General features: G+C 72.0%; 213 protein-coding genes, 1 tRNA gene, 1 pseudogene and 1 riboswitch (2 of these 216 only partly in view). Of the genes and pseudogenes, 70 read left to right on the top strand and 145 right to left on the bottom strand.

What is annotated here, in order from left to right:
• The 3 genes in view from MUB56_RS14790 to MUB56_RS14780 are tightly spaced (at most 13 nt apart) and all read right to left on the bottom strand, a layout consistent with a single transcriptional unit that may run on beyond the window.
• Positions 1-366 carry the start of an MCE family protein gene (locus MUB56_RS14790; protein ID WP_244927785.1) on the bottom strand. 939 nt of this gene lie to the left of the window's left edge, so the window shows 366 of its 1,305 coding nt (coding positions 1-366); it begins with the start codon at positions 364-366; the stop codon falls past the left edge of the window.
• Positions 366-1,205, bottom strand: coding sequence for an ABC transporter permease (locus tag MUB56_RS14785; protein ID WP_244927784.1), 840 nt, complete (start codon positions 1,203-1,205; stop codon positions 366-368). Before MUB56_RS14785 ends, MUB56_RS14790 begins: the two co-directional genes overlap by 1 nt.
• A 13-nt stretch (positions 1,206-1,218) precedes the next feature.
• On the bottom strand, positions 1,219-1,992 hold the full coding sequence (locus MUB56_RS14780) for an ABC transporter permease (RefSeq protein WP_244927783.1): 774 nt from the start codon (positions 1,990-1,992) through the stop codon (positions 1,219-1,221).
• Between the two features lie 175 nt (positions 1,993-2,167).
• On the opposite strand from MUB56_RS14780, the gene MUB56_RS14775 reads away from it, so the two are divergent.
• Positions 2,168-2,713 carry a DUF1707 domain-containing protein gene (locus tag MUB56_RS14775; protein WP_244927782.1) on the top strand — a complete coding sequence of 182 codons (546 nt, stop codon included), beginning with the start codon at positions 2,168-2,170 and terminating at the stop codon, positions 2,711-2,713.
• Positions 2,710-3,414, top strand: a complete 705-nt coding sequence (locus MUB56_RS14770) for a potassium channel family protein (protein WP_244927781.1) — start codon at positions 2,710-2,712, stop codon at positions 3,412-3,414. Before MUB56_RS14775 ends, MUB56_RS14770 begins: the two co-directional genes overlap by 4 nt.
• A 3-nt stretch (positions 3,415-3,417) precedes the next feature.
• On the opposite strand, the gene MUB56_RS14765 is transcribed toward MUB56_RS14770, so the two are convergent.
• Together MUB56_RS14765 and MUB56_RS14760 are read right to left on the bottom strand one after the other, a co-directional pair.
• Entirely contained in the window at positions 3,418-3,636 is a 219-nt protein-coding gene (locus MUB56_RS14765; RefSeq protein WP_244927780.1) for a hypothetical protein, read from the bottom strand.
• Entirely contained in the window at positions 3,633-3,782 is a 150-nt protein-coding gene (locus MUB56_RS14760; RefSeq protein ID WP_244927779.1) for a hypothetical protein, read from the bottom strand. Before MUB56_RS14760 ends, MUB56_RS14765 begins: the two co-directional genes overlap by 4 nt.
• A gap of 191 nt (positions 3,783-3,973) precedes the next feature.
• On the opposite strand from MUB56_RS14760, the gene MUB56_RS14755 reads away from it, so the two are divergent.
• Positions 3,974-4,435, top strand: a complete 462-nt coding sequence (locus MUB56_RS14755; RefSeq protein ID WP_244927778.1) for a hypothetical protein — start codon at positions 3,974-3,976, stop codon at positions 4,433-4,435.
• 19 nt (positions 4,436-4,454) lie between these two features.
• A complete protein-coding gene (locus MUB56_RS14750; protein WP_244927777.1) occupies positions 4,455-5,306 on the top strand; it encodes a zeta toxin family protein in 852 nt (283 codons plus the stop codon).
• Positions 5,307-5,358: 52 nt separating this feature from the next.
• Here the strand turns inward: MUB56_RS14750 and MUB56_RS14745 are convergent, their stop codons facing one another.
• The 3 genes from MUB56_RS14745 to uvrB all read right to left on the bottom strand — a co-directional run bounded on the left by MUB56_RS14745 (position 5,359) and on the right by uvrB (position 9,334).
• The gene (locus MUB56_RS14745) at positions 5,359-5,652 is read right to left on the bottom strand and encodes a hypothetical protein (RefSeq protein ID WP_244927776.1); all 294 of its coding nucleotides are present in this window, start codon (positions 5,650-5,652) and stop codon (positions 5,359-5,361) included.
• Positions 5,649-6,938: an MFS transporter gene (locus MUB56_RS14740; RefSeq protein WP_244927775.1), complete on the bottom strand. Its 1,290-nt coding sequence runs from the start codon at positions 6,936-6,938 to the stop codon at positions 5,649-5,651. The genes MUB56_RS14745 and MUB56_RS14740 overlap by 4 nt, the downstream gene beginning before the upstream one ends.
• A 269-nt stretch (positions 6,939-7,207) precedes the next feature.
• Positions 7,208-9,334 carry an excinuclease ABC subunit UvrB gene (gene uvrB, locus MUB56_RS14735; RefSeq protein ID WP_244927774.1) on the bottom strand — a complete coding sequence of 709 codons (2,127 nt, stop codon included), beginning with the start codon at positions 9,332-9,334 and terminating at the stop codon, positions 7,208-7,210.
• Positions 9,335-9,394: 60 nt separating this feature from the next.
• On the opposite strand from uvrB, the gene MUB56_RS14730 reads away from it, so the two are divergent.
• Complete coding sequence (locus tag MUB56_RS14730) at positions 9,395-10,651, top strand: phospholipase D-like domain-containing protein (RefSeq protein WP_244932414.1); 1,257 nt, start codon at positions 9,395-9,397, stop codon at positions 10,649-10,651.
• On the opposite strand, the gene MUB56_RS14725 is transcribed toward MUB56_RS14730, so the two are convergent.
• The gene (locus tag MUB56_RS14725) at positions 10,652-11,203 is read right to left on the bottom strand and encodes a TetR/AcrR family transcriptional regulator (protein WP_244927773.1); all 552 of its coding nucleotides are present in this window, start codon (positions 11,201-11,203) and stop codon (positions 10,652-10,654) included.
• Between the two features lie 101 nt (positions 11,204-11,304).
• On the opposite strand from MUB56_RS14725, the gene MUB56_RS14720 reads away from it, so the two are divergent.
• The gene (locus MUB56_RS14720) at positions 11,305-12,354 is read left to right on the top strand and encodes an aldo/keto reductase (protein ID WP_244927772.1); all 1,050 of its coding nucleotides are present in this window, start codon (positions 11,305-11,307) and stop codon (positions 12,352-12,354) included.
• Here MUB56_RS14720 and MUB56_RS14715 read toward each other — a convergent pair.
• On the bottom strand, positions 12,341-13,267 hold the full coding sequence (locus tag MUB56_RS14715; RefSeq protein WP_244927771.1) for a DNA-3-methyladenine glycosylase 2 family protein: 927 nt from the start codon (positions 13,265-13,267) through the stop codon (positions 12,341-12,343). The genes MUB56_RS14720 and MUB56_RS14715 overlap by 14 nt on opposite strands.
• A 54-nt stretch (positions 13,268-13,321) precedes the next feature.
• Here MUB56_RS14715 and MUB56_RS14710 point away from each other — a divergent pair, with 54 nt between their 5' ends.
• Positions 13,322-14,104 carry an enoyl-CoA hydratase-related protein gene (locus MUB56_RS14710; RefSeq protein WP_244927770.1) on the top strand — a complete coding sequence of 261 codons (783 nt, stop codon included), beginning with the start codon at positions 13,322-13,324 and terminating at the stop codon, positions 14,102-14,104.
• Positions 14,105-14,111: 7 nt separating this feature from the next.
• Here the strand turns inward: MUB56_RS14710 and MUB56_RS14705 are convergent, their stop codons facing one another.
• From MUB56_RS14705 to MUB56_RS14690, 4 genes are read right to left on the bottom strand one after another with little or no spacing between them, the layout of a single operon-like run.
• A complete protein-coding gene (locus MUB56_RS14705; RefSeq protein ID WP_244927769.1) occupies positions 14,112-14,675 on the bottom strand; it encodes a pyridoxamine 5'-phosphate oxidase family protein in 564 nt (187 codons plus the stop codon).
• 17 nt (positions 14,676-14,692) lie between these two features.
• Positions 14,693-15,247 (bottom strand): isochorismatase family protein, encoded by a 555-nt coding sequence (locus tag MUB56_RS14700; protein ID WP_244927768.1) that lies wholly within the window; start codon positions 15,245-15,247, stop codon positions 14,693-14,695.
• On the bottom strand, positions 15,244-15,819 hold the full coding sequence (locus tag MUB56_RS14695) for a DUF664 domain-containing protein (protein ID WP_244927767.1): 576 nt from the start codon (positions 15,817-15,819) through the stop codon (positions 15,244-15,246). The genes MUB56_RS14700 and MUB56_RS14695 overlap by 4 nt, the downstream gene beginning before the upstream one ends.
• On the bottom strand, positions 15,816-16,532 hold the full coding sequence (locus tag MUB56_RS14690) for a DinB family protein (protein WP_244927766.1): 717 nt from the start codon (positions 16,530-16,532) through the stop codon (positions 15,816-15,818). The genes MUB56_RS14695 and MUB56_RS14690 overlap by 4 nt, the downstream gene beginning before the upstream one ends.
• 53 nt (positions 16,533-16,585) lie before the next feature.
• Between MUB56_RS14690 and MUB56_RS14685 the strand changes: the two genes are divergently transcribed.
• Both MUB56_RS14685 and MUB56_RS14680 read left to right on the top strand, forming a co-directional pair.
• Positions 16,586-17,545, top strand: coding sequence for a WYL domain-containing protein (locus MUB56_RS14685; RefSeq protein ID WP_244927765.1), 960 nt, complete (start codon positions 16,586-16,588; stop codon positions 17,543-17,545).
• Between the two features lie 109 nt (positions 17,546-17,654).
• Positions 17,655-18,725, top strand: coding sequence for an alkene reductase (locus tag MUB56_RS14680; RefSeq protein ID WP_244927764.1), 1,071 nt, complete (start codon positions 17,655-17,657; stop codon positions 18,723-18,725).
• Here the strand turns inward: MUB56_RS14680 and MUB56_RS14675 are convergent.
• Complete coding sequence (locus MUB56_RS14675) at positions 18,704-19,648, bottom strand: hypothetical protein (RefSeq protein ID WP_244927763.1); 945 nt, start codon at positions 19,646-19,648, stop codon at positions 18,704-18,706. The genes MUB56_RS14680 and MUB56_RS14675 overlap by 22 nt on opposite strands.
• Positions 19,649-19,862: 214 nt before the next feature.
• Between MUB56_RS14675 and MUB56_RS14670 the strand changes: the two genes are divergently transcribed.
• On the top strand, positions 19,863-21,281 hold the full coding sequence (locus MUB56_RS14670) for an alpha/beta hydrolase domain-containing protein (RefSeq protein WP_244927762.1): 1,419 nt from the start codon (positions 19,863-19,865) through the stop codon (positions 21,279-21,281).
• A gap of 98 nt (positions 21,282-21,379) precedes the next feature.
• Here the strand turns inward: MUB56_RS14670 and MUB56_RS14665 are convergent, their stop codons facing one another.
• From MUB56_RS14665 to MUB56_RS14620, 10 genes are all read right to left on the bottom strand, one after another.
• Positions 21,380-21,796 carry a carboxymuconolactone decarboxylase family protein gene (locus tag MUB56_RS14665; protein WP_244927761.1) on the bottom strand — a complete coding sequence of 139 codons (417 nt, stop codon included), beginning with the start codon at positions 21,794-21,796 and terminating at the stop codon, positions 21,380-21,382.
• Positions 21,793-22,623 (bottom strand): NAD(P)-dependent oxidoreductase, encoded by an 831-nt coding sequence (locus tag MUB56_RS14660; protein ID WP_244927760.1) that lies wholly within the window; start codon positions 22,621-22,623, stop codon positions 21,793-21,795. Before MUB56_RS14660 ends, MUB56_RS14665 begins: the two co-directional genes overlap by 4 nt.
• Positions 22,620-23,372: an SDR family oxidoreductase gene (locus MUB56_RS14655; protein WP_244927759.1), complete on the bottom strand. Its 753-nt coding sequence runs from the start codon at positions 23,370-23,372 to the stop codon at positions 22,620-22,622. Before MUB56_RS14655 ends, MUB56_RS14660 begins: the two co-directional genes overlap by 4 nt.
• 121 nt (positions 23,373-23,493) lie before the next feature.
• The gene (locus MUB56_RS14650) at positions 23,494-24,951 is read right to left on the bottom strand and encodes an aldehyde dehydrogenase (protein ID WP_244927758.1); all 1,458 of its coding nucleotides are present in this window, start codon (positions 24,949-24,951) and stop codon (positions 23,494-23,496) included.
• Positions 24,948-25,562 (bottom strand): nuclear transport factor 2 family protein, encoded by a 615-nt coding sequence (locus MUB56_RS14645; RefSeq protein WP_244927757.1) that lies wholly within the window; start codon positions 25,560-25,562, stop codon positions 24,948-24,950. The genes MUB56_RS14650 and MUB56_RS14645 overlap by 4 nt, the downstream gene beginning before the upstream one ends.
• Positions 25,559-25,750: a ferredoxin gene (locus MUB56_RS14640; RefSeq protein ID WP_244927756.1), complete on the bottom strand. Its 192-nt coding sequence runs from the start codon at positions 25,748-25,750 to the stop codon at positions 25,559-25,561. Before MUB56_RS14640 ends, MUB56_RS14645 begins: the two co-directional genes overlap by 4 nt.
• Positions 25,751-25,925: 175 nt before the next feature.
• Complete coding sequence (locus MUB56_RS14635; RefSeq protein WP_244927755.1) at positions 25,926-27,293, bottom strand: cytochrome P450; 1,368 nt, start codon at positions 27,291-27,293, stop codon at positions 25,926-25,928.
• On the bottom strand, positions 27,290-28,081 hold the full coding sequence (locus MUB56_RS14630) for an SDR family oxidoreductase (protein ID WP_244927754.1): 792 nt from the start codon (positions 28,079-28,081) through the stop codon (positions 27,290-27,292). The genes MUB56_RS14635 and MUB56_RS14630 overlap by 4 nt, the downstream gene beginning before the upstream one ends.
• Before the next feature lies 1 nt (position 28,082).
• A complete protein-coding gene (locus tag MUB56_RS14625; RefSeq protein WP_244927753.1) occupies positions 28,083-29,306 on the bottom strand; it encodes a cytochrome P450 in 1,224 nt (407 codons plus the stop codon).
• Positions 29,303-29,893 (bottom strand): TetR/AcrR family transcriptional regulator, encoded by a 591-nt coding sequence (locus tag MUB56_RS14620; RefSeq protein ID WP_244927752.1) that lies wholly within the window; start codon positions 29,891-29,893, stop codon positions 29,303-29,305. Before MUB56_RS14620 ends, MUB56_RS14625 begins: the two co-directional genes overlap by 4 nt.
• Positions 29,894-29,996: 103 nt before the next feature.
• Between MUB56_RS14620 and MUB56_RS14615 the strand changes: the two genes are divergently transcribed.
• Positions 29,997-31,514, top strand: a complete 1,518-nt coding sequence (locus MUB56_RS14615; protein ID WP_244927751.1) for an ATP-dependent DNA ligase — start codon at positions 29,997-29,999, stop codon at positions 31,512-31,514.
• A gap of 68 nt (positions 31,515-31,582) precedes the next feature.
• Here the strand turns inward: MUB56_RS14615 and MUB56_RS14610 are convergent, their stop codons facing one another.
• Positions 31,583-33,220, bottom strand: coding sequence for an ABC-F family ATP-binding cassette domain-containing protein (locus tag MUB56_RS14610; RefSeq protein ID WP_244927750.1), 1,638 nt, complete (start codon positions 33,218-33,220; stop codon positions 31,583-31,585).
• A 139-nt stretch (positions 33,221-33,359) separates the two neighbouring features.
• Between MUB56_RS14610 and MUB56_RS14605 the strand changes: the two genes are divergently transcribed.
• On the top strand, positions 33,360-34,025 hold the full coding sequence (locus tag MUB56_RS14605) for a TetR/AcrR family transcriptional regulator (RefSeq protein WP_244927749.1): 666 nt from the start codon (positions 33,360-33,362) through the stop codon (positions 34,023-34,025).
• A gap of 59 nt (positions 34,026-34,084) precedes the next feature.
• On the opposite strand, the gene MUB56_RS14600 is transcribed toward MUB56_RS14605, so the two are convergent.
• Entirely contained in the window at positions 34,085-35,365 is a 1,281-nt protein-coding gene (locus MUB56_RS14600) for an acetyl-CoA C-acetyltransferase (protein ID WP_244927748.1), read from the bottom strand.
• 98 nt (positions 35,366-35,463) lie between these two features.
• Between MUB56_RS14600 and MUB56_RS14595 the strand changes: the two genes are divergently transcribed.
• From MUB56_RS14595 to MUB56_RS14585, 3 genes are all read left to right on the top strand, one after another.
• A complete protein-coding gene (locus MUB56_RS14595) occupies positions 35,464-36,810 on the top strand; it encodes a 3-oxoacyl-ACP reductase (RefSeq protein ID WP_244927747.1) in 1,347 nt (448 codons plus the stop codon).
• A 2-nt stretch (positions 36,811-36,812) separates the two neighbouring features.
• On the top strand, positions 36,813-37,664 hold the full coding sequence (locus MUB56_RS14590; protein WP_244927746.1) for a MaoC/PaaZ C-terminal domain-containing protein: 852 nt from the start codon (positions 36,813-36,815) through the stop codon (positions 37,662-37,664).
• 103 nt (positions 37,665-37,767) lie between these two features.
• Positions 37,768-39,282: a malate:quinone oxidoreductase gene (locus MUB56_RS14585; RefSeq protein WP_244927745.1), complete on the top strand. Its 1,515-nt coding sequence runs from the start codon at positions 37,768-37,770 to the stop codon at positions 39,280-39,282.
• Between the two features lie 206 nt (positions 39,283-39,488).
• Here MUB56_RS14585 and MUB56_RS14580 read toward each other — a convergent pair whose 3' ends face one another.
• From MUB56_RS14580 to MUB56_RS14570, 3 genes are read right to left on the bottom strand one after another with little or no spacing between them, the layout of a single operon-like run.
• Positions 39,489-40,346 carry an acyl-CoA thioesterase II gene (locus tag MUB56_RS14580; RefSeq protein ID WP_244927744.1) on the bottom strand — a complete coding sequence of 286 codons (858 nt, stop codon included), beginning with the start codon at positions 40,344-40,346 and terminating at the stop codon, positions 39,489-39,491.
• Entirely contained in the window at positions 40,343-41,221 is an 879-nt protein-coding gene (locus MUB56_RS14575) for an acyl-CoA thioesterase II (protein ID WP_244927743.1), read from the bottom strand. The genes MUB56_RS14580 and MUB56_RS14575 overlap by 4 nt, the downstream gene beginning before the upstream one ends.
• A gap of 1 nt (position 41,222) precedes the next feature.
• Positions 41,223-42,170: a PAC2 family protein gene (locus MUB56_RS14570; protein WP_244927742.1), complete on the bottom strand. Its 948-nt coding sequence runs from the start codon at positions 42,168-42,170 to the stop codon at positions 41,223-41,225.
• Positions 42,171-42,286: 116 nt separating this feature from the next.
• Here MUB56_RS14570 and MUB56_RS14565 point away from each other — a divergent pair, with 116 nt between their 5' ends.
• Both MUB56_RS14565 and MUB56_RS14560 read left to right on the top strand, forming a co-directional pair.
• Complete coding sequence (locus MUB56_RS14565; protein WP_244927741.1) at positions 42,287-43,486, top strand: acetyl-CoA C-acyltransferase; 1,200 nt, start codon at positions 42,287-42,289, stop codon at positions 43,484-43,486.
• A complete protein-coding gene (locus MUB56_RS14560; RefSeq protein ID WP_244927740.1) occupies positions 43,483-45,549 on the top strand; it encodes a 3-hydroxyacyl-CoA dehydrogenase NAD-binding domain-containing protein in 2,067 nt (688 codons plus the stop codon). The genes MUB56_RS14565 and MUB56_RS14560 overlap by 4 nt, the downstream gene beginning before the upstream one ends.
• A gap of 100 nt (positions 45,550-45,649) precedes the next feature.
• Here the strand turns inward: MUB56_RS14560 and MUB56_RS14555 are convergent, their stop codons facing one another.
• Positions 45,650-46,933, bottom strand: coding sequence for a helix-turn-helix domain-containing protein (locus MUB56_RS14555; protein WP_244927739.1), 1,284 nt, complete (start codon positions 46,931-46,933; stop codon positions 45,650-45,652).
• Positions 46,934-47,874: 941 nt separating this feature from the next.
• On the opposite strand from MUB56_RS14555, the gene MUB56_RS14550 reads away from it, so the two are divergent.
• The gene (locus tag MUB56_RS14550) at positions 47,875-49,293 is read left to right on the top strand and encodes a cytochrome P450 (RefSeq protein ID WP_280637287.1); all 1,419 of its coding nucleotides are present in this window, start codon (positions 47,875-47,877) and stop codon (positions 49,291-49,293) included.
• Between the two features lie 598 nt (positions 49,294-49,891).
• On the opposite strand, the gene istB is transcribed toward MUB56_RS14550, so the two are convergent.
• The 4 genes and pseudogenes from istB to MUB56_RS14530 form a co-directional block, all read right to left on the bottom strand.
• Positions 49,892-50,707, bottom strand: coding sequence for an IS21-like element helper ATPase IstB (gene istB, locus MUB56_RS14545; protein WP_244927737.1), 816 nt, complete (start codon positions 50,705-50,707; stop codon positions 49,892-49,894).
• The gene (gene istA / locus MUB56_RS14540) at positions 50,707-51,981 is read right to left on the bottom strand and encodes an IS21 family transposase (RefSeq protein ID WP_244927736.1); all 1,275 of its coding nucleotides are present in this window, start codon (positions 51,979-51,981) and stop codon (positions 50,707-50,709) included. The genes istB and istA overlap by 1 nt, the downstream gene beginning before the upstream one ends.
• A 306-nt stretch (positions 51,982-52,287) precedes the next feature.
• A pseudogene (locus MUB56_RS14535) lies at positions 52,288-52,710 on the bottom strand (sigma-70 family RNA polymerase sigma factor); the annotation flags it as partial.
• Positions 52,711-52,866: 156 nt separating this feature from the next.
• Positions 52,867-53,445 carry a TetR/AcrR family transcriptional regulator gene (locus tag MUB56_RS14530; RefSeq protein WP_244927734.1) on the bottom strand — a complete coding sequence of 193 codons (579 nt, stop codon included), beginning with the start codon at positions 53,443-53,445 and terminating at the stop codon, positions 52,867-52,869.
• An 85-nt stretch (positions 53,446-53,530) separates the two neighbouring features.
• Between MUB56_RS14530 and MUB56_RS14525 the strand changes: the two genes are divergently transcribed.
• Positions 53,531-54,247 carry an SDR family oxidoreductase gene (locus tag MUB56_RS14525; RefSeq protein ID WP_244927733.1) on the top strand — a complete coding sequence of 239 codons (717 nt, stop codon included), beginning with the start codon at positions 53,531-53,533 and terminating at the stop codon, positions 54,245-54,247.
• A 68-nt stretch (positions 54,248-54,315) separates the two neighbouring features.
• On the opposite strand, the gene MUB56_RS14520 is transcribed toward MUB56_RS14525, so the two are convergent.
• Positions 54,316-55,254, bottom strand: coding sequence for a pseudouridine synthase (locus MUB56_RS14520; RefSeq protein WP_244927732.1), 939 nt, complete (start codon positions 55,252-55,254; stop codon positions 54,316-54,318).
• A 181-nt stretch (positions 55,255-55,435) separates the two neighbouring features.
• Between MUB56_RS14520 and MUB56_RS14515 the strand changes: the two genes are divergently transcribed.
• Positions 55,436-56,158 carry a hypothetical protein gene (locus MUB56_RS14515; RefSeq protein WP_244927731.1) on the top strand — a complete coding sequence of 241 codons (723 nt, stop codon included), beginning with the start codon at positions 55,436-55,438 and terminating at the stop codon, positions 56,156-56,158.
• Between the two features lie 192 nt (positions 56,159-56,350).
• Here the strand turns inward: MUB56_RS14515 and MUB56_RS14510 are convergent, their stop codons facing one another.
• Positions 56,351-56,839 (bottom strand): 6,7-dimethyl-8-ribityllumazine synthase, encoded by a 489-nt coding sequence (locus tag MUB56_RS14510; RefSeq protein WP_244927730.1) that lies wholly within the window; start codon positions 56,837-56,839, stop codon positions 56,351-56,353.
• 73 nt (positions 56,840-56,912) lie between these two features.
• Positions 56,913-57,074, bottom strand: a riboswitch (FMN riboswitch).
• 38 nt (positions 57,075-57,112) lie between these two features.
• Positions 57,113-58,615 carry an amino acid permease gene (locus tag MUB56_RS14505; protein WP_244927729.1) on the bottom strand — a complete coding sequence of 501 codons (1,503 nt, stop codon included), beginning with the start codon at positions 58,613-58,615 and terminating at the stop codon, positions 57,113-57,115.
• Here MUB56_RS14505 and MUB56_RS14500 point away from each other — a divergent pair.
• Positions 58,614-58,853 (top strand): hypothetical protein, encoded by a 240-nt coding sequence (locus MUB56_RS14500; protein WP_244927728.1) that lies wholly within the window; start codon positions 58,614-58,616, stop codon positions 58,851-58,853. The two genes, MUB56_RS14505 and MUB56_RS14500, sit on opposite strands and share 2 nt — an antisense overlap.
• A gap of 18 nt (positions 58,854-58,871) precedes the next feature.
• On the opposite strand, the gene MUB56_RS14495 is transcribed toward MUB56_RS14500, so the two are convergent.
• Together MUB56_RS14495 and MUB56_RS14490 are read right to left on the bottom strand one after the other, a co-directional pair.
• A complete protein-coding gene (locus tag MUB56_RS14495; RefSeq protein WP_244927727.1) occupies positions 58,872-59,531 on the bottom strand; it encodes a response regulator transcription factor in 660 nt (219 codons plus the stop codon).
• Complete coding sequence (locus MUB56_RS14490) at positions 59,528-61,600, bottom strand: histidine kinase (protein ID WP_244927726.1); 2,073 nt, start codon at positions 61,598-61,600, stop codon at positions 59,528-59,530. Before MUB56_RS14490 ends, MUB56_RS14495 begins: the two co-directional genes overlap by 4 nt.
• A 134-nt stretch (positions 61,601-61,734) precedes the next feature.
• Between MUB56_RS14490 and MUB56_RS14485 the strand changes: the two genes are divergently transcribed.
• The gene (locus MUB56_RS14485; RefSeq protein ID WP_244927725.1) at positions 61,735-62,364 is read left to right on the top strand and encodes a hypothetical protein; all 630 of its coding nucleotides are present in this window, start codon (positions 61,735-61,737) and stop codon (positions 62,362-62,364) included.
• A gap of 11 nt (positions 62,365-62,375) precedes the next feature.
• Here the strand turns inward: MUB56_RS14485 and MUB56_RS14480 are convergent, their stop codons facing one another.
• Positions 62,376-63,335, bottom strand: a complete 960-nt coding sequence (locus MUB56_RS14480) for an AraC family transcriptional regulator (protein ID WP_244927724.1) — start codon at positions 63,333-63,335, stop codon at positions 62,376-62,378.
• A 204-nt stretch (positions 63,336-63,539) separates the two neighbouring features.
• On the opposite strand from MUB56_RS14480, the gene MUB56_RS14475 reads away from it, so the two are divergent.
• Entirely contained in the window at positions 63,540-64,376 is an 837-nt protein-coding gene (locus MUB56_RS14475; RefSeq protein WP_244927723.1) for an alpha/beta hydrolase, read from the top strand.
• Here the strand turns inward: MUB56_RS14475 and MUB56_RS14470 are convergent.
• From MUB56_RS14470 to MUB56_RS14460, 3 genes are read right to left on the bottom strand one after another with little or no spacing between them, the layout of a single operon-like run.
• Positions 64,360-65,736, bottom strand: coding sequence for a DUF1570 domain-containing protein (locus tag MUB56_RS14470; RefSeq protein WP_244927722.1), 1,377 nt, complete (start codon positions 65,734-65,736; stop codon positions 64,360-64,362). The genes MUB56_RS14475 and MUB56_RS14470 overlap by 17 nt on opposite strands.
• Positions 65,717-67,621, bottom strand: a complete 1,905-nt coding sequence (dxs, locus tag MUB56_RS14465; RefSeq protein WP_244927721.1) for a 1-deoxy-D-xylulose-5-phosphate synthase — start codon at positions 67,619-67,621, stop codon at positions 65,717-65,719. The genes MUB56_RS14470 and dxs overlap by 20 nt, the downstream gene beginning before the upstream one ends.
• Before the next feature lie 18 nt (positions 67,622-67,639).
• Positions 67,640-68,563 carry an SMP-30/gluconolactonase/LRE family protein gene (locus tag MUB56_RS14460; protein WP_244927720.1) on the bottom strand — a complete coding sequence of 308 codons (924 nt, stop codon included), beginning with the start codon at positions 68,561-68,563 and terminating at the stop codon, positions 67,640-67,642.
• A 199-nt stretch (positions 68,564-68,762) separates the two neighbouring features.
• Here MUB56_RS14460 and MUB56_RS14455 point away from each other — a divergent pair, with 199 nt between their 5' ends.
• Both MUB56_RS14455 and MUB56_RS14450 read left to right on the top strand, forming a co-directional pair.
• Positions 68,763-69,761 (top strand): glycosyl hydrolase family 18 protein, encoded by a 999-nt coding sequence (locus tag MUB56_RS14455; protein ID WP_244927719.1) that lies wholly within the window; start codon positions 68,763-68,765, stop codon positions 69,759-69,761.
• A 19-nt stretch (positions 69,762-69,780) separates the two neighbouring features.
• Positions 69,781-73,161, top strand: a complete 3,381-nt coding sequence (locus tag MUB56_RS14450) for a BTAD domain-containing putative transcriptional regulator (protein WP_244927718.1) — start codon at positions 69,781-69,783, stop codon at positions 73,159-73,161.
• 16 nt (positions 73,162-73,177) lie between these two features.
• Here MUB56_RS14450 and MUB56_RS14445 read toward each other — a convergent pair whose 3' ends face one another.
• The 5 genes from MUB56_RS14445 to MUB56_RS14425 form a co-directional block, all read right to left on the bottom strand.
• Entirely contained in the window at positions 73,178-73,882 is a 705-nt protein-coding gene (locus tag MUB56_RS14445; protein ID WP_244927717.1) for a hemerythrin domain-containing protein, read from the bottom strand.
• Positions 73,879-76,029, bottom strand: a complete 2,151-nt coding sequence (locus tag MUB56_RS14440; protein ID WP_244932413.1) for an MMPL family transporter — start codon at positions 76,027-76,029, stop codon at positions 73,879-73,881. The genes MUB56_RS14445 and MUB56_RS14440 overlap by 4 nt, the downstream gene beginning before the upstream one ends.
• A 150-nt stretch (positions 76,030-76,179) precedes the next feature.
• The gene (locus MUB56_RS14435) at positions 76,180-76,545 is read right to left on the bottom strand and encodes a hypothetical protein (protein WP_244927716.1); all 366 of its coding nucleotides are present in this window, start codon (positions 76,543-76,545) and stop codon (positions 76,180-76,182) included.
• A gap of 15 nt (positions 76,546-76,560) precedes the next feature.
• Positions 76,561-77,136 carry a GNAT family N-acetyltransferase gene (locus MUB56_RS14430; protein ID WP_244927715.1) on the bottom strand — a complete coding sequence of 192 codons (576 nt, stop codon included), beginning with the start codon at positions 77,134-77,136 and terminating at the stop codon, positions 76,561-76,563.
• Positions 77,133-77,540: a secondary thiamine-phosphate synthase enzyme YjbQ gene (locus tag MUB56_RS14425; RefSeq protein ID WP_244927714.1), complete on the bottom strand. Its 408-nt coding sequence runs from the start codon at positions 77,538-77,540 to the stop codon at positions 77,133-77,135. The genes MUB56_RS14430 and MUB56_RS14425 overlap by 4 nt, the downstream gene beginning before the upstream one ends.
• Positions 77,541-77,565: 25 nt before the next feature.
• On the opposite strand from MUB56_RS14425, the gene MUB56_RS14420 reads away from it, so the two are divergent.
• On the top strand, positions 77,566-78,354 hold the full coding sequence (locus tag MUB56_RS14420) for a GNAT family N-acetyltransferase (RefSeq protein WP_244927713.1): 789 nt from the start codon (positions 77,566-77,568) through the stop codon (positions 78,352-78,354).
• A 7-nt stretch (positions 78,355-78,361) separates the two neighbouring features.
• Here the strand turns inward: MUB56_RS14420 and MUB56_RS14415 are convergent, their stop codons facing one another.
• The 5 genes from MUB56_RS14415 to MUB56_RS14395 are packed head-to-tail and all read right to left on the bottom strand — an operon-like array spanning position 78,362 to position 81,828.
• On the bottom strand, positions 78,362-79,054 hold the full coding sequence (locus tag MUB56_RS14415; protein ID WP_244927712.1) for a DUF3105 domain-containing protein: 693 nt from the start codon (positions 79,052-79,054) through the stop codon (positions 78,362-78,364).
• Positions 79,054-79,353: a thiamine-binding protein gene (locus MUB56_RS14410; RefSeq protein WP_244927711.1), complete on the bottom strand. Its 300-nt coding sequence runs from the start codon at positions 79,351-79,353 to the stop codon at positions 79,054-79,056. Before MUB56_RS14410 ends, MUB56_RS14415 begins: the two co-directional genes overlap by 1 nt.
• Entirely contained in the window at positions 79,350-79,853 is a 504-nt protein-coding gene (locus tag MUB56_RS14405) for a SigE family RNA polymerase sigma factor (protein WP_244927710.1), read from the bottom strand. The genes MUB56_RS14410 and MUB56_RS14405 overlap by 4 nt, the downstream gene beginning before the upstream one ends.
• Entirely contained in the window at positions 79,840-81,186 is a 1,347-nt protein-coding gene (locus MUB56_RS14400) for a hypothetical protein (protein ID WP_244927709.1), read from the bottom strand. Before MUB56_RS14400 ends, MUB56_RS14405 begins: the two co-directional genes overlap by 14 nt.
• A 57-nt stretch (positions 81,187-81,243) precedes the next feature.
• The gene (locus MUB56_RS14395; protein ID WP_244927708.1) at positions 81,244-81,828 is read right to left on the bottom strand and encodes a TetR/AcrR family transcriptional regulator; all 585 of its coding nucleotides are present in this window, start codon (positions 81,826-81,828) and stop codon (positions 81,244-81,246) included.
• Between the two features lie 56 nt (positions 81,829-81,884).
• On the opposite strand from MUB56_RS14395, the gene MUB56_RS14390 reads away from it, so the two are divergent.
• Positions 81,885-83,123 (top strand): nucleotide disphospho-sugar-binding domain-containing protein, encoded by a 1,239-nt coding sequence (locus MUB56_RS14390; RefSeq protein ID WP_244927707.1) that lies wholly within the window; start codon positions 81,885-81,887, stop codon positions 83,121-83,123.
• Position 83,124: 1 nt separating this feature from the next.
• Here MUB56_RS14390 and MUB56_RS14385 read toward each other — a convergent pair whose 3' ends face one another.
• The 5 genes from MUB56_RS14385 to MUB56_RS14365 all read right to left on the bottom strand — a co-directional run bounded on the left by MUB56_RS14385 (position 83,125) and on the right by MUB56_RS14365 (position 90,761).
• Positions 83,125-83,739 (bottom strand): hypothetical protein, encoded by a 615-nt coding sequence (locus MUB56_RS14385; protein ID WP_244927706.1) that lies wholly within the window; start codon positions 83,737-83,739, stop codon positions 83,125-83,127.
• Positions 83,740-83,798: 59 nt separating this feature from the next.
• On the bottom strand, positions 83,799-86,612 hold the full coding sequence (locus MUB56_RS14380; protein WP_280637286.1) for an aconitate hydratase: 2,814 nt from the start codon (positions 86,610-86,612) through the stop codon (positions 83,799-83,801).
• A 211-nt stretch (positions 86,613-86,823) separates the two neighbouring features.
• Positions 86,824-87,393: a hypothetical protein gene (locus tag MUB56_RS14375; protein ID WP_244927704.1), complete on the bottom strand. Its 570-nt coding sequence runs from the start codon at positions 87,391-87,393 to the stop codon at positions 86,824-86,826.
• 116 nt (positions 87,394-87,509) lie between these two features.
• Positions 87,510-88,619, bottom strand: a complete 1,110-nt coding sequence (locus MUB56_RS14370; RefSeq protein ID WP_244927703.1) for a methyltransferase — start codon at positions 88,617-88,619, stop codon at positions 87,510-87,512.
• An 87-nt stretch (positions 88,620-88,706) separates the two neighbouring features.
• On the bottom strand, positions 88,707-90,761 hold the full coding sequence (locus tag MUB56_RS14365) for an APC family permease (RefSeq protein WP_244927702.1): 2,055 nt from the start codon (positions 90,759-90,761) through the stop codon (positions 88,707-88,709).
• A 58-nt stretch (positions 90,762-90,819) separates the two neighbouring features.
• Here MUB56_RS14365 and MUB56_RS14360 point away from each other — a divergent pair, with 58 nt between their 5' ends.
• Together MUB56_RS14360 and MUB56_RS14355 are read left to right on the top strand one after the other, a co-directional pair.
• A complete protein-coding gene (locus tag MUB56_RS14360) occupies positions 90,820-91,482 on the top strand; it encodes a TrkA family potassium uptake protein (protein ID WP_244927701.1) in 663 nt (220 codons plus the stop codon).
• Between the two features lie 5 nt (positions 91,483-91,487).
• Complete coding sequence (locus tag MUB56_RS14355; protein WP_244927700.1) at positions 91,488-92,159, top strand: TrkA family potassium uptake protein; 672 nt, start codon at positions 91,488-91,490, stop codon at positions 92,157-92,159.
• Positions 92,160-92,201: 42 nt separating this feature from the next.
• Here MUB56_RS14355 and MUB56_RS14350 read toward each other — a convergent pair whose 3' ends face one another.
• Genes MUB56_RS14350 through dut form a run of 4 tightly spaced genes read right to left on the bottom strand, consistent with a single transcriptional unit; the run spans position 92,202 to position 94,459 of the window.
• Positions 92,202-92,942, bottom strand: coding sequence for a DUF3159 domain-containing protein (locus tag MUB56_RS14350; protein WP_244927699.1), 741 nt, complete (start codon positions 92,940-92,942; stop codon positions 92,202-92,204).
• Positions 92,939-93,301 carry an OB-fold nucleic acid binding domain-containing protein gene (locus tag MUB56_RS14345; protein ID WP_244927698.1) on the bottom strand — a complete coding sequence of 121 codons (363 nt, stop codon included), beginning with the start codon at positions 93,299-93,301 and terminating at the stop codon, positions 92,939-92,941. The genes MUB56_RS14350 and MUB56_RS14345 overlap by 4 nt, the downstream gene beginning before the upstream one ends.
• A gap of 7 nt (positions 93,302-93,308) precedes the next feature.
• The gene (locus tag MUB56_RS14340) at positions 93,309-93,950 is read right to left on the bottom strand and encodes a DUF3710 domain-containing protein (protein WP_244927697.1); all 642 of its coding nucleotides are present in this window, start codon (positions 93,948-93,950) and stop codon (positions 93,309-93,311) included.
• Positions 93,951-94,000: 50 nt separating this feature from the next.
• Positions 94,001-94,459, bottom strand: coding sequence for a dUTP diphosphatase (dut, locus tag MUB56_RS14335; protein WP_244927696.1), 459 nt, complete (start codon positions 94,457-94,459; stop codon positions 94,001-94,003).
• Between the two features lie 38 nt (positions 94,460-94,497).
• On the opposite strand from dut, the gene MUB56_RS14330 reads away from it, so the two are divergent.
• Together MUB56_RS14330 and MUB56_RS14325 are read left to right on the top strand one after the other, a co-directional pair.
• Complete coding sequence (locus tag MUB56_RS14330) at positions 94,498-94,974, top strand: DUF3093 domain-containing protein (RefSeq protein WP_244927695.1); 477 nt, start codon at positions 94,498-94,500, stop codon at positions 94,972-94,974.
• A 9-nt stretch (positions 94,975-94,983) separates the two neighbouring features.
• On the top strand, positions 94,984-95,280 hold the full coding sequence (locus tag MUB56_RS14325) for a DUF4235 domain-containing protein (RefSeq protein ID WP_244927694.1): 297 nt from the start codon (positions 94,984-94,986) through the stop codon (positions 95,278-95,280).
• A gap of 68 nt (positions 95,281-95,348) precedes the next feature.
• Here MUB56_RS14325 and MUB56_RS14320 read toward each other — a convergent pair whose 3' ends face one another.
• The 3 genes from MUB56_RS14320 to MUB56_RS14310 all read right to left on the bottom strand — a co-directional run bounded on the left by MUB56_RS14320 (position 95,349) and on the right by MUB56_RS14310 (position 97,717).
• Complete coding sequence (locus MUB56_RS14320) at positions 95,349-95,639, bottom strand: DUF4193 domain-containing protein (protein WP_244927693.1); 291 nt, start codon at positions 95,637-95,639, stop codon at positions 95,349-95,351.
• Positions 95,640-95,792: 153 nt separating this feature from the next.
• Positions 95,793-96,638 (bottom strand): inositol monophosphatase family protein, encoded by an 846-nt coding sequence (locus MUB56_RS14315; protein WP_244927692.1) that lies wholly within the window; start codon positions 96,636-96,638, stop codon positions 95,793-95,795.
• Positions 96,635-97,717, bottom strand: coding sequence for a ferrochelatase (locus MUB56_RS14310; RefSeq protein WP_244927691.1), 1,083 nt, complete (start codon positions 97,715-97,717; stop codon positions 96,635-96,637). The genes MUB56_RS14315 and MUB56_RS14310 overlap by 4 nt, the downstream gene beginning before the upstream one ends.
• 67 nt (positions 97,718-97,784) lie before the next feature.
• Here MUB56_RS14310 and MUB56_RS14305 point away from each other — a divergent pair, with 67 nt between their 5' ends.
• Positions 97,785-98,966, top strand: a complete 1,182-nt coding sequence (locus MUB56_RS14305) for an MFS transporter (RefSeq protein ID WP_244927690.1) — start codon at positions 97,785-97,787, stop codon at positions 98,964-98,966.
• A gap of 10 nt (positions 98,967-98,976) precedes the next feature.
• The gene (locus MUB56_RS14300) at positions 98,977-100,278 is read left to right on the top strand and encodes a D-arabinono-1,4-lactone oxidase (RefSeq protein ID WP_244927689.1); all 1,302 of its coding nucleotides are present in this window, start codon (positions 98,977-98,979) and stop codon (positions 100,276-100,278) included.
• 230 nt (positions 100,279-100,508) lie between these two features.
• Here the strand turns inward: MUB56_RS14300 and MUB56_RS14295 are convergent, their stop codons facing one another.
• Positions 100,509-101,348, bottom strand: coding sequence for an ABC transporter permease (locus MUB56_RS14295; protein ID WP_244927688.1), 840 nt, complete (start codon positions 101,346-101,348; stop codon positions 100,509-100,511).
• Positions 101,345-102,310 (bottom strand): ATP-binding cassette domain-containing protein, encoded by a 966-nt coding sequence (locus MUB56_RS14290; RefSeq protein WP_244927687.1) that lies wholly within the window; start codon positions 102,308-102,310, stop codon positions 101,345-101,347. The genes MUB56_RS14295 and MUB56_RS14290 overlap by 4 nt, the downstream gene beginning before the upstream one ends.
• A gap of 327 nt (positions 102,311-102,637) precedes the next feature.
• Here MUB56_RS14290 and MUB56_RS14285 point away from each other — a divergent pair, with 327 nt between their 5' ends.
• Positions 102,638-103,168 carry a SigE family RNA polymerase sigma factor gene (locus MUB56_RS14285; protein WP_244927686.1) on the top strand — a complete coding sequence of 177 codons (531 nt, stop codon included), beginning with the start codon at positions 102,638-102,640 and terminating at the stop codon, positions 103,166-103,168.
• A 5-nt stretch (positions 103,169-103,173) separates the two neighbouring features.
• Positions 103,174-104,271: a hypothetical protein gene (locus tag MUB56_RS14280; RefSeq protein WP_244927685.1), complete on the top strand. Its 1,098-nt coding sequence runs from the start codon at positions 103,174-103,176 to the stop codon at positions 104,269-104,271.
• A 1-nt stretch (position 104,272) separates the two neighbouring features.
• Here the strand turns inward: MUB56_RS14280 and MUB56_RS14275 are convergent, their stop codons facing one another.
• On the bottom strand, positions 104,273-104,890 hold the full coding sequence (locus tag MUB56_RS14275) for a trimeric intracellular cation channel family protein (protein ID WP_244927684.1): 618 nt from the start codon (positions 104,888-104,890) through the stop codon (positions 104,273-104,275).
• Between the two features lie 87 nt (positions 104,891-104,977).
• Here MUB56_RS14275 and sepH point away from each other — a divergent pair, with 87 nt between their 5' ends.
• Positions 104,978-105,961, top strand: a complete 984-nt coding sequence (gene sepH / locus MUB56_RS14270) for a septation protein SepH (protein WP_244927683.1) — start codon at positions 104,978-104,980, stop codon at positions 105,959-105,961.
• Positions 105,962-105,987: 26 nt separating this feature from the next.
• Positions 105,988-106,641: a thymidine kinase gene (locus tag MUB56_RS14265; RefSeq protein ID WP_244927682.1), complete on the top strand. Its 654-nt coding sequence runs from the start codon at positions 105,988-105,990 to the stop codon at positions 106,639-106,641.
• 162 nt (positions 106,642-106,803) lie between these two features.
• On the opposite strand, the gene MUB56_RS14260 is transcribed toward MUB56_RS14265, so the two are convergent.
• The 3 genes from MUB56_RS14260 to MUB56_RS14250 are packed head-to-tail and all read right to left on the bottom strand — an operon-like array spanning position 106,804 to position 111,262.
• Positions 106,804-107,922, bottom strand: a complete 1,119-nt coding sequence (locus MUB56_RS14260) for a nucleotide pyrophosphatase/phosphodiesterase family protein (protein ID WP_244927681.1) — start codon at positions 107,920-107,922, stop codon at positions 106,804-106,806.
• 8 nt (positions 107,923-107,930) lie between these two features.
• Positions 107,931-108,515, bottom strand: coding sequence for a DUF5998 family protein (locus MUB56_RS14255; protein ID WP_244927680.1), 585 nt, complete (start codon positions 108,513-108,515; stop codon positions 107,931-107,933).
• A 50-nt stretch (positions 108,516-108,565) separates the two neighbouring features.
• Positions 108,566-111,262 carry a bifunctional GNAT family N-acetyltransferase/acetate--CoA ligase family protein gene (locus tag MUB56_RS14250; RefSeq protein WP_244927679.1) on the bottom strand — a complete coding sequence of 899 codons (2,697 nt, stop codon included), beginning with the start codon at positions 111,260-111,262 and terminating at the stop codon, positions 108,566-108,568.
• A gap of 78 nt (positions 111,263-111,340) precedes the next feature.
• On the opposite strand from MUB56_RS14250, the gene MUB56_RS14245 reads away from it, so the two are divergent.
• Genes MUB56_RS14245 through MUB56_RS14235 form a run of 3 tightly spaced genes read left to right on the top strand, consistent with a single transcriptional unit; the run spans position 111,341 to position 116,294 of the window.
• Positions 111,341-113,815 (top strand): DNA topoisomerase IV subunit A, encoded by a 2,475-nt coding sequence (locus MUB56_RS14245; RefSeq protein WP_244927678.1) that lies wholly within the window; start codon positions 111,341-111,343, stop codon positions 113,813-113,815.
• Positions 113,816-113,820: 5 nt separating this feature from the next.
• Complete coding sequence (locus MUB56_RS14240; protein WP_244927677.1) at positions 113,821-114,522, top strand: LppX_LprAFG lipoprotein; 702 nt, start codon at positions 113,821-113,823, stop codon at positions 114,520-114,522.
• On the top strand, positions 114,519-116,294 hold the full coding sequence (locus MUB56_RS14235) for an MFS transporter (RefSeq protein WP_244927676.1): 1,776 nt from the start codon (positions 114,519-114,521) through the stop codon (positions 116,292-116,294). The genes MUB56_RS14240 and MUB56_RS14235 overlap by 4 nt, the downstream gene beginning before the upstream one ends.
• A gap of 31 nt (positions 116,295-116,325) precedes the next feature.
• Here MUB56_RS14235 and MUB56_RS14230 read toward each other — a convergent pair whose 3' ends face one another.
• Positions 116,326-116,967 carry a TetR/AcrR family transcriptional regulator gene (locus MUB56_RS14230; RefSeq protein ID WP_244927675.1) on the bottom strand — a complete coding sequence of 214 codons (642 nt, stop codon included), beginning with the start codon at positions 116,965-116,967 and terminating at the stop codon, positions 116,326-116,328.
• Positions 116,968-117,102: 135 nt separating this feature from the next.
• Here MUB56_RS14230 and MUB56_RS14225 point away from each other — a divergent pair, with 135 nt between their 5' ends.
• Positions 117,103-120,639, top strand: coding sequence for a hypothetical protein (locus tag MUB56_RS14225; protein ID WP_244927674.1), 3,537 nt, complete (start codon positions 117,103-117,105; stop codon positions 120,637-120,639).
• A 135-nt stretch (positions 120,640-120,774) separates the two neighbouring features.
• Entirely contained in the window at positions 120,775-121,266 is a 492-nt protein-coding gene (locus tag MUB56_RS14220) for a carbonic anhydrase (RefSeq protein ID WP_244927673.1), read from the top strand.
• Between the two features lie 8 nt (positions 121,267-121,274).
• Here the strand turns inward: MUB56_RS14220 and MUB56_RS14215 are convergent, their stop codons facing one another.
• Positions 121,275-123,263 (bottom strand): DNA topoisomerase IV subunit B, encoded by a 1,989-nt coding sequence (locus MUB56_RS14215; protein WP_244932412.1) that lies wholly within the window; start codon positions 123,261-123,263, stop codon positions 121,275-121,277.
• Between the two features lie 528 nt (positions 123,264-123,791).
• Between MUB56_RS14215 and MUB56_RS14210 the strand changes: the two genes are divergently transcribed.
• Positions 123,792-124,019 (top strand): hypothetical protein, encoded by a 228-nt coding sequence (locus MUB56_RS14210; protein ID WP_244927672.1) that lies wholly within the window; start codon positions 123,792-123,794, stop codon positions 124,017-124,019.
• Positions 124,020-124,138: 119 nt separating this feature from the next.
• Here MUB56_RS14210 and MUB56_RS14205 read toward each other — a convergent pair whose 3' ends face one another.
• The 3 genes from MUB56_RS14205 to MUB56_RS14195 form a co-directional block, all read right to left on the bottom strand.
• On the bottom strand, positions 124,139-124,690 hold the full coding sequence (locus MUB56_RS14205; protein WP_244927671.1) for a hypothetical protein: 552 nt from the start codon (positions 124,688-124,690) through the stop codon (positions 124,139-124,141).
• Positions 124,691-124,801: 111 nt separating this feature from the next.
• Positions 124,802-126,235 carry an RNA polymerase sigma factor gene (locus MUB56_RS14200; protein WP_244927670.1) on the bottom strand — a complete coding sequence of 478 codons (1,434 nt, stop codon included), beginning with the start codon at positions 126,233-126,235 and terminating at the stop codon, positions 124,802-124,804.
• A gap of 138 nt (positions 126,236-126,373) precedes the next feature.
• Entirely contained in the window at positions 126,374-126,946 is a 573-nt protein-coding gene (locus tag MUB56_RS14195; protein WP_244927669.1) for an HhH-GPD-type base excision DNA repair protein, read from the bottom strand.
• Positions 126,947-127,091: 145 nt separating this feature from the next.
• Here MUB56_RS14195 and MUB56_RS14190 point away from each other — a divergent pair, with 145 nt between their 5' ends.
• Complete coding sequence (locus MUB56_RS14190) at positions 127,092-128,591, top strand: arylsulfatase (protein WP_244927668.1); 1,500 nt, start codon at positions 127,092-127,094, stop codon at positions 128,589-128,591.
• 14 nt (positions 128,592-128,605) lie between these two features.
• Here the strand turns inward: MUB56_RS14190 and MUB56_RS14185 are convergent, their stop codons facing one another.
• Positions 128,606-129,007, bottom strand: coding sequence for a universal stress protein (locus MUB56_RS14185; RefSeq protein ID WP_244927667.1), 402 nt, complete (start codon positions 129,005-129,007; stop codon positions 128,606-128,608).
• 126 nt (positions 129,008-129,133) lie between these two features.
• On the opposite strand from MUB56_RS14185, the gene MUB56_RS14180 reads away from it, so the two are divergent.
• A complete protein-coding gene (locus tag MUB56_RS14180; protein WP_244927666.1) occupies positions 129,134-129,553 on the top strand; it encodes a hypothetical protein in 420 nt (139 codons plus the stop codon).
• Between the two features lie 6 nt (positions 129,554-129,559).
• Here the strand turns inward: MUB56_RS14180 and MUB56_RS14175 are convergent, their stop codons facing one another.
• From MUB56_RS14175 to MUB56_RS14165, 3 genes are read right to left on the bottom strand one after another with little or no spacing between them, the layout of a single operon-like run.
• A complete protein-coding gene (locus tag MUB56_RS14175; protein ID WP_244927665.1) occupies positions 129,560-131,026 on the bottom strand; it encodes a glutamate--cysteine ligase in 1,467 nt (488 codons plus the stop codon).
• Positions 131,019-132,155 carry a glutamate--cysteine ligase gene (locus tag MUB56_RS14170; protein WP_244927664.1) on the bottom strand — a complete coding sequence of 379 codons (1,137 nt, stop codon included), beginning with the start codon at positions 132,153-132,155 and terminating at the stop codon, positions 131,019-131,021. The genes MUB56_RS14175 and MUB56_RS14170 overlap by 8 nt, the downstream gene beginning before the upstream one ends.
• A 54-nt stretch (positions 132,156-132,209) precedes the next feature.
• Positions 132,210-133,178 carry a DUF4192 domain-containing protein gene (locus MUB56_RS14165; protein ID WP_244927663.1) on the bottom strand — a complete coding sequence of 323 codons (969 nt, stop codon included), beginning with the start codon at positions 133,176-133,178 and terminating at the stop codon, positions 132,210-132,212.
• A 114-nt stretch (positions 133,179-133,292) separates the two neighbouring features.
• Between MUB56_RS14165 and MUB56_RS14160 the strand changes: the two genes are divergently transcribed.
• The 10 genes from MUB56_RS14160 to MUB56_RS14115 all read left to right on the top strand — a co-directional run bounded on the left by MUB56_RS14160 (position 133,293) and on the right by MUB56_RS14115 (position 145,743).
• The gene (locus MUB56_RS14160) at positions 133,293-134,642 is read left to right on the top strand and encodes a DNA polymerase IV (protein ID WP_244927662.1); all 1,350 of its coding nucleotides are present in this window, start codon (positions 133,293-133,295) and stop codon (positions 134,640-134,642) included.
• A 437-nt stretch (positions 134,643-135,079) separates the two neighbouring features.
• Positions 135,080-136,324, top strand: coding sequence for an ammonium transporter (locus tag MUB56_RS14155; RefSeq protein WP_244927661.1), 1,245 nt, complete (start codon positions 135,080-135,082; stop codon positions 136,322-136,324).
• 105 nt (positions 136,325-136,429) lie between these two features.
• Positions 136,430-137,740, top strand: coding sequence for a type III glutamate--ammonia ligase (gene glnT, locus MUB56_RS14150; protein WP_244927660.1), 1,311 nt, complete (start codon positions 136,430-136,432; stop codon positions 137,738-137,740).
• The gene (locus tag MUB56_RS14145) at positions 137,740-138,636 is read left to right on the top strand and encodes a hypothetical protein (RefSeq protein ID WP_244927659.1); all 897 of its coding nucleotides are present in this window, start codon (positions 137,740-137,742) and stop codon (positions 138,634-138,636) included. Before glnT ends, MUB56_RS14145 begins: the two co-directional genes overlap by 1 nt.
• Entirely contained in the window at positions 138,624-139,322 is a 699-nt protein-coding gene (locus tag MUB56_RS14140) for a hypothetical protein (RefSeq protein WP_244927658.1), read from the top strand. Before MUB56_RS14145 ends, MUB56_RS14140 begins: the two co-directional genes overlap by 13 nt.
• Positions 139,323-139,333: 11 nt before the next feature.
• On the top strand, positions 139,334-140,668 hold the full coding sequence (locus MUB56_RS14135) for an FMN-binding glutamate synthase family protein (protein WP_244927657.1): 1,335 nt from the start codon (positions 139,334-139,336) through the stop codon (positions 140,666-140,668).
• Positions 140,658-141,779, top strand: coding sequence for an FAD-dependent oxidoreductase (locus MUB56_RS14130; protein ID WP_244927656.1), 1,122 nt, complete (start codon positions 140,658-140,660; stop codon positions 141,777-141,779). The genes MUB56_RS14135 and MUB56_RS14130 overlap by 11 nt, the downstream gene beginning before the upstream one ends.
• Positions 141,776-142,423, top strand: coding sequence for an XRE family transcriptional regulator (locus MUB56_RS14125; protein WP_244927655.1), 648 nt, complete (start codon positions 141,776-141,778; stop codon positions 142,421-142,423). The genes MUB56_RS14130 and MUB56_RS14125 overlap by 4 nt, the downstream gene beginning before the upstream one ends.
• Before the next feature lie 48 nt (positions 142,424-142,471).
• Positions 142,472-144,607, top strand: coding sequence for a S9 family peptidase (locus tag MUB56_RS14120; protein ID WP_244927654.1), 2,136 nt, complete (start codon positions 142,472-142,474; stop codon positions 144,605-144,607).
• Positions 144,608-144,786: 179 nt separating this feature from the next.
• Positions 144,787-145,743 (top strand): sigma-70 family RNA polymerase sigma factor, encoded by a 957-nt coding sequence (locus MUB56_RS14115; RefSeq protein ID WP_244927653.1) that lies wholly within the window; start codon positions 144,787-144,789, stop codon positions 145,741-145,743.
• Between the two features lie 63 nt (positions 145,744-145,806).
• On the opposite strand, the gene MUB56_RS14110 is transcribed toward MUB56_RS14115, so the two are convergent.
• Positions 145,807-146,115, bottom strand: coding sequence for a hypothetical protein (locus MUB56_RS14110; RefSeq protein WP_244927652.1), 309 nt, complete (start codon positions 146,113-146,115; stop codon positions 145,807-145,809).
• A gap of 38 nt (positions 146,116-146,153) precedes the next feature.
• Here MUB56_RS14110 and MUB56_RS14105 point away from each other — a divergent pair, with 38 nt between their 5' ends.
• Positions 146,154-146,621 carry a GNAT family N-acetyltransferase gene (locus tag MUB56_RS14105; RefSeq protein WP_244927651.1) on the top strand — a complete coding sequence of 156 codons (468 nt, stop codon included), beginning with the start codon at positions 146,154-146,156 and terminating at the stop codon, positions 146,619-146,621.
• On the opposite strand, the gene coaE is transcribed toward MUB56_RS14105, so the two are convergent.
• From coaE to MUB56_RS14085, 4 genes are all read right to left on the bottom strand, one after another.
• Positions 146,590-147,198, bottom strand: coding sequence for a dephospho-CoA kinase (gene coaE / locus MUB56_RS14100; protein WP_244927650.1), 609 nt, complete (start codon positions 147,196-147,198; stop codon positions 146,590-146,592). The two genes, MUB56_RS14105 and coaE, sit on opposite strands and share 32 nt — an antisense overlap.
• 67 nt (positions 147,199-147,265) lie before the next feature.
• Positions 147,266-147,490 (bottom strand): hypothetical protein, encoded by a 225-nt coding sequence (locus tag MUB56_RS14095; protein ID WP_244927649.1) that lies wholly within the window; start codon positions 147,488-147,490, stop codon positions 147,266-147,268.
• Positions 147,445-147,726, bottom strand: coding sequence for a hypothetical protein (locus tag MUB56_RS14090; protein ID WP_244932479.1), 282 nt, complete (start codon positions 147,724-147,726; stop codon positions 147,445-147,447). Before MUB56_RS14090 ends, MUB56_RS14095 begins: the two co-directional genes overlap by 46 nt.
• A 720-nt stretch (positions 147,727-148,446) precedes the next feature.
• The gene (locus tag MUB56_RS14085) at positions 148,447-149,391 is read right to left on the bottom strand and encodes a helix-turn-helix domain-containing protein (protein ID WP_244927648.1); all 945 of its coding nucleotides are present in this window, start codon (positions 149,389-149,391) and stop codon (positions 148,447-148,449) included.
• A gap of 102 nt (positions 149,392-149,493) precedes the next feature.
• Between MUB56_RS14085 and MUB56_RS14080 the strand changes: the two genes are divergently transcribed.
• The gene (locus tag MUB56_RS14080) at positions 149,494-149,643 is read left to right on the top strand and encodes a hypothetical protein (protein WP_244927647.1); all 150 of its coding nucleotides are present in this window, start codon (positions 149,494-149,496) and stop codon (positions 149,641-149,643) included.
• A gap of 94 nt (positions 149,644-149,737) precedes the next feature.
• Here the strand turns inward: MUB56_RS14080 and rpsA are convergent, their stop codons facing one another.
• Both rpsA and MUB56_RS14070 read right to left on the bottom strand, forming a co-directional pair.
• Complete coding sequence (gene rpsA / locus MUB56_RS14075; protein WP_244927646.1) at positions 149,738-151,222, bottom strand: 30S ribosomal protein S1; 1,485 nt, start codon at positions 151,220-151,222, stop codon at positions 149,738-149,740.
• A 220-nt stretch (positions 151,223-151,442) separates the two neighbouring features.
• Positions 151,443-152,312, bottom strand: coding sequence for an aminoglycoside phosphotransferase family protein (locus tag MUB56_RS14070; RefSeq protein ID WP_244927645.1), 870 nt, complete (start codon positions 152,310-152,312; stop codon positions 151,443-151,445).
• Positions 152,313-152,353: 41 nt separating this feature from the next.
• Here MUB56_RS14070 and MUB56_RS14065 point away from each other — a divergent pair, with 41 nt between their 5' ends.
• Together MUB56_RS14065 and MUB56_RS14060 are read left to right on the top strand one after the other, a co-directional pair.
• Positions 152,354-153,214, top strand: coding sequence for a class I SAM-dependent methyltransferase (locus MUB56_RS14065; RefSeq protein ID WP_348536689.1), 861 nt, complete (start codon positions 152,354-152,356; stop codon positions 153,212-153,214).
• Positions 153,211-154,218 (top strand): hypothetical protein, encoded by a 1,008-nt coding sequence (locus MUB56_RS14060; RefSeq protein ID WP_244927644.1) that lies wholly within the window; start codon positions 153,211-153,213, stop codon positions 154,216-154,218. Before MUB56_RS14065 ends, MUB56_RS14060 begins: the two co-directional genes overlap by 4 nt.
• A gap of 27 nt (positions 154,219-154,245) precedes the next feature.
• On the opposite strand, the gene MUB56_RS14055 is transcribed toward MUB56_RS14060, so the two are convergent.
• Positions 154,246-155,217: a DUF3068 domain-containing protein gene (locus tag MUB56_RS14055; protein ID WP_244927643.1), complete on the bottom strand. Its 972-nt coding sequence runs from the start codon at positions 155,215-155,217 to the stop codon at positions 154,246-154,248.
• Positions 155,218-155,347: 130 nt separating this feature from the next.
• Here MUB56_RS14055 and MUB56_RS14050 point away from each other — a divergent pair, with 130 nt between their 5' ends.
• Positions 155,348-156,043, top strand: coding sequence for a class I SAM-dependent methyltransferase (locus tag MUB56_RS14050; RefSeq protein ID WP_244927642.1), 696 nt, complete (start codon positions 155,348-155,350; stop codon positions 156,041-156,043).
• Here MUB56_RS14050 and MUB56_RS14045 read toward each other — a convergent pair.
• The 6 genes from MUB56_RS14045 to MUB56_RS14025 form a co-directional block, all read right to left on the bottom strand.
• A complete protein-coding gene (locus tag MUB56_RS14045) occupies positions 156,012-157,154 on the bottom strand; it encodes a glycosyltransferase family 4 protein (protein WP_244927641.1) in 1,143 nt (380 codons plus the stop codon). The two genes, MUB56_RS14050 and MUB56_RS14045, sit on opposite strands and share 32 nt — an antisense overlap.
• Before the next feature lie 43 nt (positions 157,155-157,197).
• Entirely contained in the window at positions 157,198-157,992 is a 795-nt protein-coding gene (locus MUB56_RS14040) for a glycosyltransferase (RefSeq protein WP_244927640.1), read from the bottom strand.
• Positions 157,993-158,060: 68 nt separating this feature from the next.
• Positions 158,061-158,195, bottom strand: coding sequence for a hypothetical protein (locus tag MUB56_RS25920; RefSeq protein ID WP_280637285.1), 135 nt, complete (start codon positions 158,193-158,195; stop codon positions 158,061-158,063).
• Between the two features lie 36 nt (positions 158,196-158,231).
• The gene (locus MUB56_RS14035; protein ID WP_244927639.1) at positions 158,232-159,938 is read right to left on the bottom strand and encodes a hypothetical protein; all 1,707 of its coding nucleotides are present in this window, start codon (positions 159,936-159,938) and stop codon (positions 158,232-158,234) included.
• A complete protein-coding gene (locus tag MUB56_RS14030; protein WP_244927638.1) occupies positions 159,935-161,719 on the bottom strand; it encodes a hypothetical protein in 1,785 nt (594 codons plus the stop codon). Before MUB56_RS14030 ends, MUB56_RS14035 begins: the two co-directional genes overlap by 4 nt.
• On the bottom strand, positions 161,716-165,813 hold the full coding sequence (locus tag MUB56_RS14025) for an alpha-(1->3)-arabinofuranosyltransferase family protein (protein WP_244927637.1): 4,098 nt from the start codon (positions 165,811-165,813) through the stop codon (positions 161,716-161,718). Before MUB56_RS14025 ends, MUB56_RS14030 begins: the two co-directional genes overlap by 4 nt.
• Positions 165,814-165,967: 154 nt before the next feature.
• On the opposite strand from MUB56_RS14025, the gene MUB56_RS14020 reads away from it, so the two are divergent.
• Positions 165,968-167,194 (top strand): polysaccharide biosynthesis protein, encoded by a 1,227-nt coding sequence (locus tag MUB56_RS14020; protein WP_244927636.1) that lies wholly within the window; start codon positions 165,968-165,970, stop codon positions 167,192-167,194.
• 24 nt (positions 167,195-167,218) lie between these two features.
• Here MUB56_RS14020 and polA read toward each other — a convergent pair whose 3' ends face one another.
• Positions 167,219-169,915 (bottom strand): DNA polymerase I, encoded by a 2,697-nt coding sequence (gene polA / locus MUB56_RS14015; protein WP_244927635.1) that lies wholly within the window; start codon positions 169,913-169,915, stop codon positions 167,219-167,221.
• 42 nt (positions 169,916-169,957) lie between these two features.
• Between polA and MUB56_RS14010 the strand changes: the two genes are divergently transcribed.
• Complete coding sequence (locus MUB56_RS14010) at positions 169,958-170,401, top strand: hotdog fold thioesterase (protein WP_244927634.1); 444 nt, start codon at positions 169,958-169,960, stop codon at positions 170,399-170,401.
• Between the two features lie 7 nt (positions 170,402-170,408).
• Here the strand turns inward: MUB56_RS14010 and MUB56_RS14005 are convergent, their stop codons facing one another.
• The gene (locus MUB56_RS14005) at positions 170,409-170,984 is read right to left on the bottom strand and encodes a GNAT family N-acetyltransferase (RefSeq protein ID WP_244927633.1); all 576 of its coding nucleotides are present in this window, start codon (positions 170,982-170,984) and stop codon (positions 170,409-170,411) included.
• A gap of 117 nt (positions 170,985-171,101) precedes the next feature.
• On the opposite strand from MUB56_RS14005, the gene MUB56_RS14000 reads away from it, so the two are divergent.
• Both MUB56_RS14000 and MUB56_RS13995 read left to right on the top strand, forming a co-directional pair.
• On the top strand, positions 171,102-171,848 hold the full coding sequence (locus tag MUB56_RS14000) for a DUF554 domain-containing protein (RefSeq protein WP_244927632.1): 747 nt from the start codon (positions 171,102-171,104) through the stop codon (positions 171,846-171,848).
• 205 nt (positions 171,849-172,053) lie between these two features.
• Positions 172,054-173,328, top strand: a complete 1,275-nt coding sequence (locus MUB56_RS13995; RefSeq protein ID WP_244932410.1) for an ABC transporter substrate-binding protein — start codon at positions 172,054-172,056, stop codon at positions 173,326-173,328.
• 196 nt (positions 173,329-173,524) lie between these two features.
• Here MUB56_RS13995 and MUB56_RS13990 read toward each other — a convergent pair whose 3' ends face one another.
• The 6 genes from MUB56_RS13990 to MUB56_RS25915 all read right to left on the bottom strand — a co-directional run bounded on the left by MUB56_RS13990 (position 173,525) and on the right by MUB56_RS25915 (position 178,456).
• Positions 173,525-174,295 carry an ABC transporter ATP-binding protein gene (locus tag MUB56_RS13990; RefSeq protein WP_244927631.1) on the bottom strand — a complete coding sequence of 257 codons (771 nt, stop codon included), beginning with the start codon at positions 174,293-174,295 and terminating at the stop codon, positions 173,525-173,527.
• Entirely contained in the window at positions 174,292-175,200 is a 909-nt protein-coding gene (locus tag MUB56_RS13985) for an ABC transporter ATP-binding protein (RefSeq protein ID WP_244927630.1), read from the bottom strand. The genes MUB56_RS13990 and MUB56_RS13985 overlap by 4 nt, the downstream gene beginning before the upstream one ends.
• Positions 175,190-176,185, bottom strand: coding sequence for a branched-chain amino acid ABC transporter permease (locus MUB56_RS13980; RefSeq protein ID WP_244927629.1), 996 nt, complete (start codon positions 176,183-176,185; stop codon positions 175,190-175,192). Before MUB56_RS13980 ends, MUB56_RS13985 begins: the two co-directional genes overlap by 11 nt.
• 12 nt (positions 176,186-176,197) lie before the next feature.
• The gene (locus MUB56_RS13975; RefSeq protein ID WP_244927628.1) at positions 176,198-177,541 is read right to left on the bottom strand and encodes a SpaA isopeptide-forming pilin-related protein; all 1,344 of its coding nucleotides are present in this window, start codon (positions 177,539-177,541) and stop codon (positions 176,198-176,200) included.
• Between the two features lie 150 nt (positions 177,542-177,691).
• Positions 177,692-178,303, bottom strand: a complete 612-nt coding sequence (locus MUB56_RS13970) for a response regulator (RefSeq protein WP_280637284.1) — start codon at positions 178,301-178,303, stop codon at positions 177,692-177,694.
• Between the two features lie 27 nt (positions 178,304-178,330).
• The gene (locus tag MUB56_RS25915; protein ID WP_280637283.1) at positions 178,331-178,456 is read right to left on the bottom strand and encodes a hypothetical protein; all 126 of its coding nucleotides are present in this window, start codon (positions 178,454-178,456) and stop codon (positions 178,331-178,333) included.
• A 147-nt stretch (positions 178,457-178,603) separates the two neighbouring features.
• Here MUB56_RS25915 and MUB56_RS13965 point away from each other — a divergent pair.
• Together MUB56_RS13965 and MUB56_RS13960 are read left to right on the top strand one after the other, a co-directional pair.
• Positions 178,604-178,689 (top strand) — tRNA-Leu (locus MUB56_RS13965).
• A gap of 31 nt (positions 178,690-178,720) precedes the next feature.
• The gene (locus tag MUB56_RS13960) at positions 178,721-179,500 is read left to right on the top strand and encodes a helix-turn-helix domain-containing protein (RefSeq protein WP_244927627.1); all 780 of its coding nucleotides are present in this window, start codon (positions 178,721-178,723) and stop codon (positions 179,498-179,500) included.
• Positions 179,501-179,506: 6 nt separating this feature from the next.
• Here the strand turns inward: MUB56_RS13960 and pyk are convergent, their stop codons facing one another.
• From pyk to trpC, 8 genes are all read right to left on the bottom strand, one after another.
• Complete coding sequence (gene pyk, locus MUB56_RS13955; RefSeq protein ID WP_244927626.1) at positions 179,507-180,979, bottom strand: pyruvate kinase; 1,473 nt, start codon at positions 180,977-180,979, stop codon at positions 179,507-179,509.
• 61 nt (positions 180,980-181,040) lie between these two features.
• On the bottom strand, positions 181,041-182,522 hold the full coding sequence (locus MUB56_RS13950) for a glutamate synthase subunit beta (protein WP_244927625.1): 1,482 nt from the start codon (positions 182,520-182,522) through the stop codon (positions 181,041-181,043).
• 69 nt (positions 182,523-182,591) lie between these two features.
• On the bottom strand, positions 182,592-187,148 hold the full coding sequence (gene gltB, locus MUB56_RS13945; protein WP_244927624.1) for a glutamate synthase large subunit: 4,557 nt from the start codon (positions 187,146-187,148) through the stop codon (positions 182,592-182,594).
• Between the two features lie 171 nt (positions 187,149-187,319).
• A complete protein-coding gene (gene lgt / locus MUB56_RS13940) occupies positions 187,320-188,249 on the bottom strand; it encodes a prolipoprotein diacylglyceryl transferase (protein ID WP_244927623.1) in 930 nt (309 codons plus the stop codon).
• Position 188,250: 1 nt separating this feature from the next.
• A complete protein-coding gene (locus tag MUB56_RS13935; protein WP_244927622.1) occupies positions 188,251-188,847 on the bottom strand; it encodes an SCO family protein in 597 nt (198 codons plus the stop codon).
• Complete coding sequence (gene trpA / locus MUB56_RS13930) at positions 188,840-189,652, bottom strand: tryptophan synthase subunit alpha (protein WP_244927621.1); 813 nt, start codon at positions 189,650-189,652, stop codon at positions 188,840-188,842. The genes MUB56_RS13935 and trpA overlap by 8 nt, the downstream gene beginning before the upstream one ends.
• Entirely contained in the window at positions 189,649-190,893 is a 1,245-nt protein-coding gene (gene trpB / locus MUB56_RS13925) for a tryptophan synthase subunit beta (RefSeq protein ID WP_244932408.1), read from the bottom strand. The genes trpA and trpB overlap by 4 nt, the downstream gene beginning before the upstream one ends.
• Positions 190,894-190,901: 8 nt before the next feature.
• Complete coding sequence (gene trpC, locus MUB56_RS13920) at positions 190,902-191,684, bottom strand: indole-3-glycerol phosphate synthase TrpC (protein WP_244927620.1); 783 nt, start codon at positions 191,682-191,684, stop codon at positions 190,902-190,904.
• A gap of 135 nt (positions 191,685-191,819) precedes the next feature.
• Here trpC and MUB56_RS13915 point away from each other — a divergent pair, with 135 nt between their 5' ends.
• Complete coding sequence (locus tag MUB56_RS13915) at positions 191,820-192,167, top strand: DUF4190 domain-containing protein (RefSeq protein WP_244927619.1); 348 nt, start codon at positions 191,820-191,822, stop codon at positions 192,165-192,167.
• An 18-nt stretch (positions 192,168-192,185) separates the two neighbouring features.
• Here MUB56_RS13915 and MUB56_RS13910 read toward each other — a convergent pair whose 3' ends face one another.
• The 6 genes from MUB56_RS13910 to MUB56_RS13885 form a co-directional block, all read right to left on the bottom strand.
• A complete protein-coding gene (locus tag MUB56_RS13910) occupies positions 192,186-192,617 on the bottom strand; it encodes a DUF2752 domain-containing protein (protein WP_244927618.1) in 432 nt (143 codons plus the stop codon).
• A 10-nt stretch (positions 192,618-192,627) separates the two neighbouring features.
• The gene (locus MUB56_RS13905; protein WP_244927617.1) at positions 192,628-192,828 is read right to left on the bottom strand and encodes an HGxxPAAW family protein; all 201 of its coding nucleotides are present in this window, start codon (positions 192,826-192,828) and stop codon (positions 192,628-192,630) included.
• Between the two features lie 63 nt (positions 192,829-192,891).
• Positions 192,892-193,494, bottom strand: coding sequence for a Trp biosynthesis-associated membrane protein (locus MUB56_RS13900; protein ID WP_244927616.1), 603 nt, complete (start codon positions 193,492-193,494; stop codon positions 192,892-192,894).
• An 8-nt stretch (positions 193,495-193,502) separates the two neighbouring features.
• On the bottom strand, positions 193,503-193,838 hold the full coding sequence (hisI, locus tag MUB56_RS13895) for a phosphoribosyl-AMP cyclohydrolase (protein ID WP_244927615.1): 336 nt from the start codon (positions 193,836-193,838) through the stop codon (positions 193,503-193,505).
• Positions 193,839-193,948: 110 nt separating this feature from the next.
• Positions 193,949-195,793 carry an ABC transporter ATP-binding protein gene (locus MUB56_RS13890; RefSeq protein ID WP_244927614.1) on the bottom strand — a complete coding sequence of 615 codons (1,845 nt, stop codon included), beginning with the start codon at positions 195,791-195,793 and terminating at the stop codon, positions 193,949-193,951.
• Positions 195,790-197,589, bottom strand: a complete 1,800-nt coding sequence (locus MUB56_RS13885) for an ABC transporter ATP-binding protein (RefSeq protein WP_244927613.1) — start codon at positions 197,587-197,589, stop codon at positions 195,790-195,792. Before MUB56_RS13885 ends, MUB56_RS13890 begins: the two co-directional genes overlap by 4 nt.
• Positions 197,590-197,832: 243 nt before the next feature.
• Between MUB56_RS13885 and MUB56_RS13880 the strand changes: the two genes are divergently transcribed.
• Complete coding sequence (locus tag MUB56_RS13880; RefSeq protein ID WP_244927612.1) at positions 197,833-198,726, top strand: hypothetical protein; 894 nt, start codon at positions 197,833-197,835, stop codon at positions 198,724-198,726.
• On the opposite strand, the gene MUB56_RS13875 is transcribed toward MUB56_RS13880, so the two are convergent.
• Genes MUB56_RS13875 through hisD form a run of 8 tightly spaced genes read right to left on the bottom strand, consistent with a single transcriptional unit; the run spans position 198,723 to position 204,670 of the window.
• A complete protein-coding gene (locus MUB56_RS13875) occupies positions 198,723-199,091 on the bottom strand; it encodes a hypothetical protein (protein ID WP_244927611.1) in 369 nt (122 codons plus the stop codon). The two genes, MUB56_RS13880 and MUB56_RS13875, sit on opposite strands and share 4 nt — an antisense overlap.
• A gap of 16 nt (positions 199,092-199,107) precedes the next feature.
• Complete coding sequence (gene hisF, locus MUB56_RS13870) at positions 199,108-199,872, bottom strand: imidazole glycerol phosphate synthase subunit HisF (protein WP_244927610.1); 765 nt, start codon at positions 199,870-199,872, stop codon at positions 199,108-199,110.
• Entirely contained in the window at positions 199,869-200,600 is a 732-nt protein-coding gene (gene priA / locus MUB56_RS13865) for a bifunctional 1-(5-phosphoribosyl)-5-((5-phosphoribosylamino)methylideneamino)imidazole-4-carboxamide isomerase/phosphoribosylanthranilate isomerase PriA (RefSeq protein ID WP_244927609.1), read from the bottom strand. The genes hisF and priA overlap by 4 nt, the downstream gene beginning before the upstream one ends.
• Before the next feature lie 12 nt (positions 200,601-200,612).
• Positions 200,613-200,942 (bottom strand): hypothetical protein, encoded by a 330-nt coding sequence (locus MUB56_RS13860; protein ID WP_244927608.1) that lies wholly within the window; start codon positions 200,940-200,942, stop codon positions 200,613-200,615.
• A complete protein-coding gene (gene hisH, locus MUB56_RS13855) occupies positions 200,939-201,577 on the bottom strand; it encodes an imidazole glycerol phosphate synthase subunit HisH (protein WP_244932407.1) in 639 nt (212 codons plus the stop codon). The genes MUB56_RS13860 and hisH overlap by 4 nt, the downstream gene beginning before the upstream one ends.
• The gene (gene hisB / locus MUB56_RS13850) at positions 201,574-202,182 is read right to left on the bottom strand and encodes an imidazoleglycerol-phosphate dehydratase HisB (RefSeq protein WP_244927607.1); all 609 of its coding nucleotides are present in this window, start codon (positions 202,180-202,182) and stop codon (positions 201,574-201,576) included. The genes hisH and hisB overlap by 4 nt, the downstream gene beginning before the upstream one ends.
• Positions 202,179-203,315: a histidinol-phosphate transaminase gene (locus tag MUB56_RS13845; protein ID WP_244927606.1), complete on the bottom strand. Its 1,137-nt coding sequence runs from the start codon at positions 203,313-203,315 to the stop codon at positions 202,179-202,181. Before MUB56_RS13845 ends, hisB begins: the two co-directional genes overlap by 4 nt.
• A complete protein-coding gene (gene hisD / locus MUB56_RS13840; RefSeq protein WP_244927605.1) occupies positions 203,312-204,670 on the bottom strand; it encodes a histidinol dehydrogenase in 1,359 nt (452 codons plus the stop codon). The genes MUB56_RS13845 and hisD overlap by 4 nt, the downstream gene beginning before the upstream one ends.
• Before the next feature lie 69 nt (positions 204,671-204,739).
• Between hisD and MUB56_RS13835 the strand changes: the two genes are divergently transcribed.
• Together MUB56_RS13835 and ybaK are read left to right on the top strand one after the other, a co-directional pair.
• Positions 204,740-205,405, top strand: coding sequence for an LON peptidase substrate-binding domain-containing protein (locus MUB56_RS13835; protein ID WP_244927604.1), 666 nt, complete (start codon positions 204,740-204,742; stop codon positions 205,403-205,405).
• Between the two features lie 131 nt (positions 205,406-205,536).
• Complete coding sequence (gene ybaK / locus MUB56_RS13830) at positions 205,537-206,028, top strand: Cys-tRNA(Pro) deacylase (protein ID WP_244927603.1); 492 nt, start codon at positions 205,537-205,539, stop codon at positions 206,026-206,028.
• Positions 206,029-206,039: 11 nt separating this feature from the next.
• Here the strand turns inward: ybaK and MUB56_RS13825 are convergent, their stop codons facing one another.
• The 20 genes from MUB56_RS13825 to MUB56_RS13730 form a co-directional block, all read right to left on the bottom strand.
• Entirely contained in the window at positions 206,040-208,028 is a 1,989-nt protein-coding gene (locus tag MUB56_RS13825) for a DUF3352 domain-containing protein (protein WP_244927602.1), read from the bottom strand.
• A gap of 38 nt (positions 208,029-208,066) precedes the next feature.
• Complete coding sequence (locus MUB56_RS13820; protein WP_244927601.1) at positions 208,067-208,591, bottom strand: hypothetical protein; 525 nt, start codon at positions 208,589-208,591, stop codon at positions 208,067-208,069.
• Complete coding sequence (dnaE, locus tag MUB56_RS13815) at positions 208,576-212,130, bottom strand: DNA polymerase III subunit alpha (RefSeq protein WP_244927600.1); 3,555 nt, start codon at positions 212,128-212,130, stop codon at positions 208,576-208,578. Before dnaE ends, MUB56_RS13820 begins: the two co-directional genes overlap by 16 nt.
• Before the next feature lie 150 nt (positions 212,131-212,280).
• Positions 212,281-212,991: a GNAT family N-acetyltransferase gene (locus tag MUB56_RS13810; RefSeq protein ID WP_244927599.1), complete on the bottom strand. Its 711-nt coding sequence runs from the start codon at positions 212,989-212,991 to the stop codon at positions 212,281-212,283.
• On the bottom strand, positions 212,981-213,916 hold the full coding sequence (locus MUB56_RS13805; RefSeq protein ID WP_280637282.1) for an RluA family pseudouridine synthase: 936 nt from the start codon (positions 213,914-213,916) through the stop codon (positions 212,981-212,983). Before MUB56_RS13805 ends, MUB56_RS13810 begins: the two co-directional genes overlap by 11 nt.
• Positions 213,913-214,473 carry a signal peptidase II gene (lspA, locus tag MUB56_RS13800; RefSeq protein WP_244927598.1) on the bottom strand — a complete coding sequence of 187 codons (561 nt, stop codon included), beginning with the start codon at positions 214,471-214,473 and terminating at the stop codon, positions 213,913-213,915. The genes MUB56_RS13805 and lspA overlap by 4 nt, the downstream gene beginning before the upstream one ends.
• On the bottom strand, positions 214,446-215,342 hold the full coding sequence (locus MUB56_RS13795; protein WP_244927597.1) for a TraR/DksA family transcriptional regulator: 897 nt from the start codon (positions 215,340-215,342) through the stop codon (positions 214,446-214,448). The genes lspA and MUB56_RS13795 overlap by 28 nt, the downstream gene beginning before the upstream one ends.
• A gap of 168 nt (positions 215,343-215,510) precedes the next feature.
• Complete coding sequence (locus tag MUB56_RS13790; protein ID WP_280637281.1) at positions 215,511-216,260, bottom strand: DivIVA domain-containing protein; 750 nt, start codon at positions 216,258-216,260, stop codon at positions 215,511-215,513.
• Positions 216,261-216,388: 128 nt separating this feature from the next.
• Complete coding sequence (locus tag MUB56_RS13785) at positions 216,389-216,682, bottom strand: YggT family protein (RefSeq protein WP_244927595.1); 294 nt, start codon at positions 216,680-216,682, stop codon at positions 216,389-216,391.
• A 52-nt stretch (positions 216,683-216,734) separates the two neighbouring features.
• Positions 216,735-217,256 (bottom strand): cell division protein SepF, encoded by a 522-nt coding sequence (sepF, locus tag MUB56_RS13780; RefSeq protein WP_244927594.1) that lies wholly within the window; start codon positions 217,254-217,256, stop codon positions 216,735-216,737.
• A gap of 61 nt (positions 217,257-217,317) precedes the next feature.
• Positions 217,318-218,016 carry a YggS family pyridoxal phosphate-dependent enzyme gene (locus tag MUB56_RS13775; RefSeq protein ID WP_244927593.1) on the bottom strand — a complete coding sequence of 233 codons (699 nt, stop codon included), beginning with the start codon at positions 218,014-218,016 and terminating at the stop codon, positions 217,318-217,320.
• Positions 218,013-219,197, bottom strand: a complete 1,185-nt coding sequence (gene ftsZ, locus MUB56_RS13770; protein WP_244927592.1) for a cell division protein FtsZ — start codon at positions 219,195-219,197, stop codon at positions 218,013-218,015. The genes MUB56_RS13775 and ftsZ overlap by 4 nt, the downstream gene beginning before the upstream one ends.
• 196 nt (positions 219,198-219,393) lie before the next feature.
• Positions 219,394-220,170, bottom strand: a complete 777-nt coding sequence (locus MUB56_RS13765; protein WP_244927591.1) for an FtsQ-type POTRA domain-containing protein — start codon at positions 220,168-220,170, stop codon at positions 219,394-219,396.
• Positions 220,163-221,512 carry a UDP-N-acetylmuramate--L-alanine ligase gene (gene murC / locus MUB56_RS13760; RefSeq protein WP_244927590.1) on the bottom strand — a complete coding sequence of 450 codons (1,350 nt, stop codon included), beginning with the start codon at positions 221,510-221,512 and terminating at the stop codon, positions 220,163-220,165. Before murC ends, MUB56_RS13765 begins: the two co-directional genes overlap by 8 nt.
• Positions 221,509-222,591 (bottom strand): undecaprenyldiphospho-muramoylpentapeptide beta-N-acetylglucosaminyltransferase, encoded by a 1,083-nt coding sequence (murG, locus tag MUB56_RS13755; protein WP_244927589.1) that lies wholly within the window; start codon positions 222,589-222,591, stop codon positions 221,509-221,511. Before murG ends, murC begins: the two co-directional genes overlap by 4 nt.
• Before the next feature lie 13 nt (positions 222,592-222,604).
• On the bottom strand, positions 222,605-223,846 hold the full coding sequence (gene ftsW, locus MUB56_RS13750) for a putative lipid II flippase FtsW (RefSeq protein ID WP_244927588.1): 1,242 nt from the start codon (positions 223,844-223,846) through the stop codon (positions 222,605-222,607).
• Between the two features lie 70 nt (positions 223,847-223,916).
• Positions 223,917-224,879, bottom strand: a complete 963-nt coding sequence (locus MUB56_RS13745) for a hypothetical protein (protein WP_244927587.1) — start codon at positions 224,877-224,879, stop codon at positions 223,917-223,919.
• Positions 224,876-225,964 carry a phospho-N-acetylmuramoyl-pentapeptide-transferase gene (gene mraY / locus MUB56_RS13740; protein ID WP_244927586.1) on the bottom strand — a complete coding sequence of 363 codons (1,089 nt, stop codon included), beginning with the start codon at positions 225,962-225,964 and terminating at the stop codon, positions 224,876-224,878. The genes MUB56_RS13745 and mraY overlap by 4 nt, the downstream gene beginning before the upstream one ends.
• Positions 225,961-227,517 (bottom strand): UDP-N-acetylmuramoyl-L-alanyl-D-glutamate--2,6-diaminopimelate ligase, encoded by a 1,557-nt coding sequence (locus MUB56_RS13735; RefSeq protein ID WP_244927585.1) that lies wholly within the window; start codon positions 227,515-227,517, stop codon positions 225,961-225,963. The genes mraY and MUB56_RS13735 overlap by 4 nt, the downstream gene beginning before the upstream one ends.
• 37 nt (positions 227,518-227,554) lie before the next feature.
• Positions 227,555-228,557: the 3' portion of a penicillin-binding protein 2 gene (locus tag MUB56_RS13730; protein ID WP_244927584.1), read on the bottom strand. The gene runs 794 nt beyond the window's last position; the window shows 1,003 of its 1,797 coding nt (coding positions 795-1,797); the start codon falls outside the window, past its right edge; it ends in the stop codon at positions 227,555-227,557.

Here is a 228,557-nt window from a genome sequence, read left to right as displayed (position 1 = left end):
CCGGACGAAGGCGATGAACTTCTGCCCGAACAGGGTCGTCGGGAGGATCTCGACCCGCACGTTGGCGGGGATCCGCTCGGCCTCCTCAGGGTCGAGGGCGACCCGGATGGAGGCCTCCTCGCCGTCCTGGGCCACCTCGCGGACCTGGCCGACGAGCACGCCGTTGATCCGCACGTCGCCGAACTTCGCCAGCTGCAGACCCGCCCGATCGGCCTTGATGGTGACCATCGTGACCGAGTCGAAGGTCTTGTTGTAGATCGCGATCGACAGGCCGGTCAGCCCGAGGATGAGGCCGAGGAAGACGACGCCGGACACCAGCAGCCGGGCGTGCTCCCGGCTGCTGTCGTGGTGGATGTTGACGAGCACTAGCCGGTGATCCTGACCGTGGTCGTCGAGCCCCAGATGGCGAAGCTCAGGAAGAAGTCGGCGACGACGATCGTGACGATGCTGGTGCGGATCGCCTTGCCGACGGCCGTGCCGACCCCCGCCGGGCCGCCACTGGCGGTGTAGCCGTAGTAGCAGTGGATGAGGATCACCGCCGACGCCAGGAACAGCAGCTTGCCGAAGGACCAGAGCATGTCGATCGGCGGCAGGAACTGCAGGAAGTAGTGGTCGTAGGTGCCCGGCGACTGCCCGTAGATGTAGGTGGTGATCAGCCGCGGCGAGAGGTACGACGCGGACAGCGCCACGACGTACAGCGGGATGACGGCGATGAAGGCGGCGATCATCCGGGTCGTCACCAGGAACGGCAGCGACGGGATGCCCATCACCTCCAGGGCGTCGATCTCCTCCGAGATCCGCATCGCCCCCAGCCGGGCGGTGTAGCCGCAGCCGACGGTGGCCGCCAGCGCGATCGCGCTGATGAGCGGGGCGACCTCGCGAGTGTTGAAGTAGGCGGAGATGAACGCGCTGAACTTCGCGACGCCGATCTGGCTGAGCGAGGCGTAGCCCTGGATGCCGACCTCGGTGCCGGCGAAGAAGGCCAGGAACGCGATCACGCCGACGGTCCCGCCGATCAGGGTGAGGCCCCCCGCGCCGAAGGTGACCTCGGCCAGGGTGTTGCCGATCTCGCGCGGGTAGCGGCGGATCGCACGCGGGGTCCAGGCCAGCGCCTTGACGTAGAACAGCAGCTGGTCGCCGTACTGCTCCAAGGCGTTGCGCCGCCCACGGACGAAGGCGCTCCCGAGCGCCCCGATGCTCGCCATCACCACACCCCCGTCACAGGCCCGGGGGCGGAACGACTTGGAAGTAGATCGCCGTGATCACCGCGTTGATGAAGAAGAGCAGCATGAACGCGACGATCACCGACTCGTTGACCGCACGACCGACCCCGCTCGGACCGCCGCCGGCGTTGAGCCCCTTGTAGGCGCCGACGATCGCCGCCATGCCCCCGAAGATGACGGCCTTGATGATCGCGATGTAGAGGTCGGTCAGGCTCGCCAGCGCGGTGAACGACGAGAGGAAGGCCCCGGCCGAGCCGCCCTGGACGATGACGGTGAAGAAGTAGCCGCCGCCGATGCCGGCCCCGATCACCAGGCCGATGATCATCAGGGCGACGAACATCGTGGCCAGCACGCGGGGTGCGACGAGCCGCTCGAGCGGGTTCACGCCGAGCACCTCCATCGCGTCGATCTCCTCGCGGATCTTGCGCGCGCCCAGGTCGGAGCAGATGGCCGATCCGGCGGCGCCGGCGATGATCAGCGCGGCGGCGATCGGGGCGGCCTCGCGGACCACCGCGAGCACCGCGGTCGCGCCGGCGAACGACTGGGCGCCGAGCTGGCCGGTGAGGTTCCCGACCTGGAGCGAGATGACGGCGCCGAACGGGATCGAGACCAGGATCGTCGGCATCAGGGTCACGCTCGTGATGAACCAGGCCTGCTCGACGAACTCCCGGAACTGGAACGGACGGGTGAAGATCACCTTCACGACCTCGACCACCATGGCGGCGATCTCCCCGGGCCCACGGATCACCGAGACCACGCTGATCGCCATCGGTCCCTCCCCATCGTCGCCGAACGGCCCGGGCCGCAGTAGAACGTGTTCTCGTTCCGGGCAGCGACCGCTCACTACCCTCAACACCCTCGACTCACTCCTCGAGTGGCGTGAGTCACATTGACCGTCGAGGCCGAGTTCGCGAGACGGTGCCCGATGCGGAACGATGCGCTCCGTGGACAGCTCCGCCTTCTGGGCCTCGTTCCCGCACGACCCGCGGGATCCGACGCACGCCTCGCTGCGCGCGTCCGACCACGACCGCGACCTGGTCCACCAGGTGCTCGCCGAGGGGTACGCCGAGGGCCGCCTCGACCGCGAGGAGCACGACGAGCGCAGCGCGGCCGTGTCCGCAGCGCGGACGCTCGGCGACCTCCCCCCGCTCGTCGCCGATCTGGTGCCGGCCCTGCCGGCGCGGCGCGACGCCGGCACCGAGCTGGCGCTCGCCACCCCCGCCGAGCTGCGCCGCCGCGGCGAGGACGCGTGGCGCAAGGACGTGCGGGAGGCGGTGGGCACCTTCCTCCTCCCCAGCCTGATCTGCTGGATCATCTGGATGCTGACCATGGGCCCGACCGGGCACCCGTGGCCCCTCTGGGTGATGCTCGGCACCGGCATCAACCTCGTCCAGACCACCGCCCGGCGGCAGGCCATCGTCGGGGAGCACGTGCGCAGGCTGGAGAAGAAGCAGGCGCGCGAGCTGCGCAGGCGCGAGCTGGGATCGTGAACGCGCCCGACCCGCAGGCCGACCCGCACGCCGACCGGCACCGCGTCCGCCTGATCCTGGGCAAGCACCCTTCGGCCGTGCTGCTCGGCGCGCAGCTGGTCGGCGTGCTCGCCTACCCCTACCTGGAGGGGTCGCGGACCGGCATCGCCGTCTTCGGCGTGCTGCAGCTGGCGATCGTGGCGACCGCGCTCTGGGCGGTGCGGCGTACCCCTGTCCTGTCCTGGGTGGCGCTCGGACTCGGCGTCCCCGGCATGATCTTCACGGTCCTGGAGGCCATCTCCCCGGACAGCGACTGGATCGTGCTCACCTCGGCGCTGCTGCACGCGCCGTTCTACTTCTACATCTCCTACGGGATGATCCGGTACCTCTTCCACGACGACCGGGTCACCCGCGACGAGCTGTTCGCGACGGGGGCGGCGTTCACCGTCGTGGCCTGGGGCTTCGCCTACGTCTTCGTCGCCGCCCAGGTCGTCTGGCCCGGGTCGTTCATCGGCGCCGGCGGGGCGAACGAGCGGGACTGGTTCGAGCTGCTCTACCTGTCGTTCTCCACCCTCACCAGCGTGGGCCTGTCCGACGTGGTCCCCGTGGAGCCGCACGCCCGGTCGCTGGTGATGGTCGAGATGGTCGCCGGCGTCCTGTACGTCGCTCTCGTGGTCGCCCGCCTCGTCGGACTCACGGTCAGCCGGGCCATCCCGCGCTGAGGGTCAGCCCTCCCACCCCGCCGGACGCAGCTTCTTCGGCAGCTTGCCGACCACCAGGCGGTACGACTCGTCGACCGCCTCGAGCAGCTCGTCGTCGGGGATCGTCGCGCCGAAGGCGAGGTCGTTCCAGCCGGAGCGGCCGATGTAGGCCATCACGGTCGCCTCGCCGGGGTAGCGGTGCAGCCACTCGTCCGCGACCTCGCGGGTCGGACCGCTCTTCACCCCGACCTGGCGGCGCCCAGGAACGCGAAGATCTTGCCGCGCTCCGCCGGGCCGACCTTGACCACCGGGTGCTCGTGGTCCCACGGGTTGTCCGCCCAGGCGCCCGGCTTGGCCAGGCAGTGGGACAGCATCGTCTCGACGTCCATGGACCGACGGTAGTCGTCGGCCATCTGACCCGGGGACTGGTCTTCCACCCGAGGCAACCGCGTCCCCCGTCAAACACCGACAACGTCGTCGCTTCCCCGTTGTCGCCTGGAGGTCGGTATCCGTCCGCGCTCCGATACGTCCCGTATCACGATCGTGATACGCTCCGAATCAACGGAAGGGGTCGACTGTCGTGAGTGTCCTGGACCGCATCGCCACGGACAAGGCCGCCATCGCGCAGCGCGCTCGCGTGCGTCACGCCTGGGAGCGGCTGAACCGCATCGACGAGATCCGTGACGTCGCGATCCTCGCTCGCCAGGGCCTCAAGCAGCGTGAGATCGCCGAGCAGCTCGGCACGACCCAGCCGCGAGTCCACCGGATCCAGAAACTGCTCGCTCTGCGCGGGCAGAGCGTCGAGGAGACCCCCGAGGAGATCATCCTCCGGGCCTTCGTTGCCCCCGATGGGGTTCCCGGCGGCGTCCGCCGCGAACTGATCGAGCGGCTGAAAGCGTTGGACTACACCTTCGGCGAGACCGATCCCACCGGCGGCGACGGCTACGTTGCCGGGACCTGGGACGACGTCCGGCGCGCACGGGCGAAGGGCCTCCTCGCAGACGAGGAGTACGCCGAGGTCCGGTCCGCTGTCCACGGCTGAGCCCGGCGGCTCGGGTTCAGTGGACAAGGTCCTGCGCGATCAGGTCCATTCCGAACTCGAAGCACTCATCGGCCCGGACCCCGCCCTTCGGCTGCCCGCCGACCATCGCGCCCACGACCCACTGTTCACCGACGACCTGCTCGCCGAGGCTGGCGACACCTACCGCGCCTCGAAGTCGCCGCCCGTCCAGGGCGGTTCGATGATGCTGGTGACCGCCGGGCCGCCCGGTGCCGGGAAGAGCCGGTGGGTCGGCGCGAGCGCGACCACGCGCGGCTACCTCGTCATCGACCCCGACGAGATCAAGGACCTCCTCCTGGCCCACGCCCAGAACGAGGGCATGTTCGACGACGCCCACGGCATCACGCTCGCCGACGGCAGGCCGGTCGCCCCGAGGGAGTTGTCGGCGCGCGTCCACGAGCCGGCGAACAGGGTGGCGGCCGACCTCCTCGACCACGCCGTACAACGCCGCGAGAACGTCGTCATCGAGGGCACCCTGTCCTGGCCGCCGCTAGCGCACACCTACGCCGAACTCCTGCTCGAGTGGGAGTACGAGCGTCTCGACATCATCAATGTCGAGACCTCCCCGGCGATCGCCGTCGAGGGAGCCATCTCGCGCTGGTGGTGGGGGCGGCGCACCCACGCCCTCGGTGGGCGCTTCATGGCGCGCGCTGCCGTCGAGGCCTACTTCGACGACCCGGGGGCCCACCCGCCCCGCTCCCGGTGCGCCGCCACCGCCACCGCCCTGTGGGAGCTGACCCGGGAGGATCTCGAGGTCGAGTACCGACGCATCGAACTCACGGCCACTGGCGAGCGGACCTACCGCCAGCACAGTCAGCACGGGACGACCACCGGCGACATCTTCCCGGCCTGAGGCCCCGAGCAGGGCACCTGCCACGCGACTCGAGGCGAGGCACGGGGTCGCGCTATCCGGGACCGGGTACGTCGGTCTCCCAGCGAGCGCGTCGCTCGTCGTCGGTCTGCTCCCACCACGGGGTGCCGCGCTCGCCCAGTGCGACCTTGGCCGCCTGGACGCCGTCGCGGGACGCGCGCTCCTCGTCGGTCCCCTTGGTACGACCTACCTCGCGCCGCCAGGCCATCAGGATCCGCTGCAGCTCGTCGCGGCGGGACTCGGGGATCGCCGGATCCGTCGCGCGCCAGCGACGTCCGTCGATGACGACGTAGCGCCCGTCGGGGGTGCGCTCGGGGCCCTCGCTCATGTCGTCGCACCGGCCTCGAGCTCGCCCCGGTCGATGACCTGGCGCGCCTGGTGGCGGTAGCGCAGGATCTGGGCCAGGCCGAGGGCCCACACGGCGTACTGGACGCTCATCGCCCAGCGGAAGGCCGACGGGCTGTAGTCGGTGCCGCCGCCCGGGGTGCGCCAGTCGAGGACCAGGCCGATCATCACCACCAGCCACAGGCTCGCGCAGAAGCCCGCGACGTTGATGATCCCGGTGGCGCTGGCCAGCCGCGCCGCGGGATTGGACGTGCGGCCGACGTCGAAGCCGATCACCGACGCCGGACCGCCGACCCCGATCACCAGGGCCAGCAGGGCGAGCACCCCGAACGGCGCGTCGCCGGGCCAGGCGAGCACCACCGTCCAGACCCCGGCCATCACCCCGACGATCACCAGCACCATCGACGAGCGGTGCCACGGGTGCAGGGCGATCAGCCAGCCGAGCACCGGGCCGGCGACGATCACCGAGACCACGATCAGGGTGAGCAGCAGGCCCGCCTCCCCGCTGGTGCGGCCCTCGCCTTTGACGAAGAACGGGTAGCCCCACAGCAGGGCCATGGCGGTCCCGCTGGACTGGGTGCAGAAGTGGATCCAGAACCCGAGCCGGGTGCCCGGGTGGGCCCAGGAGGCCGCCAGGCTGGCCCGGACCGCGGTCAGCGAGAGGGTGGTGCCGCGCAGGTTGCGGTGCTCCGGCGAGTCCCGGAGCAGCAGGGCACCGAGCGCGGCGAGGACCAGACCGAAGCAGGCCGTGACCAGGTACGCGCGGGTCCAGCCGAAACTGCTGAGCGCCCAGGTCATCGGCACCGCGGCGCCGACCGCACCCAGCTGTCCCACCGTGCCGGTGAGCTGGGTCAGCAACGGGATCCGGCGGGCCGGGAACCAGACCGCCAGGATCCGGATCACGCAGATGAACGTCATCGCGTCGCCCAGCCCGACGAAGAATCGCGCCGTCAGCGCCAGCGGATAGCTCTCGGACAGCGCGAACCCGGCCTGCGCGACCGAGAGCACCAGGGCACCGGCCAGCAGCACGCTGCGCGAGCCGAACCGGTCGACGAGCAGGCCGACCGGGATCTGCATGCCGGCGTACACCAGCAGCTGGAGCATCGTGAACGTCGCCAGCTGGGAGGCCGAGATGTCGAACCGCTCGGTCGCCACCAGGCCGGCCACCGCCAGCGACGAGCGGTGGAAGACGGCGAGCACGTAGATGGACAGCCCGACGAGCCAGACCGTCAGCCCCGCCCACGGCGAGGTCGCGGTCCGAGGGGTCACCCGTCGAGTCTAGGAACCCGCCTACACGGCGCCTGAACAGCCTCCCGACGCGGTGCCGCGCCCGCGGCCCGAAGCCGTGCTGCGGCTGGATCATGCTCGGCGCCGGGGATGGCCTCCCCCGGCTCGCACTCCCCCGGCCCGCCGAGTCGGCGCGAATGTTGTGCCGACTCGACTCGGCAGTCAGGTCCGCCGTCGGCGATCGCTCACGTGGTCGCCGACGCTCGCTCGTCGGGGACACTCGAGCTCGTTCCTCGCTCGGCGTCCCCTCCTCACTTCGTCGCCTCCATCATCTGGCGGAGCTCCTTCTTGAGCTCCGAGATCTCGTCGCGCAGGCGCGCGGCCAGCTCGAACTGGAGCTCCGCGGCGGCGGTGCGCATCTGGTCGGTGAGGTCCTGGATGAGCTGGGCGAGATCGGAGCTGGGCATGCCGGCCAGGCCGGCCGCGTGCCTGCCGGCGTCGCCCTCGCGCAGCAACGGGACGGGCTGCTTCGCCTTCACCCCGCCGGCCCGGCCCTTGGCCGCGGTGCCGGCCCAGGTCTCCAGCAGGGCCTGGGTGTTCTCGTCCTCGCGCGCCAGCATCTCGGTGATGTCGGCGATCTTCTTGCGCAGCGGCTGCGGGTCGACGCCGGCGGCCAGGTTGTAGGCCACCTGCTTCTCGCGGCGCCGGTTGGTCTCCTCGATCGCCTTCTCCATGGACGGCGTGATCTTGTCGGCGTACATGTGCACCTGGCCCGACACGTTGCGGGCCGCGCGTCCGATCGTCTGGATCAGCGACTTGTCGGAGCGCAGGAAGCCCTCCTTGTCGGCGTCGAGGATCGACACCAGCGACACCTCGGGCAGGTCGAGGCCCTCGCGGAGGAGGTTGATGCCGACCAGCACGTCGTACTCGCCCATCCGGAGCTCGCGGAGCAGCTCGATGCGGCGCAGGGTGTCGATCTCGGAGTGCAGGTAGCGGGTGCGGATGCCGGCGTCGAGGAGGTAGTCGGTGAGGTCCTCGGACATCTTCTTGGTCAGGGTCGTGACCAGGACCCGCTCGTCCTTCTCGGCGCGGGTGCGGATCTCGTGGATCAGGTCGTCGATCTGGCCCTTCGTCGGCTTGATGACGACCTCGGGGTCGATCAGGCCGGTCGGACGGATGATCTGCTCGACGGTGTCTCCGCCGACCTTGTCGAGCTCGTAGTCGCCGGGCGTCGCGGAGAGGTAGATCGTCTGGCCGATCCGCTCGAGGAACTCCTCCCAGCGCAGCGGGCGGTTGTCCATCGCGCTCGGCAGCCGGAAGCCGTGGTCGACCAGGTTGCGCTTGCGGGACATGTCGCCCTCGTACATGCCACCGACCTGCGGGACGGCGACGTGGGACTCGTCCACCACGAGCACGAAGTCCTCAGGGAAGTAGTCGAGCAGGGTGTTCGGGGCGGTGCCGCGCTCGCGGCCGTCCATGTGCATGGAGTAGTTCTCGATGCCGGAGCAGGATCCGATCTGGCGCATCATCTCGACGTCGTACGTCGTGCGCATCCGCAGTCGCTGGGCCTCCAGCAGCTTGCCCTCGCGCTCGAACTTCGCCAGCTGGTCCTCCAGCTCCAGCTCGATGCCCGTGATCGCCCGCTCCATCCGCTCCGGGCCGGCGACGTAGTGGGTCGCGGGGAAGACGTAGAGCTCCTCGTCCTCGGTCAGCACCTCGCCGGTCACGGCGTGCAGGGTCATCAGCCGCTCGATCTCGTCGCCGAAGAACTCGATGCGGACCGCGTGCTCCTCGTAGACCGGGAAGATCTCGAGGGTGTCGCCGCGGACCCGGAAGGTGCCGCGGGTGAAGGTCATGTCGTTGCGGGTGTACTGGATCTGGACGAGCTGCCGCAGCACGGAGTCGCGGTCGTGCTCCTCGCCCACGCGCAGGCGCAGCATCCGGTCGACGTACTCCTGCGGGGTGCCGAGGCCGTAGATGCACGACACGGTGCTCACCACGATCACGTCGCGACGGGTGAGCAGGCTGTTGGTCGCGCTGTGCCTCAGCCGCTCGACCTCCTCGTTGATCGAGGAGTCCTTCTCGATGTAGGTGTCGGTCTGCGGGACGTAGGCCTCAGGCTGGTAGTAGTCGTAGTAGCTCACGAAGTACTCGACCGCGTTGCTCGGGAAGAGCTGGCGCAGCTCGTTGGCGAACTGCGCCGCGAGCGTCTTGTTGGGCTGGAGCACGAGCACCGGGCGCTGCAGCTGCTCGGTGACCCAGGCGACGGTGGCCGTCTTGCCGGTGCCGGTGGCGCCCAGCAGGACGACGTCCTCGACGCCGCCGGTGATCCGCTTGGTGATCTCCTCGATCGCCGCAGGCTGGTCGCCGGACGGCTGATAGTCGGATTCGACCTTGAACGGCGCCACCCGGCGCACGAGATCGGTGACAGGACGCATGCGTCCAGCGTAGGCGGGGCCACCGACAGTCCGGCTCGTCGCTATGTTGTCCCGGTGAGGATGCGCGCACCGAGGGCCACGGATCGGGTGCTGCGAGTGCTCCGGCGGACGCTGCTGGCCGTCTTCGGCATCCAGTTCGTCCTCGCCGTCGGGATGTCGCTGGTCGACTCCTACCGCCGCCGGGGCAAGAAGCCGAAGCCGTTCCCCGTCACCCCGCCGCGGCCCGTGCCGATCGGCGACGGCGAGGTGACGACGTACACCTTCGGTCGCGACCTGTACGACGCCATGCTGGCCGCCATCGACGGTGCCCAGAAGCAGATCCTCTTCGAGACCTACATCTGGAAGGGCGACGAGGTCGGCGAGCGGTTCAAGGCAGCGCTGGCCGCGGCCGCCGACCGGGGCGTGGAGGTCTTCTGCATCTACGACGGCTTCGCGAACCTCGTCGTCTCGCCGCGGTTCAAGATGTTCCCGGCGAACATGAAGGTCCTGCGCTACCCCGTCTACCCGGCCGGCTGGCGCTTCTTCGACCTGGCCCGCTACGGCCGCGACCACCGCAAGATCCTCGTGGTCGACGACACCGAGGGCTTCGTCGGCGGCTACAACATCGGGTCGGCGTACGAGACCGAGTGGCGCGACACCCACGTCCGGATCACCGGGCCGGGCGTGTGGGACCTCAAGCGCGCGTTCGCCGACTTCTGGAACCTCAACCGGCGCCGGCGGATCGGCACCAGCGAGCGACCGCTGCTGCTGGAGACGGCCTCGACCTGGGAGCCGCGGATCCGGATCCACCGCAACGTGCCGCGGCTGTGGATGTTCCCCATCCGCTCGATGTACATCGAGGCGATCAACCGGGCGAGCGTCAACGTCTGGATGACGCAGGCCTACTTCACCCCCGACCAGGACTTCGTCGACGCGATGAAGGACGCCGCCCGCCGCGGGGTCGACGTACGCCTGCTCGTGCCGCTGAAGTCGAACCACATCGTGGCCGACTGGATCTCGCGGGGCTACTTCAGCCAGCTGCTCGGCGCGGGCGTGCGGATCTTCCGCTTCAAGGACGCGATGGTGCACGCCAAGACCTCGACCGTGGACGGCAGCTGGTCCACCGTCGGCACCGCCAACATCGACCGGCTCAGCCTGCAGGGCAACTACGAGATCAACGTCGAGGTCTTCGACGACGCGTTCGCCCGGACGCTGGAGGAGATCTTCGCGACCGACCAGAGCAACTGCCTCGAGCTCACCCAGAGCGAGTGGGAGGCGCGCGACCTGCACCGCAAGTTCACCGAGCTGATGCTGGCGCCGCTGCGGCCGCTGCTGTAGTCAGGCCCGCAGCCCCGCCACCAGCAGGCCGACCATCCGGCGCGGCTCGTAGCCCGGCGAGGCGCCGCCCGCGCACAGGTTGCCGACGCTGCGCAACAGCGCCTCGGCTCCGACGTCGCCGCGCACCTCGCCCGCGGCGCGGGCGGCGTCGAGCAGGCCGACGCAGGCCGGGACCAGTCGGTCGAGGAACAGGGTGTGCAGGGCACCGAAGGCGTCGGCGTCGGACTGCAGCACCTCGGCCAGCCCGTGCTTGGTGGCGACGAAGTCGACGAACAGATCGATCCAGGCCACGAGGGCGTCGTACGGCGACTCGTGGCGGGCCAGCAGCTCGGGCGCGGCGTCGGCGCACGACTCCACCTGGTGGCGGAAGACGGCGACGATCAGGTCGGCCCGGGTCGGGAAGTGCCGGTAGATCGTGGCGACCCCTACTCCTGCGCGGGCCGCGATGGCGCGTACCGGCGCCTCCACCCCGGCCTCCACGAACACGGCGGCGGCAGCCGTGAGCAGCGTCTCCTCGTTGCGCCGGGCGTCGGCGCGCTTGCGAGGCGGCACAGTCCCTCTCCTCCAGCGATTGCTAAACGGAACATTGTTCCGTATGGTTGATCGCGGAACAATGTTCCGCTTCCATCATGCCATCACAGGAGGTCCCCGTCATGCAGTACCGCATCCTCGGTCGCACCGGCGTCCGGGTCAGCACCCTCGCGCTCGGCGCGATGAACTTCGGGTCCGCCGGTCGCACCGATCAGGACGAGGCCTCGGCCATCGTCGACGCCGCCCTCGAGGCCGGCGTGAACGTCATCGACACCGCCGACTGGTACGGCCGCGGCGAGTCGGAGGAGATGGTGGGCAAGGCCATCGCCGGCCGCCGCGACGACCTCGTGCTGGCCACCAAGGTGTGGGGTCCGATGAGCGACGAACGCAACCAGCAGGGAACCTCCCGGCGCTGGATCGTCACCGAGCTCGAGAACAGCCTGCGCCGCCTCGGCGTCGACCACGTCGACCTCTACCAGGTGCACCGGTGGGACCCGACCGTCAGCGACGAGGAGACCCTCTCCGCGCTCACCGACCTGCAGCGGGCGGGCAAGATCCGATACTTCGGCTCCTCGACGTACCCGGCGTACCGGATCGTGCAGGCGCAGTGGACCGCGCGCGAGCGGCACCTGGGCCGGTTCGTCACCGAGCAGCCCGGCTACTCCCTGCTTCAGCGCAGCATCGAGGCGCACGTGCTGCCGGTCACCGAGGAGTACGGCCTCGGCACCCTCGCCTGGAGCCCGCTCGCGGGCGGCTGGCTGTCCGGCGCGATCCGGGCCGGCCGGGAGATCAGCACCAACCGGTCGACCCTCCTGCCCGACCGCTTCGACCTCACCGTCCCGGTGAACCAGGCGAAGCTGGAGGCGGTCGAGAGGCTCGCCGTGATCGCCGACCAGGCCGGGCTCACGCTGATCCAGCTCGCGCTCGGGTTCGTGACCGCCCACCCGGCGATCACCAGCGCGATCATCGGCCCGCGCACGCGGGAGCACCTGGACTCCCAGCTCGCCGCGGCCGACACCGTGCTCGGTGACGACGTGCTCGACGCGATCGACGAGGTGGTCAGCCCCGGCGTGGACGTCGCGCCGGGCGAGCGCTTCGACACACCGCCGGCGCTGCTCGACCCGGCCCTGCGACGGCGGCGTCAGCCGGCCGGGAGCGTCACGAACGGGTGACCCGGGCCGGGAGGTGCGTGCGCGGGGCCATCCGGGCGCCGTGCCGCGGACGGCGCAGCCCGGCCCGGCCGACCAGTGCCTGCACCCGACCCCGGTGCGGCCGCCAGGGCTCGAGGTACGCCGCCAGCTCGTCGTCGTCGAAGGGGGTGCCGGTCAGCGCCCAGCCGATGTCCTTGGCCACGTGGTAGTCGCCGAAGGAGACCGCGTCGGCGTCGCCGTGGGCGCGCTGCATCGTCTCCGCCGCCGTCCAGCGACCGATGCCGGGGATCGACGTGAGTCGCCGCAGGGCCTCGTCGTGCGGCACGGTCGCGGTCCGCTCGAGGGCGTCGGCGACCCGGGCCGCCGTCACGACGACGCGGGAGCGGGCCGGGTCGACGTGCATCCGCAGCCACTCCCACGACGGGATGGTCCGCAGCGTCGCGGGGTCCGGCTGGACCCACAGGCGGCGGTCGGCGCCCGGTCCCGGTGCCCGCTCGCCGAAACGGTGCACCAGCATCCGGAAGCCGGCGAACGCCTCCTGGCCGGTGACCTTCTGCTCGATGATGGCGGGCACCAGCGACTCCATCACCAGACCGCTGCGGCCGATGCGGACCTCGCCGTACCGCCGGGCGGCCTCGACCAGCACGGGGTGGCGCGGCTCGAAGCCGCTCGGGTCGTCGTCGGCGCCGAGCAGGCCGGGGACGGAGGCCAGCACCCACTCCGCGCCGGGCCCCCACGCCTCCGCGTGGATCTCGCCGTCGGCGGGTCGCGAGCGGATCGCCAGCGTGGCCGGACCCTCGGGGGTGCGGACGCCGCGCCAGTGCCGGTCGCCCTCGAGGTGGTACGTCGGGTCGCCGCCGCCACGCCGGTGGATGCGCAGCATCCCGACCGAACACGGCCGGTCGGGGCGCCACACGCGGGTCTGCGAGCTCATCACGGCGACCGTAGCCCAGGACACCGACGGTGGAACCTGTTCTAGTCTCCCCCCATGCTGCAGATCACCGACGTCGATCGCGTCCGCACCCTCACCCTGGACCGGCCCGAGGCGCTCAACGCCTTCAACGAGGCGCTGTACGACGCCACCGCGCAGGCGCTGCTCGACGCCGCCACCGACCCCGAGGTGGCCGTGGTGCTGCTCACCGGCAACGGCCGGGGCTTCAGCGCCGGCACCGACCTGCTGGAGATGCACAAGATCGCCACCGACCCGACGTTCGAGCGCGGGAAGCACGGGTTCGTCGGGCTGGTCGACGCCCTGGTCGACTTCCCCAAGCCGCTGGTGTGCGCGGTGAACGGGGTCGGGCTCGGCATCGGTACGACGATCCTCGGCTTCGCCGACCTGGCGTTCATGTCGTCCACCGCCCGACTCAAGTGCCCGTTCACCTCGCTGGGCGTCGCTCCGGAGGCGGCCTCGTCGTACCTCCTCCCCCGGCTGCTCGGCCGCCAGGACGCCGCCTGGGTGCTGCTCTCGGCGGAGTGGGTCTCGGCGCAGGAGGCGCTGGAGATGGGGCTGGTCTGGCGGGTCTGCGAGCCCGACGACCTGCTGGCCGAGGCCACCCGGCACGCCGCGCTCCTGGCCCGGCGGCCGATCTCGTCGCTGGTCGCGGTCAAGCGCACCATGACCGCGCCGTTGCGCGCCGAGATCGACGCCGCCCGCGAGCGCGAGAACGCCGCCTTCGCCGAGCTGATGGGCGGGCCCGCGAACCTCGAGGCGCTGTCCGCCTTCGCCGAGGGCCGGGAGCCGGACTTCACCTCGTTGCCGCCGGGCTGGTGAGTCGGCCTCAGAAGGCCCAGCGGGTGGCACCCCCGGGCTCGACGGTCGAGAGCGCCATCGCCTGGCGAGCGACGATCCGGTAGACGAGCCACGGCGGCTTGCCCGCCGACGGGGCGCTGAACGGCGCGGTGAGCGCCACGCCGCTCTCGTCGACCTCGCACGGCCAGCCCTCGGCAGCCCAGTCGGCGGCCCGCGCGGCCACCACGGCCGGGTCGAACACCGGCTCGGCGGCGCCCTCGACGACCAGGTCGACGTCGCGGAGCGCCACGCTCAGTGCACACCGCGGGTCCCGGGAGAGATTGCGTCCCTTGCGGGTGGTGGCACCGGTCTCGAACCAGAAGGAGCCGTCGACCCACAGCGCGCCCAGGGCGGTCACGTGCGGGCTGCCGTCGGGGTTCAGGGTCGTCAGCCAGCACGTGTGCCGGTCCGGGCCCCCGGCACCGGGTGCCTGGGCGATGCCCGCGTCGAGGTGCGTGACGATCTCCCGCCACTCCATCGGGGGCAGGTCGTAGAGGTCGGCGAGGTTGGTGGCGGTCATGGGGTGCAGACCGACCGCGCGTCCCGGACTCATCGTCGGCGCACCGATGCTCAGCCGAAGGCGAACTCCTGCGTCGTGACCGTGCCGGCCTCCCGGCCGGGCGCGCGGTGATAGGTCCAGTAGAGGTTGGTGTGCGCGATGACGAGGTCGGGCGTCGGGGCGCCGTACTCGCTCTGGTCCTCGGTGGTGTGCGCGTCGGCGACGAGCGTGGCGTCGTACCCCCGGACGAGCGCGCCGTGCAGGGTCGAGCGGATGCACTCGTCGGTCTGCGCGCCGGTCACCACGAGCCGGCCGACCCCGCGCGAGGCGAGCACGTCCTCCAGCTCGGTCTCCTCGAAGGAGTCGGGGTAGGTCTTGTGGACGACCGGCTCGGACTCGTCGACCTTCAGCTCGGGGACCCACTGCCAGCCGTCGGAGTCACGGGGCAGGAACTCGGGGTGGGAGTGCTGCACCCAGACGACCGGTACGCCGGCGCTGCGGGCCTTGTCGACAGCGGTGGCGATGTTCGCGACGACCCGGTCCCGGTCGTGCGCGTCGGCGACGACGCCGACCTGGACGTCGACAACGACGAGGGCGGTGTGCGGACGGCCGGTGAGCGTGGTCATGAGGGTTCTCCTGTCGTGGGCTTCCAGTGGGGTGGCGGGTCCTCCCCGACGCGGCCGTCGAGGGCCTCGCGCAGCAGGTCGGCGTGGCCGGTGTGCCGGCCGTACTCCTCGATCAGGTCGCATACCAGCCGGCGCAGGCTGGCGGGCTCGTCGTCCGGACCGGTGAGGTGGGCGCGCTGGTCGAGATCTCCCGCGGCCAGTGCCTGGGCGACGCGTGCCCGCGACCGGGCGACCGCGCCGTCGTAGCGGGCGTAGAGCTCGGCCGGACTGTGGTCGGCAGCGGTGCGGAACTCCCAGTCGGGGTCGGCCTCCCAGTCGACGGACGCCCACGGCTCGCCCGGCGACTCGCCGAACATCTTCCACAGCACGTGCGTCGCCTCGACCGCGGCGAGGTGCTGGAGCAGTCCGCCGATCGTGAGGGTCGAGGTCGGGACCGGCGCGGCCGCGAGCCCGGCGGCGTCGAGCCCGTCGGCCTTCCAGCGGAACGTCGTCCGCAGCCGGTCCAGGGCCCCGAGCAGCTGCTCGGTCTCGGTGCCGGCGAACGGCGGCTCCCACGGACGTGCGTCGGTCATGACTGCTCCTGTCTCGAGACGAGTACGGCGAGGTCGCGCTCGGCGAACTGGCGGTGCCACCACTCCTCGTTGATCACGACGTCGAACGGCTCCCGGACCGGCAGCACCTCGCCGGCCGGCGGCCAGCCCACGCCGTCGGGCACGGTGCAGGTCATCGTGAGCTGCTCGTCGGTGATGGCCTCGAGCGCCCGGTGGACCGTCGCCTGCCGGTCGGCGCGAAGCTCGAGCACCTCGCCGAGCGCGGGCCGGGCGGCGAGGTCGCGGGGCGCGCCCGGCGCGTCCTCCATGCCGTCGCACGGCAGCGACAGCGAGTGCCACGGCGACGGGTCGCCGAGCAGCGCGCGACCCACCCAGCACTCGGTGGCGAAGACCAGGTGGCGCAGGGTCTCGACGAACGACCACTCGCCGTCGACCCGCTCGTCCAGCAGCGCCGGGTCGAGCGCCCGGGCCCGCTCGACCGTGCCGACCCAGAGCTCCTCCAGGACCGTGAACGCCTCCCGGTAGCCCGCCACGTCGGTCGGCCGCAGCCGCAGCCGCTCGGGGTGCCGGCGGTCCAGCTCGGCGCTCACGAGCGGCACCACGTCGACCCCGTTGACGAGCAGTCGGCCGAACTCTCCGGACAGCTCCAGGGTCTCCGCCTGGACCCCGACGAACCGGGTGCCGGTCAGGTCGACCTCGCGCACGGTGGCCCCGCACAGCTCGTTCTCGTCCATGTCACGAGCGTAGGGTCCATTGCGGACGTTCCACTTCCCCATCAGGAGATCGGATGACGACCGAGGTCAGCCCCACCGCGCGGGCCCTGCTCGCGCTCGAGGCCCTGCAGGACTCCCCCGGCATCACCGGGGAGCGACTGGGCCGCCGGCTGGGGGTCACGCCGCGAGCGGCCCGGCGCTATATCGGGATCCTGCGCGAGGCCGACATCCCGGTCGAGTCGGTGCGCGGGCCGGCGGGCGGCTACCGGCTCGGTCGGGGTCTGCGGCCGCCGCCGCTGCTGTTCGGACCCGACGAGGTGCTCGGGCTGGTGATGGCGGCCCTCGACGGCCAGCACGACGCCGCCGACGTCGACGGGCCGGTCGGCCGCGCGCTCGGCAAGCTGCTGCGCGCGCTGCCCCGCTCGGTCGCCGCCCAGGCCGAGGCGGTGCGTCGTACGGCGGCTCCGGTGCCCGACCGCGGCGCGTCCCGCCCTGATCCCGCGACCACCGTGACGCTGGTCGAGGCCTGTGCCGCGCGACGCCAGGTCCGGCTGGCCTACCGCTCCGAGAGCGGCCGCGAGTGGGAGACCGAGGTCGAGCCGTGGGCGGTGGCGGTGCGCTACGGCCGGTGGTACCTCGTGTGCCGCTCGCTGCGCGCCGACGCCGTACGCACCTACCGGGTCGACCGGGTGCGCGACGTCGAGGTCCTGGAGGCGTCGTTCGAGCCGCCCGACGACCTCGACCCGGTCGCCGCCCTGGAGGAGAACCTCGCCGTGGGCTGGGAGTACGACGTCCGCGTGCTCGTCGACGCCCCGCTCGAGCGGCTCCGGCGGTGCGTACCGCGCACGATGGGCCGGCTGGAGGAGGTCGACGCGACCACGACCCGGCTGGTGGCGTCGACCGGCAACCCGACGTACTTCGCCGAGCAGCTGGCCACTCTGCCGGCGGACTTCCGCGTCGAGGAGGGCCCGGAGCTGCGCGCGGCCGTCGAGGCGCTCGGTCGGCGGCTGCTGCGGGCCGCGAACCCCGGCTGAGCGGTCCGAAACGGTGAGGAGCCTCACCGCCGGCCCCCGGAACACCAGGCCGAGCGGGACCGCTGTGCCAAGGGTCCGCACGATCCCCATCTTCGACAGGAGCTGTCCCATGGCCGATCTCTTCGAGCCCCTGACCGTCGGCGCCTGGACGCTGCCCAACCGTCTCGTGATGGCCCCGCTGACCCGCAACCGCGCCCAGGGCACGGTGCCCGGCGACCTCGCGGTGGAGTACTACGCGCAGCGTGCCTCCGCCGGCCTGATCATCACCGAGGGCAGCCAGCCCACCCCCGAGGGCCAGGGCTACCTGGACACCCCCGGCTTCCACTCCGACGAGCAGCTCGCCGGCTGGCGCCGTGTCGCCGACGCCGTGCACGCGAACGGCGGCCGGATCGTCGCCCAGCTGATGCACGCCGGGCGGGTCTCGCACCCCGACAACACCGGCGGGCAGCCGGTCGTCGCGCCGAGCGCGGTCGCCGCGCCGAACGAGATGTTCACCGCCGAGGGCCCGCAGCCGCACCCGACCCCGCGCGCCCTGGAGCTGGACGAGATCCCCGGCGTGGTCGAGGGCTACGTGCAGGCCGCCCGCAACGCGGTCGAGGCCGGGCTCGACGGGGTCGAGGTGCACGCCGCGAACGGCTACCTGATCCACCAGTTCCTGGCGCCCGGCGCCAACCACCGCACCGACGAGTACGGCGGGTCGCCCGAGAACCGGGTCCGCTTCGCGCTCGAGGTCACCCGCGCCGTCGCCGACGCGATCGGCCCGGAGCGCGTCGGGATCCGGATCTCGCCCGCGCACAACATCCAGGGCGCCACCGAGGAGGACCCTGCCGACGTCGCGGAGACGTACGCACTGCTCGTCGAGGGCATCGCCCCGCTGGGCCTGGCGTACCTCAGCGTGCTGGCGGACCCGAAGCTCGACCTGGTCCAGGACCTGCGCCGCTCCTTCGGCGGCGTGGTGATCGCCAACGACGGGTTCGGCGAGGTGACGACGCGGGAGTTCGCGCAGGAGATCCTCGACAAGGACCTCGCCGACGCCGTGGCGGTCGGGCGGCTCTTCCTGGCCAACCCCGACCTGCCCAGCCGTTGGCAGAGCGGTGCCGAGCTCAACGAGCCGAACCCGGACACCTTCTACGGCGGCGGCGCCGAGGGCTACACCGACTACCCCTCGCTGGAGGGCTGAGCGGCAGCCCAGGGGTCCTCGCGACGCCACAGCGTCGGGAACCGCAGGCCGACCCCGTCGCGGTGCGCGAGCTCGTCGAGCACGCGCACCGTGGCGTCGAGGTCGTCGCCGACGTACGGCATGGCGCGGAGCGGGCGGTCCAGTGGCCGGAAGAAGTCGTCCCAGTGGATCAGCACGACCTGCCGGGCACCGACGGCCCCGACGGTCTCGTCCCAGTAGGTGCGGACGTACTCCTCGTCCTGGACGCCGAGCTGGCCCACTCCCAGGTAGGCGACCTCGGCGCTCCGGCCCGCGAGGGCGCCCGGCACGAAGCCCGCACTCCCCTGGACCAGCGCGCTCGGGCCGCTCGCGTGCTCGACGAGGACCGACCAGGCCTCGCCGCAGCGGTACGCCTTCGCGCTCACCGGAGGTACGACGGGCTCCGTGATCGCGCCCGGGAACCGGTCCGGCGGGCAGTGGTCCGACTCGATCAGGGTCAGCGAGAAGTCGCCGTACCGCACGGTCTCGCCGGACGTGGCGACCCGGATCCGGTCGGCCGGCAGCCCGTGCCCTCGTCCGACGTTGGCGGCTGACTCCCCTCCGAGCAGCTCGGCACCGGTCAGGTCGGCGACGACCGCCGAGTCGAGAGCGTGGTCGACGTGCGTGTGCACCGGCACCACGGCGGCCAGCCGGCCGATGCCCGCCCGGGCCAGCGCCGCGTCGATCCGACCCCGGTCGGGCGCGACCTTCCCGAGACCGATTCTGAGCAGCGAGGGCCGGGAGAAGTACCCGTCGGTGAGCACCGCCGTACGGCCGTCGTCGAGGAGCAGGCTCGCGACCCCGAGAAAGGTGACCGACAGGTCTCCGTGGTCTCCGCTCGCCTCCGGGACGTCGAAGCGGTTCGCGTGCCGGGCGAGATCGGGGCGGCCGAGCTTCAGACGCATGAGCGGGACCATAGCCCCGCCGACCCGTCACTGGCTCGGCAACTTTCGCGGCGTGTCGACGAGCGATTGACGGGTCGATCTGCGGGGTGGGCGCCGGGGCCGCCGCCGGTCGGGCGCCCGACCCGTCAATGCTTCGCCGACACACCGCCAAAAGTGCCGAGCGAGTGACGGGTCGCGCCCAGCGCAAAGTCGTTGAGGGCTCTATGTTGTCCGGGTGAACCGCGCACTCGCCCTGATCCTGCTGCTCCTCGCGCTGCCCGCCTGCTCCTCCGACCCCGGCGAGCCGAGCTCTGAGGAACGCTCCGGACCCGGCCGGATCTCGGGGGGCGACGGCCCCTTCCTGGCCGGGGCCAAGGACATCCCGCTCCCGGCGGGCTGGACGGAGGACGAGCTCCTGCTCGAAGGTACGGCGACGTCGTACTCCGGCACGCGGAGCGCCGACGGCCGGTTCGACCTGACACCGGCGCGCTCGCTGGGCTACCGCACCCGGGTGCTGACCCGGATGCCACCGGCGAAGGAGTTCAACGGGACGGTCCTGGTCGAGTGGCTCAACGTCAGTGGCGGCTTCGACGCCGCCCCGGACTGGACCTACCTGGCCGACGAGATCCTGCGCGGCGGCTACGCCTGGGTGGGCGTCTCGGCGCAGCACGTCGGCGTGGAGGGCGGCCGGGTCGCGGTCTCCACCCCCGTCAGCGAGGCCGCCGGCGCCGGGAAGGGACTGCGCGCGCTCGATCCCGAGCGGTACGACGACCTGCACCATCCCGGGGACGAGTACTCCTACGACATCTACACCCAGGCCGCGGCAGCCGTCCGGGGCGGCGACCTCCTCGGCACTCTCGAGCCCGAGCGGGTGCTCGCGATCGGCGAGTCGCAGTCGGGGTTCGCGCTCACGACCTACGCCAACGGCGTCCAGCCGCTGAGCGACGCCTTCGACGGGTTCCTGGTGCACAGCCGCGGGGGCGCGAGCGCGCCCCTCAGTGGCACCGGTGGCGCCATCGACATCGCCTCCACCCTCAGTGGTGAGCCGACCCTGATCCGCGACGACCTCGACGTACCGGTCCTGACCCTCGAGACCGAGACCGACGTCGTCGGGGTGCTCAACTACCTCCCGGCCCGCCAGCCCGACTCCGCGACGTTCCGGCTGTGGGAGGTCGCGGGCACCGCCCATGCCGATGCCTACTCGCTCGGCCCGGTGGCGGACACCCTCGGGTGCCCGCTGCCGATCAACGACGGGCCGCACCACCTGGTCGCCAAGGCCGCCCTGCGTGCCCTGGACGGCTGGGTCCGCGACGGTACGGCGCCGCCGACGGCTGACCGGCTGACGGTCCGAGACGGCACCTACGTCCGCGACCGCGACGGGATCGTCCGCGGCGGCATCCGCACCCCGTTGGTCGACGTGCCCGTCGACGTGCTCTCCGGGGATCCCGCCCCCGACGGGCCGCTCACCTGCCTGCTGTTCGGCACGACCACGCCGCTGCCCGCGGGCCGGCTGGCCGAGCGCCACGCCGACCGGACGTCGTACCTCACCGCCTTCGAGGATTCCGCCGACGCCGTGGTCGCCGCGGGCTTCGTGCTCCCGGAGGACCGCGAGGCCCTGCTCGCCACGGCCCAGCCCGAGCGCCTGGGCGGCTGACCCGCGCATTGGCGGGTCGGCACGGCACGTCGGCCGGTCGACCCGTCAATGCTTCGTCGACACACCGCGAAAAGTGCCGAGCAAGTGACGGGTCGCGCTCAGCCCTGGTCCGCAGACTCCTCGCGAGCCCGCTTCTTGGCCGCCTTGGCGATGGTGTCCTCGACGATGGCGTTGATCCGCGAGCCGATCGGCCAGCCGGCGTAGTGGCACATCAGGATGGTGATCTCGCGCAGGGCCGCGTCGTCGAGCTCACCGGCGGCGTACGCGGCGGGGATCTGGATGGTCAGCACGTCCTGGCCGCCCGAGCCCGTGAGCAGCCCGATCAGCAGCAGCCGGCGGTCCCGGTTGGACAGGCCCGGACGGTTCCAGATGTCGGCGAAGAGGTGGTCGGCGGTGTAGCGGAAGAAGTCGCCGGTGCCGTCGGTCATCTCGAAGCCGTAGACCTCCTCCATCTTCTCCAGCCCGCGCCGGCGGGTCTCGGGGAGCTCGTCGAACTTGCCGGCTCCGTCGCTCACAGTCCCAGTCCCTTCGCCAGCCGCTCGCGCGCCTGCCGCGCGAGGGGTACGTCGATGTCCAGCTGCTCGGCCAGCTCGATCGCGAAGCCGAGGTCCTTCTCGCCCAGCGCGACCACGTGCGTCATCACGCCGTGCCAGAAGTCGGCCGGGTCGATGGGCGCGGTGGTGTCGCGCAGGATGATCGCGCCCGGGCCACCGGTGATCGCGTCGGTGTGGCGCACCACGGCGCCCAGGTCCCTCAGGGACAGTCCCGCCGCCTCCGCCAGCCGCATCGCCTCGGTGGCGGCGGTGAAGGAGACGAAGTGCATCATGTTGCGGGCCAGCTTGAACTTCGTGCCCGCGCCGATCCCGCCCGCGTGCACCACCTTGCTGCCCATCACCTCCAGCGCCGGCAGGGCCGCCGCGAAGGCGTCCTCGGTGCCGCCGACCATGATCGCCAGGGTGCCCTCGGCCGCGCCGGTCGGGCCGCCGCTGACCGGGGCGTCGACGATGCGGACCCCGTGCCGCGCGGCGGTGTCCTCCAGCTCGGCCGGGGTGCCGGGCGCGACCGTGGAGTGGATGACGACCGTGAGCCGGTCCCCCGCGACCCCCAGCACCTCGCCGAGCACCTCGCGCACCTGGTCGTCGTCGCGCACCATCACGCAGAGTACGTCGACCGAGCGGGCCAGCTCGGCCACGCTGCCGACCGTCTTCGCACCGGCCGCCTCGAGCTCGGCCAGCGGCTCGGGGACGACGTCGTACACGAACAGGTCGAGCTCGGAGCGGGCCAGCGTCAGCGCCATCGGCTTGCCGATCATGCCGAGGCCCACGAAGCCGACGGACGTCATGCGCGGAAGGTCTGTCCGCCGTCGACGGCGATGATCTGACCGGTCACCCACGACGACTCGTCCGAGAGCAGGAACAGGCAGGCGCCGACCATGTCCTCGGGCTGACCCATCCGCTTCAGCGCCAGGTTCTTCACCAGGTCCTTGGCCGCGTCGCCGGCCTGGGTGCGGGTCGCCGCGGTGTCGGTCGGGCCGGGGGCGATCGCGTTGACGCGGATGTTCATCCCGCCGACCTCGTGGGCCAGCTGCTGGGTCAGGCCGTTCACGCCGACCTTGGCCAGGCCGTAGAAGCCGGAGTAGAGGTACGCCGCGGTGCTGGACTGGTTGACGATCGAGCCGCCGCCGCGCTTCTGCATGACCTTCCACACCGCCCGGGTCATCACCAGCGCGCCGTCCATGTTCACGCTCATGAACTTCTTGTAGTAGTCCCAGTCGACGCTGATCAGCAGGTCGAACTGCATCTCGCCGTAGATCGCGGCGTTGTTGACCAGCCCGTCGATGCCGCCGTACGCCGCGGTCACCTGCTCGACCAGCGCCGTCGCCGACTCGGCCGAGGAGACGTCGGTGCGCACGAACATCGCCGTACCGCCCGCCGCCTCGATCTCCTTGGCCACCCGCTCGCCGGACTCGGTGTTCAGGTCGGCCACCACGACCGACGCGCCCTCGGCGCCGAGCGCCTTGGCGTAGGCCTCGCCGATGCCCTGTGCCGCGCCGGTGACGACGACGACCTTGTTCTCGAACCTGCTGCTCACCTGTGTGCTCCGTTTCCTGACTGGGTTTCGAGACGCGTCACGCAGCCCGTCGCTGCGCGCCGGTCTGCGTCGACGCTCCTCAACCTGCGCCCGTTCTCGTGACCCCGAGCTCCGCTCGGTGTCACGCGGGCTCGGCGATGGTCTTGGTCTCGAGGTACTCCTCGAACCCGGCGACGCCCATCTCCCGGCCGAGGCCGGACTGCTTGTAGCCGCCGAACGGCGCGTCCGGGCTGAACCACACGCCGCCGTTGACGGCGAGCGTGCCGGTGCGGATCCGGGCGGCGACCGCCTTGGCCCGCTCCAGCGAGCCGGAGTCGACGGAGCCGGAGAGGCCGTACGCCGAGTCGTTGGCGATCCGGACCGCGTCGTCGTCGCCGTCGTGCGGGATGACGACGAGCACCGGGCCGAAGATCTCCTCCTGCGCGAGCCGCGAGGAGTTGTCGAGACCGGCGATGACGGTCGGCTCGATCCAGTAGCCGTCCTGCTCGATGACGTGCCCGCCGGTGGCGAACGTGCCGCCCTCCTCCTCGGCCAGCCGGAGGTACGACGCGACGCGGTCGCGCTGCACCTGCGAGATCACCGGGCCGCAGATCGCGCCCGGGTCGGCCGGGTCCTTGGCCCCGATCGACTCCATGGTGGCGGCGGCGACCTGCACCGCCTCGTCGTACTTCGCCCGCGGGACGAGCAGCCGGGTGGTGATCGCGCAGCCCTGGCCGGCGTGGATGCAGGCGGTGAAGGCGGTCGCACCGGCGACGGCCGCCACGTCGGCGTCGTCGAGCGCGATCGCGGCGGACTTGCCACCGAGCTCGAGGAAGACCCGCTTCAGCGTCGGCGCCGCCGCGGCCATGATCGCCCGGCCGGTGTTCGTCGATCCGGTGAACGAGACCATGTCGACCCGCGGGTCGGAGGTCAGCTGCGCGGCGACCTCGTTCGACAGCGGCGTGACGACGTTGAAGACGCCCGCCGGGATGTCGGTGTGCTCGGCGACCAGGCGTCCCAGCTCAGCGGCGACCCACGGGGTGTCGGGTGCGGGCTTGAGGACCACCGTGCAGCCGGCGGCGAGCGCCGGACCGACCTTGGCCAGGTTGATCTGGGTGGGGACGTTCCACGGCGTGATCGCCGCGACCACCCCGACCGCCTCGCGTCGCACGGTGCGCCGCGAGGGGATCCCCATCGGCTCGGCCACGCCGAGGTCGGTCTCGAACTCGTAGGACTCGGCGAGGTCGGTGACCCACTTCAGGCTCGCGACCGGCACGTCGAAACCGGCCGCGCCCATCATGAAGCCCGGCATCCCGACCTCGGCCGTGGTCAGCGCCCGGAACTCCTCGGCCTCGCCGAGCAGCGCCTCGTGCAGCTGGCGCAGGCAACGGACCCGCAGCTCGGTGTCGGTCGACCAGTCGGTCTCGTCGAAGGCGCGGCGGGCGGCGGCGATGGCCGCGTCCACGTCGGCGGCGGTGGCGTCCGGGGCCTGCCCGATCTCGGCGCCCGTGGCCGGGTTCAGGATCGGGTACGTCGCCCCGTCGCTGGCACCGCTCAGCTTGCCGTCGACCAGCAGCTGCGGCGCGGGAAGCGCGCTCACGCCGGGTCCTGGGTGACGAACTCGCCCGCCTCGACGGGCGGCGGCCACACCGGCGACGGCAGGTCCTCGGGCCGGTAGTGGCCGGGCACCTCGAGACCGAACACCTTCAGCCGCGCGTGCAGCGATTCCGGCGCCTTGCCGGACTTCAGGACCGCGCCCATCGTGTGCGCCATCGCCCCGAAGTCGAACCAGTCGCGCTGCCAGGAGAACTTCAGCTCACCGTCGGACTGCCGCTCGACGCCGAACCAGCTTCCGCCGAGACCCGGCACCTCGAACTCCCGGCCCGTCGCGTCGTCGGTGAGCCCCGAGCGCTGCTTCCAGAAGCCGACGATCATCGCGTTCTTCTCGTCGACAACGGTGGCCTGGTAGTCGTAGTGCCAGCCGTCGAAGCCGTCCATCTCGATGCCGATGGCCCAGTCGCGGATCTGGTCGCGGCCCACGGCCATGAAGTGCTCGTCGGGCGTGAGCATCCAGCCGTACGTCGCGTCCTCGGCGTACCACTCCGCCATCACGCGCCAGTCGCCGGTGCGCTCGGCCTCCCGGTTGATCTCGAGCCAGGACTCCCAGAACTCGTCGATCTCTGCCCGGGAAAGGGTCGGGGTCGAACTCATGCTTCCTCCTCGATGCTCAGCGCCATCGCCGGGCAGTACTTCACGGCCGACTCCACCTGCGGGCGCAGGGACTCGTCGGGGTGCTCCAAGGTGACGACCACCAGGTCGGTGTCGTCGTCGAAGGCGAAGACGTCGGGCGCCTCGCCGGTGCACATCTGGTGGCCCTGACACAGGCCGAGGTCGGCCACGACCCTCATCGCGCTGCGCCGGGGTCTCGATACGCTCGCTGGCGCTCGCTACTCGACCACCGAGAGACCCACCCTCGCTGGCGCTCGCTACTCGACCACCGAGAACCCGCGAGTCTCGTCGGTCGAGTAGCCGCCGAGGAACGAGGCGGCGTATCGAGACCCCGCCGTACGACGCTCATCGCGACCGCCGCCGGTACTTCACCCGGCACGGCTGCTGAAGCTGGATGACCATCTTCGACACGTCGTCGCGGTAGTCCTCCGAGGGCTGCGTCATCTCGAACTCGTAGTCGCGAAGGATGACCGAGAAGATCGCCTTCATCTGCATCATCGCGAACGCGTTGCCCACGCACCGGTGCTTCCCGGCCCCGAACGGGATCCAGGTCCAGCGGTTCTGCAGGTCCTCCTGCCGCGGGTCGATGTAGCGGCCCGGGTCGAAGGTCGCGGGCTCCGGGAAGTCCTCCGCGAGGCGGTTCGAGACCCGCGGCGAGGACGCCACCACCGTGCCCGGCGGGATCCGGTGGCCGGCCAGCTCGATCTCCTCCTGCACCACCCGCATCAGGATGATCAACGGCGGGTGCAGCCGCAGCGTCTCCTTCAGCGCCGCCTCCAGGCGCGGGATCGAGCGCAGTGCCTGGAACGACACCTCGGAGCCATCGGCGTACAGCTCGTCGAGCTCGCCGACCACGGCCGCCATCTCGTCGGGGTGCCGCATCAGCTCGATCAGCGCCCACGACGCCGTGCCCGAGGAGGTGTGGTGGCCAGCGAACATCATCGAGATGAAGATCCCGGTGACGTAGTCGGCGGTCATGTCGATCGAGATCAGCACGTCGAGCAGGTCGCGCTCCTCCTTGGCCACGACGCCGCGCTCCTTGCGGCGGTCGATGATGCCCTGGACCAGCTCGACCAGCTGCTCGCGCGCGGCGTCACGCCGGCGGAACGACTCGATGTCCATGTACGGGTCGACGTAGGCCAGCGCGTCCGTGCCCTGCTCCAGCTCGTGGTAGAGCCGGGCGAACCGGATGTCGAGCTCCTCGCGGAACGGCTTGCCGATCAGGCACGCCGAGGTCGTGTAGATCGTCAGCTCGGCGAACCAGTCGAGCAGGTCGATCTCGCCCTCGTCGCCCCACTCCGCGACCATCCGGTTGATCTCGGCCTCGATCGTCGCCGCGTGCCCGCGCATCATGTCGCCGCGCAGCGCCTGGTTCTTCAGCATCTGCTGGCGCTCCTCGGGCGAGGCGTCGAAGACGACGCCCTTGCCGAAGATCGGCGTCATGAAGGGGTACGCCGCTGCCTGGTCCAGTGTGGAGTCCGGCGCCCGGAAGAACTGCTCGTTGGCCTCCGCCCCCGTGACCAGGACGACGTCCTTGTCGGCCAGCTTGAAGCGGCCGATGTCGCCGCACTCCGCGTGCACCCGCTCGAACAGGCCGATCGGGTCGACGCGCATCTCGGCCAGGTGGCCGTAACCGTCGTCGGGAACGGCGTAGGAGACCTCGGGGATCCCCGCTGTCGTGCCTCCGGCTGTCGAGCTTGTCGAGACACTCATCGGTCCTCCGGCTTCGCGATCGGTGCCTCGGGCGAGACCTCGACCAGGTTCAGGTGCACGCCGCGCGGCGCGCTGACGACGGTGGTGATCGCGTCGGCGATCGCCGTGGGCTTCATGAAGTGCGGGTGCCGGGCCAGCCCGAAGCGGACCCACTGGTTGAGCACGAAGGCCGCCTCGTCGGCGTCCCAGTCGGTGCCCATCTCGCTCCAGGTCGGGCCGGGCCGCACGATGCTGGCGCGCACGCCGGTGCCCTCGAGCTCCATCTGCAGGGCGTGCGCCATCCCCTCCAGGCCCCACTTGCCGGCGGCGTACGACGACATGAACGGCCGGGCCCGCACCGCGACGTCGGAGGAGACGAAGACGAAGTCGCCACGCTGCCGCTCGACCATGCCCGGCACGAACGCGCGGACCAGTCGCTGCGCGCCGGTGAGGTTGAGGTCGATCTCCCGGCCGAATCGCTCGGGGTCGACCTCGTAGATGGTGCCGGGGGCGACGGCGCCGGCATTGCTGACGACCACCTCGATGTCGCCGAGGTCGCCGGAGACGCCCTTCGCGAACGCCTCCACCGACTCCCCGTCGGTGAGGTCGAGTGCGTGCACGACCGCTTCGCCGCCGGCCTCGCGGACCGCTGCGGCGACCTCCTCGCACTTGTCGGTACGACGCGCGCCCAGCGCGACCGGGTGACCGGCGGCGGCGAGGGCGAGGGCCGTTGCCGCACCGATCCCGGACGAGGCGCCGGTGACGACCGCGGGGCGGCGCGTGGGCTGGGCGTACTTGCTCCGGGTCATCTCAGCGGACCTCTACGTTGACCGGCATGGAGGCGAAGCCGCGGACGCTGACCGAGTGCACCCGCTGGCTGGCGTCGTGGTCGACCTCGATGTGCTTGACCCGGCGGACCAGGTCGCGCAGCGCGAGCTGCGCCTCCAGCCGGGCCAGGTTGGCGCCGAGGCAGAAGTGCCGGCCGCCGCCGAAGCTGAGCAGCTGGGCCACCTCGGCCTTGTCGCGGAAGATGTCGTACTCCTCGGGCCGGCTGAACACCCGCTCGTCGCGGTTCGCCGAGCCGAGCACGATCAGCAGCTTGGCGCCCTTCGGCGCCGTCCGGCCGTGCAGCTCGACGTCGGCCAGCAGGTGGCGGGCCAGGATCTGGCTGGAGGTGTCGTAGCGCAGCGTCTCCTCGATCCAGGGCACGACGAGGTCGGCGGGCTGGGCCGGGTCGGCGAAGACCCGCGCCTGCTGATCGGGGTGGCGGGTCAGGTGGAACAGCGCGTTGCCGAGCAGCTTGGTGGTGGTCTCGTTGCCGGCCACGACCATCAGGAAGAGGAAGGCGATGATCTCCTCGTCGGTGAGCCGGTCACCGTCGATCTCGGCGGCCAGGAGCGCGCTGGTGAGGTCGTCGGTGGGCCGCTTCTTGCGCTCCTTGAGCATGTCGGCGTAGTAGCCGACGAGGTACAGCGAGGCCTCCATGCCGGCCTGCGGCACGTCACGGACGCCCTCCTCGCGGTGCACGACGAGGTCGGCGAGGCGGCGTACCTCGACCCGGTCGGCCTCCGGCACGCCCATCATCTCGGAGATGACGTCCATCGGGAGCCGGCCGGCGTAGTCGGCGATCCAGTCGAAGCTGCCCCGCTCCAGCGCCAGGTCGAAGTAGTGCGCCGAGATCTGCTCGATGCGCGGCGCGAGCTCCCGGACCCGGCGCGGGGTGAAGCCCTTGGAGACCAGCGAGCGCAGCCGCATCTGGTGCGGCGGGTCCATGCCGAGGAACGACATCACCTTGTGGGCGTCCGGGCCCCACGCGGCCTTGTCGACCGAGACGCCCATCGCGTTGGAGTAGACGCCCTCGGTGCGCACCGCCTCCTGGATGTCGGCGTGCCGGGTGAGCACCCAGAAGTCGTCGGCCTCGTTGTGGTGCAGCGGATCCTCGGCGCGCATCCGGGCGTAGACCGGGTAGGGGTCCTCCTGGAACGCGTAGTCGTAGGGATCGAAGACGATCGGCCCCTGGGCGGTCAGCGTCATGAATTGCCTCTCATGATGGTGGCGACGACCGAGTCGAGCCGCTCGCCCATCTCGGTGTAGGTCATCAGGCCCATGCCGGCCTGCAGCAGCGCTCCGGAGAAGGCGAGCGCGAGGGTCTCGACGACGTCGTCGGCGTCCGCGGGTGCGGCGACGACTCCGACGGCGGCCCGGAAGCGGCTCACGAACTCCGAGCCGATCCGCAGTCGGAGCCGCTCGACGTCGGAGTCGGTGCCGAGCAGGGCGGAGGTGGCACCCGCGGCCAGCTCGGGCGAGGCCGCGAGCATGGCGGTGAGGTGCCGGGTCACGCTGCACACCCGCTCGACCGCAGTGGTGCCGACCGGCTCGGGCTGCGGATCGGTCAGCAGGGCCCGCCAGAAGAGCTCGGCGAAGAGGTGGTTCTTCGAGGCGAAGTAGGTGTACGCCGTCGCCGAGCTCACGCCCGCCCGTCCGGCGACGGTGCGGATCGTCAGGGTCTCCGAGCCGACCGCACGCAGCTCCTCGGCGCCGGCGGCGAGCAGCCGCTCGACGGTTTCGGCCTGCCGGGAGTTCAGCTCGCGGCGGGCCGCGCTGGACACCTGACTGGACACGTGTCCAACTTAGAACGCGTTCCTGTCCCCGCGCAAGCATTTCGGACGAATCTCGTCGGTTGTCCTGACCAGTGCTGTCGGCGGCCCGGGGCAGGATGGCGGCATGCTGCTCTCCCAGGTCGTCGCCACCTCCGCGACGGTGGCCGCCACCCGCTCGCGCAAGGCCAAGGTCGTCGCCATCGCCGCGCTGCTCGAGTTAGCGGAGCCCGAGGAGCTGGAGACCGTGACGTCGTACGTCGGCGGCGCGCTGCGGCAGCGGCGCACCGGCCTGGGCTGGCGCGGGCTCGCGGAGCTGCCATCGCCGGCGCCGTCGCCCACGCTGGAGGTCCTGGAGGTGCACGCCGCCTTCGAGGAGCTCGCCGCGCTGTCCGGGCCGGGCTCGCAGGCCGCCCGGGCCGCCGCCGTGACGTCCCTCTTCGGGCGGGCCACGGCCGAGGAGCAGCAGTGGCTGCGCGGCGTCGTGACCGGCGAGGTGCGTCAGGGCGCGCTCGACGCCCTGGTCCAGGAGGCGGTCGCGGCGGCCACCGGAGTCCCGCTCGCCGCCGTGCGGCGGGCCGCGATGCTCGCCGGCTCGACCGTGTCCGTCGTCGGGGCCGCCTTCGAGGGCGGTGAGGAGCCGCTCGCGGAGATCGGCCTCGAGGTGGGGAGGCCGGTGCTGCCGATGCTCGCCTCGTCGGCGAAGACCCTCGCCGAGGCGGTCGAGAGGGCCGGCGGCGGCATCGTCGCGGTCGACACCAAGCTCGACGGCATCCGGATCCAGGTGCACCGCACCGGCGCCCGGATCGTGATCGCGACCCGCTCGCTCGACGACATCACCGAGCGGCTGCCCGAGGTGGTCGAGGTCGCCCGGTCACTGCCCTCGGAGCACTTCGTGCTGGACGGCGAGGCGATCGCGCTCGACGACGACGGACGACCGCGTGCCTTCCAGGAGACCGCGTCGCGCACGGCGCAGGCCGCGGGTGTCCGGGTGACCCCGTTCTTCTTCGACGTCCTCCACGTCGACGGCCGCGACCTGCTGACCACGCCCGGGGACGAGCGGCTGGTCGAGCTGGAGCGCCTGGTCCCCGTGGCGTTCCGGGTGCCGCGGGTCGTCACGGACGACGTCGCGGTCGCCGAGGCCTTCGTCGCCGACACGCTCGCGGCCGGTCACGAGGGCGTGGTGGTCAAGCGGCTGGCCGCGCCGTACGACGCCGGCCGCCGGGGCGCCGCCTGGGTGAAGGTCAAGCCGGTGCACACCCTCGATCTGGTCGTGCTGGCCGTCGAGTGGGGCTCCGGCCGCCGCGCCGGCAAGCTCTCCAACATCCACCTCGGCGCCCGCGACCCGTCGTCGGAGACCGGGTTCGTGATGCTCGGCAAGACCTTCAAGGGGATGACCGACGAGATGCTCGCGTGGCAGACCGAGCGGTTCACCGAGCTGGCCCTCGACCCGGCCACCGTCGGCGACCACTACGTCGTGCCGGTCCGGCCCGAGCAGGTGGTCGAGATCGCGTTCGACGGCCTCCAGCGCTCGACGCGCTACCCCGGCGGGCTGGCGCTGCGCTTCGCGCGGGTGCTGCGCTACCGCGACGACAAGTCCGCCGACGAGGCCGACACCATCGAGACGGTGCGCGCGCTCGCCTGAGCTGCTCGTCCGCTGGTGCGATCGCGGTGGATCCGGTCAACCTGCTTGAACAGGACCACCGCACCACGTCAGAGCTGCGTGACCCGCCCGCCCTCGACGTGCCAGCGCTGGTCGAGGTCCACGTTCGCGAGCAGACGGCGGTCGTGGGAGACGAGCAGCAGCGCGCCGTCGTACGACTCGAGTGCGTCCTCGAGCTGCTCGATCGCGGGCAGGTCGAGGTGGTTGGTGGGCTCGTCGAGGACCAGCAGGTTGACCCCGCGGGCCTGGAGCAGGGCCATCGCCGCGCGGGTGCGCTCGCCGGGCGAGAGCCGGCCGACCAGCGAGGCGACCTGGTCGGCCTTCAGGCCGAACTTCGCGAGCAGGGTCCGCGCGTCGGCCGGAGCCCAGTCGGGTACGGCGAGCTCGAAGGCGGTGCCGAGCGGCTGGTCGTCGGGCAGGCCGGTGCGCGCCTGGTCGATCTCGCCGACGGCGACCGAGACGCCGAGCGAGGCGGAGCCCGCGTCGGGAGCGACCCGGCCGAGCAGGAGGGCGAGCAGCGTCGACTTGCCCGCGCCGTTGGGCCCGGTGATGCCGATCCGGTCGCCGGCGTTGACCTGCAGCGAGGCCGGGCCGAAGGTGAAGTCGCCGCGCCGGAGGACCGCCTCGTTCAGGGTCGACACGACGGTCGAGGAGCGGGGCGCGGCGGCGATGCTGAACTGCAGCACCCACTCCTTGCGCGGCTCGTCGACCTCGTCGAGGCGGGCGATCCGCGACTCCATCTGGCGCACCTTCTGGGCCTGCTTCTCCGAGGACTCCGACTGCGCGCGGCGGCGCATCTTGTCGTTGTCCGGCGACTTCTTCATCGCGTTGCGGACACCCTGCGAGCTCCACTCCCGTTGGGTCCGCGCCCGGGAGACCAGGTCGGCCTTCTTGTCGGCGAACTCCTCGTAGGCCTCGCGGGCGTGCCGGCGAGCGACCGCGCGGGCGTCGAGGTAGGCGTCGTACCCGCCGTCGTAGACCGCGACCTGGTTCTGGGCCAGGTCCAGCTCGACCACCCGGGTCACGCAGCGCGCCAGGAACTCGCGGTCGTGCGAGACGAGCACCACGCCGCTGCGCAACCCGCGGACGAACGACTCGAGCCGCTCCAGCCCGTCGAGGTCCAGGTCGTTGGTGGGCTCGTCGAGGAGTACGACGTCGAAGCGGCTCAGCAGCAGGGAGGCCAGCGCGGCGCGGGCGGCCTGACCGCCGGACAGCGAGGTCATCAGCGCGTCCGGGCCGACGTCGAGGCCGAGCTCGGCGAGCACCGACGGGAGCCGGTCCTCGAGGTCCGCGGCGCCGCTGGCCATCCAGCGGTCGAAGGCGGCGGCGTACGCGTCGTCGGCACCCGGCACGTCGCCGCCGAGCGCGGCCGCCGTCGTCTCCATGGCCTCGGTGGCGGCGGTCGCACCGGTACGACGGGCGACGTACTCCGCCACCGTCTCCCCCGGCACCCGGTCGTGCTCCTGCGGCAGCCAGCCGACGAACGCGTCGGCCGGCGCCAGCGACACCGACCCGCCCATCGGCTCGGCCGCGCCGGCGAGCAGCCGAAGCAGGGTCGACTTGCCGGCACCGTTGGCGCCGACCACGCCCACCACGTCGCCGGGAGCGACGGTCAGGTCGAGGGACTCGAAGAGGATGCGATGCCCGTGGCCGCCGGCCAGGTCCTTCGCCACGAGGGTCGCGGTCACCGGAGGATGCTCCCACGCAGCCCGCTCACCGCCGACGCTCGGCCCACTCGGATTCGAGGCTCGCTGCGCTCGCGCCTCGAACCGGCGTCGGGCGCCACACCCGTGCAACTCGGGGTTACCTCCTCGATAGCATCGAGTCATGCCGACCCGAGCGCCCGAGACCGACGGCCGGCGCTCCGCGGCCGCAGCCCGGCGGCGCAAGCGCGAGTCCGAGATCATCGCCGCCACCCGGGCGCTCTTCGACGAGCGCGGCGTGCGCGACGCGCAGATCGAGGACATCGCCCGCGCGGTCGGGATCAATCGCGCGATCGTCTACCGGCACTTCTCCGGCAAGGAGGAGCTGTTCGCGCTCGTGCTGGTCGGCTACCTCGACGAGCTGCGCGACGAGCTCGACGGCGCCGCGGGCGAGACCCCCGAGGACACGCTGGCCGCGATCGTGAGCGCGTTCGTCGACTACGGCCTGGCCCACCCGGCGTTCGTCGACTGCGCGCAGGCGCTGATGCGCCGCTCGGGTCCCGAGCTGCTCGACGAGATCTCCGAGAGCGCCCTGTTCCGGCTCGGGCGCAGCATCTCCACCTGCCTGGCCATCCTCGGCTCGGCGCTGGAGGAGCTCGGCGTCGAGGACCCGACCCTGCTCGCCAACACCCTCTACGCAAGCGGGCTGGGCGCGCTCCAGCTCGCGCGGGTGGGCATCCTGGTCAAGGAGGAGTCCCCGGGCATCCCCACCGTGGGGCAGATCTCGCCCGACCAGGTGCGCGACTACCTGGTCACCTCGGCCCTGGCCCTCGCCGCCCGCGTCGAGTGACACCTCCTGGCCCCTGATCCGGGGCTGGAGGGGCCAATTCATGGCACTCGACGCGCGGATCAGCGCTCCAGGATCGCGACGACGCCCTGGCCGCCGGCGGCGCAGATGCTGATCAGCCCCCGGCCCGACCCACGATCGGCGAGCAGTTTGGCCAGGGTCGCGACGATCCGGCCGCCGGTGGCGGCGAACGGGTGGCCGGCCGCCAGCGACGAGCCGTTCACGTTGAGGCGGGACCGGTCGATCGAGCCCAGCGGGGCCTCGAGACCGAGGCGCTCGCGGCAGAACACCGGGTCCTCCCACGCCTTCAGCGTCGAGAGCACCTGCGAGGCGAACGCCTCGTGGATCTCGTAGAAGTCGAAGTCCTGCAGGGTCAGGCCGTTGCGGGCCAGCATCCGCGGCACGGCGTACGCCGGCGCCATCAGCAGGCCCTCGTTGCCGTGCACGTAGTCGACCGCGGCGGTCTCGGAGTCGACCAGGAAGGCCTGCGGCTCGAGGCCGTGCGAGGCGGCCCACTCCTCGGACGAGAGCAGCACCACGGAGGCGCCGTCGGTCAGCGGCGTGGAGTTGCCCGCGGTCATCGTCGCCGCCTCGCCCCTGCCGAACACCGGCTTCAGCGAGGCGAGCTTCTCGGCCGTCGAGTCGGGCCGCAGGTTGTTGTCGCGCTCGACACCGCGGAAGGGCGTGACCAGGTCGTCGAACCAGCCGGCGTCGTACGCCGCCGCGAGGTGCTGGTGGGACGCGGCCGCCAGCTCGTCCTGGTCCTCGCGGGTGATCTGCCACTCCAGCGCGGTCAGCGCGGCGTGCTCGCCCATCGACAGCTTGGTCCGCGGCTCGCCGTTCTGCGGGATCTCCAGACCGATGTCGCCGGGGCGGATCGCGCCGAGCGCCGCGAGCTTGCGCCACGGGTCCCGCGCGGCGTTCACCTTCATCAGCTTCTTGCGCAGCCGGTCGCCGATCGCGACCGGCGCGTCCGAGGTGGTGTCGGTGCCGCCGGCCAGCCCTGAGTCGATCTGGCCGAGCGCGATCTTGTTGGCGATCTGGATCGCCGCCTGCAGGCCGGTGCCGCAGGCCTCCTGGATGTCCGTGGCGGGCGTCTCCGGTGCCAGCCGGGAGCCGAGCACCGCCTCGCGGGCCAGGTTGAAGTCGCGGGAGTGCTTCAGCACGGCGCCGGCGACGACCTCGCCGAGCTGCTCGCCCTCCAGGCCGTAGCGGGCGACCAGCCCGTCGATAGCGGCGGTCAGCATGTCCTGGTTCGACACGTCGGCGTAGACGGTGTTGGAGCGGGCGAACGGGATGCGGTTGCCGCCGAGGACGGCGACGCGCCGGGTGCTGGTGAACATGTCGTCCAGTGTTCCCCGCTGGGTACAGCCCAACACGACATGAGGGCCACGTCACGAAAAGTGGACCCTGAGTTACACGACTAGTTACATGAGGTGTCATGAGCGACCGCTACCAGGACTTCGTGTCCTCGCCGATCGGCAACTTCCTCGCCAAGAACCTCGGGCTGCCGAGCCCCACGAAGCTGGAGCGGTACGACGCCGGCGCGCCGCTCGTCGACGGCACGGTCCTCGTCGGCGGCCGCGGCCGGCTGGCGGAGTCCCTGCCCGGCCTCCTCGCAGAGCTCGACATCGCCAGTACCGGGACCCCGGACGCGGAGCAGCGGTTCAAGGGCCTGGTCTTCGACGCCACCGGCCTGACCTCCTCGGCCGACCTGGTCGCGCTCCGCGACTTCTTCACCCCGCTGCTGCGCCGCCTCGAGACCTGCCCGCGGGTGGTCGTCCTCGGCACCCCGCCCGAGCAGGTCGCCGGCGCCGAGCGGGTCGCCCAGCGGGCGCTGGAGGGCTTCACCCGCAGCCTCGGCAAGGAGCTCGGTCGCGGCGGCACCGTCCAGCTGGTCTACGTCGTCGACGGCGCCGAGGGGGCCGTCACCTCGACCCTCGGCTTCCTGCTGTCGCCGAAGTCGGCGTACGTCTCCGGCCAGGTGATCCGCATCGGCGTGCACGGCACCACCGGGGCCGGTGAGGTCACCGACTGGACCGCCCCGCTGGCCGGCAGGGTCGCCCTGGTCACCGGAGCCAGCCGCGGCATCGGCGAGCAGATCGCCCGGGTGCTGCACCGCGACGGCGCGCGGGTCGTCGGGGTCGACGTACCCCAGGCCGCCAGCGAGCTGCAGGCATTGATGAAGGAGCTCGACGGCGACTGGATCGCCCTCGACATCACCGGCCAGGACGCGCCCCAGCGGATCGCGCACCACCTGAAGGAGAAGCACGGCGGCGTCGACGTGGTCGTCCACAACGCCGGCATCACCCGCGACAGGAAGCTGGCCAACATGGCCGCCGACGACCGGGGGGACCGCTGGGAGTCCGTGATCGCGGTCAACCTCACCGCACCCGAGCGGATCACCCGTGAGCTCCTGGACCAGGGCGTGATCAACGACAACGGCTCGGTCGTCGGCGTGGCGAGCATCGCCGGCATCGCCGGCAACGTCGGACAGACCAACTACGCCGCCTCCAAGGCCGGCGTGATCGGCCTGGTCGACTCCCTCGCCGACGAGCTCGACCGCGGCATCACCATCAACGCGGTCGCGCCCGGCTTCATCGTCACCCAGATGACCGCGGCCGTGCCGTTCGCGACCCGCGAGGTGGGCCAGCGGCTCAACGCGATGTCCCAGGGCGGCCTGCCGGTCGACGTCGCCGAGACCATCGCCTGGTACGCCTCCCCCGGCTCGACCGCCGTCAACGGCAACGTCGTCCGGGTCTGCGGCCAGATGATGCTGGGCGCCTGAGGATGGCCGTCACCGACCTCGTCAGGGCCGCGCTCCCGAGCGTGCCCGTCGTCAACCGGCTGCCCGGCGTCCGCAAGGCGCCCGTCGACGGCTTCAGCGGACTGCGGATGACCAGGCCCCCGGTGACGGTCGAGCGCGCGCACGTCGAGCGGTACGCCGTGGTCTGCGGTTTCCCCGCCAAGGACACGGTGCCGCTCACCTACCCGCACGTCCTGGCCTTCGGCCTGCACCTGGCGATCATGGGCGACCAGGCGTTCCCCGCACCCGCGATCGGCACCGTGCACGTCGAGAACTCGATCACCGCGCACCGGCCGATCGCCGTCGGCGAGACCCTCGACGTCGAGGTCGCCGTCGGTGCTCCGCTGCCGCACCCGAAGGGCACCGCCTACGCGTTCGAGGCGACGCTCCGCAGCGGCGGCGAGACGGTCTGGGAGAGCACCTCGACGTACCTGCGGCGGGGTGCCGGCTCGACCATCGACAGCGGCGCGGCCTCCCCGTCGTACCCCGACGCGCCTCCGCACGGGCTGACCTGGCGGCTCCCCGCCGACCTGGGGCGGCGGTACGCCGCGGTCTCCGGCGACCACAACCCGATCCACCTCCACCCGCTGACGGCGCGCGCCCTGGGCTTTCCTCGCCCCATCGCGCACGGCATGTGGAGCCTGGCGCGCGGTGTCGCCGCGCTGGAGAACCGGCTGCCCGACGCGGTGCGCGTCGACGCCGCCTTCAAGAAGCCGATCCTGCTGCCCGGCACCGTCGCCTTCGGCTCGACGGGGCTCGACGACGGTCACGCGTTCTCGCTCAGCCGCCCGAGCGACGGGGCCCCGCACCTGGTCGGGCGCACCACCCGCGTGTGAATCACGTCTCTCTTAGTCGGGGTCAAACGGACCTGCTGATCCGGGTCGTGGCTCGGGCACCTAATTTCGTGCGCGACCAAGACTGCGACAGGAGAACGACAGCGTGAGCCGCTCGGCCAGCGAGAGTCCCGCCCCGTACGACGCGATCCTGATCGGTGGGGGCATCATGTCGGCCACCCTGGCCACGCTCCTCCACCAGGTCGAGCCGAGCTGGCGGGTCGCCATCGTCGAGCGCCTCGACGCCCTGGCGCAGGAGTCCTCGGGTCCCTGGAACAACGCCGGCACCGGGCACGCCGCCCTCTGCGAGCTCAACTACTCCCCCGAGCTGCCCGACGGCACCGTCGACGTCAGCAAGGCGATCAGCGTCAACGAGCAGTTCCAGCTCAGCCGTCAGCTGTGGGCCTTCCTGGTCGAGAGCGGCCAGATCCCGGACCCCACCTCGTTCGTCCACCCCAGCCCGCACCTCAGCTTCGTGTGGGGCGAGGAGAACGTCGCCTACCTGCGCCGGCGCTACGAGCTGCTCGCCGAGCACCCGCTCTTCGCGGGCATGGAGTACACCGAGGACCACGACCTGATCGAGCAGTGGGCGCCGCTGCTGATGGCCGGCCGCGACCGCGACGAGCCGGTGGCCGCCACCCGCTCGCTCGCCGGCACCGACGTCGACTTCGGCTCGCTGACCCGCCAGCTGATCGGCGCACTGGACGACCGCGGCGCCATCGATCTCGTCACCGGAGTCGAGGTGCGCAAGCTGGACCGCACCGAGGACGGCTGGCACGTGCGCGGCAAGCGCCGCGACGGCTCCGGCACGTACGACGCCACCGCCCGCTTCGTCTTCGTCGGTGCCGGCGGCCAGGCCCTCACCCTGCTGCAGCGCTCCGGCATCCCGGAGATCCGGGGCTTCGGCGGCTTCCCGGTCAGCGGCGAGTTCTGGCGCACCACCGAGCCCGCGATCGTCGCCCGCCACCAGGCCAAGGTCTACGGCCGGGCTGCCGTCGGCGCCCCGCCGATGTCGGTGCCCCACCTGGACACCCGGATGGTGGACGGCCAGCCGAGCCTGATGTTCGGCCCGTACGCCGGGTTCAGCCCCCGCTTCCTGAAGAACGGCTCGCTGCTCGACCTGTTCCGCTCGATCCGGCTGCACAACCTGTGGCCGATGATCCAGGTCGGCCTGCGCAACGTCGGCCTGACGCTCTACCTGATCGGTCAGGTCCTCGCCGGCAGGAAGGCCCAGCTCGTCGAGCTGCAGCACTTCTTCCCCGACGCGAGGGCCGAGGACTGGGAGAAGATCGTCGCCGGCCAGCGGGTCCAGGTCATCAAGAACGTCCCCGGGAAGGGCGGCGTCCTGCAGTTCGGCACCGAGCTGATCGCGGCGGGCGACGGCTCCATCGCCGGTCTGCTCGGCGCCTCGCCGGGCGCCTCGACGGCCGTCCCGATCATGCTCGACGTGCTGGGCGAGTGCTTCCCCGACCGGATGACCGAGTGGCTGCCGGCGCTCGAGAAGATGATCCCGAGCTACGGCCGCAGCCTCTCCGAGCACCCCGAGCTCGCCGCCGAGGTGCTGCGTGAGACCGCGCTCACCCTGGGCCTGACGGCGGACGACGAGGCCGACGCGGCCTGACGCTGGTTGAGGCGTGAGGCGCCCTGGCGCCGAGCCTCGAAACCCGGTGAGCAGCGAGTCGGGCCTGCTCGACGCCGACTCCCGGCTCGCCGGGTTTCGAGGCTCAGGACTTCGTCCTTCGCACCTCAACCAGCGTCAGCAGCCCCCGAACGACGCCGACTCCCGGCTCACCGGGTTTCGAGGCTCAGGACTTCGTCCTTCGCACCTCAACCAGCGTCGGGACGCGGGCGGATCAGCCCCTCCTGGGCGAGCGAGGCGACCAGGGTGCCGTCGGCGAGGAAGACCCGGCCGAGCGAGAGCCCGCGGGCGCCGCTGGCCGAGGGCGACCACTGGTCGTAGAGCCACCACTCGTCGGCCCGGAACGGCCGGTGGAACCAGATGGTGTGGTCGAGCGAGGCCATCTGGGTCTGGGACGGGTGGGCGTCGTGCGCCGCCAACGAGGCGCCGAGCAGGCTGACGTCGCTGGCGTAGGTGAACGCGGCGAGGTGGACCACCGGGTCCTCCGGCAGCTCCTCGCGCAGCCGGATCCACATCTGCGCCTGGGCCCGGTGCTTCGGGTGCTCGGGCAGACCCGTGCCGGAGTTGCCGAGGTAGCGGACGTCGAGGGCCGACCACTCCTTGCCGAGCGCGTCGGCCTCGGTCGTGCCGCGCGACCGCATCAGGTTGACCAGGTCCAGGCCCTGCTCGGGCGGGCCGACCTGCGGCATCGCGTCCTGGTGCTCGTAGCCCTGCTCGGGCCGCTGGAAGTCGAGCGTCTGGTAGTAGATCGGGCGACCGTGCTGGCGGGCCACGACCCGGCGGGACTGGAAGGCCCGGCCGTCACGGATCCGCTCGACGTCGTACACGATCGGGACGGAGTAGTCGCCGCCCCGCAGGAAGTAGGAGTGCAGCGAGTGCACGGTGTACGCCGGGTCCACGGTCCGGATCCCGGCGACCAGGGCCTGGGCGGCGACCTGGCCGCCGTACACCCGGGCCCGGGCGGAGTCCGGCTGGCTCCCCCGGAACAGGTCGGGCTCGATCTGCTCCAGGTCGAGCAGTCCCAGGAGCTCGGTGACGTCGCTCATGAGCGCACTCGCGTGGGGTCGAACTTCCGCAACAGGGCCTCCTGGGCGACGGTGGCGACCAGCGTGCCGCCTTCGGTGAACACCCCGGCGGTGACGAGCCCGCGCCCGCCCCCGGCGAACGGCGACGTCTGGTCGTAGAGCCACCACTCGTCGGCCCGGAACGGCCGGTGGAACCAGATCGCGTGGTCGAGCGAGGCGACCATGTGGGTGCCGTCCTCGGGACGGGCCCCGTGCGGCGCGAGCGCGGAGCCCATCAGGGTCATGTCGGAGAGGTACGTGAAAGCAGCGACGTGCAGGAACGGGTCGTCGGGCAGCCGCGAGGAGACCCGCAGCCAACAGCGCTGGAGCCCGGGGTGCTCGGGGTCGGCGGCCAGCAGGCCGTCGCCGGAGCTGCCGACGTAGCGCATCTCGGCGACGTCCCACTCGCTGTCGGCGCTGGTGTCGCGGTCCGGGTACATCGCGGCGAGCACCTCGCGCGGGTCGAGGGACTGCTCGGGGGAGGTCACCTCGGGCATCACGTCGTGGTGGTCCCAGCCCTCCTCGGCGACCTGGAAGTTGGCCGTCAGCGCGAAGATCGGCCGACCGTGCTGACGGGCCAGCACCCGGCGGGTCGCGAAGGAGCGTCCGTCGCGCAGCGTCTCCACGTCGTAGACGATCGGGGCGCGGGGGTCACCGGGCTGCAGGAAGTAGGAGTGCAGCGAGTGCACGCCGTACGCCGGGTCGACCGTCCGGGTGCCGGCGACCAGCGCCTGCGCGGCAACCTGCCCGCCGAAGACGCGTGGCAGCGCCGAGGGCTCCTGGGCACCCCGGAACAGGTTGTCGTCGATGCGCTCGAGGTCGAGCAGGGCGACCAGGGCGGCGGCGTCCTGCGGCATCTCAGCTGCCCGACTTGTCGTCGTCGGGTCGTTCGAGACCGGCCAGGAACTGCTCGAACTGCTGGCCGAGCTCCTCGCCGCTGGGCAGCGGCTGGTCGGGGGCGAGCAGGTTGCCGCCCGACTCCTCGGCCCGCTCGAAGGCGTCGTACTGGCGCTCCAGAGCGGCCACGACGTCGCCGAGCTCGTTGTTGGCATCCAGGTAGCGGGCGATCTCGACCGCCCGGTCCTCGGCCTCGGCGCGCAGCCCGGACAGGTCGACGGTCAGCCGGCCGGCGATCTCGACCTGCTCGAGCAGGGTGGCGGAGGCCTGCGGGAAGTCCAGCTGCGCGAGGTAGTGCGGAATGTGGGCGACGAAGCCCTGGGCGGCGTGGCCCCACTCCCCCAGGCGCACCTCGAGGAGGGCCTGGGCGCTGCTCGGGATCCGCAGCTCGCCGCGCCACCGGCTCTCGCCGCTGAGCAGCGACGGGTCGTTGGCGTGGGAGGTCAGCGCGATCGGCCGGGTGTGCGGGACGGCCATCGGCACCGATCCCATGGCGACCGTCCGGGTCACCTCGAAGCGCTCGACGACCTCCTTGACCGCACGGCAGAAGGCCTCCCAGCGGTTGTCGGGCTCCGGGCCGTGGAAGAGGAGGTACGGCGTGCCGCCGGTGTCGTGGAGCAGTCGCACGACCAGCCGCGGGGCGTCGTACGCCTCGTAGTGGTCCTGGACGAAGGACACCGCCGGCCGGCGGGCGCGGTAGTCGTGGAACTGGTCCACGTCGAACGTCGCCACCACCGAGCCGCCGTCGTCGAGGTCGCTTAGGTGCTGGGCGGCCCGGGCGGCGGCGTTGCCCGCGTCCAGGAAGCCGTCGAGGACCAGCACCATCGTCAGCTCGCCGGTCGGGTCCTGCCGGTCGTCGAGCTCGGGGACCTCGTCCACGATGTGCACGAGCCTGGATTCTGGCGTCACGGGCCCAACCCTAGTGGGGATCGGGCGCGTGATGGCGCACACGCCCACCGCCGTCGTCGAAATTGTTACTGGCGGGTAATCTTGCGACGTCCCACCACCCCCACCCAGGAGAACAGGTGCCCCGACAGCTGCGAGAGGTCGTCTTCGTCGACGGCGTACGCACCCCCTTCGGCAAGGCCACGGGCCAGTACGCCGAGACCCGCGCCGACGACCTCGTCATCAAGTGCATCCGCGAGCTCATGCGACGCAACCCGTCGCTGCCCCCCGAGCGCGTCGACGAGGTGGCCGTGGCCGCCACCACCCAGATCGGCGACCAGGGCCTGACCATCGGCCGCACCGCCGCACTGCTCGCCGGCCTGCCGCAGAGCGTGCCGGGCTTCGCCATCGACCGGATGTGTGCCGGCGCGATGACCGCCGTGACGACCACCGCCTCCGGCATCGCCTTCGGCGCGTACGACGTCGCCATCGCCGGCGGCGTCGAGCACATGGGCCGGCACCCGATGGGCGAGGGCGTCGACCCGAACCCGCGGATCCTCTCCGAGCGGGTCGTGAACCCCGACGCCCTCGTGATGGGCAAGACGGCCGAGAACCTCCACGACCGCTACCCCACGATCACGAAGGAGCGGGTGGACTCCTACGCCGTGCGCTCCCAGGACAAGACCGCCGCGGCGTACGCCGACGGCAAGATCCAGCCCGACCTGGTGCCCGTCGCGACCCGTTCCGAGGAGCTCGGCTGGGGGCTGGCCACCAGCGACGAGCCGATGCGCCCCGGCACCACGATGGAGTCCCTGGCCGCACTGAAGACGCCGTTCCGCTCGCACGGCAAGGTCACCGCCGGCAACGCCGCGGGCATCAACGACGGCGCCACCGCCGCGCTGCTCGCCGACGAGGAGACCGCCCGCGAGCTGGGCCTGCCGGTGAAGATGCGGCTGGTGTCGTACTCCTTCGTCGGCGTCGAGCCCGAGGTGATGGGCGCCGGGCCCATCCCCGCGACCGAGAAGGCGCTGAAGCAGGCCGGCCTGAGCATCGACGACATCGAGGCCTTCGAGGTCAACGAGGCGTTCGCCGTCCAGGTGCTCGCCTTCCTGGAGCACTTCGGCATCGCCGACGACGACGCGCGCGTGAACCCGTACGGCGGGGCCATCGCGATGGGCCACCCGCTCGCCTCCTCCGGCGTGCGACTGATGACCCAGCTGGCCCGGCAGTTCGAGGAGCGGCCCGCGGTCCGCTACGGGCTGACCACCATGTGCATCGGCATCGGCATGGGCGGCACGGTCATCTGGGAGAACCCGCACTGGAACGGAGCCACCGCATGAGCATCGACACCCTCCTCACGCGCGCCCAGGAGCTCTCCTCCGACGCCGAGCGCGTGACCCGGGCCCACCTGCGCAAGGTGACCCTGCCGGGCACCGCCGGGGTGATGGGGCTGATCACCCTCGACAACGGCGCGGACCACACCAAGCCGAACACCTTCGGACCGCGTTCGCTGCTCGCCCTGGACGCCGCGATCGACGCGGCCCTGGCCGACGACGAGATCACCTCGGTCGGCGTCACCGGCAAGCCGTTCATCCTCGCGGCGGGTGCCGACCTCACCTCGGTCGCCGGCGGCGGACCCGACGCCGTACGCGTCATCGCGGAGATCGGCCACGCGGTCTTCCGCAAGCTGCAGGACGGCGGCAAGACGTCGTTCGGCTTCATCAACGGGCTCGCGCTCGGCGGCGGCCTGGAGGTCGCACTGCACTGCGACTACCGCACCGTGGTGGACAGCGCCCCGGCGCTGGGCCTGCCCGAGGTGATGCTCGGCCTGGTCCCCGGCTGGGGCGGCGCCTACCTGGTGCCCAACCTGGTCGGCGCCGACAAGGCCGTGACGGTGATCGTCGAGAACCCGCTCAACAACGGCAAGACGCTGAACGGTCGCGCCGCGTTCGAGCTCGGCCTGGCCGACGCCTGCTTCTCCGGCGCCGACTTCATCGAGCAGTCGCTGCTCTGGGCGGGCCGGGTGCTGTCGGGCGAGGTCGTCGTCGAGCGGACCGAGGTCGACCGCGGTGAGGCTTGGGACGCCGCCGTCGCCCGCGGGCGCCAGCTCGTCGAGGCGCGCACCGGCGGGGCCAGCCCGGCCGCCGCGAAGGCCGTCGACCTGATCGCGGCGGCGCGGACCGCCACCCGGGACGAGGGCTTCGCCGCCGAGGACGACGCGCTCCAGGCGATGTCGCACACGCCCGAGCTGTTCGCGTCGCTCTACTCCTTCGACCTGGTGCAGAAGCGGGCCAAGCGGCCCGCCGGCGCCCCCGACCGGTCGCTGGCCCGCCCGGTCACGAAGGTCGGCATCGTGGGCGCCGGCCTGATGGCGTCACAGCTGGCCCTGCTGTTCGTACGACGCCTCGAGGTGCCCGTCGTACTCACTGACCTCGACCAGGAGCGCGTCGAGAAGGGCGTGGGCTACGTGCACGCCGAGATCGAGAAGCTGCTCGCGAAGGGCCTGATCAACTCCGACCTGGCCAACCGGCACAAGGCGCTGGTCAGTGGCACCGTCGACAAGAGCACGTCGTTCGCGGACGCCGACTTCGTCATCGAGGCCGTCTTCGAGGAGCTCTCGGTCAAGAAGTCGGTCTTCGCCGACGTCGAGAAGGTCGTCTCCCCCGAGTGCGTCCTGGCGACCAACACCTCGTCGCTCTCGATCACCGAGATGGCGGCCGACCTCGAGCACCCCGAGCGGGTCGTGGGCTTCCACTTCTTCAACCCGGTCGCGGTGATGCCGCTGCTGGAGATCGTCAAGGGCGAGCAGACGTCCGACGAGACGCTCGCGACCGCGTTCGCCACCGGCAAGGCGCTGAAGAAGACCACCATCCTGGTCAACGACAGCCCGTCGTTCATCGTCAACCGGCTGCTCGGTCGGTTCATGAGCGAGGTCAGCCGGATCGTCGACGCCGGCACCCCGATCCAGGTCATCGACGGCTCGTTCGGCGGCGTCGCGCCGATGCCGCCCCATCAACTGATCGCGCTGGTCGGGCCGGCGATCGCGCTGCACAACACCGAGACCCTGGCCGCGGCGTTCCCCGACCGGTTCTACGTCTCGCCGGCACTGCAGCGCGTCGTCGAGGCCGGCAAGCGGGCCTACTTCGGCCCCGACGGCACCCTGGACCCCGAGGTCGAGGCGCTGCTCGGGAAGCCGGCATCGCCCGAGGTGCTGGAGCCCGCCGAGGTCCGCACTCGCGTCCTGACCGGCCTGGCCGAGGAGGTGCGGATCATGCTCGACGAGGGCGTGGTCGTCGCCGCCGAGGACCTCGACCTGGCGATGATCACCGGCGCCGGGTTCTCGTTCTGGAACGGCGGACTCACCATGCTGCTCGAGCGCGAGGGCCTCGGCTCCTTCCACTGAGCCGAGCACGCGTCGATGGGCGCCGGACCGCCTGCGGTCCGGCGCCCTCGTGCGTCCACGGACCGGGTCACCCCGGAGCGTGCGGGCACGCCCGGGTTGGTCACGAGTCGCCAGCCGTGATGACCGGTTCGGGTGACGGGCGTGCGGCTGCTCGGTCGCGGAAGGTGTCGAAGTCGCTCTGGTCGCCGGCTTTCCAGAGCGGGACGCTGGACTTCAGGACGAGGGTCATCCGCAGGACGAACTCGGGGTCGCGGAGGTCTTCGCCGAAGAGCTCGTTGATCCGTTTCCAGCGGTAGCGGATGGTCTGGGGGTGGACGTCGAGGCGGGCCGCGATCACGGGTGCGCTGTCGCGGGTCTCGACCCAGGTCAGCAGCGTCTCGGAGAGGATGGCGCGCGAGTGCGGTGTCTCGGCGAGCAGGGGGCGTAGGAGTTCCTGGCACAGGTGCTGGCGCATGGAGGGTTCGGCGTGTAGCCACAGCTGGGTGGCCTGGGTGGCGCAGTCGATGACCGAGACCGGGGCGATGACGCCGAGCTGGACCAGGTCGAGGGCGCGTTGGCACCAGCGCAGCGCGGAGCCGGCCAGGGCCGGCGGTACGGGCCAGCTGACGGCGGTGCGGAGTCCGGGGCGGGAGCGGCCGATGCGTTCGACGAGGTCGGTGTGTTCCTCGGCGGGGCAGATGATGAGGGTGCGGCGGGGTTGGGTGCGGATCAGCAGGGTCGGTGACTCCGGCAGCGCGGGTGGCTCGCCGTGGTAGCTGATCGCCAGGGCGGTGACCGTCTCGGTCAGGGGCCACTCGGCGATCTCGGCGAGGGTGTGCAGGGTCTCGTTGTCGATGCCGGCCGGGACCTGCGGGTCCGGGCGCGATGGTCGGTCGGCGAGGAAGAGCTGGAAGAGGCGGTTGCGGGCGCCCTCGCGGGTGTGGGATCCGCCGCGTCGTCCGAGCGCGAAGCCGTCGGCGAGCTGCTCGCGGAGGTGCTCGAGGTAGTCGAACAGCGCGTCGGCCAGGCCTTGGAGCTCGGGTCTGGTGAGGTCGTGGGTGGTGGCGAAGTCCGTCAGCTGTGCCCAGGAGGCTCGGCTCGCGATGCGCAGGCTCGCCTCGATCGCGGTCCAGTCGTGCTCGCGTTGGGCCTCGCCCTGACCGAGGCGGCGGAACAGGTCGTCGACCTGGCCGGACCGGGACGGGGGGTCCTCGGCGTCGTCGAGGAAGTGTTGCGCGGCGGTGTGCGCGGCCCAGGTCAGCAGCTGGTGGCGTGGGCTGCCCGGGGCGGCGGCGTACGACGGCATCGCGGCCACGACGTCGTTCACGACCCGCTGGACCATCGCGTCCACGGCCGGGCGCATGGCGTGGGCCGACGACTCGAGAGTCGACGATGGGTCAGGCACCGACTGCTCCTTCTCCGGCGGATCCGGCGGATCCGGCGCCGTCACGGTCGCCCGACAAGGGGATGCGTCCTGCGCGGCCGCTGGGGCATCTCGGAACGGTCCGTCTCCGAAGACGGGCCCGTCCTCCGACGGCCGCCCGGAGATGGGATTCGGCGGGGACCCTCACCCAGGGCGTACTCGCAGGACGCGCGTGCGGCAGTGGTCATGCAGGTGACAACTCCGGAGACGATCGATGGAGCGGAGTCGAGGAATCCGGTACGGCGCCCGCCGTGGGGTTCGCCGTACCGATGCAGCGGTGGTGCACCTCGGGACCCGGAGCCAACGTGCCCCCCATGGGCGCGCGAGCACGCACCGCGAGCGCACTCGATCTGGTCAGACGGAACCTGACCAGACGGAACCCTTGCCTCATCCCCGACCCCTCAGCTGCAAGGACGCCTGCTCGGCGTCACTGCTGCGCGACGTTAGGGGGTTAACCCCGACAAGTCGCAGGCTGGATCGTCGACCGCCCCGACTTGTTCCCGAATCTTGTCAGCCAGGCGACAAGATTCGGGAAAAAATTCGACGGACTCGAAGCGGGTGGGACACCTCCGACGACCTGGTCGCCCCACCCCCGCGAAGGAGGGTCCGAGTGAAGTTCACCGTCCACGGATCGTCAAGACCTACCTGACCCCGGTGTAGTCCACTCCGCAGATCAGTGGCTCAGCCCCGTTCGGAGACGACCCGAGCGAGCAGCGAAGGCTTTCACCTTCGATCGGCGTGTCGCTACTCACAAATCTCGGCCCGACCGTCAGGCTGCTCCTGACATCCGTCAGGGATGGCCTGACGGTCTATCACGGAGGTTGTCATGCGTCGTTTCAAGTACACCGTTGCTCGTCTGGTCCAGCGCTCGCACGGCCGTAGCCTGAACTCGGGCTACATCTGGAAGTAAGCACACCGAGGTGATGACCTCAGCAGGGTCGGCGGCGCTCGGGAGCCGCCCTCCTGGTCCCCGCGGGGACCGGTGGACCGGCAACCTCATGGCCTACGAGGAGGACCGGCTCGGCTTCCTCCTGGGCCTGCGGGAGCGGTACGGCGCGGTGGTGGCGTTCGACGACCGAACCACGATCGTCAACGACGTCGACCTCGCCCACGAGGTCCTCGCCGACCGTCAGCGGGCGTTCGCGATCCTGGGCAACTTCCGAGCAGAGCGGGTGACGGCACATCAGGCCGGGGCTGCTGTCGAGGCCCGCGCCGCCATGGGCCCGGGGCTTCGGCCCGCCGCCATCACCCACCTCGGGCCGCAGACCTCGCGGCTCATCGAGCAGGCGTTCTCTGGAGCAGCGACGGGGGCTTCGGCGACTCTCGACCCGATCCCCCTCCTGGAGGACGTCCTGACGAGGGTGACGTACGAGCACTACTTCGGAGCCGACTGGTCCACCGTCAGGCCGGTCGTCGGCCGATTGCTGACGTGCCTGGCTGCGGTGTTCGGAAGTCCGTTCGCACTTCCGTCGTTCATCCCGACCCCATCACGTCTGCGGATCCGACTCGCCTACCGCGCCGCGCGCGCCGCCGTCGATCCCCTGATCGAGACCCGTCGGCGCACCAGAGAGGCCGACGACTACGTGGCCCAGCTGGTGCGCACCAAGCAACTGGTGGGCGCTTCTCCGGCTCGTGTCGCGGACCTGGTGATCGGTTCGTTGCTGGCGGCACACCGAATTCCGGCCCTGGGAGTGGCCTGGGCTCTGCTTGAACTCTCCCACCAGCCCCGCGTGCAGCACGACCTCGCGGTGCGGTCGCTGGAGCGCGAGAGCCCAGACGCACCACCCCCGCTCGCGCTGGCCACCATCCTCGAAGCCGTCCGGCTCCACCCCCCGACGTGGATCCTGAACCGCACCGTCACCCGACCAGCTGTTCTCGGCCAGTACGAGTTCGCGCCCGGGGACCAGCTGATCATCAGCCCCTATGTCATCCATAGAGATCCCACGGTGTTCGAGCGCCCCCTGGACTTCGATGCCGATCGCTGGAGCCAGACAACGGCGACACGTGGCTTCCTGGGGTTCGGGCGAGGCCTGAACATCTGCCCGGGCCAGCATCTCGGACTGGTGACGATGACGTACGCACTGACCGCGATCGTCCGGCGCTGGCGCATCGAACCCGACCCCGCAGACTCCACGGCTCTGTTGGAGGATCCACGCTCCTCCCTGGTGCCCGTCCACCCGGCGATCCGGCTCGAGCCTCGTCGACATCGGGAACCGGTTGACGCGACCAGCCCGTCGGGCTCGGTCGTTCAGGCGGTGGATCGCCCCCTCACGTCATCGACGCGCTGGGAGAACCTCTCCCAGACGGCTTGCTTGGACACTCCGAGCGACTTCCCGATCTGAGTCCACGACAACTTCCGACTTCGGGCCAGCTCGATCCACTCCACGAGGAACTCGTCGACCTGCGCGGCCGTCTGCGAGATCGCTGGGATGGTGCTGAGGATCTCCGCGTCCGTCATCCGGTCCCACGGCAACGTATCGTCGTCCGCCTGGGCAGGTGCCGAGAACATCTCCTGGTAATGCGAGACGCAGTCCTCGCAGATCATTGCCCCTAAACCACCCGCGAACTGCTGCCCTCGCTCCCCTGCGCGCCCGCAGAATGAGCACCTCTTACGGGTGACATCGTTATCCATTTCGAGACCTCCACACTTTCGTCAGCGGACCGGAGATACACCCGCTCGGTGATACGTCACTCCTGACAGCCGTGTCCGATGATCGCATGCGGACGCCGCCCCTCCCAGCGCAGCAGGAAAGACTTACCCACGAGAAGGTGTCGGAAGTGTTCTCGCCGCGCTCGCGCCTGCGGCGACTGGCTCAGGCACGCGCCACCCGGCCGCTCGACGGCGATGAGCGAATGTCCCGCAGGCCTCTGTCACTCGACATGTCAACGGCGGCTGAAAACTGACCCCCTCGCGGCAATCGAAAACTGACCCCCTCTTGTTCACTGGTTCTCTTCGGTGACGGCCGCGGGGACGCGGCCGAGTTCTCGGTTCTTCAGCCGGTAGGAGTCGCCCTTCAAGGCGATGACCTCGGCGTGGTGGACGAGCCGGTCGATCATCGCGGCGGCGACGGTGTCGTCGACAAAGACCTCGCCCCAGCGGGCAAAGTTCTTGTTGGACGTGACGATCAGGCTGGCGCGCTCGTAGCGCGATGAGACGAGCTGGAAGAACAGGTTCGCCGCCTCGGGTTCGAAAGGGATGTAGCCGACCTCGTCGATCACCAGGACCGGGTAGCGGACCAGGCGGCGCAGCTCGTCTTGCAGCCGGCCGGCGTGATGGGCCTCGGCGAGCCGGTCGACCCACTGGCTGGCGGTGGCGAACTGGACCCGGTGTCCGGCCTGACAGGCCCGGATCGCGAGCCCGGTGGCCAGGTGGGTCTTCCCCGTCCCTGGCGGGCCGAGCAGGACCACGTTCTCCTTGCCCGCGACGAAGTCCAGGGTGCCCAGGTGCGCGATGGTCTCCCGCTTCAGGCCACGGGCGTGGTCGTAGTCGAAGTCCTCCAGGCTCTTCCTCGACGGGAACCGGGCGGCGCGGATGCGGCCCTCACCACCGTGGGACTCCCGCGCCGACACCTCACGTTGCAGACACGCGGCGAGGAACTCCTCGTGCGTCCACGACTCCTCCCGGGCCCGTACGGCCAACCGTGCGACAGACTCGCGCAGCGTGGGCGCCTTCAACGCTCGGGTCAGGAACTCCAGCTCGCTCGTGACGTCGCGACCGGCCCTCGCGGTCCTCTTCGCCGTGCTCGGCGTGGTCATCACGACACCTCCTCGTCGACCAGGCCGTCGGACAGGGGATCGACGAGCCCGAGGACCTGGTCGTAGACGCCGAGCGATCGGATCTCGACCTCCTCGCCGGTCACCGCATCGGCGACCGGGCGGAGCAGGTCGCCGCGTCCTTGCCGCAGGAGCTTCGCGGCCACGGTGTGCTCGAAGTCGCTGATCGTCTGGTGCTGGGCCCATACCCGGGCGTGGTCGGCGACGATCGCGCCCTCACACGTCACCCACACCCGGGCCAGGTCGGCGTGGACCTCAATCCGGCGCCCGACCACGGCGGGGTGCACGGAGTAGTCGTTGGAATCGAGGCGGATGTAGTGATCGCGTGGCAGCCGCATCGACTTGCGCCACCCGACCTCGGGCGGCACTGGTGGCAGCGGCATCATCGCGGCCCGGTCGGCGGCGATCCGATCGTTCGGTGCGCATCCCAGGACCCGCATCTTCCGGGCGTTGGCCTTCACGACGAACCCGGCCAGCTGGGTGTTGAAGTCCTCAGGGCCGGTGAACTCCCGGCCGGGCAGGAACGAGCGCTCCAGGTAGTCGTGGAACCGCTCGAGCATGCCCTTGGCCTCAGGGTCGGCTGGCTTGCACACGTAGACCTTGGTGCCGAGCACGCCGCGGAATGCCTGGCACTCGGTGGTGAGCGCGGACTCCTTGGGGCGCCACCGCCCGATGGCACCCTCGCCGTCCCACACCAGCAGCTTCGGGACCGCGCCCAACTGCTGGATCAGGTGCCACCAGCCGGGAAACAGGTCCTCGCTCTCTCGGCGCGGGATCAGCACCGCGCTGGTCCAGTGCGAGTAGCCCGACACCATCGTCATCACCGGCAACCGCTTCGCGGTCCGCCTCTGGCCGAAGCCCACCGGCAACTCGATGTCGGGGAACCAGAAGTCGAACTGCGCCAACCCACCAGCCTCATAGATCGTGCGCGAGGACGGGTCCGGCGGCAGGTACACCGGCCGTAGCTCGCTCACCCGGGTGCGCAGCGTCCGGATCGAATGCACCCACCCGATCCGCTCAGCAACGACCGTTGCCGGCATCGTGGGCGTGACCCGCAACAACTCACGAATCCGCGGCTCGACCTCATCGACCAACGATCCCCGCGCCGGCCGCTCGTAACGCGGGGCACCGACGTCGCGCAGCGCCTTCCGCACCGTGTTCTTCGAGATCCCCATCGACCTGGCGATCACCTTGATCGGCACTCCCTCCGCACGGTGCAACCGGCGGATCTCAGCCCAGTCCTCCACTGACAACACTCCGCATCCCCCTGCCTCGAGATGAGGACAGGGTCTCGGAGGGGGTCAGTTTTCAGTTGCCGTTCGGGGGTCAGTTTTCACGTGCCGTCGACACGACAGGCGGCGGACCGGCCACGAGCGCGAGCGCTACCTTCTCGTAGCCGCCTATCCAGCCCTGCCGCGAGGACGGCAGATCCGAACATCGGACGGCTTGTCAATATCGGGACTGAAGTCCACCAAGGGAGAAAGTGAGCCCGGGAGAGTACTCAGGCGAAACGCCCCATAGGCAGCCAACCGCCGAATAGAGGACTGCTAGAGCCGCACCGGCTATCGCGGCATCGAGATATCGGGCGCCGCGCCGACCGCGTGGCGCAGGGCGATTCGGGCACGGTGGTGCCGGCTTCGGACGGTCCCCTCCGGGAGTCCGAGGATCTGAGCGGCTTCCTTCTGGGTGAAGCCGTCCCAGTAGGTGAGGCGAATGATCTCCTGATCGAGCTGGTCGAGAATCCCCAGGACGGTGTGGAGCTCGGAGTCCTGCGCGTTGGCGGACCTGTTTGGCCGTGCCGCCAATTCCGCGCGGAGCTTGTCCCGCAGGGCACTGTGCCGGCGAACCGTACGTCGATACGTCGAAAGCACCCGTCGCGCGATGCCGAACATCCACATGCGAGCCGCGGTGTCGTCGCCCGGAAGAGTGCGAGCCTTGCGCCAGACCACCAACGCCCTCTCCGCCAGGAGGTCGGCGGCGTCCTCAGGTCGGTGCGTCGATAGAAGTAGCCCAGCAGGTCAGCCGCGATGGCCTCGAGTACGGCAGCGACGTGGCCCATCGACGCCTCCGGAGTTCGCACAGGACATGGAGGAGCCGCTGAAGACCGGGCCGCTCGCTCCCTTGGGCCTGACGCGCTCGTCTCAGGAACTGCCCGCCAGGCGATCGTGTGCCGGCGCGGGCAAGGCCGCCATCGCAGTCTCTGCGATGCCCAGGAGGTCGTCGGTGCTGCCGCCGTCGCGGGCACAGCCGGACATACCGCGCAGGACGGCCACGAGGAACGAGGCGAGGTGGTCGGTGTTCGTCGTGGCTGCGAGATCATGGTCCCGGACCCCTTGGTCGAGCCGGTCCTTGAGTCGCCGGCGAAGGACCTCGCGCTGCGTTTCGAGCCGCGGCTCGGTCAGCAGGAGGCACCCGGCAGGCGTTGCCGGGTCGGTGTGGGCGTGTGCGGTGTCGTCGAACACCTGAGCGATGGCCTCGCGCGCGTTCGGCAGCGCCGCAGCACGGTCGACCGCCTCGCACGTGCGCTGGAAGTACACCGCTGAGGCCTCCTCGAAGAGGCGACGCTTGTCGCCGAACGCCGCGTAGAGGCTGGGGGGTGTCACACCCATGGCCGAGGTCAGCATCGCGACGGAGGTCTCCTCGTAACCCGCGCGCCAGAACTGTTCGAGAGCTGCTCCGAGCGCGGCATCGCGATCGAAGCTCCGCGGTCGGCCGGCCATGTCGGCGAGCATAACGTATCGATCGCTACAGAACGTGGTACCGTCCGAACGTCAATCAATAGTGATCGCTACAGAATAGGTAGTCATGGACGTCAGAGGTGCGGTGGTGCTCGTCACCGGAGCGAACCGGGGCATTGGTGCCGAGTTCGTCGAGCAGTTGAAGAAGCGTGGAGCGGCGAAGATCTACGCCGCCGCTCGCGATGCGGGCGCGATCGACGCCGACGGCGTGCACCCGCTCGAGCTCGACATCACGAGCGCCGGGCAGATCGAAGCGGCCGCCGCCGCGGCGGGTGATGTTCAGGTGCTCGTCAACAATGCCGGCATCTCCACCGGAACTTCGCTCGTCGCCGGGGACGAGGCGACGATCCGCCGCGAGATGGACACGAACTTCTACGGTCCGTTGCTCATGACTCGTGCGTTCGCCCCCATCCTGGGATCCAACGGCGGTGGCGCGATACTCAACGTCATCTCGGCACTGTCATGGTTCACCGCTCCGAGCGCCGGTGCGTACGCTGCGTCGAAGGCTGCGGCCTGGATGCTGACCGACAGCACTCGACTCGAGCTCGCCGCACAAGGTACGCATGTCGTCGCCGTGCACATGGGGCTGGTCGACACCGACATGGCCAAGGCCGTGGAGGCGCCGAAGATCGCGCCGTCGGATCTGGCGAGTGCCGGTCTCGACGCCATCGAGTCGGGTGCACAGGAAGTGCTGGCGGACGACTGGGCAAAGTTCATCAAGTCCGGGCTCACCCTCGACCCGAAGGTGCGATACGAGCAGATCTTCGCCGCCCTGGGAGCCTGAGCAGAACTGCTTCGCGTCTGCTGAGGTGACCTCTCGCCTCGACGAGACTGCGTCGAGGCGATGGCCGCTCATCGGCCCGGATCGCCGAGAGCACTGTCGAGCGGCAGGCTGCGGGGGCTCACGAACCGGCGCAGGACCCCGTCGACGGGGTCGGCGTACTCGAGCTCGCTGGCCAGCAGCTGCAGCGGTCGCGTGAAGTCGTCGACGTCGACCTGGAGGTCGAGCGGGTAGAGCGGGTCGTCGACGATCGGGGCGCCGAGATCGCGCAGGTGCAGCCGGAGCTGGTGCGTGCGTCCGGTGCGCGGGGTGAGGCGGTAGACCGCGAGGGCGCCACGGCGTTCCTCGAGCTCCACCCGGGTCTCGGCGTTGACCGGCCCGTCCGCCACGACCTCGGCGCGCCCGGTGCCGGGGATCGCAGCGATGTGGTTGCGGACGGTGGTCGGTGCCTCCAGGTCGCCACGCCACGGTGCCAGGGCACGGTAGGTCTTGCGCACCGTGCCCTGCGCGAACATCGCATGGTAGGCCCCGCGCCACTCCGTCCCGGTCGCGCAGACCACCAGGCCCGAGGTGACCCGGTCGAGACGGTGCATCGGGGTCAGCTCCGGCAGCCCGAGCTCCTCGCGCAGGCGCACGACGAGGCTCTGCGTCACGTGCCGCCCGCGCGGGACCGTCGAGAGGAACGCCGGCTCGTCGACCACCACGACGCGCTCGTCGCGGTGGACGACGGTGAGCGGTCCGGGTACGACGGGCTCCTCGCGCAGGTCGCGGTGGAACCAGACGAACGTGTGCGCGCGGTAGGGGTCGGCGTCGGCGACCGGCCGACCATCGGCGTACACGAACCGCTCGGTGGCCAGCATCGACTCGACCTCGACGCGCGCGTCGACGTGGTCCCGCAGCCACGCCCCCATGCTCCCCCAGCCTGCGGGTCGCTCCGGGTCGCGGTGCGGCGTGCACACCCACGCCGCACTCAGCCCGTGCCGGCGCGGCAGCGGGGAGCGTGGGGGCACGGCGCGATCCTACGGACCGGTCGGCGAGTCTCCGGGCAGGTTCGACGAGCGAATCGGTTTCCTGGCCGCCCCCGCGGGCATCACTGACTAAGAGGTCTGCCGAATCCTCTGACGCCGTCGAGCGGCGACCTGTCCGAACCGTAAGGGGACCGTTTACATGCGTTCAGTTCGTTCCGCCCGAATGGCCGTCGCCGCAGTCGCGACGGTCAGTCTTCTCGCCCTGAGCGCCTGCTCGGGTGACTCCGACTCCGAGTCCGACGAGGAGCCGCGGGCAGAAGAGAGCAGCGCCTCGTCCGAGGAGCCCACCGAGGACGCGCCCGCCGAGTCCGAGGAGCCCACGGAGTCTGAAGACGCCGCTCCCGCGGGCGCGGAGGGCCAGCCGGCCTGGGCGCGCCCGGTCACCACCGGTGGCGACCTCATCTCGACCATCGAGGTCGGCGACGTCACCGTCGAGGTGTACCAGGTGAGCACCGCGAAGGCGACGGAGGACGGCAACTTCGCGGACCCCGACACCAACAAGCCGCTGCTGGCGAAGGGTGACGACGTCGTGTTCGTCAACTACGTGGTGACGAACAACGGTGAGGCCATCGACCTGGGTTCCAGCCTCGTCAACATCTCGGCTCGCTACGACGACTGGCAGTGGCTGCAGGGCATGGACGGGGTCACCGACGACGCCCTGTACGAAGCGCAGGGCGTGAACGACGACGTGTTCGCTGACGGGTCCTACGTCGACCCGTCGATCTACACGTTCGGTCCCGGCGAGCAGTACTCGTACGGGGAGAACTTCAAGTACCAGGCCGGCTCCCCGATCACCTTCGAGGCGTCGATCACGCCGGTCGACGCGGAGGGCGAGCTGCTCCACGACCAGAATGTCGAGGGCGAAGGAACCGGCACGATCTCCTGACCGGCCGCGCTCGGACGCCGGCCTGCGTCGACCGGCGCAGGCCGGCGGGAGGATGGCGCGTGCACTCCCTGCGGGCGCTCGGATCCCACCTGCGAGGTAGCGGTGCCGTGAAGCGGTCGATCGTCGACCTCGGGACTGGCGCGGCCAGACCCACCTGATCAAGCCCCAGGTGATCGCGCCGGTGGTGACCGACTACCTGCTCGGCAGCTGAGCGGGCTCTTCGTCGCCCGTCGCAGCACTGCCGGGCAGGGCGAGCACAGCCAGAGCCGCGGCACCGAGCTCCGCGCCCTTGGCTCGGAAGTGGCGGGTGAAGTAGGCGAGGTGCTCCTCGTGCTCGTGGAAGTGCAACGGTGTCAGCACTCCGGACAGCACCGGCACATCGGTGGCGAGCTGGACCCGCATCAGGCCGTCGACCACGGCCGAGGCGACGTACTCGTGCCGGTAGATCCCACCGTCTACCACGAGGCCGCACGCGGCGATGGCGGCGTACCTCCCGCTGCTCGCGAGTCTCTGGACGGCCAGCGGGATCTCGAAGGCGCCGGGCACCTCGACGACCTCCGGCCGGGCATGCCCGGCGGCGGTGACCGTGGCGATGAATCCCTCGACGGCCTCGTTGACGATGTCGGCGTGCCAGCGGGATGCGACCACGGCGATCCGGTGGGGCGTGGGTGCCTGCGACATGTGAACTGCCTCCTTGTCTCGTCGCTCACCCAGGGCGATACGACGAGCGGAGCAGACAGAGTCAGACCGTACGCCGCGTTCTCTCTCATCCGGACTATGACCGTCGGCTCCGGAGTCACACCGGATCTGCTGACCCCTCCGGCCTGAGCCGGAAGGCGCTCGCGGGCTGCGATGACCGGATCGTCCGGTCGTCTTCACCGCCGGTGGGGAGTTTCACCCCGCCCTGAGAACGTTGCGACGCAGACTATCGGAAGGCGTCGCCCGGTCGTCGCCTCAGCGCCCGTCCGAGGTGGCGGCCGCCTCCCGCTCGCGCCGGCCGACCCGGCTGTGGGTGCGGCCGTAGCCGGCGTAGACCAGCACTCCGAGCGCCATCCAGATCCCGAACCGCAGCCAGGTCTCGCCCGAGAGGTTGATCATCAGGTAGAGGCACAGCACGGTCGCCAGCGCCGCCACGACATACACCGCCGGTGTGCGGAACGAGCGGTCCAGGTCGGGCCGGGTCCGGCGCAGGATCGCGACGCCGATGCTGACCAGGATGAAGGCGAACAGGGTGCCGATGTTGACCAGGTTGGCCAGCGTCGCCAGGTCGACGAAGCCCGCGATCGCCGCGACCACCAGGCCGGTGATCAGGGTGATCCGGTACGGCGTGCCGTAGCGCGGGTGCACCTTCGCCAGGCCCCGCGGCAGCAGGCCGTCGCGCGCCATCGCGAACGCGACCCGGCTCTGGCCCATGATCAGGATCATCGCCACCGCGACCAGGCCGATGCAGGCGCCGACCGAGATCAGGTCGCCCATCCAGCTGACACCGGCCGCGTCGAAGGCGGTCGCGAGCGGTGCGGCGTCGTCCGGGTCGATGTCGCGGTAGTCCTGGACCCCGGTGACGACCAGGCTGACGGCGGCGTACAGGACGGTGACGACGGCGAGCGAGCCGAGGATGCCGATCGGGACGTCGCGCTGGGGGTTCTTGGCCTCCTCGGCCGTGGTCGCGACCACGTCGAAGCCGATGAACGCGAAGAACACGACGGCCGCGCCCGAGACGACCCCGGCGATCCCGAAGATGGCCGGCTCGATGCCGAAGATGCTGGTCACGAGGGGCAGGTCGAGGAAGCCGCCCGCGGACTCGGGCGTCGGCTGCGACTCGGGGATGAACGGCACCCAGTTGCCGGGGTCGACCAGGGTGATGCCGACGACGATCACCGTCGCGACCACGGCCAGCTTGATCGCGACGATCACCTGGTTGACCCGGCTGGAGAGCTTGGTGCCGCGGATCAGCAGCACCATGATCGCGAGCGACACCACGACGGCCGGTAGGTCGACGACGCCCCCGGAGGCCGACCCGATCTCGGCGGGCACCTCCAACGGCGTGCCGGCCAACAGCTCCTGCAGGTAGCCCGAGAAGCTCACCGCCAGCGCCGAGGCGCCGATCGTGAACTCCAGGGCCAGGTCCCAGCCGATGATCCAGGCGATCAGCTCGCCGAAGCTGGCGTAGCTGAAGGTGTAGGCGCTGCCCGCCACCGGCACGGTCGAGGCGAACTCGGCGTAGCAGAGCCCGGCCAGCCCGCAGGCCACGGCCGCGATCAGGAACGACAGCGCCAGCGCGGGGCCGGAGTGGGAGGCCGCGACGGTGCCGGTCAGCACGAAGATGCCGGCGCCGATCACGACGCCGATGCCGAAGACCACGAGGTCGAGAGCGCCCAGCTCCTTGCGGAGCCGGTGGTCGGGGTCGTCGGTGTCGGCGATCGCCTGCTCGACGGACTTGGTGCGGAACACGCTCATGACGAATCCCCTACCCGAGGTCGGGCCGCGGCACGCGCGTCATCCGCCACGGCGCGCGCGGCGGCCACCGTCGTACGCCGCCGTACGCCGTTTGCGGCGTCCGGAAGTCGGGCACTCCGGGGTCACCCGCCTCCCGCTCAGGGAGCACCACCGATCGGAGACCTTCGTGAACACTCGCACCATCGCCGTCGCCGCCCTGGTCATCGCCGTCATCCTGCTGCTGTTCCTGCTGCTCTGACCCGGGTCGGGCCGGCCGTCAGGCGCCGCCGAGGCCGGCCTCCCGGGCGCGGATGATCACGTCGGCCCGGTCGGTGGCCTGCAGCTTCGCGAGGATGTTCGAGACGTTGTTGCGCACCGTCTTCGGCGCGAGGTAGAGCTCGGCGGCGATCTGGGCGTTGTTGCGGCCCGCCGCGATCAGGTCGAGGATCTCCAGCTCCCGCTCGGTCAACTGCGGGAACGCCGAGCGGTCCGGGGTCGACGATCCCGAGAGCAGATCGGAGATCCGGGCCGCCAGGGAGGCCCCGAACACGAGGCCGCCCGCGTGCACCGTCGAGATGGCCCGGGCCACCTCGTCCTGGCTGGCGCCCTTGACGAGGTAACCCCGGGCACCGGCCCGCATCGCGGCCAGCACGGTGCCGTCCTCCTCGCCCATCGTGAACACCAGGACCCGGGTCTCCGGCAGCTCCGTACCGAGCCGCCGGGTCGCCTCGATGCCGTTCATCTGGGGCATCTGCAGGTCCATCACGACCACGTCCGGGCGGTGCTCGACCGCGAGGGTCACCGCCTCCGCGCCGTCGGCCGCGGTGCCGACCACCGTCACCGACGGCTGGGTGCCCAGCAGCGAGGCCAGCCCGTCGCGGAAGACCGGGTGGTCGTCGGCGATCAGCACCCGAACGGGCCCGCTCGTCTCGCTCATGCCATCTCCTCGATCCTGGTCTCCTCGACCACCAGGCTCAGCGGCAGCCAGGCGCGCACCCGGGTGCCGCCCCCGGGCGGACAGGTGATCTCCGTGCGACCCCCGAGCTCGTCGGCCCGCTCGCGGATGGAGCGCAGGCCCACCCCCGCCGTGACCTCGGGCGCGATCCCGGTGCCGTCGTCGGTGACCTCGACGAGCAGGGCGCCCGGCACCACCGCCAGCCGGACGACGGCGCGCCCGGCGCCCGCGTGCCGGGCGGTGTTGGCGAGCGCCTCCGAGGCGATCCGGTAGGCCGCCACCTCGACGGCAGCGGGTAGCGGCGGCAGGTCCTCGGCCTCGACGGCCGCGGTCAGTGCGCTCGAGCTCAGCCGCTCCGCCTGCTGGCGCAGCGCGGCGAGCAGGCCCAGGTCGTCGAGTGCCGGCGGGCGCAGCCCGTGCACGAGCCGTCGTACGTCGGCGAGCGCGTCGGTGATCTCCTGCCGCGACTGGGCCAGCAGCCGGCGGCTGGTCTCCGGGTCGCGGTCCAGGGCGTTGCCGGCGGCGTCCAGGCGCATCGCCACGCCGCCCAGCGCCGGACCCAGCCCGTCGTGCAGGTCGCGGCGGATCCGTCGCCGGTCCTCCTCGCGGGCCAGCACGAGCTGCTCGCGGGAGGCCTGCAGGTCCTCGGCCAGCCGGCTGCTGCGGACCGCCATCGCCGCCTGCCGCACTACGTCGAAGAGCAGCGCCTGGTCGCGCTTGGAGAGCATCGAGCGGACGCCGCGCGCGGGCAGCTCCAGCAGCCCGACCTCATCGGCTCCGTAGCGGATCGGCACCTCGCGGGTCTCGCCGGGCGCCGTGCCGTGCGTGGCCTCGATGGTGCCGCCGCCGTGCCGGAACACCTCGACCCGCACGAAGCCCAGCTTGAACGCCTCCGCGAGCTCGGCGGCGAGCGCCGGCAGCTGGCGGCGTACGTCGCCGTACTCCTCGAGGCGGGCGGCGAGCTCGGTCACCACGGCGTAGCGGTCGCCGCGGCGCCCGACGAGCACGCGTCGTACGACGGCGCCGGCCCAGGTGCGCAGCGGCCCGTAGATCGTGACCGCGAGGAGCAGCACCAGCAGCGTGGCGTCCTTCTCGGAGAGCCGCTCCCCCAGCACGCCGTCGAGCAGCGCGAGCAGGGCCAGGTCGAGCACGATCACGATCCCGGCGACCGCGGACCACACGACCGTGGCGGCGAGCAGCGCGTCCACGTCCCAGCGCTCCGGGTCGAGGATGCCGATGGCGATCGAGGCGCCCGTCACCGCGAACGCGACCACCAGGGCGATGGTCACGATCCAGCCGTTGTGCAGCACGATCGCGATCGCGAAGACGACCAGGCAGGTCATCGCGGCCCACAGCAGCCAGCGCAGCTGCAGCCGCTCCCGGCCCGAGGCGCGGCGCTGACGGGCGAAGAGCACCGCCACGGCGACCGGGATGGACAGCAGGGTCAGGGTGCGGGCGACGGTCAGCAGGACGATGTAGACGTCGCCGTCGATCGGCAGCTGCGGCATCCCCGTGTCCAGGGGCATCGGGAAGCCGTCGCCCTCCAGGGCGTCCACCGGTGCGAAGATCAGCAGCACCGGCATCGCGCAGGCCATCGCGACGACGCCGAGGCTGACCGGGCGCCACCGGCCCGGCACCAGCCGGCCGGTCGGGTAGAGCACCAGCACCAGCGGCAGCCCGACCATCAGGAACGACCCCAGCTGGGCGACCACCCAGACGGCGAACCCGCTCAGCGGCAGGTACGGCGTGTGCGCCATCCCGTACGCCGACCACGACTCGGCGAGCCCATCGAAGGCCCACAGCAGCCCGGTCAGGGCGATCACCCAGGCCACCGGATGCCGCGGGTGGCGGGCCAGGACGGGGACGGCCGTGCCGGCGCCGACCGCCCCGACCAGGGCGGAGAAGGTGCCCCACCCCATCAGGGCCCGGGCCCGGTCGGCGGGCTCGTTGACGAGGTCCAGGGGCAGGCACAGCGCGACCGGGAGCAGCGCGAGCACGGCGACGACGTACGCCACCGGAGCAGCGCTCCATCCTGGTCGGGCGGGGTTCACCCGCCCAGTATCGAGCGACATCCGTCCCGTCGTCCCGGGATCGTTGTCCCGCTCCGACCGGGACAATCGCGGGGACCGGGGACGGGACCGTGCTCCCTGCCGCCCGGGTCGCCGTCCCGCCGAGGGTTGCTGCCATGACGAACTACACCGACACCACCACCCCCGCCCGCACCGACGTGCGGCCCACCTCCACCCGATCCGGCTCGGCGACCCGCCGGCCGTACGCCGTCCAGGGCACCGTGCTCTCGGTCGGCGCGCTCGCCTGGGCCGCCGCCATGGCCTTCGGCGGCACCGACCCCGGCGAGACCGGCGCCGACGTCGTCGCCTTCGCCTTCGGCTCCGGCCTGTTCCAGGTCGGCCTGCTGTGCCTGCTGACGGTGCTCTTCCGCACCCAGGCGCTCGGCACCGGCCGGCTGGCCCGCTTCTTCGTCCGCTTCGAGTCCGTCCTGGTCGTGCTGGCCATCGGCTCCACGATCGCCGACGGCACCGGCGTCAGCGACCTGGACCAGACCCCGTGGCTGCTGCTCGACCTGTTCTGGCCGCTGTCGATGCTCGGGATGTTCTTCATCGGCATCCGGATCGCGATCGCCGGCCGCTGGCGCGGCGCCTCCCGGTTCTGGCCGATGGTCGCCGAGAGCTGGGCCGTCGTGGTGATCCCGACGCTGGGGATCTTCGGCCAGGACGTCGCCCAGGTCGTCGCCCCGCTGCACCTGCTGGTCGGGTACGTCGTCCTCGGCCAGCTGGTCGCCCGCAAGGAGGGCTGAGCGCATCGCGATCACCCCGGCCCGTCCCGTACGCCGACGGCCTGCTGCCACTCCCCGGGCAGCAGGCCGTAGGCCGTGCGGAAGCGGCGCGCGAAGTGCGTCGCGTCCTTGAAGCCCCACCCGTGCGCCACCCGGGCGACCCCGCGCCGGGAGTGGGCGAGCTCGGCGCGGGCGCCCTCCAGGCGCCGCTCGATGACGTACTGCTCCAGGCTGAACCCGGCCGCCTGGCAGGCCCGGAAGAGCTGGCGGCGCGACACCGCCAGCGCCGCGGCGACCCGGTCGGCGCCCAGGTCGGGGTCGCGCAGGTGCTGGGCGACGTAGGCCCGCACCTGGTCGGCCAGCGTGGTCTCGGTGACCTCGACCGGTGCCCGGCCGCCGGCGGCCGCGCCCGCGAGCAGCGCGCGCAGCAGGTGCAGGCTCGCGATCCCCGCGTCGACCGCGGCCGGCGAGGAGCCGATCGTCTCCGCGTGCCTGCTCAGGTCGCGCAGGTGGTGGACCAGGGTGCCGTAGAGCGGGCTGCTCGGGAGCCGGGTCGAGGCCCGGGCGATCACCTCGGGCGACAGTCCCAGGTCGGCCGTCGAGACCTGCATCGAGCTCGACGAGCCGATCCCGCTCCAGGCGAAGGAGTACGGCCGGGTCAGGTCGACGACCATCAGCTCGCCGGGGAAGACCCGCCGCTGCAACGGGCCCGCGTCGTACCTCCCGGTGCCCTGCTCGTGCACGGCGACCGCGACGTACTCCGGGAAGTCCTGACGGGCGGCTCGCGAGCCGCGGGTCATCCCCACCCCGGTGCTCCAGGTGCTGAACAGCTGGACCGGTCCGACGGGCGTCAGCTCCATCCGCGCGGCCGTGCCCTGCTCCTCGTGCTCCAGGTCGACCCGGGTCGAGCCGGTCATCACCAGCATCGTCGTGCGGAACGCCTCGGCGCGCTCGCGCACGTCCAGCTCGGCGGTGTCGAGCAGCACCGGCATCCGGACCACCTGGCGGGAGAGGACTGGGGCCCTCAGACGGTACGACGACCGGTGGTGCCGGCGCATGACCCGCTCGGGGGATCTTCCGGCGGCGGCCCGCGCGGCACCCAGGGCCGCTGAGCCGGCACTGAGGGCCGTTCGGCGCCCGCGCCGCCGCTCTAGCGTCGGGACTCCCCCATCGAGGCCCACTGAAGGAGATCGACCATGGACGCCGAGCAGAGCCCTGCCCCGGACACGATCGTGCTCGTCCACGGACTGTGGGTCACGCCCCGCAGCTGGGAGCACTGGGTCACCCACTACGAGGCCCGGGGCTACACGGTCCTGACCCCTGCGTACCCCGGCTTCGAGGTCGAGGTCGAGGCGCTGCGCGCCGATCCGTCCATCATCGCCGAGTGCGACATCACCGCGACCATCGATCACCTCGCCGACGTCGTCCGGTCGGTCCCGAAGGCGCCGATCATCATGGGCCACTCGTTCGGCGGTGCGCTCACCCAGATGCTGCTGCACCGCGGGCTCGGCGCGGCCGGCGTCGCGATCAACTCGGCCCCGACCGAGGGGGTGCGCACCAACCCGCCGTCCCAGCTGAAGGCGCTATGGCCGGCGCTGAACAACCCGGCGAAGCGGCACCAGGCTGCGGGGTTCACCGAGAAGCAGTTCCACTACGCCTTCACCAACACCCTCGACGAGGAGGCCGCGAAGGCGGCGTACGACCGCTACGCCATCGCCGCACCGGGACGCTGGGTCTGGGACTACGGACTGATCGCCAACTTCAAGCCCGGTCACCAGGAGACCTGGGTCGACTACCGAAACCCCGACCGGGCGCCGCTGCTGTTCATCAGCGGCACCGCCGACCACATCATGCCGCCGGCGGTGAACCGGTCGAACGCCAAGAAGTACGCCAAGTCCGAGGTGCCGGCGGAGTACATCGAGCTGGAGGGCCGGTCGCACTGGACGTGCGCGGAGCCCGGGTGGGAGCAGGTCGCCGACACCGCGCTGGAGTGGGCGCTCGCGCACGCCCGGCAGCTCAGCGTGCCGGGCTGACCTCGGGGGCGGACGGCGTCTGGGTCGGGGTCGCCTCCGGAGGCACCGGAGTCACCACCGGCGGCGGCGACAGGGAGGGCGGTACGGCGGGCGGCACCGGCTCGCCGTACTCGGCGACGATCAGCTCGCCGGCCCGGCGGGCCAGGCGGGCCGGCCGCACCTCGAGCCAGTCGAGCAGCAGCCGGTCCGGGTCGACCTCCCCGGAGCCGACCTCGTCGAGCAGGCTCCACAGCACGGACTCGTCGAAGCTGCGGACGAGGTACTCGCACGCCCACCAGGCGAGTGCGTAGCTGGCGGCCGTCCCCTCGCCGGTGAACGCCCCGTCGTCCGGCAGCGCGTCGAAGCCCGCCTCCGCGGCCCGGATCGCCCGCTCGGGGACCCGGCGCTCGGCGGGGTCCATCGCCTGGGCGGAGACGTACTCGGCGAGCCCCTCGCTCAGCCACACCGGCGCGTGGTCGTCCCGCGGCCCCAGCGCGACGTGGGTGAGCTCGTGCCGCACCAGCCGGTCGCGGGCGGCACCGGCGCGATCGAGCATCCGGGGGTGCAGGGCGAACCGGGTCGCGGCCAGCGTCTCGTCGCCCGGCGAGGCCGGCACCGGGAAGGCCACCCCGTCGAGGTCGTCGGGGTCCCCGCCGGGCACGTCGTCGATGACCCCGAGGTAGGCCGGGTCCGAGAGCGCGTAGACGACGACCGAGCGGGACCAGTCGTAGGGCACCTCCGCCGCGACCGCGTCGATCCCGCGCTCGACCGAGCGCAGCAGCGGACCGGCGGCGGGCACGCTGCGGGCGTCGAACACCCCGAGCACGCCGGCACCACCGCGCACCTCGACCGGACCGAGGTCCCACGGCTGCGGACGGACGTCGTTCTGCTGCTCCCAGGCCGGGTCGGTCACCGAGGTGAGGACCATCCGGCCGGGCCGCCGCGCGCTGGAGCGGAACCGGTAGCGGTCGCGGGTGACGACGGGGACGGCGTCGTACCCGGCCAGCAGCAGGTGCTCCTCGACCACCACCCAGTAGTCGTCGCCCTCACGCACCAGCGCCGCCGGGTCGGCGGTGTAGCTCAGCTCCCCGACGGGCAGCTGACGCAGGTTGGCGAACCAGGTGCGCTGCTGCTCGCGGAACTCCCCGGTGCCCCGGACGCCGCGGTCGAAGGCCGCCGCGTCGCTGGCGAGGACCGAGCGGGCGCGGCGGTGCAGCGCCTGCTGGACGCCGGCGACCACGTCGGGAGCGGCGGCGTACGACGTGCTGCTCGACGGGGCCGGCTCGGCGTCGTCGGAGCTCGCGGTGCAGGCCGCGGACGCGACCGCCAGCGCCGCGGCCAGCGCGGCGCGAACGCAGAGGTCAGACCGGGCGAACGGCATCGACGGGAGAACGATCCTCGGCCATCGAGGTCATGTCCTCGACGATGCCGCGCGCGAGGGCCTGCGGCGTCAGGCCGATCCGCTCGAGGATCGCGGCCCGCTTCGCGTGGCCCAAAAACTCCTGCGGGATGCCGTGCAGCCGGAACGGCGTGGTGACGCCGGCGTCGTTGAGGGTCTGCAGGAGTACGGCGCCGCAGCCACCGACCCGGCCGTTGTCCTCGATGCTGACGACCAGCCGGTGCTCGCGGGCCAGCTCGACGATCGCCGGGTCGACCGGCTTGACCCACCGCGGGTCGACGACCGTCACGCCGATGCCCTGCGCGACCAGCCGGTCGGCGACGTCGACGGCGACCTCGTTCATCGACCCGACGGCCACGACCAGGACGTCCTTGGTGCCCTTGCGGACCAGTACGTCGGCCCCGCCGGCGCGGCCGACCGCCGGGATGTCGGCCGGCGGCGGACCCTTCGGGAACCGGACCACGGTCGGTGCGTCGTCGACCTCGACGGCCTCGTTGAGCAGCTCGCGCAGCCGGGTGGCGTCGCGGGGCGCGGCGAGCCGCAGGCCCGGCACCATCTGGAGGAACGACAGGTCCCACATGCCGTTGTGGCTCGCGCCGTCGTCACCCGTGACGCCCGCGCGGTCGAGCACGAAGGTCACGCCGCACTTGTGCAGCGCGACGTCCATCAGCACCTGGTCGAAGGCCCGGTTGAGGAAGGTCGCGTAGACCGCCACCACCGGGTGCAGGCCGCCCATCGCGAGCCCGGCGGCGGAGGTCGCGGCGTGCTGCTCGGCGATGCCGACGTCGAAGGTGCGCTTCGGGAACCGCGCCTGGAAGTGGTCGAGCCCGACCGGGTGCATCATCGCCGCGGTGATCGCGACGACGTCCTGTCGCCGCTGGCCGAGGTGGACCATCTCGTCGGCGAAGACGTCGGTCCAGATCCGCCCGCGGGCCTTCTCCTCGCCGGTCTCGACGTCGAAGGGCTGCGGGCTGTGGAACTGGTCTGCCTCGTGCCGCTCCGCGGCGTCGTACCCGAAACCCTTGCGGGTGATCGCGTGCACGATCACCGGGCCGCCGAACCGCTTGGCCTGCGCCAGCACCTGCTCCATCGCGGGCAGGTCGTGGCCGTCGACGGGGCCGACGTACTTCAGGCCGAGGTCCTCGAAGAGGCCCTGCGGCGCCAGCGCGTCCTTGAGGCCCTTCTTCATGGCGTGCAGGGCGTCGTACGCCGCCGGGCCGACGCCGGGGACGGCGTTCAGCCGCTTCTTGACCAGGTCGAGGAGCTGCTCGTAGCGGGGGTTGGTGCGCAACGAGGTGAGCGCGGTGGCCAGGCCGCCGATCGTCGGGGTGTAGGAGCGGCCGTTGTCGTTGACGACGATGACGAGCTTGCTGTCCTTAGCGATCGCGATGTTGTTCAGCGCCTCCCAGGCCATCCCGCCGGTGAGCGCGCCGTCGCCGATCACGGCGATCGTGTGCCGGTCCTCGCCGCGGATGGCGTAGGCCTTGGCGATGCCGTCGGCGTAGCTCAGCGACGCGGAGGCGTGGGAGTTCTCGACGATGTCGTGCTCGGACTCGACCTGGCTCGGGTAGCCGCTCAGGCCGCCCTCGCTGCGCAGGGTGCCGAAGTCGCCGGCCCGACCGGTGAGCAGCTTGTGGACGTAGGACTGGTGGCCGGTGTCGAAGACGACCCGGTCGCGCGGGGAGTCGAACGTGCGGTGGATCGCCAGCGTCAGCTCGACCACACCGAGGTTGGGGCCGAGGTGCCCGCCGGTGCGCGAGCAGGTGCCCACCAACAGGTCGCGGATCTCGCTGGCGAGGGCACTCAGCTGGTCGTCGGTGAGACCGCGGAGATCGCGCGGGCTCGTGATCGACTCGAGAAGACCCATGGACGTCACTTTACGACCCTAGGGCTGAAGCACGGCGATTGCGGGCTCGTGCAGGCTGCCCATCCAGACCCGGCCGTCGTGCTCCCGCACTCCGGTGACCATGTGGTAGTCGGCGGTGTCGACGTCGTGGTCGTGCACGAGCGTGCCGCGGTCGTCGTACGCCTGGACGCGGACGGTGCGCTTCGGCTTCGGCTGGAACCGCTCGGGGATCCTGGTGACCGCCCGGCGCACCGGCATCGGGGCGGTCTGCAGGCGCTCCACGACCGGGTCCCTCGGGCTGGCGATCGTGACCCAGATCAGGCCGTCGCTGCCGCGGGAGATGTTGTCGGGGTAGCCCGGCAGATCCTGGCAGAGCAGGTCGCGCATCCCGGCCCGGTCCCCGGTCAGCCACCGGCGTACGACGGTGCGGGCGCCGGTCTCGGCCACGCACACGAAGTCCTCGTCCTGGCTCAGGGCGACCCCGTTGGCGAAGGCCAGCTCGTCGATGACCACGTCGACGGTGCCGTCGGGGTCCAGGCGCAGCAGCCGGCCGGTGCGGGTGTTCTGGACGAAGTCGTCCTTCCACCTCTCGATGCCGAACCTGGTCGAGGAGTCGCTGAACCAGATGGTGCCGTCGGAGGCGACGGCCGCGTTGTTGCAGAAGACCATCCGCTTCCCGCGCACGCTGTCGGTGACCGCCTCGACCGCGCCGCTGGCGGTGTCGACCTTGAGCAGTCCGCGGTGCGCGTCGCAGACCAGCAGCCGGCCGTCCAGGTCGAGCTCCAGGCCGAGCGGCCGGCCCCCGGTGTGGGCGACCCGGTCGATGCGCGACCCGTCGTGGCTGACCCGGAAGATCCCGCCGTCGGCCGTCCCGGTGAACACGGCCCCCTCGTCGCGGCCGCTGGTGCCGACCACGACGTCCTCGGCGCCGTCGGCGGGGACGGGGATCACGGTGAAGGTCATCGCGCCACCGTAGCGGGCGGCGTCCCCGGGCCGGGGCAGGTCGACGCGCCGCGCATGACGTCGGGCGTGCCGTCGTACCTCTCGGGCAGTCCCTGACGTTCTCGGGCATCGCGATGCCGCGAACGTCCAGCTTCCCCGGCACACCGGGAGGCTGGACCGGGCCGCACCCCGCCCCCGACCCCGTGGCAGGGTGCACCGCATGCGCCGTGCCGCCGCCGTCCTGATCGTCGCCGCGCTGACGACCACCCCGCTCCCGGCGTACGCCGGATCTGCTCCCGAGCCCGTCGACGGCCTCACGGTGACCGGGTACGCCCTCCCCGATCTGCCGCGCCGGGTGCTGGCGCGGAACGTGCCGGGGCTCAGCACGCTGACCGTCGTCGGCGCGACGATCACCTCGGACGGCAGGCGGCTCGACCCGCCGCCGGGCGACAGCGTGCGCCTCGGCCGCCAGGCTCGCCGGGAGGGGCTGCGCTCGGAGCTGCTGCTGAGCAACTACAGCAACCGGCTCGGCGACTTCGACACCCGCGCGGCCGGCCGGCTGCTGCGCAGCCGGGCCAACGTGCGCCGGGTCGCCCGCCAGCTGGCCCGGGCCGTCGCGGCGGGTGGCTGGGACGGCGTGAACCTCGATCTCGAGGCGCTCCGGCCGGCGCACGGTCCGGGCCTGGTCCGGCTGGCCGCCGAGCTGCAGCGGCGGATGCCGGCGGAGAGGATCGTGTCGATCGATGTCTCCGCCCGCCCCTCGGTGCAGGACTACCGCCGGGCCGGCTACCGGCTCGCCGCACTGGCCCGGACCGTCGACGTCGTCCAGCTGATGGCCTACGACCAGCACGGCCCGGCCTGGAGCGGCCCCGGGCCGATCGGCGCGCTGGGTTGGCAGCGCCGCTCGCTGGCGGCGCTGCTCACGCAGGTCCCGCGCGCGCAGGTGGACCTGGGCGTCGGCGGGTACGGCTACACGTGGCCGCGACGGGGCAGCGGGCGCACTCTGACCGTCGCCCAGGCGCGGGCTCTGGTCAGCGCGGACGGCGCTCGCGCGGTCTGGGTCCCCCGGGCCGGCGAGTGGCGGGCCCGGTTGTCCGACGGGACGGTCGTGTGGTGGTCCGACGGCCGCTCCCTGGAGCTGCGCCGCCGGCTCGCGGGCGAGATCGGACTTCACGGATTGGCGGTATGGCGGATCGGATCCGCCGACACGGTGCCCTGAGCGCCCTATCCTGCGATCCATGCGGATCGGCGTCCTCGGCACCACCACCGCCGTGGACGACTCCGACACGGTCCCCCTCGGCGGTCCCAAGCAGCGCGCGCTGCTGGGCGTGCTCGCCCTGCACCTGGGCCGCGCGGTCGCGATCGACACCATCACCGACCTGGTCTGGGACGGTGCTCCCCCGCCCGGCGCGGCGGGGACGCTGCAGGGGTACGTCGCCGGGCTGCGCCGGGTGCTGGAGCCGGACCGCACGACCCGCGGCGGCGGCACCCTGCTGGTCACCGAGCAGCCGGGGTACGCGCTCCGGCTGGCGCCGGACGGCCTCGACGCCGCGGTCTTCGAGCGGGCGGTCACCGACGCGCACACCGCGACCGCTCCCCTGGCCGTAGCCCTGCTCGCCGAGCACCCGCGCACCCCGCCCCTGGACCAGGACGCGCTGCTCGAGCGGCACGCGACGCTGGCGGAGGTGATCGGGCTGTGGCGCGCGACGCCGTACGCCGACCTCGGCGACGCGCCGGTGGTCGCGGCCGAGCGGTCCCGGCTGGAGGAGCTGCGGCTGCTGGCCCTGGAGGACCGGGCCGTGATCGGGCTGCTGCTCGGCCGGCACGCGCCGCTGACGGCGGAGCTCGACGCGCTGACCCGGCACCACCCGCTCCGCGAGCGGCTGTGGGCGCTGCGGGCGCTCGCCCTGGCCGGCTCCGGGCGCCAGGCCGACGCGCTCGGTGTGCTGAGCGAGGTCCGCACCCTGCTCGACGACGAGCTCGGCCTGGAGCCGGGCGCGGAGCTGCGGGCCGTGCAGGCGCAGGTGCTGCACCAGGAGACCGCACCGGTCGCCACCCCCGCGCCGGCCGCCTTCGCGGCACCCCCGGCGGCCCCGCCTCCGACGACCCCGGCCGCCCCGGCCCTCGCGGCGCCGGCCGTGCCCTGGCCGCTGGTCGGGCGCGACGCCGAGCTCGGGACGCTGACCGACCTGCTCGACCGGACCGTGGCCGGAGCGGGCGTCTCGTACGCCACCCTCACCGGCGACCCCGGCATCGGGAAGACCCGGCTCACCACCGAGCTCGCGGCGCACGCCGCTGCCCACGGTGCCCGGGTGGTCGTGGGCCGCTGCTCGCAGGACGACGGGGCACCCGCGCTCTACCCCTGGGTGAGCGTGCTCGGCGACCTCGGCGCCGAGGTGCCCACGGCCACCGGCGAGAACGACGGCGGAGCGGCCTTCCGGGCCTGGCAGCGGATCGTCGACACGGTCCAGGCCGCCGCCGTGCAGCAGCCGCTGCTGCTGGTCCTCGACGACCTGCACTGGGCCGACACCTCGACCCTGCGGCTGCTCCGGCTGCTGGCCGAGACCCCGCCCGCTCCGACCGCCCGGCTGCTGGTCCTCACCACCTGGCGCGAGCACCCGCTGCCCACCGGCCCGCTGGCCGACGTCGTGGAGACGCTCGCGCGGCGGCACGCCGTACGCCTGCGCCTGCGCGGCCTGGCCTCGCACGACGCGGCGCGGATCGTCGGTGAGGTCGCCGCCGCCGAGCCGACGCCCGGCGAGGCGGAGGCGCTGACCCGCCGGACCGACGGCAACCCGTTCTACCTGGTGGAGTACGCCCGGCTCGCGCGCGAGCGGGGCGACCTCGGGGCCCTGGTCGCCGAGGCGGACCCGCCGGCCGCCGTCCACGACGTCGTCGCGCGCCGGCTCGACCGGCTGGACCCGGCCTCCCTGGAACTGGTGCGTCAGGCGAGCGTGCTCGGTCGGGTCTTCGACATCGAGGTCCTCGCCACGACCACCGACACGGACGAGGACGCCGTCCTGGACGGGCTCGACCCGGTGCTCGAGGCAGGCCTGATGACCGAGGACGGCGTCGACCGCTTCCGGTTCACCCACGCCCTGGTGCGCGACACCGCCCTCGCGACGCTGCCGCAGAGCCGCCGCGCACGGGTGCACGCGAGGGCGGCCACCGCGCTCCTGGACCGCCGCGGGCGCGAGTCGGAGATCGCGCGGCACTGGCTGGCGGCCGGACCTCGGCACCGGTCCGAGGCGTGGCGCGCCGCCGCGGTCGCCGGCCGGGCCGCCGCGAGCGTGCACGCGTACGTCGAGGCGCTGGAGATGCTGGAGATCGCGCTGCGGGGCCAGGACGAGGACCCGACCTCGCACCCCCGGGAGCGCTTCGAGGTGCTCGTGGTCCTCGCCGACGTGCTCCGGTCGTCCGGTCGCTGGCTGGAGCTGCGCGACGTCGCCCACGAGGCCCTGGAGACCGCCGAGGAGGTCGGCGACCTCGACCTGCTGGTGGGGGCCGGCATCATGACCGGCACCGGGGCGCTCTGGCTGGCCTCGGCGCACGGCCAGGTCGACCAGGTCCTGGTCGCCGCGCTGCGCCGGGTCCTGGCCGCCCTGCCCGACGGCGACGACGAGCGCCGCTGCCGCACCATGCTGGCGCTGGCCGGGGAGAGCTACTACGGCGCGACCCCGGCCGAGCGCGAGGCGCTCGCCGAGGAGGCGGTCGCGATGGCCGAGCGCCTCGGCAGCCCCGAGCTGCTGCTCTGGGCCCGGCTGCACGCCGCCATCGCGGTGTGGCGGGCGGAGACGGCCGGGCTGCGCCGGGAGCTGGGCGCGGGCGCCGTACGCCTCGCGCGCGAGCTCGGCGACCCGGTGTCGGAGGCCGCGGGCCTGACCGTCCAGGCGATCGCCGAGGGCGAGCTCGGACTGGTCGCCGAGATGACCGAGACCACCCGGCTCGCCCGGGCGACCGCGGAGCGCACGAGGCACCTCTACGCCCAGCTGGTCCTGGACTCCCTCGACGTGCCGTGGCTGGCGATGCGGGGCCGCTTCGACGAGGTCGAGGCGATGATCGCCGACATGGTCCGGATCGGGCAGACGGTCTCGATCACCGGCTCCGAGGAGGCGATCGCCGGCTCGATCACCACCCAGCTGTTCTGGCAGGGCCGCGAGGAGGAGCTGCTGGCCGCGGTCGCATCGATCGAGGGCAGCACCTGGCTGCCGGTCGCGACCACCATCGCCTCGATGTACTGCCGGGTCGGCCGGGTCGAGGAGGCCCGGGAGTACCTCCGCGTCCACGCAGACGGGGTGGAGCGAGCGCTCACCGAGGAGACCTGGTTCACGCCGATGGGCCGCGGCCTCGCCGGTGAGGTCGCCCTGTACGTCGGTGACCCGACCCTGGGCGCCCGGGTCTACGGGCTGCTCGCCCACCTGTCCGGACGCCCCCTGGCGGCGGGGTCCGGCAGCGCGCTGGGCCCGATGGACGCGTTCTTGGCGATGGCGGCCGAGTCGACCGGCGAGCGGGCCCTCGCGACCCGGCACGCCGACCGGGCGGCCGAGCAGTGCGAGACGTGGCAGATCCCGCTCGCCGCGCAGTGGCTGCGCCGCGAGCGGGACCGGTGGGGCTTCTAGAAGAGGGTCTGAGCCGTCAGGCCCAGGCGAACGCCCGCGCCTCGCGCCTCGCGAACCGGCGCCGGGTCAGCAGCCACACGACCCGGAACGGCAATCCCGCCTCGTCCAGCACCCGGGTGAGCACGTCGCGCGGCACGTCGTACGCCGCCCAGGGGACGAGGCGGACGACCTTGCCCAGCGTGAGCGTGTCGTCCTTGAAGTGCCGCTCGTCCAGCTCCTGCCACTCCTGCTGGGTCATCAGCGCCTGGATCAGCGCGATCGCCTCGGTCTCCTCGTGCGCGAGGTGCCGGCCGAGGCTGTCGCGGGCGGCGACCACGCGTACGGCGAGCGCCGCGCGGGCGTCCTCGTCCGCGGTCTCGGCCAGCCGCCGGAAGCCCGTGGCGCAGGCCTCCAGCAGCGGGTCGATCTCACCGTGCTCGGCCTCCATGGCGTCGAGCACGGCCAGGTGATCCTCGCCGCAGCGCTCACGCAGCCACGGCCAGATGCCGGCGTCCTCGCCGCTGTGGTGGTGGTGCAGCACCTCGGCGAACACCTCCCACCGCTCCAGCAGCAGCGCCCAGGTCGCCCGCTCGGCGACCGGGGTCGCAGCGACGGCCGCGGCGAACCGGCGCAGGTCGCGACGGAAGCCGTGGTGCATGACGTACATCGTCTGCATGTCGACCGGCCCCTCGGGGGCGGCGACCTGACCGGGCAGCATCACCTGGGTGACCGGGGCGCTCATCGCGCACCCGCCGGGGTCTGCTCGTCGAGCGTGTCCAGCTCGTCCCACAGCTTCTCGTCGTCGGCCGGCTCGGCCTCGATCGTCGGGAGCAGGCGGTCCAGCCAGCCGGGCAGCCACCAGTTCCAGCGACCGAGCATCGCCATCGTGGCGGGCACCAGGACCATCCGGACGATGGTCGCGTCCAGCACGATCGCGACCGCCATGCCGAAGCCCAGCATCTTGACCACGACGACGGACTCGCTCGCGAACCCGAGGAAGACCACGACCATGATCGCGGCCGCCGAGGAGATGACCCGGCCGGTCGCGGCCAGGCCGCGCTCGACGCTGCCGCGGGCGTCGCCCGTGCGCAGCCAGTCCTCGCGGATCCGCGAGAGCAGGAACACCTCGTAGTCCATCGACAGGCCGAACAGGATCGCGAACATCAGGATCGGCACCCAGCTCGAGATCGGCAGCTCGTGGTCGAGGCCGAGCAGGTCGGTGGCCCAGCCCCACTGGAACGCCGCGGTGAGGACGCCGTACGCCGCCCCGATCGACAGCAGGTTCATCACCGCCGCCTTCAGCGGGACCACGACCGAGCGGAACACCATCGCCAGCAGCAGCACCGAGACGCCGACCACGAACGCGATCACGAGCCAGATCCGCTCGGAGAGCATCACGGTGACGTCGCTCATCAGCGCGAGGTGGCCCGTCACCTCGGCGTCGGGGAGCTGCTCGCGCAGCGACTCGACGAGACCGGGGGTCCGCTCGTCGGTCGGGCCGAACGACGGCTCCGCGTCGAACGCGGCCAGCGCGCCGTCCGGGGAGACGACCGGGTCGGTGACGGCGACGATGCCGTCGGTCCCCCGGACGGTCTCGACGGCGGCGGCGACCCCGGCGTCGCCCACCTCGGCCCGGTCGACCACGACGGTGACGTGACCGTTCGCCCCGGGGCCGAACTCGGCGGCCACCAGGTCGTAGGCCTGGCGGGTCGTGCTGTCCGCGGGGTTGCTCGAGCCGTCCTGCGGCCAGGTGCGCATCGCCAGCGTCGGCGCCGCGAGTGCCAGCAGGACCAGCAGCGCGGCCAGTGCGAACGGCAGCGGGCGACGACCGACGGTCGCGGCCCAGCGAGCCGTGAGCGGAGGCTTCGTCGTGGCCCGGGGCGCCTCGCCGCGGCGCTCGCGACGCGGGAGCAGCCGGTACTTCGCCAGCCCGGCGAGCGCCGGGACCAGGGTCAGCGCGGCGGCCATCACGGCGACCACGGCGATGCCGGTGGCGAACCCGAAGGAGGAGTAGACCGGCAGCCCGGCCAGGCGCAGGCCCATCAGGCTGACGAGCACCGTCGCGGACGCGAACAGCACGCTGCGACCGGCCGTCGCCGTGGCCCGGCCCGCGGCCTCGGTGACCGAGTGACCGTCCCGGAGGAACTCCACGTGCCGGCTCACCAGCAGCAGCGCGTAGTCGATCCCGACCCCGAGCCCGACCATGCTGGCGATCGTGGGGGCCGAGGTGCTGACGTCCATGGTGGCGGCCAGCAGGGCGACGCCCGCGGAGCCGACGCCGAGGCCCGTCAGCGCCACGGCGACCGGCAGGCCGGCGCCGACGACGGAGCCGAACACCAGCACCAGGAGCAGCAGCGCGACGAGCACGCCGATCAGCTCGCCGACGCCGCCCAGCGGCTCGGGCACGTTGGTCGGGAGCTCGCCGCCGAGCTCGGCGCGGAGGCCGGCGTCCTGCAGCGGGGCGATGGCCTCCTCGAGGACGTCGAGGCCCTCCTCGACGAGGTCGTCGTGGGTGACCGGGACGTCGTACGTCGCCGTGTAGAGGGCGGTGTCGCCGTCCTCGGACATCCGCGGCGCGCTCACGTCGGAGACGTGCTCGATCGCCCGGAGCCGCTCGGAGAGCGCGCCGAGCTCGGTCTCGGCGAGCGGGGCGCCGGAGGGGTCGTGGACGACGACCTGGGCGCTGCTGCCCGCGGCGGCGGTCGCCGGGAAGTGGTCCCGGACCTGCTCGACACCCACCTGGGCCTCGGCGCCGGGGATGTCGTAGTCGTCGTGGAACGTGCCGCCGAAGGCGGTCGAGGTGGCGACGGCCGCCACCACGACGATCAGCCACGCGGCGATGGTCCGCCACGGGTGCGCCGCGGCGCCCTTGCCGAGGCGGTGGAGCATGCTGGTCACGGGATTCTCCTGGGGGTCCGATGTTGTCGGACCGACCTTCGCCCCCCGTCCTGGGATCCGGCTGGAGGTTCACTGGAGCTCCGCCGGGAGTGCCGAGTCAGCACCAGTAGTGCTGACTCGGCGTTGGTCGACACCGGGTCCTCACATCCGTGCGGCGAACCGCCGGCCCCGGAGCGCCTGCTCGACCAGCCCGACCGAGCGGCGTACGCCGGCCAGCCGCGCGTCCTCGGCGAGCCAGGCCTGGACCGCCGCCTCGACGACCTCGAGCCCGACCACGTCCCGCAGCTCGGCGCGGGCCTCGCTGAGCGCGCGGCGGGTGGTGGCCTGGCACGCCTCGACGTGCAGCACCCCGAACCTCGCCAGCACCAGCGCGTGCCGGCGCAGGACGGCGTACGAGCGGTACTCGGGTGGGCACTGGTCGAGCAGCCAGTCGACCGCCGTGCGCTCCCAGTCGGGGGCGTCGGGCGGACGGACGCCGGCGGGCCAGCCGGGCGGGGCGACGGACATGGCCCCCAGGCTACCTCAGGAATCGAACGTACGTTCGATCTCCGCCAGGAGCGGATCGCGCAGGCCGACCGCATCCAGGGCCCAGAACGGGTCGCAGTAGACCAGCGGTCCGGTCATCCAGGGCTCGCGCGAATCGAACACCACCACCTGGAAGGCGGCGTCGGGGATCCGCGCCGACGGGCGGGTGAAGCCGTGCGCGCTCCCCCGCTCCCAGCCGCGTGCGGCGTAGAAGTCGGGCGAGCCTTCCAGGAACACGGCCGGTACGCCGGTGGCGCGCGCGGCAGCCACGGCCGCGGCCAGCAACGCCGTGCCGACCCCGCGCCGCTGCGCGGCCGGCGCGACCGACAACGGGCTGAGCACCAGCACCTCGACCAGCGCCTCACGGGCGTCGACCCACGACTGGCTCAGCTGCACGTGCCCGACCACGACCCCGTCCAGCTCGGCGACCAGGCCGACCCGGCTCCGGCCGGCGGCGTCCAGGGCCCCGAGCAGCTCGACGATCAGCAGGCCCTCGTCGCCGAACGCCTCCGCCACCACCCGGCGTACCGCCGCCCGGTCCGCCGCGGCCTCGGGCCGCACGAGCACGCTCACGCCGACGCCAGGAAGCTCAACCGCACGTCGCGGTCGGGGTTGTCCACGTTGAGGTCGACCAGGCAGATGCTCTGCCAGGTGCCGAGCGCGAGCCGGCCGTCGAGCACCGGGACCGTGGCGTACGGCGGCACCAGCGCCGGCATCACGTGCGAGCGGCCGTGGCCGGGGCTGCCGTGTCGGTGTCGCCACCGGTCGTCGGCGGGGAGCAGGTCCGCGAGGGCGGCCAGCAGGTCGTCGTCGCTCCCGGCACCGGTCTCGAGGATCGCGATCCCCGCGGTCGCGTGCGGCACGAAGACGTGCAGCAGCCCGTCGCCCCGCTCCGCGACCCACGTCGAGCAGTCGTGCGTGAGGTCCAGGACGACCTCACGGTTACCCGTTCGAAATCGCTTCGTCTCCGAGTGCATGCTCGCCATGCTAGATAGTTCGGGAATGGAGCTTCTGTCCCGCGCCTGGCGCACCGACCTGGCGCTGCTCGCGGGCTCCGGCAGCATCGTCGAGCACCACGGCACCTACGTCGTGGTCCGCACCCCCGACAACCCGACCTTTCGGTGGGGCAACTTCCTGCTCCTGCGGCGCGCCCCGATGCAGCGCGACCTCGATCGGTGGCTCGGCCTGTTCGAGGAGCTCCTCCCCGACGTCACGCACCGCACCTTCGGCGTGGACGACCCGACCGGCGACCGGTCGACCCTGAGGGTCTTCGCCGACCGGGGCTTCCGGGTCAGCGTCTCCACGGTGCTCACCGCCGACGAGGTGCACCACCCCCGGCACGCCAACCACACCGCGCAGCTCCGGCAGCTGGAGACCGACGCCGACTGGGAGCAGCGGTTCGCCCTGACGATGGCCTGCTACGCCGACGAGTCCGGACCGGCGTACGAGGAGTTCGCCCGCCGCCAGGCCGAGGCCGAGCGCCGGCTCACCGCGGACGGCAGCGGCGCCTGGTTCGGCGCGTTCGAGGACGGCCGGATGCTCTCGGGCCTGGGGATCTCCCGGGCCGGCCACGGGCTGGCCCGGTTCCAGAACGTCGAGACGCACCCGGAGAGCCGCGGCCGGGGGCTCGCCGGCACCCTCGTCCACCACGCCGGCCGGCACGCGCTCGACGAGCTGGGCGTGCGGACCCTGGTGATCGTCGCCGACCCGGACTACCACGCGATGCGGCTCTACCAGGGCGTGGGCTTCAGCAGCACCGAGACCCAGCTCCAGGCCGAGCTCGTCGGCTGAGAGTCCTTCAGACGACCGAGCCAGTGCCCCCGGTCGGGTCCGGGATCCCGCCGGCGCACGTCACGCCCGGCTCGGGTGCGGTGACCCCGCCGGCGTACTCGTCGATGAACAGCGGCAGCCGCTCGTCGTCCGCACCGTCGAGCCGGAGCTGGCGGCCCCAGACCGTGACCACGACCGGCGCGGGCAGGTCGTCGTACGGCGAGAGGATGCCGTTCTGCGGCAGCAGGTCGGCGAGCACCTCGACGTCGTCGTCGGAGAGACCCGACCGGTAGGTGATCCACACGCTGCCGTGCTCGAGGTCGTGGACGGCGTTCTCGTTGCGCACGGGCACGTCGTACGCCCCGCAGTCGAGCCAGACGTCGGCGTGCGGGCCACCGATCGGCGGCGTGGTCGGGTACGAGATGTCGTCGTCGAGGTGGTCGGTCCGCAGGTCCTCGACCACGACGACCTCGCTCAGGTCCGGCGGCGGCTCGTCGGCCAGCAGCGAGACCGGCACTGCGATCGCGCCCGCGACCAGGGCTGCGCCCACGACCAGGGCGACCACCACCCGGCCGGTCCGCCGCGGCGGCGGCGTCTCCCCCAGCGAACGGAACAGCACCTCGCCGCCCCCGTCCGGCAGCGACACCGGCGGCGAGACCGGGGGCGGGACCGTCGGATAGGGCTGGTACGTCGGCAGCGGCGGCGGCTCGTGCTCCGTCATCAGCCCTCGAGCGCGCGTTCGACGCGCTCGACCTTCGCGGTGAGCTGGCCGTCCCAGCCGGGCCGGATGTCGGCCTTGAGCACCAGCCCGACCCGGGGCGACACGGCGGCGACCGCGTCGACGGCCCGCTTCACCACCGCCATCACCTCGTCCCACTCCCCCTCGATGTTGGTGAACATCGCGTTGGTCTCGTTGGGAAGCCCGGACTCGCGGACGACGCGCACCGCGGCGGCCACGGCCTCGGAGACCCCACCCGTCTCGTCGGCGGTCGAGGGGCTGATGCTGAAGGCCACGATCATGGCTCCACGGTAGCCAGCACCTCGCCGACGCCCGGCACCAGCGTCCGCAGCCGGGCGAGGGCGTCGCGGGCCTGCGACTTCACGGTGCCGACCCCGATGCCCAGCACCTCGGCGGTCTGCCGCTCGGTGAGGTCGTCGTAGTAGCGCAGCACGACCACGGCCCGCTGCCGCGGCGCGAGCCGCAGCAGTGCCGCTCGGAGCACCTCGCGATCGTCCAGATCGGGCCCCGCGCTCGGCGCCTCGGGCAGCACCTCCGCGGTCTGCTCGCGCCAGCGCCGGGAGCGCCAGCGGCTGACGTTCTCGTGGACGAGGATCTTGCGGATGTACGGCTCCGGATCGTCGGCGATCCGGCGCCACCTCGGCACCGCCTTCACCAGCGCCACCTGCACCAGGTCCTCGGCGTCCTCGTGCTTCCCGGTCAGGAGGTACGCCGTCCGCAGCAGGGCCCCGCGGCGGGCGGCGACGTACTCCTCGAAGCCGGACCGGTCAGGCGCGAACACGGCGCCTCCACAGCAGCAGGCCGAGCGCGCCCAGAGCGGCAGCGGCACCGAGCCCGGCCACCAGCACGACCCGCGGGTCGTGCCGGGACGGCGGCGCCGGTGCGTCGAAGAGCGGCGCGGCCAGCGCGTCCGCGGCGAGGTGCACCTGGCTCGATCCCAGGTCCTCGTCCAGTGTGAGCAGGGTGGAGCGGGAACCGGTCTCCACATCCACGGCCTCGTAGGCGGTCGCGCCCGAGACCACGCGCCGGGCGACCAGCTCGTGCCCGCTGCGCCATCCGATGAGCCCCCTGACCATCGGCCCGTCGAGCGTGGTGGGCGTCAGCACTCCATCGTGGCCAGCCGGCAGCCGAGCGACCCGGATCGGTCCCGCGTCGTCGTTCCCGTCCCCGAGGGGGTCGGTGTCGCCGAGATCGGCCAGCCAGGTGCCGGTCGGGTCGATCGCCGCCGTGCCCGCCTGCTGCCCGCTCAGCCGAGCGACCCGTTCGCGTCGGCCGTCCGGACCCACTAGGTGGACCCGGCCGCCCCGCGACACGACCAGCCGGTCCCCCGAGGCCGTCGCCCCCGGCAGCATGGCCAGGAAGGTCTTCGACTCGTGGTCCACCTTCGCACCCGTCGCCAGGTCCCACGCGGTGACCCGGCGCAGCACGCTGACGCCGCCGATGCCGCCGCCGTCCTCGTCCCGCTCCGGCTCGTCGCTCTGCCACTCCGGGACCCACAGCAGGCTGCCCGCCCAGATCAGGATCGAGGTCGACACCCCCCATTCGCCCCCCAGGGGCTCACGCACGGTCTCCCCGGTCACCGTGTCCAGCACCGCGACCCCGGCGGCGGCCGGCTCGCCCGAGCCGTCGGCGGAGAGCTCGGGCCGGCCGGGGTCGGTGTACCAGTACGCCAGGTGCCGCCCGTCGGGGCTGAGCCCGACGGCGTCGCCGGTCTGGTCGTCGAGGTCGAGAAAGACGTAGTCGCCCTCGGGCGTGACGCCCGCCAGGCCGCTGCCGTAGCCCGTCCACGACGCGCGCTCGGTCTCGACCACGGCCACCAGCGGTCCGGCCGGTCCCGTGTCGTCGGTCCCCGGCGTCCACGGGCTGGGGCGGTAGACCCGGTCGGGCAACCGGAGCTCGCTCTCGGCCGAGGCGGGCTGGACCGACACCTCCTGCCACGGCGCCAGGCTCAGCACGCCGGACGCGATCGTCACGACCACGGCCAGGGCCACCGCGGCGGCACCGGCACGCCGGCGCCGGCCGTAGCGCCGGCCGCGGTCCCACAGGTCCGGAGCGTCCGGGGGGTACGGCGCCTCGTCGGCCAGGTCGGTCAGCCGTTCGCGCAGGGTCGTCATCGGTCCTCCTCGGGGTCCATACCCCTCACCACGCGACGGGGGCCGGAAAAGGAGGGGTCAGTCCGCAAGGACGCCCTCGACCAGGGCCGTGAGGTGCTCCGCCGTCTCCTCGCGGGACAGCCCCTCGTCGCGGCGCAGACGCTTCCACACGGTCACGTCGAGCACCGTCGCCAGCCGCACGAGCACCCGCTCCCGCGCGACTCCGCGCCGTCGGGCCAGCTGCGGCGCGAACGCCGTCGCGACGAACGCCCGGTGCGCCGCCCGGCCGGCGGCGACCGCCTCCGCCAGCTCCGGCAGCCGCTCGGCCGTCGCGATCAGCCGCGCCGTACCGTCGCCGGTCTCCTCGTAGTCCTCGACGACGACGCCGACCACCGACGCGACGTCACCGGGGACCGCCCGCGCCCGGGCGCTGTCGATCCCGGGCCCCACCCGCTCGGCGAGCCCGGCCAGGTAGAGCCGGACCTTGCTGCCGAAGTGGTTGACGACCGTCTGCTGGGAGACGCCGGCCGCCCGGGCGACGTCGGCGAGCGTGACGTCGTCGTACCAGGCCGGGGCGAAGAGCTCGACCGCAGCGTCGAGGATCGCGTCGCGGGTGCGCTCCATCGCCCGCGTCCGGCCCGTCATCTCGTAGCGTCGGGGCACCGAACCACCTTTGAATTGAGGTTGACCCAAATGAATTGGTCCGCATACTAACCGATATGACCCGTTTCCTCGCCTACCTCTCCCCCGCCGTCGGGCACACCCTGCCCGTCGTGCCCGGCCTGCTCGAGCTGCGGCGCCGGGGCCACGACGTCCACGCCCGGGTGCTCCCCGAGCTGGTCGGTCCCCTCACCGCGGCCGGGCTGGACGTCTCCCCCCTCGACCCGCGGATCCTCGAGGTCCCCGTCACCGACTACCTGGCCGCCTCCGACGCCGACCGGCTCGCCAGCGGTCAGACCGACCTGATCGGACGCGGCCGGTACGACGGCCCGGACCTCGCAGCCGCCATCGAGGAGCACCGCCCGGACGTCCTCCTCGTCGACTGCATGTCGTACGGCGCCCTCACCGTCGCGGAGACCTCGGGTCTCCCGCGAGCGACGCTGATGCCGTCGGTGCTGCCGCTGCCCGGACGCGGGATCCCGCCGTACGGGCCGGGCCTCCGGCCGATGCGCGGCCCGGTCGGCCGGGTCCGCGACGCGCTGGTCTGGAAGGTGGTCGAGCGGCTGTTCGGCAAGGCGATGTTGCCCGGCGTCAACGCGCTGCGCCGCGAGGCCGGCCTCCCGGCGTACCGCACCCCGCTGGAGCTCTACCGCCGCCCGGACGCGGTGATCACGCTGACCGGCGAGCCGCTGGAGTACCCGCGCACCGACCTGCCCGACCACGTCACCCTCGCCGGCCCGGTGCCGTGGGACCTGCCCGCGGAGCGCCCGGCCTATGTCGACGAGCCCGGCGACCCGTGGGTGCTGGTGACGTGCTCGACCGACTACCAGGGCGACGAGGACCTCGCGCGGGTGGCCGTCGCCGCGCTGCGCGACGAGCCCGTCCGGGTGCTGCTCACGCTGGCCGACGCGTACGACGAGGCCGGGCTGACCTCGGCCGGCAACGTGCGGGTCGAGCGGTTCGTCCCGCACGGTCAGGTGCTGCCGTCCTGCGCGGCCGTCGTGTGCCACGGCGGGTTCGGCATCGTGTCGCGGGCGATGGCGGCGGGCGTCCCCTCCGTGGTGGTGCCGTTCGGGCGCGACCAGCCGGAGATCGCCCGCCGGGTGACCGAGGCGGGCGCCGGGGTGATGGTGCGCCCGAAGGAGCTGACCCCGGAGCGGCTGCGGACGGCGGTCGCCGAGGCCCGCGCCCTCAGCGACGGCGCCGCCGCGGCGGCGGCCCGACTGGACGACGGGCGCGGCGCCGAGCGCTTCGCCGACGCGGCCGAGCGGCTCGCGCGGATCGCCCCCCGCGCCTGAGTCAGGAATCGAAGATGACGTACTCGCCCGGCCGCATGAAGAAGCCCTGACTCGACGACACGCTCACGCACACGATGCCGCCGAGGTCGTTGAGGCACTGGACGTCTCCGGCTCGGGCCGCCTCGCCGGGGTTCAGCACGTCGGGCATGTCGCCGCGGATGGTGTCGGTGTTGCAGACCGGGACCGCCCGACCCTCCTGCAGCTCGATCCGGCCGACCTTGGTCGTCAGTGCCTCGCCGCACACGTCGGGGTCCTCGGCGCCGTCGCGCTCGCCGAGCTCGCAGCCCGCCGGGAGCTCCTTGTCGTCCAGGACGCAATAGATGTCGGTGTCGGTGGTGAAGCGGAGGTACGCCGCCGGCTCCTGGCCGAGCGCGTCGAAGCGCGCCAGCGCGTCGTCGTACGTGCGCGGCACCTCGGTGGACGGCGCCTCGGGCGTCGCGGACTCGGTGGGCGTCGGGGCGGGTGTCGCCGAGGCCGTCTCGGTCGGCGTGGGCGTGGGCGTGGGGGTCTCGGTGACGGTCACGGTCGCCTGCGGCTCCTCGGTGGACGAGCCTCCGTCGTCACCGCACGCCACCAGACTGCCTGCCAGCAGAACCCCGAAAACGACCTGTGCCACCCTGCTTAGCCTCATGGGCAGCAGGGTGGCACAGGTCAGGCGCTCTTCAGCGGAGGCGCTCAGGCCTTCAGCAGGTTGCGAAGCACGAACTGCATGATGCCGCCGTTGCGGTAGTAGTTCGCCTCACCGGGGGTGTCGATGCGGACGACCGCGTCGAACTCCACGTCGCCCGCCGTGACCTTCACGGTCTTCGGCGTGCGGCCCTCGTTGAGCTCGGTGATGCCGGAGATGGAGAACTCCTCCTCGCCGGTCAGGCCCAGCGACTCGGCGTTCTGGCCCTCGGGGTACTGCAGCGGGATCACGCCCATGCCGATCAGGTTCGAGCGGTGGATGCGCTCGTACGACTCGGCGATGACGGCCTTGACGCCCAGCAGCGAGGTGCCCTTGGCCGCCCAGTCACGCGACGAGCCGGAGCCGTACTCCTTGCCCGACAGCACGACGAGCGGGATGCCCGCCTTGATGTAGTTCTCCGACGCCTCGAAGACCGAGGTCACCTCGCCACCGTTGGTGAAGTCCCGGGTGACGCCGCCCTCGGTGCCCGCCGCCAGCTGGTTGCGCAGCCGGATGTTGGCGAACGTGCCGCGGATCATGACCTCGTGGTTGCCGCGACGGGAGCCGTAGGAGTTGAAGTCCCGGTTCTCGACGCCGTGCTCGGCGAGGTAGCGCCCCGCGGGCGAGTCCTTCTTGATCGCACCGGCCGGGCTGATGTGGTCGGTCGTGACCGAGTCACCCAGCTTCAGCAGCACCCGCGCACCGGAGATGTCGGTGACCGGCTCGGGGGTGTCGGGCATGCCGTCGAAGTACGGGGGCTTGCGGACGTAGGTCGACTCCGGGTCCCAGGCGAAGGTCTTACCCTCGGGGGTCGGCAGCGCCTGCCACTGCTCGTCGCCGGCGAAGACGTCCTTGTAGCCATCGGCGAACATCTCGGAGTTGATCGCCATGGCGATCGTCTCCTCGACCTCGGCCGGCGAGGGCCAGACGTCCTTGAGGAAGACGTCGTTGCCGTCCTGGTCCTGGCCGAGCGGGTCGGTGAACAGGTCCACGTCCATCGATCCGGCGAGCGCGTAGGCGACCACCAGCGGCGGCGAGGCCAGGTAGTTCATCTTGATGTCGGGGTTGATCCGACCCTCGAAGTTCCGGTTGCCGGACAGCACCGAGACGACCGAGAGGTCCTTCTCGTTGACCGCGGCGGAGACCTCGGGGATGAGCGGGCCGGAGTTGCCGATGCAGGTGGTGCAGCCGTAGCCGACCAGGTTGAAGCCGAGCTTGTCGAGGTACGGCGTGAGGCCGGACTTCTCGTAGTAGTCCGAGACCACCTTCGAGCCCGGCGCCAGGGTCGTCTTGACCCACGGCTTGCGCTGCAGGCCCTTCTCGACGGCCTTCTTCGCGAGCAGGCCCGCGCCGATCATCACCGACGGGTTGGAGGTGTTGGTGCACGACGTGATCGCCGCGATCGTCACCGCCCCGTGGTCGAGGGTGAACGTCGTGCCGTCCTCGAGGGTGACCTCGACCGGGCTGCTCGGACGGCCGCCGTCGGTCGACGCCGCGGAGAGGTGGTCGCTCGGCGGGGCGGACTGCCCGTGGCCGTTGCTCGTGGCCGGGTCGGAGGCCGGGAAGGTCTCGGCGACCGCCTCGTCGTACCCGTTCTCCTCCTCGCCCGCGACGTAGTCCTTGAGCGAGGCCCGGAAGGACTGCTTGGCGTCGGTGACCTGGATCCGGTCCTGCGGGCGCTTCGGGCCGGCGATGGACGGGACGACGGTCGCGAGGTCGAGCTCGAGCTTCTCGGAGAAGCGCGGCTCGGCCTCGGGGTCGTGCCACAGGCCCTGGGTCTTGGCGTAGGCCTCGACCAGCGCGAGCTGCTCGGCCGAGCGGCCGGTGAGCTCGAGGTACTTGGTGGTCTCCTCGTCGATCGGGAAGACCGCGATGGTCGAGCCGAACTCCGGGCTCATGTTGCCGATCGTGGCGCGGTTGGCCAGCGGCAGCACCGAGACGCCGGGGCCGTAGAACTCGACGAACTTACCGACGACGCCGTGCTTGCGCAGCATCTCGGTGATGGTGAGCACCAGGTCGGTGGCCGTCGAGCCCTCGGGCAGGTCGCCGGAGAGCTTGAAGCCGACCACGCGCGGGATCAGCATGGAGACCGGCTGGCCGAGCATGGCCGCCTCGGCCTCGATGCCGCCGACGCCCCAGCCGACCACGCCGATGCCGTTGACCATCGTGGTGTGGGAGTCGGTGCCGACGCAGGAGTCGGGGTAGGCCTGCAGCTCGCCGTCGACCTCACGGGTGAAGACGGTGCGGGCCAGGTGCTCGATGTTGACCTGGTGCACGATGCCGGTGCCGGGCGGGACGACCTTGAAGTCGTCGAACGCACCCTGGCCCCAGCGCAGGAACTGGTAGCGCTCGCGGTTGCGCTCGTACTCGATCTCGACGTTGCGGCCGAAGGCCTCGGGGGTGCCGAAGACGTCGGCGATGACCGAGTGGTCGATGACCATCTCGGCCGGCGCGAGCGGGTTGATCTTCGCCGGGTCGCCGCCCAGGTCGGCCATCGCCTCGCGCATGGTGGCGAGGTCGACGATGCACGGGACGCCGGTGAAGTCCTGCATCAGCACGCGAGCCGGGGTGAACTGGATCTCCTGGCTCGGCTCCGAGTCGGCGTCCCAGCCGGCGATCGCCCGCACGTGGTCGGCGGTGATGTCCGCGCCGTCCTCGGTCCGGAGCAGGCCCTCGAGCAGCACCTTCAGGGAGAACGGAAGCGAGGCGACGTCGAGTCCCTCCCCGGTGACCGCGTCGAGCCGGAAGATCTCGTAGGACTTGCCGTCCACGTCCAAGGTGCTCTTCGCACCGAAGCTGTCCTTGCTGGCCAAGGCCTTCATCTCCTCATTCGCGTCTGCGATGACGTCTCTGTGGTCTGCCACCCGCCATCTTGCCGTCGCCGGTCGCCGTGGAAAAAGGAAGGCAGACCTAACTCGGGGGTGCGGGTCTCGGCAATATCTCTTGATATCAAGATACACGACGTCGAGTAGAAATGCCGACAGCCCCGGCGGGGGCCGGGGCTGTCGGTCGTGCGGTCGGGGCGCGCGCCGGTCAGCACACGACCAGGACCGCGAACGGACGGTCGGCGAAGGCACCGGCGCTGGTGAAGGTGACGACCTGGACGGCGTTGTCGTTGCCCGCGCGACCGGTGGCGTGGATCTCGCCGTTGAACAGGCCGCCGACCCCCGGCGCCGAGAGGGACGGCGCGATCGCGCAGCCCCGGACGTTGCGGTCGAAGGCCACCTCGTACTGGCCGGTGCCGATCTTGACCGACGACACGGCGTTGCGGGACTGCCCCGGCACCAGCGTGCCGGTGGTCTGGACGGTCGCGGCCAGCACGTTGGTGGCCCGGTCGGCGACGCCGGCCGACGGGACCTGGCCCAGGGTGGACTCCTGGATGTCGGCGCCGGTGAGGGTGTTGTTGCGGACCTTGACGGAGGTGACGGCGTTCCGTCCGAGGTCGGCCGTCTTCACCGCCCCGGCCTTGAGCTGGGGGGAGCCGACCGAGTTCCGGGCGAGCCCGGCGGCGACGGCGGTGCCACCGCCCCCGACGACCATGACGATCGCGAGGGTCGAGGCGACATTGGCGTAGGTGACTCTGGACTTCAGGAAGGTCTTCATGGGAGTGCTCTTCTCGGGTGTGGGAGCGGATCTACCCCAGCAACCTAGAAAGGCCGACCCGGCCCCCGGATGACCCCGACGGGCCATTGCCCCCGTTCCCGCTCCCCAGGAGAAGGTCAGGCCTCCACCGGCACCAGGTGCGCGACGCATTCGACGTGGTGCGTCATCGGGAACAGGTCGAAGGCGCGCAGCGAGGCCAGCCGGTAGCCGTGCTCGGCGAAGATCGCCACGTCGCGCGCCATCGCGGCCGGGTCGCAGGCGACGTAGGCCACGGCCCGGGGCCGACGGGCGACCACCTGCTCGACGACCGGTCGGCGCGCACCTTCTCGCGGCGGGTCCAGCACGACCAGGTCGAACGGCTCGTCGTACGACGCCGCCAGGACCTCGCCGACGTCGCCGGCGCGCACCACGGCGGTGGGGACGTTGCGCGTCGAGAGCGCGGAGGCCCGCGCGTCGCCCTCGACGGCGACCACCCGGCCCGTCGTACCGACGGCCTCGGCGAGGAAGCGGGCGAAGAGCCCGACGCCGGCGTACAGGTCCAGGCAGCGCTCCCCCGGCTGCGGCTCGAGCGCGTCGAGGACCGCGGTGACCAGGACGTCGGGCGCCCCGGGGTGCACCTGCCAGAACCCGTCCTCGGCGACCTGGAAGGCGTGCCCGTGCGCGGTGTGGTCGGACGGGGCGGGCGCCTCCAGGAGGCACTCGTCGACCGGCACCAGGCGGTGCGAGCGGTGCTGACGCATCGCCCGGCCACCGTCCGGCAGCGTGGCGTAGCGCTGGCGGGTGCGCCAGTGCAGTCCGCCCTGGTCGCCCGGCACCGCCTCCACCACGACGGGTACGTCGAGGCCGGCGAGCCGGGACAGCTGCTCGCGCACCACCTCGGTCTTCAGCTCGCGCTGGCGCTCGAGCCGCACGTGCTGGAAGTCGCAGCCGCCACAGCGACCGGGTCCGGCGTACGGGCAGGGCGGCGTGACGCGGTCCGGCGACGCGCTCAGCACCTCGACGGCGTCAGCTCGCCAGAACCGGTCGCCCTCCGTGCCCTCGGTGATCTCCAGGACCACCCGCTCACCCGGGACGGCGTGCCGGAGGAACACCACCCGCGCCTCGGGCTCGGGCAGCCGGACGATGCAGTGGCCGCCGTGCGCGACCGGGCCGACCTCGGCCTCGAAGCGCTCACCCACCCGGGACCGGCCTCGGGGCTTGCGGGTGCGGTGCTGACGAGGACTCACCGGACCAGGGTGACAGGCCGTTGCGCCCCGGCCGAATCAGCCCGAATCAGCCCGAACCAGCCGAATCGCCCGACGACCGGGCCAGGGTCAGCGCGGGACCTGACCGTCGCCGCGGGTCTCCTGCTTGTCGACCCGGCCGCGGCGCAGGTCGCCGGGACGGACCCGGAAGTCGTCGCGCAGCTCGCGCTCCTGCGCGATCCGGGAGGAGCGCAGCTGGTACGGCACCGAGATGACCATCACCCCCGGAGTGAACAGCAGCCGGCCCTTGAGCCGCAGCGCGGTCTGGTTGTGGAGCAGCTGCTCCCACCACCGGCCCACGACGTACTCGGGGATGTAGACCGCGACCACCCCGCGCGGGTTGGCCCGCCGGATCTCGGTGGCGTACTCGACGATGGGCCGCACCAGCTCGCGGTACGGCGAGTGCAGGACCTTGAGCGGCACGTCCATGCGCCGCTCGTCCCACTCCTCCAGCAGCCGGTTGGTCGCCTGCGGGTCGTCGGCGACGTAGACGCCCTCGAGGATGTTCGGGCGGGTGGCCTTCGCGAAGGCCAGCGCCCGCAGCGTCGGCTTGTGCAGCTTGGAGACCAGGACGATGGCGTGCACCCGGGTGGGCATCACCTTGTCCTCCTCGTCGGCGGCGAGCTCGTCGTTCACCTGGTCGTAGTGGCTGCGGATCCCGCGCATCAGCACGAAGAAGCCCGCCATCGCGAGGATGGTGATCCAGGCGCCGGCCAGGAACTTGGTGATCAGGATGATGACGAGCACCACCGCGGTCATGGCGAGGCCGATGGAGTTGATCACCCGCGAGCGGGCCATCTTGCGCCGGGCGGCGGGGTCCTTCTCGGTGGCGAGGTGCCGGGTCCAGTGCCGGATCATGCCGAGCTGACTGAGGTTGAACGAGACGAAGACGCCGACGATGTAGAGCTGGATCAACTTCGTCGTCTCCGCGTCGAAGGCGAAGATCAGCGCGATCGCCATCGCGGCGAGGAACACGATGCCGTTGCTGTAGGCCAGCCGGTCGCCGCGCGAGCCCAGCGCCCGGGGCGCGAAGCCGTCCTTGGCCAGGATCGAGCCCAGCACCGGGAAGCCGTTGAACGCGGTGTTCGCGGCGAGGACCAGGATGACGCCGGTGACGGTGACGACCAGGTAGAAGCCGGGCGAGAAGTCGCTGAACACCGCCCGCGCGATCTGGGCGATCACCGCGTGCTGCTCGTAGCCCTCCTCGACCGGCGTGCCGTCGGCGTAGGTCAGCCGGTCCAGGTCGTGCGGGTCGACGAAGCGGATGCCCATCTGACGCGCCAGCACGATGACGCTGACCATCATGGTGATGGAGATCATCGCGAGCAGCAGCAGCGTGGTCGCGGCGTTCTGGCTCTTCGGCCGCCGGAAGGCCGGCACGCCGTTGGAGATCGCCTCGACCCCGGTCAGCGCGGCGCAGCCCGACGAGAACGCGCGGGCCAGGAGCAGCAGCAGGCCGAGGGTCGTCAGCGGCTCCTCGAGGCCCGGCTCGGGAGTGATCAGCAGCTGGGCGCTCTCGACCTCGGGCAGGTCACCGGTGATCATCCGCAGGAACCCGTACGCGCACATGCCCAGGATCGCGAACATGAACGCGTAGACGGGGACCGCGAAGAAGCTGCCCGACTCGCGGATGCCGCGCAGGTTGATCGCCATCAGAGCCACCACGGCCACGGAGGCCGCGGTCGCCTCGTGACCCTGGAGCGCCGGGATCGCGGAGGCGGCGTACTGCGCACCGGAGGAGATCGACACCGCCACGGTCAGCACGTAGTCGACCAGCAGCGCGCTCGCGACCGTGGTGCCGGCGGTCCGGCCGAGGTTGACCGTCGCGACCTCGTAGTCGCCACCGCCGCTCGGGTAGGCGTGCACGGTCTGGCGGTACGACGCGATCACGACCGCCATCACCAGCGCGACCGCGAGCCCGATCTTCCAGGAGAAGGAGTACGCCGACACCCCCGCGAGCGAGAGCATGATGAAGACCTCGTCGGGGGCGTAGGCCACCGAGGAGAGCGCGTCGCTGGCGAAGACCGGCAGCGCGATGCGCTTCGGGAGCAACGTCTCGCCCAGCTGGGAGCTGCGCAACTTGCGCCCCAGCAGGATCCGCTTGGAGACATCGCCAGCACCCACGAGCGCACACGCTACGGGACCCGGCGTGTTCGCACGGAGGAAGGGATACGGTTCCCTCGTGCATGTCGTGATCATGGGTTGTGGCCGCGTCGGTTCGACGCTCGCGCGCAGCCTCGAGGACCGCAACCACACCGTGTCCATCATCGACAGCGAGCCCGACGCGTTCCGGCGCCTCGGACCCGGCTTCAACGGCGACAAGGTCACCGGGATCGGGTTCGACCAGGAGGTCCTGGAGAAGGCCGGGATCAAGCGCGCCGACGCGTTCGCCGCGGTCTCCTCCGGCGACAACTCCAACATCATCGCGGCCCGCGTGGCGCGCGAGACGTTCGGGATCCAGCAGGTCGTGGCCCGGATCTACGACCCCGGCCGCGCCGAGGTCTACCAGCGGCTCGGCATCACCACGGTCGCCACGGTGAAGTGGACCGCCGACCAGGTGCTGCGCCGGCTGCTGCCGGTCGGCGCCGAGCCGGACTTCCGCGACCCGTCGGGCACCATCCGGCTCGACCAGGTCCCCGCCCCCACGGAGTGGGTCGGCGAGCGGACCGTGATCTTCCAGGAGCAGACTCAGAGTCGGATCGCGTGGATCGACCGGCTCGGGGAGGGCATGCTGCCCGCCCGCGAGAGCGTCATCCAGGAGGGCGACCTCCTGCACCTGGTGATGCGCGAGGAGACCGCCGCGCGCGCCTACCAGGTCATCGAGCGCGGACCCGAGGAGCACTGAGCTGTATGAGAGTCGCCATCGCCGGAGCCGGCGCAGTCGGGCGCTCGATCGCCCGCGAGCTGATCCAGAACGGTCACCAGGTGCTGCTGATCGACAAGAACCCCGACTCGATCAAGCCCGAGCGGGTCCCCGACGCGGAGTGGCTGCTCGCCGACTCGTGCGAGCTGTCCTCGCTGGAGGAGGCGCGCCTCGACAAGTGCGACGTGGTCATCGCCGCCACCGGCGACGACAAGGTCAACCTGGTCACCTCGCTGCTCGCCAAGACCGAGTTCGGTGTGCCCCGCACGGTCGGCCGGGTCAACCACCCCAACAACGAGTGGCTGTTCAGCGAGGCCTGGGGCGTCGACGTCAACGTCTCCACCCCGCGGATCATGTCGGCGCTGGTCGAGGAGGCGGTGACGGTCGGCGACCTGGTCCGGCTCTTCACCTTCCGCCAGGGCAACGCCAACCTGGTCGAGATGACGCTGCCCGCGGACTCGCCGTACGTCGGCAAGCCCACCGGGCTGATCCCGCTGCCGGAGAACTGCGCGCTGGTCACCATCCTGCGCGACGGCCAGGTGTACGTGCCCGACCCCGAGCAACCGGTGGAGTCCGGCGACGAGCTGCTCTTCGTGGTGCCCGACGAGGGCGAGGACGCCCTCGAGCGCCTGCTCGCCCCCCGCGCCCACGGCGGATAGTTCCTGACCCCGGCAGGTCTGGAACCTGCCGAAGGTCGGGGACTATCCGGTCAGACCGTGGTGGCGGTGGTCGTCCTCGATGGGGGTGGCGTCGCGGGCCAGCAGCCAGATCATCGCGCCCCAGGCGCCGATCCGCAGCGGCCAGCCGAGTCCGAGCCGGAGGATGCCCAGCAGCAGGACCGCCAGATCGACGTCGATCGTGTCGGACCAGCCGAGCAGCCATACCGGCCCCTGCAGCAGCACCCCGATGGCGCCGGGCAGCAGGAACAGCCAGGTCAGCCGGGTGCACAGGTGCACCACCTGCCGGTCGGAGTGCCAGGCGGTCGGGTCGCCGGTGACGCTGCCGAGCATGAACCCGACGAACGGCCAGCCGGCCACGCAGGACGTCACCATCACGACCGTGTAGCCCAGGCTGACCAGGATGCCCGGCAGGAAGAAGGCCAACGCCTGGTCGGACTCCGAGCCGCCCGCGCTGGCCGCGATCCGCACGAACACCCAGCCGATGGCGATCGCGAAGAAGGCGTTGAAGACGTACTGGACCGTGGTGCGCTGGGCCAGTCGGACGACCAGAGCCAGCGCGGCGGCGGCGACGCTGACGCCGAGCGCGATCTGGAGGTCCTTGGTGGTCAGCCACAGGACCGTGAACAGGATGCCGGGGATCCCTGCCTCGACCATCCCCCGCCGGCCGCCCAGGGCGGTCGCCATCTGGGCGCGGACCAGGGCCTCGACGGTCTCCACCGTGACCGCTGCGGGGCGGGTGGGGGCCGGTTGGTCGGCGCTCACGGAATCAGCTCGTAACGGGGGTTGTAGAGGATCCGGACGCCGTCGTGCTGGCCGATCCGGCCCTGCACCTGGATGGAGCGACCCGGCGAGATGCCGGCGATCCGCCGACGGCCCAGCCAGACCAGGGTGATCACCCCCGAGCCGTCGAAGAGCTCGGCCTCGAGGGCGGGTACGCCGCCGCGTGGGCGCAGGGTCACGGTGCGCAGGGTGCCGCGCAGCAGGACCCGCTCGCGGTCGGGTGCGGTCGCGATCGAGTCGTTGCCGGCCTCGGCGTAGGTCTCCCGCAGGTCGCGGGCGTGCTGGTCGCCGGTATTGGCCCAACGACTGATGCTGCGACGCAGCCTGCTCTTGTCGGCCATCAGTCGCTCACCCGGACGGCGGCGGGGTGCCGGGCTGGTCGACCTTGCGCGCGTTGGCGGGCAGGACCAGGGGCAGCGGTTCGCCGACCGGCATCGCGCCGACACCGCGCTGCACCGCGACCGAGCGGATCGTCTCGACCCAGGCCTCGGGCAGCGAGTCCTCCATGGCCGGCCGGCCCATCAGCGTCGCCCGCAGCAGCCATCGGTCGCCGTTGACGCCGACGATCCGGGACGGCTGGGCGGCCATGGTGCCGTCGGCCCGCTTCACCTGGAGCTCGCAGAGCAGCTCGGGGCCGAACTCGCCCTCGCGCTCGGTGGCGATGCCGCCGCGGCGGGCCATGTCGGCCGCGAGCTGGGGCCGGACCTCCGTCCACAGGTCACCGTTGCGGGGCGCGGCGAACGCGCGCAGCTCGACGGCACCGTCGGAGCCGGCGAGCAGCACCGCCTGGACCGCCCCGGTGGCCTCGTCGACCTGGAGCCGCAGCTCACGGTCCTCCAGCGGGGCGACCAGCAGCGACCCGAGGTCGATCCGCTCCACCCCGTCGTCCGGCAGGTCGGCGGCGTCGAACGGGCCGACCGGCGCCGGCACCTCGGACGCGAGGGCGGCCGAGTCGGCCGGGGCGGTGTCGGACTTGCGACGGAACTTCACTTCGAGCTGCTCCTCGGTGCGGGGCCCTGCAACGGCTGTGGTCGGGCGGCTCAGGATGTGCCGAACCCCCCGGTAGAACCGTAGCCCCCTTCCCCACGCACGGACGCGGGGAGTTCGGAGACCTCGACGAACCGGGCCCGCTCGAAGCGCTGGACCACCAGCTGGGCGATCCGGTCGCCACGGCGCAGCTCGATCGGCTCGGCCGGGTCGTGGTTGACCAGCAGCACTTTGATCTCGCCGCGGTAGCCGGCGTCGACGGTGCCCGGGGAGTTGACGATGGACAGGCCGTGCCGGGCCGCGAGCCCGGAGCGGGGGTGCACGAGCGCGACGTACCCCTCGGGGAGCGCGAGCGCCACCCCGGTCGGGACGAGGGCACGCTCCCCCGGTGCGAGCGTCACGTCGACGGTCGTCAGCAGGTCGGCGCCCGCGTCGCCGGGGTGGGCGTACGACGGCAGCGGGAGGTCGGGGTCCAGTCGCTGGACCTGGACATCGAGATCTGGGTGGGCCACTCGCGGAGCGTACCGACCGGGATGGGAAACTCTTCTCCGTGCGCGACTCCACTGCTCCCGGCTACGACGAGCGCCTCGGTGTCCCGCTGCGCTGGTGGGTGCAGGGCTTCATGTTCACCGCGAGCGTCTGGCTCGCCGTCCTGGCCGCGCTCCCGGGGTCGGCGGCCTGGACCGTCACCGGCGTCACCGGCCTCCTCGTGGCGACGCTCTTCTGGTCGTACGGCTCGGCGCGGATCAGCGTCCACGACGGTCTGCTCCGGGCCGGCCGGGCCCGGATCGAGGCCCGCCACCTCGGCACGGTCGACGTCCTCGACCCCGAGCAGGCCCGCCGGGCCGCCGGCGTGGACGCCGACGCCCGCGCCTACCTGCTGCTGCGGCCCTACCTCAAGCGCGCGGTCCGGGTCGCTATCACCGACACGGCCGACCCGGCGCCGTACTGGCTGATCAGCACCCGCCACCCCGACGAGCTGGCCCGAGCCCTGGCCGCCCTGCGTGAGGCGCCGACCGCTGGGTAATGTCCTCCCATGGCCAAGGACAGCTCCAAGATCTGGTCGGTCTTCTCCCTCGTCTCGGCCGTCGCGGCCGCCGCGCTGGCGAAGAAGGCCGCTGACGCCACCTGGAAGGTGACGACCGGGAAGAAGCCCCCGGAGAACCCCGCCGACCCCGACGTGGAGATCTGGGAGGCGGTCGGCTGGGCCGTGGTCAGCGGCATGCTGGTCGGGCTCGCCCGGATGCTCGCCCAGCGGCGGGCCGCGTCGTACTACACCCGCTCGACCGGCCACCTGCCCCCCGACCTGCAGAGGGACAACCAGCAGTCCTGACCTGCCACGACGCAGCAAGGCCGCGATCCCCTGAGCGGGGATCGCGGCCTTCGTCGCATGTCGTGCGCTCAGGCGCAGTCGCGGCAGATCATCTTCTTGGCGTCGGCCAGCTGCGAGCGGTGGTGCACCAGGAAACAGCTCATGCAGGTGAACTCGTCCTCCTGCTTGGGCTTCACCTCGACCGCGAGCTCCTCGTGGGAGAGGTCGGCACCGGGCAGCTCGAAGGACTCGGCGGCCTCGGTCTCGTCCACGTCGACCTTGCCGGAGTTCTTGTCGTGACGTCGCGCCTTGAGCTCTTCGATGCTCTCCTCGGACTGGTCTTCCTCGTTCTTACGCGGTGCGTCGTAGTCAGTCGCCATCCGTCACTCACTCCCCTCGTCCGTGCTGCCCCGTGACCGGTCCCCCGCGAGCCGGGTCGGCTCATCCGTTCGGCGCCAGGATTGTGCACCATGCGCCCTCTGGACGCACTCCGGTTTGGGCATCGCGCCGCCTCAACACCGTCCGCTCAGCGGCTATTCCACACCGCTGGCGGCGAACCCTGCGGACACCACCGCCGCCCGCAGGTCGTCGTACGACGGTCCCGGAGCGCACAGCAGCAGGCTCAGTCCACCCGCCCCGACGAGCAGCTCCCAGCGCGCACCCGCCGCCTCGGCGACCAGCGCCCCGGCGGCGTGGTCCCAGAGGTTGACGCCCTCCTCGACGTAGGCGTCGACGGTCCCCTCGGCCACCCCGCACAGGTCGAGCGCACAGGAGCCGAGCCGTCGGATGTCGCGAACCCGCGGGAGCAGGTCGAGCCACGCCGTGACCTGCGCCCGGCGAACCTCGCGGTCGTAGGAGAAGCCGGTGGCGACCAGCGTCTTGTCGAGGGGTACGGCGGCGCGCGGGCCGATCGGCTCCCCGTCGCGGCTCGCGACCGGGCGTCCGTCGGCGTCGCGGTGCGCGACGTACTCGACGCCGGTGGCGACGTTGAGCACCACCCCGGCGACACTCCGCCAACCGGCGGGTCCGTCGACCTCGGCGGCGATCGAGACGGCGTACTGCGGGATGCCGTAGAGGAAGTTGACGGTCCCGTCGATCGGGTCGATCACCCAGCGCACCCCCGAGGAGCCGGCCACGTCGTCGCCCTCCTCGCCGAGGAACGCGTCGTCGGGGCGGCGCTGCTGCAGGGTACGGCGGATCAGCTCCTCGCTTGCGCGGTCGGCCTCGGTGACGACGTCGACGTCGCTCGACTTGGTGGCGGCCACCGAGACCACGCCACGGGCGCGCTCGCGGACCAGCTCGGCGGCGAGCCGGGCGGTGTCGAGCGCCAGCGCAGCGAGCTCGGCGGGGGCGGGCACGTTCACTCGCGGGGTGCTCATGCGCCGCACAGCGTCGGCCGGTCGCCCCGCGCGTTGGCGCAGCAGCCCACCGGGCAGGCGTCCCACAGCGGCCCGATCGTGCCCTCGCTGGCCCGGACCACCTCCTCGCCGCGCTCGACCGCCGCGCGCTCGAGGAGCAGGTCGCGGACCCCGGCCACGAACCGCGCGTCGGTGCCGGCGGTCGCGGAGCGGCGGGCGGGCAGCCCGAGCCGCTCGGCGGTCGCCGCCGCCTCCGTATCGAGGTCGTAGATGACCTCCATGTGGTCGGAGACGAAGCCGACGGGCACCATCACCACCGCGGGCGCACCGGCCTCGTGCAGCGCCTCCAGGTGGTCGTTCACGTCGGGCTCCAGCCACGGGACGTGCGGCGCGCCGGAGCGCGAGCAGAAGACGAGCTCGTGCGGGTGCGCGCGACCGGTCTCCTCCTCGATCCGCGCCACGACCGTCGCGGCGACGTCGAGGTGCTGAGCGACGTACGCCCCGCCGTCCGGCCCCGAGGCGTCGTTCATCGACAGCGGGATCGAGTGCGTGACGAAGGCCAGGTGGGCGCCGTCGCGGACGTCCTCGGGCAGGTCCGCGAGCGCGGCGAGCACGCCGTCGACGACCGGCTCCACGAACCCCGGGTGGTTGAAGTAGTGGCGCAGCTTGTCCAGCCGCGGGGCGCCCTCGACGTCCTGCACGGCGTCGTACAGGTTCTCGCGGTACTGCCGGCAGCTGGAGTACGACGAGTAGGCGCTCGTCACGAAGCAGGCCGCCCGGGTCACCCCGTCGGCGGCCATCTGCGCCAGCGTGTCGGCCAGGTACGGGTCCCAGTTGCGGTTGCCCCAGTAGACCGGCAGGTCGAGGCCGGACTCGGCGAGGTCGGCGCGCAGCCCGGTGAGGAAGGCGCGGTTCTGGTCGTTGATCGGCGACTTCCCGCCGAACAGGAAGTAGTGCTCGCCGACCTGCTCGAGCCGCTCGCGCGGGATCCCCCGGCCCCGGGTGACGTTCTCCAGGAACGGCACGACGTCCTCGGGCGCCTCGGGCCCGCCGAAGGAGACCAGGAGCAGGGCGTCGTACGGCGCGGCGTCGGGAGGCATGCCGCCAATCGTAGGGAGCGACGGTGAATTGGCCCCTCCCGGATCCCCGCCATACGTTGCCTGTGCCATGGCCGTCATCACCTCCTACCGTCGGGTGCTCGCGAGACCCGGGACCGCACGGTTCAGCCTGGCCGGCCTCGTGGGTCGGCTCCCGATCTCGATGGTCGGCCTCGGCATCGTGCTGCTGGTCGAGGACGTCTCCGGCTCCTACGGCATCGCCGGCACCGTCACCGCGGCCTACACGGTCGCGAACGCCGTCCTCGCGATCGGTCAGGGCCGGCTGCTGGACCGGCTCGGGCAGGGCCGGGTGCTGGCCGTGGCGAGCGGGCTGTTCGCGGTCTCGATGGTGCTGCTCGTGCTCGCGGTGCGGACCGACTGGCCGGCGGCGGCCACGTACCTCTGCGCGGGGCTGGCCGGTGCCTCGCTCCCCCAGGTCGGCTCGTGCGTGCGGGCCCGCTGGTCGTACGTGCTCGACGACCCGCGGGACCTGCAGACGGCGTTCGCCCTCGAGGGCGTGGCCGACGAGACCGTCTTCATCCTCGGCCCGATCCTGGTCACGCTGCTGGCGACCACCGTGGACCCGGTGCTCGGGCTCGGCGTCGCCGTGGTGGCCTGCGTGGTCGGCAGCGTCGGGCTCGCCGGTCAGCCGGCGACCGAGCCGCCGAGGCACGCCCACGACGCGGAGACCGGTCCCCGGCCCCGGATGCCCTGGCGCACGGTGGTGCCGCTCGCCGTCGTCAGCCTCGGCCTGGGCGTGCTGTTCGGATCGGCCGAGGTCACCACCGTGGCGTTCGCGGACGAGCACGGAGCAGCGTCGTACGCCGGCCCCCTGCTCGCCCTCTGGGCGCTCGGGAGCCTGGTGGCCGGCGCCGTCACCGGCGCCGTGACCTGGCGGCGCGGGCCGTCGTACCGCGTGCGGGTCGGCGCCCTCGGGATGGCCACGGCGATGGTGCCGCTGTTCCTCGTCGACTCCGTGCCCCTGCTCGGCGCGCTGCTGCTGGTCGGCGGGGTCGCGATCGCCCCCACCCTGATCGCCACCATGTCGCTCACCGAGCAGGTCGTGCCGCGCGCCCGGATGACGGAGGGTCTGGCCATCATGCAGACCGGCCTGGTCGCCGGGGTGGCTCCGGGCGCGGTGATCAGCGGCTTCGTGGTCGACCACGCGGGCGCGTCGCCGGCGTACCTGGTCAGCGCGGGGGCGGGCCTGCTGGCCGCCCTGGCCGCCCTCGTCCTGCCGCGAGAGGACTAGTCTCCGCCTCGTGGAGTGGAGCAACTGGTCCGGCCTGGAGTCCGCCCGTCCTGCCCGGACCGTGACGCCCGCGTCGGTGGCCCAGGTCGTGGCCGAGATCGAGCGGGCCCGGGAGGCCGGTACGACGGTCAAGATGATCGGCACCGGCCACAGCTTCACCGCGATCTCGGCCCCCGAGCACACGATGCTGCGACCCGTCGGGATGGCCGGCGTCGTGGGGGTCGACCGCGAGGCGATGACGGTCACGGCGCTCGCCGGCACCCGGCTGAAGGACCTCAACGCCCCGCTCGAACGACTCGGGCTGAGCCTGCACAACATGGGCGACATCGCCGAGCAGACGCTCGCCGGAGCGACCTCGACCGGCACCCACGGCACCGGCGGCGTCGCGGCCGGCCTCGCCGCGCAGCTCGCCGCCGTCGAGCTGGTCACCGGCACCGGCGAGGTGCTGCGCGCCAGCGAGACCGAGAACCCCGACGTCTTCGCCGTCGCCCGGGTCGGCCTGGGCGCGCTCGGCGTGCTCACCACCGTGACGTTCCGGATCGAGCCGCTCTTCGTGCTCGAGGCCACCGAGCAGCCGATGTCGTGGGACGAGGCGCTCGGCTCGTTCGACCAGATGACGGCCGAGAGCCACCACGTCGACCTGTACTGGTTCCCCCACACCGACCGGATGTCGGTCAAGCGCAACGACCGGCTCGACGTACCCCTCAGCGAGGCGGAGCCGCTGTCGGCCGCCCGCGCGTGGTTCGACGACGACTTCCTGCAGAACCACGCCTTCGGGGCGCTGTGCCGGGTGCTCAACCGGGTGCCCGCCGCCATCCCGCGGGTCAACCGCGTCAATGCCCACCTGATGGGCGCGCGCACCTACAGCGACGTCGCGCACCGGGTCTTCACGGCCCGCCGCGACGTCGTCTTCCGCGAGATGGAGTACGCCGTGCCGCGGGCGGCCGGGCTCGAGGTGCTCCGCGAGGCGCGGGCGGCCATCGAGTCCAGCGGACTGCGGATCAGCTTCCCGGTCGAGATCCGCACCGCCCCCGCCGACGACGTCGCCCTGTCGACCGCATCCGGTCGCGACTCCTTCTACCTGGCCTTCCACACCCACCGCGACGCCGACCACCGCGCCTACTTCGACCTCCTGGAGCCGATCCTGCGCGCCCACGACGGTCGCCCGCACTGGGGCAAGGTGCACACCCGCACCGCGGCGGACCTCGCGCCGGCGTACCCCCGCTTCGAGGAGTTCCTGGCGATCCGGGACCGGCTCGACCCGGACCGGGTCTTCGCCAACGACTACCTGCGCCGGGTGCTCGGCGACTGACCCGCTCGCTGGTCGAGTAGCCCGCCACTCGCTGGTCGAGTAGCCCGCCACTCGCTGGTCGAGTAGCCCGCCACTCGCTGGTCGAGTAGCCCGCGAGGAACGAGCGGGCGTATCGAGACCCATCCGGACGGGCGGGTCTCGATACGCCCGTCGCGACCTCCTTCGTCGGTCGCGGGGCTACTCGACCTGGCTGCTGGGTCCCAGCCTTCGCGAGCTCAGGCTGGGGCAGCTCACTTGGTGTTGTAGAGCCGCAGCGCGATCGGGGCGAACACCGCCGTGATCGCGGCCGAGAGCACCAGCACGATGAGGATGTCGCCGCTGTCGGGCACGTCGTTCATCAGGCCCCGGGCCGCCTCGCAGAGCAGGGTGACCGGGTTGATGTCGACGAAGGCCTGCAGCCAGCCCGGCATGGTCTCCGGCGGGGCGAAGACGGAGCTGATGAAGGTCAGCGGGAACAGCACCATCATCGAGGTGCCCATCACCGCGTTGGGGCTGCGGACCTTCAGGCCGACGATCAGCCACAGCCAGCTCAGCGAGAAGCAGAAGACCAGCAGCAGGAGCACCGCGAGGAGCACTCCGACGAACCCGCCGGGTGCGCGGTAGCCGATCAGCACGCCGACGACCAGCACCATGAACGACGCCAGGCCGTAGCGCAGGGTGTCGCCGAGCAGGGCGCCGACGAGCAGCGAGGCACGCCAGACCGGCAAGGACCGGAATCGGTCGAAGACGCCCTTGTCGATGTCGGTGTTGATGGTCAGTCCGGTGTACATCGTGATGAACACGACCGTCTGGGTCAGGATCCCGGGCAGGGCGTACTGGAGATAGTCCTGGGTCGAGCCGGAGATCGCCCCGCCGAACACGTAGGTGAACATCAGCGTGAACAGGATCGGGAACATGGTCACGTCGAAGAGCTGCTCGGGGACGTGCTTGATCTTCAGCAGCGCCCGCCACCCGAAGGTGAGCGAGGAGCTGACCGCTCCCGCGCGCGGGGGCCGCTCGGCAGCGCCCAGGGCGGCGATCACGTTCGCGTCCAGGGCCCGGGTCGGCTCGCGGGTGGCCTCGGTGGTCATGCGGGAACCTCCTGGGTCTCGGTCTCCTCGGCCGGTCGGCCCGTCAGGGCCAGGAACACCTCGTCGAGGCTGGGCTGGCCGAGGCTGTACTCGCTGATCAGCAGGCCCAGCTCGCCGACCCGGTGCAGGGCGCCCGCGACCGCCGTCGGGTCCTCGACCCGGAGGCTGACCGCGGCGGGATCGGACTCCAGGACCGCCTCGGTGGCCAGCGACTCGCCCAGCAGGCGGGCCACCTCGTCGCGGTCGGCCGGGTCGGCGACCCGGACGTGCACGGCGCCGGACCCGACGGAGGCCTTCAGCTCTCCGCTGGTGCCCTCGGCGATCACCCGGCCGTGGTCGATCACCGCGATCCGGTCGGCGAGCTGGTCGGCCTCCTCGAGGTACTGCGTCGTCAGCAGGATCGTGGTCCCGGCGCCCACCAGGGCCCGCACGATCTCCCAGACCTGGTTGCGACTGCGCGGGTCCAGGCCCGTGGTCGGCTCGTCGAGGAACATCAGGTCGGGGCGCACGACGATCGACCCGGCGATGTCGATGCGCCGGCGCATGCCGCCGGAGTAGGCCTTGACCTGCTTCTTCGCCGACTCGGCGAGGTCGAAGGCCTCCAGCAGCTGCATCGCCCGGTCGCGGGCCGCAGGCCGCGCGTAGCCGTAGAGACGAGCCAGCAGGGTGAGGTTCTCCAGTCCGGTCAGGTCCTCGTCGAGCGAGGCGAACTGGCCGGTCATCGCGACCCGCGCCCGCACCTCGGCCGCCTCGCGGACCACGTCGTGCCCGAGCACCGTGGCCGTGCCGCCGTCGGGCTCGAGGAGGGTGGCCAGCATCTTGATGGTGGTCGTCTTCCCCGCCCCGTTGGGCCCCAGCACGCCGTACACCCCACCCGTCCGGATGGCCAGGTCGACGCCGTCCACCGCCCGGTTGTCCCCGAAGGTCTTGACCAGGCCGTGTGTTTCGATCGCTAGGTCCATGCCGCTCATGCTGGCACCACCCACCGACAGTTCGCACTGCAGTTCTTGCTCATGTCCATGGGCGGGCAGACCCGGGGAGCCGGCCGGAATCATCGGCGCCGCCGCATCTCCTCCGTGCGCCGCGTCGTCTGGGTGCATGTTCTCCTCCTCTGGTCCGAGGCCCCGGTCACGGACCTCTCACCAAGACGTCGAACGGGGAACGCCCGAATCGACACCGCGACCGAGGAGATCTCTCCCACTGGGACCATCGCCCCACCGAACCTTTTCCGCGCTCCGCGTCGTCTGGGTGGCGACGGGGCAGCGAGCCTCGCGACGAGGGGAGACACGATGGCGGCACGGGACCGGGACGCCTTCGCGGAGTTCGTGACGGCGCGCAGTGCCGCGCTGCACCGCGCGGCGTACCTCATGGTCGGCGACCCCGGCCTGGCCCAGGACCTGGTCCAGGAGGCGCTGACCAAGACGTACGTCGCCTGGCCGCGGCTGCGCGACCCCGCCAATGCGGAGGCATACACCCGCAAGGCGATCACGACCACCGCGATCAGCTGGTTCCGCCGGCGCAGCTGGTCGGAGCGGCCGACCGAACAGCTGCCGGAGGCCAGGACCACCGGACCCGCCGACGCCGCCGACGAGCGGGCCTGGGTGTGGCAGGCGCTGCTGGAGCTGCCGGTGCGGCAGCGGGCGGCCGTGGTGCTGCGCTACTACGAGGACCTCACCGAGGCCCAGACCGCCGAGGCGATGGGCTGCGCGGTCGGCACCGTGAAGAGCCAGGTCTCGGCCGCGCTCCGCAAGCTCCGCGAGCGGCTCGGCGACGACGCGACGCTGCTCCCCCTCGACGACCTGCTGACTACCGGACGGTGAAGACGATGACCGAGAAGCTGAAGACCCTGCTGCACGACCAGGCCGAGACGATCGACTTCGCCGGCCCCGACCTCGACGCGATCACCGCCACCGGCGACCGGCGGGTACGACGCCGGCGGGCCGCCGGCCTCGTGGGCGGGCTCGCCGCCCTGGCCGTCGTCGGCGGGGTGGCCGTCGTGTCCCTCAGCGGCGACGACGGCGGACCACAGGTCGCCGGTGAGCCGCTCCCGACCGCCTCGCTGAGCTGGGCCACCGGCAGCACGCTCCACGCCGGCGGGGAGCGGGCCGACCTCGGCCACCGCGTTGCCGCCTACGTGGGGACCGACGCGGGCTACGTGTTCACCGACGGGGAGGGCGCCGTGTTCTCGTACTCCGGCGGCTCGGTCGACCGGGTGGGCACGACCTCCGCCGGCATGCGGCCGCGGCTGGTCGCCGACTCGACAGGCACGCTGGCGGGCTGGGTCGACCCGTCCGGGGACCGGCCGGCCTTCGTGGTCCTCGACCAGGCCACCGGCGACGTGCAGCGCTACGACGACGCCACCGCGCCCGGGATGGGCGAGCTCGCCGATGAGAAGAACCCGGCGTACCTCTACGCGATCGACCAGTCCACGACGTACTGGCGCGACAGCCGGGGCGCGGTCGCCGTCGACCTGGCCAGCGGTGCGGCGACGGTCCTGGACCCGAAGGCCCGCAACGGCTTCGACCTGATCGACGTGGAGGCGGGCGTGCTCGCCGTCTACGGCGATGAGGGGGTCGAGGTCGGCCCGTCGCGGGCGCAGGCGCGGCCGCTGCCCGGCGTCCTGGACGGCTCCGGTGTGCTCTCGCCCGACGCTCGGTTCTACGCCCCCGACGCCGACGAGCTGCGGGTGGTCGACGTGGCCACGGGTGCCGACCTCGCACTCCAGCTGCCCGCGTCGTACTTCTTCTCGACGGGCTACCAGTGGCTGGACACGGACACGCTGGCCGTCATCGCCCTGGTGGACGAGGACGCGCCGGTCAGCCTGCTGACCTGCACGGTCAGCGCGGGGACCTGCACGGTGGTCACCGACGACGCCGGGGAGCAGGGCCAGGCCCAGATCGCCGTCGGCGAGCCGATCGGCTGACTCACACGCTGGCGGGCCCCATGGGCATCGGGGCCCGCCAGTTCCGCCAGATCGCGAGCAGCCGCCAGACCAGGCAGACCGCCGCACCGGCGCTGGTGACCAGCAGCTCGGGCAGCTCGGCGCGGGTGCCGACGACCGCGACCAGCGCGCCTGCGAGGGCCGGGATCGCGTAGAGCTCCCCGCGGAAGATCACCGGAACCCGGCCGGCCAGTACGTCGCGCAGCATCCCGCCCCCGATGCCGGTCACCATGCCCATCAGCGCGGCGGGCAGCGGACCGAGCCCGTAGTCGAGCGCCTTGACCGCCCCGACCACGCAGAACAGCGCCAGCCCGAAGGCGTCGAAGACGTTCACGGTGCGCTCGAGGCGGCCCACCGTGGGATGGAAGCGGAAGGTCAGCAGGCCCGCGCCGATCGGCACCATCAGGTAGCGCCAGTCGGCCAGCGCCGTGGGCGGTGCGGCGCCGATGAGCACGTCGCGGAGGAACCCGCCGCCGAGACCGGTCGTACCGGCCAGGACGAGGACGCCGAACACGTCGAGGTCCTTGCGGACCGCCACCAGGGCGCCGGAGATCGCGAACACGAAGATGCCGACGAGGTCGAGCACGACGAGGGTCGGCACGCTGCGAGGTTACCGGCTCCACGGGGCCCGCTGGCGTAGGCTCGGGCAAACCGAAGACAGCGTCGACAGGCAGGAGCAGGTCACCCCATGGCGCACCTCACCCTCGCGGGCATCAGCGAGGACGGGAGACGCCTGTTGCTGGTCAGCGACACGGGCGACGAGTACACGCTCGCCGTCGACGCCCACCTCCGGTCCGCCCTCCGGGGCGACACCGCACGACCCGGCCAGTTGGAGATACGCATGGACAGCACGATCCGCCCCAGGGACATCCAGGCCCGGATCCGGGCCGGCGAGTCCCCCGAGGCCGTCGCCGCGGCGGCCAAGACCACGGTCGAGAAGATCATGCCGTTCGCCGGGCCGGTGCTCGCCGAGCGCCAGCACGTCGCCCAGCGCGCGCAGCGTTCCTCGGTACGCCGCTCGGCCGACGCCTCCGGCTCGGCCCGCACCCTCGGAGACGCCGTCGCCGCCCAGCTCCGGCCCCTCAACGTGCGCGCCGAGACCGTCGAATGGGACGCCTGGCGGCGCGAGGACGGCCGCTGGACCCTGGCTGCGCTGTACGACACGAGCGCGCGCTCCGGCACCGCCCACTTCACCTTCGACGCCCCCGGCAACTACGTCGTCCTCGACGACGAGGACGCTCGCTGGCTGGTCGGCGACCTGATCGGCACCGTCACCGCCGAGGCGCCGGCGCAGCGTGACGACCTCGAGCGGGCCCGCCAGCGTCGCCAGGCGACCCCCGCTCCCGACGAGCTGCCCCTGGGCGACGACGCCATCGGGCTCGTGCGCGACGAGCCGCTGCTGGAGCAGCCGCTCGAGGCGTTCCTCGACGACCAGCCCGGCCTGGACGAGACCGAGATCGCCGACGAGGCGGCCGATGCCGCCGCTGCGGACCCGGACCCCGAGCCGGACCTCGAGCCGGACCCCGAGCCGGTCGCCGAGCCCGTGGCCCAGCAGGACCCCGACCACGACCGGGACGAGCCCCCCGCCCGCCGGCCGGTGCGCAAGAGCCGCGGCCGGGCCTCGGTGCCGAGCTGGGACGAGATCATGTTCGGTGGCGGCAAGCAGGACTGACGTGCGGGCGTGAAAGGATCACCCGCGTGGCGGAACTGCACTTCTTCACGGGCACCATGGACTCTGGCAAGAGCACCCTGGCGCTCCAGACGAACCACAACCACGCCGCCCGCGGCCGAGCGGGCCGGATCTTCTCGACCCACGACCGCGCCGGCAGCGCGACGCTCTCCAGCCGCCTCGGCCTGACCCACGAGGCCATCGAGGTCGCACCCGACTTCGACTTCTGGCAGTACGTCGTCACCACCCTCACCCAGGGCGGGCGGATCGACTACCTGATCTGCGACGAGGCCCAGTTCTACACCCGCGACCAGGTCGACCAGCTGGCCAAGCTGGTCGACGAGCTGCAGATCGACGTCTTCGCCTTCGGCATCCTCACCGACTTCCGCACCGCCCTGTTCGAGGGCAGTCACCGCCTCGTCGAGCTCGCCGACCGGATGAACTTCCTCCAGGTCGAGGCGCTGTGCTGGTGCGGCAAGCGGGCCACCCACAACGCCCGCACCGAGGACGGCATCATGGTGGTCGAGGGCGAGGTGATCGTCGTCGGCGACGTCGACGACCAGGCCGGCCCGCCCGCCGAGGTCGCCTACGAGGTGCTCTGCCGCCAGCACCACCGTCGCCGCCTCACCGCCGCCCGCGCCAAGGCCGTCTCGCTCGCTCCCGAGCCGCTCCCCTTCGGCTGAGGCGGGTCCGCCGGCTGGGTGCACCCGGGAGCCCCGGTTTCATCACGGCATGCAGCCCAGTTCTCACTTCCCACGGTGGGTACGCCGTGGGAGGCGCAGGCTCGTCTACATACCGTGATGAACCAGCAGAGCCCCCACCCCGCACCCGCGCGAGAGCGGAACCTATCCGACCAGGATCGGGATCAGCATCTCCGCACGCGTGAGCGACCCGTGCAGGCCGACCAGCGTGGTCTCGTAGGCGAAGTCGGTGGAGGAGAAGACCGCGTGGTCGCCGCGCGAGGCCACCATCACGTCGCCGAGCCGCGGCAGCACCGACGGCCGGACGTCGCCGAACCACCCGCGGGCGATGGCGTCGTCGCGGGTCAGCACCTCGGCCCGGTCGCCGAGCACGTCGGTCCAGGTGGCGACCACGTCGGTGACGGCGCCGCGGTGGCAGTAGAGGTGGCGGAACCTCGCCTCGCCCCCGAACAGCAGCAGTCCGTCGCGCAGCTCCAGCTGCTCGTCGACGTCGACGCGGTGCTCGGGCGGGGAGTCGATCATGCCGTGGTCGGCGACGACGACGAGCCGGGTCGAGGCGGGCAGCGCCTCGCGGAGCTGCTCGGCCTCGGCGTCGATGCTGGAGAGCTGCTGGAGCCACTGGCTCGACGCGACGCCGTAGCGGTGCCCGGTCCAGTCGAGGTCGCCGTCGTACAGGTAGGTCAGCGACGGGCGGTACGCCGAGGCCGCGACCGCGGCGGCGATCCGCTCGCCGACCTTGTCGGCGCCGATGAACTCGACACCCCGGTTGGCCGCCACGGTCAGCCCGCTGCCCTCGAACTCGCGCTTGTTGACGACACTCACCGAGACCCCGGCCTGACGCAGGGTCGCGAACGCGGTGGGGTGCGGCTGCCACTCGACCGGGTCGACGTCCTTGCTCCAGTACAGCGCGTTCAGCAGCTTCTCGGTGCCGGGCACCCGGGAGGTGAACCCGACCAGGCCGTGCGCGCCGGGCACCAGGCCGGTGCCGAGGGAGGTCAGGCTGGTCGCGGTCGTCGACGGCACGCCGGCGGTGCCGGCCTCGGCGCCCTCCGCGAGCGCCGAGAGGTACGGCGCGGCGTGCCCGTGGCGCTCCAGCAGGGTCGCGCCGAGCCCGTCGATGAGGAAGAGGACGTACGACGGCGCGGAGGGCAGCACCAGTCGGCTGGGCGCGTCCGGGGTCGGCACGCCGAGCGCAGCCCCAATCGCGGGCACGACGTCACCGAGCGAGCGCGCCCCGTACGCGGGCTGCAGGAACTCGGCCACGCCGGCTCTCAGCCGCTGTGGGTGCGCGCGGAGAGCGACTCGGCGAAGGCGAGCAGTCCGGCGACCGCGTCGGCGCCGTCCGCGGCGGCGGACACCCGCAGCGAGAAGTCGTCGGAGGCGAGCACGCCGGTGTAGCCGTGGTCGGCGTCGCAGTCGGGGTCGCTGCAGCCGGCCGGCTCCAGGTCGACCCGGCTGACCCCGCCCCAGCCGATGGTCATCACGGCCTCCGCGGGGAACGACGGGCCGGAGGCTGGGTTGGCGATCATCCGGGTCACGACCACCGACTTGACGGTGTCGAGCCGGATCGCCTCGGTCGAGGTCGAGGTGTACGGCTCGGGCAGCAGGTCGTCGCCCGCGTGCTCGTCGGTGTGGGCGAGCACCAGCCGGGTCGGGGTCAGCACGACGACGCTGAGGTGCCGACGCACCTCGTCGCGCTCGAAGGTCGGCTCGTGGTGGACGTAGAACGAGACGACCTGCTCCCCCGCGACGGCCGACCCCACGCCCTCTGCCACCACCTCGGGGTAGTAGCCGGTGCGGTGGATGGCCTCGCGGAGCTCGAGGGCGTGGTCACGATCGTCGGTCCTGCTGCGCATGGCTGCAGTGTGTCACCACGCCCCGACGAGCGCCGAGTCAGCCGGCAGAGTCAGCTGGGGAGCGTGTCCCCGGGCAGCGACGGAAGCCGGCGTACGAACCAGTCCGAGCGGGGGTCGGCGACCGGCTCGATCCGCGCCGCAGCGGTGAGCACCGTGGCGCCCCCGGCACCGGCCAGCACCAGCGACAGCTCGAGCGAGCGGACCTGCGGGAGGTCGTTCTGCAGCTGGGCGACACGGCGGATCAGCCGCTCGATCTCCGCGACGTCGACGACCTCGCTGCCGCGGTAGCCGAAGAGCATCGGCGAGGACTTGATCTCCCGGACCATCGCGGCGGCGTCGCGCCGGGTCAGCGGCGGGATCCGGTAGGCGCGGTCGCTGAGGAGCTCGGTCAGCGGACCCGAGATCCCGAACGACACCACCGGTCCGAAGAGCGGGTCCTCGATGCTGCGGATCGAGATCGGGACGCCCGGCCGGGCGTTCTTCTGCACCACGAAGCCGGCCCTCTCGGGCTGGCCCACGATCTCGGCCAGGGCGTTCCAGGCGTTCCGCATCTCCCCCGGACCGTCGATGTTGCGCCACACGTGCGCCAGGTCGGGGCGCTCGCGCAGGTGGTCGGCGGTGGCCTTCAGCACGACGTCCCAGCCCTCGGCCTCGCCCGCGGCCACGGCCTCGTCGTACGACGTGACCCGGCGCGCCGAGCACAGCTCGACGCCATAGGCCCGCAGCAGCCCGGTGAGGGTCTCGGGGTCGAGCTCGGTCCCGTCGGGGTGCACGGCGAGGGTCTCGTTGATCAACCGCTTGGCGCTGCGGTGGTCGACGTCGTCGGGTCCGTCGGCGTCGCCGTCGGGGGTGCGCAGCCACACCGCGTAGTCGACGACGTGGGCGAGCGCGCGGACCGCGGCCTCGACGGCGGGGTACGACGGCACCGAGCCGCGCCCGGCCGTGGAGCCGGCGACGTCGGGGACCCGGAGCAGCTCGGGCACGCCCTCGGCGCCGAGGAAGGAGGAGACCAGCGGCTTGTCGGACTGCTCGCCGACGGCGGCGAGCACGTTGGCGACGTCCTCGCCGGAGACGTTGAGCGGCGGGATGTAGACCGCGACCACGGCGTCGACGTCGGGGTCGTCGATGGCGGAGTCGAGGGCATCCTCGAAGTCCTCCGCGGAGGGCTCGGTGCTCAGCGCGATCGTCTTGTTGACCACCAGTCCGACGCTCGCGGCCGCATCGGCCGCCAGCAGCCCGAGCGCGTCGGAGTTGCCGACGATCGCGACCCGGCGGCCTCGGGGCAGCGGCTGGTGGGCCAGCAGCTGGGCGACGTCGAACATCTCCTCCAGCGACTCGGTCTGGATCACGCCCGCCTGCCGGAACATCGCGTCGACGGCCTGCGGCGGCGCGGCGATCCGGCGTACGGCGTGGCCCATCGGCACACCCTGCGTGGTGCGACCGGACCGCACCGCGATGACCGGCTTGCGCTGGGAGACCCGGCGGGCGATGCGGGAGAACTTGCGCGGGTTGCCGATCGACTCCAGGTAGAGCAGCACGACCTCGGTGGAGTCGTCCTCCTCCCAGTACTGCAGCAGGTCGTTGCCGGAGACGTCGGCGCGGTTGCCGGCGCTGACGAACGTCGACAGGCCGAGGCCCCGGTTGTTGACCTTCTCCAGGATGGCCGAGCCGAGCGCACCGGACTGGCAGAAGAACCCGGCCCGGCCTCGCGGCGGCATCAGCGGCGCCAGCGAGGCGTTGATCTTCACCGCCGGGTCGGTGTTGATGACGCCGAGGGCGTTCGGGCCGATCAGCCGCAACCCGTAGGAGCGGGAGAGCCCGACCAGCCGGCGTTGCCGCTGACGGCCCTCCTCGCCGGTCTCGGCGAAGCCGGAGGAGATGACGACCAGGCCGTGCACGCCCTTGGCGGCGCAGTCGAGGACGACGTCCTGCACGGCGTCGGCGGGGACCGCGACGATCGCCACGTCGACCTCGTCGGGGATCTCGTTGACCGACTTGTACGCCGGGAGCCCCGACACGGCCGCCGCGGACGGGTTGACGGCGTACACGCGACCGGTGAAGTCGCCGGTGACCAGGTTGCGGACCAGCGCCTGGCCGATGGTGTCCTGACGACGGCTGGCCCCGATGACGGCGACCGAGCGCGGGTTGAAGAACCGGTGGATCGACGCCGCCTCGGCGCGGTGCTCGCGGTTGAGCATCACCCCGATCGCCGTGTCGGTCGAGTCGATGGGGAACTCCAGGATGAGGACGCCGTCCTCGTACTCGCTCGCGACCCGGTAGCCGGCGTCGCGGAAGGTCTGGATCATCCGGGTGTTGTCGGGCAGCACCTCGGCCACGAACCGCTCCAGGCCGCGCTCGCGGGCGGCCTGGGCGAGGTGCTCGAGCAGGAGCTGGGCGATCCCGCGGCCCTGGTGCTGGTCCTCGACCAGGAACGCCACCTCGGCGTCGCCGGGCCGGACGACGTCGTAGCGTCCGACCGCGATCATCCGGCCCTGCAGGGTCAGCACGAACGCGACCCGGTCGACGTGGTCGACCTGGGTGAAGCGGGCCACGTCGCGATCGGAGAGCCGCGGCATCGGGGAGAAGAACCGGTAGTACTTGGACTCGTCGGAGACCCGGGCGTAGAACTCGACGAGGAGCTCGGCGTCCCCGGGGCCGATCGGGCGGATGTGCGCCGTGCGTCCGTCACGGAGCAGGACGTCGGCCTCCCAGTGGGCGGGGGCTGCGGGGATGTCCTGCTGGGTCACGGTGCGAAATCTACCGGCTCACGCACGCCCGGCGAGCCCCGAGCGGGTTCCGCGGACGATCCGGGGACAATGGCGCCCATGGCACGGCGTACCACGACCCCTGATCTCCCCGATGACTTCGAGGAGCACATCCTCGACACCGACATCAAGCAGGAGATGGAGTCCTCCTTCCTCGAGTACGCCTACTCCGTCATCTACTCCCGGGCCCTCCCGGACGCCCGCGACGGCCTGAAGCCGGTCCAGCGGCGGATCCTCTACACGATGAACGACATGGGCCTGCGCCCCGACCGGGGCCACGTGAAGAGCGCCCGCGTCGTCGGCGAGGTCATGGGCCGGCTGCACCCCCACGGCGACGGTGCGATCTACGACGCGATGGTCCGGCTGGCGCAGCCGTGGTCGATGCGGCTGCCGTTCATCGACGGCCACGGGAACTTCGGCTCGCCCGACGACTCCCCGGCCGCCATGCGCTACACCGAGGCCCGGATGGCGCCCGCAGCGGTGGCGATGACGGCCTCGATCGACGAGGACACCGTCGACTTCAAGCCCAACTACGACAGCCGCGAGTTCGAGCCGACGGTGCTCCCCGCGGCGATCCCCAACCTGGTCGTCAACGGCACCACCGGCATCGCGGTCGGCATGGCGACCAACATGGCGCCGCACAACCTCGTCGAGGTGGTCCAGGCGCTGCGCCACCTGATCCTCCACCCGAAGGCGACCATCGACGACCTGATGCGCTTCATCCCGGGTCCCGACCTGCCGACCGGCGGCAAGATCGTCGGCCTCGACGGCATCCGCGACGCCTACGTCTCGGGCCGCGGCAGCTTCAAGATGCGCGCGACCGCGCGCGTGGAGACGATCGGCCGCCGCAAGGGCATCGTCGTCACCGAGATGCCGTACGGCGTCGGCACCGAGAAGGTCGTCGAGCGGATCAAGGTGCTGGTGCAGAGCAAGAAGCTGCAGGGCATCTCCGACATCAAGGACCTCACCGACCGCCAGCACGGCATGCGGCTGGTCATCGAGGTGAAGAATGGGTTCCACCCCGAGGCCCTGCTCGAGCAGCTGTACCGCCAGACGCCGCTGGAGGACTCCTTCGGCATCAACAACGTCGCCCTGGTCGACGGCCAGCCCCGCACGCTCGGGCTCACCGAGCTGCTCCGGGTCTTCCTCGACCACCGCTTCGAGGTCGTCGGCCGCCGCACGCAGTTCCGCCGGAACAAGAAGGCCGAGCGCCTGCACCTCGTCGACGGCCTGCTGGTCGCGCTGCTCGACATCGACGAGGTCATCCAGGTCATCCGCACCAGCGACGACACCGGAGCGGCCCGGGAGCGGCTGATGTCCGTCTTCGACCTCTCCTTGACCCAGACCGACTACATCCTGGAGATGCAGCTGCGCCGGCTGACCCGGTTCAGCCGGATCGAGCTGGAGAAGGAGCAGGAGGAGCTGCGCCGCGAGATCGAGGAGCTCGACGCGATCCTGGGCGACGAGAAGCTGCGCTGGCGAGTCGTCTCCGACGAGCTCGCGGAGGTCGCGAAGACGTACGGCACGCCGCGCCGCACGGTGCTGCTGGAGTCGGCCGGAGTCGCGGTGACCGCCTCCGCCGTACCCCTCGAGGTATCGGACGACCCCTGCTTCGCGTTCCTCTCCTCCACCGGGCTGCTGGCCCGCACCTCGACCGACGAGCCGATCGGCTCCGGCGAGGGCCGCACCAACCACGATGTGGTGACGTCGGTGGTCAAGACCTCCGTCCGCGGCGAGATCGGCGTGCTGACCTCGCGCGGGCGCCTGCTGAGGCTCGGGGTCCTGGACCTGCCGGCGCTGCCGGCGTCGGCCAACGACCCCAACCTGCAGGGCGGACTCCCGCTGAGCGAGATGCTCCAGCTGGCGAACGGCGAGCGCGCCCTCGCGCTCTGCACCCTCGCCACCGAGGGTCCGGGGCTCGCGCTCGGCACCCGCAGCGGCGTGGTCAAGCGGGTCAACCCCGAGGTCCTCGGGCGCGAGGAGTGGGACGTGATCCGGCTCGAGGACGGCGACGAGGTGGTCGGGGCCGTCGAGCTGGTCACCGGCCAGGAGACGCTCTGCTTCATCACCTCCGACGCCCAGCTGCTGCACTTCGGTGCGGACGCCGTGCGGCCCCAGGGCCGCTCCGGCGGCGGGATCGCCGGCGTACGGCTCGCTCTCGGGCAGTACGTCGTGTCCTTCGGGGCCTTCGACCCCGATGCCGGGGACGGCGTGGTCGTGGTGACGGCCTCCGGCTCCTCGACGGCGCTGCCCGGCACCGAGCCGGGCGCGGTCAAGGTCGCGCCGTTCAGCGAGTACCCCGGCAAGGGTCGCGCCACGGGCGGCGTGCGCTGCCACCGGTTCCTCAAGGGCGAGGACGTCCTGGTCTTCGCCTGGGCGGGTCCGGCGCCGGCCCGGGCGGCGGCCGCGAGCGGTGCACCGATCGACCTGCCGGAGGCCACGGGTCGACGGGACGGCTCGGGGATCCCCGGGAGCCAACCGATCGCGGCGTGCGCGGGTCCGGTCGCGGCCCGGGTCCCGGTCGTGGAAGGCTGACCGCCGTGAACCGCACTCTCGCCGCGGCCGGCGCGGCCCTCCTCGCTCTCTCGCTCACCGCCTGCTCCGACGACGAGCCCGCGTCGGGCGGCGACGACAGCTCGCCCACCGAGGTGCTCACGCTCGCCAAGACCACCCTCGACGAGACCAGCGGCGTCGCGATCACCCTGGAGGCCGACAGTCTCTCCTCCAGCGTGACCGGCATCCGCAAGGCCACCGGCGTCGGCGTCCACCCGCCCGCGTTCGAGGGCAGCTTCGACCTCAGCGTCAGCGGCATCCCGGCCACCGCCGAGGTGATCGCGGTCGACGGCAAGGTCTACGCCAAGAACAGTCTGCTGCTGCCGCAGTGGACCGTGATCGACCCGGCCCAGTACGGCGCGCCGGACCCCAACCAGCTGATGGGCACGGACGCCGGCTTCTCGACGCTGCTGACCGAGACGACCGGAGCCGAGAGGGGCGACCAGGTCCGCGGCGGCGAGGACAACAAGGAGGTCTTCACCTCCTACACCGGCACGGTGCCCGGCGACGTGGTCGCCAACATCGTCCCGAGCGCGTCGGGCGACTTCGAAGCGTCGTACACCATCAGCGAGGACGGCGAGCTCCGTGAGGCCGTGCTCACCGGCGTCTTCTACGAGGGCGACGGCGAGATGACCTACACGATGACGTTCTCCGACTACGGCACCGAGCAGGACATCACCGCACCGTGACCGCACGGTCCGGGGCACCCCTGGAGGCCCGCTCACCCCGGGCCCTCCTCGGCCTCGCGGCTGTGGCGGTGGCCTTCGCGGCCGCCGACACCTACGTGGTGGTCCTGGCGCTGCCGGACCTGATGGCGAGCACCGGCATCCCGATCGACGAGCTGCAGCGCGCCGCGCCGATCATCTCGGGCTTCCTGCTCGGGTACGTCGCCATGCTGCCCCTGATCGGCCGGATCGCCGACCTGCGCGGCCGGCTCCCGGTGCTCACCGCGGCCCTGGTGGTCTTCGCGTTCGGCTCGCTGGTCACGGCCCTGGCCTACGACATGCCGAGCATGGTGGCCGGCCGGTTCCTGCAGGGCCTCGGCGGCGGTGGCCTGGTGCCCGCGACGCTGGCCCTGGTGGCCGATCTCTACCCGCGCGAACGCCGCGGCGTCCCGCTGGGCCTGGTCTCGGCCGTCCAGGAGATCGGGAGTGTGCTCGGCCCGCTGTTCGGCGCGGTCGTCCTGGCGCTCGCCGACTGGCGGGCGATCTTCGCGATCAACCTCGCGGTCGGGCTGCTCCTCGCCGCGGCGATCCAGCTGCTGGGCAGGTCCGTCCCGACGCGGGCGCGACGCCGGGTGCCCGATCCGGTCGGGGTGCTGCTGCTGGCGGTGGTGCTCGGCGCCGGCGCGACGGTCTTCTGGAGCCCGCCTCGGCTGATGGCCGACCTGACCTGGGGCGAGCTGCTCACGCCCGTCGCGGGCAGTGGCCGCTGGCTGACCCCGCTCGGGCTCGCGACCATCGTCGCCGCGGTGCTGCTCGTGGTCCGGTGCGCGACCGCGGCCCGGCCCCTGGTCGACCTGCGCTCCTGGGCCCGCAGCACCCGCGAGGCCGACCTCGTCGGCGCGCTCCTCCTGGCCGCGGCGCTCGGCGGGGTGATCCTGGCGTTCGCGACCGCCGACCCGGAGGTGCAGGCCTTCTCCGAGCAGGGACTCTGGTACCTCCTCGGCGCCGCCGTCGCCACCGTCGCCCTCGTCGTCCATCTGCGCCGCACCGCCACTCCCCTGGTCCCGCGCGGCGCCCTGCGCGCCCGTCCGGCGTGGGGCGCGGTCCTGGTCAGCTTCTTCGTCGGCGCGGCCCTGATCGCAGCCCTCGTCGCGGTGCCGCTCTTCGCGCGGTCCACGTCGTACCGCGACAGCCAGCTGATGGCCGCCCTGGTCCTGGTCCGCTTCCTGGTCGCGCTGCCCATCGGGGCGGTGGCTGGCGGCTACCTCACCCGGCGCCACTCCGCCGGCGCCGTCACCGCGGTCGGCATGGTGCTGGCGTCCGTCGGGTTCGCCCTGATGTCCCAGTGGGACTCCGACGCCCTGGAGGGTTGGTCCTGCAACGTGGCCCTGCTGGTCGGCGGCCTCGGCTTCGGTCTGGCGCTGGCACCCGTCAACGCCGCCGTCCTGGCGAGCACCGACGACGACGTCCACGGCCTGGCCAGCGCCCTCGTGGTGGTCGCCAGGATGGTCGGCATGCTCGTCGGCATCTCGGCGCTCACCGCCATCGGGCTGCGCCGCTACTACGCCGCCCAGGACAAGCTCCGCACGGTCGCCGAGATCTGCGGTCCCGAGGCCACCAAGGTCTGCAAGGCCTACCGCACCCAGCAGCTGGACGCCGCGATCACCCAGGAGCAGACCGTCTTCCTCGGCGCCGCCGTCTCGGCCGCCCTGGCCGCCGTACTGGCCCTGGTGCTCTTCCGCGGTGCGGCCACCCGGGCGCTCCCCGCCGCCGACCTGCTTCGATCCGCGGGCTGAACCACCGGCTCGCACCCCCCAGCGACGCCGCTCAGAGGTTCCCGTCGGTGATCCGGCGAAGGATCTCCAGCCCCACGCTGTTCCCGGTGGCCTCTGGTGGCAGGGTCCGCCCGCGCTGGTGCTCGCCTGCTGCCGACAGCGCCGCGATCCAGGCGGCGAACACGGCCACGGCACGCGCGTGTGGCGCGAGCGAGCTGTCGGGACTCCCGCCGCGCGCCGCGGCGTCGTCGATGAGTTGCGTGAGGGTGCGCATCCATCGCTGCATCACGTGACCCGCGATGTCCGGTGAGCCCGAGTGGAGGTGCTCCACGAGGGGGTGCGCCCGGGCGCTGGCTCCTTCGACGCGGTCGGCCCAGCCGGCCTCGCTCATTGCCTCGAGCGCGGCCCGCACCGTGTCGACCACGGGCTCGGTGAGGGGACGCCGCACGATCTCCGCGACGAACGCGTCGAGCCACTCGTCGAAGTAGGCGAGCATGATCGCCGCCTTGGACGAGAAGTGCAGGTAGATCGTCCGTACGGCGACGTCGGCCGCGCCGGCGATGTCCTCGATGGAGGTCTCAGCGTACCCGCGCTCCTCGAACAGTCCGTCGGCCGCGCCCAGGATGCGCCGCCGGGTGGCCGCCTTGCGACGCTCCTGCCGGGGCCCGTCGTGGTCGTCCGCGCCGGCTGCCATGAGCGAAGCGTAGAACAGCCACCTCGGACAGTTAATGCACCTATGCTACTTGTAACTCACATGCACCAAGAACCTCGGCGGTCCGGCTCGGAGCATCGCCCATCCCGCAGTTCGCGTACCCACGAGGAGTCCCCGTTGTCAGCATCGCCGCGTCCTCTCGGACGGCTCACCGTCGCCCTGCTCGCCGCCGGCGTGACCGGAGCCGGCACCGTCCTCGCCGCCCCGGTCGCCCACGCGGCCACCCCGTTCGAGTCGTTCGCGGCCGGCCTGTCGGGCTGCACGGGAGCGCCGACGATCGCGCTCGGCGACAGCTTCACCGAGCCGGAGGCGTCTCTCGTCGTCGCCTGCAACGCCACCCTCGACCTGAGCGGGAGGTCCCTGAGCGTCAACAGCGTCGACATCAGCGCGGGCCGGACCCTCACGATCCGGGCGACCGGCGGCGGCTCCCTGTCCGCGGTCTCGACGACCGACGGGGTCGCCGGCATCAACACGACCGGCGCGACCCTGGTCGTCGACGCCGGCACGATCGTGGCCCGGGGTGGGTACGAGGCCGCCGGCATCGGCGGGGGCGACCGGGAGCCGGGAGGCACCACGACGATCAACGGCGGCACGGTCACGGCCACGGGCAACGTGGGGTCGGGCATCGGCGGCGGCGACCGCGGCGACTCGGGGACGATCACGATCACCGGCGGCTCGGTCGAGGCCCGAGGCGACGGCGCCGGCCACGAGACGGGCGGAGCCGGCATCGGCGCGGGCCGCTTCGGCACCGGCGGGGCGACCATCACCGGCGGCACGGTCGTCGCCGTCGGTGGCCTGTCGGCCGCGGGCATCGGCGGCGGGCAGAGCGGCAACGGCGGGAGCGTCACGATCTCGGGCGGCAACGTCGCGACGTACCCCGCGTCGGGCGCTGCGGGCATCGGCGGAGGCGACAACCTGCAGTTCGAGGCCGGGCTGGGCAACGGGGGCTCCGTCGTCATCGGCGCCGGGGCCGTCGTCACCGTCATGGCCGGCGGCTTCAGCGCGGTGGGTGCGGGCTTCCGGGGCTCCAACTTCGGGTCCCTCACGGTCGACGGCACCCTGAAGCTGCCGAGCGGAGCGCTGCGGATCGCCGACTCGACCCCGACGGGAGCCGAGGTCACCGTCGGCGCCACCGGACAGATCCTCGGTTCCGACGCCGATCCCACCCAGGGCGGGAGCATCACCGGGGGCAACGGGAACCTCGGTACCGGTCAGGTCGACAACCACGGTGTGATCGCCCTAGCCACCGCTCGGGTCTCGGCCACCGTGAACCACCACAACTACCGGATCGCATTCGCCCGCAACGACGGCGGCAACGACACGTCCGCCGTCACCGTCTTCGCCACGTCGTTCGACCTGGGCTACCGCACCCTCCCGGCCCTGACGCGCACCCACTACAGCCTCACCGGCTGGAACGACGAGGCCGACGGCACCGGGATCGCGTTCACGTCCGCCACCGCGCTGAGCGGACCCCGCACGGTCCACGCCCAGTGGGCGGCCAACACGATCGTGGTCGGCACCCCGACGATCTCCGGAACGGCACGGGTCGGCGAGACCCTCAGTGTCGTCGCCGCATCGAGTACGCCCGCCGACGCGACGGCCGACTACGCCTGGACCGCGGGCGGCACCTCGGTGGGCGACGGGACGTCGTACGTCGTGCGGGCCGACGACCTCGGTCAGTCGATCTCCGTGACCCAGACGATGACCAAGGCCAACTACCCGTCCGCGAGCAGGACATCGAGCCCGACGAAGCCGGTCGTGAAGGGCACCATGACGGCGGTCGGGTCGATCGTCGTCACCGGCGCCCCGACCGTCGGCCGGACCCTGACCGCCACCTCCTCGGTGACCACGACGCCGTCGGCCGGTGCGGTCACCGGCCGGTGGTACCGCGACGGGGTCGCGATCGACGGCGCCACGGCCGGCACCCTGCTGCTCACCAGCGCCGACCTCACGGCGCGGCTGAGCTATCGGGAGACGCGCACCCGCGCCGGGTACGACGACCTCGTCAGCACCAGCGACCAGACAGCTCCGGTGGGCAGGGGCACCCTGGTCGCCACCGGCGCGATCGAGATCACCGGGACGCCCAAGGTGGGACAGGTGCTGACCGCGGTCAGCACGGTCGGCACGACGCCGGCCTCCACTGCTGCCGGCCAGTGGTACCGCGACGGGGTGCCGGTCGACGGCGCCACGACGAGCACCTACCTGCTGACCAATTCCGATGTGAGTACCAAGCTCCGCTACCGGCAGACCCGCACCCTCGCCGGGTACGACGACGTCACCACCGCCAGCGCGGAGACCGAGCGCGTCACCGGCGGCATCATCGACCTGGGCGCACCCGGCATCTCGGGCACTCCCGTGGTCGACCAGCTGCTGACGGTCGTGCCGGGGACGCTCAGCCCCGCCGACGCGGCGGTCGGCTTCACCTGGGCGGTCGCCGGTGTCCCGGCCGGCGCCGGTGAGACCTACACGGTCCGGCCCGGCGACGTGGGGCAGAGCGTCACGGTCACGGCCGACGCCACCCGGACCGACTACGACCCGGTCGCCACCGAGTCGGCCGCGACGGCACCCGTCGCCACCGCCTCGTTCACCACCGGCCCCGACGCCAGCCTGTCGGGCGTCCTGAAGGTGGGTGAGCGGCTCACGGCAGGCACGGGGACACCCACCCCCGCCCCGGACTCGCTGCGCTACCAGTGGTACGCCGACGGCCGGCCCATCGACGGCGCAACCGACGAAGTCCTGACGCTGACCGGCGCCCAGAAGGGCAGCCGCGTCAGCGTGGGGGTGAGCGCCGTGCGCGCCGGGTACGACGTCGCGACCAGCACCTCCGAGGCGTCCGCGGTGGTCGTCACCAACCTGGCGCCCGGCCTCACGATGACCGCCCCAGCCTCCCGCCTGCGCCTGGGGAGCTCCACGACCATCACCTGGACCAGCCTCGACGCGGTGACGATGGAGTCCTCGGGAGCCTGGTCGGGGGTCCGGGCCGTCGAGGGGTCGGAGTCGGTCTCCCCCACCCGGGTCGGCTCCGCGACCTACCTCCTGACGGCGACGAACGGCTCCGGCACGACGACCGCGCAGCTCACCCTGGACGTGGCCCTGCCCGCCACCCGACTGGAGCTCTCGGCTCGCCGCTCCGTGCTGGCACCGGGCGCGGTGACGATCCGGGGGCGCCGGCTCGCCGGCCGCGAGAGCTATACGATCACGCTGGGCCCGACCGTCGTCGCGACCGGCCGCGCCGACGCCGCCGGCCGGTTCCGACGCACGGTGCGGGTGCCGGACTCCGTGCGAGCGGGGCGCCGGACCATTCGGGTGCTCGGATCGCTGCCCGACCGGGTCGGCACCCGGCCCGTGCAGGTCGTGCGCACGAAGCCGCTCCACCTCACGCTCCGCGACTCGGTCCGGGCCTCGGACCCCCAGCGCGCCACCGTGCGCAACCTGCTCCCGAACGAGCGGGTCACGCTCACCTACCGAGGCAGGCGGATCTCCCCGGTCTCCGCCCGCGCGAACCGACGGGGCGTCTACACACTCGGCTTCCACGTGGGCATGTCCTGGGGCGCGTTCCGGGTCTCGGCCACCGGTGCCGTCGACGGCCGTTCCGTGACCAGCTCGTTCCGGGTCGTCAAGCGGTGTCCGGGAGCCACCCACCGGTGCCCCTGAGGGGTGCGGCGGGCGCGGCGGACGTCATCCGAAGGGAGCCACTGGTGGCTCCCTCCGGATGACGTCCCTCCCCTGCCTCGTCGCCGGGGACGGCCCCCTGCCGTCGAGCCGTCGCGACCTCGCTAGGCTGCGGGCGTGGCCTTCGACGACCTTCTCGCAGCCAACCGGTCCTTCGCGGACGACTTCGCCTACGGCGGGTTCGACGGCATCGCCCGCGCCGGCGTCGCCATCGTGACCTGCATGGACTCGCGGATCGACCCGCTGGGCATGGTCGGGCTGACGCCCGGCGATGCCAAGATCTTCCGCAACCCGGGTGGCCGGATCACCGAGGCCGCCCTGGAGGCGATCGTCCTCGGCGTGCACCTGCTCAACGTGCAGCGGGTCCTGGTGGTCCCCCACACCCGCTGCGCGGTCGCCAGCAACTCCGAGGAGGAGCTGGCCGCGCGGGTCTCCGAGTCGGCCGGCGTCGATGCCTCCTGGCACCGCTTCCACGTCGTCGAGGACCAGCAGCGCGCGCTGGAGATGGACGTCCGCAAGGTGCTCAGCCACCCTCTGGTGCCCGAGCACGTGAAGGTCGGCGGCTTCCTGTACGACGTCGACACCGGCCTCCTGCAGCAGCTGGTCTGAGCCGGGCGTCAGGCGTCCAGCGCCTCGACGTCCACCTCGTAGGCGCCCTGCACGATGAACTCCTTGCGCGGGGCGACGTCCGAGCCCATCAGCAGCTCGAAGACCTGACTCGCGCTCTCGGCGTCGTCGACCGTGATCCGGCGGAGGGTGCGGTGGCGCGGGTCCATCGTCGTCTCCGCGAGCTGGTCGGCGTCCATCTCGCCGAGACCCTTGTAGCGCTGGACCGGGTCCTTCCACCGGACTCCTCGCTTCTTCAGCTCCGCCAGCTTCCGCTGCAGCTCGGCGTCGGAGTAGGTGTAGACGTACTTGTCCATGCCCTTCTTCGGGTTGGACAGCTCGATGCGGTGCAGCGGCGGGACCGCGGAGTAGACCCGGCCGGCGGCGACCAGGTCGGGCATGTACTTGAAGAACAGGGTCGCCAGCAGGCAGCGGATGTGGGCGCCGTCGGAGTCGGCGTCGGCCATGAAGATGATCCGGCCGTAGCGCCGGGCGTCGAGGTCGAAGGTGCGGCCCGAGCCGGCCCCGACGACCTGGATGATCGAGGAGCACTCGGTGTTCTTCAGCATGTCGCCGACCGAGGCCTTCTGGACGTTGAGGATCTTGCCGCGGATCGGCAGCAGCGCCTGGAACTCCGAGTTGCGGGCGACCTTGGCCGTCCCGAGCGCCGAGTCGCCCTCGACGATGAAGAGCTCGGTGCGGTCGTTGTCGTTGTTGCGGCAGTCGGCCAGCTTCGAGGGCAGCGCGGAGGACTCCAGCGCGTTCTTGCGACGCTGGGTCTCCTTGTGCTGACGCGCCGCGATCCGGGTCTTCGCCGCGCCCGCGACCTTCTCCATCAGCAGCTTGGCCTGGGCCTTCTCGGCGCGCTTGCTGCTGGTGAGGAACTCGGTGAACTGCCGGGCGACGATCTTGCGCACCTCGCCGCGCACCGCCGGCGTACCGAGGATCTCCTTGGTCTGGCCCTCGAACTGAGGCTCGGCCAGCCGCACGGTGACGACGCCGGTGAGGCCCTCGAGCACGTCCTCCTTCAGCACGTCCACGTCGGCGGCCCGGAGCACCTTCGCCGCGCGCATGGCGTCGTTGAACGGCTTGGCCAGGGCCGCCTCGAATCCGGCTACGTGGGTGCCGCCCTTGGGGGTGGCGATCACGTTGACGAACGAGCGCAGCTCGGTGTCGTAGCCGACTCCCCAGCGCACGGCGACGTCGACCCCGAGCTCGCGGTCCACGTCCTGTGGGGTCATGTGCCCCAGCTCGTCGAGCATGGGCACGGTCTCGGTGAACGAGCCGGTCCCCTGGATGCGCAGCACCTCGGTCACCGGCTCGTCGCGGGCCAGGAACTCGGTGAACTCCGCGATCCCGCCGTCGTGGCGGAACTTCTCCTCCACCGGGGTGTCCCCGCGCAGGTCGCGGATCACCAGCTCCAGCCCGGGGACGATGAACGACGTCTGCCGGGCGCGGCCGAGCAGCCCCTCGAACTCGAAGGTGGCGTCCTTGGTGAAGATCTGCCGGTCCGGCCAGAACTGGATGCGGGTGCCGCTGCGCCCCTTCGCGACCCGGCCGGCCTTGCGGCTCAGGCCCGAGCGCGCCTCGAAGGACGCCGCCGGCCCCGGACCGTCGAATACCCCGGGCGTGCCGCGACGGAACGACAGGCCCTGGCTGGACGGCGAGCGCTCGACGTCGATGTCCATCCGGCTCGAGAGCGCGTTGACGACCGACAGGCCGACGCCGTGCAGGCCGCCGGTGGCGACGTACGACCCGCCGCCGAACTTGCCGCCCGCGTGCAGTTTGGTCGCGACGACCTCGACCCCCGGGAGCCCGGTCTTGGGCTCCTTGTCGGTCGGGATGCCGCGCCCGTCGTCGTGGATCTCGGCCGAGCCGTCGGGATGGAGGGTGACCTCCACACAGGTCGCCGCGCCGGCCAGCGCCTCGTCGACGCCGTTGTCGATGATCTCCCACAGGCAGTGCATGAGGCCGCGGGTGTCGGTCGAGCCGATGTACATGCCGGGGCGCTTGCGCACCGCCTCCAGCCCCTCCAGGACGAGGAGGTGAGCGGCGTTGTAGGTGTTGTCGGCGATGACAGGCTCCTGGCGTGAAACAGCGGGAAAATCCGAGCAGTGGGACTGCTCCGAATCTACCTGCGACACGCCGACGTACTGTGCAGGCACGCCTGCTCCCACCGGGAGTACGACGGGTCTACGGTGGGCACCACTTCCCCAGGACGACCAGCAGCACCGCTTCTCCGGCAGCACCCGCTTCACCGGCACCACCCCGCACCACCGTGCGGGCGACGTCACGATGTGGATACGAACGGACTCGGGTTCGCCAAATCCCGCTCAGCGTCACCCGTCTCGCGCCAGACTGTTGAAGACAGCACGTCCACCCCGAGGGTGACCTCCCGCTCCGGCCATCGTTGTCCAGGGCATGGAAATCCCCCGACAGGGAACCACTGTCCATGATGGGATTGACGTGTCGGGCACCACGCGGCACCGGGAATCTTGTGGCCCACCGCTACGTTGTGCAAGACACCGATGATCAGAGAAGAGGCCGATGTGACCACAGCAGTTGCCCCTAGCACGCCGATGACCGCAGCGGACCGCTGCGACCGGTGCGGCGCCCAGGCCTACCTGCGCGTGGAGCTCCAGTCCGGCGGCGAGCTCCTGTTCTGCGCCCACCATGCCCGCGAGCACGGCGACAAGCTCAAGGAGATCGCCGCCAACGTGGTCGACGAGACCCACAAGCTCGGCACGACGCCGTGACCGCTGCCACCAGCTGACCCAGCAGCCGACGACTCTCGACGGCCCCGGACTCGCGTCCGGGGCCGTCGTCGTCATTTCACGACGGGCCGATCCCGCGCGGCTGCTCCGGGCTCAGCCGCTCACGCGCTGCGTAGCCAGGGCGTGAACCGCCGCGGACCGCGGTACCAGTCGACGACCGGGTGCGACCCGTCGTACTGGTCGATCATCTGGGCGGCGACCCGCACCCGGGCGGGGTCACGCAGGCAGGTACGGGCGACCCGGATCCGGGCGAAGTCCCGCGCCGGCCGCAGCCGCAGCGAGTGCTCGCAGGTCAACGGCTCCCCCACGAGCCTCCAGCGGCGGACCCGCACCAGCTGGTAGTCCGTGCCCTGGTGCAGGCCGGTCGTCAGCGCCAGCTCGGGCCCCCTCCGGGCGGGGTTCGCGTCGAGGAAGACGGTCAGGCCGGCGGGCCCGGCGTCGGACTCGGCCCGGAGGTCGGTGAAGCGGACCGTGACGGTGACCCGTTGGAGGCCGTGGGCGACGCGGAGCTCGCGGATGTCGGTCAGGGACGCCTGGGCGTCGGCCGGGTCCGGGAAGCTGCCGAACTCGGCGGAGGCCGGTGCCGCCACGGCCAGGCAGGACAGGACGGCCGCGACGGCGGTGGCGCGGCGGAGTGCGAGGTGGGAGGTCATGCACTCCAGGGTCACCCCGGAGCCGCGTGGTGGCAATCGTCAGGGACGTGACGAGGCGAGGGGCGCGGCATCCGTGGATGCCGCGCCCCTCGCGTCGTCGTACGGTCCGGATCAGTCCAGGTAGTCGCGCAGGACCTGCGAGCGCGACGGGTGCCGCAGCTTCGACATCGTCTTCGACTCGATCTGGCGGATCCGCTCGCGGGTCACGCCGTAGACCTTGCCGATCTCGTCGAGGGTCTTCGGCTGACCGTCGGTGAGACCGAAGCGCATGCTCACCACGCCCGCCTCGCGCTCGGAGAGCGTGTCGAGGACGGCGTGCAGCTGCTCCTGGAGCAGGGTGAAGGAGACCGCGTCGGCCGGGACGATCGCCTCGGAGTCCTCGATCAGGTCGCCGAACTCCGAGTCGCCGTCCTCGCCGAGGGGCGTGTGCAGCGAGATGGGCTCGCGGCCGTACTTCTGGACCTCGATGACCTTCTCAGGGGTCATGTCGAGCTCCTTGGCGAGCTCCTCCGGGGTGGGCTCGCGGCCCAGGTCCTGGAGCATCTGGCGCTGCACGCGGGCCAGCTTGTTGATGACCTCGACCATGTGGACCGGGATCCGGATGGTGCGGGCCTGGTCGGCCATGGCGCGGGTGATGGCCTGCCGGATCCACCAGGTTGCGTACGTCGAGAACTTGTAGCCCTTGGTGTAGTCGAACTTCTCGACCGCACGGATCAGACCGAGGTTGCCCTCCTGGATCAGGTCCAGGAAGAGCATGCCGCGGCCGGTGTAGCGCTTGGCCAGGGAGACGACGAGACGCAGGTTGGCCTCGAGCAGGTGGTTCTTGGCGCGGCGGCCGTCCTCGGAGATCCACTCGAGCTCCTCGAGCAGGCTGGGCTTGACCTTGCCGCCCTTGGCGAGCTTCTCCTCCGAGAAGAGGCCGGCCTCGATCCGCTTGGCGAGCTCGACCTCCATCTCGGCGTTGAGCAGCGGGACCTTGCCGATCTGCTTGAGGTAGTCCTTCACCGGGTCGGCGGTCGCGCCCGCGACCATGACCTGCTGCTCGGGCTCGTCGGTGTCGTCGGCCGCGGAGACCACGAAGGTCGCGGACTTCTCGTCCTCGACGATCGTCGGGTCGGCCTTGACGTCCTTCTCGAACTGCTCGTCAGGCACGTCCGGCAGGACCTTCTTGCCGTCGGGGCCGATCACCGCCTCGACAGCCGGGACGGCCGCAGCATCGCTCGCCGCCGCTTTCTTGGCGGGTGCCGCCTTCTTGGCCGGTGCGGCCTTCTTGGCGGTGCTCGCGGTCGTCGTCTTGCGCGCCGTGGTGGCTGCCACGGCGCGGGTGGTGCCCGCGGCCCCGATGTTGACGGAGATGCCGAGGTCGCTCAGGTGCCCGAGCAGAGCCTTGAGGTGTCGCGGCTCGACGGCCGCGTCCTCACTGGCCCGGCGGACCTCCTCCGGAGAGAGACTGCCGGTGGGCGCCCCACGATCGATTAGGGCCACGACGGCCGGGTGCGAAAGCACCTCGGCAGGGATCTTGCGCGCGGTCGAGGACACGTACACCTCTCGTCAGCTGAGCGTGAAGAAAAGACTCGCGGGCGCGGCCAGGCCCGGTCACGTCAAGAGCCGCAGTCACATTCTGCCACGGGCGACCTGAGGTCCGAGTATCGCCACCCCACCCGTTCGCCCTGCAGACACCTGTTACCCAGCAGTGGCCGCCTTCGCCGCCGCCTTCTTCGCCTTCTTGAAGTCGCGCACCTTCTGCAGGCTCGCCGGGTCCACCACGTCGGCGACCGAGCGGTGCCCCTCCAGCGCGTAGTCGCCGACGGCCGTCTCCCAGCCCTCGGGGCGTACGTCGAGCTGCTTGGCCAGCAGGGCCACGAAGATCTGGGCCTTCTGCTTGCCGAAGCCCGGCAGCGCCATCACCCGCTTCAGCAGGTCCTTGCCGCTGGTCACCTCGGTCCACAGCCGCTCCGTGCGGCCGTCGTACTGCTCCTCGACGAGGCGGGCCAGCTCCTGCAGCCGCGCGGCCATCGAGCCGGGGAACCGGTGGACCGCGGGTGGGGTCGCGCACAGCGCCGCGAACTCCTCCGGGTCGGCCGCCGCGATCGCCGCCGGGTCGAGGGTGCCGAACCGGTCCAGCACCTTGGCCGGGCCGCGGAAGGCGTGCTCCATGGGGTACTGCTGGTCGAGCATCATCCCGACGAGCAGCGCGAAGGGATCGTCGGTCAGCACCTGGTCGGCGGCGTCGTCGCCGGTGATGTGGATGGCCATGCGCACCAGGATGCCGTACCGCTCGGCGATGCCACCTGCCCAGCCACCTCACCCGCGACGGGTGAAGAGTCCGGCGACCCCGCTCCCTAGCGTCGATCTCGGCCGGCGCCGCCCGGTGCCGCCGCTACCGTCGAGGAGGCGCGCTGTGTCCGACCGGCCGAACATCCTGATCATCTGGGGCGACGACATCGGGATCAGCAACCTGAGCTGCTACAGCGACGGGCTGATGGGCTACCGCACCCCGAACATCGACCGGATCGCCGCCGAGGGCGTCCGCTTCACCGACTACTACGGCGAGCAGAGCTGTACGGCGGGCCGCGCCGCGTTCATCACCGGCCAGAACCCCTACCGCACCGGCCTCACGAAGGTCGGCATGCCCGGCGCCGACCTCGGGCTCCGCGCCGAGGACCCCACGATCGCCACCGCGCTGAAGTCCCTCGGCTACGCGACCGGGCAGTTCGGCAAGAACCACTTCGGCGACCGGGACGAGTTCCTCCCGACCGCCCACGGGTTCGACGAGTTCTTCGGCAACCTCTACCACCTCAACGCCGAGGAGGAGCCCGAGCAGGACGACTACCCGACCGAGGAGGACTTCCCGGACTTCCGGAAGCGGTTCGGCCCCCGCGGGGTCATCCACTCCTGGGCCGACGGGGACGGCTCCCAGCGCATCGAGGACACCGGCCCGCTCACCCGGGAGCGGATGAAGACCATCGACGACGAGATCCTCCCGGAGGCGCTGCGGTTCATGACCGACGCCCGGGCGAGCGAGATGCCGTTCTTCGTGTGGCTCAACACCACCCACATGCACTTCCGCACCCATGTGAAGGACGGCAGCCGCGGACGAGCCGGGCGCTGGCAGTCGGCCTACCACGACACCATGTGCGACCACGACGACCTGGTCGGCTCCGTGCTGGACTTCCTGGACGAGCAGCATCTCGCCGACGACACGATCGTCATGTACTCCACCGACAACGGGCCGCACATGAACAGCTGGCCCGACGCCGGCATGACGCCGTTCCGCAACGAGAAGAACTCCAACTGGGAGGGCGCCTACCGCGTCCCCGCGGTGGTCCGGTGGCCCGGTCGGATCGAGCCCGGCACCGTGCTGAACGGGATCGTCAGCCACAACGACTGGTTCGTGACCCTCCTGGCCGCCGCGGGCGACCCGGACGTCGCCGATCGGCTGAGGACCGGCACCGAGCTCGCCGGGACGTCGTACCGGGTCCACCTCGACGGCCACAACCAGCTCGACTACCTCACGGGCGCGACCGACGAGAGTCCGCGCCGGCACTTCTTCTACGTCACCGACGACGGTGACCTCGCCGGGATGCGCTTCGACAACTGGAAGTTCGTCTTCCTCGAGCAGCGCGCCGCGGGCAAGCTCAGCATCTGGCTCGAGCCGTACGTCGAGCTGCGGGCGCCCAAGATCTTCAACCTGCGCACCGACCCCTTCGAGAAGGCCGAGGGCACCTCGAACACCTACTACGACTGGATGCTCGACCACGTCTGGCTGCTCATCCCGGCCCAGACCTACGTCGCGCAGATGCTCACCAGCCTGATCGAGTTCCCGGCGCGGCAGACGCCGGCGACGTTCAGCGTCGACCAGCTGATGGCCAAGCTCCGGGCCGGGGTCGCGGGCAGCTGACCCCGGCCCTCGCGTCAGTCGGCCTTGACGGCCAGCACCGGGCAGTGCGCGTCGAGGAGGATCCGCTGCGCGTTGCTGCCGAGGATCAGCTTCCCGACCGGAGACCGGCGGCGCAGCCCGATCACGATCAGCTCGGCGTCGTTCGCCTCGGCGATCGAGATCAGGTCCTCAGCGGGCTCGAAGCCACGGACGAGCTGGCGCAGGTCGTGGTCGATCCCGGCGGCGTCCAGCTTCGCCTTCACCGACTCCATCTCGGTCTCCGCACGCCGAGCGGCGTCGGCGTCGAAGTCCTGACCACCTCGATGGGAGTTGACGACGACCAGCTTGGTGTTGCGGAGCTTGGCCTCCTCGATCGCCTTCGCCAGAGCGGCCTCGCCCTCCGGCTTCGGCACGTACCCGACCACAACGGTCCCCATCGACGTCCATCCCTTCGTCAGCCGGCCTGACGACCGGTCCTCGCGCACGCTACCGAACTCCCGTACCCGGCGGGAGCCTGTGGACTCACCAGGCGGGAGAAGCGATTCTCGCGGCAGGGTGGGGCCATGGTCCCCGGACTCCTCGAACCCGTCGCGCCACGGACGGCTGCGCTACTCCGGCGGGCGGTCCTCGACCATGCGACGTCCGAGCCGCGGCGCTCCTTTCCCGCCCGCCTGCACGTCGGTACGCCGGGCGGGTCCCAGCGGGTGCTCGCCCTGGAGCAGGAGGACGTCGACCACTCGCTCCGCACCGACGTCGTGGCCGCGATGCTCAGTCGGGCACCGGCCGGGGCGGAGCCGGTCGTCTGGCTGACCCGACCCGGCGAGCTGGACCTGCAGGACGTCGACGCCCAGTGGCTGGCCGCGGCGCTGGCCGCGTGCGTGGAGGTGGGGCGCCCGCTGACCATGGTGGTCGTCAACCGGCACGGCTGGCGCGACCCGCGCTCCGGGACGGCGCGGGGGTGGCGGCGGCTGCGTCGCCGGTGACCCGGGTCAGTCCCAGGTGTGCACGGGCTCGTTGGTGTGCATCCGCTCACGGTAGTCGAGCAGGGTGGACCGCAGCGCGGCGTACCGGTCCTGGTCGGCACGCTCCCCCATCCGCCGCACGAACCACTCCGCACCGTTGACGCCGGTCAGGCAGCGCTGCTCGATGATGTCCATCAGGCGGTCGGCCTCCGCCGTCGGCACGCCCCAGTCGGCCAGCCCGTGTCGCGCCAGCGGCAGCAGCCGGCGCAGCACCAGCTCGGTGGCCCGGACCTGACCGACTCCCGGCCAGTAGATCTGGGCGTCGATCCCCTGCTGGGCGGCCACGTGGAAGTTCTCCTCGGCGGCCGAGAAGGACATCTGGGACCACAGCGGCCGCTGGCTCTCGGCCAGGGCCCGCACCAGGCCGAAGTAGAAGGCGGCGTTGGCGACGGTGTCGGCGACCGTCGGCCCGGCGGCGAGGACGCGGTTCTCGACCCGCAGGTGCGGCACCCCGCCGGCGATGTCGTAGACCGGACGGTTCCAGCGGTAGATCGTGCCGTTGTGCAGGCGCAGCTCCGAGAGGTTGGGAGTGCCGCCTCCCTCGAGGACGGCGAGCGGGTCCTCGTCGTGGGTGATCGGCAGCAGGGCCGGGAAGTACCGGACGTTCTCCTCGAACAGGTCGAACACCGAGGTGATCCACCGCTCGCCGAACCACACGCGGGGGCGCACCCCCTGCGCCTTCAGCTCCTCGCTGCGGGTGTCGGTGGCCTGCTCGAACAGCGGGATCCGGGTCTCGCGCCACAGCTCCTTCCCCAGGAGGTACGGCGAGTTGGCGCCGATCGCCAGCTGCACGGCCGAGATCGCCTGGGAGGCGTTCCAGTACGCCGCGAACTGGTCCGGTGCCGTCTGCACGTGGAACTGGGTGCTCGTGCACGCAGCCTCCGGCACGATCGAGTCGGCCGTCGTGTCCAGCCGCTCGGTGGCGCCGACGATCGAGATCGTGATGTCCTCCCCGCGCGCGTCGAGGATCTGCTCGCTGAGCAACCGGTAGCGCGGGTTGCCGCTGATGCTGTGGATGCCCATGTGTCCCGCGGCCAGCGTGGGCAGGACGCCGATCATCACCAGGTGGGCGCCGACCTCGGCGGACTTCCGCTCCGCGTCGTTGAGGCTGCGCCTCAGGCTGGCCTCGAAGGTGCCGAGCCCGCCCTCCCGGAGCCGGGCCGGCGGCACGTTGATCTCGATGTTGAACTGGCCGAGCTCGGTCTGGAAGTCCGGGTCGGCGATGACCGCGAGAGCCTCGGCGTTCTTCAGGGCGGGGTCGCCCTGGTCGTCGATCAGGTTGAGCTCGACCTCGAGACCCGTCATCGGGTCGTCGGTGTCGAAGCGCGCGTCCCGCAGCATCCGCGCGAAGACGTCCAGGCAGCGCCGGACCTTCTCGCGGTGGCGGGTGCGGTCGGCGCGCGTGAACTCCTGTGCCTCGACCTCTTCACCCATGGGGCGACCCTAGTGGCGCGTCCGCCCACGAGCGCCGGGTCCGCTCGAGAAGGTCGTCGACCACCCCGTCGATGCTGCCGGTGCGCTCCTGGGCCGCCCGTTGGCGGGTGGCGCCGCTGGCGTGCCGGACCCGGCGACTGCCGTCCTCCACCAGGGCCAGGTCGCCGGTCTCGACGAGCACCGGGCGGACCCGGTCGACCAGGGCGTCCAGGACGTCGCCGGCGGGGGCGAGCACCCGCTCGGCGGGGTGCACCAGGCGCTCGGCGACGCCGTAGCGCGCTGCTCGCCACTGGGCGGCTCGCAGCTCCTCCGCCCTCCAGGGGGGCACCGGGTCCCCCGCCGCGTGCTCGCGGGCGAAGGTCTCGACGAGCGCCCGACCCAGGGCGGCCACGAGCACCGCGTCGAGCGGGTCGGTGCACACGTCGGCGATCCTGATCTCGAGCGTGGGCTGGTGGGCGGCGAGCCGGGCGTCGAAGTAGAGCATCCCCACGTCGCGAGCGGCGCCGGTCTCGAGCAGCATGGCGCAGCTGGCGTGGTAGCCCGCGGCCGAGCCGAACTGCTCGGTCGGCCCGGCGCTCGGCCAGCGCGCCCAGACCTGGGATCGCCAGGAGGCGTAGGAGGTGTCGCGGCCGGCGTAGAACGGTGAGTTCGCGCTGATGGCGAGCAGCACCGGGAGCCAGGGACCGAGGCGATCGATCACGCCCACCCCCTCCTCGTCGTCGGCGATGTCGACGTGCACGTGCATGCCGCAGGTGCCACCGGTGCGGGCGACCTCGCCGAAGGTGTCCACCATGTCGCGGTAGCGGTCGTTCGGGGAGACCGTGACCTCGTCGATGGGGGTGGGCACGATCCCGCAGGCCGCGATCTCCACGTCGGCAGCGGCCGCTGCCTCGCCCGCGGTCCGGCGGGCCTCCCGGATCTGGGTCAGCGCGTCCTCGATCGACGTCGTCGGATCGGTCCTGGTCTCCAGCTGGTGCCGGAACAGCTCCTGGTCGAGCTCGTCGGTCGCGACCGAGGCGTGCCGGCCCCGTCCGTGCTCGCGAAACTCCTTGAGCACCCGTGTCGACCGTGCGGTCACGAGGCGGGTCGCCGGGTCGACGAGGAGCAGCTCCTCCTCGATCCCGAGCATGCGTGGCGCACCTGAGCGATCCATGCCGAGGGGTGTACCCGGCGGGCCTCACGCTCACCGACCGGGCCCGGCGGGGCCCTCGCCCTCGAACATGCTCGGCGGCACCGCGTGTTGGAGCGCATCGGAGACCAGGCGGGCCAGGGAGTTGCCCGGGTCGACCGCCTGGCATCGGTCGACCGCGCACCAGGCGAGGGCGCCGTCGCCTGCTGCCCAGGCCGTCACCGCCAGCAGGGCGGCCGGGCCGCCGAGCACCTGCGCCGGCGCGCGGCGGACCGCGTCGGTCCAGAGCCGGACGTGGTCGTGGGCACCGGGCCGCCGCACCGAGGCCCATGCCGCGTCGCGCACCGCCAGGTCGCGGAGGCCGAGCAGCAGGCGGGCCAGGTCCGCGTCCGGCACCCGGCCGACGCCCAGATGGGCCGCGACCAGGTCGGCGGCCTCGCCGGGGCGGGCCGGCACGGCGCCCGGCAGCAACGCGGCCACCGCGGCGACTCCGTCCCGATCGGGGTCGAGACCACGCGCCAGCTCCTCGCGGGACCCGAGCAGCGCTCGTCCGTCGAACACCGCCTGGGCGGTGAACGGGTGGCAGGAGAGGTCGTAGGGGACGCCCCACTCCGGCACTCGTGGTCGTCGGCCGGGCAGCAGCGGGTGCCAGCGGTGACCGTCGGCCCGCAGGGCGTCGACCACGTCGATCCCGGCGCGCTGGAACGCGGGCACGAGCCGCCGGCCCAGCCGGCGGGCCGCGGCCGCGCGGTCCTCGTCGGCCTGCACCACGAGCGCGGCGGTGCGCACGCGGTGCTGCCGGGCGGGGCCGAGCAGCGCGGCGACGGTCTGCTCGTCGTGCGCCGCCGAGTCCGGCAGGTCGATGCGGGCGTGGAACGGGCGGGAGCCGCCGAAGGTCAGCAGCACCACCGAGTCGGTGGCCTGGAAGCCGAGGACGAGCGGCACCATCGCGATCAGGTCCTCGGGCGTGCGCGCGGTCAGCCGGGTCGGGGGCGGCGGCGAGGAGGGAGCGGGAGAGGTCATGGCGAGACGCTCCCCGCGAGCGCCGACGACCCACGCGGCGGCGGCCGGGGCTGTGGACGACGCTGCCCGCAGGTGGATCTGTGGACGGTCGGCGGCCCGGAGTAGCGTGCCCGCGTGCGTGCCCAGGCCTCCGTGCTCCACCTCGATCTCGACGCGTTCTTCGCCTCGGTCGAGCAGCGCGACAAGCCGTCACTGCGGGGCAAGCCGGTCGTCGTCGGCGGGGTGGGCGGTCGGGGCGTGGTCTCGACGGCCTCCTACGAGGCCCGCAAGTACGGCGTCCGATCCGCCATGTCGACCCGCGAGGCCCGGTCCCGCTGCCCGCACGCCGCGTTCCTCAGCGGCCGCTTCCACGCCTACCGCGACGCCAGCCGGGCCGTCATGGGCCTGCTGCGCTCGGTCAGCCCGCTGGTCGAGCCGCTCTCCCTGGACGAGGCCTTCGTCGACCTGCAGCAGGCGGACCTGCCCGACCTCGAGGTGCCGACGGTCACCGCGTTCGCCGAGGAGCTGCGCGGCCGGCTGACCGAGGTGACCCGGGGCCTGACCGCCTCGGTCGGCGTCGGCACCTCCAAGTTCATCGCCAAGGTGGCCAGCGACCTCGACAAGCCGGACGGGCTGGTCGTCGTACCCCCCGGGACCGAGCAGGACCTGCTGCGGCCGATGCACGTCACGGTCATCCCGGGGGTCGGCCCGGCGACGGCGGAGCGGCTGCGTCGGGCCGGGATCCACACGGTGGCGGAGCTGGAGCTGGTCAGCCTCGACGAGCTGGTCCGGCTGGTGGGCAAGGCGCAGGGCGGCGGTCTCCACCAGCTCGCCCGGGCGCTCGACGACCGCCGCGTCGTGCCCGAGCGGGAGGCCAAGTCGGTCAGCGTCGAGGGCACCTACGACACCGACCTCACCGACCGGAAGCTCATGGAGGGCCTGCTGACCCGGCAGGCGGGGGAGGTCGCCGCGCGGCTGCGCAAGAGCGGGCTGTCCGGCCGCACGGTCACGATCAAGGTGCGCCTGCACGACTTCACGACCCTGAGCCGGTCGAACACCCTCGGCTCCCCCACGGACGCGGCCGGGACCATCGCCCGGGTGGCCCGCTCGCTGCTCACCGACCTCGACACCTCGGGCGGGGTCCGGCTGCTCGGGGTCGGCCTGTCGGGCCTGGCCGACTGGGTGCAGGAGGACCTGTTCGGCGAGACCGCCGAGGACGAGCCCGAGCTGCCCGAGGTCGAGGTGCCGCACCACTCCCGGCGTACCTGGGCACCCGGGATGGACGTCGAGCACGACGAGCTCGGCCGCGGCTGGGTGTGGGGGTCCGGGCGCGGCGTGGTGACGGTCCGGTTCGAGACGGCGGCGACCCCGGCGGGGCCGGTGCGGTCCTACGCCGAGGACGACCCGGCACTCCGGCCGTGGCTCCCCGAGGAGGTGACCGAGGAAGCGAGCGCGGAAACGACCGAGGGCCCCGCGACGGTATGAGCGTCACGAGGCCCTCGCTGTGAGGCGGAGTGGGTGACGCCCGCCTCGACCCGACCGGAGCTCCGACCCCGCCGTCCCCGTCACCGGGCCGACGCCGCGAGTCGCCTCGCGGTGCGGATCCTCGCTCTGCCTGATCCCCGGCTCCTCACCTGCCTTGCGGCCGGTTCCGAGCTGGTGAGGTAGTTCTACGTGACCGTGACCGGCGCCACCAGACGTGCCGCTGGTCCCACAGCTCTCTCCACAGAACAGGGCCGTCGGTCCACAGGTATCGGCGGTGATCCACAGGCTCCGGTCTGGACCTGTGCACCCGCCTGTGGAGAGCCGATTCACCGAGTCGTTACACGCGCGGCACGTACGACGCACGGTGGACACGGTCCACTGTCCGGAGACATCTGCCGGGTCGCTCGGAAGGCCCCGATACCTCTAAGGACTCCTCGATGGACACAGGCACCACAGCCTTCATGCTGGCGTGCATCATCGGCCTGACGATGATGATCCCCGGCCTGGCGCTGTTCTACGGCGGCATGGTCAGCGTCAAGAGCAGCATCAACATGATGATGATGACCTTCGGAGCCGTCGCGGTCGTCGGCGTCCTCTGGGTGCTGTTCGGCTACTCCATGGTCTTCGGTGACTCCTACGGCGACGCCGGCCTGCTCGGCAGCATCACCGAGTACGCCGGCCTCGGCGAGGCGATCGCGGACGGAGAGGTCGCCGTACCGCTCGCGCTCTTCGCGGTCTTCCAGGCGCTCTTCGCCGGCATCACCGTCGCGCTGATCTCCGGCGCGGTCGCGGACCGGATGAAGTTCGGCGCCTGGATGATCTTCGCGGCGATCTGGGCCGTCCTCGTCTACTTCCCGGTCGCGCACTGGGTCTTCGCCTTCGACGCAGCCGACGGCAGCGTCATCGGCGGCTGGATCGCCAACGACCTGAAGGCCATCGACTTCGCCGGCGGCACCGCGGTCCACATCAACGCCGGCGCCGCGGCCCTGGCGCTCGCCGTCATCCTCGGCAAGCGCGCCACCTGGGGTCAGGCCCCGCGCCCGCACAACGTGCCGCTCACCCTGCTCGGCGCCGGCCTGCTGTGGGCCGGCTGGTACGCCTTCAACGGCGGCTCGGCCCTCGCGGCGAACAACGCCTCCTCGGTGGTCATGCTGACGACCTTCATCGCCACCTGCGCCGCGATCCTGGCCTGGCTCGCCGTCGAGCAGCTCCGCACCGGCCACACCACCGGCATCGGCGCCGCCTCCGGCGCCATCGCCGGCCTGGTCGCCATCACGCCGTCCTGCGCCGCGGTCTCACCGATGGGCTCGATCGTCGTGGGAGTGGTCGCCGGCGCACTGTGCCAGCTCGCGGTGGGCCTGAAGGACCGGCTCGGCTACGACGACACCCTGGACGTCGTCGGCGTGCACCTGGTCGGCGGCATCATCGGCACCCTGATGATCGGCATCGTCGGCAACGCCGACATGCCGAGCGGCGTCGACGGCCTGCTGTACGGCGGCGGCCTGGAGCAGCTCGGCCGGCAGGCGGCGGCCGTGGTCGCCGTGCTCGCCTACACCCTCATCGTCACGGCGGCCATCGCCCTGGCGCTGAAGGCGACGATCGGTCTGCGGGTCTCCCCGGAGGACGAGGAGAGCGGCATCGACTCCAAGCTGCACCGCGACCCGGCGTACGACCTGGTCTGACCTCGACGACGGCCGTCCGGGCCTCGCGCCCGGGCGGCCGTTTTCGCGGCCCGCCGCGTCCACTCTCCGTGGCTCATGACTCCTCGCAGTAGACAAGGATCCTGGATGACCGACCTCCCGACCCTGGCCCGCGAGAGCGGGACCACCTTCCTGCTGGCCCTCTTCGTCGACCTGCGCGGCAAGCCCTGCGCGAAGCTCGTGCCCGTCGAGGCGGTCGACGCGCTCGCCACCGAGGGCGTCGGCTTCGCCGGGTACGCCGTGGGCGCGATCGGCCAGGAGCCGTGCGACCCCGACCTGATGGCGATCCCGGACCCGGGATCGTTCACGCCCATCCCGTTCGTCAAGCCCGGTCTGGCGATCGTGCACTGCGACCCGCACGTCGAGGGCGAGCCGTGGCCCTTCGCGCCCCGGGTGCTGCTGAAGTCGGTCCTGGCTCGCGCCGCCGAGGCCGGCCTGGCGCCGTACGTCGGTGCGGAGGTGGAGTACTTCCTCCTCGACCGCGACGAGCAGGGCCGGCTGCGCACCGCCGACCCGGCCGACACCGCGGCCCAGCCCTGCTACGACGCCCGGGGCGTGACCCGGATGTACGACCACCTCACCTCGATCTCGCGGGCGATGAACGACCTCGGCTGGGGCAACTACGCCAACGACCACGAGGACGGCAACGGCCAGTTCGAGCAGAACTTCGCGTACGCCGACGCGCTCACCACCGCCGACCGGGTCATCACGCTGCGCTACCTGCTCAGCGTGCTCGCCGAGGAGCGCGGGATGACCGCGACCTTCATGCCCAAGCCGTTCGGGGACCGCACCGGCACCGGCCTGCACCTGCACGTGTCGCTGCAGCGGGACGGGCGCAACGCCTTCCCGGCCGGGCCGGGCGCCGAGGACCCGCGGGGACTGGGCCTGTCCCCCACGGCGTACTCGTTCGTGGCCGGCGTCATCGAGCACGCCTGCGCCCTGCAGGCCCTGCTGGCGCCGACGGTCAACTCCTACAAGCGCACCGGCGCCCTCACGACGGCCTCGGGCGCGTCCTGGGCGCCGAGGCGGGCGACGTACGGCGGCAACGACCGCACCCACTACGTCCGGGTGCCCGACGACCAGCGCGTCGAGCTGCGGGGCGGGGACGGCTCGGCCAACCCCTACCTGGCGATCGCCGGGGCCGTCGGCGCCGGACTGGACGGCATCTCGCGGGGGCTGGACCCGGGCGACCCGGGCGCGACGACGAGCGACCCGCTGCCGCTGACCCTGCTGCACGCGGTCGAGGCGCTCGAGGCCGACCCGGTGCTGACGGGCGTCCTGGACGCCGCCGGGGAGGGCGTGGCCCCGTACTTCGCGAGGCTGAAGCGCGAGGAGTTCTTCACCTGGCACAGCCAGGTCTCCCCGTGGGAGATCGACGAGTACCTGAGGGCGTTCTGATGTGCGGCATCGTGGGCCTGCACCTGCGCGACCCCGCCCTGTTCCCGCGGCTTGGCGAGCTGTTGAGCGGGATGCTCGGCGAGATGGAGGAGCGCGGCGCCGACTCCGCCGGGGTCGCGGTGTACGGCGACCCGCGCTGGTCCCCGCCCGGGCACGCGAGCGTGTCGGTGCTCGACGCCGGCATGCGGCCGGACGTGCTCGCGGAGACACTGACCGCGGAGACCGGCAGCGAGGTGGCCGTCGTGCCGCTGGGCTCGACGTACGTCGTGCACGCACCGATGGCGGTCGAGGCGCTGCTCGCCGCGGTACGGGCAGCGGCGCCGGAGGCACTGGTCGCCGGCTTCGGCGACGACCTCACGGTGCTGAAGGGGGTCGGCCGACCGCGCGACCTCGCCGAAGGCTGGGGCCTGGCGCACGCACAGGGCTGGCAGGGCGTCGGCCACACCCGGATGGCGACCGAGTCGGCGGTCACCCCGGCCGGTGCGCATCCCTACGCCGTCGGTCCCGACCAGTGCCTGGTGCACAACGGCTCGTTCGCCAACCACGCGACGATCCGGCGCGAGCTGCGCGCCCGCGGCGTCGTCTTCGACAGCGAGAACGACACCGAGGTGGGCGCGCTCTACGTCGCGCAGGCCCTCGCCGACGGCCTCGACGTCGAGGCCGCACTGAAGGGGCTGTGCGCGGAGTTCGACGGCTTCTACACGCTGCTCGTGTCGAACCGCACCTCCTTCGCCGTGGTCCGCGACGCCATCGCCTGCAAGCCGGCGGTGGTCGCCGAGACCGACGACTGGGTGGCGATGGCCTCCGAGTACCGCGCCCTGGCCGGCCTGCCCGGCATCGACGGCGCCCACCTGTTCGAGCCCGAGCCGGAACGGATCTACGCATGGACACGATGACCGACCCTTTGACCGACACCACCCGGCTGGACCTCGCCGAGCTGACCCTGCGCGAGGTCAACCGCACCCTGCACGAGATGACCTCCGGCGAGGTGGTGGTCACGAACCCCCGCGGCGCGCACAGCGTCGCGGCCGGCCTCACCGCACCGCTGCTGGTGACGATCGCCGGGCACTGCGGCTACTACGCCGCCGGCATGAACCAGCTCGCCGACGTGGTCGTCGAGGGCACCGCGGGGGTGGGCGTCGCGGAGAACATGATGAGCGGCTCGGTGCGGGTCCGCGGCAACGCCAGCCAGTCGGCCGGCGCCACGGCGCACGGCGGCCTGCTGGTCGTCGAGGGCGACGCGGCCGCGCGCTGCGGCATCTCGATGAAGGGCGTCGACATCGTGGTCGGCGGCAGCGTGGGCCACCTGAGCGCGTTCATGGCCCAGGCCGGGCGGCTCGTCGTACGAGGTGACGCCGGGGAGGCGCTCGGCGACTCGATCTACGAGGCCCGGCTCTACGTCCGCGGCACGGTCGCCTCGCTGGGCGCCGACTGCGTCGAGAAGCCGATGCGATCGGAGCATCTCGCCGAGCTCGCCGGGCTGCTCGAAGCCGCCGGCTTCACCGACGACGACCCCGCGTCGTACTCCCGCTTCGGCTCGGCGCGCGGGCTCTACCACTTCCACGCCGACAACGCGTACTGAGGGGACCACCGATGACGTACGCCGAGCGCGGGCTCCGCGAGTCCGCCACCTTCGACCGCGCCACCATCCACGGCATCCAGCGCGCCGCCGCCACCGGTGTCTACGACATCCGGGGCTGGGGCGCCAAGCGCGCGCTGCCGCACTTCGACGACCTGCTGTTCCTCGGCGCGAGCATGTCCCGCTACCCGCTGGAGGGCTACCGCGAGTCCTGCGGCACCGACGTGGTGCTCGGCGGCCGGCACGCCGAGCGGCCGCTGCACCTCGACATCCCGGTCACCATCGCCGGCATGAGCTTCGGCGCCCTGTCGGCCCAGGCCAAGGAGGCGCTCGGCCGCGGCGCCTCCGAGGTCGGCACCTCCACGACCACCGGGGACGGCGGGATGACCCCGGAGGAGCGCGGCCAGTCCCGGCATCTCGTCTACCAGTACCTGCCGAGCCGCTACGGGATGAACCCCGACGACCTGCGCGCGGCCGACGCCATCGAGGTGGTGCTGGGCCAGGGCGCCAAGCCGGGGGGCGGCGGGATGCTGCTCGGCCAGAAGATCAGCCCGCGGGTCGCCGGGATGCGCACCCTCCCCGAGGGCATCGACCAGCGCAGTGCCTGTCGGCACCCCGATTGGACCGGCCCGGACGACCTGACCATCAAGATCGCCGAGCTGCGCGAGATCACCGACTGGCAGAAGCCGGTCTACGTCAAGGTCGGGGCGACCCGGACCTACTACGACGTGAAGCTGGCCGTGCACGCCGGCGCCGACGTGGTCGTCGTGGACGGGATGCAGGGTGGGACCGCCGCCACCCAGGACGTGTTCATCGAGCACGTCGGCATCCCCACCCTGGCCGCGCTCCCCCAGGCGGTGCAGGCGCTGCAGGAGCTGGGCGTGCACCGCCGGCCCGACGGGGTGCAGCTGGTCGTCTCCGGCGGCATCCGCACCGGCGCCGACGTCGCCAAGGCGCTGGCCCTCGGCGCCGACGCCGTCGCGATCGGCACCGCCGCGCTGATCGCGCTCGGCGACAACGACCCCCGCTGGGCCGCCGAGTACGACGCGCTCGGCTCCGCCGCCGGCTTCTACGACGACTTCCAGGACGGCCGCGACCCGGCCGGCATCACCACCCAGGACCCCGAGCTCGCGGCCCGGCTCGACCCGGTGCTGGGTGGACGGCGCCTGGCCAACTACCTCAGGGTGCTGAGCATGGAGGCGCAGACCATCGCCCGCGCGTGCGGCAAGTCCCACGTCACCCACCTCGAGCCCGAGGACCTGGTGGCGGTCACGCTCGAGGCGGCCGCGATGGCCCGGGTGCCGCTGGCCGGCACCTCCTGGATCCCGGGGACGACCGGTGGCCTCTGAGTACCTCGAGGCCGCGTACGACGTCTGCGTGGTCGGCGCCGGCCTCGCGGGCACGGCCGCGGCCCGCGAGCTGGCCGCCCGCGGCCACTCGGTGCTGCTGCTGGAGCAGCACACCGTCGGCCACGTGCACGGCAGCTCGCACGGGTCGTCGCGGATCTACCGCCGCGCCTACCTCGACCCGTTCTACGTCGACCTCACCGGCCGGGCCGCGGACGAGTGGGACCGGCTCGAGGCCGAGGCCGGCGTCGCGCTCCGGACCCGGACCGGCGGGCTCGACACCGGCACCGCCCGGACCCGCGGCGTCCTCGACCTGCTGACGGCTTCCGGGATGCCGGTCGAGCTGCTGAGCGCCGGCGAGATCGCCGAGCGCTGGCCCGGCATCGCGCTGGCCGGCGAGGCCGCCTTCCACCCGGAGGCCGGGCACCTCGACGCCGACGCCACCGTCCGGGCCTGCGTCGGCCTCGCCCTCGCCCACGGGGCGGACCTGCACGAGCAGACCGCCCTGACCCGGCTGGAGCCGGTCGCCGATGGGGTGGTCGTGCACACCGCGGGCGGGTCCGCCCGCGCGGCGACGGTCGTGGTCGCGGCCGGCGCCTGGCTGCCCGAGCTGCTGGGAGGCCTGGGCGTCAGCCCCGAGCTCCCGCCGCTGTGGGTCAAGCAGCAGGAGCTCTTCCACTTCGCGCACCGCGACCCCGCGGCCCGCTGGCCGACCCTGGTCGACAAGCACGAGGTCGAGCTGTACGCGCTCGGCTCGGGGCGCGACGGCGGCCCCGCGCCGTCGTACAAGATCGGGCAGTTCGACAGCGAGTCGCTCACGACGGCGAGCACCCGCGACGGCGTGATCGACGACCGGCCCCGCCGGGTCGTGACGTCGTACGTCGAGCAGCACCTGCCCGGTCTCGTCCCCGATCCGACCGAGGAGGCGACCTGCCTGTTCACGATGACCGGCGACGGCGACTTCGTGCTCGACCGGGTCGGGCCGGTGGTCATCGCCTCGCCCTGCTCGGGGCACGGCGCCAAGTTCGCGCCGCTGCTCGGGGTGCTGCTGGCCGACCTGGTCGCGGGGGCGGCGCCGGAGCCGCGGTTCGCGTTCCGGGGAGCAGGCCGGTGAGCCGGCGGCTGATCCGCAACGCGACCGGCACCACCCGGCGCCGTGACCCCTCGCAGCCGCCGCCGGAGAGCAGCCTGGAGGACACCATCGCCCGCAACGTGCGCGCGCTGCGGATCCAGGCGGGGCTCTCGGTCGCCGACGCGGCCGACCGGATCGGCATCTCCAAGGCGATGCTGTCGAAGATCGAGAACTCGCAGACGTCCTGCAGCCTGGCCACGCTGTCCCGGCTGGGCACCGGCCTCGACGTGCCGGTGACGTCGCTCTTCCGGGACGCGGACGGCGAGCGGGAGGCCGTGCACACCCCCGCCGGCCAGGGCCCCCGGATCGCCCGCGAGGGCACCCAGGCGGGCCACGACTACGAGCTGCTCGGCTCGCTGCGCGGTCAGCACAAGCGGCTGGAGTCGCTGCTGGTCACGCTGACCGCGAAGAGCGACACCTACCCGCTCTTCCAGCACCCGGGCACGGAGTTCATCCACCTGCTCGAGGGCGTCATGGACTACGGCCACAGCCGCACCGTCTACCGCCTCGAGCCCGGCGACTCGCTGCAGTTCGACGGCGAGGGCGCCCACGGCCCGACGGACCTGGTCGAGCTGCCGATCCGGTTCCTCTCCGTCATCGCCTTCCCCGACAGCACGACGCGCTGAACGAACCACCGGGACGGGCCTGCGGGGGCAGCCGGATAGGTTCGCCCCATGCAGCCCCCTGTCGCCGACCGACGACCCACCACCCGCGAGATCCACGGCCAGACCCGCGTCGACGACTACGAGTGGCTGCGCGACAAGGACGCGCCGGAGGTGACGGCGTACCTCGAGGCCGAGAACGCCTACACCGCCGAGCGCACCGCCCACCTGGCCGAGCTGCGGACCCGGATCTTCGAGGAGGTCAAGGCCCGCACCCTCGAGACCGACCTGTCGGTCCCGAGCCGCAACCGCGGGCACTGGTACTACTCCCGCTCCTACGAGGGCAAGGAGTACGGCGCCACCTGCCGCGTCCCCGTCGGCGACCCCGACGACTGGACGCCCCCGAAGCCCGCGGCCGAGGCCCGCCCCGACGAGCCGGCGCTCCCGGGCGAGGAGGTGCTGCTCGACCTCAACGAGCTGGCCGAGGGGCACGAGTTCTTCTCGCTCGGCGGCTCGGCGCTCACCCTCGACGACACCCTGCTGGCCTACGCCGTCGACACGGTCGGCGACGAGCGCTACACCGTGCGGTTCAAGGACCTCACGACCGGCGGCCTGCGCGACGACGAGCTCACCGACGTGATGGGCGGCGTCGTGTGGCACCCCAACGGCCTGGACTGCTTCTACTCCACCATCGACGACTCCTGGCGGCCCGACAAGGTGTGGCGGCACCGCCTCGGCACCCCGCAGGCCGAGGACGAGCTGGTCCTGCACGAGCCCGACGGCCGGTTCTGGACCGGCATCGGCCGCAGCCGCAGCAACCGGTTCCTGATGACCGCGACCGGCTCGAAGACCACCACCGAGTACCGCTACCTCGACACCGCCGACCCGGACGCCGAATGGGTGCTGTTCGCGCCCCGCCGCGAGGACCTGGAGTACACCCTCGAGCACGCGGTGCTCCGCGGCGAGGACGCCTTCCTGGTGCACCACAACGCGACCGGGCCCGACTTCGAGATCGGGGTCGCCCCGATCGCCCCTACCGCGCCCGAGGAGTGGCACCCGCTGGTCGCCCACGACCCCGCCGTACGCCTCGAAGGCGTGGACGCCCACGCCGGCCACCTGGTGATCCACCAGCGCAGCGACGGGCTCACCCAGCTGCGGATCATCGAGCTCGACGCGGACGGCACCGGCGACGACTACCTGGTGGAGTTCGACCACGAGGTCTACACCGTCGGAGCCGGCGGCAACCCGGTCTTCGACCAGCCGACCGTCCGGCTCGGCTACACCACGATGTCGGTGCCGTCCTCGGTCTACGACTACGACGTCCGCACCCGCGAGCTGACCCTGCTGCGCCGCGCGCCCGTGCTGGGCGGCTACGACCCCGACGACTACGAGGAGCACCGGCTCTGGGCGAGCGCCGAGGACGGCGAGCGGGTGCCGATCTCGATCGTGTGCCGCCGCGGCTCCCGCGAGGGGGTGGGCGGGGGCAGCCAGCCGGTCCCGACCCTGCTGTACGGCTACGGCGCCTACGAGGTCTCCACCGACCCGTACTTCTCCGTCGCCCGGCTCTCGCTGCTCGACCGCGGCGCGGCCTTCGCGATCGCCCACGTCCGCGGCGGCGGCGAGATGGGCCGGCGCTGGTACGACGAGGGCAAGCTCTTCGCCAAGCAGCACACCTTCGGCGACTTCATCGCCTGTGCGCGACACCTGGTCGACACCGGCTGGGCGACCCCCGAGACCCTGGTCGCCGAGGGCGGCAGTGCCGGCGGCCTGCTCGTGGGCGCGGTCGCCAACCAGGCGCCGGAGCTGTTCGGCGGCTTCGTCGCCCAGGTGCCGTTCGTCGACGCGCTCACCACCATGCTCGACGCCACCCTGCCGCTGACCGTCACCGAGTACGACGAGTGGGGAAACCCGGAGGCCGACCCGGAGGTCTACGCGTACATGGCCGGCTACGCGCCGTACGACAACGTGGCCGACCGGGCCTACCCGCCGATCCTCGCCGAGACCTCGCTCAACGACACCCGCGTCCTCTACGTCGAGCCCGCCAAGTGGGTGGCGCGCCTGCGCGCGGTCACGGGCAACCCCGACGTGCTGCTGCGCACCGAGATGTCGGCCGGCCACGGCGGGGTCTCGGGGCGGTACAAGTCCTGGCACGACCGGGCCTTCACGCTGGCCTGGATCCTGGATCGGATGGGCCTGGCGGACCGCTGATCGGGGTGCAGCCCTGAGAAGTCCCTGAGAGTTGGCGGATCAGGCAACTCGCGGGCCCTCCCACACGTCGTTCCAGCTGAAGGCCCAACGGGTTTGACAGGGGAATCCTCTGGACACCTGGGGCGTTGACGACGATGTGAGCCGGCAACAGCCGGTGTCACGGAAGCTAGGAGGGCCCCATGGCTACACGAACCGCATCTGCGGGGGGACGCGAGATCGAGGGCCGCGACAGCGTCGGCCTGTACCTCGACGAGATCGCCCGCAATGCCCTCCTCGACGCGGCCACCGAGGTCGAGCTCTCCAAGACCATCGAGGCCGGCCTGATGGCCGAGCACCTCCTCGCCGAGGGCCGGGTCGGTCGCCGCAAGGGCGGCGCCCCGATGACGGCCAACGCCGAGGAGCTCGAGTGGCTGGCCGAGGAGGGCCGCAAGGCCATCGACACGTTCATCACCGCCAACCTCCGGCTGGTCGTCTCCATCGCCCGCAAGTACGGCCGCGCGCAGATGCCGATGCTCGACCTGATCCAGGAGGGCAACACCGGCCTGATCCGCGCGGTCGAGAAGTTCGACTACACCAAGGGCTACAAGTTCTCGACCTACGCCACCTGGTGGGTGCGGCAGGCCATCACCCGTGGCATCGCCCAGCAGGCCCGGGTCGTCCGGCTCCCCGTGCACGTCGTCGAGGAGCTCAACCAGGTCGGCGGCGCCCGTCGTACGCTCGAGCGCCAGCTGGGCCGCGACCCGGAGCCGCACGAGATCGCCACCGAGCTCGGCATGCAGGTCGAGCGGGTCCTCGACCTGATGGCCTGGGGTCGTGAGCACGTCAGCCTCGACTCCCCCGTCGACGAGGACGGCGACACCTCCCTGGGTGACCTGATGGCCCAGGAGACGTCGCCGGGTCCGGACCTGTCGTTCCTCGACGTGGAGGCCCGGGACCGGCTCAACAGCCTGGTCGGCCACCTCGACGAGCGGGCCGCCGACATCATCCGATCGCGCTACGGCCTCGTCGACGGCCGGCAGCACAAGCTCGCCGACATCGGCACCAAGCACGGCATCTCCGCCGAGCGGGTGCGCCAGCTCGAGCGGGAGGCGCTGCAGAAGCTGCGCCGGATCGCTGACCCGGACCTCGCGGCCTGACCGGTCGCAACGTCCTCGGCACCACTCGGAAGCCCCCGCCCACCGGCGGGGGCTTCCGTGCGTTCAGGCCGTCCCGGCCTCGCGCCGCTCGTGCAGCCGCTGCTGGGCGGCGGCCAGGTAGGCCAGGCACGGCGCCTCGGCATCCGGGTGCTTCTCGGTCAGGTGGAAGGTCCACCGGTCCATCGCCGCCATGAAGCCGTTGTCCCCGCTCTGGCGATGCGTCGACCAGGGCTTGTCACCCTTGCCCGTGCACGTGGTGCAGCTGATCTTGTAGAGGAACTGCTGCTGTCCGTCCAGGTCGATCTTGACCCGGGCCAGCGGCCCGGCCTCCACGGCCGCCTTGCGCTCTCGAGCAGATCGGCTCGCCACCATGTCGCACCCCCGTGTTCAGAAGGTGACAGGCTACGCCGGTGCAGATCACGCCCGACCCACTGACCTCGCCCGAGATCGCGGCCTTCCTGCAGGCCCACCTCGACCAGATGCACGAGACCTCCCCGGCGGAGAGCGTGCACGCGCTCGACCTGGCCGGCCTGCGGGTGCCCGGGGTGCGCTTCTGGTCGGCGTACGACGCCGGGGAGCTGGTCGGCTGCGCGGCCCTCAAGCGGCTCGACGACGGGCACGCCGAGCTGAAGTCGATGCGGACGGCACCGCACCGGACCCGCCAGGGCATCGCCGCGCGGATCCTCGCCTTCGTGCTCGAGGAGGCCCGGGCGGCCGGGTTCGACCGGGTCAGCCTGGAGACGGGGACGCAGGACTTCTTCGCCCCCGCCCGGGCGCTCTACGCCCGTCACGGGTTCGTCGAGTGCCCGCCCTTCGGCGGCTACCGCCTCGACCCGAACAGCACGTTCATGACCCGGAGCCTGACCCGGAGCTCGTGAGCTCGGCGTGCACCTCGAGCACCCGCGCGCGCAGGTCCTCGAGACTGCCGGTGTTGTCGAGGACGTGGGTCGCGATCGCGAGCCGCTGCTCGCGGGTGGCCTGGGCTGCGATCCGGGCCTCGGCGTCGGCCCGCTCCATCCCGCGGTCGCGGACCAGCCGCTCGACCTGGGTCTCGACGGGTACGTCGACGACCAGGACCGCGTCGAAGGTGTCGGCCCGGCCGGACTCGGCCAGCAGCGGGATGTCGTGGACGACCAGCGCGCCCGCGGGCGCCGAGGCCTCGAGTGCGGCGTACCGCTCGAAGACCAGGGGGTGCACGATCCCCTCCAGCACCCGACGCTTGGCCTCGTCGCCGAAGACGACCTTGCCGAGCGCCGGACGGTCGAGGTCACCCGCGGGCGTCAGCAGCTCGGTGCCGAACGCCTCCACCACCGCCGCCAGACCCGGCGTGCCCCGCTCCACCACCTCGCGGGCGAGCTTGTCGCCGTCGATGACGACGGCGCCGAGCTCCTCCAGGATCGCCGAGACCGTGCTCTTGCCCGAGGCGATGCCCCCCGTGAGTCCCACTCGCGTCACGCGGGGAGTATCGCAGCCCGGGTCCGATCCGGAACCCGCGGTCCGGGGCCGAGCCCGCCCGGTGCCCTCAGTCAGCAGGTGGGGCGGCAACCGCGCCGATGATCACCTCGGTCACGCAGATGACCCCGTCGGTGGCCGTCGACTCGATCCGGACCTCGTCCTCCACGGCGCCCACGATGATCGCCTGGGGCGAGTTGAGCCCCTCGTGGATCGTGAACGGCAGGGTGTGCTCCCCCGCGTCCAGGGTCAGCCCGCCCGCCGTCGACGTGTAGGCGTTGACTGCACCATCCACTTGAACCCGTAGATCGAGCTCGTCATCGAGACCGTCACGCTCTCGCCCGCTCCGAGTGCGTAGCCGCAGTCGGGGACCGGGCCCGGGCGAGAACGGATCGCCGGGACGACGGCCGCCTCGAGGAGGCGACCCTCCGGGGACAGGGTGTAGAGCCGGTTGGCCTCCGCCTGCACCGTGCTCATCCAGGCGCGGGCGGGCGAGACCCCGATCCGGTGCACGGCCACGATGTCGGCCACCCCAGGGACGCGACCAGCGCGGTGACGACGGCCCACGGGAGTGCTCGGGGCAGAGCACCCTCCCGCAGCCGTGCGAGCGTCGACGAGTTCCCCGGCTCCTCGGGCGCGAGGACTCCGGCGTCACGCACAGCGCCAGGGCCAGCACGGCGAAGATGTCGGCGGCGTAGCGCTCGTAGCCGAGCTTGGTCAGGCCGAGGACCTCCAGTCGACCGCTCTGGACGAGCAGCCACCATGCTCAGCGGCACCCACGCCGAGCGCCGGACCGCGGTCGCCACCAGCAACCCCACGCCGACCACGACTCCGGTCAGGGCCACCTGCCGGCCGGCGGGATGAGCCTGAAGGGCGGCCTCCGTCGGCAGTGTGCCCCAGGGGCCGCCGAGGAGGCCCGGCGCCAGGAGGTGCCCGGCCAGCTCGCCGAACGAGCGCAGCACCGAGTCGATCGGCTGCCACCTAAACTCGACGGGAAAGGGCCCGGTCGAGTCCCGGCGCGTCAACGCGAGGTAGATCAGCCCGTAGCCGGTGGCGACGGCACCCAGCACGCAGCCCTCACGAACGAGCCTGCGCCAGCGGCCGGACCGCCGGGGTGCCAGGTAGATCATGACCGGAGCGATCGGAATGGCCACGAGGAGCGACTTCTCCCGCATGGCCAGTCCGGCGAGGTACGTCAGAAGCAGCCCGATCCGATCCGCACGGCGACCGTCGTCCGGGTCAGGCCGGGAGTCAGGCGGAGAAGGCGCGCCGGTACCGCTGGGGGCTGACGCCCCGGACCCGCGAGAAGTGGTGCCGCAGGGTCGCCGCGTTGCCGAAGCCGACGTCGCCGGCGATCCGCTCGACCGAGCGGTCGGTCTGCTCGAGCAGCTGCTCGGCGCGCAGCACCCGCTGGCCGGTCACCCACACGTGCGGGGTGGCCCCGACCTCGTCGCGGAAGCGGCGCGCGAAGGTGCGCGGCGACATCAGCGCCCGCTTGGCGAGGGCGTCGACGTCGAGCTCCTCGTGGAGGTTCTCGACGATCCACTGCTGCAGGACGCCGAAGGTCTCGCCGTCGCAGTCGGGCACCGGCCGGGCGATGAACTGCGCCTGACCCCCGTCGCGGTGCGGAGGTACGACGATCCGGCGGGCGGTCGTCGCGGCCACCCGGGCGCCGTACAGGTCGCGCAGCAGGTGCAGCGACGCGTCGATGCCGGCGGCGGACCCGGCGCCGGTCAGCACCGTGCCGTCGTGGCAGTAGAGGACGTCGGGACGGACCAGCGCCTCGGGGTACATCGAGGCCAGCCGGGCCGTGTAGCGCCAGTGCGTCGTGCACTCGCGTCCGTCGAGCAGCCCCGCGGCGCCCAGCTCGAAGACGCCCGAGCAGTGCGCGTAGAGGATGGCGCCCCGGTCGTAGGCCGCGCGCACCGCCTCCAGCACAGCCGGGTCGTGGTTGAGGAAGTCGTGCTTGGGGCTCAGGCAGACCAGGTCGGCGTCCGCGACGGCGTCCAGTCCGCGCTCGATGTGGAGGTCGTAGTCGGAGCGACCCTTGACCCGACCCGGGCGGGGGGTGCAGACCTGGAAGTCGAAGACCGGGTTGTCGTCGTCCGGGTGGTACGGCTCTCCCCACACCTCGACCAGGGACCCGAGCCCGAAGGGCTCGGCTCCGTCCTGCACGACCACGGCAACCGTCTGCACCCGTTCCACCTCAGCCATGCTGCCACAGGTCTGGCAGAAAATCGACGGAAGGTGACTTTCCTGCCACTGTGGCAGGAAGTCACTGAAGCGCAGGATACTGCCATGATCTTCTTCTACCTCCTGCTGGCGCTGGCCGCCACCCTCGCGTTCCTGACCATACGCACGATGGTCCACGACAGCCGGGGCACCCGGCGTCCCCCCACCTCCCACTACGAGGACCCCGCGTTCCGCGAGCCCGGCTACCTCGCCTGAGGTGCCGCCCGCTCCGGGGCAGAAACGGACGACGGCCCGGCCACCGTGAGGTGGCCGGGCCGTCGTGCGCGTGGAGCTGGTTGTTACCTGCTGATCAGCTTGCGCCGCCGGTCAGCTTCTCGCGGAGCGCCTGCAGCGCCTCGTCGGAGGCCAGCGAGCCACCCTCGGCGGCACCACCGGTCTCGACGTCGTCCGAGCCGCCGCTGGAGTACGACGTCGCCTCGCCCGCCTCGACCTCGGCCTGCTTGGCCTCGGCCTGCTGCTTGACGTGGGCCTCCCAGCGAGCGTGCGCCTTGGCGTACTGGTCCTCCCAGGTCGCGCGCTGCTCGTCGAAGCCCTCGAGCCACTCGCCCGTCTCCGGGTCGAAGCCGTCGGGGTAGACGTAGTTGCCCTGCTCGTCGTAGGTCGCGGCCATGCCGTAGAGGGTCGGGTCGAAGTCCTCGACGTCGCCCGCGGCAGCGGTCTCGTTGGCCTGCTTGAGCGACAGCGAGATCCGGCGACGCTCGAGGTCGATGTCGATGATCTTGACCATGACGTCGTCGTTGACCTGGACGACCTGCTCCGGGATCTCGACGTGACGCTCGGCGAGCTCGGAGATGTGCACCAGGCCCTCGATGCCCTCCTCGACGCGGACGAACGAGCCGAAGGGCACCAGCTTGGTGACCTTGCCCGGCACGATCTGGCCGATCTGGTGGGTCCGGGCGAAGTGCTGCCACGGGTCCTCCTGCGTCGCCTTCAGCGACAGGGAGACACGCTCGCGGTCCATGTCGACGTCGAGCACCTCGACCGTGACCTCGTCGCCCACGGCGACGACCTCGGACGGGTGGTCGATGTGCTTCCACGACAGCTCGGAGACGTGGACGAGACCGTCGACGCCGCCGAGGTCCACGAACGCACCGAAGTTGACGATCGAGGAGACGACACCCTTGCGGATCTGACCCTTCTGGAGCTGGGTCAGGAAGCCGTGGCGAACCTCGGACTGGGTCTGCTCGAGCCAGGCACGGCGCGACAGGACCACGTTGTTGCGGTTCTTGTCGAGCTCGATGATCTTGGCCTCGAGGACCTGACCGACGTACGGCTGCAGGTCGCGGACGCGACGCATCTCCACCAGCGAGGCGGGCAGGAAGCCGCGCAGGCCGATGTCGAGGATGAGGCCGCCCTTGACGACCTCGATGACGGTGCCCTCGACGACGCCGTCCTCCTCCTTGACCTGCTCGATGGTGCCCCAGGCGCGCTCGTACTGGGCGCGCTTCTTGGACAGGATCAGCCGGCCCTCCTTGTCCTCCTTCTGGAGAACAAGGGCCTCGACCTCGTCGCCGACCGCGACAACCTCGGAGGGGTCGACATCGTGCTTGATCGACAGCTCGCGCGAGGGGATGACGCCCTCGGTCTTGTAGCCGATGTCGAGGAGGACCTCATCGCGGTCGACCTTGACGATGGTGCCGGCGACGATGTCGCCGTCGTTGAAGTACTTGATCGTCGCATCGATGGCGGCGAGGAAGTCCTCTTCGGAACCGATGTCGTTGATCGCAACCTGAGGCGCGTCGTAATCGGGGAGAATCGAGATGGTGCTCGTCATAAGGGAAGGAAACCTTTGGTGGGCAGATGTTGTGCGGGCACGCGGAGAAGTCCTGTTTCACTACCGATGGAGTCGTGCGCGGATCCGGATGAGGGGATCCTGGCGCTGATAGCGAGCGAGAGTCCACTCCGTCCGGGACGCAGGCAGACCTCTGGCGCAGGATTGAGCCTACGCCGCGGCGCGCGCCTGCGTCCAACCAGCGCACTCCCCCGAGCCGCCCTCAGATCGTGCCGTCCCACGCCCCGGCGTCCCGGGTCCGGGCGACGACCTGCAGCAGCCGCTCGGCCCGGGCCGCGACCGGGTTCGCATCGGGCCGGGCGGCCAGCTCGACCAGCGCCCACAGGTCGGCCGCCCGGGCGAGCGCGAGCGCGTCGTCAGGGTCGGCTCCTCGGCGCTCGGCGTACGCCTCGAGGACCGCGGTCGTGAAGACCGGGTCCCGCTCGAAGCGGAGCAGGTTGCCGAGGTCGGTGAAGGGGTGCCCGGCGTGGGCGTACTCCCAGTCGACCAGCCCGGTCACCTCGAGGGTGGCGGGGTCGACCAGCAGGTTCTTCGGGTTCAGGTCGCTGTGCACGAGCACCCGCCTCGTGACGGAGTCGAGCAGGGACTGAGCGTCGTCGGCGACCCCGCCCAGGTCGGGCCGCGCCGTCGCCACCAGCTCCGGCAGTCCGTCGGGCATCCCCCACTCCCCGATCCGCAGGTCGGCGTCGACGAACGGACCGGCCGTCAGGTGCGGCATCCCGCCGAGGTCGGCGACGAGCCCGCCGAGCCGGGTGCCGAGGGCTCGCCGACCCGCCTCGTCGAGCTCCGGCAGCAGCAGGTCGGCCCGCACCCCGGGGAGGTACGACGTGACGAGCAGCGCCGGCATCCCGCTCGCCGGGTCGGCCCGGCGCAGCTCCAGCACCTCGGGCACCGGGAGCAGGCCCCGGACCAGCCGCAGCAGGGCTGCGTCGACCTCGGCCGCGGCCGACCCGCGGTGCCCGGCCTCGGCGTACACCCGGACGACCGAGCGCTCCCCCGCGACCTCGGCGAGGAAGGTCTGGCCCGACCAGCCGCCGGGCAGCGGCTCGAGCGAGGCGGCGGCGAGGTCCACGCAGGCGATGGTGCCATGAGGCGGGGGGCTACCGTCGGGTCGTGACCACCGGCAGCATGCTCGGCGACGCCGATGCCCCCGACTCGCGACAGCACCCCGACCTGCCGCCGTTCCGGGCCGAGCGGCGCACCATCGGCGAGGCCGACTCGCGGCGCGCCAACGGACCCGACTGGGACCGCTACGCCGACGAGTACCAGGCCACCCACGGCGCGTTCCTCGGCGACGCCGGCTTCGTCTGGGGGCCCGAGGGCCTGACCGAGGCGGAGGTCGGGATGCTCGGACCGGTCGCGGACCGCGACGTCCTCGAGGTCGGCTCCGGGGCCGGACAGTGCTCGCGCTGGGTCCGGACCCAGGGCGGACGCTCCATCGGCCTCGACCTGTCGCACCGCCAGCTGCAGCACAGCCGCCGGCTTGACGACTCCTCCGGCCTCGTGGTGCCCTCCGTGCTCGGCACCGCCACCGCGCTGCCGTTCGCGGACGGCTCCTTCGACGTGGTGTTCTCGTCGTTCGGCGCCCTGCAGTTCGTGCGCGACCTCGACGTGGCGGTCGGCGAGGCTGCGCGGGTGCTGCGCCCCGGCGGCCGGTTCGCCTTCTCGATCACGCACCCGACGCGCTGGATGTTCCCCGACGACCCGACGGAGGACGGTCTGGTGGCGAGCCAGTCCTACTGGGACCGCACGCCGTACGTCGAGACCGACGACGCGACCGGCGAGGTGTCGTACGTCGAGCACCACCGGACCCTGGGCGACTGGGTCGAGGTGCTGACCGCCGCCGGTTTCCGGATCGGCCGACTGCTGGAGCCGGAGTGGCCCGAGCACCACGACCGGGTGTGGGGCGGCTGGTCGGCGGTCCGCGGTCGGTTGACCCCCGGGACGGCCGTCTTCGCCGCGGACCTGCGGTGACCGGCACGACCTGGGTCGGCGACCCGGCGGTCGCCTGGACGCCCGCCGTCTCCGTGCGCCGGCCGCCCGGCCTCGACACGGCCACCCTCCGCGAGGCGGTGGACGAGCTGACGGCCCTGCTGCCCGGCGGCGCCGGGTCTGCTCCGGTGGTGGAGGAGGATCGGGACGGCCTCCTGCTCGGCGCCGTGACGGGCCGATCACCCCACCCGGTTCAGGTCGGCCTGTCCCGGACCAGGCTCGCGATCAGCGTCGACCACTCGGTCGGCGACGGGCTGAGCCTGCTCGCGCTGCTCACGGCCCTCACCGGTCGAGCTGCCACCTCGGGAGCCGCCGGCGTCGGTGACCGACCGCCCCGGCACGGCTTCGTGGAGGCCCGGCTGCGACGCGTCGGCGAGGCGTTGCTGAGCCCGCCCTCGGAGGTCGCCCCCACGCGCTCGACGCCGGGACCCGGCGGCGACGTCTTCGCCTCCACCGTGGTCGATGCGCGGCTCGGGACCGCCGCCCTCGTGGCCGCCTGTGCCGCCGCCGCTCCCGGACTGGTCGTCCCCTCCCGCCTGCGCCGCACCCGCGTGGCGGTCGGGGTCAGTCGTCCCGGGGGCGCCGAGCCGACCCTGGGCGATCAGAGCGCCCTGCTACGCCTGGGGCCCGGGCAGGTCGGCAGCGTCGAGGCGGCACGCACCGCCCTGCGGTCCCTGGGCACCGAGCCCGCCGCAGCCGATCCGGTCTATGCCGACCGGGCGTGGCTCGCCACGCTGACCGCCAGGGTCCAGGCAGGACTGGCGGGACGACTGGGTTCGACGTACCTCGTCTCGCACCTCGGGGAGCTCAACACCGACCTGGACGACGTGGCGTTCTACCCCGTCACCGGAGGCGGTTCCGGGGTCTCCATCGGAGCCGCGGTCCAGGACGGCCGCACACTGCTCACCGCGCGCGGACGGGGCGCCCGCCACGACCCGGCCGGCCTGAGCCGCATCCTCGATGCGGTGGCCGACCGAGCGCGCTAGCGAGCGCCCCGTCCTAGAAGCAGTGGATCAGACCTTGGCGGGCGCCCGTCCCGCGTTGGTCGTGGTGCCGGAGGTCGACTGCCGGGAGCGTCCGAGCAGCACGCCACCGGCGATCAACAGCACGCCCAGAATCAGCGCGAGCAGCGGGATCAACCCGTTGACCAGGCCGAGCAGGCTGGCCTTCTGCTCGTACTCGTCGATGTTGGCCGCGACCTGCGCGTCGGTGTAGCTCAGGTCGGCCTGGGTCGTGGTCGCGCGGTCCTCGCCCGCGATCTGCAGCGTGCTGTTCTGCTCCTCGCGCCGGTCGATGATCACACCGGTGTTGGGCTCCACCCAGAACGTGCGGCGGTTGGCGTAGGCGATGTCGACCTCGATCGGGTCGTTGCCGACCTCGCCGACGATGGAGGCGGGCGCCTCACGGGTGCCGACGACGGTCTGCGGGATCTCGGCCACGAACTGGTAGACCGTCATCCCGTCGAGGTCGGTCTCCTTCTCGAACTTCGCCTCGACCGTGTCCAGGATGGTGTCGTCCCACCACTGGTAGGACTTCTGCTCCGTGCCGAACGGGAACTTGTAGACCTGACCCTTGCGGACGACCTCGACGGGGCCCGCCTCCGCGTCCTCCTGCACGAACGAGCCGCAGCAGTCGACGGCCTCACCGGTGTGCGCGTCGTGGGCGGCCAGGGAGACGCTCTGCGAGAGCGTGTCACCGTCGGTGTTCTTGACGGTCTGGGTGTCGGCCCACACGAGCGTGCCGTCCGGCGCGTCGTTGGTGGCCTTGATGTCGCCTCGGGTGGTGTTGGTGACCTCCAGGTCCATCTTGACCTCGGTCAGCAGCGCGGGATCGGTGCTGAACACCACCGCGTCCTCAGCCGACAGTCGGGTGATGCTGTCCTGGTCCTTCGGGGCGACCGCCAACTGCGGATACGCGTAGAACTTGATCAGTGCCGCTGCGACGAGCAGGAACACCCCGAGGCCCACCAAGGCAGGCGGAAACAACCGGCGCATTTTGAGATTTCCCTCCCTACGCTGAGTGGCACACGTCACTCAGAACGCCCGAACACTAGCAGTCCGACGGTCCCTCGTCAGGCATTCGGACGGCGATCGTACTGAGCAGTAGGGTCGGCCCGTGGACGAGCAGGAGATCCGGAAATCGGCCGCGCTCGAGGAGCGCCACTGGTGGTACGCCGAGCGCCGCGCACTGGTGCGCAGGCTGGTGGCGCCACTGCCCACGGGGCGGGCGGTCGACGTCGGTTGCGGCGGCGGCGGCAACACCCGCGTGCTGCGCGACCTCGGCTGGGACGTCACCGGGCTGGAGTACTCCCCCGTGGCCGCCACGCTCGCCGCCTCCCGGGGGCTGAAGATCGTCCGAGGCGACTCCCGGCGCCTGCCGTTCGCCGACGGCACGCTCGACCTCGTGATGTCGACCGACATGTGGGAGCACATCGACGATGACGAGGCCGTGGCCCGCGAGACCTCCCGGGTCCTGCGCCCCGGCGGGCGCGCCCTGGTGGCGGTGCCGTGCAGCATGAAGCTCTGGAGCGGGCACGACGTCGCCCTGGGGCACCACCGACGCTACGAACGTGCGGAGCTGGTGACGCTGATGGAGGGCGCCGGACTCGACGTCGTCGACGTGATGTCGTGGAACGTCCTGTTGCGACCGGTCGCCCGGCTGCGCCGCCGGCACAACGACAGTGAGAGCGAGATGGAGGAGGTGCACCCGGTCGTGAACGCCGGACTGCGCCTCGCCGTCGCCACCGAGCGCTACCTTCCGGTCGGCCGGCTGCCCGGCATCAGTCTCGTCGCCCGCGCCGTGAAGCGCTGACCTCCGCGGCGGCGATCTCCGTGACCCGGGACCGCATCCGCGCCCAGGTGAACCGCCCGGCCCAGGCCTGACAAGCCGCGAACGAGACGTCCCGCTCACCGGGATCCGAGAGCTCGGCGAGTGCCTGCGCCATGGCCGCGGAGAGCCGCGCACCCACGACGTCGAGGTCTGCGTCGTCCGCCACCAGCCAGCCGGTCTCCCCCGGCCGCACCGAGTCGCGCAGTCCGGGCACGTCGCGCGCCACCGTCGGGACGCCGCAGCCCGCCGCCTCGATCACGACCTGGCCCCAGCCCTCGCTGTCGGACGCCGCGACGTGCAGGCTGGCGAGTCGCAGCAGCTCCCACTTCCGCTCCTCGGTGACGAAGCCGTGGAAGCACACGCGCTCGGCGATCCCCAGCTCGGCCGCCAGGGCGCGCAGCCGCTCCTCGTCGGGACCTCGGCCGAGCACGTCGAGGCGCAGAGCGGGCCGATCTCCGGTCAGGTCGCGGATCGCCCGCAGGACCAGGTCGACCCGCTTGTGCGGCACCAGCCGACCGAGTACGGCGACCCGGTCCGGTTCCTGGCCGGCTGGGTCGAACCGATCGGCGGGCGGTACGGCGGTGCCGTTGGCGACCACCTCGACCGGCCCCGTCCAGCCCAGCCGTTCGATCATCTCGGCGTGGGTCGAGGGCGAGACCGCGATCGTGCGCACCCCCCGGTAGACGCGGGGCATGACGACCCGCTCCAGCACCTGGCCCAACCAGGCCAGCGGCGCCGGGAAGTAGGTCGCGAACTGCTCCTGGTGGACGTGGTGGACCACGAGCACGAGTGCCGTCCGGCGGCCGACGTAGAGGGGCGACCAGGACGGGATGCCGCACTCGGGGTCGACGACGAGGTCGAGCCGCTTCCGCCGTCGAAGCAGGGCCAGCGCCGCGAAAAGGTAGAAGGTGAACTGGTTGCCGCCACGGACGATGCGGATCCCGTCCACGAGGTCGCTGCGGCTCTGCCCGCGGTCGCGTGCAGTGATGAAGTCGACGCTCGCACCGGCCTCGTGCAGGGCACGGGAGAACTCCCAGGCGTAGTGCTCGGAACCACCGGCCGCCGAGTGGTCCAGGTCGCGCCAGTTGACCACCGCGGTCCGGCAGCCTCGCAGGGCTCCCGAGTCGGCCGTCACCTCAGACGTCGGCCGCCATCGCGCCCAGCGACGGCGAACCCGTCATGGACGGGCCGAGCGGAACCGGGACCGGGATCGGGAGACCCGCCACAGCGCGAACCCGCCACGCGATCATCGCCAGCGCCGCGAACGACGAGGCCCCGTGCCGCACCGGGTCGAAGGTCGAGCCGGGCACGTCGGTCCAGACGACGGGAAACTCCTCGATCCGGGCGCCATGGGCTCGGGCGAGCCCGAGCAGCTCCACATCGAAGGAGAAGCCGGCCGAGCGGAGCCGGCGGGCGGTGACGCGTCCCAGCCAGCCGGTCATCAGCTTGAAGCCGCACTGGGTGTCGCGCACGCCCGGGACGACCCGAGCCGTGCAGGCCCGGTAGGCCCGCGCTCCGGACTCGCGCATCCAGTGGTGCCGCACCTCGGTGTCACTGCCGGGCACTGCGCGCGACCCGATCGCCATGTCGGCACCGAGCGAGAGCAGTCGCAGCCCCTCCTCCAGTGCGTCGAGGTGCGTCGCGCCGTCGGCGTCCATGAACCCCACGACGTCGGAGGTGGTCGCCAGCAAACCGGCCCGTACGGCGGCCCCCTTGCCCGGTGTCGCGCAGCGCACGACCCGGACGGGGAGCGCGGGGCTGTCCGCCTCCCGGGCCAGCGCTGCCGTGGCGTCGGTGCTGGCGTTGTCGACCACGATCACCTCGACCCGACCCGTGAGGGTCCGGCTCGCCAGGACGTGCTTGCGCAGCTCGCGCAGCGTGCGCGGGAGCCGGCCCTCCTCGTTGTACGCCGGGATGACGAGTTGCAGCATGCGGGGCCCTCCCAAGCCTGATGCAGCGACAACACGACCCGTCCACCTGGGACGGGTCGTGGAGCGGATCACTCGCTGGCGTACTCGAAGAGCTTGTCGTTCGAGACCGGCGACGGGTCACTGCCCTGGTAGGCCTGGATGCCGCCGAAGGTGGCGGTCAAGGCCACCAGACCGCCGACGACGCCGGAAATGATGAAGTTCATGCTGTTGTCCCTCCCAAAGACCGACAGCGCCGGACGTCAATGTGACGTCCATGACACACGTCGCCGAATTATGACCACGATCGCTCCCGAAAGCAACACGGTCGCCAGCGCGTCTCCGACCACGATAGGCACGGTGCTCGACGCTGTCTGCGAAACGGCCGCGCCGGGTCCGAGGTCGATCAACGACAGGTCGTCGCCCGCGTGCACGACCGTGCCCTCCGGTGGCGTCGTCCGGTCCATCCCGTGCTCGACCACCACCCACCGCACGCCCAGGTCCCGGAGCTCGGCGGCCGGGTCGGACGCCGCGAGGGCGGCGCCCACGTCGGACGAGCGCGGGTCCTCCGCCGGGACGACCGCGTCGGCCAGGATGGTCCGGTCGTCGACGAGCACCTCCCCGGGCAGCAACCGGGGTGCCGGGTCGAGGACGGCGCGCCACCCGTTCCACTCGAATCCGCGGTAGCCGCCGTACCAGGGGAGGACGACGGTGCGGCCGGGGTCGTCCTCCAGCAGCTGCGCGACCGTCGACCAGTCAGTGGGATACGACGACGGCCGCAGCTCGCCCAGCTCACCCCAGGCCAAGCTCGGCAACAGGAGCAGAGGGGCCAGTACGACGGATCCGACCGCTGCCCACAGCGCCTCGCGGCCCCGCCGGACCTGCTCGCGCAGCCAGGTGACCGCGCCCGCCACGCCCGGCAGCAGGAGCAGCACCATCGGCGCCAGGAACCGGTGAGAATCGCGCAGCAGGGCCAGGCCGGGCACCACCTCGGCCAGCCGCTCCAGCGCCGCGGCGCCCGGGCCCCAGGCCGGCACCGCGGCCACCACGAAGGACCCCACCGCGAGCAGGGCGAGTCGCGGCAGCGCATCGGACACCGGAGCGTCCCAGTGCCGGGCGCGACGCAGGCCGGCGAGGGCCACGAGGGTCAGTCCACAGCTGAGCACCACCAGCGCCACACCGGTCCGCTCGGGGGCCACCACCGACGACTTCCAGATGCCACCGAGCGAGAACAGGCTCGGGAGCACCCCGGCGGCCGACTCGCCGCGAGCGGCGAACGCCGCGAAGACCCCCGAGACGGAGACGTTGCTGGACCCGGCGAGCAGCGACGGGACCAGCCACGGCAGGTTCGCGACCAGGGCCACCGTGCCCGTGCCGACGAGGTGGAGGCGGGTGGGGCGGATGGCGAGCACGAGGGCCACGACCGCGGCCATGACACCGCTCGACGGGCTGCACACCGCCGAGAGGACCAGGACCACGGCCAGCCCCGGCAACCCGCGGCGCGGCGAGTCCCGAACCCGAAGCGCGGTGACGGCGACGGCTGGCAGCAACAGATAGCCGGCGAGGATCGCCCACTGGCCGATGAGCAGCCGCTCGTGCACCCAGGGGTTCCAGAGCAGCAGCGTGATAGCGGCGGCGCGGGCGTACCACGGGGCGGGCCGGACCAGGCGCCCGGCGCCGGCGGCACCCGCGAGGAAGGCGCCCACGAGGAAGATGCGCTGCAGCCAGGCGCCCGGGACGACCCCGCTCAGCACCGAGACGAGGGCGTCCATCGGCACCGCTCGCGGGAGGGAGCCGTCCAGGCCGAGCCAGGAGTCCTTCCAGGGCTGGCGCGGCACGAAGACCATGTCGCCGAAGAGCCAGTAGCCCCCGCCGGTCAGCAGCGGACCGAGGATCACGAAGGCGACCAGCGCCCCCACGGCGAGATCGGCCAGGACCGGCCGGGGGACCCGGAGGCCGGCCAGGGTCACGGCTGCTCCGGCAGGCCGGCCTCGACCGCGACGATGCAGACCGCGCTGCCGCTGTCCTGGACCCGGAAGGTCAGCTCGTCGAGCTCCCTGCCGACATCGGGGACGGGGACCCAGATCCGGTTCGGACCCGGATGGGCGAGGAAGGTGTGGGTCCACGAGTCCGTGCCGACCTCGACCACGTGCTCGCGGTCGGTGAAGTACCCCACCCGGGCCACCAGCTGGCCACGGATGCCGACGACGAAGGGCACCCGGACCGGCGCCGTGTGCACCGAGTAGCCGCAGTCCTCCTCCGGCCCGGGCTCCGCCGGGATCGAGCCCGCGAGCTCGAACGCGACCAGTCGACCGTCCTCCATGACGGTGCGCATCCGAGCCGACGGCTCATCGAACGCCGGCGACTCGGGCAGGCTCGCGAACACGCGGGAGAGCCGGGCGTCGTCACCGATCAGCGGCAGCACCAGCTCCGGCGGGACCAGTGCGTCGAGCATCACCTGGTTGGGGTCGACAGCCAGGTCGGCGCGGAAGGCGGCGACGTACGCGCGGTCCTCGGTGTTCTGGAAGTGCGGCACCAGCAGGGCAGTGCCGAAGGCGGTGCCGAGGACGTACGCCGTGCCGAGCGCCGCGACCGCACCGACGGCGACGAGCCGGCGCCGCCCGCGTAGCGCGGACAGACCGAGGCCCGGAGGAGTGCCGCGCAGACCGACCGCCACGGCCACCACGCCAACGTGCACCACGTCCGCCGCGTAGCGCGGATCGAGAGCGATCACCGAGCCGAAGCCGCCCCGGCCCGAGATCAGCAGCACCAGGTCGGCGATGACGTAACCCACCAGCAGGAAGACCGCCCAGCGCCGGGCCGGTCCCCCGCGCCACAGCACCAGACCGAGTCCGGCCAGGACCACCGCCATCGACACCACCGTCACCCACAGGGAGGGACTCACGGCACCACCGCGGACGTCGCCGGCCCAGGGGCCACCGACGAGGCCGGGCACCACGTTGCGGCCGAGGTACTGCCAGGTGATGGCCAGCGCCTCGCGGACGGAGCTGGTGCCGCCCTCGACGGGGCTCACCTGCTCGCGCACCACGAGGAACGCGACCAACCCGGTGACCAGGGCGCCCCAGAGCAGCCAGAACCGGCGCAGCGCAGCCACCAGGCGCCGCCACCCCTGGGCCTCGTCGGCGAGCGCGACCGAGAGCCCGAGCAGGACCGGGACGATCAGCACCGCCCGGGAGTGCCAGGTCAACCCGGCGACGAGGCAGAGCACCACCGCGAGCTGGTTGATCCACGCCCGGCCTGCGCCCTGCCGCGCACGAACCAGGAAGAGCATGGCCAGCAGCGAGAACAGCACCTGCGGCCACAGCGCCAGCGCAGCCGCCCACCACAGGGTCGGCATCAGCGTGAGCGGCGACCAGGCGAAGACCGCCAGCAGCGGGACCCGCGCCCACCGGCCCGGCAACAAGCGAGTGAGCAGGTGCCAGGTCACCACCGTGGCGAGCAGCTGCAGGGTCACGATCTCGATCGCGACGACGTCCCACCGGAACGGCGTGAAGTGACCGACCAGCCAGTAGTTGAGCTGTTGGGCGGGGATCACGTGACCCGCGAAGGGCTCGAAGAGGTAGCCCCAGGTCAGGTCGGCCCGGGCGCCGCGGGCGCTCAGGTAGAAGTCGTCCTGGTTGAAGTAGGAGCCGCGCACGAGCACGGCGCGCCAGACCACCATCACGGCGATGACCACGCCGGCGGCGGCCGCCTGGCGATCCCCCCACACCCGCGTTCTGACAGTGCTCACGCCCACCGCCTCCTCGCCTCGCGCCGGGGCGTCGAGAGCATCAGTCCGCAGACCAGTCCAACACCGAGCGCGGCGAGGGCGTCGGCGAGCGGGCCGGTCCAGCTCGGCCCCGCCGTGACGTCGAGCACCGCCGACCCGATCACCGCCAGGGCGGCCCAGGCCGGCACGAACCGGCCGGTCCAGTGCGCACCCCAGCGACCGAGCACGCCCGGGCGAGCGACGACCAGGCTCGCACCCACCACCAGGACCAGGCCGAGCGCGGCGGCCGGTCCCAGGACGAGCAAGGACACCACGGCGGTGAGCGTGATCGCGCGTCCACCGGCGCGCTGGGGCGTGAGGAGGTCCCAGTTGTCCGGCTCGCGTCGACTCCGGCGCCACAGCAGGGACAACGCGGACAGCAGGCCGCCGAGCAGGATCAGGCCGCTCACGACCAGTCCGAGCGGCAGCAGCACGGCGTACACCCGCTGCGGCGCATAGGTCAGCTCGACGGTGACCGGGCCGCCCTCGGGCAGCACCCAACCCTGCTGCCAGCCGTCCACCCGGATCGGCCGCAGTCGCTCACCGTCGACCTCGGCGCGCCAGCCGTCGTTGAAGTTCTCGGGGACCGCGAGCAACGACTCCGGCCCGGCCGCGACCTCGGCGGTACGGCGACCGGCCCCCCAGGTGTCGATGTCGACGTCACGCCCGGTGTCCACGACCAGCTGACGCTCGGGCACCCCGGCGACCTGGATCACGGCGAACTCCGCGTTCGGCACGGCCCGAAGCCGGTGCTCGCCGGGCTCGAGCAGAGGTCGCTCCTTGGCGTCCTCGAGCGCGCAGCTCTCGAAGCGCAGCGGCGTCCCGTTGACGAGGTCCGCCATGGTGCCGTCCACCCGGGTCGGGACCGTGCGCCCGTCGATCTCGATGTTGGGCCCCAGCCCGCACTGGGCACCGGTGGGCGCGTCGGCCAGGAAGGGACGCTGCACGTCCGCGCCGGCGAAGGCGATCTCGGGGACGACGACCCGGTCCGTTCCCGGTCGGGGGATGAACTCGACCCGCAGCTGCCGCGCGCTGAACGGCGGGTTCAGCTCCAGCCCGGTGCCGTCGAGCGGTACCTCGACGCTGCGCCGCAGGGAGCTCACGACGGCGCGGAGCGGCACCCCGCCCGTGTCGTCGCCGAGCACCGTCACTCGAGAGATGCGCTGTCGCTTCTTCCAGCGGAAGAGCAGCGTCGGGCTCGAGTCCTGCGGAGAGGATGCCCAGGCGGTCGTCGACTGCCCGTCATAGGCAAAACGACTGGAGACCTTCGGGTCGAAGCCGTAGACCGAGCTCGCGCCGACGACCTGGTCGTCGCCCAGCGGCTCGAGCAGGCGGGCGGTCTCGTTGGTGGCCCGGGCCACGACCCAGCCCTGAAGTCGCGGGTTGCTGTAGCCGGAGGTGGTGAACGTGCGGTCGAGGCCGGTGCGCTCCTCGGCGGCCCGGATCCGCGAGGCGTCGCAGTCGGGCACACCGACGGTGAGGGTGCAGGCGCGCCGCTCGGCGCCGGTGGTGAAGACGAACGCGGCACCACGGCCGACCTCGCCCGGGACCTGCAGGCTGCGTTTCGGAGTGAGACCGGCAATGGTGATCTCGCGCAGACCCACACGGGCGCGCTTCTCCCGAGTGGCAGCCCGGGTGATCCGCACCTCGACATGGTCGACGCGGCTGCGGTCGAACTCCACGACCGACGGCGCGCCCGACGCATTCCCGCGCACCGTCCGCACCTGGTCGCCGGCCCTGATCTCGAGCTCGCGCACCGGTACGACCGCGTCGTCGTCGACGACCGGGAGCACCGACACCCGGCCGACGGAGCGCAGGCCGTCGAAGTCGAGACGCACCCATTGCTCGGTCGGGTCGCTGGCGTACGACGAGACCCAGCGGGTCTGGCGATCACCGTCGATGGCGGAGTACGGACCGCCCTGCGGCACCACCGGCCCGAAGTTGTCGGCGTACCCCTGCGCGGAGGAGGCCGTCAGCGACCGCAGCCCGTCGTACGTCGCCACGACCTGGCGGGCACCGTCGACGGTCGGGAAGTCGTGGGCGGCGCGTTCGGTGCGCCACTCGTCGTCGGGCCCGAGGACCGCCGAGACCGACTCGTCGTTGACGCCGAAGGCGCGCTCGCGCCGTTGGTCGCCGTCGGTCACGATGTCGGCCTCGCGGTCCCAGCCCGGCTCGCCCTCCAGCACGGTTGCCTGTCCGGGCTCGACCAGGCCGTTGTCCTGCACGGCGAGCACGCTCTCGGGTGCGCCCCGGACGGTCAGGACGTCGTCGACGGGTGTCGCGCGCAACGCGGGCAGCTGCTCGTCGACGGCGAGCACCTCGACGGCCGGGCCGCCCTCGCCGTCGGTGCCGAACCGAGCCACGCTGGTGAGCCCCCCGTTGGCCAGCGAGACCGCGGCGCCGCCCGGGTGCGGCGAGCCGGTGAACCGGCGGAGCAGGTCACGTCGGATCACGACGTGGCCGATGCCGGCGCGGGCGAGCTGATCGCCCAGCTTCGGGGTCGCCTTGCCCGTGGTCGCCAGCTGGTCGAGCGCGGTGAGGAAGCGGATCGACTGACCGGGCACCAGCGGCACCTGGCTGCGGACCACCCGGTTGACCCCGCCCAGGACGAGCAGTGGTTCGTCCAGGGTCCAGCCCCACTCCTGCTGCGCGAAACCCGAGCCGGGGAGGATCAGCGTCTGTCCACTGCCCTGGTGGTCGACGAGGTAGCGCTGGGCCTGCTGCCAGGGGTCGGAGATCTCGGTCCAGCCGGGGGTCCGCGAGTTGTTGGCGAGGAACGGCTGGCCCAGGCTCAGTACGAGCACCACCGGCAACAGCAACAGCAGCGGCCGCGCCGGCTCGGTGCGCGGCCACCGAGTGGTGATCGCCCGCATCCCGAGGACCACCGCATGCCCGAAACCGAGCGCGAGCGGCAGCCGCACGATCGGGTCGATCTTGTGCACGTTGCGGAAGATCTGCAGCTGGTTGTCGAGCAGGGTCCGGAACACGCCGGACAGCGGGCTGCCCGGCCAACCGCCGTGGGCGATCGTCAGCGCGGCGAGTCCCAGGACCGCGCTGAGCAACAGCGGGGCGCGGACACCGTGCTCCATCCGGGCCAGTCCGTAGAGTCCCAGCGCCGAGATCACGGCGGTGACCAGGACCAGGCCGCGCTCGGCGACGAGCGCGTGGGCCGCCGGCCACCAGGACTGATCGCCGGTGATCAGGTACGCGACCCAGTGCGAGTTGCCACGGACCGACTCGGACCAGCCGATGATCGCGGTGGTGTTGGCGGCGCTCTCGACGTACTCGTAGAACGGCGGCGCATGGCCCGCGAGCACCAGCAACGGGAGCACCCACCAGAACGACGCCAGCATCGCCGCGCCCGCCCAGGCAGCGGCGAAGCCCCGCGAGACCAGCCGACGGCGTACGCCCCAGACCAACAGCACCAGGACCAGGGGTAGGGCGCCGATGTTCTCGACGGCGTTGACCCCACCCATGCAGACGATCGCTGCGGCACTCATCAGCAACGCGCGGCCCCGGTCCAGGCGGCCCCGGAACAGCAGCAGCAGGGGAAGCAGCACCCACGGCATCACGGCGCCCGGCAGGCTCTCTCCCGTGAGCACCGGCACCGTGCCGAGCAGTCGCGGTGAGAACGCGAAGGCCAGACCGGCGATCAGGGCCGCGGCGCCGGGCAGGTCCAGGACCCGGGCCACCCGGCGCGCGCCCTCGCAGGCGACGATCAGGATCAGCGCCGTCCACAGTCGCTGGGAGACCCAGTCGGCCAGGCCGAGGGTGTCGGTCACGGCGAACCAGGCGCCCTGCGGGAACAGGTAGCCGTACGCCTGGTTCTGGAACTCCCCGAAGTTCGACTCCGGATGCCACAGCGAGAATGCCTCGCGCAGGAAGCTCCCGGGGCGCTCCGTCAGCTCGGCGCGGGTGTCGTACGTCGTCCGGCCGACCTGTTGGGCCAGGGAGACGAGCACGAACCCGAGATAGAGCGCCAGGGCAGCGATGCCGGACGGCGTCCATCGGACCCGGTGCGGACGCACGGTCGCCAGGGTGCTCGCCGACCTCAAGGCGGCATGTCGACGCTCCACGTCGCCGCACCTCCTCCCCTGGTCGCGCGAGCGACGGCCAGGGTAGGGCATCGCCGAAACACCCGTGCCTACTCCGTGGACTTGGTTGCCGATGGGCCCCGCGTCAGCACCCTGTCTTATGCTCCCCCGCGTGAGAGCAGGCGAGGATCAGTTGGTGGCCGGGCGAACCGCCCGGTGGCGGACCCTCGCCCACAGCGGTGCCGGCATCGCGGTCGCGATCATGGTCATGAACGTCGCCACCTACTCATTCCAGATGGTGGCGGCCCGCGTCCTCGGACCGGCCCAGTACGGCGGGGTCGCCAGCCTGATGGCGCTGCTGCTCGTCGTCGCCGTCGCCCAGCTGGGCCTGCAGGCGACCGCGGCCCGCCGGATCTCCGCGACCCCCGACCACGTCGCCCAGATCGAGCGGGTCATCCTCCGCGTCACCTACCGGGCCGCGCTCGCGCTGGGTCTCGTCATGCTGGCCCTCGCGCCGCTGGTGTGGAAGATGCTGCGACTGGACAGCATCGCCCCTGCGCTCCTGGTCGCGGTGGCGACCGTGCCACTCACCATCCTCGGCGGGCAGACCGGCATCCTCCAGGGCGAGCGGCGCTGGCTGGCCCTGGGTGCGATGTACCTCGCCATGGGGGTGCCGCGCCTGGTCCTCGGCGGGATCTTCATCGCGGTCCGGCCCACCGAGGGCGCCGCGATGGCGGGCGTCGCCCTCTCCCTGTTCCTGCCGGTCGTGCTCGGCTACTTCCTGCTGCGTCATCCCCGGGTCCCCGGTGAGGACAGCGAGCTGAACCGGCTCCGCCCCACCCTGCGCGAGACCGTGACCAACTCGATGGCCCTGTTGGCGTTCTTCGTGCTCTCGAACGCCGACATCGTGATCGCTCGCAACACCCTCGACTCCCACGACGCGGGCCTGTATGCCGGCGGCCTGATCCTGACCAAGGCCGTTCTGTTCCTCCCGCAGTTCGTCGTCGTGGTTGCGTTTCCGTCGATGTCGACCGTCGACGAGCGCAAGACGGTGCTGGTGCGCAGCCTCGGACTGGTCGCCGCCGCAGGCGTCTGCGCCGTGCTTGGCGCCTGGGCCCTCGCGGACGTGGCGATGATCTTCGTCGGCGGGGACGACTACTCCGACGTCCAGTCGCGGCTGTGGCTGTTCGCGATCCTCGGCACGCTGCTCTCGATGCTGCAGCTGCTGGTCTACTCCGTGCTCGCCCGACAGGGCACCCGCTCGGCGTACCTCGTGTGGGTCGCCGTCGTCGCCGTGGTGGTGTGCGGACTGCTCCAGGACTCCCTCGACGGGCTCCTGATGACGGTCATCGTGATCGACGCCATCCTGTTCGTGGTGCTCCTGGCGCTCAGCCTGTGGCGGCTGCGGGAGCCCGCCCGCTGAGACCCTGCCGGTCCCCGTGCTTCGTCAGTGCGCGGCCTCGTGCCAGCTGTGACCGGTGCCGACGGAGACGTCGAGGGGAACGGCCAGGTCGGCGGCGCCGCCCATCTGGGCGCGCACGAGCGCATCGAGCTGCTCCCGCTCCCCCGGCGCGACCTCGAAGACGAGCTCGTCGTGCACCTGGAGCAGCATCCGCGAGCCCAGACCCGCCTCGCGGATCGCCCGGTCGACGTCGAGCATCGCGATCTTGATCAGGTCGGCCGCGGAGCCCTGGATGGGCGCGTTGAGCGCCATCCGCTCCGCCGACTCGCGGCGCATCCGGTTGTCGCTGGTCAGGTCGGGCAGCTGGCGTCGGCGACCCATGATCGTCTCGGTGAAGCCGGACTTGCGGGCCTCCTCGACCACGCTCTGGAGGTAGTCGCGGATCCCGCCGAAGGTCTCGAAGTACTCGTCCATCAGCTCGCGGGCCTCCGCGGGCTCGATGCCGAGCTGCTGGCTCAGCCCGAAGGCTGACAGGCCGTAGGCCAGACCGTAGTTCATCGCCTTGATCTTGGCCCGCATCTCCACGGTGACCTCGTCGGCGGGGACGTCGAAGACCCGGGCCGCGGTGATCGAGTGGAAGTCACGACCGGAGCGGAACGCCTCGATCAGGAGCTCGTCCTCGGAGAGGTGGGCCATGATCCGCATCTCGATCTGGCTGTAGTCGGCCGTCAGCAGCGACTCGAAGCCGGGGCCGACGACGAACGCCTCCCGGATCCGACGGCCCTCCTCGGTGCGGACCGGGATGTTCTGCAGGTTCGGGTCAGTGCTGGAGAGCCGGCCCGTCGCCGCGATCAGCTGGTTGAACGTCGTGTGGATGCGCCCGTCGGGCTGCACCGTCTTCAGCAGCCCCTCGATGGTCTGGCGCAGCCGGGCGACGTCGCGGTGGCGCAGGAGATGAAGCAGGAACGGGTGCTCGGTCTTGACGTAGAGCGACTGCAGCGCGTCGGCGTCGGTGGTGTAGCCGGTCTTGGTGCGCTTGGTCTTGGGCATGCCGAGCTCGTCGAAGAGCACCACCTGCAACTGCTTGGGCGAGCCGAGGTTGATCTCCTTGCCGATCACCGCGAACGCCTCGTCGGCCGCCTGCCGCACCTCCGCGGCGAAGTGGCTCTCCAGGTGCTCGAGCTGCTCGATGTCGACCGCGATGCCGGTGCGCTCCAGCTCACCCAGCAGGTGCACGAGCGGCAGCTCGACCTCCGCGAGCAGGCGGGTGCCACCGGCCGCCTCGACCTCGCCGTCGAGGGCCTCGGCGAGGTCGATGACCGCGCGGGCGTGCAGCATCGCGGTCTCGGCGATCTCGTCGCCGCCCTCGCCGCCGTCGACCGGCTCGTCGAAGAGCATCGCCTGGTCGGACTCGCTCTCGGTGCGCAGCTCGCGGCGCAGGTAGCGCAGGGTGAGGTCGCCGAGGTTGTAGGAGCGCTGGTCGGGCTGGACCAGGTAGGCCGCGAGCGCCGTGTCGCTGACGAGCCCCGCCAGTGTCCAGCCGTGCGCGGCGAGCGCGTGCTGGGGCCCCTTCGCGTCGTGCAGCACCTTGGGCCGGGCCGGGTCGGCGAGCCAGACAGCGAGCGCCGCGTCGTCCTCGGGGGTCAGGCCGGCCACGTCGAGGTACGCCGCGAGCCCGCTGACATCGGCGACCGCGATCCCGTCGACCACGCCGGTGCCGGACCCCCAGCTGCCGCGGACGTGCACGCCGACGTGCTGCGAGCCGAGGCCGCCGAGGAACTCCCCCACCTCGCCGGCGGCCAGGCGACGGCCGCTGAGCTCGAAGCCACCCTCCTCGACCGGGTCCTCCTCCGGACCGAGGGTGTCGATGGCGCGCTGGCGCAGCTCGCCGCGGATCTCCAGCTCGTCGAAGAGCGTCAGCGCGGCCTGCCGGTCCCACGGCGCCAGGACCAGCTCCTCGGGCCGGCGCTCCAGGTCGAGGTCGCGGACCAGGGCGTTCAGGTGGCGGTTGCGGATGACGTCGCCGAGGTGCTCACGCAGCGCCTCGCCCTTCTTGCCGGTGATCTGGTCGGCGTGGGTGATGACGTTGTCGAGCCCGTCGAACTGGTTGATCCACTTGGCGGCGTAGCCCGCACCCACCCCGGGCACGCCCGGGAGGTTGTCGGAGGTCTCCCCGACCAGGGCGGCGATCTCGGGATAGCGGTGCGGCGGCACGCCGTACTTGCCCTCGACCCAGGCGGGCGTCATCCGGGCGAGGTCGGAGACCCCCCGCATCGGGTAGAGCACCGTCGAGTCCTCGGTGACCAGCTGGATGGAGTCGCGGTCGCCGGTGAGGATCAGCACCTCCATGCCGGCGGCGAGCGCCTGCGTGGTCAGGGTGGCGATGATGTCGTCGGCCTCGAAGCCGTCCTTCTTCAAGTAGGTGATGCCGAAGGTGTCGAGGAGCTGCTCGATGACCGGCAGCTGCCCGCTGAACTCCCCCGGGGTCTTGTTGCGCTTCGCCTTGTACTTGGAGTACTGCTCCAGGCGGAAGGTCTGGCGCGAGACGTCGAAGGCCACGCAGACGTGCGTGGGCTGCTCGTCGCGCAGCACGTTGACCAGCATCGAGGTGAAGCCGTAGACCGCGTTGGTGTGCTGGCCGGTGGTCGTGGAGAAGTTCTCCACCGGCAGCGCGAAGAACGCGCGGTAGGCCAGCGAGTGGCCGTCGAGGAGGAGCAGGCGCGGACGGGTCGACTCAGGCACCCGCCGACTCTAGCGGCGCCCGCCGACAGGCAGGATGGGGCCATGAGCGAAGACGCGCGACAGCTGCTGTCGGTCGAGGAGTTCGTCGCCGCGATGCCCCAGGGCATGGGCGGGCTGAACGAGCGGATGGGCATCGAGCTCGTCGAGATCTCCGCGGACCGGGTCGTCGGGACCATGCCGGTCGAGGGCAACACCCAGCCCTACGGCCTGCTGCACGGCGGGGCGTCGGTGGTGCTCGCCGAGACGCTCGGCTCGATCGGCTCCGCGATCAACGCGCACCCGGACCGGGTGGCCGTCGGCGTCGACATCAACGCGACCCATCACCGCTCCGCGACCGCGGGCATCGTCACCGGCGTCGCCACCCCGGTCCACCTGGGTCGGACGACCGCCTGCTGGGAGGTCGTGATCAGCGACGAGCGCGGCAAGCGGGTCTGCACCTCGCGGATCACCTGCTCGCTCATCCCCCGCGAGCGCGTCGGGATGTAGGGCGGCCTCAGCCCGCGTCCGCGGCCTGCGAGCGCCTCAGCGACCGCCGGGCTGCGAGCACCTGCCCGAGCTGACGGCCGCCACCGCGGTGCAGGCTGGGCCGCTGGGCGACCAGTCGGGCGCGCACCGCGTGCGTGGGAGCCACCCGCAGCACCGCCTGCGGGCCCAGGGCGAGCCGCGCCATGAACCGGTTGCCGTCGCGCGAGCTGGACGCCGCCGCCGTGGCGAGCTGGCCGACGCCGAGCTCCTCGGCGAAGCTGACCGCCGCCTCCATGAGGGTGCGTCCGACCCCGTGCCGACGGAACTCCGGCAGCACGTGCGGCGAGAGCGCCTGCACGGTCGGCTCCAGGTTGATCGCGCTGAGCGTGGTCAGCCTCAGGTAGACCGCGCCCGCCGGGCTGCCGTCGTAGTCGGCGACGACGATCTTCGCGTCCGGCGACTCGCTCGCGTTCTTGATGATCAGCTCGAGGTCGGCGATCTGCTCGCCACGGTCGGCGCGCCGGATCCCGCCCTCCCACAACGTCGCCAGGAACGGGGCGTCGCTGAGCACCGCGCACCGCAGGGACACAAGTGTCCGCATCATCGGTTCATGGCCTTCCACGCCTTCCTGGTGTGGGCGAGCGCGCAGTCCGGTCCCGTGAACGCGACTCCCGTCCGAGGCTACTCTCTGCAGGCTGATGACGGCAGAGGAGGGTCGACGGTGTTCCCAGGGATCGGGACGATCGTGAACGTGGCCGCGGTGCTGGTCGGCGCGCTGCTCGGGATCCTGCTCGGCAACCGGCTCCCGATGCGCACCCGTGAGGTCGTCACGGACGCCCTCGGCCTGGTCACGCTCCTGATCGCGGCCACGAACGCGGTGGCCGTGCTCGACCCGGCCCTGGCCGCCGCGGTCGGCGACAGCGCTCCGATGCTGATCGTGCTCGGCGCGCTGCTGATCGGTGGGATCGTGGGCTCGCTGCTCGGTATCGAGAGCGGCGTCGTGTCGTTCGGCGGCTGGCTGCAGCGCCGGCTCGTCGGTCCGACCGGCTCGGCGGAGCGCCAGCGCTTCATCGAGGGGTACGTCGCCTCCTCGCTGCTCTTCTGCACCGGCCCCCTGACGATCCTCGGGTCGTTGAACGACGGGCTCGGCAACGGTGCCGACCAGCTCTTCTTGAAGTCCGCCCTCGACGGGTTCGCGGCCATCGCGTTCGCCGCGTCCTTCGGCTGGGGCGTGGTCGCGAGCGTCGTGACCATCGTGGTCGTCCAGGGCAGCCTGACCCTGGCGGGGCTGGCCCTCGGCGACGTGCTGCCCGACGCCCACCTGGCCGCCGTCACCGCCGTCGGGGGCCTGCTCCTGGTCGGGATGGCTCTCCGGCTGCTGCGCGTCCGGGACGTCCCGGTGGCGGACCTGCTCCCGGCACTCGTCGTGGCGCCGCTGCTCGTCGCCGGGGTCGCCGCGTTCCGGTGACGGCGACGTACCACCGGTGGTGTGACGCAGCTCAAAACGTCCGCTTGGTCACAAAACGGCCACAAAAGACAACAGGTGGGCGACCCAGCCACCAAAGCCCGAGCATCGCACTACCGTGCTTGCTGGTGCCCATGCCTGCATGGTGCTTCGTGATAACCCCGGAGGATAGATGAAGCGCAATTCCCTGACTCTCCGCTTGGCCGCCGTGACGGCCGCGAGCGCGCTGGTGCTCGCCGGCTGCGGCGACGACGAGAGCGAGCCCACCTCGACCGACAAGCCGAGCGAGAGCAGCAGCGAGGACAAGGCACCGGTCGCCAAGGGCGACGGCACGCTGACGTTCGGCTCCCTGCTCCCGCAGACCGGCAGCCTGGCGTACCTCGGCCCGCCGGAGTTCGCCGGTGTCGACCTCGCGGTCGCCGACATCAATGCCGCCGGCGGCGTGAACGGCGCCGATGTCGTGCACGTGCGCGGCGACTCGGGCGACACCGACTCGGGCATCGCCCCGTCCGAGACCGACAAGCTGCTCGACGCCGGCTCCGACGTCATCGTCGGCGCGGCCTCGTCGGGTGTGTCGCTGACCGTGATCGACAAGATCATGTCGGCCGGCTCGGTCATGTTCTCCCCCGCGAACACCTCCACGGCGTTCGACGAGGGTGACTACGCCAACCCCGACCAGTACTTCCGCACGGCGCCGTCCGACATCCTCCAGGGTGCCGTCCTCGCCAACCTGCTCGTCGAGGACGGCCGCAAGAACGTCGCCGTCCTGGCCCGCCAGGACGCCTACGGCGAGACCCTCGCCTCCGAGGTCCAGAAGAACCTGGAGTCCCAGGGCTCCGCGGTGGCCGGCGAGACGGTGTTCTACGGCGAGAAGGCGCAGTCCTACGACACCCAGGTCCAGGAGGTCGCCGGCTCCGGCGCCGATGCACTGGTCCTGATCGGCTTCGAGGAGACGGCTGCCATCATCCCGCAGCTCATCGCCGCGGGTGCCGGTCCCAAGGACGTGCCGACGTACTTCGTGGACGGCAACACCGCCGACTACAGCGACGACTCGACGACCCCGCTCCCGGGCGGTGCCCTGCAGGGCACCAAGGGCACCATCCCCGGTGCCGAGACCGCGGGCGACTTCCGCGAGCGCCTCGCGACGGTCAACGACAAGCTGACCGACTACGCCTACGCCGGTGAGTCCTACGACGCCGTCATCGTCTCGGCGCTCGCGGCCATCGCGGCCGGCAGCGACGCCGGTGAGGCCATCGCCAGCCAGATCGTCGACGTCACCACCGGCGGCGAGAAGTGCGACTCGTTCGAGGCGTGCGCCGCACTCCTGACCGAGGACGCGTCGGCCGACATCGACTACGACGGTGTCTCCGGCCCGATCGAGCTCGGCGAGACGGGCAGCCCGACGGCTGCCTCGATCGGCATCTACGAGTACGACGCCAAGAACAAGATCGCGCCGGTCAAGTTCATCAGCGGCAACATCTGATCCAGCAGCACCCGCACCACCAGCAGGGCCCCGGAGCACCGCTCCGGGGCCCTGCTGCGTACCCGGGGGCGTCGCGCCCGTGACGTCTCAGGCGCTCGCGCCCGACGGCCCGCCCGTACGACGTCGGCACCCGACCCGGAACAGCAGCAGGGCCCGGGAGCGAGTCGCTCCCGGGCCCTGCTGGTGATGCGTGCGTTCAGCTGGCGGCGCCGAGGGTGCCGAGGTAGAGCTCGATGACCTTCGGGTCGTCGGCGAGCGACTTGCCGGTGCCGCTGTAGGCGTTGCGGCCCTGGTCGAGGACGTAACCGCGGTCGCAGATCTGCAGGCAGCGGCGGGCGTTCTGCTCGACCATGATCACCGAGACGCCGGCCTTGTTGATCTTGCGCGTCTGCACGAACACCTCGTCCTGCATGACCGGCGACAGACCCGCGGAGGGCTCGTCCAGCAGCAGCACGGAGGGGCTCATCATCAGCGCCCGGCCCATCGCGACCATCTGCCGCTCACCGCCCGACAGCGAGCCCGCGCGCTGCTTGCGGCGGGTGCCCAGGGTCGGGAACAGGTCGGTGACGAAGTCGAACCGCTCGTGGAACGTCTTGGGCGCCTGGTAGCAGCCCATCTCGAGGTTCTCCTCGATGGTCAGGCTCGGGAAGACGTTGTTGCTCTGAGGCACGAAGCCGATGCCCTTGCTCACCAGCTGGTCGGCGCGCTGGTTGGTGATGTCGTCACCCTTCAGCAGCACCTTCCCGGTGTGCACCTTGACCAGGCCGAAGAGCGCCTTGAGCAGGGTCGACTTGCCGGCGCCGTTCGGTCCGATGATGCCGACCAGCTCGCCGGGCTGGCAGTACAGGTCGGCACCGTTGAGGATGTTGACGCCGGGCAGGTAGCCGGCGATCAGGTTGTCCGCGCGCAGCACGGCCCCGTCGGCCCTGGCCAGGTGCTGCTCGCGCTCGATGTTGGTCTCGCTCATGCCTTCTCCTCCTGCTCCATCTCCGCCTCGACCTCGGCCCCGAGGGCCGCCTCGTCGAGCTCGCTGAGGTCGGTGTCGTGGTGGGCGCCGAGGTAGGCGTCGATGACCCGCTGGTCGGCCATCACCGAGGCAGGCGAGCCCTCGGCGACGATCTGGCCCTGGGCCATCACGATCACCCAGTCCGAGATGTGGCGGACCATGTCCATGTCGTGCTCGACGAACAGCACCGTGCGGCCCTCGTCGCGCAGGGACTGGACGTGGGTGAGCAGCGACTGCTTGAGCGCGGGGTTCACCCCCGCCATGGGCTCGTCGAGCATGATCAGCTCGGGGTCGACCATCAGGGCCCGCGCCATCTCGAGGAGCTTGCGCTGGCCGCCCGAGAGCGAGCCGGCGAAGTCCTCGCGCTTGGCGTCGAGCATGAACCGTGCGAGCAGGTCGTCGGCCCGGGCGGTGATCTCGTTCTCCTGGCCCTTCCAGAGCCACTTGAACGGGGCCAGCCAGAACCGCTCGCCCTTCTGGCCGGTCGCGCCGAGACGCATGTTCTCGATGACGGTCAGCTTGGCCAGCACCTTGGTCAGCTGGAAGGTCCGGACCATGCCGAGCCGCGCGACCTTGTAGGCCGACACGTTCTGCAGCGACCGGCCGTTGAAGCTCCACTCGCCGCTGTCGGGCTCGTCGAAGCCCGTCAGGAGGTTGAACAGGGTGGTCTTGCCGGCACCGTTGGGGCCGATGAGCGCGGTGATGACGCCACGCTGGATCTCGACGTGTTCGACGTCGACGGCCTTCAGACCGCCGAAGGTGCGGGTGATCTGACTGCCGACGATGATCGGGTCCGGCTTCTTGGCCCCCGGGTCGGTCGCCACCTGGGCGAGCGCAGCCTGGGCTGCCGTGAGTTCAGCGGCCATCGATCGCGATCTCCCTTCGGTCGCCGAAGATCCCCTGAGGTCGGAAGATCATCAGCAGCATGAGTGCGAGCCCGGTGAGGATGAACCGCACCAGGCTGGACTGGGTCGAGTCCATCAGCCAGGTCGGGAGCAACGGGTCCTCGCCCGACGTGGCCTGGCTGAAGAAGGCACCGAGACCCGACAGCAGGAACCAGAAGATGACCGCTCCCACCACCGGGCCGAGCACCCGGGCGGCACCGCCGATGAGCAGGGCGGTGTAGGCGTAGAAGGTCAGCGTGGTGTTGTAGTCGGTCGGTACGACCGCGGACTGCTTCAGGGCGTAGTAGAGGCCGGCCAGGCCGCCGATCATGCCGCCCAGGATGAGCGCCTGCATCTTGTAGGAGAAGACGTTCTTCCCGAGCGAGCGCACGGCGTCCTCGTCCTCGCGGATCGAGCGGAGCACGCGGCCCCACGGGCTGCGCATCAGCGCCCAGACGATCAGGCAGCAGATGGCCACGAGGGTCCATCCGACGGTGATGTTCCACAGGTCGTCGCGGCGATAGCTGATGAAGCCGAGGTCGATGCCGTCGGAGTACGGGTTGAGGTCCCGGTAGACCGACGAGTAGCCGGTGAGCCCGTTCGAGCCGCCGAACACCTCCTTGGTCTCGACGGCGCCGAAGATCAGGCGCAGCACCTCGGCCGCCGCGATCGTCGCGATGGCGAGGTAGTCGGCCCGGAGTCGCAGCGTCGGGATGCCGAGCACGATGGCCAGCACGAGGGGTGCGAGCAGGGCGACCACGATGCCCACACCGAACGGCAGGTCGTAGGTCACGACGGTCACCGCGAGCCCGTAGGCGCCGACGGCCATGAAGCCGGCCTGACCGAAGTTGAGCAGGCCCGTGTAGCCGAAGTGCACGTTCAGGCCGATGGCGGCGAGCGCGAAGACGATCGCCTGCGGGCCGAACGCCTGCTGCAGCGCCGAGCGGAGAATGTCCAGGAAGTCCATGTCGTTGCCCCTCTACCCGATCCGCTCTCGGCGGCCGAGGATGCCTTGCGGCCTGACCAGCAGGATGAGGATGAGCACGACGAGGGCACCGACCTCCTTGATGGAGGACGGCACACCGAACGTCGGGCCGACCTCGACCACGATGCCGATGACCAGCGAGCCGATCAGCGCACCCCAGATCGTGCCGAGTCCGCCGAGGGTCACAGCTGCGAACACCAGCAGCAGGAGCTTGAAGCCGTTGTCGAACTTCACCTGGCTGTTGATCGCGTAGAGCACACCGGCGAGGCCGGACAGCGCCGTACCGATGATCCAGGCGTTGCGGATGACGGCGTCGACCCGCATGCCCGAGGAGGCGGACAGGGCGGGGTTGTCGGAGACCGCGCGCATGGCCTTGCCCAGCCGGGTCGTCATCATCGCGATGCACACGACGGCGATGGCGACCACCGAGACCAGGATGATCGCGATCTCCTTGTCGGCCAGGTGGATCGGACCCCAGCTGTGACGCACCTGCGTCGTGTACTGGTCGAGCGAGCGCGTCGAGCTGCCGAAGAGGTACTGGTAGATGCTGCGCAGGAACAGACCGAAGCCGATCGAGACGATCATCATCGCGATCAGGCCCGTACCGCGGCGCCGCAGCGGCTGCCACAGGACCCGGTCCTGCGCCCACCCGAAGATCCCCGACGCGATCACGGCCAGGATGCCGGCCACGATCACCGGCAGGCCCAGGTCGCGGTTGAACCAGTAGGTCACCAGTCCACCGAGGGTGATCAGCTCGCCGTGGGCGAAGTTCGTGAGGCCGGTCGCACCGAAGATCAGCGAGAGCCCCAGGGCGGCGAGCGCGATGATCAGGCCGAACTTGATGCCCGAGACGATCGAGTCGATCAGCTTCGTGGCGAAGCTGGTCGTGTCGGCCGCCTGGACGCCGATCGGGAACTGCGCGTTGGTGGCCGACCCGCTGATCAGCACCCGGATCTCGAGCTCGGTCCGGGTGGAGGAGTCGAGCTCGGTGCCCTCGGGCAGGGTGTCCTCGTCGAGCGTGACGGTGTAGGTGCCGGCACTGGGCAGCGGAACGTTCGCCTTGCCCTCGGCGTCCGTGACGTCCTCGCCGACCTCGACGCCGTCCTCGGAGGTGACGGTCAGCGTCACGCCCTCGATCGGCGCCGGCAGACCGTCCGGACCCTTCTCCGAGTCGTTGGCCAGCGTGACGCTGATCGCCGTGCCGTCACCCACCGGTGCCTCGGCCGGAGCCGTCGGACTCGACGAGGGACTGGGCGACGACGTCTCGTCGGCGAAGGCCGTGGCCGGGGACAGCAGGGCTGCCGTGACCACCGCCAGCGCAATCAGTCGCGAAACCACACACAACTCCGTTCGTTCCACGCGCCAGCGGCGAGGGTGGATGCAGTCTAGGGGCCGGACGGTCGGGTAGCGCCAGATCAACCGGTGTCGACCGAAGGGAGACTCGGCCTTTACCCACCCGTGACCTGAGCGACACCGACCCGGGGCGGGTCAGCTCCCGGCGAGGCCCGGACCGTGCTCGATCACGCCCTCGGCGACCTGCCGCATCGAGAGTCTCAGGTCCATCGCGGTCTTCTGGATCCAGCGGAAGGCCTCCGGCTCGGAGAGGCTCAGCTGCTGCTGCAGGACCCCCTTGGCCCGGTCGACCGCCTTGCGGGTCTCCAGGCGCTCGGTGAGGTCGGCGACCTCCGCCTCCAGCTGGCCGAGCTCGGCGAACCTGCTCACGGCCATCTCGATGGCCGGCACCAGGTCGCCCTTGCTGAACGGCTTGACGAGGTACGCCATGGCGCCGGCGTCGCGGGCCCGCTCGACGAGGTCACGCTGGGAGAACGCCGTCAGGATGACGACCGGAGCGATCCGCTGGCCCGCGATCGCCTCGGCGGCGGCGATCCCGTCGAGCACGGGCATCTTCACGTCGAGGATGACCAGGTCGGGGCGGAGCTCCTCGGCGAGCTCGATCGCCTTGGCGCCGTCGCCGGCCTGGCCCACGACGTCGTACCCCTCCTCGGTGAGCATCTCGGCGAGATCCATCCGGATGAGCACCTCGTCCTCGGCGATGACGACGGTGCGGGTCGCGGGGGTCGGCTGGGCAGGCTCGGTCACGCGGCACAGGCTAACCCCGCCGACGGGTCAGGCCGGGTGCTGGGTGCCGGCGCTCCGCACGGACGTCGGCTCGGCCTCGGGGACGAGCGCGGCGAGGTAGAGCCCGACCTCGATCCGGTCGACCAGGCGCCGCGAGCACTCGACGGCGCCCACCCGAGCGTTCTCGACCGCGCGCGTTGCTGGCGCTGGCCCACCGCCACGGCTGCCACATGGCTGCCTCCTGAGTCCCGAGATCGTCCGACAGTCAAACCCTAGTCTTTCGATAGACTTAAGCCAAGGGTAAGGTGTGGCCGGCCCTGAGCCGGGTTGGCGGAACGGCATACGCGGTGGTCTCAAACACCACTGTCCGCAAGGACTTGTGGGTTCGAATCCCACACCCGGCACCAGACTGTCGGTGCTCGGACGCACCATCGGGACGTGCCCCACGTCCGCCCACTTGCCACCGTGGAGAGTGCTCTGCGTGCCTCCGACGCGGGCATGTCCGACGCCGAGAACGCCCGTCGGCACGGCGTCGCGGTCAAGACCATCCGTCGCTGGCGACGCGACTACCAGCGACGCGGCCTGCCTCTCGGCCAGTCCCGTATCACTCCGCCGTGCCCGAGGTGCGACGGAGGTCCGCTCGACGAGCCCGCCTACGCCGAGCTGCTGGGGTGGTACCTCGGCGACGGGCACATCACGGCCGGACGACGAGGAGTGTGGAACCTGCACGTCGTCAATGACGCGAAGTACTCGCACGACATCGACCGGATCGCCGCGCTCATGACCGAGGTCAAGCCCGGGGCCCGCCCTCACCGCCGGTGCGTCCCGGGCGCCGTCATCGTGACAAGCTCGTGGAAGCACTGGTGCTGCCTGTTTCCCCAGCACGGTCCGGGCCGCAAGCACGAGCGCAGGATCGAGCTCGAGGACTGGCAACGAACCCTCGTGGACGACCACCCGGACCGGCTGTTGCGCGGGCTCTTCCACTCGGACGGGAGCCGGGTACGCAACTGGGCCACCCGGACCGTCGCCGGCGAGGCGAAGCGCTACGAGTATCCGCGGTGGCAGTTCAGCAACAGGTCCGAGGACATCCTCGAGCTCTGCTGCCACGCCCTCGACCTCGCAGGCGTCGCTTGGCGCCGATCGTCGCGCTGGCACGTGAGCGTCTCCACCCGCGAGGCGGTCGCTCGCCTCGACGCGCTGATCGGCCTGAAGACCTGAGCGGCGTCAGTCCCGCTTGTACGCGGGCGCGACCCGGTTGATCGCGTCGCCCATCCGGTGGATCCGCAGCGCGTTGGTCGAGCCCGGGATGCCCGGAGGCGCACCGGCGATGATCACCACGAGGTCACCCTCCTGGACGCGGCCGATGCGGAGCAGCTGCTCGTCGACCTGGCGGACCATCTCGTCGGTGTGCTCGACCGTCTGGGTCTTGAAGGTCTCGACGCCCCAGGACAGCGACAGCTGGGAGCGAACGGTCGCCTCCGGGGTGAAGGCCAGCAGCGGGACCGACCCGCGCAGCCGCGACATCCGGCGCGCGGAGTCGCCGCTCTGCGTGAACGCGACGACGTACTTGGCTCCGACCCGCTCGGCGACCTCCTCGGCCGCCTTCGCGATCACCCCGCCCTTGGTGTGCGGGTCCCACTCGATGGAGTCGAAGACCCCGACGCCCGTGGTCTCCGCGGCCTCGAGCGCGTGCCGCTCGGTGGAGGTGATGATCCGGGCCATCGTCTCGACGGTGTGGATGGGGTACTCCCCCACGCCGGTCTCGCCGGAGAGCATCACCGCGTCGGCACCGTCGAGCACCGCGTTGGCGACGTCGGAGGCCTCGGCGCGGGTCGGCGACGGGCTGGAGATCATCGACTCCAGCATCTGGGTCGCCACGATGACGGGCTTGGCGTTGAGCCGGGCCTGGCGCACGATCTGCTTCTGCAGGAACGGCACGTCCTCCAGCGGGCACTCCACGGCGAGGTCGCCGCGCGCGACCATGAAGCCGTCGAACGCCGCGATCACCTCGTCGAGGTTCTCGATCGCCTGCGGCTTCTCGATCTTCGCGATGACCGGGACCAGGACCCCCTCCTCGCGCATGATCCGGCGCACGTCCTCGGCGTCGGCGGCGCTGCGCACGAAGCTCAGGGCGACGAAGTCGACGCTGAGGGCGAGCGCGAAGCGCAGGTCGCGGATGTCCTTCTCGGACAGGGCCGGCACGGAGACCGCGACCCCGGGCAGGTTGATGCCCTTGTTGTTGCTGACCTTGCCACCGACGAGCACCTCGGTGTGCACGTCGGTGCCGTTCTCGACGCCGGTGACCCGGAGCCGGAGCTTGCCGTCGTCGATGAGGATCGGGTCGCCGACCTTCACGTCGCCCGGGAGGCCCTTGTACGTCGTCCCGCAGATCTGGGCGTCGCCCGGGACGTCGCGGGTCGTGATCGTCCAGACCTGGCCGCGGCGCAGCTGGACCGGCCCGTCGGCGAACTTCTCCAGCCGGATCTTGGGCCCCTGCAGGTCGGCGAAGATGCCGACCCCGTGGCCGCTGGCATCCGCGGCCTCGCGGACCAGCCGATAGGACTCGGCATGGTCCTCGTGGGTCCCGTGGCTCATGTTCAGCCGGGCGACATCCATCCCCGCATACACGAGTTCGCGGATGCGCCGCGGGGAGGAGGTTGCCGGGCCGAGGGTGCAGACGATCTTGGCTCTACGCACGAGACGAAAGTCTAGCGTGGCTTTGATCGTTCAAAGTCCGAACCCCCGGCCCGGATCCGCCTCAGACCACCAGCGGGCGGTCGGTCGGCTTGATCGGTGTCGGCAGCGTCGTCGAGCCGGTCAGGAACCGGTCGACGTTCGCGGCCGCGGCCCGGCCCTCGGCGATCGCCCACACGATGAGCGACTGCCCGCGGCCGGCATCGCCGGCGACGAACACCCCGGGCACGGACGAGGCGTAGGAGCCGTCGCGGGCCACGTTGCCGCGCTCGTCGAGGTCGACGCCGAGCTGGTCGACCAGCCCGTCCCTCTCCGGGCCGACGAAGCCCATCGCGAAGAGGACCAGGTCGGCCGGGATCTCGCGCTCGGAGCCCTCGATCTCGGTCAGCCGGCCGCCCTCGAAGACGACGTCGACGAGCTTGAGCGCCCGCACGTTGCCGTCCTCGTCGCCGATGAACTCCTTGGTGGAGACGGCGTAGACCCGCTCCCCCGCCTCCTCGTGCGCCGAGGAGACCCGGAAGGTCATCGGGTACGTCGGCCACGGCTGGCCCGCCGGCCGCGCGTGCGGCGGCTCGGGCATGATCTCCAGCTGCGTGATCGACGTCGCGCCGTGCCGCGTGGACGTGCCGAGACAGTCCGCACCGGTGTCGCCGCCGCCGATGATGACGACGTGCTTGTCGGTGGCCATGATCTGGTCCGAGCCGTCCAGCGTCGCTGCCTCGCCGACCGCGACCCGGTTGGCCTGCGGCAGGAACTCCATCGCCTGGTGGATGCCGGCGAGCTCGCGCCCGGGCACGTCCAGGTCACGCGCGATCGTCGAGCCCATGGCGAGCACGACGGCGTCGTACCGCTCCCGGAGCCGGTCGGCGGTGAGCTCGCCCACGCCGACGTTCACCCCGGCACGGAAGACGGTGCCCTCGCGGCGCATCTGCTCCAGCCGCTTGTCGAGGTGCTTCTTCTCCATCTTGAACTCGGGGATGCCGTAGCGCAGCAGGCCACCGACCTTGTCGGCGCGCTCGTAGACCGCGACGGTGTGGCCCGCACGGGTGAGCTGCTGGGCGGCGGCGAGGCCTGCGGGCCCGGAGCCGACGACGGCGACCGTGCGGCCCGAGAGCCACTCCGGCGGCTGGGGCCGCACGAAACCCGAGTCCCACGCCTTGTCGATGATCGAGACCTCGACGTTCTTGATCGTCACCGGGTCCTGGTTGATGCCCAGGACACAGGCGGTCTCGCACGGGGCCGGGCAGAGCCGACCCGTGAACTCCGGGAAGTTGTTCGTCGCGTGCAGGCGCTCGATCGCGCCCTCCCAGTCGTCGCGCCAGACCAGGTCGTTCCACTCCGGGATGATGTTCCCGAGCGGGCAGCCCTGGTGGCAGAACGGGATCCCGCAGTCCATGCAGCGGCTGGCCTGCTTGCTGATGATCGGCAGCAGGGCCCGGCCGATGCCGCCCGGGTAGACCTCGTTCCAGTCGTTGACGCGCTCGTCCACCGGACGACGGGGCGCGACCTCGCGACCTTCCTTCAGAAAGCCCTTGGGGTCAGCCATTAGACGCAGCCCTCCATCGTCGTCGCGATCGTCCACCACTGCCGACAGTGGCGCTGATGAGGCCTCGGCTCAGCCATGGAGCGCCTCCATCATCTTGTGAGCGGTCTCGTTCTCGTCCAGTCCGTCGGCCTCGGCCTTCGCCTTGGCCTCCAGCACGATCCGGTAGTCGCGCGGCATCACCTCGGTGAAGCGGGTGAGCGCGGTGTCCCAGTCGGCCAGCAGCTGCGCCGCGATCTCGGAGCCGGTGTCCTCGGCGTGCGCGCGGACGAGCCCCTCGAGGTCGACCGCGGCCTGCCCGGTGACCGGACCGAGCTCGACGAGCTCCTTGTTGACGCGGAAGTCCTTCAGGTCCAGGACCCACGCGACGCCGCCCGACATGCCGGCCGCGAAGTTGCGGCCGGTCTTGCCGAGCACGACCACCCGGCCACCCGTCATGTACTCGCAGGCGTGGTCGCCCACGCCCTCGGTGACCGCCCACGCGCCGGAGTTGCGCACGGCGAACCGCTCGCCCACCCCGCCGCGGATCAGCAGCCGGCCCGCGGTCGCGCCGTACGCGATCGTGTTGCCGGCGATGATCTGCTCCTCGGAGCGGAAGGTCGCCGCCCGGTCGGGGCGGATCACGATCTGACCGCCCGAGAGGCCCTTGCCGACGTAGTCGTTGGCGTCGCCCTCCAGGCGCAGGGTGATCCCCTTCGGCACGAACGCACCGAAGGACTGACCGGCCGAGCCGGTGAAGGTGATGTCGATGGTGCCGTCGGGGAGACCCTCGCCGGCGTACCGCTTGGTGACCTCGTGGCCGAGGATGGTGCCGACCGTGCGGTTCACGTTGCGGATCTCCACCTGCGCCCGGACCGGCTCCCCGCGCTCCAGCGCCGGTTCGGCGAGGGGCACCAGGGTGGTGACGTCGAGCGACTTCTCCAGCCCGTGGTCCTGGCCGGTGGTGTTGCGCAGCGCGGCACCCTCGGGCAGCTCGGGCTTGTGCAGGATCGGCGTCAGGTCCAGCCCGGCCGCCTTCCAGTGCTCGACCGCCCGAGTGGTGTCGAGCGCCTCGACCTGACCGATCGCCTCGTCCAACGAGCGGAAGCCCAGCTCCGCGAGCAGCTCGCGGACCTCCTGGGCGATGTACTCGAAGAAGTTGACGACGTACTCGGCCTTGCCGGAGTAGCGCTCGCGCAGCACGGGGTTCTGCGTCGCCACGCCCACCGGGCAGGTGTCGAGGTGGCAGACCCGCATCATGATGCAGCCCGAGACGACCAGCGGAGCGGTCGCGAAGCCGTACTCCTCGGCACCCAGGAGGGCGGCGATGACGACGTCGCGGCCGGTCTTGAGCTGGCCGTCGGTCTGCACGACGATCCGGTCGCGCAGCCCGTTGAGCAGCAGGGTCTGCTGGGTCTCGGCGAGGCCGAGCTCCCAGGGACCGCCCGCGTGCTTCAGCGAGGTGAGCGGCGAGGCGCCGGTGCCGCCGTCGTGGCCGGAGATGAGCACCACGTCGGCGTGCGCCTTCGAGACCCCCGTCGCGACCGTGCCGACGCCGACCTCGGAGACCAGCTTCACGTGGACCCGAGCCGCCGGGTTGGCGTTCTTCAGGTCGTGGATCAGCTGCGCCAGGTCCTCGATCGAGTAGATGTCGTGGTGCGGCGGCGGGCTGATCAGGCCGACGCCCGGCGTGGAGTGCCGGGTCTTGGCCACCCACGGGTAGACCTTGTGGCCGGGCAGCTGACCGCCCTCGCCGGGCTTGGCACCCTGCGCCATCTTGATCTGGATGTCGTCGGCATTGGTGAGGTAGTCCGACGTCACGCCGAACCGGCCGCTCGCGACCTGCTTGATCGAGCTGCGGCGCTCCGGGTCGTAGAGCCGGTCGACGTCCTCGCCGCCCTCACCGGTGTTGGACTTCGCGCCCAGCCGGTTCATGGCGATCGCGAGGGTCTCGTGCGCCTCCTGGCTGATCGAGCCGTACGACATCGCGCCGGTCGAGAACCGCTTGACGATCGCCGAGACCGACTCGACCTCGTCGATGTCGATCGGCTGGCGGCCGAGCGCCTCGGCGTCCTTGAAGCGGAACAGCCCGCGCAGCGTCATCAGTCGGTCGGCCTGCTCGTCGACCCGGGAGGTGTACTGCTTGAAGACGTCATAGCGGCCCGCGCGCGTGGCGTGCTGGAGCCGGAAGACGGTCTCGGGGTCGAACAGGTGCGGCTCGGCGTCCCCGTTGACGCTGCGGCGCCACTGGTACTCGCCGCCGATCTCGAGCTCGCGGTGGCCGGGCAGGATGCCGCCGCGCGGGTACGCCGTGGCGTGCCGGCGGGCGACCTCCTCGGCGACCGTGTCGATGCCGATGCCGCCGAGCTTGGAGGTGGTGCCGGTGAAGTACTGGTCGACCAGGCTCTGCGAGAGGCCGAGCGCCTCGAAGATCTGGGCACCGGTGTACGACGCGACCGTCGAGACGCCCATCTTCGACATGACCTTCAGCACGCCCTTGCCGAGCGCCTTGACGAGGTTCTTGACCGCGACCTCGGGCTCGGTCTTGACGTAGTAGCCCTCGCGGGCGAGGTCCTCGACCGACTCCATGGCGAGGTACGGGTTGACCGCGGCCGCGCCGTACCCGACGAGCAGCGCGACGTGGTGCACCTCGCGCACGTCGCCGGCCTCGACGAGCAGGCCGACCTGCGTGCGGGTCTTCTCGCGGACCAGGTGGTGGTGGACCGCGCCGGTGAGCAGCAGCGACGGGATCGGCGCCAGCTCCGCGGTGGAGTGCCGGTCGGAGAGCACGATGATCCGCGCGCCGCCGGCGATCGCGACACTGACCTCGGCGCAGATCTCCTCGATCCGCGCGGCCATGGCGGCGCCGCCGCCCTCCACGGGGTAGAGGCCACGGGACACGTGGCTGATGAAGCCCGGCGCGTCGCCGTCGCGGTTGATGTGGCGGATCTTGGCCAGGTCGTCGTTGGAGATGACCGGGAACGGCACCACCACCTGACGACACGAGGCCGGCGTGGGGTCGAGGAGGTTGGCCTCGGGCCCGATGGTGCCGTTCAGCGAGGTGACGAGCTCCTCGCGGATCGCGTCCAGCGGGGGGTTCGTGACCTGCGCGAAGAGCTGCGCGAAGTAGTCGAACAGCAGCCGCGGCTTGTCGCTGAGCGCGGCGATCGGCGTGTCGGTGCCCATCGAGCCGAGCGACTCCCCGCCGGTGTTGGCCATCGGGGTGAGCAGGATCCGCAGCTCCTCCTCGGTGTAGCCGAAGATCTGCTGGCGGCGGGTGACCGAGGCGTGGGTGTGCACGATGTGCTCGCGCTCGGGGATGTCGTTGAGGTGGATCAGCCCGGCGTGCAGCCACTCGTCGTACGGGTGCTCTGCCGCGAGGCCGGACTTGACCTCCTCGTCCTCGATGATCCGGTGCTCGTCGGTGTCGACGAGGAACATCCGGCCCGGCTGCAGACGGCCCTTGCGGATGACCGTGGCCGGGTCGAGGTCGAGCACGCCGACCTCGGAGGCGAGCACGACGAGGCCGTCATCGGTGACCCAGTAGCGCGACGGGCGCAGGCCGTTGCGGTCCAGGACCGCACCGATCTGGGAGCCGTCGGTGAAGACCACGGCGGCGGGCCCGTCCCAGGGCTCCATCAGCGCGGAGTGGAACTCGTAGAACGAGCGGCGCTTGGCGTCCATCTCGCCGTGGTTCTCCCACGCCTCGGGAATCATCATCAGCACCGAGTGCGGCAGCGAGCGTCCGCCCATGTGGAGCAGCTCGAGCACCTCGTCGAAGGACGCGGAGTCCGAGGCACCGGGGGTGCAGATCGGGTAGAGCCGGTCCAGGTCGCCGGGGATCAGGTCCGAGGCCAGCAGCGCCTCGCGGGCCCGCATCCAGTTGCGGTTGCCCATCACCGTGTTGATCTCGCCGTTGTGGGCGATGAACCGGAACGGGTGGGACAGCGGCCAGCTCGGGAAGGTGTTGGTCGAGAACCGCGAGTGGACGACGGCGAGCGCCGAGGCGACCCGCTCGTCGAGCAGGTCGGGGAAGAAGTTGTCGAGCTGGTCGGTCGTCAGCATGCCCTTGTAGGCCAGGGTGCGCGACGAGAGCGACGGGAAGTAGACGTCGGTCTCGCGCTCCGCGCGCTTACGCAGGCAGAAGGCGAGCCGCTCCAGGGCCATGCCCGTGACCCGCTGTCCGGCACCCGCGACGAAGAGCTGCACGAAGGTCGGCATCACGCCGAGCGCGGTCTTGCCCAGGATGTCGGGGTTGACCGGGACCTCGCGCCAGCCGAGGACCGCGAGGCCCTCCGCGGCCGCGATCTCCTCGATCCGGATGCGGGTCTTGGCGACCTCCTCCTCGTCACCGGGGAGGAAGGCGGTCCCGACGGCGTACGCGCCCTGGGTGGGCAGGTCGAAGCCCGCCACCGCGCGCAGGAAGGCGTCGGGGACCTGCAGCAGGATCCCGGCGCCGTCGCCGGAGTTGGGCTCGGCACCCGCGGCACCACGGTGCTCGAGGTTGCGCAGCGCGGTGAGGGCCTTCGCCACGATGTCGTGGCTGGCAACGCCGGTCAGGGTGGCCACGAACGCCACGCCGCACGCATCGCGCTCGTGGCGGGAGTCATAGAGCCCTTGGGGGGGCGGGAACGCGTGCTGATAGGGCACGGATCCTCCCGTCGTCGTCAGCGCCGGAGGCGACTCGCGGGGAGCACCCGGACCGGCGGAATCGGCAATGCAGTTGGGATCTGGCAGATGTGCAACTGCACCCAGATCGGCAGGGGACGACACTGGCCCACGCGGAGGTACTCAGGTTACCAGCACGTTGCGGCGACGGTGCTACTCGCGATCGCCGGCGGACGGCTCGGGGGTGTCCTCGGTCTCGTCGACGGTCGTGGGAACGGTCTCGCCGGCGGTCTCGTGGACCGGCTCGTCGTACACCTGCTCCTCGCGGCCGGGGTGGCGCACGCTGCTCCAGGCGAAGTACGCCGCGGCCAGCACGAACAGCACGATCGAGGTCCACACGTTGAAGCGCAGCCCGCCGACGTCGGAGAGCTCGACGTTGTCGATGCGCAGCGTCTCGATCCAGCCCCGGCCCAGGGTGTAGGCCATCACGTAGAGCGCCAGCACCCGGCCGTGGCCCAGCCGGAACCGGCGGTCGGCCCAGACCAGGACGGCGAACGCCGCGAGGCACCACAGGCACTCGTAGAGGAAGGTGGGGTGGAACGTCGCCACGTCGGCGTAGCCGTCGGGTCGGTGCTCGGGGTCGATCTCCAGCCCCCACGGCAGGTCGGTCGGCTTGCCGAAGAGCTCCTGGTTGAACCAGTTGCCCCACCGCCCGATCGCCTGCGCGACCAGGACGCCGGGCGCGAGCGCGTCGAGGATGGGCAGCAGCCGGATCCCCTTCACCCTGGCCCCGACGACGATCCCGAGGGCGCCCGCGGCGATGCCGCCCCAGACCCCGAGACCGCCCTGCCAGACGTAGAGCGCCTCCCAGGGACTGCGGCCCTCCCCGAAGTAGAGGCTGTGGTCGGTGGCGACGTGGTAGAGCCGGGCGCCGACCAGGCCGAACGGCACCGCCCAGATCGCCAGGTCCTGGACCTCCCCCGGCTTGCCGCCCCGGGCGACCCAGCGCCGCTCGCCGATCCAGATCGCGGCGACGATGCCGAGGATGATCGCGAGCGCGTAGCCGCGCAGCGGCAGCGGGCCGAGGTGCCAGACCCCGTTGTCGGGGCTGGGGATGGCCAGCGGGGGCAGGAGCCCGGTCACGTCAGTCCTCTCCGAGGAGCATCTCGATGTCGGCGGCGAACTCCGCCGAGGAGGTGTCCTGGCCCCAGTAGACCGGTACCTCACCCGCGGCGTCGAGGGCCAGCACCTGCGAGCCGTGGCTGCCGAGGTCGTAGCCGCCCGAGGCCAGCTGCTCGCCGTCCGCGACGAAGATGCCGACCGTCCGACCGAGCGCGACGATCTCGTCGAGCTCGCCGGTCAGGCCGACGAACGACGGGTCGTACCGGTCGAGGTAGCGCCGCAGCGCGGGCGCGGTGTCGCGGCTGGGGTCGGTGCTGACGAAGGCCATGCCGACCTCCTCGCGATCGGCGTCGGAGAGCCGGGTGAGGGCCGAGGCGATGGTCTGCATCGTCGCCGGGCAGATGTCGGGGCAGTGCGTGTAGCCGAAGAAGACCAGGGTGAGCCGGTCGTCGGTCTCGGCCAGGGAGCGCGGCTCGCCGTCGGTGTCGGTGAGCTCCTGGGCGCCGATCTCGAACGGCCGGTCGGGGACCACCGTCGCGCTGAGCTCGCCCTCGGGCGTGTCACTTCCACAGCCGGCGAGCAGGACCAGGGCCGCCAGCAGGATGCCGAAACTACGCACGTCGGACGCCGCCCGCGAGGTCCTCGGTGAGCGCGGTCAGGGCACGCAGCCCCGCCGCCCGGTCGTCGGCGTGGTCGAGGAGGACGCGCACGAACGCCGAGCCGACGATGACGCCGTCGGCGCCGATCCCGTTCTTGGCCGCGATCTCCGCGGCCTGGTCGCCGTTGCTGACCCCGAGGCCGACGCCCACGGGCAGGCCGGGGGCGGCCGCCTTGGTGCGGGCGACGAGCGGGCCGGCCAGGTCGCTGGTCGTGGTGCGGGCGCCAGTGACGCCCATGACCGCGGTCGCGTAGACGAAGCCACGGCACGCGGCGGTCGTCATCGCGATCCGCTCGTCGGTCGAGGAGGGGGCGACCAGGAATATCTTGTCCAGGTCGTGGGCGTCGGCCGCGGCGATCCACTCCGGCGCGAAGTCGGGGGTCAGGTCGGGCGTGATCAGGCCCGCTCCCCCGGCGTTCGCGAGGTCGGCGGCGAACCGCTCGACGCCGTACCGCTCCACCGGGTTCCAGTAGGTCATCACGACCGTGGGCGTGCCGGTGGCCGCGACCGCCTCGACGGTGCGGAGCACGTCGGTGGTGCGGATGCCGCGCTCGAGCGCGGCCTGGGCGGCGGCCTGTATGGTCGGGCCGTCCATCACCGGGTCGCTGTAGGGCAGGCCGATCTCGATGACGTCGCAGCCGGCGTCGACCATGGCGAGCAGGGCGTCGATCGCCCCCGGGACGTCGGGGTAGCCGGCGGGCAGGTAGCCGACCAGGGCCGCGCGGTCGTCGGCCTTCGCCTTCTCGAATGCAGTGCTCGTCGTCATCCGACGGGGTCCTCCGTGACCTTGTCCGGGTCGCCGAGACCGAAGTACTCGATCGCGGTGCCCATGTCCTTGTCGCCGCGGCCGCTGAGATTGATCAGCACCGTGGCCTCGGGGCCCCTCTCGGCGGCCAGCTGCTCGGCGATCTTCAGGCCTCCGGCCACGGCGTGCGCCGACTCGATGGCCGGGATGATGCCCTCGGTCCGGCTGAGCATCGCCAGCGCCGTCATCGCCTCGTCGTCGGTGACGGGGAGGTACGACGCCCGCCCGGTCTTGGCGAGGTGGGCGTGCTGCGGGCCGACGCCCGGGTAGTCGAGGCCGGCGGAGATCGAGTGGGACTCGATGGTCTGCCCGTCCTCGTCCTGGAGCACGTAGGTGCGCGCACCGTGCAGCACGCCCTGCTCACCGGCCCAGATGGTGGCGGCGTGGCGGGGCGTGTCGACGCCCTCGCCGCCGGGCTCGAAGCCGTAGATCGCGACGTCGGCGTCGTCGAGGAACGCGGTGAACAGCCCGATGGCGTTCGAGCCGCCGCCCACGCAGGCGGCGATCGCGTCCGGCAGCACGCCGAACCGCTCCAGGCACTGGGCCCGGGCCTCGTCACCGATGCCGCGGGTGAAGTCGCGGACCATGCTCGGGAACGGGTGCGGTCCGGCCGCCGTACCGAACAGGTAGGCGGTGTGGTCCACGCTCGCGACCCACTCGCGCAGCGCCTCGTTGATCGCGTCCTTCAGCGTGGCCGAGCCGGACGCGACCGGGACGACCTTGGCCCCGAGGAGGTTCATCCGGGCGACGTTGAGGGCCTGGCGGCGGGTGTCGACCTCGCCCATGTAGACGGTGCAGTCCAGACCGAAGTACGCAGCCGCCGTCGCGCTGGCGACGCCGTGCTGGCCGGCCCCGGTCTCGGCGATCACCCGGGTCTTGCCCATCCGCTTGGTGAGCAGCGCCTGGCCCAGCACGTTGCGGATCTTGTGGGCGCCGGTGTGGTTGAGGTCCTCGCGCTTGAGTAGCACCCGGCAGCCGACCTTGGCGCTGAGCCGCTCGGCGAGGAACAGCGGGCTCGGCAAGCCGGCGTACTCGCGCAGGATGGTGTCGAACTCGGCCACGAACGCGGGGTCGGCCATCGCGTCCTGCCAGGCCACGGTGAGCTCGTCGAGCGCGGCGATCAGCGCCTCCGGCATGAACCGCCCGCCGAAGTCTCCGAACCAGCCCTGCTCGTCCGCGTCGTACGACGTCGTTCGTTCCACCTGGGTACTCACGCTTCCACTCCCGTCATGGCGGCCACCGCTGCGCGGGGGTCGCCGTCCTTCACGAGCGCCTCGCCGACGAGCACCGCACGGGCACCCTCGGAGACGAAGCGCTTGACGTCGGTCTGCGAGAAGATCCCGGACTCGGCCACCTTGACGCGGTCGTCGGGGACCAGCGGGGCGAGCCGCCCGAAGGTCTCGGTGTCGATCTTCAGGGTCTTGAGGTTGCGGGCGTTGATCCCGACCAGCTCGGCGCCGAGCGTGACGGCGCGCTCGGTCTCAGCCTCGTCGTGGGCCTCGACGAGCACGGTCAGGCCGAGCTCGCGGGCCTCGTCGTGGAGGCGGCGCAACTCGTCGTCGTCGAGAGCCGCGACGATCAGCAGCGCCAGGTCGGCACCGGCCGCGCGGGCCTCGACGATCTGGTAGCTGGTGACGATGAAGTCCTTGCGCAGCACCGGCACGTCGACGGCGGCCCGCACGGCGCGCAGGTCGTCGAGGCTGCCACCGAAGCGGCGCTGCTCGGTGAGCACGCTGATCGCGGCCGCCCCTCCGGCGGCGTACGCACGAGCCAGGTCGGCGGGGTCGGGGATGTCGGCGAGCGCACCCTTGCTCGGGCTGCGGCGCTTGACCTCGGCGATGACGCTCGAGCCCGGCGCCCGGAAGTGCGGCATCGGGTCGCGCGGCGGGTCGACATCGGCGAGCGCCGCGCGCAGGTCGGCGACGGGGACGGCCGCCTCGCGCTCCGCGAGGTCGGCCCGGACCCCGGCGACGATGTCGTCGAGCACGGACATACGGGCCTCCGGAACAGCGGGCGAGGTGGACCCGACCAGTCTCTCACCCGAGGAGGTTTGACCCGGCCGCAGGGCGGTACGTTCACCCCACCCGACCGGCTCCGTAGCCGGCCCCCCGACGAAGGACGACGACACGTGAGCTACTCCGAGCCCCCTCCGCCCCAGTACGGCGCGCCGCAACCGCCCTACGGCGGCGCTCCGCCGCAGAAGACCTCCGGCATGGCGATCGCCGCCCTGGTGCTCGGCATCATCGGCGCCATCCCCTGCTTCTGGGGCTGTCTGATCTTCTCGATCCTCGGTGTCGTCTTCGGCCAGCTCGGCAAGAAGGACATCCGGGAGTCGAACGGCGCCAAGAAGGGCGACGGCCTCGCCCACTGGGGCTTCATCCTCGGCATCATCGGCCTCGCCCTCGGCATCCTCTACTGGATCCTCGTCGCCACGGGCGTCATCGACATCACCTACACGAACACCTCGGGCGACTGAGACCGCCCCGGCGCTGCGTCAGGGGGCGAGCCACGTCCCGACCGGGAGGTTGCGCAGCACGGTGAAGACCGCGAGCAGACCGAGCCCCGCGAACGCGACCCGCTGACGCAGCTGCCAGTCGGCCCGGAGCCGGTCGTCACGCCAGCGGCGTACGGTCCACAGCGCGATCGCGGCGACGATGAACGGCAGCGCGACCACCAGCGCCAGGTTGCTCGACGCCGCCGCGGCGAGGTCGAGGTGGGTGAGGTCGTTGACCGCCCGCAGCCCGCCGCAGCCCGGGCAGGCGAAACCCACGGCGGCGGTCGGGCAGAAGCCCCACGAGCCGCTCTCGTGCGGGTCGCGCAGGTGCAGGGCGGCGGTGGCGGCCGCCAGGCCGCCGATCGTGAGCGCCGGCGCCACCATCCGCTGCCGCCGGGTGGGCGGCGACGCGACGGCGAGCTGGTCGCTCACGGGAGCACGCTCAGTGGCTGGTGCCGTGCAGGCCCAGCTTGTCCATCACGATGAAGACGACGCCCGCGGCGACGACCAGGCCCACGCCGACCCAGAACACCGTCCAGCTGGCCGGGTCGAGCATCAGGCCGACACCGCCCACCAGGAACCCGAGCAGCGCGATCACGACCGCGGTCCAGGCTGCGGGGGTGTTGCCGTGGTTGGCGCTCATCGTGCTGGCTCCTCGGGTGTGGCGGGGTACGTCGGGCACGCGTCGGATGCGTGCGCGCACAGTCTAGGGACCCGGTCGCTCGGTCGGGTCGCGGCCCTCGTCGAGGGCCTTCCAGAGCTCCAGGGAGGACTGCTCCTCGGGGGCGGCCTCGGGGCGGTCGGCGACGGCGGCCGCGGCGGGGGCGTCGTACCGCCGGCCCATCTCGGGCCAGCGCGACACCAGGCGCACGGCGAGTGCGGAGGTGGCCACGCAGACCAGCGCGCCGACGAGGGCGGCCCAGAACCAGACCGTCCGGCCGACGTCGGGGCCCTCGTCGTAGCCGGCGAACGCGTCGCGGATGCCGTCGGCGGCCGGGCCGTAGCCCAGCAGGGTCGTCGCCAGCAGGCCGAGCGAGGCCAGCAGCCCGAGCACGGTGACCACGCGGCGCACGAGCCCGCGGGTGACGAGCACGACGCCCCAGCAGGCCAGCACGACCAGGGCGAGCGCCCCGGCCAGCGGCACCTCCCCCGCGGTGTCGGACAGCGAGTAGCCGGCGAGCGGCGTGTCGCCGGAGACGGTGCGCTCGGCGTCCCAGTCGACCCAGGGCTTGCTGCCGGCCACCGCGGCGAGCGCCGCGCCGGCGAGGCCGAGCAGCACGACCGGACCGAAGGAACGCCGCCCGCTCATCCGGCCCGTCACAGCAGTCGGTCGGCGTCGAAGCAGGTGCGGTCGCCGGTGTGGCACGCGGCACCCTCCTGGTCGACCTTGACCAGCAGGGTGTCGCCGTCGCAGTCGAGCCGGACGTCCTTGACCCACTGGACGTGGCCGGAGGTGTCGCCCTTGACCCAGTACTCCTGGCGGGACCGTGACCAGTACGTCGCCCGCCCGGTGGTGAGCGTGCGCTGGAGAGCCTCGTCGTCCATCCAGCCGAGCATCAGCACCTCGCCGGTGTCGTGCTGCTGCACGATGGCGGGCACCAGCCCGTCGGCGGTGCGCTTGAGCCGGGCCGCGAGGGCGGCGTCGAGAGACATGTCGCTCATTCTCCCACTGATGATCTTGTGACCTCTCACTTGCGCGCTCGGGATGGATTTCGAGACGGGTCGCGCGTCCGTCGCTGCGCTCCGGTCGCGCCGAGCCCTCCTCAATCTGCGCCTCTGTTCGTGACCGGAGCTCGCAGGCTCGCTCCGCCCACGGAGGCTTGAGAGGTCCACGAGGCGTGCAGGCCGGCGTACACGGAACCCTCCTGCGCGGCCAGCTCGGCATGCGGGCCGCGCTGGACGACGCGGCCGCGGTCGACCACGACGACCTCGTCGGCACTCTCGGCCGTCGAGAGCCGGTGGGCGATCGTGACGGAGGTGCGACCGGACATCAGCCGCTCCAGGGCGCGACCGATGCGCATCTCCAGCTCGGGGTCGACCGAGCTGGTGGCCTCGTCGAGGACCAGCAGGTCGGGGTCCGCGAGGTGGGCCCGCAGGAGCGCGACCAGCTGGCGCTCCCCGGCCGAGAGCGACTCGCCGCGCTGCCCGACCTTGGTCTCCAGGCCGCGCGGGAGACCGGCGAGCCAGTCGCTGAGCCCGAGCTCGTCGGCGCTGGCGAGGATCTCGGACTCGGTGGCGTCGAGCTTGCCGTAGCGGACGTTGGCGGTGAGCGTGTCGTCGAAGAGGAAGCCCTCCTGCGGCACCAGCACGACGCTGCGTCGCAGCGAGGCCTGGCCGATCTCGCGCACGTCGATGCCATCGAGCAGCACCGCGCCCTCGCGCGGGTCCATCAGCCGGGTCAGCAGCTTGGCGAAGGTGGACTTGCCGGAGCCGGTCTCGCCGACGATCGCGACCCGGGTGCCGGCGGCGAGGTCGAGGGTGACGTCGCTCAGCACCGGTGGGCCGGTCGGGTAGGCGAAGGTGACGCCCTCGAAGCGGACGTCGATCGGGCCGCGCGGCAGCTCGCGGCCCGCCGGGCCGGGATCGACCAGGTCGGCAGGGGTGTCGAGGATGCCGATCACCCGGCGCCAGCCGGCGATGGCGTTCTGGGCGTCGGTGAGGATCTGGGTGCCCATCTGCACCGGCCCGACGAACAGCGTCACCAGGAAGGCGAAGGCCAGCACCTGCCCGGCGGTGAGGTCGTCCGCGCCGGGGATGACGCCCTGCCCGAGCCAGATGCCGACGATCAGCACGCCGGCGTTCGCGAGGCCGGCCGAGAGGCCGCCCAGGGAGAACGAGACCGCCGTGAAGCCCTGCGCCCGGGTGCTCGCGGCCTGGTGGATCGCGATCGCCTCGTCGATGCGGGCCTGGGTGCGGGCCTCGACGGCGTAGGACCGGACGACGGCCGCGCCGACCACCGGCTCGGAGATCGCCGAGAGCATCAGTCCGACCTGGCGCCGCACGGTGCCGTAGGCGTCGGAGAGCTTGCGCTGGAAGAAGCGCAGCGAACCGAAGAGCGGCAGGAAGCAGAGCCAGACCACGATCGTGAGCTGCCAGCTGTAGACGAGCATCACGACCGTCGCGAGCAGCACCTGGCCGACGCTGACGATGAGCAGCAGGCCGCCGAAGACGAGGAACTGGCTGACCTGGTCGACGTCGCTGGTCACCCGGGAGACCAGGGCGCCGCGGCGCTCGGTGTTCTGGGTCAGCAGCGGCAGGTCGTGGACGTGGCGGAAGGCCTTGATCCGCAGCGTCGCGAGGCCGCGCTCGGCGGTCGTGAACAGCCGGCTGGTCATGGCGTACGACGCGACGCTGGTGGCGACGATCGCGATCGCGGCGAGCACGCCGGTCCAGACCGTGAACGACACGTCGGGACCGCCCTCGGCGCCGAGCCCGCGGTCGAGGACCTGCTGGACCGCGACCGGGACGACGATCTGACCCACCGAGGCGATGATCGCGAGCACCAGGGTGCCCCAGATGCCCTCGACGAGCTCGGGCGAGAAGTGCACGCCGCGGCGCAGGGTGCGCAGCGCGGAGATGTCCTCGCCGGAGTCCATGACGGTGCTCATGTCGTCACCTCCGCGGCCAGCTCGTCCTGCTCGTGCTCGTAGGCGTTGACCAGCCGGGCGTACGCCGGGCTCCGCACCAGCAGCTCCGCGTGCGTGCCCCGGTCGGCGATCCGGCCGTCCTCCAGGTGGACGACCTCGTCGGCCAGCCCGATGGTGGCCTTGCGGTAGGCGACGACGACCAGCGAGGTGTCCGTGTCGCCGTCGCGGAGCGCCTCGAGGATCCGGGCCTCGACCTCGGGGTCGACCGCGGAGGTGGCGTCGTCGAGGATCAGCAGCCGCGGCCGGCGCACGAGGGCGCGAGCCAGCGAGATGCGCTGGCGCTGGCCGCCCGACAGCGACGTGCCGCGCTCCCCCAGCCGGGCGTCGAGGCCGCCGTCCAGGGCGGCGACGAAGCCGTCGGCCTGGGCCGCGCGGAGCGCCGCCCAGACCTCGTCGTCGGTGACGTCGAGACCGAGCGCGACGTTGCCGCGGACGGTGTCGTCGAAGAGGAAGGCCGACTGCGGGACCACGGAGGCGACCCGGGCCAGCTCGCCCCGGCCCAGGTCGCGCAGGTCGGTGCCGTCGAGCAGCACCCGCCCGCCGTCGGGGTCGACCAGCCGGGTCAGCAGCGTGGTGAGGGTGCTCTTGCCCGACGCGGTCGCACCGACGACCGCGACGGTGCGGCCGGGCTCGACCGTGAAGGACACCCCGCGGAGCAGCTCCTGGTCGGGCTCGTAGCCGTAGGTCAGCGCCTCGACGTCGAGCCGGGCACCGCCCGGGGCCGCGACGGCGGTGCGGTCGCCGTACGGCATCTCGCCCGTCTCGTCGAGCACCGAGCGCACCCGCTGGTAGCCGACCACGCTGCGCGGGAGCTCGCCGAGCAGCCAGCCGATCGAGCGGATCGGGAAGGAGACGATGGTGAGCAGGTAGGCGACGGTGACCACCGCGCCGGCGTCGGTCTGGCCGTTCAGGACGCGGGAGACGCCGACCGCGAGCACGATCAGGACGCCGAGGTTCGGCAGCGCGGCCAGGGCCGGGTCGAAGGCGGCGCGGATCCGGCCGGCGCGGATGTTGACGTCGCGCAGCTCGCGCGCCCGGGCCGCGAACCGCTCGGTCTCCTCGCCCTCGCGGCCGAGCGTCTTGACGACGAGCGCACCGTCGAAGGACTCGTGGGCGATCTCGCTGACCTCGGCGCGCAACTGCTGGGCGCGGGTCATCCATCCCTGCGCGAGCCGCTGGTAGGCGACGTTGGCGACCATCACGGCCGGGAACACCAGCAGCCCGACCAACGCGAGGACGAGGTCGGCGGTGAGCATCTGCACCACCGCGATCACCATCATCGCGACCGTGCCGACGGCCATGGGCAGGGGCGCGATCGGGCCCCAGGCGGCCTCGACGTCGGAGTTGGCGTTGGAGAGCAGCTGGCCCGTCGGGTGGCGCTGGTGCCACTCCATCGGGAGGGAGAGGTACTGCCGGGTGACGGCGCGTCGGGTGTGGGCCTGCATGCGGTACTGCATGATCCCCGCGCCGAGGCGCCGGGCCACGATGCCGACCGCGCGCAGGATCGCGACCCCGACGAACAGGGCGAGGATCGCGAGCAGCATGTCGCCGCCGACCTCGCCGGTCTCGAAGGTGGGCAGCACGACGTGGTCGGTCGACCAGCCCAGCACCCAGGCGTCGGCGACGGTCAGCGCGCCGAAGAGCACGCTGCCGAGGGTCGAGATCGCGAAGACCCACGGCTCGCGTCGGATGGCGACGAGGAGTACGGCGAAGCCCGCGCTCGTCGATCCGCGCCCACTGGTCCGCTCGCTCGTCACCTGCACCCCGTCCTTCGCCCCGCCGCAACCGCGCGGATCGGTCAATCTATTCCCGGCCGCCGACAGCGGCCGAATCCGAACCGCGACCGCTGGCCGGATCGCCGGCTGGGGTGTGCCGTTTGGTCACCAACGGCAACCGGGGGCCCGATCCCGTGCGGTTGGTGACCAAACGGCAACACCAGGAGGTGCGCCCGGACCATCCCGTGGATGGACGCGAGCCCGCGGGCCGTAGGCTCGTGACCCATGGGTCTCTTCTCCCGCCAGCCGACCGCCCAGCTCCAGGTCGACTCGCACCTGGCCGGCGATCTTCCGCTGATCGAGGCCGCGCACGCGGGTGCCGCGCAGGGCCTCGGTGACCGGCTCGCCGAGCTGCGCGCCCAGGGGCGCTGGCACCACCGCCACCAGCTGATCGCGCGAGCCGCCAGTCCGGACCGCGGCACCGGGTGGATCGAGGACTGGGCGCGGCAGTCGACGGGCAACCAGGACGCCCTGACCACCCGCGCGGTCACCGAGGTCCGGATCGCCCGCTCCTCCGACGACCGGCAGCGGCTGCTCTCGGATGCGTCCCTGGTGCTGGAGGCGGCCCGGGACCGCTCGCCCGCCGACCCCACCGCGTGGTCGGCGCTGTTCGACCAGGCACACGGCCTCGGTCACGGCGCCGAGCGGGTCCGCGAGCTGGTGATGGAGGCCGAGGCGGCCTCGCCGGGCGGCTTCGCCTGGCGCGCGACCGTGGTCGAGCTGCTCTCCGCCCGCTGGCACGGCACCACCGAGGAGTCCTGGGACTTCGCGGTCGGCTCCGTCGAGGTCGACCCGCAGAGTCGCCTGGTGCTGCTGCCGTCGTACGCCGCGCTCAGCGTGCTGCGCCGCGAGCCGGACGAGCTCGCCGAGCAGATGCTCGCCGAGGCACTGCCCCCGGCGCGGAACTACCTGGAGTCGTGCCGGATCGACGAGGCCGAGTACGTCGAGGCCGTCAGCAGCATCGCCGCGCGACTCGTCGCGGCGACCCGCAGACGAGAGGCACCCGCCTACCTCGAGCTGCTCGGCGACCGCGTCGACTCGGTCGTGTGGAGCACGGTGGTCGGCCCCGACCCCGTCGGCGTCTTCACGCAGGCCCGCCGGACGTTCCGCTCGAGCTAGCTCCGGCGCGCGTCGCGCACCAGCGCGGCCGCGTTGAGCACGGCGTAGCCGAGCGTCACGGCCAGCACCTTCGCCCGCACCTTGGCGTCGGGCGCCCGCGAGCCGAGCACCACCGCGTCGCCCAGGTCGCCGACGATCCGCAGCACCATCGCCGTCCGGACCACCTTCGGCGACGGTCCGGCCAGGCCCAGGCCGCCGATGACGACGTCGCGGACGCCGTACGCCCGCGCGAGCCGGTCGTACGTCGGCTGCTCGAACGCGTCGGAGTCCATGGCGCGACCGAGGTGCTCGGGCTTCACCAGGGAGAACACGGCGTACCCCAGCGTCGCCGCCGAGACGGCCCGGCTGAACATCTGATTGGTCATGCCGAGCAGGTACCCCTCACCGGACCGGGTGACCCGCCGCCGCCAGCGACGACTTCACCTCGGAGATCCGCAGGGTGCCGAAGTGGAAGACCGTGGCGGCGAGCACCGCGTCGGCGCCGGCCTCGACGGCCGGCGCGAAGTGCTCGGTCCGGCCCGCGCCGCCGGAGGCGATCACCGGGATGCTCACCTCGCGGCGTACGGCGCGGATCAGCTCCAGGTCGAAGCCGTCCTGGGTGCCGTCGGCGTCCATCGCGTTGAGCAGGATCTCCCCCGCCCCGAGCTCGGCCGCGCGCACCGCCCAGGCGATCGCGTCCAGCCCCGCCGACCTCCGGCCGCCGTGGGTGGTGACCTCGAAGCCGGAGTCCGTGCCCGTCGGGACCCGCCGCGCGTCGAGGGACAGCACCAGCACCTGGTTGCCGAACCGGTCCGCGACCTCCGCGATCAGCTCGGGGCGGTTGATGGCGGCGGTGTTCATCGCCACCTTGTCGGCACCGGCCCGCAGCAGCCGGTCGACGTCCTCGACCGAGGAGACTCCCCCGCCGACGGTCAGCGGGATGAACACCTGCTCGGCGGTCGCCGAGACGATCTCCATCGTCGTCGCCCGGCCCTCGTGGGAGGCGGAGATGTCGAGGAAGGTCAGCTCGTCGGCGCCCTCGGCGTCGTACACCTTGGCGAGCTCGACGGGGTCGCCCGCGTCGCGCAGCTGCTCGAAGTTGATGCCCTTGACCACTCGGCCACCGTCGACGTCCAGGCACGGGATCACGCGCACGGCAAGGCTCATGCGGTGCCCCGGGTCAGCGCCAGCGCGTCCTCCAGGGTGAACCGGCCCTCGTAGAGCGCGGTGCCGGCGATGGCGCCCTCGACACCGACGGGCACCAGGCCCATCAGTGCCTCGATGTCGGCCAGCGTGCTCACGCCGCCGGAGGCGATGACCGGCGCGTCGGTCGCGGCGCAGACGTCCTGCAGCAGCTGCAGGTTGGGGCCCTGCAGCATGCCGTCCTTGTTGACGTCGGTGACGACGTAGCGGGCGCAGCCCTCCGAGTCGAGGCGCGCCAGCGTCTCGTAGAGGTCGCCGCCGTCCTTGGTCCAGCCGCGGGCCGCGAGCGTGGTGCCGCGGACGTCGAGGCCGATCGCGATCCGGTCGCCGTGCTCGGCGATGATCTTCGCGCACCACTCCGGCTGCTCCAGCGCGGCGGTGCCGATGTTGACCCGCCGGCAGCCGGTGGCCAGCGCCGCCTCCAGCGACTCGTCGTCGCGGATGCCGCCGCTCATCTCGACCTGGATGTCGAGCGCGCCGACGATCTCGGCCTGGAGCTCACGATTGGTGCCGCGGCCGAACGCCGCGTCGAGGTCGACCAGGTGCAGCCACTCGGCGCCGGCGTCCTGCCAGCGGCGCGCGGCGGCGACCGGGTCGCCGTACACGCGCTCGGAGCCGGCCACGCCCTGGGCGAGCTGGACGGCACGGCCCTCGGTGATGTCGACGGCGGGGAGGAGCTGGAGGTAGGACATGGAGGTTTCCTTCTAGGTACGGCGGAACAGCATCGTGTACAGGACGGGGGCGGCCAGCGGGGTGATCGCGAGGGCCAGCGCCCGCTCGGCCCAGCCGGTGGAGAACGCGAAGACCAGGACGTTGGCGAGCAGGAGCAGCAGGCCGGTCGCCCAGACCTGCTTGCGGCGGCGCTCGGCGAGCACCCCGCGGGGGCGGGCACGACGCCGCGGCAGCCGCGACGTCACCACCCGGAGCCGGGCCTCCCGGCGCTCGCGGCGCTCCGCCGCGGCCGCGCGGGCGGCCGCGACGACCGCCGCCTCGCGCTCCCGCTCGGCGCGACGAACTGCGCGCTCCTTGCTCACAACGAGGTGACCCAGTTGCGCAGCAGTGCAGCACCGGCGTCGCCGGACTTCTCCGGGTGGAACTGGGTCGCGGTCAGCGGGCCGTTCTCGACGGCCGCGACGAACCGGTCGCCGCCGTGCTCGGCCCAGGTCACCAGCGGCGCCGTGGTCCGGTCGTTGGTGACCAGGGTCCAGTCGCGGACGCCGTACGAGTGGACGAAGTAGAAGCGCTCGTCCTCGATCCCGCTGAACAGGGTGCTGCCGGGCTGGGTCTCGACGGTGTTCCAGCCCATGTGCGGCACCACTGGCGCCTGCAGCCGCTCGACCACGCCCGGCCACTCGGCGCAGCCCTCGGTCTCGACGCCGTGCTCGTCACCGCGCGCGAAGAGGATCTGCATGCCCACGCAGATGCCGAGCACCGGCCGGCCGCCGGCGAGCCGACGCCCGATCAGCCGCTCGCCCCGGACCTCGAGCAGCCCCTCCATGCAGGCCGCGAAGGCCCCGACGCCCGGCACGAGCAGGCCGTCGGCCTCCAGACAGGTGTCGAAGTCCGACGTCAGCTCAACGTCCGCCCCGGCGCGCTCGACCGCCCGGACCGCGGACCGGAGGTTGCCGGAGCCGTAGTCGAGGACGGCGACCCGGGGCTGGCTGCTCAGAGTGCGCCCTTGGTCGAGGGGATGCCGGTCTCGCGCGGGTCGAACGCGACCGCGTCGCGGAGCGCCCGGGCGAACGCCTTGAACTGCGTCTCCACGATGTGGTGCGGCTCGCGACCGGCCAGCACCCGCACGTGCAGGGCGAAGTGCGCGTGGAAGGCGATCGACTCGAAGACGTGCTGGGTCAGCGAGCCGAGGTACGCCGGCGTGCTGCCGCCGAGCTGGACGTACTGCTGCCCCTCGGGCTCGCCGGTGTGCACGCAGTAGGGCCGGCCGGACACGTCGACGACGGCCTGCACGAGCGCCTCGTCGAGCGGGACGGTCGCGTCGCCGAAGCGCCGGATGCCCACCTTGTCCCCCAGGGCCTGGCGCAGCGCCTGGCCGAGGGCGATCGCGGTGTCCTCGGTGGTGTGGTGGGCGTCGATCCAGTGGTCGCCCTCGGACTGCACGGTCAGGTCGACCAGGCTGTGCCGCGCGAACGCGGTGAGCATGTGGTCGTAGAAGCCGATACCGGTGGAGATGTCGTGGCGGCCGCTGCCGTCGAGGTCGACCTCGACGAGCACCTTCGACTCGCTGGTCTGCCGCTCGATACGTGCGGTCCTGCTCATGCGCCTGCCTCCATCGGTAGAGCCTCCGTGACCTCGGTCAAGGCCTGCTTGAACGTCTTCATCTCGTCGGCGGTGCCGATCGACACCCGCAGCCAGCCCTCGGGACCGACCTCGCGGATCAGCACCCCCCGGTCCAGGAGGCCCTGCCACACAGCATGGCGGTCGGGGAAGGTCCCGAACAACGCGAAATTGGCGTCGCTGTCGGCCACCCGGTGGCCCTGCTCGCGCAACCAGGCGACGGTGTCGTCGCGCTCGGCGCGCAGCTCGTCGACCTTCCCGAGCAGCTCGGGGGCGTGCCGCAGCGCCGCCAGCGCGGTCGCCTGGGTGACCGCGGAGAGGTGGTAGGGCAGCCGGACCACCCGGATCGCGTCGCAGATGGCGGGGTCGGCGGCCAGGTAGCCCAGCCGCAGGCCGGCGGCCGCGAAGGCCTTGCTCATCGTCCGGGTGACCACGAGGTTGCGGTACGTCGGCAGCAGCTCCAGCGCGCTCGGCACGCCGGTGCGGCGGAACTCGCCGTACGCCTCGTCGACCACGACCAGCCCGTCGCCCGCGGCCTCGCACAGCGCACCGACCGCCTCCGGGGGCAGCGCCGTACCGGTCGGGTTGTTGGGGCTCGGCAGCAGCACCACGGAGGGCTGCTGCTCCCGCACCAGCGCGGCCGCCGCGTCGAGATCGATGGAGAAGTCGTCCTCGCGGCGGCCCTGCACCCACTCGGTGCTCGAGTCGCGGGCGTACTCGGGATACATCGAGTACGTCGGCGCGAAGCTCATCGCGCTGCGTCCCGGCCCGCCGAAGGCCTGCAGCAGCTGCAGCATCACCTCGTTGGAGCCGTTCGCCGCCCACACCTGCTCCGGCACGATGCCGTGCGGGGTGTCGCGGGAGAGGTACGACGCCAAGGCGCCGCGGAGCTCGACGAACTCGCGGTCCGGGTAGCGGTTCAGGGTGCTCGCCGCCTGCGCGACGGCGGTCGCGATGTCGGCGATGCACGCCACGGAGGGGCCGTACGGGTTCTCGTTGACGTTGAGCTGGACGGGCACGTCCAGCTGGGGGGCGCCGTACGGCACGAGGCCGCGCAGCTCCTCCCGCAGCGGGGGCCATACCGATGGCGCGCTCGCAAGATCGCCCGCGGTCACGCGAACCTCACCTTGACCGCCGCGCCGTGGCCGGGCAGGTCCTCGGCCTCGGCGAGCGTCACGACGTGGCCGGCGACCTCGTCGAGGCCCTCGCGGGAGTACTCGACGACGTGCACCGACTTGGTGAACGCGCGCACCGACAGCCCGCTGCTGTGGCAGGCGCAGCCGCCGGTGGGCAGCACGTGGTTGGACCCGGCGCAGTAGTCGCCCAGCGACACCGGCGCGTGCGGACCGACGAAGATCGCGCCGGCGTTGCGCACCCGGGCGGCCCAGGCCGCGGCGTCCTCGGTGTGGATCTCGAGGTGCTCGGCGGCGTAGGCGTCGACGACCTCCAGGCCCTGCTCGAGGTCGTCGACCAGGACGACGCCCGACTGGACGCCGCTCAGCGAGGTGCGGATCCGGTCGGTGTGCTTGGTGGCGAAGACCTGCTTGTCGAGCTCGACCAGCACCTCGTCGGCCAGCCGCTCGGACGGGGTGACCAGCACGGCCGCGGCCAGCGGGTCGTGCTCGGCCTGGCTGACCAGGTCGGCTGCGACGTACGACGCCTGCGCCGTGTCGTCGGCGAGGATCGCGATCTCGGTCGGGCCGGCCTCGGAGTCGATGCCGATCTCGCCCTTGAGCAGCCGCTTCGCGGTCACGACGTAGATGTTGCCGGGCCCGGTGACCAGGTCGACCTTCGCGCAGACGACGGTCGAGTCCGTCCTCCCGGCGGTCGAGTCGGTCCCCCCGGTGGTCGAGCCCGTCGAAACCCCGTAGGCGAACATGGCGATCGCCTGGGCGCCGCCGACGGCGTACACCTCGTCGATGCCGAGCAGCGCGCACGCCGCGAGGATGGTCGGGTGCACCGACCCGCCGAAGTCCTTCTGCGGCGGGCTCGCCAGCGCGATCGAGCCGACGCCGGCGGTCTGCGCGGGCACGGCGTTCATCAGCACGCTGGACACCAGTGGTGCGAGGCCGCCCGGCACGTAGAGCCCGACCCGGCCGACCGGCACCTTGCGGTGAGTCACCCGGGCGCCCGGGCCCAGGTCGGTGGTCACGTCCTGCTCGAGCTCGGCGGCGCAGGTGGCGCGCAGCCGGCGTACCGACTCCTCCAGCCCGGCCCGGATGGCGGGGTCGAGCTCGTCGAGCGCGGTCCGCATCGCCTCGGGCGAGACCCGGAGATCGTCGACGACGACCCCGTCGAACCGCTCGGAGTACTCGCGGATCGCCTCCAGCCCGCGGGTGCGGACGGCCTCCAGGATCGGACGGACGGCATGCGTCGCGGCCTCGATGTCGAACTCCGCGCGCGGCACGGCCGCGCGATAGTCCGTCGGGCCGCCGTCGGCAGCCCCCCTGAGGTCGATCCGGCGCATCATGGTGTCGATTCTACGAGCGGCGCGCCCGCGCTCCCGAAACGGCGACGAGGTCTGGACTACCTTGCAGGGGTGACACCGACGCTGCCGATGTTCCCGCTGAACACGGTCCTGTTCCCCGGCGTCAGCGTGCCGCTGCACATCTTCGAGGACCGCTACCGCGCCCTGGTCCACCACCTGCTCCGCGTCGAGGACCCCACCGAGCGGGTCTTCGGCTCCGTCGGCATCCGCGAGGGCTACGAGGTCGGTGACCACGGCGCCCAGTCCCTCTACCGGGTCGGGTGCAAGGTCCTCCTCACCGAGGTCGAGGCCCACGAGGACGGCAGCTTCGACGCGATGGCGGTCGGGCTGGACCGGATCGAGCTGGAGCGGCTCGACACCACCGGCACCTTCCCGGTCGGCCACGTCCTGGACCGCCCCGAGGCGCCCGCCGCGGTTCCCGAGCAGGTGCTGGAGTCGGCGCGGGCCACCTTCTCCGCCTACCGGGCCGCGCTCGCCGGGATCCGGGCCGACCCGTACTCCGGCTCCCTCCCCCGCGATCCGTCGTACCTGTCCTGGACGCTCGCGGCCTGCGCGCCGCTGCCGATGCCCGAGCGCCAGTCGCTGCTGGAGGCCGAGGACGCCACCGAGCGGCTGACCCTCGTGACCGACCTGCTCCGCTCCGAGCTGCGCGCGATGAACGTGATCCCCTCCCTGCCCGCCACCGAGGTCGCCCGCACCCGGTGGTCACCGAACTGAGGCCACAGCCTCGGCGACGAAGGAGCCGGCGTCGTGGCCGAAGATTGAGCAAGCCCTCCGGCTGAGCCCGCGAAGCCGGAACGGGCGCGTCGAAATCCACCAAGCGTCCCCTCGACAACCGGGAGAGCCACGTGCCCAAGAAGCACAGACCCGGCGGCACCCCCGCCACCGTCGCCCTGACCGCGGCCGGCATCGCCTACACGCTGCACCCCTACGAGCACGACCCACGCGCGGAGTCGTACGGACTTGAGGCGGCCGAGGCTCTGGGGCTCGACCCGGCGCGGGTCTTCAAGACGCTGATGGCCAGCGTGGACGGGCGGCTCGCGGTCGCCGTCGTACCGGTCTCCGGCCAGCTCGACCTGAAGGCGCTGGCCCGGGCGCTCGGCGGGAGCAAGGCGACGATGGCCGACAAGGGCGCTGCCGAACGGGCGACCGGGTACGTCGTCGGCGGGATCTCCCCGGTCGGCCAGAAGCGCGCCCACCCGACCGTGGTCGACGCGACGGCGCTGGCCCACCCCACGATCTACGTCTCCGCGGGCCGCCGCGGCCTCGACCTGGAAATGGCTCCGGCCGACCTGGTCGCGGTCACCGGGGCGACCACGGCCGAGGTCGGCCGGAGCTGAGGGAGGGCGGGTCAGTCGGTGCTGATCCGCAGCCGGGCGCGCATGACGCCGTCTTCCTCCCAGGCACTCATGCCGAGAGCGTCCAGGGGACCCAGGTTGGCGGTGAGCTCGTCGTCGTCGCCCATCCCCTCGATGATCAGCGAGGCGATCTTGTCGAGGTCGAGGAAGAGCACCGCGGACACGTCGTCGCTGTCGGGCACGACCGACTCGAAGCTCTCGGAGTCGCCGAGACCGCCGTCGCCGAGGACCTCCTCACGGTAGTCGCTGTCCGGGCCGATCGCGATGGCGTCGCCCTCGCTCGAGCTGCCGAGCAGGTCGCCCGCCGAGCCGAGCTGCGGGCGGATCTTGTCGAGCACGCTCTCGACCTCGTCCGGGTCTCCGAGCACCTTCAGCGCCAGCGGCAGCCCGGACGGGTCCCCGGACGAGAACAGCTCCTCGGGATCCAGGTCGCCCCCGACCGCGAGGGCGGCGGAGTCACCGAGCAGCGTCTCCGCGTCCTCGGGCAGGCTGAGCCCGCTGGCGTCCTCGAGCTCCTGCAGCAGCGTCTCGACGTCCTCGCCCAGCGACGACGCGGCCGAGGCGAGCACGTCGTCGAACCAGCCGTCGTCGAAGCCCAGCCCCAGGGCCACCATCGTGCCGGCCGGCAGGCTGGCGAGCGCCTCGGCGCCGGAGTCGCCGTCGACGGCACCCTCGCCGTACATGGCCGGGTCGCCGGCCACCTCGACCGCGACCGCACCGCCGTCGAAGCGGATGGTGACGGCCGCGCCCTCGAAGTCCTTCAGCGCCTCCTCCAGCTCCTCGGTGACCTCGTCGGGCACCTCGCTGGGCAGCTCCTCCTCCAGGCCGCCGTCGAGGCCGCCGTCGAGGTCGTCGTCCAGGCCGTCGCCCAGGGCGCCACCCAAGTCGTCGTCGAGGCCGTCGAGCTCGTCGGTCGAGGAGGTGAGCTCCTCGAAGTAGGCGTCCAGCTCCTCGGGCGACATCGCCGCGAAGTCCTCGTCGGAGAGCTCGGGCAGCTCGGGCGCCTCGGGGACCTCGGGGACGTCCGCGTACGACGACTGCGTCATCCCGGCGATGCCCGGTGTCATGCCCATCAGGCCGCCGAGGTTGTCGGCGAGGAACGCGCCGGCCGCCGGGGCGGCGTACATCGTGACGATGCCGGGGTCACCGGCGCCCTCGGTCCACTTCTTGAAGGTCTCGTCGTCGGCCAGCGAGCCCTCCGCCGTCGCGTCGGTGACGTCCTCGGCGATGGCGGGCGTCTCGGCCAGCACCACCCACTCGTCCCCGACGAGCTCCACGCCGGGCTGCTCGGACTCGTCGCCGCAGGCGAAGATCTTCTTCAGGCCGTCGGCCGCGGCGTCGCCGTCGGTGACCTGCAGGACGACCACCGGGGAGGGCTGCTCCTCGCCGGCCTCCACCGCCGCGACCGCGCCCCGGTCGCCGAGCCACGGCTCGATGTCGTCGCCGTAGTCGAGGTCGCACGGGGCCTCGGCGAGGATGGCGTCGACGATCTTCTTCGTGACGTCGATGTCGCCGACGTCGCCGCTGAGGTCCAGCTCGCCGTCGATCACGGGGAACTTCTTCAGCGTGCGCAGCGCGTCGATCTTCTGTTCACCGCTGGGATCGAGGTCGACGCTGATGTAGCCGAGGGTGTCGGCGGGCAGGGCCTCGGCCGGCTGCGCACCGGTCGAGAGGTACCACCACGCACCGAAGGCGGCGCCGCCGATGGCGCCGGCGCCGACGACGGCGCCCGCGATCAGCAGGAGTCGCCTGGGGCCGCGTCCTCCGGAGGCGCGGCGAGCACGCTCGGGCGGGATCGGGCCGCCGCCGCCGTACTCGAGCGTCTCGCTGCCGGGCGGCGGGCCACTCGGCGGCGGACTGCTCGGAGGCGGGCCACTGGCCGGTGGGCCGCTGGGCGGGCCGCTGGGGGGCGGACCACTCGGGGGCGGGCCGGCCGGAGGTGGGCTGGAGGGCGGAGGGCCGGGAGGCAGGCTGCTGGACACGGCCGCAGCCTATCTCGGCTCCCGGGTCCCCGACGTCCTCAGCGCAGGCGTCGACCGAGAGTCGCGAGAAGCACGACCAGCACCGCGGCGAGCGCTCCGACCGGGAGCGCGACGTAGGGGCTGAGGCCGTCGACGACCAGATGGCCGGGAAGCCTCGTGCCGTCAGCCGCCGTCTTCGCCAGCACCTCGGGATCCGTGGGACCGAGCGACATCCCGACCCTGGCCATCACCCAGGCGGCGAGGCAGGACCCCACGGCGAGGGCGACGACGGTCACGACCTCGGTGTGGTCCAGCACCAGCGCGCAGACCACGCCGCCGAGCACCCCGGCGGCCAGGGCCACCAGGACGTAGAGCGCGATCGCGTCGAACTCGGCCTGTCGGCCCGGCATGTAGGGGTCGGGGTACCAGGTGTGGTCCGAGACGACACCGGGCGGGGCGTCCCAGACCCGGAACCACACCCAGCCGGCGACGGCACCCAGCGCGGTGAACAGCGCCAGGATGGCGAGCGCCTGCGCAATCGGCGCCCGCCGGTCGCGGCGGGCCTCGCTCAGCTCGTCAGGCAACCGGGCCCCAGCAGCTGCTTGAGGTCGGCGAAGAGCGCCGAGCTCGGCGTGACACGGTTCTCCAGGGCCATGACCAAGGTCTTATCTCGGTTGAGCAAACGCAGCCGCACCTCGGTCGTGCCGCGGTGCGTGCCGAGGACGTCCTTGAGCTGTGCCACCACCGGTGGCGTGCACCGGGTCTGCGGGAGGCTGATCACCACCGGACCGCTGGGCCCGTCGGAGATGTCGGGGACGCTGACGTCCTGGCCGTGGATCTCCGGCTGGTCCTTGCTCTTGGAGAGCCGGCCCTTGACCGTGATGATCGCGTCCTCGACCAGGTAGGTGCTGGCCAGCTGGTAGGAGCTCGGGAAGAGCAGCACGTCGATGGCGCCGTCGAGGTCCTCCAGGGTGACCATCGCCCAGGCGTCGCCGCGCTTGGTGATCTTGCGCTGCACCGAGGTGATCAGGCCGCTGATCGTGATCGGCGAACCGTCCTGCCGGTCCTCGTCGAGCATCAGCTGTCCGACGGTGCAGTCGGAGGTGTTGGCGAGCACGTGCTCCAGACCCAGCAGCGGGTGGTCGGAGACGTAGAGGCCGAGCATGTCCCGCTCGTGGCCGAGCAGGGTCATCTTGTCCCACTCGGGGATGTCCGGGATGGTCACCGAGATCCCGAAGCCGCCGCCCGCGGACTCGTCGAGACCGCCGAACAGCGAGTCCTGACCGATCGCCTCGTTGCGCTTGATGTCGACGTACTGGTCGACCGCGGTCTCGTGGATCGCGACCAGGGCGCGGCGCACGTGCTTCATCTCGTCGAAGGCGCCGGCCTTGATCAGCGACTCGATGACCCGCTTGTTGCAGACCAGCGCGGGGACCTTCTCCATGAAGTCGTTGAAGTCGGCGTAGCGGCCCTTCTCCTCGCGGCCGGCCACGATGCCGTCGACGACGTTGGCGCCGACGTTGCGCACCGCCGTCAGCCCGAAGCGGATGTCGGTGCCGACCGGGGTGAAGTTGGCCGAGGAGGAGTTCACGTCCGGCGGGAGCACCTGGATCTTCATCCGGCGGCACTCGTTCAGGTAGATCGCCGACTTGTCCTTGTCGTCCTTGACCGAGGTCAGCAGCGCGGCCATGTACTCGGCCGGGTAGTTGGCCTTCAGGTAGGCCGTCCAGTACGACACCAGGCCGTACGCCGCGGAGTGCGCCTTGTTGAAGGCGTAGTCGGAGAACGGCAGCAGGATGTCCCACAGGGTCTTGACCGCGGCCATGGAGTAGCCGCGCTCCTGCATGCCGGCGGAGAAGCCGGCGAACTGCTTGTCCAGCTCCTCCTTCTTCTTCTTGCCCATCGCGCGGCGCAGGATGTCGGCCTGTCCCAGGCTGTAGCCCGCGAGCTTCTGGGCGATCGCCATCACCTGCTCCTGGTAGACGATCAGACCGTAGGTCTCCCCCAGGATCTCCGCGAGCGGCTCGGCCAGCTCGGGGTGGATCGCCTCGACCGGCTCGCGGCCGGTCTTGCGGCGGGCGTACTTGTTGTGGGAGTCGGCACCCATCGGGCCCGGCCGGTAGAGCGCGCCGACGGCGGAGATGTCCTCGAAGAGGTCGGGGCGCATGCTGCGCAGCAGCGCGCGCATCGGACCGCCGTCGAGCTGGAAGACACCGAGGGTGTCACCGCGCTGGAGCAGCTGGTAGGTGGTCGGGTCGGTGAGAGGCAGCTCCTCCAGGACCACGTCGATGTCGCGGTTGGCCTTGATGTTCTTCACCGCGTCGTCGAGCACCGTCAGGTTGCGCAGCCCCAGGAAGTCCATCTTGATCAGGCCGAGGCCCTCACAGGTGGGGTAGTCGAACTGGGTGATCATCGCGCCGTCGGCGGGCCGCTTCAGCAGCGGGATCACGTCGACCAGCGGCTCGCTGGACATGATCACGCCGGCGGCGTGCACGCCCCACTGGCGCTTGAGGCCCTCGATGCCGATGGCGGTGTCGACGACCTTCTTGACGTCGTTGTCGCCCTCGTAGAGGGCCCGGAACTCGCCGCCCTCGCCGTAGCGCTTGTGGGCCGGGTCGAAGATGTCGTTGAGCGGGACGTCCTTGCCCATCACCGCAGCCGGCATCGCCTTGGTGATCCGGTCGCCCATCGCGAACGGGTAACCCAGGATCCGGCTGGAGTCCTTGACGGCCTGCTTGGCCTTGATGGTGCCGTAGGTGACGATGTAGGAGACCCGGTCGTCGCCGTACTTGTCGGTGACGTAGCGGATGACCTCGCCGCGTCGGCGCTCGTCGAAGTCGATGTCGAAGTCGGGCATCGAGACGCGGTCGGGGTTGAGGAAGCGCTCGAAGATCAGGCCGTGCTCGAGCGGGTCGAGGTCGGTGATCCGCATCGCGTAGGCGACCATCGAGCCCGCACCCGAGCCGCGGCCCGGACCGACCCGGATGCCGTTGTCCTTGGCCCAGTTGATGAAGTCCGCGACGACCAGGAAGTAGCCCGGGAAGCCCATCTGGGTGATGACGCCGATCTCGAACTCGGCCTGCTTGCGCACCTTGTCGGGGATGCCGTTCGGGTAGCGGAAGCGCAGCCCCTTCTCGACCTCCTTGACCAGCCAGGAGTCCTCGTTCTCCCCGGGCGGGCAGGGGAAGCGCGGCATGTAGGTGCCGTTGCCCTCGGTGAACTCGACGTCGCAGCGCTCGGCGATCAGCAGCGTGTTGTCGCAGGCCTCGCGCAGGTCGTACTTGTCGACCCACAGCGCCCGCATCTCCTCGGCGCTCTTGATGTAGTAGCCGTCGCCGCTGAACGCGAACCGCTGGCCCGGACCGTCGCCGGCCGGGATGTCCATCGTCGAGCCGGAGTTGATGCAGAGCAGGTGCTCCTGGGACTTGGCGTCCTCGCGGTTGACGTAGTGGGAGTCGTTGGTAGCCACCAGCGGGATCTGCAGGTCCTTGCCGAGGCGCAGCAGGCCGTCGCGGACACGGTTCTCGATGTCGAGGCCGTGGTCCATCAGCTCCAGGAAGTAGTTCTCCTTGCCGAGGATGTCCTGGAAGTCGCCGGCGGCCTTGCGGGCCGCTTCGTACTGGCCGTAGCGCAGGTGGACCTGGACCTCGCCCGAGGGGCAGCCGGTGGTGCCGATGATGCCCTTGCCGTGCTGGGCGAGCAGCTCGCGGTCCATCCGGGGGTGCTTGAAGAAGCCGTCGCTCCAGGCACCGGTGGAGAGCCGGAACAGGTTGTGCATGCCCTCGGTGGACTCCGAGAGCAGCGTCATGTGGGTGTAGGCGCCGCGGGCCGAGACGTCGTCGGGGCCGCCGTCGTAGAAGTTGACGCCCTTGCGCTCCTTGCGGGAGATGTTGGGCGCGAAGTAGGCCTCGATGCCGATGATCGGCTTGACCCCGGCCTTCTTGGCCTTCGAGTAGAACTCGTAGGCGCCGAACACGTTGCCGTGGTCGGTCATCGCGATCGCGGGCATGCCCAGCTCGGCCGCGCGTTCGGCCATCGGACCCAGGCGCGCGGCACCGTCGAGCATGGAGTACTCGGTGTGCACGTGCAGGTGGACGAACGAGTCCTTCGAACCGGTCGACATCGTCGCGGAGCGCTCCTCGGCAGCAACAGTTCGGACAGGTAGCATCAGCAGCCGGAGGCGTCGGCAAACGATCCTGGGGGAAGGACGTCAGCCTACGCGACGGCAGGACCTCATCCTGGCACCCGCCGCCGACAATCCCGGCGGCGCCGGTCAGCTCGCGTCGAGGCTCTCGGTGATCACGGCGTGCATGATCCGCGCCAGTCGCTCGGACCCCAGCGTGGGCGCGCGCTCGGCCATCGTCGCGGCGATCGCCCGCTCGCGGTCCGGGTCGCGCGTGCGGTCGTGCTTGATCCCCTGGACCGCCGCCGTCAGCGCCACCCGGCGCTCGAGCAGGTCCCCGAGGTCGGCGTCGACGTCGTCGATGAGCCCCCGCAGGAAGCCCAGCGGGTCCTCCCCCGGCCAGGCCACCCGGACGTCGGGAGCGCGCTCCTCGTTGGCCGTCCCGTCGGTGCGCTCCAGCTCGACCAGGCCGTGCCCGCCGTAGAACGCCCGCGCCGGGGTGTTCGTCTCGAAGACCCACAGGCAGAAGCCGCCCGGACGCTGCGCCTTGACCAGGTCGAGCAGGGCCGAGCCGACGCCGCGGCCGGCGTACGACGGGAGCACGTAGAGGTCGTCGAGCCAGGTCGGCGTGAAGCGGGCGTAGGCCACCACGCGCCGCTCGGACTCGGCGAGCCAGACCTCGTCCTCACGCAGCCGGGCGGCGAGCCACGAGCGGGTGTCCTCGTCGGGGTGCACCGACGGCGGCATCGCGCCCGAGCGCACGGCTGCGTGCCGGGCGGCCAGGTGGACCTCGGCCACCGCTCGGTCGTCGGCCTCGCCGGCCGGCCTCAGCAGCAGCGCGGGGTCGGCCTCAGTGGGCATCTCGGATCACGGCGAGGGCGTGGGCCAGGTCGTCGGGGTACGACGACTCGTACTCGACGTGCTCACCGCTGTCGGGGTGCTCGAAGCCGAGACGCACGGCGTGCAGCCACTGCCGCTCCAGACCGACCCGCTTGCCCAGGGTCGGGTCGGCGCCGTAGGTGACGTCGCCGACGCAGGGGTGCTTGAGCGCGGACAGGTGCACCCGGATCTGGTGGGTGCGACCGGTCTCCAGGTGAACCTCCAGGAGGCTCGCGAACCGGTGCGCCTCGAGCGTCTCGTAGTGGGTGACGCTGGGCCGACCGTCAGCCATCACGGCGAACTTGTAGTCGGCCTTGGGGTGCCGGCCGATCGGGGCGTCGATGGTGCCCTCGTGCGGGTCGGGATGACCCTGGACCAGTGCGTGGTAAGTCTTGTCGACGGTGCGCTGACGGAAGGCATTCTTCAGCAGCGAGTAGGCGTGCTCGGACTTCGCGATCACCATCACGCCCGAGGTCCCGACGTCGAGACGCTGGACGATGCCCTGTCGCTCCGAGGCACCGCTGGTCGCGATCCGGAACCCGGCGCCGGCAAGGTGGCCCACCACGGTCGGGCCGCTCCAGCCCGGCGAGGGGTGTACGGCGACCCCGACCGGCTTGTCGATGACCACGATCGACTCGTCGTCGTGGATGATCCCGATCCCCTCGACCACCTCGGGCACGACCTCGAGCCGGTTGGTCGTCGCCGGGAAGGTCACGTCGAGCAGGGACCCGGGCAGCACCCGGTCGCTCTTGCCGACGGAGTGACCGTCGACCTGCACCTGGCCCTGGGCGATCAGGTCGGCCGCGCGGGTGCGCGAGAGCCCGAACATCTGGGCCATCGCGGCGTCGACGCGCTCGCCCGCGAGACCGTCGGGCACCGACAACGTCCGGTGGTCAACCTGGGTCACGCGTCAGTTTCCTCGTCGGTCGTGCGGGTGCCGTCGAGACGGACACCGCGGAAGGCCTGGACCAGGATCAGGGCGGCGGCGACGTTGATGCAGATGTCGGCGACGTTGAAGATCGGCCAGTTCGGGAGCATCAGGAAGTCGACCACGTGACCGCGCAGCGGCCCCGGGTCACGCAGGAGCCGGTCGGTGAGGTTGCCGCAGACACCGGCCAGGAGGAAGCCCAGGGCGACGGCCCACAGGGTGCTGCCCAACCGGCGGCTGAACCACACGACGGCCACGGCGGCGACGATCGCGACGCAGCTGAGGACGACGGTGTACTCGGTGCCGAGGCTGAACGCCGCGCCCGGGTTGTAGACCAGCCGGAGCTGCAGGAGATCACCGATCACCGAGACGTCGTCGCGGCCCTCGAGGTGCTTCTCGGCCTGCCACTTGGAGACCTGGTCCACGACGTACAGGGCCGCGGCCAGCGCCGCGAACAGGGTCCACGGACGCGGAGACCGGCGAACGCCGGACGGGGTCTCGATGTCGCTCAGCGACGTTCCTCGCGCTGCTTGCATGTCATGCAGAGTGTCGCACGGGGAAACGCCATCAGCCGCATCTTGCCGACCGGCTGACCGCAGGACTCGCAGACGCCGTAGGTGCCGTCGTCGATGCGGGTCAGCGCATGGTCGATCTGGGCCAGCTTCTCCCGCTCCATGGCCAGCACGGTCATCTCGTAGTCCCGCTCGAAGCTCGACGCGCCGACGTCCGCCTGGTCGTGCCCGGCCCCGTCACCCGAGTCGCGCATCAGGCCGGAGAGCTCGACCTCCTGGGCACTCACGATCTCGGCGCTGTGGGTGCGCTGGTCGTGGAGCTCGGAGAGCACCTCCGCGAGCTCGGACTTGGTCCACGGCGACTCGCCGTCCTTGACGACCAGGGCGCTCGCAGGAGCCTTCCTGGCCGCCGTCTTCTTCGCGGGCGCTGCCTTCTTGGCCGGCGTCGCCTTCCTGGCCGGCGTCGCCCTCTTGGCCGGCGTCGCCTTCTTGGCGGGAGCGGTCTTCTGGGCAGGCGTCGACTTCTTGGCCGGTGTCGCCTTCTTGGCGGGAGCGGTCTTCTGGGCAGGCGTCGACTTCTTGGCCGGCGCTGCCTTCTTGGTCGGCGCCGCCTTCTTGGCCGACGTCGCCTTCTTGGTCGACGCCGCCTTCTTCGCCGACGTCGCCTTCGCGGCCGGCGCCGCCTTCGTGGCCGGTGCGGTCTTCTTCACGGGCGTCGCCTTCTTGGCCGGCGTCGCCTTCTTGGCGGACGCGGCCTTCTTGGTCGGCGTCGCCTTCTTCGCCGTGGTCGTCTCGGGCGGCTCGGACGCCGCCTTGGCGGATCGCCGCGAGATCACCTTGCGTGCGGCCGTGGCCGCCTGACCGGCCAGCGACTTCCTGGTGCTGCGAGTCATCGACTGCCTCCATCCGGGGCCGAACACGTGGCGGGGCCACGGGTGTGCACGGACAGTAGCCGCTCCGGGCAACCCCTGACAGGAGGCACACCGGACAGAGGAGTCCGACATGCGGAACGGCCGGCCCCCAAGGGGGCCGGCCGTCCGGGTCTAGCTTGGTCGAGGAACTCAGGCCTCGTCGTCGCCCAGGATCGAGCGGAGCCGCTTCGGAGCCGGGGGCTCGTCGGTCGGCGCGGCCGTCTCACCGGAGCCGCTGAGCGACTCCAGCTGCTGGGTGAAGTAGCTCTTGAGCCGCGAGCGGTACTCACGCTCGAAGGAGCGCAGCGTCTCCACCTCGCCGCTGAGCCGGTCACGCTCGCGCTCCAGCTCACCGAACATCTGCTGACGGCGCTCGGCCGTCTCGGAGTCCAGCATCTGAGCGCGGGTGCGGGCGTCCGCCTCGAGGCGGTCGGCCTTGGCCTTGGCCTCGGTCTCCAGGCGCTCGGCGCGGGTGCGCGCCGAGCCCACGATCTCGTCGGCCTCGTTCTTGGCCTCGTCGACGAGCTCGTCCGCGTTGCGGGTGGCGATCTCCAGCAGCCGGGCAGCAGCGTTGGAGGCCTGCGGCACGGTCTCGATCCGGATGGTCTCGACCGGGCTGGCGGCCACCACGGGGGCGGCCACGGGGGTCGGCTCCGGCTCCGGCTCCGGGGCCTTCTCGACGACCGGGGCCGGCGGAGGCGTCGGCTCGGGAGTCGGGACCGGGGCACCCGACTGCGCCGAGGAGAGCTTGGCGCGCAGGTCGTCGTTCTCCTTGGTCAGCCGCGCGAGCTCGGCCTCGACCTCGTCGAGGAACTGGTCCACCTCGCCCATGTCGTAGCCCTCACGAAGCCGGACGGGAGTAAACCGCTTGTTACTCACGTCCTCAGGCGTCAGTGGCATGACCTCACCCATTCATTCGTCGAGAAGTAGAACTGTCCGTCGAACAATAGCGCCTGCTGTGGGACGGGTGTGACTCAGCGACCCACTCGGCGACCCTGGGCACGGACGAGCCCTGGGCGGCGGCGGTGTCAGCCACCGAAGGACGAGCGCACCAACGCGATCAGCACGTAGGTGGAGATCATGACGATCAGGAAGCTGACGTCCAGGGCGATGCTCCCCAGCCGCAGCGGCGGGATCACCCGACGCAGCGCCCTGATGGGCGGGTCGGTGGTGGTGTAGACGACCTCCAGCAGGAGCAGGAGCGCGCCGTGCGGACTCCAGCCGCGCGCGAACATCTGCACCCAGTCCACGATGAACCGGATCCAGAGCATCCCGAAGAACACGTAGAGGACGATCAGAAGGATGTTGCCGACGGCTTCCACCTGAGAACTGCGCTCCTGCGTTGGCTGCGAACCCGACCCCCCGCGAGGGGCCTCAGCTCTGGTTGAAGAAGTCGCCCTCGACGATGCGACGCTTGTCCTCGGCGGTCACGGACACATTGGCCGGCGAGAGCAGGAAGACCTTGTTGGTCACGCGCTCGATGGTCCCCCGGGTGGCGAAGACCAGGCCCGCCGCGAAGTCGACCAGGCGCTTGGCGTCGGAGTCGTCCATCTCGGTGAGGTTCATGATCACCGGCGTGCCGTCGCGGAAGTGCTCGCCGACGGTGCGCGCCTCGTTGTAGGTGCTCGGGTGCAGGGTGACGATCCGGGAGAGCTCCGCCACGGAGCCGACCGGAGCGACGCTCGGACGCCGGCGCTCGGCCAGGTCGGCGACCGGGGCGGGCGTGCCGGCCCGGGCCTCGCGGGTCTTGGGTGCCCGGCTCGGCCGGGTGGCGACCGCCTGAGTCTCCTGCGTGTAGTCGTCGTCGCCGTCGTACTGGTCGTACTCGTCGTCGTACCGGCCAGTGTCCTCGACCAGGCCGAGGTACTCACCGATCCTGCGCATCGCGCCGCTCATGACTTGTCGCCCTCCGTACTTGGCGCCCCGGCACCGGGACACACTCCTGGTGATCGGGACACTACTGGACCGGGGCCCTCGAACCGAGGACCGCGGAGCCGACGCGCACGTGTGTCGCGCCGGCGTGGATTGCCTCTTCTAGATCCCCGCTCATGCCCGCGGACAGCCAGTCCGCGTGCGGATGGTCGGCGAGCAGCTCGCGGCGTACGTCGGCGAGCCGCGCGAACGCCGTGGCGGGATCCTCGCCCAGCGGCGCCACGGCCATCAGCCCGCGCAGCGCCAGCCCCTCGGCCTCCTCGACCGCCGCCGCGAGCCCCGCCACGTCGGCGGGGTCCGCGCCTGCGCGACCCGCCCGGTCGGGCGGGTCCAGGCTGACCTGGAGCAGCACCTCGACCTCGCGGTCGGCCTGGTGGGCGCCGTGCGAGAGCGGGGCGAGGAGCTTGCGCCGGTCGACCGACTCGACGACCTGGGAGTACGACGCCACGGCGGCCGCCTTGTTGCTCTGCAGGCCGCCGATGAAGTGCCAGACCAGGGGCAGGTCCGCACACTCCCCCGCCTTGGCCGCCGCCTCCTGGTGCCGGTTCTCGCCGACGTGGACCACACCGAGGTCGGCGAGGAGGCGGACGTCGGAGGCCGGGAAGAACTTCGTCACGACCACCAGCGTCACCTCCTCGGCGTCCCTTCGGGCCGCCGCACAGGCCTTCTCGATCCTTCCCCGGACCGAGGCGAGGCCGGCGGCGACCTCCTCGTGGCGACTCACTTGAGGAAGTCGGGCACGTCCAGCTCGTCATCGTCGAACTGCACCTGGCGCGGCGCCGGCCGGGGAGCCTGGGCGGGCGCGGGCTGACTCGGACGCAACGTCTGGGGGGGCTGGGTCTCGGCAGGACGCGGAGCCGGCGCGGCGGCGACCGTGGCGCGCTCCCGGGTCTCCTCCTGGGTCTGCTGCGGGCGGGGCTCGCGACGCAGCACCGTGCCCTCGTCCCGCTTCTTGGGCGTGCCGCCGTCGAAGCCCGCGGCGATCACGGTCACTCGGACCTCGTCGCCGAGCGCGTCGTCGATCGTCGCACCGAAGATGATGTTGGCCTCGGGGTGCACGGCCTGGGCGACCAACGCCGCGGCCTCGTTGATCTCGAACAGGCCGAGGTCGGAGCCACCGGCGATCGAGAGCAGGACGCCGTGCGCGCCGTCGATGCTGGCCTCGAGCAGCGGGCTGGAGACGGCCATCTCGGCCGCCTGGACCGAGCGGTCCTCGCCGCGCGCGGAGCCGATGCCCATCAGCGCGGAGCCCGCGTTGGCCATCACCGACTTCACGTCGGCGAAGTCGAGGTTGATCAGGCCCGGGGTGGTGATCAGGTCGGTGATCCCGGAGACACCCTGGAGCAGCACCTGGTCGGCCTGCTTGAAGGCGTCGAGCACCGAGACGTTGCGGTCGCTGATCGAGAGCAGTCGGTCGTTGGGGATGACGATGAGGGTGTCGACCTCCTCGCGCAGCGCGGCGATGCCCTCCTCGGCGGAGTTGGCCCGACGCCGGCCCTCGAAGGCGAACGGCCGGGTCACGACGCCGATCGTCAGCGCGCCGAGCGATCGGGCGATCCGGGCCACGACGGGTGCGCCGCCGGTGCCGGTGCCGCCGCCCTCGCCGGCGGTCACGAACACCATGTCGGCGCCCTTCATGACCTCCTCGATCTCCTCGGCGTGGTCCTCGGCGGCCCGGGCGCCCACGTCGGGGTTCGCTCCGGCACCGAGGCCGCGGGTGAGCTCGCGGCCGATGTCGAGCTTCACGTCGGCGTCGCTCATCAGCAGCGCCTGCGCATCGGTGTTGATCGCGATGAACTCGACGCCCTTGAGGCCGACGTCGATCATCCGGTTGACGGCGTTCACGCCACCGCCACCGATGCCCACGACCTTGATGATGGCCAGGTAGTTCTGTGCTGCTGCCACGGTGGCTGCCTTTCGGGTGGGGGTGTCTCGATCGGGGTGGTTCTGCGATCGCTCGCGCAGAGACGGTTCAGATGTCTGTCCGACGTGTCCATCAACTCTGACCCTCAGCCTGAGGGTTATAGTTATGTCAACCTCGCCGTGGTCACGACAGTAGGCAGCCGCGCACCCCGGATCTCGCAGACACGCCGGGGCGGGCTCAGCGATCCGCCGCGGCTCCGGCCGGCTCGTTCGACGTCGCCGGCCGCGAGGGCACGCTGACGTCGTACCAGCGCGCCTCCTGCCGGAGCAGGCCGCCGAGCACCTCGGCCTTCAGCTCCGACTCGTCCGCGCTCCCCCACATCACCTGGCGGTCGCCGCGCAGCACCAGCCGGATCTCGTCGACCGTGTCGACCTCGAGTCGGGCCACCTCGCCGACCAGTCCGGCCGGGAGGGCCGCGATCACGGTCGCCGCCTCCTGGAGGGTCTCGCTGTCGGCCTCCGGCCCGGCCTTGACCAGCGGCAGGTCGTCGGGCGCCGAGCGGTAGCGGCGGAAGAGCACGCCAGTGTCGTCCATCCCCCGGATCTGGCCGCCGATCTCGACGACGGCCACCGGCTCCCGCTCCTCGATCCGGACCAGCACCTGATCGGGCCACTGCCGGGTCACGTCGGCGGCGCGGACGTCGGCCAGGGACTCGACCCGGGACCGGACGGCGTTCAGGTCGACGGTGGCCAGCGGCTCCCCCTCGGGCACCCGGGCGGCGTCGCGGACCACGTCCTCGGAGATCGTGCGGGTGCCCGCGACCTCGACGCCCTGCACCGACAGCCAGGTCGAGAAGTAGACGGCGTACACGCTCCCGCCCACCAGCCCCAGGAGTACGACGATGCCCGCGACGTAGCGCCACGCCAGCCAGCGGCGGCGCCACTGCCGGCGCGCGAACCGGCGACGGGTGCGCTCGGCGGCGCTCACCGGATCGGGGGGCCGACGCTCAGCCACCGGCGTCCTCGAGGAGCTCGAGGACTCGCGGCCCGGTGCGGGTCACGTCACCCGCGCCGAGCGTCAGCACGAGGTCACCGGGGCGAGCCCGGTGCACCAGCTCACGGGCCGCCTCCTCGATGCCGGGCACGAAGGCGACGCGCTCGCGCGGGAGGGGTACGGCGTCGGCGACCAGCGCACCGGTCACGGCAGGGTCGGCGTCCTCCCGGGCCAGGTAGACGTCGAGCACGACGACCTCGTCGGCCGCGCCGAGCGCCTCGCCCATCGCGGTGCCGAAGATCCGGGTGCGCGAGACCAGGTGCGGCTGGAAGGCGACGACCAGCCGACCCTCCCCCGCCAGCGCGCGCCCCGCTTGCAGGTCGCCGACGATCTCGGTCGGGTGGTGGGCGTAGCTGTCGTAGACCCGCACCCCCGCGACCTCGCCCTTGAGCTCCATGCGTCGCTTGGTGCCGGTGTAGGACACCAGGCCGCCGACCAGGTCCGCCTCGGCGAAGCCGAGCTCGCGGCCGACGGCCAGCGCCGCGAGCGCGTCGGCGAGGTAGTGCTCGCCCGGCGACCACAGCCGTACGCCGGCCAGCGGGCCGGGCTCGCGCGCCGAGACGGTCACGACCCGGCGGCCGGCGATCCGCTGCCGCTCGGCCAGCGCGGCTGCACCCGGGTCGTCGACGACGCAGACCAGGAAGCCGGCGGGGTCGAGGGTGTCGGCGAACTCGTCGAAGGCGGCGGCGTACGCCTCCGGTGTGCCCCAGTGGTCGAGGTGGTCGGCGTCGACGTTCGTGACGATCGCGGCGTACGGCGCGTAGTGGAGGAAGGCGCCGTCGCTCTCGTCGGCCTCGGCCACGAAGAGCTCGCCGCTGCCCTCGGCCGCGTTGCGACCGGTGGCGGCCAGCTCGCCGCCGATGGCGTACGTCGGGTCCGCGCCGGCCGCCTGGAGGGCGACCGTCAGCAGCGAGGTGGTCGTCGTCTTGCCGTGGGTGCCCGCGACGGCGAGCACCCGGCGACCGGCCATCACGGCCGACAGCGCGGCCGAGCGCGGCAGCACCCGCAGGCCCTGCCGGACCGCCTCGAGGTACTCCGGGTTGTCCTCGCGGACGGCGGTGGACACCACGAGGGTGTCGACGTCGTGGACGTGTGCGGCCTGGTGGCCGAGGTGCACCACGGCACCCGCCTCGCGCAGCGCGTCGAGGGTCGGCGAGTCGACGCCGTCGCTGCCGCTGACCACGATCCCGCGGGCGAGCATGATCCGGGCGATGCCGGAGAGCCCGGCACCGCCGATGCCGACGAAGTGCACCCGGCCCAGCCGGTCGGCCGGCAGGACGTCCTCGGGGACCGGGACCCTCATCGGGCCGGTCCCGCCGCGGCCTCCACGACGATCCGGGCGAGCTTCTCGTCGGCGTCGCGCGGGATCAGCCCCGCCGCAGCCGCGCTCATGGCGGCCAGGCGCTCGGGGTCGGTCGCGAGGCCGGGCACGGTCGCCGCCACCCACTCCGGGGTGAACGCGGCGTCCGCGACGAGCAGCGCGCCGCCGGCGTCGACCACCGGGCGGGCGTTGTGGGCCTGCTCGCCGTTGCCGTGCGGCAGCGGGACGAAGATCGCGGGCACGCCAACGGCGGCGGCCTCGGTGACGCTGTTGGCGCCGGCCCGGCAGACCATCAGGTCGGCGGCCGCGAGGGCGAGGTCCATCCGGTCGACGTACCTCTCCACGACGTACGGCGTGGAGGTCGGCTCGGGGATCGCCTCGCCGTTCGGGCCGACGACGTGCAGCACCTGCACCCCGGCGTCGCCGAGGGCTCGGGCAGCGCGGGCCACCGACTGGTTGAGCCGGCGTGCTCCCTGCGAGCCGCCGGTCACGACCAGGGTCGGCCGGTCGGGGTCGAGGGCGAAGAACTCGCGGGCCTCGGCCCGCAGCTCGGCCCGGTCGAGGGTGGAGATCATCCGACGGATCGGCAGGCCGACGTACTCGGCCTTCGGGAGCCGGGTCTCGGGGAAGCTGACGGCGACCCGGGCGGCGACCCGGGCGCCGGCCTTGTTGGCCAGGCCGGGCAGGGCGTTCCCCTCGTGGACGACCACGGGCACCCGGGCCCGGCGAGCGGCGAGGTAGGCGGGCATCGAGACGTAGCCGCCGTAGCCGACGACCACGTCGGGTCGGATCCGCTCGATCACCTCGGCGGCCGCCCGCACCGCGCCGCGCAGCCGGCCGGGCACCCGCAGCAGGTCGACGCTGGGCTTGCGCGGCAGGGGCACCGGCGGGATCAGCTCCAGGGGGTAGCCGGCCGCGGGGACGACGGTGTTCTCCAGACCGCGGGGCGTGCCGAGACAGGTGATCTCGACGGACGGGTCCAGCCGACGCAGGGCGTCGGCGGTGGCGAGCAGGGGCGAGGTGTGGCCGGCGGTACCGCCGCCGGCGAGTAGAACGCGCATATCGAGGACGACCCTACGTACGCCGGCCTGCGGACAGACCGGCGGAGCGGGCCTTGCGGCGCTGGGCCAGGGCCCGGGCCGCCTCCGGCTCCCGGCGGGCGAACCCGATGACCAGGCCGAGCGCCACCAGGGACGGCAGCAGGGCCGAGCCGCCGTAGGAGACCAGCGGGAGCGGGATGCCGATGACGGGCAGCAGCGCCAGGACCATGCCGACGTTGATGATCATCTGGCCGAGCAGCCAGACGACGATGCCGAACGTGGCGTAGCGGACGAACGGGTCGGCCGTCTCGCGGGCGACCCGCAGCGCGGCGTACGCGATGGTGAGGAAGAGCAGCACCACCAGGAGGGTGCCGATCAGGCCGAGCTCCTCGCCGAGCACCGCGAAGATGTAGTCGGTGTGGGCCTCGGGCAGGGTGCCCCACTTCTGCCGGCTCGCGCCGATGCCCTCGCCGAAGATGCCGCCCGAGGAGAGGGCGTAGAGCCCGTGTGCGGGCTGCCAGCCGGTGTTGTTGAAGTCGCGGAACGGGTCGGTGAAGCCGGCGATCCGGCCCAGTCGCTCCTGGTCGGTGGCGGCCAGCGCGAGCACGACCGCGCCCATCGAGAACAGGCTGATGGTGAAGAACCGGCCCGGGGCGCCCACGACCCAGAGCATCCCGATCATGATCGCCACCAGCACCAGCGCGGTGCCGAGGTCCCTGCCGACCAGGACCAGGGCGGTCGCGAGCAGCATGCCGGGCACCACCGGCACGATCACCTGGTGCAGGTCGCGCAGCCGGCGCTCCTTGTTGGCGTAGATGTGGGCGGCCCAGATGACCAGCGCCAGCTTGGCGACCTCGGAGGGCTGGATGACCAGCGAGCCGACGCCCAGCCAGTTCCTGTTGCCGTTGCGCTCGACGCCGAAGAACACGGTGAGCAGCAGCAGCAGCAGGGAGACGGAGAACGCCGGGTAGGTGAGCTGCCGGATCCAGCTCTGCGGCATCCGGCTCGCCAGCCAGGCGATCGGCACCCCGATGACGACCCACATCAGCTGCCGCTTGACCACGGCGTAGGAGTCGCCGAACTCGCCGAAGGAGTAGACGCTCGACGAGCTCAGCACCATGATCAGGCCGATGGTGAGCAGCAGCGCCGAGGAGCCGAGCAGCAGGTAGTACGTCGTCAGCGGCCGGTCGAGCGCCTCGCGGGCCGCCGTGAACCACCGGAGACCGGGTCGGAACCGTCGGGCGGTCTCTCTCGGGGCCTCGACGGTGGCGGTCATCGGGCCATTTTCACCGTCGCCCGGCTCGATGCCCGGCACATCCGGAGCGTGTCGCGAAGAGGGTGCGGGGTCAGCCGCGGAACGTCCGCAGACCGTCGCGGACGGCGACCTGTCCGACGCCGTGGGCCCGAGCGAGGGCGGCAGCGACCAACGCGTCCTGGACCACCTCGGGCGTCGCGTCGGGGAGGTCGCCGATCGAGCAGAGCTCGGCGGCGCTGGTGTCGCGCTCGGCGATGAACGCCCGGTCGACGAGCAGGTCCTCGACCACGCCCAGCATCCCGACGCCGGGCGCGCCCAGGGTGATCCCGATCGCCCTGGCACCCTCGACGACGTCGGCCTCGCGGACCAGGTCCTCGGTCACGGGCTCCGACGCCAGATAGACGCAGGCGTCCCGGACCTGCTCGTAGACCCGGCCGAGGCCGGTCTCGGCCCCGACGTCGAGGACCGCGGCCGACGCGGCGCTCATCGGCCCGGCTCCGGCCAGCTGCGCGCCGGTGAGCCCGACCGCGAGGGCGTCGTACGGCTCGGGGTCCATGACGGCCTCGACGATCGGCAGCCCGCCGGCCCCGGCCCCGGCGGCGGCGCAGCGCAGGCCGCCGGCCACCAGGATCGCCTCAAGCATCCGCACGCTGCGACCCGGGTCGCGGGCCCCGGTCACGCACAGCCACGGCGCGGGGTGGGCCGGGTCGCGCAGCCGCCAGGCGAGCTCGAGCTCGCCCCAGACCGGTACGCCGCGCTCCCGGGCCTGGAGCAGCAGGGGCGACTCGTCCCAGCCGGGCGAGCCGATCACCACGTCGACGTCGTCGGGTAGGCGCGCGGTCGCGCCCTCCCCGAGCCGGACGGTCGCGCCGAGCACCTCGAGGAGCTCGGCCTCCTCCTCGCGGCCCGCGGAGGACTCGTCCAGCGCGGTGACGCTCGCGCCGAGGTGCGTGAGGTTGTCGGCGGCCGCGAAGCCGGCCGCTCCGAAGCCGGCGACCACCGCGCGGACGCCGTCCCAGGGGTCGTGGCGGCCGAGTCCGGCCGGGTCGCTCATGTGCCGGCGACCCACTCGGCGTAGAAGATGCCGAGCCCGCCGGCGACGCAGAGGCCGGTGATGATCCAGAACCGGATCACCACGGTGATCTCGTCCCAGACCATCTCGAAGTGGTGGTGGATCGGCGCGATCCGGAACAGGCGCCGACCGGTGCCGGTGACCCGCTTGGTGACCTTGAACCAGCTGACCTGCAGCATCACCGAGACCGTCTCGACCACGAAGAGCCCGCCCAGGATGACCAGCAGCAGCTCGGTGCGCGTGAGGATCGCGAAGCCGGCCAGCGCGCCGCCGAGGGCCAGCGAGCCGGTGTCGCCCATGAAGATCTGGGCCGGCGCGGCGTTCCACCACAGGAAGCCGAAGCAGGCCCCGGTGATGGCCGCGGCGATGATGGCCAGGTCGAGCGGGTCGCGGACCTCGTAGCACTTGCCGTAGGTGATGTCGGCCTGGCCGCACCACTGGTTGTTCTGCCAGATGTTGACCAGCGTGTAGGCGCCGAAGACCATCACGCTGGCTCCGGTCGCCAGCCCGTCCGCGCCGTCGGTGAGGTTGACGGCGTTGCTGGTCGCGGTGACCACGAACCAGATCAGGAGCAGCACGACGACCGTCGGCAGCGCCCAGCTCTCGAAGTCGCGGATGAACGAGATGTGGTGCGAGGCGGGCGACTGGCCGCGGTCGTCCTCCAGGTGGTCGGAGAGGGCGAGGTAGCCGAAGACCAGGGCGATGACGGTCTGTCCGACCATCTTCGCCTTGCTGCGCAGGCCGAGACTGCGCTGCTTGTAGATCTTGATGAAGTCGTCGAGGAAGCCGACCAGGCCCATCCCGACGAAGAGGAAGAGCAGCAGCATCGCGGAGGCCGTCGGCATCGTCCCGGTGACGAGCTTCGCCGCGAAGTAGGCCACGAGCGTGGCCAGGATGATGACCACCCCGCCCATGGTGGGGGTGCCCCGCTTGGTGTGGTGGGTGGTCGGGCCGTCGTCGCGGATCTCCTGGCCGTAGCCCCACTCGGTGAACCGCCGGATGGCGAAGCGGGTGCCGAGCAGCGAGATCAGCAGGGCCAGTCCCCCGCCGACCAGAATCGCTCTCATCGGTCCCTCTCGTTCCTCGTCGTGTCCGACCCAGCATTCTTCCTCATCCGGGCCAGCTCCTCGCGCACCACCACGCGGTCGTCGAACGGGTGTACGACACCGCACACTTCCTGCCCGGTCTCGTGGCCCTTGCCCGCCACCAGGACGATGTCACCGGCCTGCGCCCGGCCGAGCGCCTCGGCGATGGCGGTACGGCGATCGCCGACCTCGACGACCTCCGCGACCGCGTCGCTCGTGCCCGCCAGCATCGCGGCCCGGATCGCGGCGGGGTCCTCGGAGCGCGGGTTGTCGTCGGTGACGACGAGCACGTCGGCGAGCCGGGCCGCGGTCTCGGCCATGATCGGCCGCTTGCCGGGATCCCGGTCGCCGCCGGCGCCCAGGACCACGATCAGCCGGCCGTCGGTCAGCGGCCGGAGCGTGCGGATCGCCGCCTCGACCGCGTCGGGCTTGTGGGCGTAGTCGACGACGACCTCGAAGTCCTGGCCGGCGTCGACCCGCTCCAGGCGACCCGGCACCCCGGAGAGTCCCGCGATGCCGGCAGCGACCCGGGCGGCGTCCAGTCCGGCCTCGCCCGCCGCCGCGACGGCCGCGAGCGCGTTGGCGACGTTGAACGCCCCCGCGAGCGGCACGCCGGCCGTGTGCCGCCGCCCGTCCGGGGCCTGGACGCGGAACTCCGAGCCGCTGGGATGGGCGACCACGTCGGTGGCCCGCCAGTCGGCCGCCGCACCGGTGGCGGCACCGCTCGCCGAGAACGTCGCGACCGGCAGGGCCGTCTCCGCCACGAGCCGGCGGCCGTGCTCGTCGTCGACGTTCACCAGGGCGCGGCGGGCGCGCTCGGGGGTGAAGAGCGAGGCCTTCGCCGCGTAGTAGTCCTCGACCGTCTCGTGGAAGTCGAGGTGGTCGCGACCGAGGTTGAGGAACACCGCCACGTCGAAGACGACCCCGTCGACGCGGCCGAGCACGAGCGCGTGGCTGGAGACCTCCATCAGGCAGGCCTCGACGCCGCGCTCCAGCATCAGCGCGAACAGCGCGTGCAGGTCGGGGGCCTCGGGGGTGGTCAGCGCGGTCTTCACCTCGACGCCGGCGACCCGGGTGCCGAGCGTGCCGATCACCCCCACCGTCACCCCCGCCGCCGCCAGTCCGCCCTCGGCGAGGCGGGTGGTCGTCGTCTTGCCCTGGGTGCCGGTCACGCCGATCATCCGCAGCCGCTCGGCCGGGTTGCCGTAGACCTCGGCACTGAGCCGGCCGAGCACGCCGCGCGGACTGTCGACCACCAGCAGGGGTACGCCGACCGGAGCCCGGTCCACCCCCGCGGGATCGGTCAGCACCGCGACCGCACCGGCGGCGACCGCCTGTCCGGCGAAGTCGATGCCGTGCGCGCGGGCGCCCGGCAGGGCGGCGTACAGGTCACCGGGGCGGATCCGCTGGGAGCTCAGCGACACCCCCGTCACGACCGCCTCGGCGGCGGGAGCGGGCACGCCCAGGAAGGCGGCCAGGTCGGTCGTCGAGGTACGGGGCGGGTGCTGGGGGCGCGGCAGGAGCGGGTCGGTCATGACCGGACGAGGCTATCCGGCCCCGACGCGGGGCCGATCACCACTCGACCGGCAGCGTCGAGGGTGCGGCGCCGGTCGGCGCCACGCCGTACTGGCGCAGGGCGTAGCCCATGATCTTGGAGAACGCCGGGCCGGCGACCGAGCCGCCGCCGCTGCCCTTCCTCGGCTCCTGGACGACCACGTAGACGGTGAACCGCGGGTCGTCGGCCGGGGCGAAGCCGGCGAACGAGACGGTGGTCGAGCCGTCGTAGCAGGCGCACTTGTCGCCGACGCGCTGCGCGGTGCCGGTCTTGCCGGCGACGCGGTAGCCGGGCACGGCCGCGCCGGGCGCGACGCCTGCCTCGGGGTCGACGACCCGCTCCATCATCCGCGACATCTGGTCGGCGGCGCGCTCGCTGATCACCCGCTCCTTGGTGGCGGTGTCGGTGCCGACCACGGTGCCGTCGGCCATCGTCGCGGACCCCTTGACGATGTTGGGATCGACCCGGACGCCGCCGTTGGCGATCGTGTTGACCGCCGCGGTCATCTGGACGGCGTTCACCGAGACCGACTGGCCGAAGCTGATCCGGTCCTCGGCCTGGCTGGTCCAGGAGCTCGGCCCGCCCAGGATGCCCGCCGTCTCGCCGAGCACGCCGATCCCGGTCTTGCTGCCCAGCCCGAACCGCTCCAGGTAGGACCGCAGCTCGCCGGCCTCGAACTGGTCGGTGGCGAGCACCGTGCCGATGTTGGACGACTTCGCGAGCACCCCGGCCAGGGTCAGGCGGATGGTGCCGTGGTCGAACCAGTCGCCGATCGGCCGGTCCTGCCGCTGCAGCTGGCCCGGCACCGTCAGCTTCAGGCGCGGGCTCACCCGTCCGGTGTCGAGCAGCGCGCCCAGCGAGAGCACCTTGGCCACCGAGCCCGGCTCGTAGGGGTCGCTCAGCGCCCGGGAGATCCGGTTCGACCGGGGCGAGTCGGCCGGCTTGTTGGCGTTGAAGGTCGGGTAGTCGGCCACGGCCAGCAGCTCGCCGGTCCGGGTGTCCTGGACGATCGCGTAGCCC

It is taken from the genome of Nocardioides sp. W7, assembly GCF_022919075.1.
In the GTDB taxonomy this organism is placed as follows: Bacteria; Actinomycetota; Actinomycetes; order Propionibacteriales; family Nocardioidaceae; genus Nocardioides.
The sequence above is the reverse complement of the archived record's forward strand: the minus strand, read 5'-3'. Positions and strand labels throughout refer to the sequence as shown.

Bases quoted from the DNA above. Each gene is read 5' to 3' on its own strand.
- MUB56_RS14605 (WP_244927749.1), top strand. From the start codon at position 33,360: ATGCCGACCCGAGCGCCCGAGACCGACGGCCGGCGCTCCGCGGCCGCA.
- MUB56_RS14460 (WP_244927720.1), bottom strand. From the start codon at position 68,563: ATGACCTTCACCGTGATCCCCGTCCCCGCCGACGGCGCCGAGGACGTC.
- ftsW (WP_244927588.1), bottom strand. From the start codon at position 223,846: ATGACCGCCACCGTCGAGGCCCCGAGAGAGACCGCCCGACGGTTCCGA.
- MUB56_RS14780 (WP_244927783.1), bottom strand. From the start codon at position 1,992: ATGGCGATCAGCGTGGTCTCGGTGATCCGTGGGCCCGGGGAGATCGCC.
- MUB56_RS25920 (WP_280637285.1), bottom strand. From the start codon at position 158,195: ATGAACTTCATCATTTCCGGCGTCGTCGGCGGTCTGGTGGCCTTGACC.
- MUB56_RS14615 (WP_244927751.1), top strand. From the start codon at position 29,997: ATGCTGCTCTCCCAGGTCGTCGCCACCTCCGCGACGGTGGCCGCCACC.
- MUB56_RS14345 (WP_244927698.1), bottom strand. From the start codon at position 93,301: ATGGCCGACAAGAGCAGGCTGCGTCGCAGCATCAGTCGTTGGGCCAAT.
- MUB56_RS14255 (WP_244927680.1), bottom strand. From the start codon at position 108,515: ATGCGCAGCAGGACCGACGATCGTGACCACGCCCTCGAGCTCCGCGAG.
- MUB56_RS14140 (WP_244927658.1), top strand. From the start codon at position 138,624: ATGGACACGATGACCGACCCTTTGACCGACACCACCCGGCTGGACCTC.
- MUB56_RS14245 (WP_244927678.1), top strand. From the start codon at position 111,341: ATGGCACGGCGTACCACGACCCCTGATCTCCCCGATGACTTCGAGGAG.
- MUB56_RS14715 (WP_244927771.1), bottom strand. From the start codon at position 13,267: ATGAGCTCGCAGACCCGCGTGTGGCGCCCCGACCGGCCGTGTTCGGTC.
- MUB56_RS13790 (WP_280637281.1), bottom strand. From the start codon at position 216,260: ATGCCACTGACGCCTGAGGACGTGAGTAACAAGCGGTTTACTCCCGTC.
- murC (WP_244927590.1), bottom strand. From the start codon at position 221,512: ATGAGGGTCCCGGTCCCCGAGGACGTCCTGCCGGCCGACCGGCTGGGC.
- uvrB (WP_244927774.1), bottom strand. From the start codon at position 9,334: ATGCGTCCTGTCACCGATCTCGTGCGCCGGGTGGCGCCGTTCAAGGTC.
- MUB56_RS13950 (WP_244927625.1), bottom strand. From the start codon at position 182,522: ATGGCTGACCCCAAGGGCTTTCTGAAGGAAGGTCGCGAGGTCGCGCCC.
- MUB56_RS14745 (WP_244927776.1), bottom strand. From the start codon at position 5,652: ATGAGCGAGGGCCCCGAGCGCACCCCCGACGGGCGCTACGTCGTCATC.
- MUB56_RS14575 (WP_244927743.1), bottom strand. From the start codon at position 41,221: ATGCCGCAGGACGCCGCCGCCCTGGTCGCCCTGCTCGACCTCGAGCGC.
- MUB56_RS14120 (WP_244927654.1), top strand. From the start codon at position 142,472: ATGCAGCCCCCTGTCGCCGACCGACGACCCACCACCCGCGAGATCCAC.
- MUB56_RS14165 (WP_244927663.1), bottom strand. From the start codon at position 133,178: ATGACCTCTCCCGCTCCCTCCTCGCCGCCGCCCCCGACCCGGCTGACC.
- MUB56_RS14525 (WP_244927733.1), top strand. From the start codon at position 53,531: ATGGACGTCAGAGGTGCGGTGGTGCTCGTCACCGGAGCGAACCGGGGC.
- MUB56_RS14040 (WP_244927640.1), bottom strand. From the start codon at position 157,992: ATGCTGCAACTCGTCATCCCGGCGTACAACGAGGAGGGCCGGCTCCCG.
- murG (WP_244927589.1), bottom strand. From the start codon at position 222,591: ATGCGCGTTCTACTCGCCGGCGGCGGTACCGCCGGCCACACCTCGCCC.
- MUB56_RS14415 (WP_244927712.1), bottom strand. From the start codon at position 79,054: ATGACGGAGCACGAGCCGCCGCCGCTGCCGACGTACCAGCCCTATCCG.
- trpC (WP_244927620.1), bottom strand. From the start codon at position 191,684: ATGTCCGTGCTCGACGACATCGTCGCCGGGGTCCGGGCCGACCTCGCG.
- MUB56_RS14435 (WP_244927716.1), bottom strand. From the start codon at position 76,545: ATGTCCGTCGCCCCGCCCGGCTGGCCCGCCGGCGTCCGTCCGCCCGAC.
- MUB56_RS14115 (WP_244927653.1), top strand. From the start codon at position 144,787: ATGGCTACACGAACCGCATCTGCGGGGGGACGCGAGATCGAGGGCCGC.
- MUB56_RS14700 (WP_244927768.1), bottom strand. From the start codon at position 15,247: ATGACCACGCTCACCGGCCGTCCGCACACCGCCCTCGTCGTTGTCGAC.
- MUB56_RS14510 (WP_244927730.1), bottom strand. From the start codon at position 56,839: ATGTCGCAGGCACCCACGCCCCACCGGATCGCCGTGGTCGCATCCCGC.
- MUB56_RS14630 (WP_244927754.1), bottom strand. From the start codon at position 28,081: ATGACCCGGAGCAAGTACGCCCAGCCCACGCGCCGCCCCGCGGTCGTC.
- priA (WP_244927609.1), bottom strand. From the start codon at position 200,600: ATGTCCTACCTCCAGCTCCTCCCCGCCGTCGACATCACCGAGGGCCGT.
- MUB56_RS14455 (WP_244927719.1), top strand. From the start codon at position 68,763: ATGCGCCGTGCCGCCGCCGTCCTGATCGTCGCCGCGCTGACGACCACC.
- MUB56_RS14295 (WP_244927688.1), bottom strand. From the start codon at position 101,348: ATGACCACCGAGGCCACCCGCGAGCCGACCCGGGCCCTGGACGCGAAC.
- MUB56_RS14705 (WP_244927769.1), bottom strand. From the start codon at position 14,675: ATGAGTCCGGGACGCGCGGTCGGTCTGCACCCCATGACCGCCACCAAC.
- MUB56_RS14660 (WP_244927760.1), bottom strand. From the start codon at position 22,623: ATGACGTCCGTCGGCTTCGTGGGCCTCGGCATGATCGGCAAGCCGATG.
- sepH (WP_244927683.1), top strand. From the start codon at position 104,978: ATGGCGCACCTCACCCTCGCGGGCATCAGCGAGGACGGGAGACGCCTG.
- MUB56_RS13880 (WP_244927612.1), top strand. From the start codon at position 197,833: ATGGGTCTCTTCTCCCGCCAGCCGACCGCCCAGCTCCAGGTCGACTCG.
- MUB56_RS14685 (WP_244927765.1), top strand. From the start codon at position 16,586: ATGACGACCGAGGTCAGCCCCACCGCGCGGGCCCTGCTCGCGCTCGAG.
- MUB56_RS14635 (WP_244927755.1), bottom strand. From the start codon at position 27,293: ATGAGTGTCTCGACAAGCTCGACAGCCGGAGGCACGACAGCGGGGATC.
- MUB56_RS14720 (WP_244927772.1), top strand. From the start codon at position 11,305: ATGCAGTACCGCATCCTCGGTCGCACCGGCGTCCGGGTCAGCACCCTC.
- MUB56_RS14730 (WP_244932414.1), top strand. From the start codon at position 9,395: ATGCGCGCACCGAGGGCCACGGATCGGGTGCTGCGAGTGCTCCGGCGG.
- istB (WP_244927737.1), bottom strand. From the start codon at position 50,707: ATGACCACGCCGAGCACGGCGAAGAGGACCGCGAGGGCCGGTCGCGAC.
- MUB56_RS14485 (WP_244927725.1), top strand. From the start codon at position 61,735: ATGACGAACTACACCGACACCACCACCCCCGCCCGCACCGACGTGCGG.
- MUB56_RS14710 (WP_244927770.1), top strand. From the start codon at position 13,322: ATGCTGCAGATCACCGACGTCGATCGCGTCCGCACCCTCACCCTGGAC.
- hisF (WP_244927610.1), bottom strand. From the start codon at position 199,872: ATGAGCCTTGCCGTGCGCGTGATCCCGTGCCTGGACGTCGACGGTGGC.
- MUB56_RS14580 (WP_244927744.1), bottom strand. From the start codon at position 40,346: ATGAGCGACGTCACCGAGCTCCTGGGACTGCTCGACCTGGAGCAGATC.
- MUB56_RS14625 (WP_244927753.1), bottom strand. From the start codon at position 29,306: ATGACGCTGACCGCCCAGGGGCCGATCGTCTTCGATCCCTACGACTAC.
- MUB56_RS14080 (WP_244927647.1), top strand. From the start codon at position 149,494: ATGATCTTCTTCTACCTCCTGCTGGCGCTGGCCGCCACCCTCGCGTTC.
- glnT (WP_244927660.1), top strand. From the start codon at position 136,430: ATGACCGACCTCCCGACCCTGGCCCGCGAGAGCGGGACCACCTTCCTG.
- MUB56_RS14600 (WP_244927748.1), bottom strand. From the start codon at position 35,365: ATGTTCACCAGCACCCGGCGCGTCGCCGTCCTCGGCGGCAACCGCATC.
- MUB56_RS14230 (WP_244927675.1), bottom strand. From the start codon at position 116,967: ATGGCAGCCGGCGCGGACGACCACGACGGGCCCCGGCAGGAGCGTCGC.
- MUB56_RS14675 (WP_244927763.1), bottom strand. From the start codon at position 19,648: ATGCGTCTGAAGCTCGGCCGCCCCGATCTCGCCCGGCACGCGAACCGC.
- MUB56_RS13795 (WP_244927597.1), bottom strand. From the start codon at position 215,342: ATGACTCGCAGCACCAGGAAGTCGCTGGCCGGTCAGGCGGCCACGGCC.
- MUB56_RS14515 (WP_244927731.1), top strand. From the start codon at position 55,436: ATGGCCGTCGCCGCAGTCGCGACGGTCAGTCTTCTCGCCCTGAGCGCC.
- MUB56_RS14680 (WP_244927764.1), top strand. From the start codon at position 17,655: ATGGCCGATCTCTTCGAGCCCCTGACCGTCGGCGCCTGGACGCTGCCC.
- MUB56_RS14695 (WP_244927767.1), bottom strand. From the start codon at position 15,819: ATGACCGACGCACGTCCGTGGGAGCCGCCGTTCGCCGGCACCGAGACC.
- MUB56_RS14785 (WP_244927784.1), bottom strand. From the start codon at position 1,205: ATGGCGAGCATCGGGGCGCTCGGGAGCGCCTTCGTCCGTGGGCGGCGC.
- MUB56_RS13735 (WP_244927585.1), bottom strand. From the start codon at position 227,517: ATGACCGACCCGCTCCTGCCGCGCCCCCAGCACCCGCCCCGTACCTCG.
- MUB56_RS13980 (WP_244927629.1), bottom strand. From the start codon at position 176,185: ATGGACTTCCTGGACATTCTCCGCTCGGCGCTGCAGCAGGCGTTCGGC.
- MUB56_RS14505 (WP_244927729.1), bottom strand. From the start codon at position 58,615: ATGAGCGTGTTCCGCACCAAGTCCGTCGAGCAGGCGATCGCCGACACC.
- hisD (WP_244927605.1), bottom strand. From the start codon at position 204,670: ATGATGCGCCGGATCGACCTCAGGGGGGCTGCCGACGGCGGCCCGACG.
- MUB56_RS14645 (WP_244927757.1), bottom strand. From the start codon at position 25,562: ATGAGTTCGACCCCGACCCTTTCCCGGGCAGAGATCGACGAGTTCTGG.
- MUB56_RS14180 (WP_244927666.1), top strand. From the start codon at position 129,134: ATGGTCCCCGGACTCCTCGAACCCGTCGCGCCACGGACGGCTGCGCTA.
- dnaE (WP_244927600.1), bottom strand. From the start codon at position 212,130: ATGTCGACCGGTTCGAAGGACTCGTTCGTCCACCTGCACGTGCACACC.
- MUB56_RS14690 (WP_244927766.1), bottom strand. From the start codon at position 16,532: ATGGACGAGAACGAGCTGTGCGGGGCCACCGTGCGCGAGGTCGACCTG.
- MUB56_RS14445 (WP_244927717.1), bottom strand. From the start codon at position 73,882: ATGAGCGCCCCGGTCACCCAGGTGATGCTGCCCGGTCAGGTCGCCGCC.
- MUB56_RS14560 (WP_244927740.1), top strand. From the start codon at position 43,483: ATGAGCATCGACACCCTCCTCACGCGCGCCCAGGAGCTCTCCTCCGAC.
- MUB56_RS14550 (WP_280637287.1), top strand. From the start codon at position 47,875: ATGACCTCAGCAGGGTCGGCGGCGCTCGGGAGCCGCCCTCCTGGTCCC.
- sepF (WP_244927594.1), bottom strand. From the start codon at position 217,256: ATGAGCGGCGCGATGCGCAGGATCGGTGAGTACCTCGGCCTGGTCGAG.
- MUB56_RS14530 (WP_244927734.1), bottom strand. From the start codon at position 53,445: ATGGCCGGCCGACCGCGGAGCTTCGATCGCGATGCCGCGCTCGGAGCA.
- MUB56_RS14425 (WP_244927714.1), bottom strand. From the start codon at position 77,540: ATGCACTCGGAGACGAAGCGATTTCGAACGGGTAACCGTGAGGTCGTC.
- MUB56_RS14010 (WP_244927634.1), top strand. From the start codon at position 169,958: ATGAGCGAAGACGCGCGACAGCTGCTGTCGGTCGAGGAGTTCGTCGCC.
- MUB56_RS14175 (WP_244927665.1), bottom strand. From the start codon at position 131,026: ATGGGTGAAGAGGTCGAGGCACAGGAGTTCACGCGCGCCGACCGCACC.
- MUB56_RS13985 (WP_244927630.1), bottom strand. From the start codon at position 175,200: ATGGCCGCTGAACTCACGGCAGCCCAGGCTGCGCTCGCCCAGGTGGCG.
- MUB56_RS14410 (WP_244927711.1), bottom strand. From the start codon at position 79,353: ATGATCGTGGCCTTCAGCATCAGCCCCTCGACCGCCGACGAGACGGGT.
- MUB56_RS13810 (WP_244927599.1), bottom strand. From the start codon at position 212,991: ATGCCCACTGAGGCCGACCCCGCGCTGCTGCTGAGGCCGGCCGGCGAG.
- MUB56_RS14135 (WP_244927657.1), top strand. From the start codon at position 139,334: ATGACGTACGCCGAGCGCGGGCTCCGCGAGTCCGCCACCTTCGACCGC.
- MUB56_RS14380 (WP_280637286.1), bottom strand. From the start codon at position 86,612: ATGAAGGCCTTGGCCAGCAAGGACAGCTTCGGTGCGAAGAGCACCTTG.
- MUB56_RS14320 (WP_244927693.1), bottom strand. From the start codon at position 95,639: ATGGCGACTGACTACGACGCACCGCGTAAGAACGAGGAAGACCAGTCC.
- MUB56_RS13900 (WP_244927616.1), bottom strand. From the start codon at position 193,494: ATGAGCGGGCGGCGTTCCTTCGGTCCGGTCGTGCTGCTCGGCCTCGCC.
- MUB56_RS13745 (WP_244927587.1), bottom strand. From the start codon at position 224,879: ATGAGCGACCCGGCCGGACTCGGCCGCCACGACCCCTGGGACGGCGTC.
- MUB56_RS14110 (WP_244927652.1), bottom strand. From the start codon at position 146,115: ATGGTGGCGAGCCGATCTGCTCGAGAGCGCAAGGCGGCCGTGGAGGCC.
- MUB56_RS14210 (WP_244927672.1), top strand. From the start codon at position 123,792: ATGATCAGAGAAGAGGCCGATGTGACCACAGCAGTTGCCCCTAGCACG.
- MUB56_RS14290 (WP_244927687.1), bottom strand. From the start codon at position 102,310: ATGGACCTAGCGATCGAAACACACGGCCTGGTCAAGACCTTCGGGGAC.
- lspA (WP_244927598.1), bottom strand. From the start codon at position 214,473: ATGCAAGCAGCGCGAGGAACGTCGCTGAGCGACATCGAGACCCCGTCC.
- MUB56_RS14155 (WP_244927661.1), top strand. From the start codon at position 135,080: ATGGACACAGGCACCACAGCCTTCATGCTGGCGTGCATCATCGGCCTG.
- MUB56_RS14310 (WP_244927691.1), bottom strand. From the start codon at position 97,717: ATGCCTCCCGACGCCGCGCCGTACGACGCCCTGCTCCTGGTCTCCTTC.
- MUB56_RS13990 (WP_244927631.1), bottom strand. From the start codon at position 174,295: ATGAGCGAGACCAACATCGAGCGCGAGCAGCACCTGGCCAGGGCCGAC.
- mraY (WP_244927586.1), bottom strand. From the start codon at position 225,964: ATGAGAGCGATTCTGGTCGGCGGGGGACTGGCCCTGCTGATCTCGCTG.
- MUB56_RS14440 (WP_244932413.1), bottom strand. From the start codon at position 76,029: ATGCTCCACCGCCTCGGCAAGGGCGCCGCGGCGCACCCGTGGCGGACC.
- MUB56_RS14760 (WP_244927779.1), bottom strand. From the start codon at position 3,782: ATGGACGTCGAGACGATGCTGTCCCACTGCCTGGCCAAGCCGGGCGCC.
- MUB56_RS14470 (WP_244927722.1), bottom strand. From the start codon at position 65,736: ATGCCGTTCGCCCGGTCTGACCTCTGCGTTCGCGCCGCGCTGGCCGCG.
- MUB56_RS13890 (WP_244927614.1), bottom strand. From the start codon at position 195,793: ATGAGCACCGTCATGGACTCCGGCGAGGACATCTCCGCGCTGCGCACC.
- MUB56_RS14170 (WP_244927664.1), bottom strand. From the start codon at position 132,155: ATGCTCGGGATCGAGGAGGAGCTGCTCCTCGTCGACCCGGCGACCCGC.
- MUB56_RS14195 (WP_244927669.1), bottom strand. From the start codon at position 126,946: ATGGCCATCCACATCACCGGCGACGACGCCGCCGACCAGGTGCTGACC.
- MUB56_RS14280 (WP_244927685.1), top strand. From the start codon at position 103,174: ATGACCGAGAAGCTGAAGACCCTGCTGCACGACCAGGCCGAGACGATC.
- MUB56_RS14390 (WP_244927707.1), top strand. From the start codon at position 81,885: ATGACCCGTTTCCTCGCCTACCTCTCCCCCGCCGTCGGGCACACCCTG.
- MUB56_RS13875 (WP_244927611.1), bottom strand. From the start codon at position 199,091: ATGACCAATCAGATGTTCAGCCGGGCCGTCTCGGCGGCGACGCTGGGG.
- MUB56_RS14495 (WP_244927727.1), bottom strand. From the start codon at position 59,531: ATGAGCGAGACGAGCGGGCCCGTTCGGGTGCTGATCGCCGACGACCAC.
- MUB56_RS14215 (WP_244932412.1), bottom strand. From the start codon at position 123,263: ATGTACATCGGCTCGACCGACACCCGCGGCCTCATGCACTGCCTGTGG.
- MUB56_RS14305 (WP_244927690.1), top strand. From the start codon at position 97,785: ATGGCCGTCATCACCTCCTACCGTCGGGTGCTCGCGAGACCCGGGACC.
- MUB56_RS14375 (WP_244927704.1), bottom strand. From the start codon at position 87,393: ATGAAGACCTTCCTGAAGTCCAGAGTCACCTACGCCAATGTCGCCTCG.
- hisB (WP_244927607.1), bottom strand. From the start codon at position 202,182: ATGAGCAGGACCGCACGTATCGAGCGGCAGACCAGCGAGTCGAAGGTG.
- MUB56_RS14590 (WP_244927746.1), top strand. From the start codon at position 36,813: ATGGCCGTCACCGACCTCGTCAGGGCCGCGCTCCCGAGCGTGCCCGTC.
- MUB56_RS14285 (WP_244927686.1), top strand. From the start codon at position 102,638: ATGGCGGCACGGGACCGGGACGCCTTCGCGGAGTTCGTGACGGCGCGC.
- MUB56_RS14400 (WP_244927709.1), bottom strand. From the start codon at position 81,186: ATGACGACCCTGCGCGAACGGCTGACCGACCTGGCCGACGAGGCGCCG.
- dxs (WP_244927721.1), bottom strand. From the start codon at position 67,621: ATGGGTCTTCTCGAGTCGATCACGAGCCCGCGCGATCTCCGCGGTCTC.
- hisI (WP_244927615.1), bottom strand. From the start codon at position 193,838: ATGTCTCTCGACGCCGCCCTCGCGGCCCGGCTCAAGCGCACCGCCGAC.
- rpsA (WP_244927646.1), bottom strand. From the start codon at position 151,222: ATGACGAGCACCATCTCGATTCTCCCCGATTACGACGCGCCTCAGGTT.
- MUB56_RS14355 (WP_244927700.1), top strand. From the start codon at position 91,488: ATGAGAGTCGCCATCGCCGGAGCCGGCGCAGTCGGGCGCTCGATCGCC.
- MUB56_RS14475 (WP_244927723.1), top strand. From the start codon at position 63,540: ATGGACGCCGAGCAGAGCCCTGCCCCGGACACGATCGTGCTCGTCCAC.
- trpA (WP_244927621.1), bottom strand. From the start codon at position 189,652: ATGACGACGAGCACTGCATTCGAGAAGGCGAAGGCCGACGACCGCGCG.
- MUB56_RS13905 (WP_244927617.1), bottom strand. From the start codon at position 192,828: ATGAGCGCCAACCACGGCAACACCCCCGCAGCCTGGACCGCGGTCGTG.
- MUB56_RS14315 (WP_244927692.1), bottom strand. From the start codon at position 96,638: ATGAGCACCCCGCGAGTGAACGTGCCCGCCCCCGCCGAGCTCGCTGCG.
- MUB56_RS14480 (WP_244927724.1), bottom strand. From the start codon at position 63,335: ATGCCGGTGCTGCTCGACACCGCCGAGCTGGACGTGCGCGAGCGCGCC.
- MUB56_RS14450 (WP_244927718.1), top strand. From the start codon at position 69,781: ATGCGGATCGGCGTCCTCGGCACCACCACCGCCGTGGACGACTCCGAC.
- MUB56_RS14005 (WP_244927633.1), bottom strand. From the start codon at position 170,984: ATGATGCGGACACTTGTGTCCCTGCGGTGCGCGGTGCTCAGCGACGCC.
- MUB56_RS14185 (WP_244927667.1), bottom strand. From the start codon at position 129,007: ATGGGGACCGTTGTGGTCGGGTACGTGCCGAAGCCGGAGGGCGAGGCC.
- MUB56_RS14500 (WP_244927728.1), top strand. From the start codon at position 58,614: ATGACGAATCCCCTACCCGAGGTCGGGCCGCGGCACGCGCGTCATCCG.
- MUB56_RS14420 (WP_244927713.1), top strand. From the start codon at position 77,566: ATGGAGCTTCTGTCCCGCGCCTGGCGCACCGACCTGGCGCTGCTCGCG.
- MUB56_RS14325 (WP_244927694.1), top strand. From the start codon at position 94,984: ATGGCCAAGGACAGCTCCAAGATCTGGTCGGTCTTCTCCCTCGTCTCG.
- MUB56_RS14205 (WP_244927671.1), bottom strand. From the start codon at position 124,690: ATGACCTCCCACCTCGCACTCCGCCGCGCCACCGCCGTCGCGGCCGTC.
- MUB56_RS14145 (WP_244927659.1), top strand. From the start codon at position 137,740: ATGTGCGGCATCGTGGGCCTGCACCTGCGCGACCCCGCCCTGTTCCCG.
- MUB56_RS14595 (WP_244927747.1), top strand. From the start codon at position 35,464: ATGAGCGACCGCTACCAGGACTTCGTGTCCTCGCCGATCGGCAACTTC.